The following is a 226951-nucleotide window of genomic DNA, read 5'->3' as shown; positions in this document are numbered from 1 at the left end:
GATGGTCGACGTCCCCCACGGGAAGTTCTCATTGGAGGACGGCGCAGCGGTCACCCTCGGCGTGCGGCCGAACCACCTGATTCCGGTCGCGGAAACGGTCTCGGGATTGCATGCAACCGTTCGCGGCATCGAGCAACTGGGCGGGGATTCCTATGTCCACGCGGTCACCGCAGCGGGCGAGGCGGTGTCGCTGCACCGGCCCGGGCAGACGGACCTGACAGTGGGCGCGGAGGTGTACCTCGAACCCGACCCGGACCAACTTCATCTGTTCGACACTGCGACCGGCCGCGCCCTGCGCGCCGACCCCGCTCGCGATTCTTCGGCCGAAAAATCGTAACGACCTTCCGGCCGAAAATCCGGGCCCGGCGGGGCGGAAAAGCCTAAGATCAGCCGACGATCATCTGCTTGAGTTTCAGCGCTTCGTATTCCAGTTCCCGCAGGCGGTACTTCACCACGTCGCCGATGGAAATCATGCCCACCACGTGTTCGCCGTCCATCACCGGCAGGTGGCGGAACCGCCCGTCGGTCATCTTGCGGAGCATGTCCAACAAGCGCTCTTCCGGGCCGCAGCTGACGACGTCTGTCGTCATCAGTTCGTCCACCCGCTTTGTATAGGTATCTCCCGGCAGGTCGGCGAAGCCGCGGACGATGTCGCGCTCCGTCAGAATGCCGACGACATGGCCGTTCTGATCCCGCACGAGAACCGAACCGATGTTGTGCTCCTTGAGGACCTCGGAGGCATGGTGGATCGAATCGGCCGGCCGAACCGAGTAGATCTGCTTGCCCTTGGCGTCCAGCACGGTTGCCGCGGTTGCGTTTCCGCCCGGCGGGGTCGTGTTCGACTCGAGGCTCTGGCTGTGGGTATGCGGGTTTTCGTGTTCGATCGGATGTACGGTTTTTCGGTGCATCGGGGGTCTCTTTCTCGTTCCATGCCACCTGATTTCGACGACGGCCCGTCCAGGCTATCGGTCAGCGCCATTCTAGACCGGGATTTTCAGCTGACTACAGTAGAAAGTCGCTCTGCCGGGCGCGATACTTTCGCACTTGCCTCCCCGCAAAAGGCGACCGGCGCCGCGAGGCGCCGGTTGGGGGGAGGAGATTGGCGGATCAACCGCCGAAGTCGTCCAGCATGATGTCTTCCCGGTCCACACCAAGCTCCAGCAGCATGTTGATCACCGACTGGTTCATGATCGGCGGCCCGCACATGTAATATTCGCAATCCTCGGGGGCAGGGTGGTCCTTCAGGTACTGCTCATAGAGGACGTTGTGGATGAAGCCGGTGTAGCCCGTCCAATTGTCCTCCGGCATCGCGTCCGACAGGGCGACGTGCCAGGTGAAGTTCGGATTCTCCGCTGCGAGCTGGTCGAAATCCTCGACGTAGAACATCTCCCGCTTCGAGCGGGCGCCGTACCAGAAGGTCACCTTCCGCGTTGTGGCGAGCCGCTTGAGCTGGTCGAAGATGTGGCTGCGCATCGGCGCCATGCCCGCCCCGCCGCCGACGAAGATCATCTCCTTGTCGGTGTCGCGGGCGAAGAACTCCCCGAACGGGCCGGAGATCGTGACCTTGTCGCCCGGCTTGAGGTTGAAGATGTAGGAGGACATCTTGCCCGGCGGGATATGCGCCGTGCCCGGCGGCGGGGAGGCCACCCGGACGTTGAGCATGATGATGCCCTTCTCCTCGGGGTAGTTCGCCATGGAATAGGCGCGCTCCACCGGCTCCTCGACGGCGGACTCATACTGCCAGAGGTCGAAGCGGTCCCAGTCCTCCCGGTACTCGTCCTCGATCTCGAACTCGGTGTACTTCAGTTCATGGGCCGGGGCCTCGATCTGGATGTAACCGCCAGCGCGGAAGTTCACGTGCTCGCCCTCGGGCAGCTCCAGAACCAGCTCCTTGATGAAGGTCGCGACGTTGTGGTTGGAGCGCACCGTGCACTCCCACTTCTTCACGCCGAAGACCTCTTCGGGAACCTCGATCTCCATGTCCTGCTTCACCGCCACCTGGCAGGACAGCCGGTCGCCCCGTGCCGCCTCGCGCTTGGTGATGTGGGTTTCCTCGGTGGGCAGGATCGACCCGCCGCCCGCATGCACGCGCACCCGGCACTGCGCACAGGTGCCGCCGCCGCCGCAGGCCGAGGGCACGAACAGGTGCTGGTTCGCCAGCGTCTGCAACAGCTTGCCGCCGGCAGGAACGTGGATCGTCTTCTCGCCGTTGATCGTGATCGCCACATTGCCGGACGAGACAAGCCGCGAACGGGCGAACATGATGAGGGTGACGAGCGCCAGAACGATCAGGGTAAAGAGCGCGACGCCCAGAAGAAATGTCGACATCTCCCGGCCCCCTTACAGTTTCACGCCGCTGAAGGACATGAATCCCATGGCCATCAGCCCGGCGGTGATGAAGGTGATCCCCAGCCCCTGCAGCCCGTCGGGGATGTCGGAGTACTTCAGCTTCTCCCGCACGCCCGCCATGGCGGTGATCGCCAGCGCCCAGCCGAGGCCGGAGCTGAACCCGTAGGTGACCGACTGTGCGAAGCCGTAGTCGCGTTCCACCATGAACAGCGACCCGCCGAGGATCGCGCAGTTCACCGTGATGAGCGGCAGGAAGATCCCGAGCGCGTTGTAGAGCGGCGGAAAGTACTTATCGAGCACCATCTCCAGGATCTGCACCATCGCCGCGATCACCCCGATGTAGGAGATGAGACCCAGGAACGTCAGGTCCACGTTCCCGAAGCCCAGCCAGTCCAGCGCGCCGGGTTTCAGCAGCCCGTTCAAAATCAGGTTGTTGGCGGGCACCGTGATCGTCTGCACCACCATGACCGAGATCCCCAGCCCGATGGCGGTGGAGATCTTCTTGCTGACGGCGATGAAGGTGCACATGCCGAGGAAGAACGACAGCGCCAGGTTTTCGACGAAGATCGCCTTGACGGCGAGCGACAGCAGCCCTTCCATCAGTGCGCCTCCACTTCCTGTTCCTGGATGATGTATTCGCGAACCTCGACCTGCTCCGGCTTCCACGTCCGGAAGGCCCAGATGATCAGCCCTATGATGAAAAAGGCCGACGGCGGCAGCAGCAGCAGGCCGTTCGGCACGTACCAGCCGCCGTTGTTGACCGTGGGCAGGATCGTGATGCCGAAGAGCGAGCCGGAGCCGAACAGCTCCCGCACCGTGCCCACCATCATCAGGATCAGCCCGTAGCCCAGCCCGTTGCCGATCCCGTCGATGAAGCTGTCCACCGGCGGGTTCTTCATGGCGAAGGCCTCCGCACGGCCCATGACGATGCAGTTGGTGATGATGAGCCCAACGAAGACGGACAGCGTCTTTGAGATCTCGAACAGGAACGCCTTCAGGATCTGGTCCACCAGGATCACGAGGCTGGCGATGATGACCATCTGCACGATGATCCGGATCGACCCCGGAATGTGGTTGCGCAGCATCGAGATGAACATCGACGAGAAGGCCGTGACCGATGTCACCGCGATCGCCATGACCAGCGACACCTGCAACGAGGAGGTCACCGCCAGCGCGGAGCAGATGCCCAGCACCTGCAGCGTGATCGGGTTGTTGTCGACCAGCGGATCGACGAGGTAGGTGCGTCGCGTCTGTGCCATCACACGGCTCCCGCCTTGAGGTTGTCCAGGAAGGGCGCGAAGCCCTGTTCGCCCATCCAGAAGCGGACGAGGTTGTCGACGCCGTTGGAGGTCAGCGTGGCCCCGGCCAGAGCGTCGACGTGGAACGGCTCCATCGCGGGCGACGGCACGCCCTTGGCGACCGTGATCTTCAGGTCGCCGTCGTCATCCCGCAGCTTCTTGCCGTTCCAGAGCGCCTTCCAGCGCGGGTTGTCCACCTCCGCGCCCAGCCCCGGCGTCTCCGCATGTTCATAGAACTGAAGGCCGTAGATGTCGTTGCCGTTCTCTTCCAGCGCAATGAAGCCGTAGAGCGTGGACCAGAGCCCATAGCCGTAGACCGGCAGGATGATCTTGTCGAGATTCCCCTGTTCGTCGTTCAGCAGGTAGACGGTGGCATAGTTCAGGCGCCGCCCGATGCTCGCGGGGTCGTCCTCCAGCGGCATGGAAAGCGTCACGTCCTCGGCGGCCTGCTTGTCGTCGAAGGTCGTGGCGTCGAAGCGGTCGGTGAAGGTGCCCGACTCCAGGTCCACCACCCGCGGTTCGAAGGCGGCGAAGGCCTCGTCCACGTCGGTTCCCGGCTCATAAAGGCCGGCCACCTGCAGGATGTTGATCCGCTTGTCCCGCAGCTTGTTGGCCTCCTGCACCGGCCGAAGGCTGACCGCCGCGGCGGCCACGACCATGGAGCAGAACAGGCACAGCGTCACCGCGACGAAGAAGGTCTTCTGCACCGAATCCACGGGCAGCGCCTTGAAGCGGGCGAGGAAGCCCTCGGTTTCCTGAGAGTCCGGTTCAGGCATTGCGCTTTGCCCTCCGCGAGATGTTGGCGCGCACCACGAACCAGTCGATCAGCGGCGCGAAGATGTTGGCGAACAGGATGGCGAGCATCATGCCTTCGGGGAAGGCCGGGTTCAGCACGCGGATCATCACGACCATGAAGCCGATCAGCGCCCCGTACCAGAGCCGCCCGAGGTTGGTATGCGCCGCCGAAACCGGCTCCGTGACCATGAAGGCCAGCCCGAAGGCGTACCCGCCCAGCACGAAATGCCACCAGAAGGGCATCCCGAACATCGGGTTGGTGTCCGAGCCGATCAGGTTCAGCAGCGTAGAGAAGACGACCGTGCCGGCCAAGCAGCCGACCACCAGCCGCCAATTGGCGACTTTCGTGACCAGCAGGAACGCCAGGCCGATCATGCAGGCCACGACCGAGGTTTCCCCGATGCAGCCCTGGATCGTGCCCCAGAAGGCGCTCCAGAAGGTGATGCCGTACTCCGGCAGCGCCCCGACACCGTCGGCGGCCGAAACCGCAAGCGCGGTGGCGCCGGAGAAGCCGTCAACCGGCGTCCAGACGCTGTCGCCCGACATCTGCGCGGGGTACGCGAAGTAGAGGAACGCACGCCCCACCAGCGCGGGGTTGAGGAAGTTCTTGCCCGTGCCGCCGAATACCTCCTTGCCGATCACCACCCCGAAGGAGATGCCGAGCGCGACCTGCCAGAGCGGCGCGGAAGCCGGCAGGATCAGGACGTAAAGCATTGACGTAACGAGGAAACCCTCGTTGATCTCATGCCCCCGAACGACCGCGAACAGCCCCTCCCAGCCGAGGCCGACCACCATCGTGACGATATAGATCGGTAGGAACCAGAGGAGCCCGTGGAACATGCAGGCAAGGAAATTGCCCGGGTTCATGCCGAAGCCGATGGCCTGCATCAGCCCCACGCGCCAGCCCGTCATCGCCTCGTCCCCGAGGGCGGCGAGCGCCATGTTGGCCTGGTAGCCGGTGTTCCAGAGCCCGAAGAGAAGCGCGGGAAGCGTCGCCAGAACCACGTAGGTCATGATCCGCTTCATGTCCGTGTAGGCGCGCGCATGCGGCGCCACGGTGGCCACGGTCTTGGGGGTGTAGAGGAAGCTCTCGATGGCCTCGTACAGGGCGAAGTACCGCTCGTATTTGCCGCCCTTGTGGAAGTTCGGCTCGATGCGGTCGAAGAAACTGCGCAGACCCATGGCTCAGCCCTCCTTCTCGATCTTGGTCAGGCTGGCGCGCAGGGCCGGCCCGTATTCGTACTTGGCCGGGCAGGCGAAGGTGCACAGCGCAAGGTCCTCCTCATCCAGCTCCAGCGCGCCGAGCGCCTGGGCGCTGTCGGTGTCCATCACCAGCAGCGCGCGCAGAAGCTGTGTCGGCAGGATGTCCTGCGGCATCAGTTGCTCGAAGGTGCCCAGCGGAACCGAGGCGCGGCGCGCGCCGTTGAGGTTGGAGCCCATCGGGAAGCGCTTGATCTTTTCCAGCGCCGAGGCAAGCACCGGCATCACCGCGAACTGGTCGGGCCGTGGCCGAATCCATCCCAGCAGCACCTGCTCGCGGTCCTCCGTGATGAGCGTGACGGCGCGGGCGTAGCGGCCGAGATAGTCGAACGGGCCGTCGTCGGACATCCGCCCTGTCAGCACCGAGCCGGAAATGACCCGCACCGGGTCATCTCCCTCAACCTCGCCCTCCGTCAGGTCCGTCAGGTTGGCGCCCAGAATCGTCCGCACCAGTCGCGGCCTGACAGCGCGCGGGCCAGCAAGCGAGATCACCCTTGTCGGGTCCAGGTGGCCGGTCTGCATCAGGTGCCCGATCGCGATCACGTCTTGGTAGGAGATCGTCCACACAACCCGCGACCCGGACGGCGGCGCGAGGAAATGCATGTGCGTGCCGGCCAGCCCCGCCGGGTGCGGCCCCTCGAACGTCGCGACCTCCACGCCCTCCACATCGCCGCCGGGAACCTCCGCGTCCGGCGCCTTGCAGAGCCATACGGTTCCGTCCGTCAGATGCGAGATCGCCTCCAGACCCGCGGTGAACTCTCCCGGCCGTTCCGCGATGACCACCGCCGGATCGGCCGCGAGCGGCTCGGTGTCCATCGCGGTCACGAAGATCGCCGTGGGCCGCGTCGCCGGATCGGGCACGTGGGAGTAGGGCCGGGTGCGGAACGCGGGCCACAGCCCCGCCCGGCAGAGCTTCTCGGCCACCGTCATGGCGCCCGCGCCCTCTGCCAGAGCGCCGAAATCCTCGCCCGCGTCGGACGGGTCGTCCACGTCGATCACCACGCTCTGCAGCACCCGCCGCGCGCCCCGGTTGATCGCCCGCACCCGCCCGGTGGCCGGCGCGGTGAACAGCACGTCCGGCGTGTCCTTGTGGGCATAGAGCGGCTGGCCGCGCCGGACGGTATCGCCCTCCGCCACCAGCATCCCCGGTTTCAGGCCGAGCGTGTCGGCCCCGATCACCCCGACGGACCCGATCCGCGGCCCCTCGTCGATCTCCTGCACTGGTGCCCCGCTCATCGGCAGGTCCAGGCCCTTCTTGAAGCTGAATTCCGGCATCTCAGAGTGCTGCGCTGTCCGTTTCCATCCCTGCGACCGCCCGACTCCTCCGACGCGTCCGGCCGTTAATTCGGTGGGCGACGGTATACACGAGCGGGCGATTTTGTCCCTCATAGTGAGACACAGGACGCTGCGCAACACAACTCATCGGGCACCAATTGCCTCAGGTCCGCGCACGGGCCCGCGTTGACAGAGCGCCGGCAAACGGGCAGACCCCCGGCGACCGGACACCGACCCACAGGACTCCCATGCGTGCCTTCACCCTCCTTCCCGCCGTTCTGATGCTCGCCGCGTGCTGGGGCGAGGACAAGACCGAGACCTACAAGCTCTCCGGCGAGACCATGGGCACCACCTACCACGTCACCGCGGTCGAGGTCCCCGCCGACGTCTCCGAAGACGATCTGTCGGCCGCCGTGGACGCCGCGCTGTCCGCTGTCAACGCCTCCATGTCGAACTGGGACCCGCAGTCCGAAATCTCCCGCTTCAACGAGGCACAAAGCACGGACCCCGTCACCATCTCCCCGGAACTGGCCCATGTCATGTCCGCCGCCAACGAGGTCCACGCGCTCTCCGGCGGCAAGTTCGATGTCACCCTTTCGCCGCTGATCGACCTCTGGGGTTTCGGCCCCAAGACGCCGGGCGAGCCCATCCCCGCCGACGAGGACATCGCCGCCGCCCTGGAGCACGTGGGGCAGGGGGACGCCCTCCGGCTCGACGGCGAAACCCTGACCAAGATCGACCCCGACGTCTCCGTCAACCTCTCCGCCATCGCCAAGGGCTACGGCAACGATGCGGTGGCCGAGGCCCTGCGCGGCTTCGGCATCGAGAACTACCTGGTGGAAATCGGCGGCGATCTCGTCTCCGCCGGCCTGAACGAAGACGGCGCCCCCTGGCAGATCGGCATCGAAGCACCGGACCCGGCCAGCCGCAGCGTTGAGATGATCCTGCCGGTCTCGGACCGCGGCATGGCCACCTCCGGCGACTACCGCAACTTCACCGAGCAGGACGGTGTGCGCTACTCCCACATCATCGACCCGACGACGGGCCGCCCCATCACCCACCGGGCGACCTCGGTCACGGTACTGGCCGACAGCGGCATGATGGCCGACGCCCTCGCCACCGCCATGCTCGTTCTGGGCGAGGAGGAGGGGCTCCGGGTGGCCGAAGAAAACGATCTCGCCGTCTTCTTCATCTCCCGCGCGGAGCAGGGGGCCGATCAGGACTACGTGACCCACGCCAGTCCGGCCTTTGAAAAGCTGCGCGACGGCGATTAAACTGCCTGAAAGACCGGACGGAACGCCATGGCCACTTTCGCATTTTCTTTCATCCTGATCGCGCTGGTGATCGCCGGCATGTCCATCGGCGTCATGCTGGTCGGCCCCAAGATGCGCATCAAGGGAAGCTGCGGCGGCCTGAACGCGATCTCGGGAGCCGATAAATGCGTGGTCTGTCAGAAGGATATCGACCCGGACAGCCCGCTCCGCGACCGCCTCGCCGGATGCCCCCGGGCCCGAAAGGCCGCCGGCAAGGCCTGAATCGGCACGCGGGCGCCGCGCCTTAGGCCTGCACTTGCAAGAATGCCAGCGCCGCGAAGGCGATGACGGCGGCGAGGCCATAGGCCCAGGCCTTGACGCGCCAGAACGCCCCCTGTGCCTTCCAGTTCTGCCGGAACGCACGCCCGGCAAAGACGAGAACCAGCAACAGCACCGTCGCCGTCAGGGGAGAGAGCGTCAGCGAGTCAGACATCGCGCGCCCCACTCCGCCTGACCGGCCTTCCAATCGCCGGGCACCCGCGACAGCAGACCCCCTGCCTCAGTCCTCGCCAAAGACGCGGGCAAAGATCGTGTCGACGTGTTTGGTGTGATAGCCGAGGTCGAATTTCTCCTCGATCGCCTCCGGCGAGAGCGCCGCGCACACGTCCGGATCGGCCAGAAGCTCTTCCTTGAAGTCCTTGCCCTGTTCCCAGACCTTCATCGCGTTGCGCTGCACCAGCGAATACGCGTCCTCCCGGCTCACCCCGGCTTGGGTCAGCGCCAGCAGCACCCGTTGGCTCATCACCAGCCCACGGAACTTGTTCATGTTGGCGAGCATGTTGTTGGGATAGACGACCAGCTTGTCGATCACCCCGGTCAGGCGGGCCAGCGCGAAATCGAGGGTGATGGTCGCATCGGGCCCGATATTGCGCTCCACCGAGCTGTGCGAGATGTCGCGCTCGTGCCAGAGCGTCACGTTCTCCAGCGCCGGGATCACCATGCCGCGCACCAGCCGTGCAAGGCCGGTCAGGTTCTCCGTCAGCACTGGATTGCGCTTGTGCGGCATCGCGGAGCTGCCCTTCTGGCCCTTGGAAAAGAATTCCTCGGCCTCCAGCACTTCGGTGCGCTGCATGTGACGGATCTCGGTCGCGATGTTCTCCACCGAACTCGCCACCACGCCCAGCGTTGCGAAAAAGGCCGCGTGGCGGTCGCGCGGGATGACCTGCGTCGAGATCGGCTCAGGCACCAACCCCATCTTGGCACAGACGTGCTCCTCCACCGCCGGATCGATGTTGGCGAAGGTGCCAACTGCGCCCGAAATGGCGCCCGTGGCGATTTCCGCCCGGGCATCCCGCAGGCGAGAGAGGTTGCGGTCCATCTCCGCATAGAACCGGGCAAAGGTCAGCCCCATCGTGGTGGGTTCGGCGTGAATCCCGTGGGACCGGCCGATGCGCACCGTGTCCTTGTGCTCGTAGGCACGGCGCTTGAGTGCGGCCAGAAGCCCCTCCACATCCGCGATCAGGATGTCGGCCGCGCGGGCCAGTTGCACGTTGAAACAGGTATCCAGCACGTCCGAGGAAGTCATGCCCTGGTGCACGAACCGCGCTTCATCGTTGCCGATGATGTCTGCAAGGTGGGTCAGAAAGGCGATGACGTCGTGCTTGGTGACGGCCTCGATCTCGTCGATCCGGGCCACGTCGAAGTCCACGTCCTTCGCCTTCCACACTGCGTCCGCGTTCGCCTGCGGGATCACGCCAAGCTCGGCTTGCGCATCGCAGGCGTGCGCCTCGATCTCGTACCAGATGCGGAACTTCGTCTCTGGCGACCAGATGGCGACCATGTCGGGGCGGGAATAGCGGGGGATCATGCGGGCTCTGCCTTCTCATTTGCGGTGCGCCGGTGGGCGCCGCCGTCATACCCAAGCCCCGCCGCCCCGGCAAGAACGCCGGGGCGGTCTGCGCATTTTCGCACGGTGAGTCTGCTTTGGTGCAGGGAACAGTGTGCGCAGGTGACGCGTAGGCTCCCGAATAGGCGACACACTCCCTAGGAGATTTCGAATGACCGATCACAGCATCCTGTTCCATCCGACGCGGATGGGCGCGATGGAACTCCCCAACCGCATCCTGATGGCACCGCTGACCCGGAACCGGGCGCACCCCGACGGCACACCCGGAGAGCTTGCCGAACGCTACTACGCCCAGCGCGCCAGCGCCGGCCTGATCATCTCCGAGGCCACCCAGATCTCCGCCATGGGCAAGGGCTATATCGACACGCCCGGCATCTACACCCCCGAGCACGTCGCCGGCTGGAAGAAGATCACCGCCGCAGTCCACGCCGCCGGTGGCCGCATCTTCTGCCAACTCTGGCACGTGGGCCGGATCAGCCACGTCTCGCTTCTGCCGGACAACCGACAGCCCGTGTCCTCCTCCGCCGTCCGCGCCGAGGCGCAGACCTTCACCGCGAACGGGTTCGAGGCCACCTCCGAGCCCATCGAACTGCCGCTGGACGAGATTCCCGCCCTCATCGCCGACTACCGCCACGCCGCGGAAATGGCGAAGGAGGCCGGGTTCGACGGGGTAGAGGTCCACGGCGCCAACGGCTACCTGCTGGACCAGTTCCTGCAGGACGGCGTGAACCACCGCGAGGACGCCTACGGCGGGTCGGTCGAAAACCGCCTGCGCTTGCTCTCCGACGTGCTCGACGCCGTCATCGACGTCTGGGGCGTGGACCGCGTCGGCGTCCGCCTCTCGCCGCTCGGGCAGGCCAACGACATTTCCGACAGCGACCCCGAAACGCTGTTCCGTGCCGCCTACAGCATGGTCGCGTCCAAGAGCCTGGCCTACCTGCACGTCGTAGAATCCTTCCCCGGCACCGGCGAAGACTCCGCCGGCCGCGAGATGCTGGACCGCCTCCGCGCAGGCTACGACGGGTTCTACATCCCCAACGGCGGCTACGACGGCAACAGCGCCGCCGAGGCCATCGCCCAAGGCCGCGCCGACGCCGTCTCCATCGGCCGCGACTTCCTCGCGAACCCCGACCTGCCGGAGCGCCTCCGCGTCGGCGCCGATCTCAACGAACCCGACCAGAGCACCTTCTACGGCGGCGGCGCCGAGGGCTACGTCGACTACCCGTTCCTCGACGAGGACAGCAAGACCGCGGCCTGACGCCGCAGCCGCGCCGCCCCCCCTGCGGCGCGGCCCGCCGCTTGCACCAGCCGCCGGACCCTGCGAAGACGCCCCAAACTTCCCCTGGCCGAGGTGGGCATGGCTGAACGTCCCGACGTGAACCTGGACAGCTTCGAAGGCCTCTGGCGGCTGGAGCGGCGGATCGACGACGCCCGCTCCGGCCATGTGCTGCGGCTGGAGGGCACCGCAACGTTTTCCCGGGCAGGCGAGGGCCTGATCCTCGAAGAAAAGGGCACGCTTATCCGCCCCGGCAGCCCGCCGATGACCGCCACCCGCCGCTACCTCTGGCAGGCCGACGGCGCGCAAATCGCCGTCCTCTTCGACGATGGCCGTCCCTTCCACCGCTTCCACCCCTCCGACGCCCCGAAAGCAACCCACTGGTGCGCGCCCGACGACTACCGCGTGCACTACGATTTCACCGCCTGGCCCACGTGGTCCAGCCTCTGGCGCGTCGACGGGCCGCGGAAGAACTACGTAATGCAAAGCTGGTATCACCCTGCGTGACCTTGCGAAGTCCGCGCCTTTGCGGCACATCTTGCCCAAACGAACCAACATGGACGAGGAGACCGGGGACATGGCCCAGGCAACATTCGACAAGGCACTCGTGGAAGCGATCGGCCCCAGCGAGGGCACCGCGCTGCGCGTGAAGCAGGCGGTCCTGTTCGTGACCGGCATCGCCCTTCTGGCTCTGATGGCGCAGATCAAAGTGCCCGTGCCGGGCTCTCCGGTGGCGATGAACCTCGGCACCTTCGCCGTTCTGACCATCGGCGCCGCCTACGGCCCGCGCCTCGGCCTCGCGACGATCCTCGGCTATATGCTCGTCGGCGCCCTCGGCTTTGACGTGTTCCAAAGCTCCACTGCCGATCTGCACGGCATCCAGTACATGATGGGTTCCACCGGCGGCTACCTCGTGGGCTACGTCCTCGCCGCCGTCGCCCTCGGCTGGTTCGCCCGTATCGGCTGGGACCGCTCGGCACCGAAAATGGCCGTCGCCATGCTGGTCGGCAACGCGCTCATCTACGTCCCCGGCCTGCTGTGGCTCGGCCAGCTCTACGGCTGGGACCAACCGATCCTCGCCTGGGGCCTGACGCCGTTCCTCGTCGGCGACGCCCTGAAACTGGCGCTGGCCGCGATGCTCCTGCCGGCGGCCTGGAAACTGGTGGGTAAAGCCCGCGGCTAGCCGGCCACGTAACCGGACTTTGAAAGGGCGCTGCCACGGCAGCGCCCTTTCTCGTTTTGGCGGTGAGTCAGCTTTCGATACGGGACGGATGTCGGTCAGGGCGGCCCGGAAAAAACCTGTTCGGGCGGCCGGACATTCTTCGCGAAGGTCCGACCTCTCCGCGTACTTCACCCGAACATCGTGTCACGCCGCCTCCTTTGCATCCGCTGTCCCCTGGACGGGGGCGATCAGGTGGCCGCGACGGACCATGGTCAGAGCCAGGACAAGCAGCACGCCATCCGCCACCGGAAAGGCGAACCACAGGCGATCTATCCCCGCCAGGGCATTCAGGACGACGAGAAGCGCCGGCGTCAGCACCCAGGGCTTCACCAGGGTCAGCGCCGCGGTCCGGAGCGGGTAGCCCATCGCCTGAAAATGCAGGGCGAGGACGAGGATCGGCCCGGTGATGGCGTAAAGAGCCGTCATCGGTCGCAGAATCGCCGCGACCGCCGCGACCACGCTCCGATCGTCCGAGAACAACGCGCCCAACGACGCGCCGGCAAACGCGCCCGCCAGCGTCACGCCGAGACACCAGAGGAGCGCGCTCCCCATGGCAAGTCTCAGGGCAGACGTGGCCCGATCCATGCGGCCCGCGCCGGCGTTGTTGCCGGTGATGCTCTGAGTCGTCAGCGCGATCGCCATCTGCGGCAGGAAGGCGAGTCCCAGAACTCGCGTCACCACACCGTAAGCCGCGATATAGGCGGCATGATCCGCGTCGGTGGTGCCGATGACGAGAAGGACCATGCTTGCCACCAGCGCCATCCCGATGAAGTTCAGGCAAAGGGGGAGGCCGAGCGACAAGATCTGCCGCCATCCCGACAGCCAACTCGCCCGCAAAAGGGCGCCGAGGGGAAGAAGATCGCGATCGCGCGCCCGCACCAGCAACAGCAGCACCAACCCAAGGGTCTGCGCGCTGACGGTGCCGAGAGCTGAGCCCGCCACGCCGAGCCCGAGAAGCACGATCGCGACATAGTTGGCCCCAATGTTCAGCAGGTTCACGAGCACCGACAGCACGGCGATATGTCCGGCCCGTCCTTCAATGCGCATGGCATCGGCATGCAAGCCCAAACCGAACTGGATGGGTGCGCCCAGGATCAGGATCAGCAGATAGCTCTGCGCCGGCCCCGCCACCGCCGAATTTCCGGCGGCGAGCGCGGAGACGGTGGCCGGACCGAGCGCCAACGCTCCCGCGACCAACACCGCGCTGATGGCCAAAGCCAGCCCATGCGCGCCAGCAAAGACGGCCTCCGCCTCTGTGCGGGACCCGGCGCCGAGATGGCGCGCGAGCAGGCTCGACATGCCGCCGCCCGCCAACGTGGTGAGTGCCGTGAGCAGCATGACGACAGGAAACGCCAGGCTGACTGCGGCAAGGGCCTGGGCGCCGACAAAGCGCCCGACGAAAATCCCGTCAATGACGTTCAACAAGCCACCCGTCGACAGGACCACCGCCATGGGCAGGGCATTCGACAGGAACAACCGCCCGATGGGGCGGGTCAGGAATTGGTTCTTACGTGTTTCAGGTGCGGGTCCAACGGACATCGCTCACTCCTCCGAGGAGGCATTTCGGATCGGGAGGGAGCCTGCATTGCCCACCAGCGAAATGCTTCGAGGGTGAGATGTCGTCTTGCTCCGGGCTTCACCGTGACTCGCGTCCGCAGGCGGCAGGTGCCCGGCACCTTGTGCGTTGGCTACGGGGAACTCCCGGCGAAGGCAATACGAGATACCACAGGCCAGGTGCGCTCACTGGCATTGCGATGCGGAATTGTGACGGGGGCGGAACTCGGTTGGTTCGTTCTGCCTCGGACCCTCTGTCCGGCTGCCTCTCACCGGTGTCCGCGAGGTCCTTCGAAGCAATGAATTGAGCTGTCAGCATTGACCGGCAAGAGTCGGTTCCCGCCAACGGCATACGCCCGCTGCAATCCCTGAAGCTGTTCGCGAAACACTGGTCCGCTCGCGTTCTGACGCCGTAAGAAAATGCTAACGGAAGGTTAAAGATGCCGTCTAAAGGATTGAAAAACCTGCGAAGGGTTGCTGTCTCACCCGTGGGACGTCGCCTGTCCCCGGTGCCCGTCCGGCCTCACCGCAGGCCCGTCTCCTCCAGCATGCCCCGCCGCTTGGCCTCGTAATAGTACCCCCGCGCGTACCACCCGATCGCCTCGTCCTGGCTTCCGTCCGACAACAGCCACGCCCCCCGCAGGTACTTGCCCGCATATTTCAGGTTCGTCTCCGCATCGAGCAGCTCCGACGCCGGCCCCCGGTGCCCCATCGTCCGGGCCGTCTGCGGCAGGATCTGCAGGAGCCCATAGTAAGGCCCGTTGCGGGCCTGCGGGCGATGCGTGCTCTCCCGGATCGCCAGCCGATGCAGCAGCGAGGGCGGCAGGTCGTATTCGACCGCGTATTTGTTGATCAGGTGGCGCAGCTCCGGTGTCTCGTTGGGATAGAGCGGGGCGTCATACCCCGGCCCGAAACCCTGCCGCCGGTCCGTGTCGCCACCCCCGCCACATGCCGCGAGTCCAAGAGCCATCAGAAGGACGATCGCGGCGAGGGCAGGTCGGGGCATCGCAAACTCCGGTTTGACTGCCTCAGGGTTAGCCGCCGCTACCGCCTCAGGCAAGCTTCCCGCGTCACGCCGAGCAGCTCGCCCCCCCGAGTACGCAAAACTTCGCGCAGTGGGGGTGATTCAGCGCCACCTCTCCCTCCGCCTCCGCCAGCGTTTCACCGAGTTCGAACCGCGCGTCATAGGCCAGAAGGGTGCAGGCCAGAACCGCCGGCCGCTCGGCCCCGCGCCGTTTCACTACCATCCGGGACGACGCGCACATCACCGACTCCGGGGATTTTCCCAGGATTCCCCAGCAAGCGGTGGTGATCTCGGGCACCTCGACACCTTCATCCATCTCCGGGAAGAGCACGGTCGCCGCCGGGTCTTGCGCGTCGATCTCGAAGGCGTGCGCCCGGAACAGCCGCCCGTAGCCATCGCGCGCGTCGTCCTCGCTCTCGCCCCAGACGGTGCGCCCGGCGACGGTCATCCGGATGCCTGCCTCTCGTAGCCATGTCATGCCATCCAGCGAGGCCGCGAATCCGCCGGAGCCACGCTCCTCGTCATGGCGCGCCGCCGACCAGTGGTCCAGCGAGACCCGCAACGTCAGCTTCATTCCATACGCTTCACGCAGATCCACCAGTCCCTGCCGCATCCCGGGCCGCATCATCGGGCGCATCGCGTTCGTCAGAATGAGCACCTCGTAGCCGCGCGCCAGTGACCGGCGGGCCATTTCGATGATGTGGGGGTTCATGAACGGCTCGCCGCCGGTAAAGCCGATCTCGGTGACCGGCCAGTCCCGGTCCTCAAGTTGATCGAGATACCCCGAGACCTCGTCCGCCGTCAGATAGACCAGGGCATCGTTCTCGGGTGACGACCCAATATAGCAGTTTCGGCAGGTAATATTGCAGAGCGTCCCGGTGTTGAACCACAGCGTCCGGGGATGGCTCAGGCCAACCCGCGCGCGCGGGTCACCATCGGCGGTCGTGTCGGGGTCGCAGAACTTGCCCGCGTTCGCGCCGGCCACATCTTTCATTCCAAAGTCCTCTAAAGGTTCAACGCTTTCCGTTTCGCTCGACGCTAGTTCCTGCTATCGGAAGACGAAAGCTGAAGCCCGCCCCCCTGACGCGGATGTGAATGACTTGGAGGTGGGGGCTGTTTGCGCTAACGGAAAGCCGTGCCGCACAACGCGGCGTCAGGCAGGAGCGAGGTCATGGTCGCACGCATTATTCCGGTGGAACCCTTCGATCTGGTCATCTTCGGCGGCACGGGGGATCTCGCCCGGCGCAAGATTCTCCCGGGGCTCTACCGCAGGCTGGCGGACGGACAGATGCCGCCCGAAGCCCGTATCATCGGTGCCGCTCGCAGTGATCTGGACGACGACGGATTTCGGGAACTCGTGCGCGAGGCATTGTACGAGTATCAGCGGGAGGAGGATCTCGATAGCGAGCAGGTCGAGACGTTCTTGGGGCTTCTGTTCTACGTCACAGTCGATGCCAAGGGCGATGCCGGGTGGGAAGACCTCAAGAAGCTGATGAACCCGGACCGAGTCCATGCGTTCTACTTCTCGGTTGCGCCGTCCCTCTTCGGGCCCATCGCGGAGCGATTGAAGGACCGGGGGATCGCGGACGACGAGGCGCGGATCGTTGTCGAGAAACCCTTCGGCCACGATCTGGAATCGGCCAAGGCGCTGAATGCCAGTCTGGCCCAGCATTTCAACGAAAAGCAGATCTACCGGATCGACCATTACCTCGGCAAGGAGACGGTCCAGAACCTGATGGCCGTGCGCTTCGGCAACATGCTGTTCGAGCCGCTCTGGAACAGCCAGTACGTGGACCACATTCAGATCACCGTGGCCGAGACAGTCGGCGTCGGCGGCCGGGGGGAGTACTATGACCGGTCGGGCGCCATGCGCGACATGGTGCAGAACCATCTGCTGCAGCTGCTTTGCCTGATCGCCATGGAGCCGCCCTCACGTTACGATCCCGATGCCGTTCGGGATGAGAAACTGAAGGTGATCCGCGCGCTCGACACCGTGCGGCCGGACGACCTCGTCCGGGGTCAGTATCTGGCCGGCCCATCGGGGCCGAGCTACCTGGAAGACGTTGGCAACCCGAACAGCCTGACCGAGTGTTTCATCGCCATGCGGCTCGCGGTCTCGAACTGGCGGTGGGCGGGGACGCCGTTCTACCTGCGGACAGGCAAGCGGCTCAAGGCGCGGACCAGCGAGATCGCCATCGTGTTCAAGGACGCCCCGCATTCCATTTTCGACGTGCCGCAGGGTCGGCATTCCAACGTGCTCTCGATCCGGCTGCAACCGAACGAAGGCATGGAGATGAGCGTCACGATCAAGGAACCGGGGCCGGGTGGCATGCGGCTGATTGATGTTCCGCTGGACATGTCCTTCGCCGAAGCGCTTGGGGAACAGGCGAGCGACATTCCGGACGCCTATGAGCGTCTCATCATGGACGTGATCCGGGGCAACCAGACTCTCTTCATGCGCGGCGACGAGGTGGAGGCGGCCTGGGCGTGGACCGATCCGGTAATCGCCGACTGGGAGTCGCGCGGGCATGTTCCAAGCCCCTACGACCAGGGGAGCTCCGGGCCGGACGACGCGCTGATGCTGTTGCACCGGGACGGCAGGCGATGGAGGGATATCCGCCAATGAAGTTCATCGAGTACCCAGACCGCGAATTGATGATGATCGACCTCGCCGACAGGCTGTCGAGCGAACTCAAGAACGCGCTGCTGACACACGAGCGCGCGACCTTCTGCGTGCCGGGGGGCACCACGCCGGGGCCGGCGTTCGACTCGCTCTCGGCGTCGAAGATCGACTGGAGCCGGGTAACGGTGCTTTTGGGCGACGAACGCTGGGTGCCGGAGGATCATCCCCGCTCCAACACGCGTCTGGTGCGAAAGCGGTTGCTGGTGAACCAGGCGGCCTCCGCGCAGTTGCAATCCCTGCACACCGACGCCGCCACTCCCGAGGAGGCGCTGGAGGAGTTGGGAGACGAGGTCCGGAAGGTGCTGCCAATCAACGTCCTGCTGCTTGGCATGGGGGGCGACATGCACACCGCCTCGATCTTCCCAGGGGCCGACCGGCTGGATGAGGCGTTGGCCGACACTGCACCCCCGGTCATGGCGCTGCGCGCGGAGGCGGCGGCCGAGCCGCGCATGACCCTGACGGCACCCGTCCTGCAAGGGGCACTGTCGACCCATATCCTCATCACCGGCCCGGAGAAGCGTGCCGCGCTGGAACGGGCGCGCAGCTTGTCGCCTCGCGAGGCGCCGGTGAAGATTGTACTGAATGACGCAACCGTTCACTGGGCAGAATAGGTAAATCCATGTGGAATGAGCTCAAATCGCATCGCGCCACGGTCTCCGGTCGCTCCATCCTGTCGTTGTTCGACGATCCGGAGCGGGCCTCGAACTTCGCGGCGACCTTCGGCAACCTGCGCTTCGACTTCTCGAAGACAAACATCGACGAGACCGGGCTGGACCTGCTGATCAAGCTTGCCGAGGACGCGGATGTGGCCGGCCGGCGAGAGGCGATGTTTACCGGCGAGAAGATCAACGAGACCGAAGGCCGGGCTGTTCTACACACCGCGCTTCGTAACCTGGACGGCGACCCGGTGACGGTCGACGGGCAGAACGTGATGCCGGAGGTGCTGGAGACCCTCGACCGCATGGAGGCCTTCGCCACGGACGTGCGCACCGGCACGTTCCTGGGGCAGGGGGGCAAGATCACCGACGTGGTCAACATCGGCATCGGCGGGTCGGACCTCGGCCCGGTCATGGCGACGCTCGCGCTTGCGCCCTACCACGACGGCCCGCGCACCCATTTCGTCTCCAACGTGGACGGCGCGCATATCGCGGACGTCCTGCGCCCGCTCGATCCGCGCACCACGCTGGTGATCGTGGCGTCCAAGACCTTCACCACCATCGAGACAATGACCAATGCCAAGGTGGCCAAGGAGTGGATGTCGGACAAGGTCGACAACCCCGCCGGGCAGTTCGCGGCGCTGTCGTCCAACCTCGACCTGACCGCTGCCTTCGGTATCGACGCCGACCGCGTCTTCGGGTTTGCCGACTGGGTCGGCGGGCGGTATTCGATGTGGGGACCGATCGGGCTGAGCCTGATGCTTGCCGTGGGCGGTCAGGCATTTCGTGCCTTCCTGCGCGGGGCGCAGGCGGTGGACACGCACTTCCGCGCGGCCGAGTTCCGGGAGAACCTGCCGGTGCTGCTGGCTCTGGTCGGCGTCTGGCACCATCAGGTCTGCGGCTACCCCACGCGCGCCGTGCTGCCGTACGAGCAACGACTGATCCGCCTGCCGGCCTATCTCCAGCAGCTTGAGATGGAGAGCAACGGCAAGCGTGTGTCGATGGACGGTAAGGACCTCGAGGTCGTCTCCGGCCCGATCGTCTGGGGCGAGCCGGGCACCAACGGCCAGCACGCATTCTACCAGTTGATCCACCAGGGCACGGGCGTCGTTCCGTGCGAGTTCATGGTCGGTGCGCGGGGCCATGAGGACGAGCTTGCCCACATGCATCGGCTGCTCGTCGCCAACTGCCTCGCGCAATCGGAGGCGCTGCTGCGCGGCCGGTCGCTCGAGGAAGCGACCGAGATCATGAAGGCCAAGGGGCTGGAAGGTGCGGAGCTGGATCGGCAAGCCCGCCACCGGGTCTTCCCCGGCAACCGGCCATCGACGACGCTGGTCTACCCGCTGCTCACGCCGGAGGTGCTGGGGCAGATCGTGGCGCTCTACGAGCATAGGGTGTTCGTGGAGGGCGTGATCCTCGGCATCAACTCGTTCGACCAGTGGGGCGTGGAATTGGGCAAGGAACTTGCCGAGGCGCTGGAACCCATTGTGGCGGGCGAGCAAAGCGCAGAGGGCAAGGATGGCTCGACCGCCGCGCTGGTGGACTACATCCAGACGCACGCGTGAACGGCTTCTGAAGCCCAATCCCTGGCCGTGCCGTAAGGCGCGGCCAGTCGTGGCTCAGTTCCGGGCTGGACGTCGGCCTGCCTAAGATTGCAGCGAACGCCCTGGAGCGCGCGCCAGCGTCATTCCATGCCGAGGATTTCCTTGACCTGGCTTTCCGTAGCCTCCTTGTCCATCCCGGCGTGCTCGGTCGCCAATATGATCTGCTCCAGCTTGGCGGCGTCGGTGTCCTCAGGGATCTCGATCTGGATGCCGAGCTCCCTCAGGTTCATCTGAGCCTCCTGATACATTTGGCTTTGAGCGAGTGCCGTGGTTGCCATGAAGGCAATGGCGATGGCGACAAGATACCTGAGCATTTTTTCCTCCCGGTTCGGCGGCCTCGGAGGTGGACCCCAATTTTTGGTGAGTCGAAATCTGGCAGTAATCCACCGGTGCCGTGCGTGATTGCATCGCGAGACTATCACAGATCCGGCGCGACCCGCGAACGAAACGCCTGCCTGCGAGAATTCTGAAATCCCGAATGGATCAGCCTTCGGAGTGTGCGCCGTCACGCTCCACGAATGCCTGTTTCATTTCCTCGGTGAGTGCAAATCTGTCCCCGCCGTCGCGCTGCAGCAAAACGACGATGGCCGACCCCTCGGTGCGCAGGTCCGGCGCGAAGACGGCGTATTCCATGCGGAAGCTGCTGGTGCGGAAACTGACGGTGCGGGCGGTGACCACGTAATCCTCGGATGCGAACATCGGCGCATGGTATCGCGCCTCGACGGCCTTGAGGACCAGTTCGGGCGAGGATCGGTCGTAGCGGCTGATCCCGTAGTCGCGGCAATAGGGCAGGCGCAAGCTCTCAAACCAGCGCAGGCAGGCCGTATGATTGACATGATCCAACGCGTCGATCTCGGAGAACCGCACCCGATCGGCCATGCCGTAACGCCATTGGGGCGGAATGCCGTGCGCCGCCAGGTCGCGCGCACCGAGCGGGGTGAGGTAGGGCAGGGACATGGGCCTCTCCTGACTGCGGCGTGGTTGCGGACTGCCTCCGGTCGTTAGCGTGAATCCACCTGCGCTTCCAGCGCGTCGATCCGGGCATGAATGCGGTGGAGTTCGGCACGCAAATCGCGGATTGGCATGAAGGCGGTCGCCTCCAGATCGTCCAGAAGCCCGCGAAGGACGGTGAAGAACGTGGGGTCCGTTTTCAGCCGGTCGTTCACCCGCCGCAGGATATCGTGATGGCTGGTGCGTGCACGGAGATTGAGATGTTTGGTGGGAGAACTGGCCATGGGAACACTCGTGATGGGAACCTGGCCCGTGCTGGGCCGTATCGCTATCGGCCGCCGCGAAATGAAATCGAGCAGGGCCGCCGACCGAGACACCTTCTGGCGCAGACCGGTCGAGATGGAGCGGGTGAAGGGAATCGAACCCTCGTCTTAAGCTTGGGAAGCTCCTGCTCTACCATTGAGCTACACCCGCATAGCACTTCCATATAGCTGCCTGCCATCGGCCTGCAAGACGCAATTCGCCCGGTGCGGCGCAAGGGCCGGCAACCCGGTTTGCGAGGCAATGCATCGCCGGTCCGCCTACCTGTTCCGGTCATTCAAAACCGGATCAATCCGCCCCCTCCGTGCCGGGTTGCCGCCTCTGCCGCCGCCTCTTGGTCAGGGACCGGGCGGCGTTGAAGGAGACATCCGGCAGCCTGACGACACGGGCGAGTTCGGTAAACGGGTCCGTGGCATGGGGCAGGGCGTTGGCGTTGACGAAATGGTCCTGGAAGCGGGGCGCTATAGCCGTCTCGACTTTCGTGATGCGGCGGACCGTCTGTTCGATGCGGGCCCGCGAGGCGCGGTTCAACAGCGCGATCCGGGCGCCGGTGCCGGCGGCGTTGCCTGCGGAGGTCACAGCCTCCAACGGAGCGTCGGGGATCATGCCCAGCACCATCGCGTGTTTCGGACTGATATGGGCGCCGAACGCGCCGGCCAGGACGATCCGCTCGACCGTGTCCACACCCAACTCGTCCATCAACAGCCGCGCACCCGCATAAAGCGCCGACTTGGCGAGTTGAATCGCGCGGATGTCTCCCTGCGTGACGGAGATGCGGGGGCCGCCCTCGGCCGTACCGTCGTGAAGCAGATAGGAATGCGTGCGCCCGTCGGGGGCGCATCGGGCGCTGCCGGTCTGTTCCGCCGAACCGATCAGGCCGGAGGCATCGAGCAGGCCGGCCATGCGCATCTCGGCCACCGCCTCGATGATGCCGGAGCCGCAGATGCCGGTGACGCCGCTGACCGCGGTGGCCACGGCGAAGCCCGGGTCGTCCGACCACAGATCACAGCCGACGACCCGGAAGCGAGGTTCCTTGGTCTCCGGGTCTATCTCGACGCGTTCGATGGCGCCCGGCGCTGCGCGTTGGCCGGAACTGATCTGGGCGCCCTCGAAAGCGGGGCCGGTGGGCGAGGAGCAGGCGAGCACGCGCTCCCGGTTGCCGAGCACGATCTCGGCGTTGGTGCCGACGTCGATCACCAACGTCAGGGCGTCCTGCTGGTCCGGCTCTTCGGACAACACGACAGCGGCCGCATCGGCCCCGACGTGGCCGGCAATGCAGGGCAGCAGGTAGGCACGGGCCTCAGGATGAATGGACGACAGCCCGAGCTTGGCGGCGGCAAGGCTGACGGAGTCGGAGGTGGCGAGTGCAAACGGCGATTGTCCGAGTTCGACCGGATCGATTCCGAGCAGGAGGTGGTGCATCACCGGGTTGCAGACGATAGCCGTCTCCACCACGGCTGCGGGGGTGGCGCCGGCGTCTGCCGCAACCTCCACAGCGAGGGCTTCGAGGGCCTGGCGGACGACGGCGGTCATCTCCGCCGCGCCGCCGGGGTTAAGCATGGCATAGGACACGCGGCTCATCAGGTCCTCGCCGAAGCGGATCTGCGGGTTCATGATTCCGGCGGAGCCGAGAACCGCGCCTGTCGTCAGGTCGCACAGATGTCCGGCGATGGTGGTGGAGCCGAGGTCGATGGCAAGGCCAAGGAGCGGCGTATCGACAAAACCAGCTTCGACGTCCAGCAGGTGCGGCTGGCCGTCGTGTGGCTGGAACACCGTGCACGTGACCTGCCAGTCGCCGGCGCGCAGCGTGGACTGGAGGCGCGTGAGCACGGACAGGGGCACGTTGAGGTTCGCGATTCCCCAACTCTCCCGCAGAGCGTCCCGAAGGCGTTGCAGATCGCCAGACGGATTGTGCATGTCGGGTTCGGCGATCGCGACGAAGAAACGTCGGGTGGCCGGGTCCATCTCGATGGTCCGCTCGGAGGCTGCCTTTCGGACGACCTGGCGATGGACCTGGCTTTCGGGCGGCACATCAATCACGACATCCGACTGAATCGTGGCCTGGCAACCCAGCCTGCGCCCCGGTTTCAGGCCCCGTTTCTCGTTCCGCGCTTCGACGGCGTTCCAGGGGGACAGGGCGTCCTCGGCAACGGTCACTCCGAACTTGGGAAATTCGCCGAGGGCGGGCGAAACCTGACACTTCGAGCAGATCCCGCGACCGCCGCAGACGGAATCGAGGTCGACTCCGAGTTGTCGCGCGGCAGCGAGGACCGGGGTGCCAACCGGAAACCGTCCGCGCTTTCCCGAGGGGGCAAAGATCACCAGAGGATTGGTCATCCTGCCGCCGCCGCAAAAGTTCGTTTCAACAGAAGATGCGAAGAGCTCCGGGACCGCAGATCACTACACGCTCTCTCCCGCATTCGAACAGGTGAAACCAGCGCGTCCGGAAGTCCGTGATGAAGCGATCGCGCCCAACCTTGCGACCCACCCCGGCCGACGCCCGCCGGATCACGCCGCCGCGCGAGACAGCCTTGGCGGCAACGATCTCCGCAATCCACGCCTCCGGCGCTCCGCGTCGCCTGCGTCCATTTTCCATGGGCCGAGCGTTGCGCAGGTAGATCTGACATCGGCTTACGCCCGGCGCCGGCGTCGCCCGCTCCGGCTCGCCGCGGCCGCCTTGCTGGCCTCAGCAAAGGTCGCGCCGCCCTTCACGGCCTCCAACACGCGCGAGAAGCCGATCCAGTTGGCGCCGTTGGCGTCGTGGTTCATCAGGAAGTTGGCGGCGCGGATGGCCTCCATCTCGCCCGGGCGCACCGGGTTCATGATGGCCGAGGTCATGCCGGCGCCAATGGCCATTGGCAGGAACGCGGCGTTGATGCCGTGGCGGTTCGGCAGACCGAAGGAGATGTTGGAGGCGCCGCAGGTGGTGTTCACGCCGAGTTCGTCCCGAAGCCGCCGGACCAACGCGAAGACCTGGCGGCCTGCCGTACCCATCGCGCCCACCGGCATCACCAGCGGGTCCACCACGATGTCATGCGCGGGAATGCCGAAATCCGCGGCCCGTTCTACGATCTTCTTGGCCACGGCGAACCGCACGTCCGGGTCCTCAGAAATGCCGGTGTCGTCGTTGGAAATGGCGACAACGGGCACGTCGTATTTCTTGACCAGCGGCAGAACGCGCTCCAGCCGTTCCTCCTCGCCGGTCACCGAATTCAGCAGCGGCCGGCCTTCGACCGTTTCCAGACCCGCTTCCAGCGCGCCCGGAACCGAACTGTCGATGCACAACGGCGTATCCGTCAGCGCCATCACGGTCTCGAGCACCTTTCGCATCAGGGGCGGTTCGGTCTCGTTGGGATCGGGATTGGAGTTGTAGACCACGCCCGCGTTCACATCGAGCACCATCGCCCCGCAGGCCACCTGCTCCAATGCATCCTTTTCCACCGTCGAGAAATCGCCCGCCTCCAACTCGGCCGCGAGTTTCTTGCGGCCGGTGGGATTGATCCGTTCGCCGATCACGCAGAACGGTTCGTCGAACCCGATCGTGACGGTCTTGGTCCTGCTCTCGACGACGGTACGGGTCATGCGGCTATCCTTTGAGTTTCTCGATATGGGGCGCGAGGTGCGGGTCGGCATAGTTCTTGATCGTCAGCGAGGCGCCGGCGTCTCGCAGGGTGGCGTCGTCCAGAAGGGAGCGGATGCCGATGGTCTTGAGCCCTGCACCTGTGGCGGAGCGGATGCCCGGAGGGCTGTCCTCGAACGCCAAGGAGGCCGCGGGATCGGCGCCGAGCCGCCGCAGACCTTCGGCATAGGGCGCGGGGTCTGGTTTGCCGCGGGCGCATTCGTCGCCAATCACGAGGGTGTCGATCCGGTTTGTCAGGCCGAGTGCCTCCAACACAGCCTCGCCATTTTCGCGCGGCGCGTTGGTGACGACGGCCTTGCCCCAGCCCATGCGGTCCGCGAGGTCGAGCAATTCGAACGTCCCGGGTATCGGTTCCTGACCGGCCTTCAGGCGCCTGCGGTACTCGGCCTCCTTATAGTCCGCCATGGCCTCGGCATCCTCGCCGGGGAAGAGTTCGGCAAAGATGTGGGCGTTCAGGCGGCCATGAATATTCTCGCGGTAGAATTCGAAGTCGATCTCCTGGCCGCGTTCGGCGAACATCTCGATGAAGACGGCGGCGTGGAGGGGGTCGGAATCGATCAGGGTCCCGTCCAGATCGAAAAGCAGGGCAGTTGTCATATGGACTCTCAGGCGGTTGCTGCGGCAGCCCGGGCTTCCGCGCCGCCATGTTCGGCCGTCCAGTCGGCCGCCGCCTTGATACCCCCCAACGGAAAGAAGTGCACCTGCTCTATAGCGAAATCCGGGTTTGCGGCCTTGTGGAGGGCAAGCTCGGTCAGGATTTGCCCGGGCTCGAAGGGCTTGACCAGCTTGCTCACGTCCCGCGCCCTGCGCTGCAGCACCCGCAGGCTCGGGCCGACTCCGCAGGCGACGGCGAACTTGATCATCGTCTGTAGCTTGGCAGGGCCGGCGATGCCGATATGCACCGGCAGGTCGATGCCGGCCGCGCGCAGGCCGTCCGCCCAGGCGATGATTGGCGCGGCTTCGAAGGCGAACTGGGTCACGATGGCCATCCGCGCGTCCGTCCGCTCGGAAAAGGCCTGTTTCCAGCGCAGCGCCTCCATCACGTTGCGCGCATTGCCATCGGGGTCGATGTCGCGGTTGCCTTCCGGGTGGCCCGCGACGTGCAGGCGTGTGAAGCCGGCCTTGTCGAACATCCCGGTTTCGAGAAGCTGCATGGAGCAATGGAAGTCGCCGCGTGGGGCGTTGAGGCCGCCGCCGAGCAGGAGCGCCTCGGTCACGCCGGCCTCGCCCTGGTAGCGTGCGATCCAGTCGCCGAGCGTCGCCTCATCTGGGATCAATCGCGCCGGGACGTGCGGCATCACGGTAAAACCGTCCGCAGAGAGTCGTCTGGCCGTCGCCACCATGTCGTCGATCGGCGTGCCGTCGATATGGGCGATGTAGACCCGGGTGCCCGGCGGTAAAAGCGCGGGGAAATCCGCCACCTTGGCGGCAGTGCGCGGCATCACCTCGATGGAATAGCCCTGCAGAAAGGCCTGAAGGGCCGCCGTGCTATCGGGGCGGTGGGTGCGTTTGCGGAAGGGTAGCAGAGCCATCGCGGCCTCCAGGATCTGTGCCGGGATCACTCCCATCCGGCGTTGGTGACGAGCTGTTTCAGGCGGGCATTGTCGTATTCCAGGTCCAGCCGGGCGGCCTGCGCCGCGGCCACGTCCTCCGGCGTTCCTTCGGCGGAAAGTGCGGTGTCCTTGCGCCAGTCGGCGAGATAGGCGTCGCTGTCCTTCGCCCCAACGGCCATGGCGCACCGGTCTATCGCCTGCTCGAATCGCTCGGGCAGGGGGGCCTTGGCGCCGCGCCGGCCCTTGCCCACGATGACCTGGGCCGGGATGTCTCGCCAGTAGACGATGGTGACATCGGGCATGAAACCAACTTCCTTTCGCGCTGCTCATTTCGGTTTACGATGCATCCCCGCCCGCGCGGCTGCGAATACCGACATCGCAGTGAACAACACCGACCTGCCGCGCCGTCTGGCGGTTCCCTGCCGCCGTACGGGCACTTCCTGACCGCTTCGGAGCGCCCTTCCGGGCGGATGCGGTCGAAACCGACGCCATTGCGCCGCACGGCTCGGACTTGCACGCGAAGGCCCGGATGGCTACCTTGGATACAACTTGAAATGGAGGGCGTGATATGACGCCCAGGCGTCCCGTTGGTGCGGGCGCGTTCCCGAAACCGGTCGTAACCCCCGCGCCAGAACCGCCCGATCCTGTGGCGCCGTATGCCGCGCTGGATCTGGGAACGAATTCGTGCAGGATGCTGGTCGCCCAGCCAAAGGGTAGCCAGTTTCATGTCGTGGACAGCTTTTCCAAGTCGGTCCAGCTGGGCACGGGGTTGGAGGCGAGCGGGCGCCTGTCGCGGGCCTCCATGTCCCGCACGGTGCAGGCGCTCCGGATCTGCAAGGCGAAGTTCCAGAAGCACAAGGTACAGCGGATGCGGCTGGTGGCGACAGAAGCCTGTCGCCGTGCCAAGAACGCACGAGATTTCATCCGTCTTGTCCGGCGCGAGACCGGTCTGAAACTCGAAATCATCCGACCGGAGGAGGAGGCACGGCTGGCGGTCGTGTCCTGTGCGCCACTCGTTTCGGTCAGGACCGAACAGTTGCTCGTGGTCGATATCGGCGGGGGGTCTACGGAACTGGTGTGGATCGACCTGAGTCGCGTGCCCGGTCCCGACCGGCCGCGCGCGATCATGCGGCTCCATAAGGGTTTCGACACCGGTGACCATCCGTTCCCCACCGCGAAGGTGGTGGATTGGATCTCCGTGCCGCTTGGGGTGGCGACGCTCAAGGATCTGTTCCGGGACGTGGAGGACGACGCGGGCCGATTTGCCCTGATGAGCTGGTATTTCGAGGAGCAACTGGCAGAGTTCTCGCCCTACGCCCACGAACAGGCGCGGGAGGGGTTCCAGATTATCGGCACCTCCGGGACGGTCACAACGGTTGCCGCGAGCCATCTGGGCCTGCGCCGATACGATCGAACCAAGGTCGACGGGTTGCGCATGACCTCCGACCAGATCGACGCGGTAATCCGCGGGTATCTGGACCTGGGCGAAGCCGGCCGCCGCGCCGACCCGCGCATCGGCAAGGACCGCCACTCGCTCATCATGTCCGGGGCCGCGATCCTTCAGGCGCTCATGCGCGTCTGGCCGACCGATCGCCTGTCAGTCGCCGACCGCGGACTGCGCGAAGGGCTTCTTTATGCGCAGATGTCTTCGGACGGCGTGTTGGAGGACGGGCCTTTCTGAAGCCGCCTTCGGCGAGGATATTTTCGGACACAAGAAGCCGATGGGGTTCACTTGCCGTCCGTCTGCTCCTATTCCGGCCGTAGATTAGACAGGACCCGGCACGCGTGGGGGCAAGATGGCAAAGAATACCAGCGGGCGCGGACAGCGCGATCTGAAGGTCAAGGTGAAAACGGCGCGCGGGCGGAAGCTCAGTTCTACCCGGTGGCTGCAACGGCAGCTGAACGATCCGTATGTCGCGCAGGCGAAGCGGGAGGGCTATCGCGGGCGTGCAGCCTACAAGATCCTCGAACTGGATGACAAGTTTCGCTTCCTGACGCCGGGCGCGCGCGTGGTCGATCTGGGCTGCGCCCCGGGCGGGTGGTGCCAGGTTGCGGCGAAGCGGGTCAATGCGCTCGGTGAGGCCTCGGGCAAGGCCGTGGGCACCGTATTGGGAATCGACCTGAAGCCCATTGAGCCTGTTCCGGGGGCGGAGACGCATGTGCTCGATTTCATGGAGGATGACGCGGACACCGTGGTGAAGGGCTGGCTTGGCGGTCAGGCTGACGTCGTGATGTCGGACATGGCGGCGGCGTCGTCCGGCCACAAGCAGACGGACCACCTGCGGATCATCGCGCTCTGCGAGGCGGCGGCCTATTTTGCGTTCGACGTGCTGGCGCCAGGCGGCACCTTCGTGGCCAAGGTTCTGGCGGGTGGTGCCGAGGGCGAGCTGCAAAAGCTGCTCAAGAACCGTTTCGAAAAGGTCGCCAATGTCAAACCCCCGGCGAGCCGATCCGATTCGTCGGAGAAGTTCGTCGTGGCCACTGGATTCAGGGCCGCCGACGCGGACAGCGAAGCGCCCTAGCGGACGACGAGGGCGAGAGTAAGCCAGAAGGCCACCGGCCCACCCCATCCGGCATGGGCAAAGACGAGCGTCGACATTCCCAGAAGGACCAGCACGTTGCCGATCAAGGGGATCTGCGCGGTCACGGGCAGATTGCAGACGCGCGCACGAAGAACCTCCGGCGGAAGCTCGACAATCAACCCTGTCAGGATGCGTAGAACAAGCGCTCGACAGGAGCGGGCAAGAAGAACGAACAAATAAATACTCGGCATGATTCCTCGAATAGGCAACTCTTTAACTCCCGCGGCTGTGAAGCGCGTTCTATGTTTGTACCAATGGCCGTTGCAAAAACGTTAACCCATTGTTTCAAATGCAATTCCAATCCTCGTGCAACCATACAGATTCGGGCGCCGCATGAAAAGATGTCTCTTTGGTGTCCCGGGAAAAGCGCGAATGAGGCGTAATCTGGGCTGCATGGATCAGATGCAGCGTCACCGCAGGCGGCACCCGGATCAGGAGGACGTGGAACGCGCCTTTCGGCCACCGACCAGGAGCCAGAGGCAGAAGGATGTCTCTGCGACGATAGAGACCAGATAGGCTGGGCTGAACGCCAGGCTGAGAGACGGTGCCAGGAGGCGCAGTGCCGTGCCTGCGAGGTAGACCGCTCCCGCGGCGGCGATCAGAATGCCAAGCCAGCGTGCGAACATCGGGTGTCTTGCGACGAGCCAGCCCGTACACAGGCAGCTCAGTCCGAAGAATGCCAGACCGATGTCGTAACCTGTGCCGTGCAGCTCCATCAGAGTTCTGGCGACCGACACGGGTCCGGCGGGGTCGGTTTGCATCAGGTGAAGCGCGGCGTACGGCAACAGAAGGTTTGCCCCGATGACGGCGGATTGAACGAGGCGAAAGGCCGTGGCCAGGGCGGCGATCAGCGGGCCGCGAGGCGAGAGAATGGCGAAGAGCAGAACGGCGAGCGCCACGTCGCATAGCGCCATCAGGAGGTCTGCCGTCAGGCTGAGCCGGAAGATGGCGTCACCCTCGAAGAGCCGGTCGGCCAGCGCATCGTCCGTGGCGGACAGCATCGGCTGGCGCACGGCCAACTCGCTCCACAGTCCGCAGGCAATGATGATGAGGTACAGCAAGCCCGCCAGGCGGAACAGGCGACGGTCGGCGGTGGGCGTGTGGATCATGCAGCGCGGCTCCGGGCATGGGGCGTTCGCGCAAGAATGCACCATTCACCTCTGCGGCGAAATCCCACGCCGGTCACATGGCACTCGGCGCACGGCGTCGCGCAGCACTCGGGCCGTGTTCATAAATTCATCGAGAGCATCTCCGGTGTGTCTTTCGTTCCGGGGCCGTGGCGCTATGTTTAGCAGGTGGGTAGTTTTAAAAGGCGCAGCTTGGTCCTGAGGCCAATCGGAGCGACGGCAATCACTCGGCCGCGCGGACGTTCAAACGGGGCAAGCGGATGCTTCGCGAAACGCCGCTCCCGTGTCGCGTCCCCGAGGTCGGGACGGGACAGAACGCCGCTTCGCGGAGGCACTCCGCCGGTTGACCCCGTCGGGGGGCGCGCGTAAACCGCAAACTAGCCCGTGACGCCCCGCGCACCCCGTGCGCGGGCAGACAAGGAGCCGGCCGTGGACGACCTTCTCAGAGAATACCTTCCCGTTCTCGTCTTTCTCGCAATCGCGATCGCTTTGGGGGTGGTTTTTGTTGCGGGCGCGTGGCTCGTGGCCCCCTCAGACCCCGACCCGGAAAAACTCAGCGCCTACGAATGCGGGTTCAACGCGTTCGACGACGCGCGGATGAAGTTCGACATCCGGTTCTACCTGGTGTCGATCCTGTTCATCATCTTCGACCTCGAAGTGGCGTTCCTGTTTCCCTGGGCGGTCTCCTTCGGGGCACTGTCCATGGCGGCTTTCTGGTCCATGATGGTCTTTCTGACCGTGCTGACCGTCGGTTTCGCCTACGAATGGAAAAAGGGAGCCCTCGAATGGGAGTGAGCACAGCCCTCAACGACGCCGGTCCCGACAAGGAAGTCATGGCAGAAGCCCTGCACAGGGAAGTCTCCGACAAGGGATTTCTGGTGACCTCGACCGCCGACGTCATCAACTGGGCGCGGACGGGCAGTCTGCACTGGATGACCTTCGGCCTGGCCTGCTGCGCCATCGAGATGATCCACACGTCTATGCCGCGCTACGATCTGGAGCGGTTCGGCACTGCCCCGCGCGCCTCGCCGCGCCAGTCCGACATGATGGTCGTGGCCGGCACGCTCACCAACAAGATGGCGCCCGCGCTGCGCAAGGTCTACGACCAGATGCCGGAGCCGCGCTACGTGCTGTCGATGGGGTCCTGCGCCAACGGTGGCGGCTATTATCACTACAGCTACTCGGTGGTTCGCGGCGTGGACCGCATTGTGCCCGTGGACGTCTACGTTCCCGGCTGCCCGCCGACGGCCGAGGCGCTGCTCTACGGTATCCTGCAAATGCAGCGCAAGATCCGCCGGGTTGGCACGATCACCCGCTGATCCGCCGCGCTTGGGCTGCGATTGACGGGCTCCGCCGAGGCGACGGGGCCGGAACGACCGGACATTGACGACAAGGACGACGCCGAGCATGGACGAAGCACTGAAGGTTCTGGGGGAGCATATCGCAAGCCGCCGCCCCGATTGCGTGGCCAACTGGCGAGTGGAGCTTGACCAATTGACGATCGAGGCCGCGCCGGCGTCGATCATTGGGCTGGTGGAGTTCCTGAAGTCCGACGGGACCTGCCGCTTCACCCACCTGATCGACATTACCGCCGTAGATCATCCCGAGCGGGAGCGGCGCTTCACGGTGGTCTATCATTTCTTGTCCATGCACCAGAACCAACGCGTCCGCGTGCGCGCGGCAGTTCGGGAGGACGAGAGCATCGCCTCCCTCACGGGGCTCTTTCCCAACGCGAACTGGTACGAGCGGGAAGTGTTCGACATGTTCGGCGTGCTGTTCACCGGCCACCCGGACCTGCGCCGTATTCTCACGGACTATGGCTTCCGCGGCCATCCGCTGCGCAAGGACTTTCCGACAACAGGCTATGTGGAATTGCGCTACGACGACGCGCAGAAGCGCGTGGTTTATGAACCGGTCAAGCTGGTGCACGACTACCGGCAGTACGACTACCTCTCGCCGTGGGAGGGGGCGAAATACGTCCTGCCCGGGGACGAGAAGGGCGAGGAGGCGAAATGATGGACGGCGACACCCGCATCAACCGCTACGACGACGGATCGACCGACGCCCGCACCGGCGAGCAGCAGATCCGCAACTTCAACATCAACTTCGGCCCGCAACACCCCGCCGCACACGGTGTTCTGCGGATGGTTCTGGAGCTGGACGGGGAGATCGTCGAGCGCGCGGACCCGCATATCGGCCTGCTTCACCGCGGGACCGAGAAGCTGATGGAAAGCCGCACCTACCTCCAAAATGCGCCCTACTTGGACCGGCTCGATTATTCCGCGCCAATGAACCAGGAGCACGCGTATTGCCTCGCCATCGAGAAGATGACCGGCGTTCAGGTGCCGCGCCGTGCCAGCCTGCTGCGCGTTCTGTTCGGCGAACTGACCCGCATCGGCAACCACGTGATGAACTGTACCACCCAGGCAATGGACGTGGGCGCACTGACCCCGCCGCTTTGGGGGTTTGAGCCCGGCCGGGAGGAGTTGTTCGTCTTCTTCGAGCGGGCCTCCGGCGCGCGGATGCACTGCAACTATTTCCGGCCTGGGGGTGTGCATCAGGATGTGCCGCCGGATCTGCTCGACGACATCGAAGCCTGGTGCGAACGCTTCCCGAAGGTGCTGGACGATCTCGACGGACTTCTGACCGAGAACCGGATCTTCAAGCAGCGCAACGTCGATATTGCCATCGTCACCGAGCAGGACGTCTATGATTGGGGCATGACGGGCCCGATGGCCCGCTCCGCCGGCCTCGCCTGGGACCTGCGGCGCGCGCAGCCTTACGAATGCTATGACGAGTTCGACTTCCAGATCCCCGTCGGCAAGAACGGCGACTGCTACGACCGCTATCTGATCCGCATGGAAGAGATGCGGCAGTCTGTGAAGATCTGCCAGCAAGCGATTGAGAAACTTCGCGCACCGGACGGGCAGGGGGACGTGCTTGCCCGTGGCAAACTGACCCCGCCGAAGCGGGGCGACATGAAGACCTCGATGGAAGCGCTGATCCACCATTTCAAGCTTTACACCGAGGGCTTCAAGGTGCCGGCTGGCGAATACTACGGCGCCGTCGAGGCGCCGAAGGGTGAGTTTGGTGTCTACATCGTCTCCGACGGCACCAACAAACCCTACCGCGTCAAGCTGCGCGCGCCGGGCTACACCCACCTGCAGGCCATCGACCACGTCGGCCGCGGCCACCAACTCGCCGATATGGCCGCCATCGTAGGCACGCTGGACATCGTGTTCGGCGAAGTGGATCGCTAGAGCATCGGCATGATCGGCGACAGCGGCACAAACTGGCTCGGCTCAGCGACCTTCTGGATCGCCATTTCCACTGTCTTCGCGGCCGTTTTCGTTGCCATTCAGGCCTGGTACGCGCGGGTGCAGGTTGTGGAGGCGTCGGCCTCCCGTCTGCTGGAGCAGCAGCTCGACATCTGCTTCGACACCTTCGATGCCGCCAGCGATCTCGATGCTGAACTGCGCCAACTCGCGCGCGAGGGGGAGCACGCCGAGGTTTGGCCGCCCATGGTAACCGTTGATCGGCCCTCTGACCTGGTGGCGTATCAAACCCGCGTTCCGCCGCTGCTGGCAGGGGTGGAAAACGGATTGATGAAAGCCGCCGTGCTCGGCCCGCTCGACAAGCACCGCGCGTTCCTCTCGCAGCAGATCACGGGGCTCGGAGAGCGGCTGATGGCGCTGAACCCCAATCTGGCCCGCAAGGCCGAACCCGATGTGCAGGTGAAGGAGATCTTCGCCGCGCTCAGTGATTTCGTCGGTGCCCAGTACCTCGTCAGCGAGGGCTGCAAGACCGTCGCGCAAAGGACCAACTGATGCTACGCCGCCTCTACCACGACCAGCCCGAAAGCTTCGCCTTCACCCCCGAGAACCTCGACTGGGCTCGGGCGCAGATCACCAAGTTTCCCAAGGGCCGGGAGGCCAGTGCCGTGATCCCCTTGCTGTGGCGGGCTCAGGAGCAGGAGGGCTGGCTGAGCCGTCCGGCGATTGAGCACGTCGCCGATATGCTGGGCATGGCCCACATCCGAGCGCTGGAAGTGGCGACGTTCTACTTCATGTTCCAGCTTCAACCCGTTGGCTCGGTGGCGAATATCCAGGTTTGCGGCACCACGACTTGCATGATCTGCGGCGCGGAGGACCTGATCAAGGTCTGTCGCGAGAAGATCGCTCCAAAGCCGCACATGCTCTCGGCGGACGGCAAGTTCTCGTGGGAGGAGGTCGAATGCCTTGGCGCCTGCACGAACGCGCCCATGGTGCAGATCGGTAAGGATTTCTACGAGGATCTAACGGCAGAACGGTTCGCCGAAATTCTCGATGAGCTGGCGTCTGGCGACGTGCCGACGCCTGGGCCGCAGAACGGTCGCTATGGCTGTGAGCCTCTGGGCGGGCCAGTGGTGCTAACCGAGTTCAACGAGGATGCTGCGCCTCACAACGCGTCCGTCTCGCGCGCGCTTGAGGTCGGCGATACCATCAAGCATATCGACGGTACCGAGGTGCCCCTGCTGCACCCCTGGACGGACCGCGGCGGTCGCTCGGCGGCAGGGGGCGAACAACCCGAAGCGCCGGAGGCAGAGGTGCCGGACGAGGAAGCTCGGCAATCTGAGCCAACCCCCGGCGAAGGTCATCCCATCAGCGAAGAGGGCATCACCAAGCAGGAAGCCGATGCTGATTCCGCTGCCGATGTGGAGACTCCGGTGGAAGCGCAGGAGGCTGATGGAGCCGCTGCGGCCGAGACCATGGACGAGGCCAATCGTCCTCAATGGTATGATGGCCCGCGCGGTGGAACGGCCGATGACCTGAAGGAAATCAAGGGCATCGGCCCGAAGCTTGAGGAAATGTGCCACTCCCTCGGTTTCTACCACTTCGACCAGATTGCCGCCTGGACGCCGGAGGAAGTCACCTGGGTCGACCAAAACCTGGAAGGCTTCAAAGGCCGGGTGACCCGGGACGACTGGGTCGGACAAGCCCGTGCGCTCGCCGCCGGGAACAGTTCGGACGAGTGATGGACGCGCGCGCCATGGCGAGGCCGGACCCCGATCGCGATACTGCCCGGCTGGGCCGGATCGTGGCGCTCGTGATCGCTGCGGGCGGACTGCTGGCGATCTTCGCGCCGGCGCTTGTGGTGGTGCTGGGCTTGCCGGCGCGTTATGAAATGTTGTTCTATTTCGCCTCGCTGGCGGCCTTCGTCTGGGCGCTCGTGGTGGCACTCCGGATGTGGCGGAACCGCTCCGGTGACCAGGGATGAGAGGATAAGAGATGCTGCAGGACAAGGACAGGATCTTCACCAACATCTACGGGCTCAAGGAGCGTAACCTTAACGGGGCTAAGATGCGCGGGCTTTGGGATAACACTGCCGAGATCATCGCGCGCGGACCCGAAAAGATCATCGAGGAGATGAAGGCCTCCGGTCTGCGCGGCCGGGGCGGGGCCGGCTTCCCCACTGGATTGAAGTGGTCCTTCATGCCGCGCGAGAGCGATGGCCGGCCGCATTACCTCGTTATCAACGCCGACGAATCCGAGCCTGCGACCTGCAAGGACCGCGAAATTATGCGGCATGAACCGCATCACCTGATCGAGGGTGCGCTGATCGCATCCTTCGCGATGGGGGCGCACCAGGCCTACATCTACATCCGCGGGGAGTTCATCCGGGAGCGCGAGGCGCTGCAGGCGGCCATCGACGAATGCTATGAGGCGGGCCTTCTCGGTGCCAATGCCGCGGGTTCGGGCTGGGACTTCGACCTGTATCTGACCCATGGCGCAGGTGCCTACATTTGCGGCGAGGAGACCGCGCTGCTGGAGAGCCTCGAAGGCAAGAAGGGCATGCCACGGATGAAGCCGCCGTTCCCGGCAGGCGCTGGCCTCTACGGCTGTCCGACCACTGTGAACAACGTCGAATCGATCGCCGTGGTGCCGACAATCCTGCGCCGTGGCGGCGCGTGGTTCGCCTCCTTCGGACGGCCCAACAACAGCGGCACGAAGCTGTTCGCGCTCACCGGGCACGTCAACACGCCGTGCGTGTTTGAGGAAAGCATGTCGATGTCCATGCGCGAGATGATCGAAAAATACGGCGGTGGCGTGCGCGGCGGCTGGGACAACCTCAAGGCCGTCATTCCCGGCGGCGCGTCCTGCCCGGTCCTGCCCGCGCACCTCTGCGAGGACGCGATCATGGATTTCGATTGGATGCGGGAGAACAAATCCTCTCTCGGCACCGGGTGCATGATCGTGATGGACCAGTCGACGGACGTCGTGAAAGCTGTGTGGCGGCTCGCCAAGTTCTTTAAGCACGAAAGCTGTGGCCAGTGCACGCCGTGCCGCGAAGGGACCGGCTGGATGATGCGCGTGATGGAACGCCTGATGCACGGCGAGGCGGCGGTCGAAGAGATCGACATGCTGCTCGACGTCACCAAGCAGGTGGAGGGCCACACCATCTGCGCTCTCGGCGACGCCGCCGCGTGGCCGATTCAGGGGCTGATCCGGCATTTTCGCGACGAAATCGAATACCGTATCAAGAACAAGCCCGGTATCGCTGCGGAATAGACTCCCGCTGCCGAATGCCCGGAGCCTCCGTGCGGCGCCTCTTTAGCCGAGGCGTCGGCGACCGCCATTGAACCTGGGCAGGACCCATGCCCGAGCGAGGGGATGCCTTGCTTCTGCGATCACCTCCATGATGAGGTCAAGCACTCGCCGATGGCGGGGGATTATGGGTATTTCGGCCAACAAGAAGACGGACATCGCGCCTTCTTGTTGGCCGAAATACCCAATTCCAACAGCTAAGCCTGGTCAAGCTTGGACGGTTTCTCGACACTGGCAAGTTTGCGCCCGGACCAGGATCAACCAGCGCCACATTCGTAACAAAGCTGTGTGCGACGTTGATCTGTGGCTGTCGCCCGGACATCTCTAGGCGACTGCCCCATTGTGTCGGTGGGGACTTATGGAAGGTTTGAAATGATTAAGATTATTGTCTTCGCCGCCGCTGCCTTTATGGCCATCACGCTGCTGATTTCCGCCAATGAATCTTGGGAAGGGCTGGGCACAGTAGATCGGCATTCTCAGAACCAAGTGGTCCCGTCTGAGACGTCCGGCGGCTGATCCAGTTGGGTCCTGTGCGCCATGGCATCCGATGTAAGCGGCATGATATTGAATAGCGTACAAAATGGCTCTCAGCTTCAGGCAGGCGGCGCCGATCTTTAGCGGACCGTCACCAACGAGCAGGGAAACGATAGAATGCTGAGATTCTTTACGATCGGCACGGCGATAATAACCGCACTTGTGCTTCTTTTGACTGCCAGTCTTGCGCTGGCCGGACAGGCGGACACGACGCGCGCGCTTCGGGAAAACGACAGGATTGACCGAGCGCTTACGGATTTGACGGTGGCCTATGGAATCAGCCTCTACTGCCCTTCGATTTCGGCGCGATATGTCCGCGGGTGGGGGCTGATCCGCGAGCTGGAGCATCACGCCGTCTCGCTGGGCTTTCCGCGAGATGAGGTTCATGCGTACGTGAAGGACAAGACCGAGCGAAAGCGCGTGGAGCGTCAGGCCCGTGATGTGCTGAGTGCCAAGGGGGGACGGGAGAGCGATCCGGAGAGCGTCTGCCGCGTCGGTGAGGCGGAGATCGCTGCAAAGTCTCAGATCGGGCTCCTGCTGCGGAGCAAGTAGGCGCCGGTGGCGGCATCTTCATGGGTGAGCCGGCGAAGCCCGAACCGGTCGGGTGGCCGGTGCACGGGACCCCGAATGGGGTCGTGCGCCGATTTCGGCTTTGGGGCGCCTACATTCAGGGGCATTGCGCGTCCCGACATTCTGAGGTTCTGCCGCGGTCCACTCTTGGTGTCTCGCCCGTGTCACTAAGGCGCAGGAGCGGCGGGGGCGGTTCAAGGCGACTGCTATTGATCTGTTTCTCACCCCAAAATCAGGATTCCTCGTTGCAATTGCTGTCACAGGCGTAACGAAAGTCATGAAATCACAAAGAATAAACTCTTCGGGGCGAACGGGCACCCGAACCGTAGCATACTGGTGCAACGCGTTACATCTCCCGCAATTTCATACTGACAAACATGGCAGTGTTGTCGTTCATGGGGTCAACTGCGGCGGCATAGTTGTCATTTTTGGCGATAGCGCCTGCCATGGCGGCTTTGTACGACCACACTAACGGCGGGAGGCACACTCGGTCGTGCAATCTGGCCGGTTCCGATGCCAGCCGTGAGACAACGCGGGTCGCGCGGCGGGAAAAGGGAGCCTTGGGCTGACTGCCGAGAGCCGTCGCGGCTAAATCGCTGATTGGACTTCCCCGCAGAAGCCGTTAGTAGAGACCCCGAACGGATCCGGAGGCCGCGCCATCCGCGCGCCCCGCCGTCTCGAACGGCAATCCCGCGACGAAGCCGGAGGCAGCGCATGAGTGACCTACGCACCATCATTATCGACGGCCGGGAGGTCGAGTGCGACCCGGCGCTGACCCTGATACAGGCCTGTGAGCAGGCGGGAATCGAGGTTCCGCGGTTCTGCTACCACGAGCGCCTGTCGATCGCCGGCAACTGCCGGATGTGCCTGGTGGAAGTTGTCGGTGGCCCGCCCAAGCCCGCGGCCTCCTGCGCGATGCAGGTGCGGGACTTGCGCCCCGGACGCAACGGCGAGCCGCCGGAGATCAAGACAAATTCACCCATGGTCAAGAAAGCCCGCGAAGGGGTGATGGAGTTCCTGCTCATCAATCACCCGCTCGACTGTCCGATCTGCGATCAGGGCGGCGAATGCGACCTTCAGGATCAGGCGATGGCCTACGGGGTGGACTTCTCCCGTTTCCGCGAGCCCAAGCGGGCGACGGAGGATCTGGACCTCGGCCCGCTGGTCGACACCCATATGACCCGCTGCATCTCCTGCACCCGCTGCGTGCGCTTCACCACCGAGGTGGCGGGCATCTCGCAGATGGGCCAGACGGGACGTGGCGAGGACGCGGAGATCACCACCTATCTCGGTCAGACGCTCGATTCGAACCTGCAGGGCAACATCATCGACCTTTGCCCGGTGGGGGCGTTGGTCTCCAAGCCCTATTCCTTCACCGCGCGGCCGTGGGAACTCTCCAAGACCGAAACCATCGACGTGATGGATGCCCTGGGCTCCAACACGCGGGTGGACGTGAAGGGCCGCGAAGTGATGCGGATCCTGCCGCGCAACAACGATGCGGTGAACGAGGAATGGCTGTCCGACAAGTCTCGCTTCGTGTGGGACGGCCTGCGCCGGCAACGGCTCGACAGGCCCTACATTCGCAAAGACGGAAAGCTGACGCCTGCAAGTTGGGCTGAGGCGCTTTCCGCCGCGGCGGACGCGATGAAGGGCAAGACGGTTGCGGGTCTCATCGGCGATCTGGCCCCGGTGGAGGCGATCTTCTCGCTCAAACACCTCATCGAGGGGCAGGGCGGCAAGGTCGAATGCCGGACGGACGGCGCCCGCCTTCCGATTGGCAGCCGTGCGGGATATGTCGGCACTGGCACAATCGAGGACATCGAGACGGCTGGAGACATCCTGCTCGTCGGCACCAACCCGCGCGACGAGGCGCCGGTTCTGAACGCGCGTATCCGCAAGGCCTGGCTGGCGGGCGCCAACGTTCGTGTCATCGGTCCGGCGGTGGATCTGACGTACACCTACGAGCACCTTGGGACCGGCCGCAGCGCCCTGGAAGACCTGGTCGGACGCGATGTGAACGACGAAACGCGCGAGACGCCATCGATGGTGATCGTTGGGCAGGGCGCCCTGTCGGAGGCCGACGGGGCGGCCGTGCTGGCCGCCGTGCAGCGGCTGGCGGATGCGACCGACAGCCGCCTGCTGGTTCTGCACACCGCCGCGTCGCGAGTGGGCGCGATGGACGTCGGGGCTGCGACCGATGGTGGCATGGAGGCCGCGCTCGACGGGGCGGAGGTCATCTACAACCTCGGCGCCGACGAGGTGGAGATCGATGCCGGCCCCTTCGTGATCTATCAGGGCAGCCATGGGGACCGGGGGGCGCACCGCGCCGACGTTATCCTGCCGGCGGCTGCCTGGGTCGAGGAGCAGGGGCTTTTCGTCAATACCGAAGGCCGGCCGCAGCTTGCTATCCGCGCCAGTTTCCCGCCGGGAGAGGCGAAGGAAAACTGGGCGATCCTGAGGGCACTTTCGGCTGAACTCGGCGCGACGCTGCCTTGGGACACGATCGCAGGGTTGCGTCAGGCGCTGGTCGACGCGGTCCCGCATCTGGCCCAGATCGACCAGGTGATCGAGAACACCGGGGAGACGCTGGACGCCGGCCCGCTGGGCGATGCGGACTTCCGTGTGCCGATCCGCGACCACTACCTGACCAACCCGATCGCACGCGCGAGCGAGCTCATGGCGGAGCTGTCGGCACGGGCGAAGGCGCGCGCGGAAGCCCCGCTGGCAGCGGAGTGAGCCGCATGGGGCGGCAAACGGTGGGGGTGGCGCTGGCGATAGCCGCGTTGGCGGGATGCGCCGATGGCGCGCCAGCACCTCGCGAGTCGGCCCCTTTCGCGCCGGTCTACCGCGGCATCGAGACACGCCTTCTCGACGACGATCTCGTCAGTTTCATCGTCGAGATGGAAGGCGCGCGCGATACACAGGACGTGCAGGACTACACCGCCTGCGCGGCCGCTCAATACGCCCTGATCCGGGGCTACGGTTTCGCGCGACATGTGCGCACAAGGCTCGCACAAGACTCTGGCGTTTGGCGAGCGGATGCGGTTTACACGGTCTCGCCAGCACTCCCCGAAGGGGCGCAGACAATCGACGCGGAAGTGGCCGTCGCCGATTGCGCCGAACGGGGCATACCGACTGTCTGAGGAAGATGAGGCACCATGGCTGATTTTCTGCAATCGAATCTGGGAATTCTGGTGCTTGTGGTGGCGCAGATCCTGCTGTTCGTCACGATCCTGTTCGTGAGCCTGGCCTTCCTGATGTACGCGGACCGCAAGGTCTGGGCGGCGGTCCAGATGCGCAAGGGCCCGAACGTGGTGGGCGCTTTCGGTCTGCTGCAATCTTTCGCGGACTTCCTGAAGTACATTGCCAAGGAAATCGTGGTCCCCGCGGGTGCCGACAGGGCGGTGTTCCTATTGGCGCCGATGATCTCCTTCGTGCTGGCCGTGATCGCCTGGGCGGTGATCCCCTTCGGCGACGGCTGGGCCATCGCGGATCTGAACGTGGCGATCCTTTACGTCTTCGCCATGTCGAGCCTGGAGGTCTATGGCGTCATCATGGGCGGCTGGGCGTCGAACTCGAAGTATCCCTTCCTTGGTTCGCTGCGCTCAGCGGCGCAAATGATCTCCTACGAGGTCTCCATCGGCCTCATCATCATCGGGGTGGTGATCTCCACCGGCTCGCTGAACTTCACAGATATCGTGCGGGCGCAGGACGGCTCCTTCGGGTTCTTCAACTGGTACTGGCTGCCGCACCTGCCCATGGTGTTCCTTTTCTTCATCTCGGCGCTGGCCGAGACGAACCGTCCGCCGTTCGACCTGCCGGAGGCGGAATCGGAGCTGGTGGCGGGCTACCAGGTGGAATACTCGTCCACGCCCTTCCTGCTCTACATGATGGGCGAACTCGTTGCCATCGTGCTGATGTGTGCACTGGTAACGCTGCTCTTCTTCGGCGGCTGGCTGTCGCCCATTCCGGGGCTGCCCGACGGCGTCCTCTGGATGGTTCTGAAGATGTGCTTCTTCTTCTTCATCTTCGCCATGGTCAAGGCCATCGTGCCGCGCTACCGCTATGACCAGCTCATGCGGATCGGCTGGAAGGTGTTCCTTCCGATGTCGCTCGGCTGGGTGGTGCTGATCTCCTTCCTGGCGAAATTCGAGGTTCTCGGCGGCTTCTGGGCCCGCTGGGCGATTGGAGGCTGACCCATGACGGCAATCGACTGGAAACGGGCCGGCAAGTACTTCCTGCTGCTGGATATGCTCAAGGGCTTTCAGCTCGGGATGAAATACTTCCTGGCGCCGAAAGCGACCGTGAACTACCCCCACGAAAAGGGGCCGCTGAGCCCGCGCTTCCGCGGCGAGCACGCGCTGCGCCGGTATCCCAACGGGGAGGAGCGTTGCATCGCCTGCAAGCTTTGCGAGGCGATCTGTCCGGCGCAAGCCATCGTGATCGACGCAGAGCCGCGCGCCGACGGTTCGCGCCGCACCACGCGCTACGACATTGACATGACCAAGTGCATCTATTGCGGCTTCTGCCAGGAAGCTTGTCCTGTTGATGCCATCGTCGAGGGGCCAAACTTCGAATTCACCGCCGAGAACCGCGAGCAGCTCTTCTATAACAAGGAGAAGCTCCTGGAGAACGGCGAACGCTGGGAGGCGGAGATCGCCCGCAGCATTGAGTTGGACGCGCCTTACAGATGACCGACTTCACCAAGCTCTTCCAGTCGATGATCGTGCAGAGCCAGGAGATGGCGAAGGCGATGAACCCGGCGCTGGAGAAATTCCAGATGCCGGACATGTCCGCCTACCTGCCGACGATGCCGAAGGACGCGATGGAAATGACCTTCGGGAAGACGTTCAATCCCGGCGGGCTGGACGCCAAGACGCGCCTCTTCGTGACGCTGGGCGCGCTGGTGGCGCAAGGCGCGCAGGTGGATCAACAGATTGCCGTAACAGTGCGTCACGCGCTGGAAGCCGGCGCCACACCACAGGAAATTGCCGAGGTGATCGGCCAGATGTCGGTCTTCGGCGGGGTGCCCGCGATGACCAAGGCGATGCAAATCGCCCAGTCCGAGATCGCCGCGAAAGAGGAAGGCTGACCCATGACCGTCGTCCAGTTCGTATTCTACCTCTTCGCGCTGACGCTCCTTACGGGCGGCGTGTTCACCGTGGTCTCCAAAAGCCCGGTGCACTCCGTGCTCTGGCTGATCCTCGCCTTTCTTTCCGGGGCCGGGCTGATGGTGCTGCTGGGGGCGGAGTTCGTCGCCATGCTGCTTATCATCGTCTACGTGGGCGCGGTCGCGGTGCTGTTCCTCTTCGTGGTCATGATGCTCGACGTCGATTTTGCCGAACTTCGGGCTGAGATGGCGAGTTACCTGCCGCTGGCACTGGTGATCGGGCTGGTGCTGATCATGCAACTCGCCATGGCCTTCGGCACCTGGGAACTCGGTGGCGGCGTTGCACTGCACGAGCTGCCCATGGGTACGCCGGAAGGGGCCGGACCGCACAACACCGCCGCGCTCGGCCTGCTGCTCTATGACCGCTACTTCATTCTGTTCCAGCTTGCCGGGCTGATCCTGCTGGTCGCCATGATCGGCGCGATCGTCCTGACCCTGCGCCACCGCAAGGACATCAAGCGGCAAGACGTGCTGGCCCAGATGTACCGTGATCCAGCCAAGACACTGGAGCTGAAGGACGTGAAGCCGGGGCAGGGGCTGTAAGCCGCCGCCATCTGGCTCGAATGCAATCGCCGCCACGCCGGCGGAGAAGACCAAATCCGCCTTTCGGGGCGAGGACGAGACCCGCCGACAGGCGGAGACAAGGATCGGGGGACCGCGCATGGTTCAACTGGAACATTACCTGGCTGTCGCGGCGACGCTGTTCGTCATCGGGATTTTCGGCATCTTCCTGAACCGGAAGAACGTCATCATCATCCTGATGTCGATCGAACTGGTGCTGCTGTCGGTCAACCTCAACCTCGTCGCCTTCTCATCCTTCCTCGGGGATTTGACGGGTCAGATTTTCACGCTCTTCGTCCTGACCGTCGCTGCCTCCGAGGCGGCCATCGGTCTCGCGATCCTGGTCTGCTTCTTCCGCGTGCGTGGCACGATCGCGGTTGAAGAAGTTTCGAACATGAAGGGGTAACCGGGCATGGCAACCATCATCCTCTTCGCTCCGCTTATCGGCGCCATCATCTGCGGCCTGTTCTGGCGGCTGATCGGCGAACGGTCGGGGCAGATCACGGCGACGGCGCTTCTGTTCCTATCGTGCTTTCTGAGTTGGATCATCTTCTTCAGCCACGACGGCGTGACCGAGCACATCTTCATCCTCCGCTGGATCGACTCCGGCACGCTGGAAGCCGACTGGGCGATCCGCCTCGACCGGCTCACCGCGATCATGCTGGTGGTCGTGACCACCGTTTCGGCCTTCGTACACCTCTACAGCTTCGGCTACATGGCGCATGACAGCCAGTTCCCCGAAGACGAACCCTACCGCGCCCGCTTCTTCGCCTTCCTGTCGCTCTTCACCTTCGCCATGCTGGCCCTGGTGACCGCCGACAACCTTGTGCAAATGTTCTTCGGCTGGGAAGGCGTGGGCCTGGCCTCCTACCTGCTGATCGGCTTCTACTACAAGAAGGAGAGCGCGGGCGAGGCCGCCATGAAGGCCTTCATCGTCAACCGCGTCGGCGACTTCGGCTTCGCGCTCGGGATCGCCGGGCTCTTCTTCATGGTCGACTCGGTTGCGATGGACGACGTCTTTGCCGCCGCGCCGACATTGGCGGAAAGCACCATAAGCTTCCTCTGGACCGACTGGAACGCGGCGAACCTGCTCGCCTTCCTGCTCTTCGTCGGCGCCATGGGAAAATCGGCACAATTCCTGCTCCACACCTGGCTGCCGGACGCGATGGAAGGCCCGACGCCAGTCTCGGCGCTGATCCACGCTGCCACCATGGTCACGGCGGGTGTCTTCCTCGTCTGTCGCATGTCGCCGCTGATCGAATTCGCGCCGGGAGCGGCTACTTTCATTGTCTACATCGGTGCCATCACCGCCTTCTTCGCGGCGACCATTGGCCTGGTGCAGAACGACATCAAGCGCGTCATCGCCTACTCGACCTGTTCGCAGCTCGGCTACATGTTCGTTGCCGCCGGCGTCGGCATGTATTCCGCCGCCATGTTCCACCTGCTGACCCATGCCTTCTTCAAGGCGATGCTGTTCCTCGGCGCGGGCTCGGTCATCCACGGGATGCACCACGAGCAGGACATGCGGAACTACGGCGGGCTGAAGGACAAGTTCCCGGTCACCTACTGGATCATGATGATCGGCACGCTCGCAATCACCGGCGTCGGCATTCCGCTGACCTCCATCGGTTTCGCCGGCTTCCTCAGCAAGGACGCGATCATCGAGAGCGCCTGGGGTGGCGGCACGGTGGCATCGAACTTCGCCTTCTGGTCGCTGGTCGTGGCCGCGCTGATGACGTCCTTCTACTCGTGGCGCCTGATGTTCCTGACCTTCCACGGCGAGCCGCGCGGCAACAAACACACGCACGAGCACGCCCACGAGAGCCCGAAGTCCATGCTCATCCCGCTCTATGTTCTGGCGGCGGGTGCCATCTTCTCCGGAATGCTGTGGCATGGTTCCTTCTTCGGTCATACCGACCAGGTCGCGCGCTTCTATGGCATTCCGCTTGCCGGCGAGGTTCACGCGGAGGCAGCGACCGACGGCGACGCGGCCGAAGGTCATGGCGAGGCGGCAACCGAAGGCCACGGCGACGGAGCCGTCGAAGCCATCGCCGAGGACGCCACCGAGGCTGGTGGCGTGGTGGAAAACGTCGCGGGCGAAGAAGCCGAGGAGCACCATGCTGCCTTCGGCGGGGCGCCGGGCGAGGGCGCGATCTACTTTGGGCCGGACAACCATGTGCTGGACAACGCCCACGCGGCGCCGGTCTGGGTCAAGGTCAGCCCCTTCATCGCCATGCTGATCGGTTTTGGGACGGCCTTCCTGTTCTACATCCGTCGGCCGGACCTGCCGGGCAAGCTGGCCGAGAACCAGCGGCCGCTGTACCTCTTCTTGCTCAACAAGTGGTACTTCGACGAGATTTACGACGCGATCTTCGTGCGTCCCGTCCGGGCGCTTGGGCGCACGCTCTGGAAGAAGGGCGACGGAACCACGATAGACGGCGCCATCAACGGGCTGGCCATGGGAATCATTCCGTTCTTCACCCGGCTCGCGGGCCGAGCGCAGAGCGGATACCTCTACCACTACGCGTTCGCCATGGTGTTGGGCATCATCGTCCTTGTCACCTGGATGACGATCGCGGGGAACTGAGACAATGCAGAATCTGATCTCCATCATCGTCTTCCTGCCGCTGATCGCAGCGCTCATCCTGGCTCTCTTCCTCAAGGGCGAAGACGAGGCGGCACAGCGCAACGCAAAATGGCTCGCCTTCATCGCGACGCTGGCGACCTTCTTCATCTCGCTGTTCCTGCTCGGGGGCTTTGACCCGTCCGTGACCGAGTTCCAGTTCGTCGAGGATCGCAGCTGGCTGATGGGCTTGCACTACAAGATGGGCGTCGACGGTATCTCGATCCTGTTCGTGATGCTGACGACCTTCCTCATGCCCATCACCATCGCGGCTTGCTGGGACGTGAAGGTACGGGTGAAGGAGTACATGATCGCCTTCCTCGTGCTGGAGAGCCTCATGCTGGGCGTCTTCACCGCGCTCGACCTGGTGCTGTTCTACCTCTTCTTCGAAGGCGGGCTGATCCCGATGTTCCTGATCATCGGCATCTGGGGCGGCAAGGACCGCATCTATGCGGCCTTCAAGTTCTTCCTCTATACCTTCCTCGGCTCGCTGCTGATGCTGGTGGCGATGGTCGCCATGTACGTAGATGCCGGCACGACCGACATCGCCGCGCTGCTCGAACACACCTTCGCGTCCGAGACTTTCCCGGTGCTTGGTATCCAGGTGGTCGGCGGCCTGCAGACCATGCTCTTCCTTGCCTTCTTCGCTTCCTTCGCGGTGAAGATGCCGATGTGGCCCGTGCACACCTGGCTGCCGGACGCCCACGTGCAGGCGCCCACCGCCGGCTCCGTGGTTCTGGCCGCGATCCTTCTGAAGATGGGTGGCTACGGCTTCCTTCGCTTCTCGCTGCCGATGTTCCCGGTCGGGTCGGAAGTCATGTCCACCTTTGTCTTCTGGCTCTCGGCCATCGCCATCGTCTACGCCTCGCTGGTGGCGCTTGCGCAGGAGGACATGAAGAAGCTCATCGCCTACAGTTCCGTCGCCCACATGGGCTACGTCACCATGGGGATCTTCACCGTGAACCAGCAGGGGTTGGACGGCGCGATCTTCCAGATGCTGAGCCACGGCTTCGTCTCCGGTGCGCTCTTCCTTGTCGTGGGCGTCGTCTATGACCGGATGCACACCCGCGAAATCGCGGCCTACGGCGGGTTGGCCGTGCGGATGCCGGTCTACGCGCTGATCTTCCTGCTGTTCACCATGGCCAACGTGGGGCTGCCCGGCACATCCGGCTTCATAGGCGAGTTCCTGACGCTGATGGCGATCTTCCAGGTGAACACCTGGGTGGCGGTCGTGGCCACCTCCGGCGTGATCTTCTCGGCTTGCTACGGGCTCTGGCTCTACCGTCGCGTCATGCTGGGCAAGCTCATCAAGGAGAGCCTGAAGACCATTTCCGACATGACCGGGCGGGAAAAGGCAATCTTTGCTCCGCTGGTGGCCATGACCCTGCTCCTGGGCGTCTACCCCTCGCTCGTGACCGATGTGATTGGCCCGGCGGTCGAAAACCTTATCGGCCAGTATGAGGTCGCCCTGAACGACTACACGCCAGCGACCGAGGTCGCCCTGGCCGGAGACCACTGAGATGACATCGACCGATCTTGCAATCATCATGCCCGAGCTGTTCCTGGCGCTCTACGCCATGGTGGCGTTGCTCGGCGCTGTCTGGACGAGCAAGGACGCGGCGGCGTCACTGCTTTGCTGGCTGACCGCGGCTGTCTTGGTGGCCGTGGCCGTCTGGATCTCGCTTGCCGGATCCGCCACCAACGTCGCCTTCAACGGCATGTTTGTGGACGATGCCTTCGCCCGCTTCGCCAAAGTCACGCTTCTGCTTGCAGCGGCGATCGTTCTGGTTCTGTCGGAGGGGTTCTTCTCGCGGCGCGGGATTCAGCACTTCGAATATCCGGTTCTGATCGCGCTCGCTGTAGTCGGCATGATGGTCATGGTGTCGGCAGGCGACCTGATCACGCTCTATATGGGGCTCGAGCTGCAATCGCTGTCGCTCTACGTTATCGCGGCAATCCGCCGAGACAGCCTGAAGTCCACGGAAGCCGGCCTGAAGTACTTCACCCTGGGCGCGCTCTCCTCGGGCCTGCTGCTCTATGGTGCGTCGCTCACCTACGGCTACGCCGGCTCGACGGTCTTCCGGGACATCTTTGCCGCGGCCAACGACGGTCACGTCGGCATCGGCCTTCTGCTCGGCCTGACGTTCATGATCTCGGGCTTCGCGTTCAAGGTCTCCGCAGTGCCGTTCCACATGTGGACGCCTGACGTCTACGAAGGCGCGCCGACGCCGGTGACGGCCTTCTTCGCCTCCGCGCCCAAGATGGCGGCCATGGCGATGTTCGCCCGCGCGATGCACGACGCTTTCGGTCAGGCTGTCGCCGACTGGCAGCAGATCGTGGCGCTGATGGCGGTGTTGTCGATCTTCCTCGGCGCCATCGCCGGTATCGGCCAGCGGGACATCAAACGGCTAATGGCCTATTCGTCCATCTCGCATATGGGCTTTGCCTTGATTGGGCTCGCCGCTGGTACCCAGGCCGGTGTGACGGCGATGCTGATCTACATGGCGATCTATGTGACCATGAACGTCGGCACCTTCGCCTTCATCCTGTCCATGGAGCGCGACGGTCAGCACGTGACCCGCATCGACGGTGTCTCCCTCCTATCGCGAAAGGAACCGCTGACCGCGCTCGCCATGCTGGTGCTGCTGTTCAGCCTCGCTGGCGTGCCGCCGCTCGTAGGCTTCTTTGGCAAGTTCGCGGTGCTGACGGCCGCCCTCGACGCGGGTCTCCCGTGGCTTGCGGCGCTCGGTGCCGTGGGGTCGGTGATCTCGGCCTTCTATTACCTGCGGATCGTCTACTACATGTACTTCGGTTCTGAAGAGGCGGAGCAGATCGACGGTTCCATGAACGGTGCCCAATGGGTTGTGCTCATGGTCTCGGCGCTGATCATGGTGGCGGGCGTCATCAACCTGTTCGGGGTGGACGGCCTGGCCGCGAACGCGGCGGCCTCTCTTGTCGTCAACTGAGCTGACGACCCGCGCGGCTTTGCGCGTGGATACGACATCCGCGCCGGCCACTCGAGTGCGGAAGCGCATAATATGAGCGGTCCTGGCGTATCTCCCGGACGCCCTCGGGGGCTCGAAAGCACCGGACCTCGGCCCGTGGATTATCTGACTGACACTCGGAAGCGTCCCGCGCTGCCAATCAGGGACCGGTGCTTCGAAGCGGAGCGCCGACATTCGTTCCGGGTAATGCAACCGTGACCAGGCCTTTTGCAAACGACTGGCCTGACGGCTACGACCGCGTTGTGCTGCCCCGTGTCGATAGCACCATGGCGGAAGCCGCCCGGCGCGCGCCGGACCTGCGTGGGCCGACGTGGGTCATGGCGCTTGAACAGACGGATGCGCGGGGCCGACGCGGGCGCACCTGGGTGGGGCCATCGGGCAATTTCGCCGCGACACTGGTCACGCGACCCTCCCTCGGCGCGGAACAGGCCGCACTGCGAAGCTTCGTCGCCGCGCTCGCGCTCTATGACGCCTTTGTCGCCGTCACAGGGCGCACCGATCCTTTTTCTTTAAAGTGGCCGAACGACGTACTGCTGAACGGTGGCAAGGTCGCTGGCATTCTGTTGGAATCTGCGGCGCAAGGCGGGCAGGTGAGTTTCCTCTCGATCGGGATCGGCGTGAACCTTGCCGACGCGCCAAACCCGTCCCGGTTGGAGCAGGGCGCGGTCCGTCCCGTGTCCCTCCTGGGGGAAACCGGTGCCGCGGTCACACCTGAGGAGTTCCTCCACGCGCTCGCCCCCGCCTATGCGCGGCAAGAAGCGCAGCTCACGACTTTCGGATTCGCACCGATCCGCGAGGCCTGGCTCGCCCGCGCCGCACGTATCGGTGAAACGGTGGTTGCGCGCATGGCCTCCGGGGAGGTTTCCGGCATCTTCGAAACCATCGACGCAACCGGCAACATCGTTCTGGCCACGCCGAACGGCAAGCGCAGCATTGCCGCTGCGGACATTTTCTTCTGACTGGCCTGAGCATGCGTCCCAAACGCCCCTTGCCGACTGCGCGCGTCGGCAGCCCTCCCGGCCGCAGGACCGGAAACGGACACCCTGCCTGGGAATGGGGCTCACACCCGACTTGCCCAAAAGATCGGGCGTCTTACTCTGAGCCAACCTGACCACCGCCCCAACCCCAAGGCACGGCCCCATGCTTCTTTGCATCGACACCGGCAATACCAACACCGTCTTCTCCGTGTGGGATGGCACCAAGTTCCTGACCACGTTGAGGACCGCCACAGAGCACCAGCGTACCTCGGATCAGTATTTCGTCTGGTTCTCAACGCTGATGGAGCACCACGGCCTGCCGATCGAAATCGATGAGGTCATCATCTCCTCGACTGTCCCGCGCGTGGTCTTCAACCTCCGCGTTCTTGCCGATCGCTACTTCAACTGCCGGCCCATCGTCGTGGGTAAACCGGATTGCCTGCTGCCAAATCCCCCGCGCGTGGACCCGGCCGCTCAGGTCGGTCCCGACCGTCTGGTCAATACCGCCGGTGCCTTCGACCGCCACGGCGGCGACCTGATCGTGGTCGACTTCGGCACGGCGACAACCTTCGACGTGGTTTCCAAGGACGGTGCCTATATCGGTGGCGTGATCGCGCCCGGCGTGAACCTCAGCCTTGAGGCCCTGCACCTTGCCGCCGCTGCGCTGCCCCATGTCGATATCACCAAGCCGCAACGCGTGATCGGCACCAATACCGTGGCCTGCATGCAATCCGGCGTGTTCTGGGGGTACATCGGGCTGGTGCGAGAGATTTGCGGCCGAATCCTGGCCGAACGGGACCGACCGATGAAGATCATCGGCACCGGAGGGCTTGCGCCGCTGTTCTCACAGGGCGATGTATTGTTCGACATGATCGAGGACGACCTGACGATGCACGGCCTGACGGTCATCCATCGCTACAATAAGGAAAATCGGTAGATGAGCGGGCAAGAGCGGTTGATTTACCTGCCTTTGGGCGGGGCGGGCGAGGTGGGCATGAACGCCTACGTCTACGGATGGGGCGCTCCGGGCAAGGAACGGCTGATCCTGGTGGATCTGGGCGTCACCTTTCCGGACATGGACAGCACGCCGGGAATCGACCTGATCTTTCCCGACATGAGCTGGCTGGTGCAGAACGCCCACCGGCTGGAGGCAATCTTCATCACCCACGGGCACGAAGACCACATTGGCGGGCTCGCGCACTTCTGGAACGAGCTGCGCGCGCCGGTCTACTGCAGGCGGTTCACCGGGCACCTTGCGGCGCGAAAGATGGAAGAGCGCGGCATCGATCCCGGTCAGATCGACGTTATGGAGCCTTTCCCAGAGGCAGTGGAGGCCGGTCCCTTTACGGTCGCATTCCTACCCGTCTCCCACTCTATCCCCGAAAGTTCGGCACTGGTCATCGACACCCCTGCCGGGCGCCTCGTGCACACCGGCGACTTCAAGCTCGACGGCGCGCCGGTCGTCGGCGAACCGTTCAATGCCGAGCTGTGGCACGATATCGCCTCGAGCGGCGTGCAGGCGCTGATCTGCGACAGCACCAACATACATGCCGAAACCCCGGGGCGTTCGGAAGCTACGCTCGGATCGAACATCCGCGAACTCGTGGCAACATCCTCCGGCATGTTCGTCGCCACGACGTTCGCCTCCAATGTGGCGCGGGTGAAGACGCTGGCAGAGGCGGGCCGCGACGCCGGCCGCTCGGTCTGCCTCATGGGGCGTGCCATGCTACGCATGGTGCAGGCGGCCGTTGAAACGGGCGTGCTGACGGATTTTCCACCGGTGATTTCTCACGAGGAAGCGGAGGACGTGCCCCGGGAACACCTGATGCTGATCGTCACCGGTTCCCAAGGCGAACGCCGGGCCGCCACCGCCCAACTCTCCCGCGGCAAGTATCTGGGGCTGGAACTGAAGGCGGACGACACGTTCCTCTTTTCGTCGAAAACCATCCCTGGCAACGAGCGGTCCGTCCTGCGGATCGTGAACGCGTTCTCCGAAATGGGGGTGAACGTGGTTGACGACAGCTCCAGCCTCTACCACGTGTCCGGCCACGCCAACCGCCCGGATCTCGAGGCGGTGCATCAACTGATGAAGCCGAAGATGGTCATCCCGATGCACGGGGAGCACCGGATGCTTCGCAGGCATGCCGAGGCGGCTGAGGCGGCAGGAATTCCCGCCGCCGTGGCATCGAACGGCACGATCATCGACCTGACCGGCGATCGTCCGGCGGTGGCGGGGCACGTGGAAACCGGCCGCGTCTACCTCGATGGCACCCAAAAGGTCGGTGCCCTCGACGGCGTGGTGCGTGGTCGTATTCGCATGGCACTGAACGGCCACGTGATGCTCAACGTCATTTTCGATGAGGAGGATGAACCCTTGGGTGAGCCCTGGGCCGAAATCATGGGTCTTGCGGAGACCGGCGCCTCTCGCTCCTCGCTGGTGGAATTGATTGAGGCGGAAACCGCGCAGTACCTCGCCCGCACCGACGAGAAGGTCCTGCAGGACGACGACAAGCTCGACGCGGCCCTGCGGCGGGTGGTCCGTCAGGTGGCGGTCGAAGAGATCGGAAAAAAGCCGGAAGTGACGATCGTGGTGTCGCGCCTCGCTTAAGTCCCGGCGAGCGACCGACCCTTCTTGTTGGGGAAAATACCCCCCGCCGGAGGCAGCGCCGCCTCCGGCGGCGCTTTCGCCCGGGCAAAGCCCGGGCGCTCCCGCCCGTCGTCTCCGCATCGAAGATGCGCCTCCTCCCGTTGGGCCAGGCACGCCTTCGGCGTGCGACCGAAGTGCGTCAGCCGACCGAGAGCATCGGAGCATCGCCGCCTGCGGCAACAGCTCCCACCACCGCCGCCTGGGCAAATCCATGCCGCCGGAAGATGTCCAGAACTTCGCCTTCCGCTTCCGGCCCACAGGCGACCATCAGCCCCCCGCTGGTTTGCGGGTCCGTCAGGAGGGCCTGGTCGAGATCTGAAAGGCCGACATCGAGTGCGACCTCGGCGCCATAGCTCGCCCAGTTCCGCCCCGACGCGCCGGTCACGAAGCCGCGCTCGGCCAACTCCCGCACCCCCTCCATGACCGGCACGGAGGCCCAGTCGATGCGGGCCGAACAGCCGCCGGCACGGAGCATCTCCAGCACATGCCCACCGAGACCGAAGCCTGTGACGTCGGTCAGGGCATGCACGCCGGACAGTTCTGCAAGCTCCGGTCCGGGGGTGTTGAGCCGGGTCGTTGTGTCGATCATCCGCGCGTACCCTGCCGCGTCCAGCGCCTCGGCCTTGAGCGCGGCGGACATCACGCCGGCCCCGAGCGGTTTGCCGAGGACGAGACTGTCTCCGGGCTGCGCGCCCGCGTTCTTTTTCACCAGGTTGGGGTGCACAAGACCAAGTGCTACGAGGCCATAGATTGCCTCCACCGAGTCGATCGAGTGCCCCCCGACCACCGGGATACCGGCCGCGCGGGCCGCCGTGGCGCCGCCCTCCAGAATGCGCCCGATGGTTTGTTTGCCAAGCACGTTGATCGGCATGCCCACCAGCGCCAGCGCCATGATTGGCCGCGCGCCCATCGCGTAGACGTCGCTTATGGCGTTTGTCGCGGCGATCCTGCCGAAGTCGAACGGATCGTCCACGATCGGCATGAAGAAGTCGGTGGTCGCCACAAGGGCCTGCTCGTCGTTCAGCCGGTAGACGGCGGCGTCATCGGCAGTTTCGTTCCCCACCAGCACGGCCTCGGGCAAGGCCATGACCGTTGTTTCACGCAGAATCTCCGACAGCACGGCCGGCGCAATCTTGCAGCCGCAGCCGCCGCCGTGGGAGAGCGAGGTCAGGCGGGGTTCGGCGGGCGAGTCGTGCTGTGTCATGGGGGGGCCTCTGGCGTGACAGCGGCCGGAGGGCGCGGTGACAGGCTCCCAGCCGCGAATGGCGGAACTGGCCTAGACCCGGTCAGGGGGCGTGTCAATGCAGTCTCGTGGGCCCCCGCGTCAAGCATCTGAAACGCGCTTTCATGCAGAAGGCGCGTGTCGCAGGGCCGAACGCAAACTTGAAAAACCTGGTCAGATTTCGCCCAACCGCCGGCGTTCCGGAAGCCAGTCCAAACCGTGAGACGGCTCAGGCGAAGGAGCGCAGCAGGAAGTCCGGCACGTGATCGCCCATACCCACCACGTTGTCATCCCGGCCCTTGCCACTGCGAGAGCGTCCGGAACGGCGGGACGAATTGGGGGCGGGGGCCTCCGAGGGCGTTGTCTCGGCTGGTGCCGGTTCGGCGGGCGACACCTGCTCAGGCTCTTTCCGTGCGGCGGCCGTTTCCTTCCTGTCGTCCGTTTCGGTCCGGTCGGATTTGCGGGACCGACGTTCGGATTTCGGCAGGTCAGGCGCTTCCAGGCGCGGGATCGACTGCTTCACCATATCTTCGATGGCGGCCAGCGCCTTGTCATCCGAGGGAGTGGCGATCATCAATGTCGTGCCCTCTCGCCCGGCACGCCCCGTGCGGCCGATCCGGTGAACGTAGTCTTCCGGGTGGTTCGGCACGTCGAAGTTGAACACATGGCTCACATTGGGGATATCGAGCCCGCGCGCCGCGACGTCCGAGGCGACCAGCAGCGTGATGGAGCCGTCACGGAAACCGTCCAGCGTACGCGTGCGGTGCGACTGGTCGAGGTCTCCGTGGATCGGTTCGGCGTTCAGACCGTATTTCTTCAACGACTTGGCGACGATATCGACATCAACCTTGCGGTTGCAGAAGATGATGGCATTGCGGAACTTGTCGCCTTCGCGCTCGATCAGGGCGCGCAGGATCGCCCGCTTTTCGCTTGCCGCGCGGTCCCGACGGGAGGGCTTGAACTGCACCAGCCCCTGGTTGATCGTCTCGGATGCGGTCGCCTGGCGGGCAACCTCGATCTTCACCGGCGCATGCAGGAAGGTATTCGTAAGCCGTTCGATTTCCGGCGGCATGGTGGCGGAGAAGAACAGCGTCTGGCGGGTGAAGGGTGTGAGCTGGAAGATTCGCTCGATGTCGGGAATGAAGCCCATGTCGAGCATCCGGTCCGCCTCGTCCACGACCATCACCTGGACGCCCGTCAGCAGCAACTTGCCGCGCTCGAAATGGTCGAGCAGCCGGCCTGGGGTTGCGATGAGCACATCGACGCCCTTGTCGATCAGCTTGTCCTGCTCGCCGAACGAGACGCCACCGATCAGCAAGGCCTTGGTGAGGCGCGTGTGCTTTGCGTAGACATCAAAGTTCTCGGCCACCTGCGCCGCGAGTTCGCGGGTGGGGGCCAGCACGAGGCTGCGGGGCATGCGTGCCCGCGCGCGGCCGCGACCCAGCAGGGTAATCATCGGCAGGGTGAAGGAGGCGGTCTTGCCTGTGCCCGTCTGAGCGATTCCCAGCACGTCCTTGCCTTCCAGCGCAGGCGGAATGGCTCCGGCCTGGATGGGGGTCGGCGTTTCGTAGCCGGTTTCTTCAATGGCTTTCAAGACCTTGGGGTCCAGGCTCAGGTCGGAAAATTTGGTCATGTACGTCCAGTTCTGGCGGCCCCTGAGGGGCTGCAAAATTTTGGGACGTATGGATCTCACGCCCCGGCGCTCCTGCCCGCGCGGATCGCGGACGCCCGCCCTTTACCCCAGCTTGCCCCTCCGGTCAACTTGCAGGCGGTTTTCACCGCAAAAACCGACCTTTCGATTGCGTTTTTTCTGTATGGGTCCCTTCTGCGGGGGAAAAAGCGCCTCGAAACTGCCGGATCTACACCATGCCGGTCAGACGGAGCGCTCCGTAAGCGGCCGGCAGGAAAATGGCGAATCCCGCCGCGACGAAACGGCCGTCTCCGGCCGTCAGCCCGATGCCGAAGGCAAGCAGATGGATCGCGAGGACGAACGGCAGCCCCGGTATGGCGCCAATCGTAATGATCGCGCAGCTTGTAAGGATGACGACGAGCGCGATGGACCAGATCGCCGGGCGCGAACGGGTCAACCATTGCATGTGCGGCCGGTTGATCCGCCCCAGGCGCCGAGCGGTCGGACGCGCGCGCGCCACGGCCTTCAACACCGTCACCCCCGGGATCTGCAAGCGATAGAGTCGGGGCGGCACCCAAAGTTCCTTGCGGCCGCGTAGCATCTGGACCGAGGCGATCATCATGATGACCGCCATGACGGCCGGCACACCCGGGACGATTCCCGTCGGCAGCACGGCCATCGCCGAGGCGAGCGTGAGTACCGGCCCGAATCCGCGCCGCCCGAGCGCATCCAGCATCTCGCCGAACAGCACCGTCTCCCGACCGTTGACCATGGTCGCAACGTCCCACAACATCTGCTCAAGCGGCAGTGAAGGGTCCGGCGCAGGGGGCGGCGGCGTTTCGGTCATCGGTCTCCGGTCTCGGAATTGGCGCGAGGCATCCAGACGCTACTCCGGCGGCGAGGGGAAGGGGAGGGTCAGACCGCCGCAGACGGATGGACGTGCGGCGTGTAGCCCGCCTTCAGCACGGCGAGCGTCGCCCGGGGGGTGAGTACCGTAAGGACCGCATCCCGCTCAATCGGCAGCGGGGAACCGTAGCCGGCCCGCGAGAACGGACGCAGGGCGCCATGCCAAAGCAGGTGTGCCCGTCCGTCCACCAGCACGAAGGCGCCGTCCGAAAGATCACCCAGGCGCAAGTCGTGTCGCACCTGCCGCCAGTCCCGCCGGACCCTGTCCACGTGCAGCCGCCGGTCGATCTGCGCTGCCCGGTCCCCCGAGCCGACCGCTGTCACCCAAGCCCCGCGAAACCGCTCGTATGCTTTCCGTCGGCATTCGGCACAAGGCCGGTGCCCGGCGGCCAGCGCCACCGCCTCGTCGAGAAAAAAGAGCTCCGTGTACCGCCCCGGCGCCATCACTTGCCGCTTGCGCTCCTTGAATTCCAGTGCGCAGCAGATCCAGGTCTGGTGCGCCCACCGGCGGCTGCCCAATCGCCCGTCGTCATTATGGAGAATGCCGCGGTTTCCCATGAAGAGCCCGCGTTCCGATGTAGCAACGATGTCTCCAGTCGGCAGGACGCGGTTCTGGAGGGGCATAGCGGTCGGTCTCCCTAGCGCGGCGCACAAGCGGTGCACGGGCAGCGTGAAAGCCGTCCGCATCCCGGTTTTACGGACAATCCGGACCTAGACCATCATCTCCTTCGTCGCGCTCAGCCGCACATCCGGATAGTCGCGCGCCACCCTGTCGATGTCCCACTGAAGCCGCGTGAGGTAGACGAGGTCGCCGTCGTTGTCCTGCGCCATATGCCCCTTGTTGGCCTGCGCGAAGGCGTCGACCTTGTCCCTTGGTCCGCTGACCCAGCGGGCGGAGGTGAACTGCGTCGGCTCGAAACGCACGGGCAGGCCGTATTCCAACTCGATCCGGCTCGCCAGAACCTCGAACTGCAGGGCACCCACCACGCCGATGATGAAGCCCGACCCGACCGAGGGTTTGAACACCTTCGCCGCGCCTTCCTCGGCAAACTGCATCAGAGCTTTGTCGAGGTGCTTTGCCTTCAGCGGATCGCCCGCCCGGCAGGTCTGCAGCAGCTCCGGCGCGAAGGACGGAATTCCGGTGACCTTGAGCGCCTCGCCTTCGGTCAGCGTGTCCCCGATGCGAAGCTGCCCGTGGTTCGGAATGCCGATAATGTCTCCGGCCCAGGCCTCCTCCGCCAATTCCCGGTCGGAGGCCAGGAACAGCACTGGGTTGCTGACCGCCATCGGTTTTTTCGTCCTCACATGCGTGAGCTTCATGCCCCGCTTGAAGTGCCCCGACGCCATCCGCAGGAAGGCCACACGGTCCCGGTGCTTGGGGTCCATGTTCGCCTGAACTTTGAAGACAAAGCCAGAAACTTTTGTTTCTTCGGGCGAAATCTGACGCGGCTCTGCCCGTTGCGGCTGCGGTTCCGGCCCATAGCGGCCGATTCCGTCCATCAACTCCTTCACCCCGAAGGAGTTGATCGCCGAGCCGAACCAGATCGGCGTCATATGCCCCTCCAGGACCGACTGCGGGTCCAGCGGCGGCAACAGCTCCCGCGCCATTTCCAGCTCTTCCAGGAAGGTCTCCAGCAGGTGCGCCGGCACGTGCTCGGCCAGCTTCGGATCGTCCAGTCCCTCGATCCGGATGCTCTCGGCCACCTTGTTGCGATCCGCCCGGTCCATCAGTTCCAGCCTGTCCCGCAGGATGTCATAGCAGCCGACGAAGTCATGCCCCTTGCCGATCGGCCAGGACGCCGGAGTCACGTCGATCGCAAGCATCTCCTGGATCTCGTCGATGATCTCGAACGTGTCGCGGCTCTCCCGGTCCATCTTGTTGCAGAAGGTCAGGATCGGCAGGTCGCGGAGCCGGCACACCTCGAAGAGCTTCTGCGTCTGGCTTTCCACACCTTTCGCCCCGTCGATCACCATGATCGCCGCATCGACCGCCGTCAGCGTGCGATAGGTATCCTCCGAGAAGTCGCTGTGCCCCGGCGTGTCCACAAGGTTGAACCGGAAGTTGTTGTAGTCGAAGGACATCGCAGAGGCAGAGACGGAGATCCCCCGGTCTTTTTCCATCTGCATGAAGTCCGACCGGGTCCGCCGCGCCTCGCCCTTGGCGCGTACCTGCCCAGCCATTTGGATCGCCCCGCCATAAAGCAGGAATTTCTCCGTTAACGTCGTCTTGCCCGCGTCGGGGTGCGAGATGATCGCGAACGTCCGGCGGCGGGCGATCTCGGGCGGCAGGTCGGGGCGGTTGTGGGCGAGGTCCAGCATGGGCGCGATATAGGCGAGGGGCGTGCGGGGGGCAATCGGTTCCACAATCGGGAGCGGGCGAACGGAACCTTCCGCGCCGGCAGGTGTTCCCCAGTCAACAATAAGATGGGGGAAAATCCGGTGCCGCACGACCCGCCAGCCGACGGGGATAACCTGGAACGGCCGTATTTCCTCGTATTCCTTGGAGCTTTGGGCCTTTTGGGGTGTATCGCCCTCACCGCGGGAACGTTCGTCGCCGCGTTTCTGGTGCCCGACCACGACTGGGTGTCCGACACGATCAGCGACCTTGCTGCCGGTGACAACGAAATCATTATGGACCTAGCGCTCTACGGATTCGCGGCAGGGCTCTTCGCGCTTTCCCTCGCGGCCTCCCACGCCCATCTCGGGAGGGTGTGGTGGACCGGGGGAACGCTCGCACTGGCAATCCTGGCGGCGCTCGTTGTGGTCATCGGCGCGCGCAACGAATACGGCGATGGTGACAGCGAAGGCATCGTCCTTCACGTGTATTTCGTCTACGGGCTCGGCGCTCTGTTCCTCGCGGCGCCGCTGTGCTTCGCCGCAGATATCGGCCGCGAACACACGGGCACACGGCGGATGCTCATCGCGCTCGGTCTGGTCTGGGGCGTCTGCGCGCCCGTGTTCTTTTTCCTGCCCACCTCGATCGATGGCGCCTACGAACGTTGGCTGGGGCTACTCGCGTGTGCAATCGTCCTGACCCTTTCGCACTTTTTCGCAAGGCGGGGATGGGCAGGCTAAGCGCCGCTTCCGTTCTGAAGGGGAGGCGATGACCCATATCATGGCACGGCGCCGCCGAGGGCGGTATCCTGTGCCACGTGGGGACAGGCCCAATCGTGGGAGGGAAAGCCATGATCGGTCCTCGTACCAAAATCCTCGTCATCGCCGCAGTTGCCGCTGGCGTTTTGGGCTTCGGATCGGCGCGGGCAGACGACACTGCCGACAGGGCGGCAATCGAAACACTGTGGGACAGCTATGAAGCCGCCTCGGTTGCCGGCGACGCCGAGGGGTGGCTCGCTCTTTGGGACGCTGAGGGGATCCAGATGCCGCCCGGAATTCCGGCGCGACGCATCGACAGTATCGCCGAGGGCCTCGCAGACCGCTGGGCTGAACGTCCGCCACGGACCATGAGCATCCGCCCGATCGACATCGAGATTGCCGGCGACTGGGCCTTCGCCCGCGGCAACTACGACGTCACAACCGTTATTGACGGCACCGACGTGACCATGGAGGGCAAATTTCTCACCATCCTGAAGCGCCAGGACGACGGCTCGTTCCGGATCTACCGCGACTGCTTCAACGCCAACGCGGAGTAGGTCGCTACAATCCTGCGCGCGCTGTGGTCTTCTTGTTGGTCCAAATACCCAATTCCGTGCCCACCGCCCTGCGCGCGACTGGGATGTCAGCCCATCATCCCGTCGATGATATGGCTCAACAGTTCCCCGCGCCCCGTCGTGCCGGACTTGCGGTAGACCGCGTTGAGGTGCGACTTGACCGTGCCCTCCGCGCAGCCCCGAATTCCCGCGATCTCGGTATTGCTCAACCCCTTGACCATGAGCATCGCCACGTCCCGCTCAGCCGGCGTCAGTTTCCAGCCGTCGAAGTGCGCCTCGATCACATCGTGCATCGCCGCCGATGCCACGGAGATGCTGCGCTCCAGATGCGCCTTGCGTCGCAATAGCCAGCCGAAGTAGCGCGCTTCCATCAGAATCGCCAGGCAGAGCGTGAACGCCGCCAGCGCCTCCACGGCAAGGTGCCAGGCCGGGTCGTTCGTCCCGGCCTCCGGCAGGTCGGAAATCACATCGCTCACGAAGAACGCGGCGCAGAATACCTGCACCGCGATCAGGGCGATCATGAGGTAGGTCAGCCTGTTGCTTTCGCGCGCTCCGGGGGTCACGGGCCGTGTCAGTCCTGCTCGGATGGGATTTCCTTGTAGCCCGTGACCATAGCGAACGGAAGATTGATCCGTGTCCGGCGGCTCTCGAAGATGACCGCCGCGATGTGCAGCAGCACCGAGATTTCCGCCCACGTCACGGCCGCTTCGTGCAGAACTTCGGGCCATTCCACGCCCCAGAACATGTCGGTCGTCATCAGGTACCCAGACGTGCAGATCACCAGCAGCGTCAAGATCAGGTTGTAGATCATGAACGCGCCAAGCGGCGTGTGGCCGGTGTGGAGCGGCGTGCGCCCGAGGGCGATGTCGCGGACCTGGCCGGTCGCGGCGGACAGGCTCGGCGGAAAGGTCGAGAACCGCGCATAACCGGGGCCGACGATCCCCCAAAGGATGCGCGCGAGAACGAGCGCGAGGATCGCGTAGCCGATCCATTGATGAAGCTTCCCGTCGTCGTCGACAAAGAGCGCATTTGCAGCGAAGAGCGTGACCAGGGACCAGTGGAACAGGCGCACGAACGGATCCCAGACCTTGAGACGTGTCATGGCAATCTGCCTTTTCGGATTGCGATATCAGGGTGGGGGCGGCCCGGGGAACCGCCCCCGGCGGCGATCAATCGACGTCCGTCTTCACGACTTCCAGATCGCCGTTCAGGTAGATCTCCAGTTTCTTGCCGTCCTTCTTGGCATAGGCCTCGTACATCCCGTCTTCGACCTTGATCTTGCCCACCTCATACCCCTGCTCAGTGAGGGTCTGAGTGATCTGTGCCTTCGTTTCGTCGGTCAGCGTGACTTCGGAGGACGCTATCGCTCCGGCGGCGGGCAAGAGCATCGCGGCGGCAAGGGTGAGGGCGGCAGTGGTCTTCAGCATGGGTTTCTCCTGTGATGCTGTCTCAACGAGGGAAGGCCGGCTTGGCGCGTCCCGGGCGAGACTTGGGGCGCGTGGTCCGGCACGGAAATCCACCTGAGGTACGAAACGGCGCTGACGAGGCGCGAGTTTACGGGCCTATAACCGCAGTTACAGAGAATTTCCGCCTACCCAGCAGGCCCTTGGCGCAGATTGCATGCGGGCAACTCGCACACGCTGGTGATCCGGGCGCTGTCTCAGGTGTCGCTCGGAAACGCGTGGGCCGGTTGTGGTCGCCGGGCATTCGTCCATAAAGGTAGGGGGCATCTGGCAAGAGGCTGGGCAGGAGACAAAAGGGACCGGGGGCGAACCGCAGAGCGTCGTTGCAGCATTCGTCGCAACGTCACCCGTCCCTTCGAGCAAGATGATGTAGACTGACAGGGGGACGTGCAGATGAAAACGGTGCTGATCGCCAACCGGAAGGGCGGCTGCGGCAAGACGACGACGGCCATTACTCTGGCCGCGGCGCTGGCCGACGGCGGTTGGAAGGTCGCGCTGGCCGACGCCGATCTGCAGAAGTCCACCACCCGCTGGTTGAAGCGCCGCCCCGCCGGTGTCCCCAAGATCACGCATCTCGACTGGACCTCCCGCAAATCCCTGGGCGCGGTGCCGAAGGGTGTGGAGTGGGTCGTCATCGATGCCCCCGGCGCGCTGTACGATGACGAAAGCCAGACCCTGGTGGCCGAGGCGAAAGCGGTGATCTGCCCCGTCATGCCGTCCTTCTTCGATGCCGACAGCACCAAGCGGTTCCTGAAGGACCTTCAGGACATCAAGCGCATTCGGAAGGGCAAGGTCCAAATCGAACTGCTCGCCAATCGGGTCAAGCCGCGCGGCCGGGCGAACGACCGCCTCGATACCTTCTTCGCCAAGATCGGGCACGACCCCGTGGCGCGGATCTCGGAACGGGTCGCCTATGGCGATCTGGCCGAAGAGGGGTTGTCCATCTTCGACCGGACTCAGGCCGTCTATCGGCCGATGCGGGCACAGTGGGACCCGGTGATTCACAGGCTGGTCGCGACCTGAGATGTACCTTGCGTCGAACACGGGGCGGGAGCGCGTGAGGTAACTTCCAAGGTTATCATCATTAGGCGTACAGCAGAAATCTTCTCTTGGAAGTCGAATTCGAGCGCGTGAAACTCCGCGCCCCTGCTTGCGGCGGCGGCCATGGCGCGGCAGGGTGCGGCGCGATCAAGGCATCAAAGGAGAACGAGTGATGGATCTCGGAATTGCGGGCAAGCGGGCATTGGTGACGGCGTCCTCGAAGGGGTTGGGGCGTGGCTGCGCGGAAGCCTTGGCCGCCGCCGGGGTCGATCTGGTGATGAATGCCCGCGGCGCGGAGGCGCTGGAGGCGGCGGCGGACGCCATCCGCGCGGCCCACGGCGTGCAGGTGACGGCGGTTGCGGCGGACATCACGGAGGAGGCGGGCCGCGCCGAGGTGCTGGAGGCCGCGGGGCAGGTGGACATCCTCGTCACCAACGCCGGAGGGCCGCCGCCGGGCATGTGGACAGACTGGGAGCGCGACGACTTCATCAAGGCGCTCGATGCCAATATGCTCGCGCCGATCGCCCTGATGAAGGCGCAAGTGCCGGGCATGATGGAGGCCGGCTGGGGCAGGGTGGTCAACATCACCTCCGTCTCGGTCAAGGCGCCGATTCCGCAGCTCGGCCTTTCGAACAGCGCCCGCGCGGGGCTGACTGGCTACGTGGCGGGCACGGCGCGGCAGGTGGCGCCAAAGGGCGTGACGATCAACAACCTGCTGCCCGGCATTCACGACACGGCGCGGGCGGAGAGCCTTGATGCGGGCGCGGCGACCTCGGCGGGCATCACCCCGCAGGAGGCCCGGGAACAACGGCTGGAGACGATTCCGGCGCGGCGCTACGGCACGCCGGAGGACTTCGGCGCCATGTGCGCGTTCCTGTGTTCTCAGCACGCGAGCTTTATCGTCGGGCAGAACATCCTGCTCGATGGCGGCGCCACGAACCTTGCAATGTGAGGGCGGTCAAACGGACCGGGCTTTGGGGAAGGATTTGCACGCGAAAGCGCGGTCCGGGCTGTCCATGCACGGCTCGGCCCCCTATATGGGCGGGGCCATGACCATCCTGAAATACGCCAACCTCTCCCTCCTGCTGCTGTACCCGGTGGCGTGGTTTGCGCCCCTGATGCGGGCGGGCTTGCTGCCGTTCTTCGCGATGAGCGAGATCTCGGTGATCTCGGGGCTTCAGGCGCTCTGGAAAACCGACATTTTTCTCGCGCTGCTGGTCACTTCCTTCGCGCTCTTCGCGCCGTACCTCAAGACAATCGGATTGGCGCTGGTGCATTTCCGGATCGCGCGTAGGCGCCTTCTTCCCGCGCTGGAGGTGTTGGGGCGACTGGCGATGGCCGACATCTTCCTGATCGCGCTCTACATCGTCATCGCGAAGGGTGTGGGCGTCGGGCGGGTGGAGACGGCGTGGGGGCTTTACCTCTTTACCGCGTGTATTCTGGCCTCGTTCGCCCTCGGACTTCTCACTGAACGCCGGGGCGGGTTGCCGCGGGCGGGCGGCTAGGGCATCTGTCGGCCATGGCCAAACCGCTGACATTCGTCTGCGCCGAGTGTGGCGCCACGCATCCCCGCTGGTCGGGGCGCTGCGATGCGTGCGGCGCCTGGAACACCATTCAGGAAGAGGCGCCCCTGTCCGCCGGCCCCACGAAGAAATCGCTCGGGGGAGGGCGGGGCCAGACGCTGGCGCTGATGGACCTGGCGACCGAGGAAGCGCCGCCGCCCCGCACGCGCGCCGGCTTGGAGGAACTCGACCGCGTTCTGGGCGGCGGTCTCGTCCCCGCCTCGGCGCTTCTGGTGGGGGGCGACCCGGGGATCGGCAAGTCCACGCTCCTGTTGCAGGCAGCGGCGAGATTCGCAGAAGCCGGGCTGTCCTGCATCTATGTCTCCGGTGAGGAGGCGAGCGCACAGGTGCGGATGCGGGCGCAGCGGCTCGGGCTGGGGAAGGCCCCGGTTCGGCTCGCCGCCGAAACCAACCTGCGGGACATCCTGACGACGCTGGACCGCGAGCGGCCCGACCTCGCCATCATCGATTCCGTGCAGACCATGTGGTCCGACAACGTGGAGGCCGCTCCCGGCTCTGTCAGCCAGGTCCGCGCGGCCGCGCATGAGCTTGTGACTTTTGCCAAGCGGCGGGGAACGGCTGTGATCCTCGTCGGCCATGTCACCAAAGAGGGCCAGATCGCGGGCCCGCGTGTCGTGGAGCACATGGTGGACACTGTTCTTTACTTCGAGGGTGAGCGGGGGCACCAGTTCCGCATCCTGCGCGCGGTGAAAAACCGCTTCGGCCCGGCCGACGAGATCGGTGTGTTCGAAATGACGGGCGAGGGGCTGCGCCAGGTGACGAATCCCTCCGCGCTGTTCCTTTCGGACCGGGAGACGCGGGCGCCGGGTACGGCAGTCTTCGCCGGGATCGAGGGCACGCGGCCTGTGCTGGTGGAATTCCAGGCGCTCGTCGCGCCCAGCCCGACCGCGCAAGCGCGCCGAACGGTCGTGGGGTGGGACAGCGGGCGCCTGGCGATGATCCTCGCAGTGCTGGAAGCGCGCTGCTCCATCCCGTTCGCCGGGCTCGACGTCTATCTCAATGTGGCCGGCGGCATCCGGGTGAGCGAACCAGCGGCCGATCTGGCTGTGGCCGCGGCGCTACTATCGGCGCGCGAAGACGTGGCTTTGCCGCCGGATATGGTCGTATTCGGGGAAATAAGTCTCACTGGCGCGCTAAGGCCAGTGGGTCAGACAGAAAACAGGTTGAAAGAGGCGCAGAAACTTGGTTTTTCGCAAGCGGCGTTGCCGGAGCGGTCCAAGGTGAAGGCCCCCGACGGCGTCTCGATGCGGCAGGTTTCGGACCTGACCGCATTCGTCGGCGAAATGTTCGGCGCAGGCTAGAAGCCGGAGACTTACGAAAGGTCCGGGGCAGGAAGGCAGGGCATGGAAGGTTTTACCATCGTCGACGCGGGCGTCGCCGTCATCATCATCTTCTCGGCGATTCTCGCCTATTCCCGCGGGTTCGTGCGGGAAGCGCTGGCGATCGCCGGATGGATTGCAGCGGCCGTGCTGGCCTATATCTTCGCGCCGCAGGCAGAGCCGTTGGTGCGTGAGATCCCGGTTCTGCGGGACTTCCTCGACAACTGCACCGCCGCAACGATTGCCGCTTTTGCCGGGGTGTTCGCCTTGGCGCTTGTGGTCTTCGCCCTGTTCACGCCGGTGTTTTCCTCCGTCGTCCAACGATCGGCGCTCAATGCGATCGACCAGGGGCTCGGCTTCCTGTTCGGGGTCGTGCGCGGGGTGCTGCTGATCGTGATCGCGCTTGTCGTCTATGATTTCGCTGTCGGCTCCGAAGGTATCGATATCGTGGAAAACAGCCGGTCGGCGCAGGTGTTCGCCTCCATGCAGCAGAAGGTCAGCGGCGAGATCGCCGATCAGGAAACCGCTCTGCAGTGGCTCACCACCAAGTTCGAAGCGTTGATCGAGTCCGCCTGCGGGGCGGAGACGGACGCAGCCCTGACGCCGGAGACGCCGCCCGAGGCTGACGCGGGCTGAGGCCTGTGCCCGGCACGGCGTCGGGTTCCCGCACGGCCCGTCCTATACACGGTGCCGTGACAAAGGGATGACACCGGCCGCACAACGCCGTACATAGGCGACGCCGCCTAGATTTTCTGTCCGGATTCGGAGCCTCCTGCCTCATGTCTTCTGCACCTGAGACGACACGGACCCACTATGCCCACCCCTTCGACGACGACAAACTCCGCGAGGAATGTGGCGTCTTCGGTGTGTTTGGTGTCGCCGATGCCGCCAATTTCGTCGCCCTCGGCCTGCATGCGTTGCAGCATCGCGGGCAGGAGGCAGGCGGGATTGTCACCCACAACACGACGACGGGCTTCCATTCCGCCCGGCGATTCGGCTACGTGCGGGACAACTTCACCTCCGCCAAGTTGATGGAGACCCTTCCGGGGGAGCTGGCCATCGGCCATGTCCGCTACTCCACCGCCGGGTCCAAGGGCCGGACGGAGATTCGCGACGTCCAACCGTTCTTCGGAGAATTCTCCATGGGCGGCGCCGCGATTGCGCACAACGGCAATATCACCAATGCCGAGGCGCTGCGGCGGGAGTTGATCGAGCGCGGCTCGATCTTCCAGTCCTCGTCGGACAGCGAATGCATCATCCACCTGATGGCGCGCTCTCTGCAGCGCGACATCCCCGAGCGGATGAAGGATGCGCTGCGCAGGGTCGAAGGGGCCTTCTCCGTGGTGGCGATGACCCGGACCAAGCTGATTGGCGTAAGGGACCCGCTGGGCGTGCGGCCACTGGTGCTCGGCAGGATCGGCGACGGATGGGTGCTGTCGTCGGAAACCTGCGCGCTCGACATTATCGGCGCCGAGTTTGTGCGGGAGGTCGAACCGGGCGAAATGGTCGTTGTCACGCCCGAGACCGGACTGCGCAGTCACAGACCGTTCGAGGCGAAGTCCTCCCGTTTCTGCATCTTCGAACACGTCTACTTCAGCCGCCCCGATTCCATCCTCGGCGGCCGCTCCGTCTATGAAACCCGCCGCCAGATCGGTGTGGAACTGGCGCGCGAGGCGCCGGTGGATGCGGATCTGGTTTGCCCGGTGCCCGATTCCGGCACCCCCGCCGCGATCGGGTTCAGCCAGGAGAGCGGCATTCCCTATGCCATGGGAATCATACGCAACCAGTACATGGGCCGCACTTTCATCGAGCCCACCGAGCAGATCCGAAACATGGGCGTGCGTCTGAAGCTCAACGTCAACCGCGCGCTCATCAAGGGCAAACGGGTGATCCTGGTGGACGACTCCGTCGTCCGCGGCACCACAAGCCGCAAGATCAAGGACATGATTCTGGATGCCGGGGCGAAGGAAGTGCACTTCCGCATTGCCAGTCCGCCGACCGCTTGGCCGTGCTTCTACGGGGTGGATACGCCGAAGCGGGAGAAACTCCTCGCTGCCACGATGTCCGAATCCGAGATGCGGGAGCATCTGGCGGTGGACAGCCTGCGTTTCATCTCGCTGGACGGGCTTTACCGAGCCGTCGGCGAGGCAGGCGGGCGCAAACCTGAGTGCCCGCAGTATTGCGACGCTTGTTTCTCGGGCGAATACCCTGTGGAGCCGGCCGACATGGTGGAGCGCGGATTCAAACTGAAAACCGCCGCCGAGTGATGGCTGCGCAATAGGGCCGGGCCGGGACACTGTCCCGGCCAATGCCGAACGTCAGAGAACGGAGCAGGCCCCTTCGGTCGACGGCCCCACGTTTCTCCGGAAGGTCTCGAACAGGTCTCTGCCCAGCCCGAAAGAGTTGGCCGAAAGATCTGCCTGAACCGGTGTACGATCCGTGAAACCGTCCTCCAGCACGTCCAGCGTTCCGGCCACCGCATCGACGCGGACAAGGTCGCCATCGCGCACCCGCGCCAGTGGCCCGCCGGCCGCGGCCTCCGGGCTGACGTGGATCGCTGCCGGAACCTTGCCGGACGCGCCGGACATCCGACCGTCTGTCACCAGCGCCACCTTGAGCCCGCGATCCTGAAGCACGGCGAGCGTGGGGGTTAGTCCGTGCAACTCCGGCATCCCGTTGGCACCCGGCCCCTGGAAGCGGACGACGACCACGGTGTCCTCGGTGAACTCGCCCGCCTTGAAGGCGTCCTTCACCGACTGCTGGTCGTGGAACACCCGGGCGCGCGCCTCGATGACATGCCGCTCGGGCGCAACGGCCGAGACCTTGATGACCCCTTGTCCAAGCGAGCCGGAAAGCTGCTTCAACCCGCCCGTCGGCTGAAAGGGCGTGGCGGCGGGGCGCAGGATCTTCTCGTTCTGGCTGGTCCTCGACCCGGCTTCCCAAACCAGCTCGCCGTCGCGCAGTTTCGGGTCCTGCGTGTAGCGCTCCAGCCCGTCGCCCGCTACTGTGCGGGTGTCGGGGTGCAGCAGACCGGCCTCGAGCAACTCGCCGATCATGTAGCCGAGCCCGCCCGCCGCGTGGAAGTGGTTCACGTCCGCCAATCCGTTGGGGTAGACCTTGGCCAGAAGCGGCGTTGCTTCGGACAGATCCGCGAAGTCCTCCAATGCCAGCAGAACGCCGGCGGCCCGGGCCATCGCAGGCAGGTGCAGGATCAGGTTGGTCGACCCGCCCGTTGCCATCAGCCCGACGATGCCGTTGACAAAGGTCCGTTCGTCCAGAATCTCGCCCACCGGCGTATAGGCATTGCCGAGCGCCGTGATCTCCGCCGCGCGCTTCGCCGCTGCCACCGTCAACGCATCGCGCAGTGGCGTGTTGGGCGTGACAAAGCTTGCGCCCGGCAGGTGCAGGCCCATGAACTCCATCAACATCTGGTTGGTGTTCGCCGTGCCGTAAAAGGTGCAGGTGCCCGGTCCGTGGTAGGAAGCCATCTCCGCCTCCATCAGACGGTCGCGGCCGACCTCGCCGGTGGCGAATTGCTGTCGAACCTTAGCCTTCTCGTCGTTCGGCAGCCCGCTGGTCATCGGCCCCGCCGGAACGAAAACCGCTGGCAGGTGCGAGAAACTCGCCGCGGCCATCACCAGTCCCGGAACGATCTTGTCACAGACCCCGAGGAACAGGGCGCTGTCGAAGGTGTTGTGGCTGAGCGCCACGGCCGAGGCCATCGCGATCACGTCCCGCGAGAACAGGCTCAGCTCCATCCCCGTTTGTCCCTGGGTCACGCCATCGCACATCGCTGGGACCCCTCCGGCCACCTGAGCGGTCGCGCCGGCCTCGCGGGCGGCGGTGCGGATGAGGTCGGGGAAACGCTCGTATGGCTGGTGCGCCGAGAGCATGTCGTTATAGGCGGTCACGATGCCGATGTTCGGCGCGCGCCCTTCGGCCAGTGAGTCCTTGTCCCGCCCCATGGCGGCATAGGCATGGGCCTGGTTGCCGCAGGTCAGATGCGCCCGCGCCGGCCCGGCCTCGGCGGCGGCGCGCATGCGGTCGAGGTAGCTCTGGCGGCTGTCGCGGCTGCGGTCGGCGATGCGCTCGGTCACACGTGCGACCGTGGGATTGAGTTCCATGCGTCTCTCCTTCGCTTTTGCCGGATGCTGTAACAGTTTAGCGCTAACGGCGCAAACGCGGCCTTCGTTTCCGCGCGCTCGACTGTCCCGCCAATTAAACGGCGGTGCAACCCTGCCGTCATGGTCTTTATCCCGCCGCCCGGACGGGCTACGTGTCCGGCCATGACGGACCCAGCAGATTTCTCAACCACCCCGACCGTTCGCCTGCGCCCCAAGGCGGAGGCGCGTGCGCTGCGCCACGGCTTCCCGTGGGTTTACGCCGACGAGCTTGTCACCGACCGGCGGACCCGGGCGCTCGCGGCCGGCACTGTCGCCCGGTTGGAGGACGCCGAACGGCGGCCGCTCGGTATCGTCGCGCTGAACCCGGCCTCGAAGATCATCGGGCGGGTGCTCGACCGCGACCCGGAGGCGGAGATCGGACCGGCCTGGTTCGAGGAGCGCCTGGCGCGTGCGCTGTCGCTGCGAGAGCGGCTGTTCGATGCCCCGTTCTATCGGCTGGTCCATGCCGAGGCAGACGGGCTGCCGGGTGTGGTGATCGACCGTTTCGGCGATGCGGCCGTGATCCAGCCGAACGCGGCCTGGGCCGAGCAGCGTCTGGACCAGCTTGCCGCGGCGCTGGAACGCGTGACAGGCGTCACGGTGATCGTGAAGAACGGTACCGGGCGCGCGCGGGGGCCGGAGGGACTGCCGGAGGAGACCCTCCTGCTGAAAGGCGCCCTTGATGGACCCGTGCCGGTTCCGATGAATGGCGCGATCTACATGGCTGATCTGTTGGGCGGGCAGAAAACGGGCCTCTTTTTCGACCAGCGTCCGAACCACGCCTTCGCCGCCCGGTTGGCCCGCGGTGCGCGGGTGCTGGACGTGTTTTCGCATGTCGGCGGTTTCGGGCTGGCTGCTCTGGCAGCAGGGGCCGATCAGGCGCTCTGTGTCGATGGCTCCGAGCCGGCGCTGGACCTCGCCGCGCGCGGGGCGGAGGCGATGGGGCAGGCCGCGCAATTCACCACGCGCAAGGGTGATGCCTTCGCGGTCATGGAGGCGCTGGCCACGGAAGGGGCGACCTACGACCTCGTGGTTTGCGACCCGCCGGCCTTCGCCCCGTCGAAACAGGCGCTGGACGCGGGCCTGCGCGCCTACGAGCGCGTCGCGCGTCTGGCCGCGCCGCTGGTGGCGCCGGGCGGGTTCCTCGTGCTCTGCTCCTGCTCCCACGCGGCGGATCTCACGCGGTTCCGCAACGCCTCGGCGCGCGGTATCGGTCGCGGCGGGCGGCGTGCGCAGCTTCTGCACACCGGTTTTGCCGGGCCGGACCACCCGATGCTGCCGCAGCTGGCGGAGAGCGGATACCTCAAGGCCCTGTTCTTCCGGCTGTCTCCATGACCCGCGTTCTGATCGACGCCTGCGTGCTGTATCCCACCGTGATGCGCGAGATCGTCCTGGCCGTTGCGCGGGAAGGCTTGTTCCAGCCGCTCTGGTCGGACCGGTTGCTGGAGGAATGGGCCCGCGCCGCTGCACGCCGGGGGCCGCTGGACGAGGCGCAGGCCCGGGCGGAGATCGCCGTGACCCGAGCTGCCTGGCCGAATGCCAGCGTCACTCCGCGCGCGGGCGATCTGGCGCGTCTGTACTTGCCGGACCCCGCAGACGTTCACGTTCTCGCAGCCGCAATCGCAGGCTCCGCCGACGTGATCCTGACCAACAACGCGAAGGACTTCCCGCGCCACACGCTGGCGGAGGAGGGGCTGGCGCGGGAAGATCCGGACAGCTTTCTGTACCGCCTGTGGCTCGATAATCCGGACGCTGTGGCCCGGGCCGCGGCCACCGTTCTCCGCCAGGCGCAAACCATGGACGGCGTCCCGCACGAAATCCGCCCGCTGCTGAAAAAGGCCCGCCTCCCGCGCCTCGCCAAGGTCCTAAGTGCCTGACAGGCTTCTTGTGTCTAAAAATATCCCCGCCGGAGGCACGATCTTTCACCAGAAAGATCGTTTCGGTCTTTAGGGCAGCAAACGTTCGACAAGGTCCGGCAGCGCATCGAACCGGTCGAGAAGCGCCTCCGGGCCGAGCGCCTCCACACCGCGCCCGTCCGGGCCGAATGTGACCAGCACGCAAGGAACGCCGCCCGCGCGGGCCGTCTCGCGGTCGGTCTCGGTATCGCCGACCAGCAGCGAGCGCTCCACCTGCCCGCCCGCGCGTTCCACCGCCGCCCGGTAGGGCGCGGGGTCCGGCTTGCGCACCGGCAAAGTGTCGGCGCCCACCAGCGAGGCAAAGGCACCCCGCACGCCCAGCCGCCGCAGTAACAACTCCGCCAGCGCCTCTGGCTTATTCGTGCAGATTCCGATTGTAAAACCGGCGGACCGCAACGCCTCCACCGCGTCAAGTGCGCCCGGGTAGAGCCGGGTGTAGACGTCGATGGCCGCGCCATAGCGCTCCAACAGCCGGGGATACTCCCGCTCCACCTGTGCCTCCGCGTCCTCGGCGCCCAGTCGGGCAAAGCCGAGCCGCAACATCGCCCGTCCGCCGCGGAATGCCGTCGCCGCGTCGGATGCCGGGTCAAGCACCGCCCCGTGGCCGAGGCTTTCGAAACACCCGTTCGCGGCGGCGATCAGGTCGCCGCTCGTGTCCGCGAGGGTGCCATCCAGATCGAAGATCACCGTGCGCATGTCCGCCCTCCCGGCGTGGCCCCGGGGAGCCATGTTTCAGCGTGTCACCGCATTTGACCGCAGGCCTCTTGCAGCGCGCAGGTCCTCGCGTATTACGGAGACAGGCAGAAGAAAAGAGCAGTTCCATGTCGACCAGCCTAGTCATCCTCGCCGCGGGCCAGGGCACCCGAATGCAATCCGATCTGCCTAAGGTCCTGCACCGCCTTGCGGGCGCACCGCTTTTACACCACGCCATGCGGTCCGGTGCGGCCCTGGAGCCGGAGCGGACCGTCGTGGTTGCCGGACACGGCGCGGACCGGGTGGAAGCTGCGGCCCGGGAAGCCGACCCGGACGTTACGGTTGTTCTCCAGGCCGAACAGAAGGGCACGGCCCATGCCGTGCAGCAGGCGCAGCTCGCGCTCGACGGGGCCGGGGGCGACGTGATCGTGCTGTACGGTGATACGCCGCTGATCCGGCCCGAGACCCTGGGTGCGATGAAGGAAGCGCGCGCCAATCACGCGGTTGTCGTGCTGGGATTCGAGGCCGCCAATCCGGGGCGCTACGGGCGACTGGTGATGGATGGCGACACGTTGGAGCGGATTGTCGAGTTCAAGGATGCGACGGATGAGGAACGCTCGATAACGTTCTGCAATTCAGGCGTTATTTGCGCGGAATCGGATCTTCTGTTCGACCTGATAGAGGAGGTCGGTAACGACAACGCATCCGGCGAATACTACCTGACGGACATCATCGGACTTGCGCGTGGGCGCGGGCTTTCGGTCACAGCGGTGGCCTGCGAGGAGTCCGAGACGCTCGGCGTCAATTCCCGCGCCGACCTCGCCGCCTCGGAAGCTGCATTCCAAGCACGCGCGCGGCTGGCCGCGATGGACGACGGGGTCACGTTGGAGGCGCCGGACACGGTTGTCTTCGCCTTCGACACCTATCTCGGCCGCGACGCGATAATCGAACCCTATGTCGTCTTCGGCCTTGGCGTTACGGTGGAAACCGGCGCACGCATCCGCGCTTTCAGCCATCTCGAGGGCTGCCACGTCTCCCGCGGGGCTGTTGTGGGCCCCTACGCACGGCTCCGGCCCGGCACCGAACTGGCCGAGGATGTGCGCGTCGGCAATTTCGTGGAGATCAAGAATGGCGTTCTGGACACCGGGTCCAAGGTCAACCACCTGACCTACATCGGCGACGCCAGCATCGGAGCCGGCAGCAACATTGGTGCCGGGACGATCACCTGCAATTACGACGGCGTCTTCAAGCACCGGACCGAAATTGGGGCGGGCGTCTTTATTGGATCCAATACCATGCTCGTGGCCCCCGTCAAGGTGGGCGACGAGGCGATGACCGGTTCCGGCTCCGTCATCACGTCGGATGTCCCGCCGGGAGCGCTCGCGCTTGGGCGGGCGAAGCAGGTCAACAAGCCGGGCCTGGCCCGGCGCATGATGGAAAAGTTGCGCGCGGCAAAGAGGAAACTCAGCGAAAGGGAAAGCTGATGTGCGGAATCGTAGGGGTTCTGGGGCGGCATGAAGCGGCGCCGCTGCTGGTCGAAGCGCTCAAGCGGCTGGAATATCGAGGGTACGACAGCGCTGGTATCGCCACGGTCGATGACGGCAAGCTCGATCGCCGCCGCGCGGTGGGCAAACTCGTGAACCTCTCCGACCTTCTCGTCCATGATCCGTTGCCCGGGAAGTCCGGGATCGGACACACCCGCTGGGCCACCCACGGCGCGCCAAACGTCGCAAATGCCCACCCGCACCGGGCCGGGCCAGTCGCCGTAGTGCATAACGGAATTATAGAAAATTTCAGAGAATTGCGGGCCGAACTTGCAGCAGCGGGTTTGCCGTTTGAAACCGAGACGGACACCGAGACCATCGCGCTTCTGGTGCAACACATGCTCGGCAAGGGGATGAGCCCGCGGGACGCTGCTGCCGCCGCCATCGCCCGGTTGGAGGGCGCCTTCGCCCTTGCGCTGCTGTTCGACGGCGAGGACGACCTGATGATCGTCGCGCGCCGCGGCTCTCCCCTGGCCATCGGGTATGGCGACGGCGAGGTGTACGTCGGGTCGGACGCCATGGCGTTGGCGCCGATGACGAACATGATCACCTATCTGGAGGAAGGCGATTGGGCCTGCCTGAGCCGGCGCTCGGTGGAGATCCGCGATCAGGCGGGGCACCTGGTGGATCGGCCGATCCAGACCGTCAGCATCGACCTCACGCAGGTCGAAAAGGGCGGACACCGGCATTTCATGGCCAAGGAGATCGCCGAGCAACCGACCGTGCTGGGCGACGCTCTGGCTCACTACCTGCGCGACGATACGATTTCGCTTCCCGAACCCGGTTTGGATTTCAGCGAGTTCGACCGGATCGTTATGGTCGCCTGCGGTACCGCGAACTATGCCTGCGTGGTCGCCAAGTACTGGTTCGAGCGGCTGTCCGGGCTGAGCGTCGAGGTCGATATCGCCAGCGAATTCCGCTATCGCGAGCCGCCGATTCCGCCGCGCACGCTGGCCTTGTTCGTCAGCCAGTCCGGCGAGACGGCCGACACGCTGGCCGCGTTGCGCTACTGCGAGGGCAAGGCGGCGCGGATCGTCTCGGTCGTCAACGTCACGGAGAGTTCGATTGCCCGTGAAAGCGACCTCGTCCTGCCGATCCGGGCGGGGGCTGAAATCGGGGTGGCGTCGACGAAGGCGTTCACCTGCCAGCTGACGGTGCTGTTCCTGCTGGCCCTGAAGGGGGCGCATGATCGAGGCCGGTTGGATGGGGAGGAGATGGATGCCTACCTCTCCGCTCTCCGCCACATGCCCGGCCTGATGAACAGCGCGCTTGCCCGCTCGGGCGACATTGGCCGTGTCGCGAAGGCGGTGGCAGAGGCGCGCGACGTGCTGTTCCTAGGCCGCGGCGCCATGTTCCCTCTGGCGATGGAGGGAGCGTTGAAGCTGAAAGAGATCAGCTACATACACGCCGAAGGCTATGCATCGGGTGAGCTGAAGCATGGGCCGATCGCGCTGGTGGACAAGTCCGTTCCCGTGATCGTCATGGCCCCATCCGACCACCTCTTCGACAAGACCGTGTCCAACATGCAGGAGGTGATGGCGCGCGGGGGCAAGGTGTTGCTCATCACCGATACCAAGGGCGCGAAACTGGCGGGTGACGGCTGCTGGAAGACGCTGACGTTGCCGGAGGTCGAGCCGATGTTGGCCCCGATCCTCTATGCCTTGCCCGCGCAGTTGCTGGCGTATCACGCGGCGGTGGCCAAGGGGACGGACGTCGATCAGCCGCGAAATCTCGCGAAGTCCGTCACGGTCGAATGACGGGCCGCCGCGACATGTGACGCGGCAGCCCTGTTTCTTACTCTACGATCAGTTCGTCGTCCGCCGAGGCGAGGTCCTCGGCGGGGATGACCTCGTCGTCGCCGGAGGAGTCACCGTCGGTGATTTCCGTACCGTCCCCGTCGACCAACTCGCCGTCATCGCCGTCCTCAGCGCCGGTTCCGTCCCCGACGTCCGGGTCCAGTCCGTCCTCGTCCGCGACGTCGGTGCCGTCATCGATCGGGGCCGGGTCGGTCTCGTCCTCGACGTAGGTCCCGTCGCCTGGGTCGGTTTCCAGGCCGTCGTCGCCGGTGACCTCGGTGTCATCCCCGGCGGTCGGATCGATGCCGTCATCCAACTCGCCGATCTCGGGCTCGTCCACGTCGATGTCGTCGACTTCAGCCGGGGCGATGCCCGAACGGGCCATGTATTCGTCGATAAGGCCGTCGTCATCGCCGACGCCGAGCTGCTGCGAAACCCAGGCTTCCACTTCCGGAGAGACGTCGGCCTCGGTCATCGGACCTTGGCCGGTGGCGTAGTAGGAGTCCGCGATGGCTTGGCGCAGGGCCGTGCTGTTTGTGGCCAGCGTCGCGTCGGTCAGGGCGAGTTCGGAGTCGTTGCGCAGCTTGGTGTCGGCCGCGACCTGATCAAGGGCCTTCTGGGCGTCCAGAACCTCCTGCATGTCCGCGTTCCAGGCGTCCCATTCCGGCGTGTCGGGATCGGGTTCCAACGCTGCCAGTTCTGCCGCGCGCGTGGCGAGCTGCTCCTCGGCCAGCTCCAGTTTGGGGTCCAGGCCCAGTTCGTCGACATAGCCCGCATACACATCCGAGCTTTCCGCGAGCGCCTTTTCAGCGTCGATCAGGGACTGCATGGCCGTTTCCCGCTCGGCACTGGCCTGGATGTACTCCCGGAACGGCTCCATCTTCGGATCTTTGCTGTTCATGACGCCGTTGAGATCGCGTTTCAGCGAATTCAAGCTCTTGAGCTCGGAGGGATGCGCCATGGCCAGGGTGGTCGCCGCCGCTGCTGCGGTCGCCGGACGGGCCGCTGGCTTGGGAGATGTCTTCACCGTTGTCGTGCGGGCCGGTGCCGTGGTCTTCGCTGACTTGACCGGTTTGGATTTCACGGCTTTCGTGGTGGTCGTCCGGGCCGTGGCCGCCGGCTTGTTTGACTGGCTGCTCTTGGGATTGAAGGCATTTCCGATGCTGCGGAAGAAGGCGCCCGGGCCTTTGCCGTTGGACGATTTGCCGCCATCGGAACGCGTGGCAGTGCGACTGCCTTTGTCGACTGAGCTGCCGCCCTTGGAACTCTTGGCGTTATCGCTGTTTCCCTTGTTGCCGTTGTTGCCTTTGCTACCGCCGCTGTTCCCCTTGCTGTCGCTATTGCCTTTGCCGCCGCCGCTGTTGCCTTTGCCACCGCCGTTGCTGCCGCCATTCCCCTTACCGCCGCCATTGCCGCCTTGCTTTGCGACGGCCGCCCCCAGGTCGGAGAAATCGACCCATCCCTGTCCGCCCAAGGCAACAGGTAGGCACAGCACCAAACCCGCTGTCAGGCACGTTCTCAGAATTTTCACCGCGATCTCCAGTCCCTAAAAGAGTGATGACGACCTGCATGGCACTTTCTCGCGGCATTTGTTGGGCGTGGCCGCCACAGTTTCTTCACGATGCCGGCGAAGATGGGGCGGGTTCGGCGGGGACCTCCGATGAGCATTTGTGCGGGATCAGGCTGTTTCCGTACCTTCGGGGCCGGTGGCGCTCGCCGCCTCATTCACCAGGGCCGCCACGTCGAGCGGCCAGTTTCCCATGGCCAGCGCCCCGTCATCGTCGCGGGGCCAATCCTCCGGCGCCCGGTCGCGGTAAAGCTCCACGCCGTTTCCGTCCGGATCGCGCAGATAGACGGCCTCGCTGACCCCGTGGTCGGCGGCACCATCCAGCGGAACGCCGGCACGGAGAACACGCGCCACGGCATCCGCCAGAGACGCGCGATCGGGATAGAGAATGGCCGTGTGGTAGAGTCCTGTATGCCCCGGCGGCGGCGGGGTGCCTCCGGCGCTTTCCCAGGTGTTCAGCCCAATGTGGTGGTGATAGCCGCCGGCCGAGAGAAAGGCCGCGCCGCGCCCGTAGCGCTGCTGCACCTCGAACCCGAGGACTCCAGAATAGAACGCGATGGCACGCTCCAGATCGGCGACCTTCAGATGTACGTGACCGATCCGGGTCGCAGGATTGACGGGCGGGGTCATAGGGAGCTCCTTTTTGCGTGTTCCGGAGTTTACACGGATTCCAGCCGTGCCGGAGCCTGCGGACGCGCAGAGGGCCCGTGCGTTAACGCGGAGAGAGCGTGGTGATCCCCACGGCCCCGGCGCGCGCCAGTTCGGGGTTGAGTGACATGGGGATGTATTCGCCCTGCCGCCACAACGCGCCGAGGTCGTCGTAGTGGCGGCTCAGCGGGTGCCCGGATTGACCGGTCGCGGTGATGAAGACGGAGGAATCCGGGTCTGCGAAGTCATAGACCCCCCGGTACCCCGCCGCGTGCACATTGGCGAAGGGGGCGGGCATATCTCCCTTGGTCAGTCCGCGTTGCAACGTATTGTCGCCGCCCGAGGTCGATTGGCGAATGTTCACGAACCACTGCAGGATGGGCACGTTGCCGAGAACCAGGTGGTCGTGCCGGGCTTCGTGCGCATCGCCCCACCGAAGGCTTTCCAGCGACGTGCCGTACCGCTCCCCGATCCAGAGCAGCGCTTCGTCCAGCGCGATCCGGGCGGTGTCTGTGCAGGTCTCGGTGATGGTGGTCTGCTTGATGTCGCACCAGGCGGCGGCACCGTCGATGTTGCGGAACACACGCTCCAGAAAGATCGGATCGGGGTGTGTGAACTCCAGCGACAGGGGCCCGATCTCGTCCACGATCAGCTTCTGCTGCAGTTGCCGCAGCCACGCAGCATAGATCAGCGGCTCCGGCAGGTGCTCGTTCATCTCGCCGTTCCAGTTGGCGAGGAGTTGCAAGGCGACCTGCCGCTGACGCTCCGGTGTGCCGTCGGGTGCAGCCTCTCCGGTGTACCAGAGATCCCGCGCGATCAACGGCAACAGGGATCGGGCAGTGACGGAGACGGTGTCGAGCTGGGCGGCGATGAAGCTCTCGCGGGTATGCACCTCCCGCTCCGCCATCAGCTTGCGCCACCGCTGGATGCGCTGCGTATCGCCCCACAGGAAGCTGATATTGTCGGGGAAGGGCGCCTCGGTGATGCGGTTGTTGGTGTTGCCGAGGATGCCGGCGGCCGGATTGGCGATGCGGGCGTTGGTCTCATACGGCCGCCGACCTTTCCATCGGTTCTCGGTTTGCCAGCCAAGCGAGGGCATCCGCCCCTTGCTGTAATGCGCCGCGTCCCGCTCGGGGACGACGCCAAAGAGCTGCAGCGCGACCGATTCGCTATCCGCCAGTGTCACGTTGAGAGCGGGGGCGACGAAATCGCGACCCGCTTCCATGCCTTCTTCGACTGATTTGGCGCGCATCAATTTCAGCCCGGCGGACATGGACCGGTCCTCTGGGGAAAGGCCCGTCCACGCCAGCGCGGCGACGTGGCCCCTGGGCGTGACCTGCGCGAGGTCGAAATGGCTGCCGGGCAGGACGGGGCCGTTTTCCGTCCAGCGCAAGGTGATGGTGACGGGCGGCTCCTCGGCGACGCGAATGATGGAGCGCTCAGTGCGGAACTTTTGCCAGCCGTCGGGGGTGCGATACTCCTGCCGGTCGGCGGGGTTCAACTCCTCCATATAGAGGTCCTGATCGTCGGCGTAGGCCACGGTGATGCCCCAGCCGAGCTTGTCGGACCGCCCGGTCAACACCATCGGCACGCCGGGCAGGGTGCCGCCGATCACGCCTCCGCTCGAAAGCTCCAGCCGGGCGAGGTACCAGATGGTGGGGGCGGTGAGCGCCATGTGGGGGTCGTTGGCAAGCAGCGTGCCGCCCGCGGCGGAGCGGTCCGGCGCGGCGGCCCAGGCGTTCGAGGCACCGGCAAATGCCGGCGGGCCAACCGGCATGAGCGGCCCCGGCTCCCAGGTGGACGCGCGCGCAATCTTGGGCAGGTCGGGGAACAGTGCGCCGTAATCGGTCGGCAGCGCACCCTCGAGCCCTTTGGGCACGTCCGGCATCAGGTCGGCCAGCCGCTCCGAAGAAAGCGTCAGCGAGGCGCGGGCGCGGAGGACTTCGTTCTGCATGTGCGGGGTCATGTCGAGCGCCATCAGTTTGGCGACGGCAATCGAGTCGGCGGGCTGCCAAGGGGCGATCTCGGGCGTGAAAAGGAAGAATTCGGGCGCCCCACGGCCCAGGGCCTCGGCGTTGACCGTCTCGATCCACGCGTTGACCCCCGCGGCATAGGCCTTCAGCGCGGCCTGGGTGTCCGCGTCCTGCGCCGAAACGGAACGGCTCGCCAGCCGGTAAAGGTCCAGCCGGCGCATCAGTTCGTCGGTCTGCACGGTGCGCGGGCCGAAGAGTTCGGACAGCCGGCCCTGCACGGTGCGGCGCAGCAGCGTCATCTGCCACAGCCGGTCCTGCGCGTGGGCGAATCCAAGGCCGAAGAACACGTCTTCATCGGTCTGGCCGAAGATGTGGGGCACGTCGGCGTTGTCGCGCACGATCTCCACGGGGGCGGTCAGGCCGTCCAGCGTGTAGTTCGCGGAATAGTCCGGCAGGGAGCTTGCCGCGAAATAATAGACCAGCGCCGCGGCGGCCGCAGCCAACGCCACGACAAGTGTGAACAGCCGCAGCGTCCAACGGAATACCCGAACCATCCTGCCCCTCTCTATTGACCGCCGCCCTCAGCCGGGTAGGTCTGGTGTGACCCTAAAGCGCCCGGCGGGCGCAGGGAACCGCCTCGCGGCTCGTTTGCGCTGCGCCCGGCGACGAAGCAAGGTCAACGAAAGGAAATGTGATGGCGAAGGTAGCGTTTTTGGGCTTGGGCGTGATGGGCTATCCGATGGCAGGGCATCTCGCGAAGGCCGGCCACGAGGTGACCGTGTACAACCGGACGGCGGCGAAGACCGAAGCGTGGGTGGCCGAACACGGCGGCGCGCAAGCGGCGACCCCGGCGGAGGCCGCGGCGGGGGCGGAGTTCGTGATGTCCTGCGTCGGCAACGACGACGATTTGCGGCAGGTCTGCACCGGCGAGGACGGCGCACTCGGCGCGATGGAGTCAGGTGCCGTCTTTGTCGACCACACCACGGTTTCGGCGATGGTGACGCGCGAGATGGCCGCGGCGGCACAGCAGCGGGGCGTCGCGTTCGTCGACGCGCCGATCTCTGGCGGACAGGCGGGGGCGGAGAACGGCCAGCTTTCGGTCATGTGCGGCGGGGACGCGGATGCCTACGCGCGGGCCGAGCCGGTGATCGACGCCTATGCCAAGATCTGCCGCCGCCTTGGCGACAGCGGGGCGGGCCAGATGACCAAGGCCTGCAACCAGATCGCCATCGCGGGGCTCGTCCAGGGCCTGTCCGAAGCGCTGCACTTTGCCGAAAAGGCAGGGCTCGACGGGCGCGCCGTCGTGGAGGTGATCAGCCAGGGGGCAGCCGGCTCCTGGCAGATGTCCAACCGTTACGAAACCATGCTGGACGACAAGTTCGACCACGGATTCGCGGTGGATTGGATGCGCAAGGATCTCGGGATCTGCCTTGCGACGGCAAACGAGACCGGGGCCAGCCTGCCGGTGACCGCGCTGGTGGATCAGTTCTACAAGGACGTTCAGAACATGGGCGGCGGACGCTGGGACACGTCCAGCCTGATCCGCCGGTTGCGTCGCTTCGAGTAGGGGCAGGGGGCAGCGCCCGGCCGTCGATGGCGAGTCCCGGGCATCTCGCGCCCGGGCCTGTAACGGCAATCAGACCAACGCGCCCTTCCGCCGGATCAAGCTGCCGAGGGCGCCGAACATCGCGCCGATGATGACCGCGATGGTCAGCTCGGGCGAGGCGAGTTGGGATATGCCCAGATCGGTGAAGAAGATGTAGGTCGACACGACGCCGACAAGCGCGCCAAGAACGGCGCCGATGATCGGCTGCCGGGTCGTCATGCCAAGCGCGAGGCCGAGAATCCCCGGCAAGTTCAAGATGTTGCCGGCGATGAGGCCGAGGATGTCGAGCATGTCTTTCCTCCAACGACGTTACATTGAAGCCACCTGACGGGTGGCGCGCGACGGCGGCTAGCGCGACCCGCAGCACGCACGAACTGGCGGGCGTACGGACGCCGGCGGCCGCAACTTGCCGCCGAATGGTCGGCCTGCGGTTTTCTTACCGATATCGGCCGGATTCTTCACCTTCTTTGATATTCATCAACGTTGCCTAAGAAATGTTCAGTACATAAACTGCGCAAAATATCGGCAGAGTAAAACGTATGGTATCCGGAAAAAGTCGCAGGGAGTTCCTTGGAGGACGCTCCGCACCGAGTGTGCTTCGGCCGCCCGGCGCGCTGGAGGGCGGATTTGCGGCTGCTTGTACGGGCTGCGGCGACTGCGCGGCCGCTTGTCTGGAGGCAATCATTCACACGGACAATCGCGGGGCAGTGCAACTGGATCTCTCCCGCCGCGCCTGCACGCTTTGCGGCGATTGCGCCCGGGCCTGCCCAACGGATGCGCTGGCGGAGGAACGGGTGGCGGACTGGCCGTGGCGGGCGTCCGTCTCCGCCGACTGCCTGTCGTTGAACCGCACGGCCTGTCGCGCTTGCGAGGATGCCTGCGACGCCCGCGCCATCCGGTTTCGGCTGGAAGTCGGTGGCAACGCGCGGCCGATCATCGACGACGTGGCTTGCACGGGCTGCGGTGCCTGCATCGCGATTTGTCCGGCGGCGGCGGTGTCGCTCACCCGCGGCCGGTCCCGCCCGATGGATACGGAGCTCTGCGCATGAATATTTGTGGTTGCCTCCTCCACGCCGCGCCCGGACAGGGGCAGACCGTCCGGCAGACCGCCGCCGGAATGGCGGGCGTGGAAGTCCATGCCGTGACCGAGGACGAGCGCCTCGTGGTTGTCGTCGAGGATACCGCCGACGCGCGCGCCTCGGAGATCATCATGGCGCTGCACCAGATCCCCGGGGTGATCTCGCTCACCCTGACCTATCACCATTTCGAGGACCTTGAGGACGGCGAGAGCCGGCCGCAGCCGGTCTCTGCCCCTAGCACCCCCTGAACCGGAGCCAAGCCCATGACGATGTCGGACTCCCGCCGGACATTCCTGAAATCCACCGCCGCCGTTGCGACCGCCTCTGCCGCGGGCATCACCCTGCCGCTCGCGCCGGCCGAGGCGCAGGTGCGCACCCCGGACATTCGGTGGGACAAGGCCGCTTGCCGGTTCTGCGGCACCGGCTGCTCGGTGCTTGTGGGCACCAAGGATGGCCGCGTGGTGGCCACGCAGGGCGACCCGGACGCGCCAGTGAACCGGGGGCTCAACTGCATCAAGGGCTATTTCCTGTCCAAGATCATGTACGGCCAGGACCGCCTGACGACGCCGATGCTGCGCAAATCGAACGGGGTCTTCGACAAGAACGGCGAATTCGAGCCGGTCTCCTGGGACGAGGCCTTCGACGTGATGGCCGAGAAGTGGAAGGCGGCGCTGAAGGAGAAGGGCGGGGCAGGCGTCTCCATCTTCGGGTCCGGCCAGTGGACGGTCTGGGAGGGCTATGCCGCCGCCAAGTTCATGAAGGCGGGTCTCAGGTCCAACAACATCGACCCCAACGCACGGCATTGCATGGCCTCCGCCGTGGTGGGATTCATCCGCGCCTTCGGCATCGACGAGCCGATGGGGTGCTATGACGATCTGGAGCACGCCGACACATTCGTGCTCTGGGGCTCCAACATGGCCGAGATGCACCCGATCCTGTGGTCGCGCCTCACCGACACCCGTCTGACCAAGCCCGGATGCGAGGTGCATGTCCTCTCGACCTTCGAGCATCGCTGCTATGAACTGGCCGACAACGGCATAATCTTCACGCCGCACGCGGACCTCGCGATCCTGAACTACATCGCGAACTACATCATCCAGAACGACGCGGTGAACTGGGACTTCGTCAACGCCAACGTCAATTTCACCAAGACGGATACCGACATCGGCTATGGCCTGCGCGACGACGACCCGCGCCAGGCATCGGCCGCCAACCCCAACTCCGGCAAGTTGACCCCGATCACCTTTGACGAATACGCCGAGATGGTCTCCGAATACACCGTCGAGAAGGCCAGCGAGATGTCCGGCGTGCCGGCGGCGCAGCTTGAACGGCTCGCACAGCAGTATGCGGACCCGAACCGCAAGGTGATGAGCCTCTGGACGATGGGGTTCAACCAGCACCAGCGCGGCTCCTGGGTGAACGGGTTGATGTACAATGTCCACCTGCTCACCGGCAAGATTTCCGAGCCCGGCAACTCGCCGTTCTCGCTGACCGGCCAGCCCTCCGCCTGCGGCACCGCGCGCGAAGTCGGCACCTTCGCTCACCGGCTGCCCGCCGACATGGTGGTGGCCAACGACGAGCATCGGAAGATCTGCGAGACGGCCTGGAACATCCCCGAGGGCACGATCCCGCCCAAGCCTGGCTTCCACGCGGTGCTGCAACACCGCAAGCTCAAGGACGGCGAGTTGAAGTGCCACTGGGTGCAGTGCAACAACAACCTTCAGGCCGCGCCCAACATGAACGAGGAGGGGTTCCCCGGGTATCGGAACTCCGAGACGTTCATCACCGTCTCGGACCCCTATCCGACCGTCACTGGTCTCGCGGCGGACCTGATCCTGCCCACCGCCATGTGGGTGGAAAAGGAAGGCGCCTACGGCAACGCCGAGCGCCGGACGCAGTTCTGGCGCCAGCAGGTGAAGGCGCCGGGCGAGGCGAAATCGGACGTCTGGCAGGTGATGGAGTTTGCCAAGCGGTTCACGGTAGAGGAGGCCTGGGGCGAGGAATTGGTTGCTACCATGCCCGAACACGCAGGCAAGACGCTCTACGAGGTGCTTTTCGAGAACGGCGTGGTCAACAAGTTCCCCGTCTCCGAGGTGGCCGAGGGTTTCGACAACGACGAGAGCGAGCACTTCGGCTACTACGTCCAGAAGGGGCTGTTCGAGGAATACGCGTCCTTCGGCCGGGGCCATGCCCACGACCTCGCCCCGTTCGAGATGTACCACCAGGCCCGCGGCCTGCGCTGGCCGGTGGTGGACGGGCAGGAGACGCTCTATCGCTTCCGGGAGGGCTATGACCCCTACGTGAAGGAAGGCGAGGGCGTGAAGTTCTACGGCCACAAGGACGGCCGCGCCAAGATCATCTTCGCCCCCTACGAGGCGCCGGTCGAGGTGCCGGACGAGGAATACGATCTCTGGCTCTGCACCGGGCGCGTTCTGGAGCATTGGCACTCCGGCTCCATGACCCGCAGGGTGCCGGAACTGCACCGGTCCTATCCGGCGGCGGTGGTGTTCATGCACCCCGACGACGCGCGCGATCGCGGCCTTCGGCGCGGGCAGGAGATCTCGATTTCCACCCGCCGGGGCGAGGTGCTGAGCCGGCTGGAGACCCGTGGCCGCAATAAGGTGCCGCGCGGGCTGGTCTTCATGCCCTGGTTCGACGAGGGGCAGCTGACCAACAAGCTGACACTCGACGCGACCTGCCCGCTGTCGAAAGAGACCGATTTCAAGAAATGCGCCTGCAAGGTGGAACGGGCCTGAGCCCAAACGCCTGAACCCGGGAGCACGCCATGGCCGCCGCCAAGCCACATAAGGTCGATCGCCGTCGGTTCCTGACCGACAGCGCCCGCATGGCGGCGGGCTGTGCGGTCGCGGGATCGCTCCTGGCCTATGTGGCGCGAGAGGCCAAGGCGCTTCCGGACCAGGCGATCCGCCCACCGGGTGCGCTCGGCGAGGACGATTTCCTCGCCGCCTGTATCCGTTGCGGCCTCTGCGTGCGCGATTGCCCGTATGACACGCTGGTTCTGGCCGACCTCGGCCAGAACGGCCCGGCCACTGGCACGCCTTTTTTCACCGCTCGCGAGATCCCCTGCGAGATGTGTGACGATATTCCCTGCGTCGCCGCCTGCCCGACGGGGGCGCTGGACAAGAGCCTTACCGATATCGAGAACGCAAAGATGGGCACGGCGGTGCTCGTCGATCAGGAGAACTGCCTGAACTTCCTCGGACTGCGGTGCGATGTCTGCTACCGGGTCTGCCCGATGATCGACGAGGCGATCACGCTGGAGATGCGCCACAACGAGCGCTCGGGCCATCACGCCATCTTCGCCCCCACCGTCCACGCAGACGCCTGCACCGGCTGCGGCATCTGCGAGAAGAAATGCGTTTTGCCGGAGGCAGCGATCAAAGTCCTGCCGGTCCGGCTCGCCCGTGGCGCGCCCGCCGAGCATTACCGTAAGGGCTGGGAGGAGAAGGACGCCAAGGGCGCGCCCGTGGTCGAAGGCATTATCGACCTGCCGGACCGCCTGCCGGGGCCGGGCACCGATAACCTCGCCGCTCCGGGTGGGTTCGAGCCGGGTCTCGGCGGCGTGGACGGCAGCGCGGGCGGCTTCCGGCCGATCTTCCAGGTGCCGGGAGGGACGGGGCAATGAGCGCCACCGGCAAGGTCCACCTCCCACCCGGCCAGGAAGCGCGGCGCGTGAAGGGCTGGTACGGTGCGAACCGCTACCTGATCTGGCGCCGGTCGAGCCAGGTCTTCTTCCTCGTTCTGTTCCTCATGGGGCCGTGGTTCGGTATCTGGTGGGTCAAGGGCACGCTCGCGGGCTCGGAAACGTTCAGGGTCCTGCCGCTGAACGATCCGCTGATCCTCGGCCAGATGATGGCCGCCGGTCACTGGCCGGAGGCAACCGCTCTGATAGGCGGGCTTATCGTGTTGGTGGCCTATGCGCTGATCGGCGGTCGGGTCTATTGCTCCTGGGTCTGCCCGATCAATCCCGTCACCGACGCCGCGCATTGGCTCCATGACAAGCTTGGAATCCAGAAAGGCTGGCAGCCGAAGCGCTCCTTCCGTTATTGGCTGCTGGGCACGGTTCTTGTCGTCTCCACGCTCACCGGTACGATTGCCTGGGAGGTGGTCAATCCGGTCACCATGGTTCACCGCGGGCTCATTTTCGGCATGGGCTGGGTCTGGGGCATGGTGCTCGCCGTGTTCGTGTTCGACCTTCTCGTAGCCCGGCGCGGCTGGTGTGGACATGTTTGCCCAGTGGGTGCGTTCTACTCGCTGGTGGGCGCGAAAAGCCTTCTGCGGGTGTCCGCGCTCCGCCGCGGCGCCTGTGACGACTGCATGGACTGCTACGCGGTCTGCCCGGAAAACCAGGTCATTTCGCCCGCTCTCAAGGCCCGCGGGGACGGCTCGCCGCTGATCCTCTCGCCCAACTGCACCAACTGCGGGCGGTGCATCGACGTCTGCTCGGTAGACGTCTTCGCCTTTACCCATCGTTTCGACCACCATGTCGAAACCCCGCCCAAAGCGGACTCGCAGGTCGAGCCGCGCGAACAGACAGCAGCGTGAACTGAGCAACGGAGAACCACGATGAAGAAGCCGATCCTTGCAGGTGCCCTTGCCCTGGCGACCACCCTGTCCCTGGTTGGCGTCGGCCTGGCACAATCGGCCGGGGGGCTCTCCACCTTGCGCGGCGGGGGAGTCGACGAACAGGTGCCCCTGGAGCAGGTGTTTCAGCAGGAAACGCAGCGGTTCAACCGCGAATACCGCCAGCAGCCGCCGCTCATTCCCCATTCAATCGACCAGTACCAGATCGACATGCGGGCGAACCAGTGCCTGAGCTGCCACGACTGGACGAACGCCGGTGACCGCGGCGCGCCTACGCTCTCGATGACTCATTACCTCGACCGGAACGGGGTGGAGATGGACCACGTCGCCGGCACTCGCTGGTTCTGCAACCAGTGCCACGTGCCGCAGGCAAATGCGCCGGAACTGGTGGAGAACACCTTCCAGCCATCCACCGGGCGCTGAGCGCGCAGAAAGATAAGGAAAAGAGCGATGGCAGAGCATGACGGCAAGCGCCCCGGCCTTATTCGACGCATCTGGAATGGAATTTGGAGCCCCAGCGGTGTCTTCAGTCTCGGCTTTCTGCTGATCGCAGGCTTCCTGGCGGGAATCCTGTTCTGGGGCGGATTCCACTGGTCGCTTGAGATGACGAATTCCGAAGAATTCTGCACCTCCTGCCACACGATGACGAAGAACTTCGACGAGTACACGGAGACGGTTCACTACAGCAATCACTCTGGGGTGCGGGCGACCTGTCCGGAGTGCCACGTGCCGCATGAGTGGCAGTACAAGGTGAAGGCCAAGATCATGGCGACCAAGGACCTCTACCACGAGATCATGGGAACCATCGACACCGACGAGAAATACGACGAACGCCGTCTGCACATGGCCAGCTCGGTCTGGACCAAGATGAAGGCATCCGACAGCCGCGAATGCCGGAACTGCCATGCTTTCGAGTACATGGATTTCACGATCCAGGAAAACCGCGCCGCGTCAGAGCACCAGAAGGCGATCGACGAGGGCATGACCTGCATCGACTGCCACCAGGGCATCGCGCACGGCCTGCCGGCGGGGTATCTGGAGGAATACAGGCGTATCGCGGACGAGTTGGCCGGCGATGGCGCTTCTGGTCCGGTGTCGGAAAGCGGCATTCTGGATACGCAGGCCCTCGGCAGCGCAATCCGCAGGTATCTGTCGGGCTCGTCGGAGTAAATCGGGCAATTCGCGCAGACCGGACCGGTGGGCGCGGATCAGGTGCGGGGCGCCTGATCCAGCCCAAGCCGGGCGCGATAGTCTGACAGAACGAACAGCCGGATCGCGGAGGCAAGGCCGGTCTCCAGCCCGCGCTCGCGGTCGATTTCGGCGGCGAGTGCATTGATCGGCTGGCCGCGGTCCCGCGCGATCTCGCGGAAGGCCTGCCAGAAGGGCTCTTCCAGCGACACGCTGGTGCGGTGGCCTGACAGGGTGAGCGAACGTTTGACCGGCCGGCTCATCGCGCCCGCTGCACCCGCGGGCGGACATCCGGGCCGTAGAGGTCTGGCCCATGCTCCAGGTCCGGCAGCACCGCGATCACTTCGGCACGCAGGCGGCTGTTCCAGGGGCCGTCGTCCAGCCAACCGGGGTGAAAGCTCTCCACCGGCAGGCCATCGGCCGCGATGACCGCGTGGCGCTCGAGCAGAAGCTGCACATAGGTCACCGCCTCGGCCGGGGTGGGTGCGATACCCGCATGTCCACAGAGGTCGCCCGCGGGGACGAGCACGCCGTCCGGGGCATTGTCCGGCGACAGCAGAACGCCCGCACGCGGCGACAGTCTGACCGGCCGGCGCGGGGTGCCTCCTCCGAAGGCGGCGCGGGGAACCAAGATTGGGCCAAGCTGCGGGCACGCCGCGACCTGCCGCGCGCTGACGGTGCGACGGCCCGACCAGAGCACGGGCACAGGGCCGTGGTCGATCGTCTGGACAAAATCGCTGGGCTGGAGCCGTCCAGCAGGGCAGGGGCCAGTCGGGGTCATGATGCGGGTTTCCGCGGCCACGGCCGCAATGAGCCACGCGCCCGGGCTTTGAAACGGGTCCGGGGGCTGCAATAACTGCTCGGGCTGCAACACCAGGGTCGCTTGCCCGAAAGACGTGCGCGCCACAGGGCGCGCCCGTGAAAAGGCCGTTCGCGGGGCGTTTTCCATGCCCGTCTGCTGTCCATTTCTGCTCGTCGCCGTCGTTGCGGCGCAGGCGCCTTGCGCCCCGTTTTTCTGAGTTCAGAATCGGCTCATGGAGTCCTTGGCGCAAGCGTGCCGCGCGAGGCGCGAGGGTGATGTGACGAAAATGCCCTAGTCGTCGGCGGCGTCGGAGGGGGTCCTGCGGCTGCCGTCATGCAGTCGGGCGACACGCTCTGCCTCCGCCTTGGCGCGGAGCTTCTCGCTCTTTGGCAGACCATGCAGAACGGCGTTGCGGTCCGCCTGTTCGCGAGCCTGCTGGCGGGCCTTCTGCTTCCGAAAGCGGTTGAGATTCACGGGCGACGACATGGCCCCATGATAGCGGCGCTGCGAGAGTCGGGGAAGGGCGGCGGGCATACGTGGAGGTGGGCCCGCCGGGGCGGAGGGTGTCGGCATAATGCCGCAGGCGTTGCCGTCAGTGCGGATGCGGTCGGAGCGCTGATCGCCCCCGCAACTTCAACGCTTTATGGTCCATTTGCAAAGTGGGTGAGCCGGCACGATCCGGGACCGGATAGGCAGAACACCCCGTCACGGTTCGCACGTCGATGCCGCGCACTTTGGCACATTGCTGGGCGGAGTCCCGCGTGCCACCGATCCCCCGACAGCAGCATTCGGCACCCATGCCACGCGTTCCTTCCTCCGTCTCCTCACGCGCCATCAAAGCTGGCGACATGGAAGGTCCATACGCTGCGGACCCCCCCCATCCCAACACCATCGAACCAGCGCACTGGAGGAAAATATGCTACTGGTCTTGATCCTGCTGGTCGTGATCGCGTTCATCGTGATCGCCACGACCACGTTCAAGGTTCACCCCTTCCTTGCCTTGCTGATCGCCGCGTTCCTCGCGGCCTTCGCCTACGGCTTGCCGCTTGCCGACATCGCCAAGACCATCACCAGCGGCTTTGGCGGCATCCTCGGCTATATCGGCCTCGTGATCGTCCTGGGCACGATCATCGGCATCATTCTGGAAAAGAGTGGCGCGGCAATCACCATGGCTGACAGCGTGATCCGTGTCCTGGGCGAACGTTTCCCGACCCTGACCATGAGCATCATCGGCTATATCGTGTCGATCCCCGTGTTCTGCGACTCGGGCTTCGTGATCCTGAACTCGCTCAAGGAGTCGCTCGCCACGCGGCTCAAGACGTCGAGCGTTGCCATGAGCGTGGCGCTTGCCACCGGCCTTTACGCCACCCACACCTTCGTGCCGCCGACCCCGGGGCCGATCGCAGCGGCCGGCAACCTCGGGCTCGAGAACAACCTCGGGCTGGTAATTGCCGTCGGGGCCGTTGTCGCCGCGGTGGCGGCCGCGGCCGGTATGCTGTGGGCGCGCCTGTTTGCGAATGTGGAACCGGACCTCGTGGACGAGGCCAGTGAGACAGTCCACCACGACTGGGCCGCTCTGAAAGCGTCTTACGGCACGCTTCCCTCCGCGGGTCAGGCCTTCGCCCCGATCCTTGTGCCGATCGGCCTGATCTGCCTCGGCTCCATCGCCAACTTCCCAAGCCAGCCGGTGGGCGAGGGCGTCGTCTATCAGGCGCTCGCCTTCCTCGGCCAGCCACTGACCGCCCTGGTCATCGGCCTCTTTCTCTCCATGCGGCTGCTCAAATCCGACAGCAAGATTGCGGAGTTCAGCGAGCGCATCAGCGAGGGCATCGTCGCGGCGGCACCGATCCTGCTGATCACCGGCGCCGGTGGCGCCTTCGGGGCGGTCCTCAAGGCCACGCCGCTCGGCGAATTCCTCGGCACCACTCTTTCGGGGCTTGGTGTGGGCGTCTTCATGCCCTTCATCGTCGCCGCAGCACTGAAATCGGCGCAAGGCTCCTCGACGGTGGCGCTGGTCACGACCTCCGCGCTCGTCGCGCCGCTGCTGCCGCAGTTGGGGCTGGATACCGAAATGGGCGGGGTGTTGACAGTGATGGCGATTGGCGCGGGCGCGATGACCGTATCACACGCCAACGACAGCTTCTTCTGGGTCGTCTCGCAGTTCAGTCGCATGAGCGTTGGGCTGGCCTATCGCGCCCAGACCATGGCGACTCTCGTGCAGGGCGTCACCGCGATGGCGTTGGTTTACGTGCTGAGCCTCGTGCTGCTCTAACCGCTTGACGGCCCCGGCCTGAAAGCCACTGACACAACAAAGGGCCGCCCTCGGGCGGCCCTCTCTCGTTCTGCGTCGAACCTATCGAACGTCAGCTTTTCGGCTTGGGGCCGACCATGTTCTCCGGACGGACTACCTTGTCAAAAGTCGCCTCGTCCACGAAGCCGAGCGCGATGGCTTCTTCCTTCAGCGTGGTGCGGTTCTTGTGTGCGGTTTTGGCGACCTTGGTGGCGTTGTCGTAGCCGATGGTGGGCGCCAGTGCAGTTACCAGCATCAGCGACTCGTCGCGCAGCTTCTCGATCCGCTCACGGTCGGCTTTCAGGCCCTCCACGAGGTTGTCGGTAAAGGCCGAGCTGACGTCGCCCAGAAGCTGCATCGACTGCAGCACGTTGTAGGCCATCATCGGCTTGTAGACGTTCAGCTCGAAGTTGCCTTGCGAGCCCGCCATGCCGACGGCCATGTCGTTGCCCATCACGTGGCAGCAGACCTGGGTCATCGCCTCACACTGGGTCGGGTTCACCTTGCCGGGCATGATCGAGGAGCCGGGCTCGTTCTCCGGCAGGAGCAGTTCGCCCAGGCCGCAGCGGGGGCCGGAGCCGAGCAAGCGGATGTCCTGTGCGATCTTGAAGAGCGACGCGGCGACCGTTTTCAGGGTGCCGGACATCTGCACCATGGCGTCATGGGCAGCGAGCGCTTCCATCTTGTTCGGCGCAGGCACGAAGGGCAGGCCGGTGATCTCGGCCATGTTGGCGGCGACCTCTTCGTCCCAGCCCTCGGTGGTGTTGAGCCCGGTGCCGACGGCGGTGCCGCCCTGGGCCAGTTCGTAGATGTCGCCGAGGGCCGTCTCCACCCGCTCAATGGATTTCCGCACCTGATGGACGTAGCCGGAGAACTCCTGGCTCAACTTGATCGGCGTGGCGTCCTGCGTGTGAGTGCGGCCGATCTTGATGATGCCGTCGAACTCCTCGACCTTCTTCTCGAGCCCCGCCAGCAGCTTCTTCAGCCCCGGCAGCAGCACGTCGCGGGCCTGCATGGCGGTCGCGATGTGCATCGCGGTAGGGAAGGTGTCGTTGGAGGACTGCCCCATGTTGCAGTGATCGTTGGGGTGCACCGGGTCCTTCGAGCCGATGGTGCCGCCCAGCATCTCGATGGCGCGGTTGGCGATCACCTCGTTGGCGTTCATGTTGGACTGGGTGCCGGAGCCGGTCTGCCAGACGACCAGGGGGAAGTTGTCGTCGAGCTTGCCGTCGATGACCTCCTGGGCCGCCGCCTGGATCGCCTCGCCAAGCTCTTTGGAGAGTTTGCCGGAGGCGGTATTGGCCATGGCGCAGGCCTTCTTGATGACGCCGAGCGCGCGGACGATCATCACGGGCTGTTTTTCCCAGCCGATGGGGAAGTTCATGATCGACCGCTGGGTCTGGGCGCCCCAGTACTTGTCGGCGGGGACTTCGAGGGGGCCGAAGCTGTCGGTTTCGGTACGGGTCTCAGACATCGCAGGAATCCTCCGGGTTAGCTGACGGCGGTTTAGCGGTCGGCTCCGAAGTGGGCAACTGTGCCAAAGCCGCCGGAGGGCGGGCCAATTGGCGCAGGAGACGCGCCACAGGCCACGCCTGCGCCCGGCGAGCCGTCAGGTCGTCGGCTGCTAACCGCCGTTACTTCCGGAAGGAATCCAGGCTGACGATCTCGGCTTCGCTGGGGGAAGCGGTGTCGGGGTCCAGATCTTCGGCGAGAGGGGCCTCGGGGACGTCCTCTTCCGCGCCATCTTCGTCGACCGCCTCCTCGTCGTCGTCGGACGAGGCAGTCTCGAAGCGCAGCCCGAATTCTACTGACGGATCGACGAAGGTGGCGATTGCGTCATAGGGAATGTAGAGCGGCTCCGGCGTGTCTCCGAAGTTCAGCGTAATGTAGAATCCCTGGTCGGTGACCTCGAGATTGTCGAACCAATGCTGCAGGACCACCGTCATCTCTTCCGGATAGCGGTCGCGCAACCATGCGGCGATCTCGACGTCCGGATGAGTGGTGTCGAAGGTGATAAAGAAATGGTGCTGGCCTGGCAAACCATGGGTCGCCACCTGGCCAAGAACCTCCTGAATCAGGCTGCGCATGGCCCTGTGCATCAGCTTGCCATAGTCGATGGTTTGCGACATGGGCGTCGTAGTCTCCACGTGGTTTTGCCGTAAGCATAGGCAATTCGCGGTCGAATGATACCCCCTCCGATGCCATCGGCCAGACGCCGGAAATGGATGCGGATTCAGGCGCCGCGTCGTCGTCCGCGACGGCCGGTCGTTGATGCGGGGCGACACCTGAGCGCCAGAGTTTCGGTCCCGCCTGGGCTTCAGGTCGCGTCGCGGCCTTACGTGAACCGGTGACCGGCCATCCCGAGGGCGAGCGCATTCTCCGGCAACAGGCCGGATTTCTCGAACAAACTGAGGAAATCGACGCAGTTGAACGCCTCGACGATGCGATCGTCGACGATCCTGGCCATGAGCATGCCGGAGCCTGTTATCGTGCGACCGGATGCCCTGAGCGTGGCTTCGAACGTGCCCATTGCCGACACCCATTCGCCCTGCTCGATGGTCTTCTCAAGTGTCACCTGCGAGACCTCCATGATCTCCTGCAGCGCAACAGCGAAATCGTGGAACTCGACCGCTGTCAATTCCAGCTCGTGCATCAGCCCGCTGGCCTCAACCTGCGTGTTGAAGAACCGATCGATCTCCCCGACCGCACCTGCGACCCAGATGCGATCGTAAAACTGCTGCAGCAACTTGACCTTGCAACTCATGGTTCGACTCCCGTTTTGCGGGAAAGCTACCCGGAGATGCTGAACAATGGCTAAACGCATGCGAAGCTAGCCCGAAGGTCCATTCGGCACGGCGCGGCGGTTCTAGATTAAATATGGGGGAAGGAAGTGCAGGCTTCTGTTGCCAGGTGCCTGCGAACCCCGCCAGACCTTGCTAGAGGCCTGGGCTTAAGATTTCGGTTTGGTTACTGCTTACGCAGCAACGGCCACCGGAGCACGGTTGTCATTGGCAACTATCATGCTTGGACCGATAACGGTGGTACCTCACCGGGCAAAAGCTAACCCCTTTAGACGTCCGTCGATCCTGTTTCGGCCCCCTGATCCCCCAATGCGGGATATTTGGTGGAGCCGCCGGGTACCGCCCCCGGGTCCGAGCCGCTTATTACGAGCGCGTTTATCGCCATAGTCCCCGAAGGAACATCGTATAAATAGGCCGCCCGCCGCGGGATTGGAAGTGGGAACTGCTGAATTTTGCGGTGTTGAACGGGCGCGGTGGCGCTGAACCCGCGCCCCTTGGCCCGCGTGCCGAAGCCGCCCTGTGCGGCAATTCCGGCGGTTTGGGGGCTTGCGCCGGTGGGGGCAAATACTAGTTTAGAACTGTTCCAAACTGAAAGAGCCGGCCGCATGCGCTCCCTGATATCAAACCGAAAGCGTTTTCACGATCTCAGCGAGGCGGAAGTCCTTGCGCTGGCGATCTCCTCGGAGGAGGACGACGCGCAGATTTACCGCAACTTCGCCGCACGCCTTCGTCAGGACTACCCGGCGACTGCCGCTGTGTTCGACGGTATGGCGGAGGAGGAAGACGGGCACCGCAAACGGCTGATCGACATGTTTCGCAGCCGGTTCGGGGAAACAATCCCGCTGATCCGCCGGGAACACGTGGCCGGCTTCTACGCCCGCCAGCCGGTATGGCTCATGGAGCATTTGCCGCTGGAGCGCATCCGCACCATCGCTGCGGACATGGAATACGAGGCGCGCCGGTACTACGAAGCCGCCGCTGCGCGGGTCACCGATGCGGCGACGCGCCAACTGCTGGGCGATCTGGCTGCGGCCGAGGCGGGGCACGAGACCGTGGCGGGCGACCTGACGGAACAGCACTTGACGGAACAGGCGGTAAGCGCCGAGGACCACCATGCCCATCGCCAGTTCGTGCTGACATGGGTTCAGCCGGGGCTCGCGGGACTGATGGACGGGTCCGTCTCGACGCTGGCGCCGATTTTCGCAGCGGCCTTCGCCACCGGCGATACGTGGAGCACGTTCCTGGTGGGCCTCGCGGCTTCGGTCGGGGCGGGCATCTCCATGGGGTTCACCGAAGCCGCGTCGGACGATGGAGAACTGTCTGGCCGTGGCAGCCCGCTGAAGCGGGGGATCGCATCCGGGGTAATGACCACGCTCGGCGGGCTGGGCCACGCGCTTCCCTACCTGATCCCGCATTTCTGGACCGCCACCATTATCGCAATCTGCGTGGTCTTCGTTGAGCTCTGGGCTATCGCCTGGATTCAGAAGCGGTTCATGCAGACGCCGTTCTGGCGCGCGGCGTCACAGGTCGTGCTCGGCGGCGGGCTGGTCCTGGCGGCGGGCATCCTGATCGGCAGCGGCTGACCACGCCCCATCCGCGCGCTTTCCATTGACAGGACGCCCGCGCACCGGCGACGCTTGCGTGGACCGGGCCGCAGCAAGGGGACAGGCGGGTGATATCTGTCGAATACGTTCAGCTCATGGCGCGCTACAATGCGTGGCAGAACAAGGCGCTGACAGAGACGGTTGAAGCTCTGGACGAGGACGAGGTGACGCGCGACCGTGGCGCCCACTTCGGCTCGATCTTCGCCACGCTCAACCATCTGCTCTGGGCTGACCGGCTCTGGATGGCGCGGATAGACGGCTGGGTGCGCCCGGACGGCGGCATTTCCGAAAGCGTGGCCCTGTACCCGACCCTTGCGGCCTGGAAGGCCGATCGAACCCGTGCCGACGCACGGCTGGTGCTCTGGGCGCGCAACCTGCGCCCCGCAGCGCTGCGGGGCGATCTGACCTGGATGTCGGGGAGCACCGGGCGCGAGCAACGCAAGCCCATCGCCGTTTGCGTCGCGCACCTGTTCAATCATCAGGTCCACCACCGCGGCCAGATCCACGCCATGCTGACCGCCGCCGGCGCGCATCCCGCGCCCACTGATCTGGCCTTCATGCCGGAGGTGATCTAAGACCGCCTCCACACTCGGCCCAATCAACAAGGAGGAAGGCAATGCGCGCGCTAATCGTGGAAAAGTCTGAGGACGGCAAGACGAGCGCTTCCGTTCAGGAAATCGATGAGAGCCGCCTGCCGGAGGGCGAGGTGACCGTTCGGGTGGAATACTCGACGCTGAACTACAAGGATGGGCTCTGCATCGGGCCCGGGGCCGGGCTGGTGAGAACCTATCCGCATGTGCCGGGCATAGACTTTGCCGGGACGGTCAAGTCGAGCGAGGACGACCGGTACAAGCCCGGCGACAAGGTGGTGCTGACCGGCTGGAGGGTCGGGGAGGTGCACTGGGGTGGCTACGCCGAGAAGGCCCGGGTGAAGGCCGACTGGCTGGTGCCGCTGCCCGAGGGGCTGACCACGAAACAGGCGATGGCGGTGGGAACCGCTGGTTTGACCGCGATGCTGGCCATCATGGCGCTGCAGAACCACGGTCTGCGCCCGGAGAACGGCGAGGTCCTTGTGACGGGCGCCACCGGCGGCGTGGGGTCCGTGGCGACTGCGATCCTGTCCAACCTCGGCTACGAGGTCGCTGCGGTCACGGGCCGTCCGGAGCAGTCGCAGTACCTGTCGCTGCTGGGCGCCCAAAAGCTCATTACACGGGACGACTTGGCCGAAACGGTGAAGAAGCCGCTTGAAAAGGAAAGCTGGGCGGGCTGCATCGACGCGGTGGGCGGACCGATGCTGGCGCGGGTGCTGGGGCAGATGAAATACGGCGCATCCGTTGCGTCGGTTGGGCTTGCGGGCGGGGCGGATCTGCCCGCGAAGGTGACACCCTTCATCCTGCGCGGCGTGAACCTGCTGGGCATCGATTCCGTCATGCAACCCTTCGAGAACCGGCAGCGGGCGTGGGCGCGCATCGCATCCGATCTGCCGATGGACCGACTGCAGGGGATGATGGTCGAGGCGACGTTGGAGGACCTGCCCAAGCTTGGCGCAGACATCCTCAAGGGCAAGGTTCGCGGCCGTGTCCTGGTCGATGTAAACGCCTGACGCAGCCGTCCGGGAGGGCTGCCGCACTGAACAGATGGCGGTCGGCCTGGCTTCAGTCCGGTCTGCGGGGTCGCTTTTTTCGGTTGCTGCTTTAGAATGGAGCCCGTAGGAGGTGGCCCGCGCGAGAAGGCGGCCGCTTGAACTGGGAAAACCGCACATGTTTGCGTGACGTTGCCCGGTGGCCGGGAATGTCATGCCTCTGGCGGTGTGCGGGAAATCACGGAGGCGAAGATGTTCACCCGCATCATGGTGCCGGTCGATCTTGCGCATGTAAATCGTCTGGAAAAGGCGCTGACCTGCGCGGCAGATCTTGGGAAACTCTATTCGATCCCGGTGATCTATGTCGGAGTTACGACGGCTCTTCCGAGCAAACTGGCGCATACGCCCCAGGAGTTTCGGGAGCGGCTGAAGGAGTTCGCTGCCGAGCAGGCGCGCGTTGCGGGCATCGAGACGGGATACTTCGCACTGGAAACGCATGACCCCGCAATAGACCTGGATCCTGCCCTGATCCGGGCGGCCTCCGAGTTGGAGGCGGACCTGATCGTCGTGGCGAGCCATATTCCGAACCTCATGGATTATGTCTGGCCATCCAACGGCGGCACCCTGGCGGCGCATGCAAAATCATCCGTGCTTGTCGTACGGATCTGACAAGGCTCGACGAACGGGTCAAGAAACGGGGGAAAGATATTAATATGACAGATGAAACACTAGGAATTCCGGAGCCGGAGGGGCCCACGGACCTGATTGATACCGATTACGAGATCGGCCAGGATAATGTAGAAGGGTCCGTTGGGCCCTTCGGCTTCGACGTGCACAACCCCGTGTTCCTGATTTCGGGCCTGACCATCGTGGCCTTCGTCTTTTATGCGCTGGTGTTTCAGGACCAGGCGACTGAGGCGTTCGGCGCGCTTCGGCCGTGGCTGACCAGCACGTTCAACTGGTTTTTCCTGACCTCGGCAAACGTGTTTGTTCTCTTCTGCCTGGCGCTGATCGTCACCCCGTGGGGCAGCGTCCGCCTCGGCGGGCGGGAGGCGACCCCGGATTACACTTACGTCGGGTGGTTCGCGATGCTGTTCGCCGCCGGCATGGGCATCGGCCTGATGTTCTTCGGCGTGCTGGAACCGGTTTATCACATGGCCATCTCGGAACCTCTGGGCGTACCGTCGCCCTTCGCAGAGGACGGAAGCATCATCGAGGCCAACGTTGAGGCCGCGAAACGTATGGGCCTTGCGGCGACGATCTATCACTGGGGCCTGCACCCTTGGGCCATCTATGCCATCGTGGCGCTGGCGCTCGCGCTCTTCAGCTACAACAAGGGCCTGCCGCTCACCATTCGATCCGCGTTCTATCCGATCTTCGGCGAACGCGTCTGGGGTTGGACCGGGCATGTCATCGACATCCTGGCCGTTTTCGCCACGCTCTTTGGCCTCGCGACGTCGCTCGGATTCGGGGCACAGCAAGCGAATGCCGGTCTTGAGCACGTGTTCGGTGTGCCGAACAATGTCGAGGTGCAAGTTGTTCTGATCACGATCATTACCACGATCGCGCTGATCTCGGTTCTGCGCGGCCTCGACGGCGGGGTGAAAGTCCTGTCGGAAATAAACATGGGGCTGGCGGCGCTTCTGCTGCTGTTCGTGCTGTTGGTCGGCCCGACGATGCTGATCCTGACGGACTTCGTTTTGGGTCTGTTCACCTATGCCCAGGATCTCACCGCGCTCTCCAATCCGTTTGCGCGGGAGGACACCGGTTACATGAATGGTTGGACCGCCTTCTACTGGGCTTGGTGGATCTCCTGGTCGCCCTTTGTCGGCATGTTCATCGCACGCGTCAGCCGCGGCCGGACGGTGCGGGAGTTCGTGACCTGCGTGCTCATTATCCCGAGCCTCGTCTGCGTGCTCTGGATGGCCGTCTTTGGCGGCGTGGCCATCGACCAGGTGCTGAGCGATCCGGCAGGCAGCGCGGTCAAGGCGCAGGTGATCGACAGTTACAACCCGCCAATCTCGCTGTTCGCGATGCTGGAAGGGCTACCGCTGGCGGGTATCACCTCGACCCTCGGAATCATCCTGGTGATCGTCTTCTTCGTGACCTCGTCGGACTCCGGTTCGCTGGTGATCGACACGATCACGGCGGGTGGCAAGGTCGACGCTCCGGTGCCCCAGCGGGTGTTCTGGTGCACCTTCGAGGGGGCCGTCGCCATCGTGCTCCTTTTGGGGGGCGGGCTCGCTGCCCTGCAAGCCATGGTGATCTCCACCGGGTTGCCGTTCACCATTGTGCTTCTTCTGATGTGCGTGGCCATTGCAAAGGGGCTGGCGAGCGAACCTCGCTGACCTGACGGGAGCTTTGACGGTTAGAAGGGCGGCGGTGCTTGCGCATCGCCGCCCTTTGTCCTTTTTTGTCGCGCAGATACGGCAGGGGAAGTTTCGATGGCACTCGATGTTGATTTCGTCCGGCAACAGTTTCCGGCCTTTTCCGAACCGACGCTCGAGGGGCAGGTGTTTTTCGAGAATGCCGGCGGGTCCTATACCTGTCGTCAGGTGATCGACCGTCTCACCCGGTTTTATCACCAGCGAAAGGTTCAGCCCTATGCCCCCTACGCCGCTGCGGAAGCAGCGGGCGCGGAGATGGACGAGGCGCGCGCGCGTCTAGCGGCCCTGCTCGGGGTGGGCTCGGACGAGTTGAGCTTCGGCCCGTCGACCTCCGCCAATACCTTCGTGCTGGCCAATGCGGTGCGGCTGTGGCTCACCCCGGGGGAGGCGGTGGTGGTGACCGATCAGGACCACGAGGCCAATTCCGGGCCCTGGCGGCGGCTGGCCGACGAGGGGATCGAGGTCCGCGAATGGCGGATCGACCGGCAGACCGGCCGACTCGATCCGGAACAGCTGGAGCCGCTGCTGGCCGACGGCCACGTGCGGCTGGTCTGCTTCCCGCATTGCTCCAACGTGGTGGGGGAGATCAACGACGTCGCGGCGATCACCGCGCTGGCCCATGCCGATGGGGCCTTCACATGCGTCGATGGCGTCTCCTTCGCCCCGCACGGGCTGCCCGACGTGGGGGTGCTCGGGGCCGATGTCTACCTGTTTTCCAGCTACAAGACCTATGGACCCCACCAGGGGATCATGGTGATCCGCCGGCAATTCGGATTCGAGTTGCCCAACCAGGGACATTTCTTCAACGGCGACACGCTCTACAAGCGGTTTACGCCGGCCGGACCGGATCATGCACAGGTAGCGGCCTGCGCGGGCATGGTGGACTATGTGGAGGCGCTGGCGGCGCATCACGGCATTTCCTGCAAGACGCCGGTGGAAACGGGAGTGGCCGTACAGCGGCTGATGCGGGCGCATGAAACCGAGCTTTTGCAGCCGCTCCTCGACTATGTTGCGGGGCGGAACGATGTGCGCCTGCTCGGCCCGTCGGCGGCGGATGGGCGTGCGCCGACGGTCGCCCTGGCGCTCGATCGGCCGGGAGAGGACGTCGCGGCGGAGCTTTCGGGGCATGGCATAATGGCGGGGGGCGGTAACTTCTATGCCGTGCGGCCGCTGAAAGCGATGGGTGTCGATCCCGCCAAGGATGTCCTGCGCCTGAGTTTCGTGCATTATACGACCCGCGACGAGGTCAATCGGCTGATCGCGGCGCTCGATGCGGTGCTGTAGGGGGGCGGGCCGGCAGCGCCGGCAGACTTGCCCGGCGGGACGGCCCGGCTAGATCCTCTGTCCAAACAGGGAGAGCCCATGTCCGACACCCCACCGATCCTTCTCTGGCTGCGGCGCGACCTCCGTCTGAGCGACGCGCCCGCGCTTTCCGCGGCCTGCGAGAGCGGCGCGCCGGTCATTCCGGTTTATATCCGTGACAGCTTGCTGGATGGGCTCGGGGCCGCGCCGAAATGGCGACTGGGACGGGGGCTGGAAGTGTTCGGCAAGACGCTGGAAGCTAAGGGATCTCGCTTGATCCTGCGCAGCGGCGATCCCCTCGATGTGCTTGCCGGGTTGGTGGAGACGACCGGCGCGAAGCAGGTCTTCTGGACGCGCCTCTATGACCCGGAGTCCATTGCGCGCGACAGCGGGGTGAAGGAGGGCCTGAAGGCCAAGGGAATCGATGCAAAGAGCTTCTCCGGGACGTTGCTCTTCGAGCCATGGGAGGTGGAGACGAAGGATGGCGGCCCGTACAAGGTCTACTCCCCGTTCTGGCGCACGGTGAAAAAGCGGGACGTTGCCGCCCCGTCCTCCGCGCCCAAGCAGATCCCTGCGCCCGACACATGGCCGGAGAGCGAGGCGCTCGATGACTGGGACCTCGGCCGGGCGATGAACCGCGGTGCGGCGGTCGTCGAGCGTTACGCTGAAATCGGAGAGGACGCGGCGGGCGACAGGCTGGCTGCGTTTCTCGAGGAGGGGATCGACGACTACAAGGCTGGCCGTGATCGACTGGCGGAGGCCGGCACGTCAGGGATGAGCGTTTTCCTGACGACGGGTGAGATTGGCCCGAGGACGATCTGGCACGCCGGGATGCGCGCGCTGCACGAGGGGAGCACCGGGGCGGAGACGTTCCTGAGCGAACTGGCCTGGCGCGAGTTCGCCTGGCATCTGGCGTACCACACCCCGCGCATTCTGGATCGGAATTGGCGCGAAAAATGGGACGCCTTCCCCTGGGAAGACGACGAGCGCAAGGCCGAGGTCAAGGCGTGGAAGCAGGCGCGGACGGGCGTGCCGCTGGTCGATGCGGGGATGCGGGAGATGCAGGTCACAGGCACGATGCACAACCGCGCCCGGATGATAACGGCGTCCTACCTGACGAAGCACTTGATGGTGCATTGGCGTGTAGGCCAGCACTGGTTCGACGCGCATCTGATCGACCGGGACGCTGCGTCGAACGCAATGGGGTGGCAATGGGTGGCGGGGTCCGGACCGGACGCCTCGCCGTTCTTCCGAGTGTTCAACCCGGAGACGCAGCAGGAGAAATTCGACCCAGAGGGCGCCTATGTCCGACGCTGGATCGCGGAAGGGCAGGACGATCCGCCGGAGACGGCGCTGGACTATTTCGAGGCGATCCCGCGACGTTGGGCACGGGCACCGGAGGACGCCTATCCGGACAAGCCTATCGTGGGATTGTCCGAGGGGCGGGAACGGGCACTCGACGCCTACGGTGCAGTTAAGGATTGATGGCAATAAGAACGATCTTTCGGGCGAAAGATCGTGCCTCCGGCGGGGGGTATTTTTTCCAACAAGAAGACGGGGCGGCGTTCATTCGGCGGGCGGTTCGCCGATGCGACGGGTGATGTAAGGGAAGGGGGCTTGACCCTGTCCGGCCGCGGATTGGAACATGCGGTCATGGCTTGGCGGGCAGATGCCGTCCGGGTCAGGAAAGATGGGGGAACCGGGACCATGTCGATCAAGACCACGACCGCGGGCGAAGGACAGTTGCCGCGCTACTTCGCCCATGTTTTCGACCGCGCCTCGCTGGCGCCGAAAGGGCAGCTCGATATCGCGCTGCCGGACGGAAGGGTGTTTCGGGCGGCGGGGCACTTGCCGGGGCCCATGGCGCGGCTGAATGTCGTCAATCCGGACATCTTCGCTCGCTTGGTGCGGGAGGGGGACCTGGGGTTCTGCGAGGCCTATCTCGACAAGTGGTGGACGACGCCGGACCTGCAGGCGTTCCTAGATTACGTCCATGCCGCCGAGGACGAGATCTATGACGAGTTTCGTGGCATGGCGCTCGTGCGCCTTTACGAGCGGCTTCGTCATCGGCTGCGGGACAACAGCCGTGCGCAGGCGAAGCGGAACATCTCCTATCACTACGACCTGGGCAATGAGTTCTACCGGCTTTGGCTGGACAACACGATGACCTATTCCTCGGCCCGTTTCGAGCATGGCACGGAGAGCCTGGAGGAGGCCCAGACGGCCAAGTACGCGAGCCTGATCGACGGCATGGGCGCGCAGCCGGGCGATCACGTGCTGGAGATCGGGTGCGGCTGGGGCGGGTTCGCAGAGTACGCCGCCCGGGAACGGGGGCTGAGGGTCACCGGGCTCACGATCAGTCGGGAGCAGCATGATTACGCTCAGGCCCGCATGGCGCGGGCAGGGCTGCAGGAACGCGTCGATATCCGGATGCAGGATTATCGCGACGAACAGGGGCAGTATGACGGCGTCGCGTCCATCGAGATGTTCGAGGCGGTTGGGGAGAAGTATTGGCCCACCTATTTCAATACCTTGCGGGGCTGTCTGAAACCGGGGCGGAATGCGACGTTGCAGATCATTACGGTGCAGGACCGCCGTTTCGAGATCTACCGCAAAGGCGTTGATTTCATTCAGAAGTACATCTTTCCCGGGGGGATGCTGCCAAGCCCGTTGGTGCTGCGCGCGGAGGTGGAGCGTGCCGGGTTGCAGGTGCTCGGGTCGATCGAGTTCGGTGAGAGTTACAGTCGTACCCTGAGGAGCTGGCACAAGACCTTCACCGACAGGTGGGACGAGATCTCAGCGCTTGGGTTCGACGAGCGGTTCCGCCGGATGTGGGAGTTTTACCTTTGTGCCTGCGCTGCCTCATTTTGGTCCCGAAACTGTGATGTAACGCAGATCACGGTCAATCGCACCGTCTGAGTAGCATTGTAGAAGGGAGCCTGACGGAGCATGCCCACTGCCGCCAAGCTTTTTGCCGCTATAGCCTTCGGTTTCGTGGCGTTCTTCGCCTCGGAAATCTACAAGACGCTTTTGCCGGATGGCACGCAGTCCGGTCTGCTGAGTCCGATCAACACGCTCGTCGGCATATTTTGCGGCTGGATGATCATGGGGCGGTTGGCCGGACGGGGGTACTATTCCGCTGCCGGTTCGGGTGTGCGGACCATCGCGGTCGCCTTGTTCTATGCGCTGCTGATCTGGTCCTGCTACGAGATGCTCAAGCGGTCAATGGGAATGCGTTATGAAGGTCCCATGGACGCGCTGGCGGCGATGATGGTGCTCATTGCGGACTATTTCCAATTGATGCTAACGGATCTCCAGATGCCGATCGTTCTTCTGGTCGGGGGGATTCTCGCTGCCTTCCTGGCGGAATGGGCGTCGGAACGCTGGGCCTGATCTGACCGCCGGGGGCTAATTCATGACGGATGTCTTTCTCTATGGCACGCTGTGCCATGCGCCGCTTCGTGCCGTGGTGTTGGGGGAGGACAGAGAGACCACGCCCGCCCGCCTGCAGGACCACGCGGTCGTGAGCGTGGTGGGGGAGAGTTTCCCCATGATCGTGAAACGGCCGGGCGCGGTGGCGCAGGGCGTACTGATTGCGGACCTCGCCACGGATGCGCTTGCGCGGTTGGACTACTACGAATGTGGTTTGGGCTACCAGCCGGCGACGGAGTGCGTTCTTACGGACGATGGCCCTGTCCAAGCTCGCTGGTACCTGTTGCCCGACACCGGCTTCACCCCCGGCGAGCCGTGGGACACGGACGCTTGGGCGAAACGGTGGGGACCGCTTGCCTGCCTGACAGCCGAGGAGATCCTGGCCGACAAGGACAAGCGCCCCGCGGCGGACGTGGCCCGGCGGCGCGGGCCACTGCGGGCCAGGGCGCAGGCGCGGTTGAATGCGCGGAAATCGGCGCCAACGACGCTGCGCCGCAGGGCGGGACCGGGCGACGTGCAGTTGGCCCGCCGCAACCTTGTCTACTCGCAGTTCTTCTCGGTCGAGGAGTACGACATCACCCACCGAAAGTTCTCCGGCGAGCAGGGGGAGGCGTTGAACCGGACCGCCTTCATCTCGGCGGACGCGGTAACGGTGCTGCCTTACGACCCCGAGAGGGACCGGGTGCTGCTCATTGAGCAGTTCCGCGCCGGGCCGTATGCCCGCGGCGACTCGCAGCCCTGGATGTTGGAGCCGATCGCCGGCCGGATCGATGGAGGGGAAGCGCCCGAGGAAAGTGCACGGCGCGAGGCTTTGGAGGAAGCGGGACTCGCGCTGAAGGACCTTCATCTTGTGGCGCAGTACTACCCGACGCCGGGTGCGAAGAGCGAATACCTCTTCGGCTATATCGCCACGGCCGATTTGCCGGACGACGTGGCGGGCGTGGCCGGCTTGGAAAGCGAGGGCGAGGACATTCGCAGTCACGTCATCGCCTTCGATCGGGCGATGGAGTTGGTGGAAAGCGGCGAGATCAACGTGGGTCCGCTGATCCTGCTGCTTCTGCACCTCGCACGGTTGCGCGAGGGGCTGCGCTCGGGCAGTTGACTCCGCTCCCGCCTCGGCTAGCAAGGGGCCAGCCAGAACGGGAGCACACCAATGGATATCAGGACCGACCTCGCGGACGCCGTGGGAAACACCCCGCTGATCCGGCTTCGGGCGGCGAGCGAGACCTCGGGGTGCGAAATATTCGGCAAGGCGGAGTTCCTGAATCCCGGCCAGTCAGTGAAGGACCGCGCGGCGCTTTTCATCATCCGCGATGCGGTGGCGAAGGGGGCATTGCGGCCGGGCGGCACCATCGTGGAAGGGACCGCCGGCAATACCGGGATCGGGCTGGCGCTGGTGGGCGCGTCGATGGGGTTCAGGACGGTGATCGTCATTCCCGAGACGCAGAGCCAGGAAAAGAAGGACATGATCCGGCTGGCGGGCGCGGAACTCGTGGAGGTGCCGGCGGTGCCCTACAAGAACCCGAACAACTACGTGAAGTACTCCGGTCGGCTGGCCGAGGAGATCAACCGCACCGATCCAAACGGAGCGATATGGGCCAACCAGTTCGACAACACGGCCAACCGGCAGGCCCATGTGGAAGGCACCGGCCCCGAGATCTGGGCGCAGACGGAGGGCCAGGTGGACGGCTTTATCTGTGCCGTTGGGACCGGCGGCACGCTTGCCGGCGTGGGCGCGGCATTGCAACCCAAGGGTGTGAAGGTGGGCCTGGCCGATCCGATGGGCTCCGGCATGTTCTCGCTCTTCGAGACGGGCACCGCGTCGCCGGAGGGCAATTCGATCACCGAAGGGATCGGGCAGGGGCGGATAACCGCTAATCTCGAGGGATTCACACCGGACACCGCGTTCCAGATCCCGGACGATGAGGCGCTGCCGATCCTGTTCGACCTTCTGGAGAACGAGGGGCTCTGCCTTGGCGGCTCTTCCGGCATCAACATTGCGGGGGCGATCCGAATGGCGCGCGAAATGGGCCCGGGGCACAGGATCGTGACGGTGCTCTGCGACTACGGCACGCGCTACCAGTCGAAGCTCTATAACCCGGACTTTCTCCGGTCGAAGGCGCTGCCGGTCCCGCATTGGCTCGCCGGCTCGGCTCGCGAGCTTCCGGTTGTTTTCGCGGAGGCGTGACGATGCGCCGTCTGCTGGCCGGACTGCTGGTGGTGGTGGCAGCTGCGATCTGGGCCGGTCCCCGGCCGGATGGTCCATCCGCAGTCGCATGGTCTGTCGCTGCCTGGGCGCAGGAGGGGCCGGGCGCGGCGCTGACCGAGGAAGAGTATTCCGCATGGGACCGGGTCGCCAATCGAGCTGATCAGTCCATCGAGCGGGCGAAGGCGTCGACCGAGGCCTATGAGACCCTGCGCCTTCAGCTTGTCGGCTGGCGGGCCCGGTTTCAGGAAGCACAGAAGCGTGACGCCGAGCCGATAAAGACGCTCAAGAGCCGGATCGACGCCCTGGGCCCGCCGCCCGAGAACGGCGAGACCGAAAGCGAGGAGATCGCCGCGCGCCGGCAGGAGCTGAACGACGAGTATCAACGGTTGGTGACGCCCGTCCGCCGCGCCGAGGAGGCCTATGCGCGTGCGCAGGGTCTGATTACAAGGATCGACAAGCTTATCCGTGAGCGGCAGAGAGACCGGCTGCTCGAGCGCTGGCCCTCGCCGCTGAACCCGGTCAATGTGCGCGTCGCTCTGGGGGATCTGAACGAGGTCGTGCGAGGTCTGGTCGACGAGGTCGGTGCGTCGCTGAAGTCAGACAGCCAACGTACGGTGTTTCTCAACAACCTGCCGCAAATCGCGTTGCTCGTCTCTCTCGCGCTGTTGTTGCTGGCGTTCGGGCGGCAGATTTTCCACGGCGTCATCAATCGGCTCGTCGCGCACCGGGACCGCAGCGACCAGGTGTTCGTCGTGGCAATGATCCTGTCGCTGGCGCAATTCATCTTGCCGTCCATTGGGATTACGGCGCTGAGTCTGGCGTTGCGGCTGACGGGCTTTTTCGGTCCGGGCGGCGAGGGCCTTCTGGATGCGCTGGCAATCGCCGGCATGGCATTCTTCCTGACGCGCTGGATCGCGAGGCAGAGCTTTCCCAAGCAGGACAATTGGCCCGCAAATCTGAACCTCTCCGCGCGCCAGCGGGTCCGTGGCAGGTTCTACGGGCATGGCCTGGGCCTGCTTTTCGCTTTCGCGGTCATGATCGAAACGTCCCGGCAGCTGTTCGATCTGCAAAGCGCCACAGTGTCCGTCCTGGTTTTCCCGATGATTTTGCTGACCGGGATCTGCCTTGAGAACATGGGCCGCCTGATCATGGCGAGCGGAATGCAGGGCGATGTGCAGGAGGAGGGCGAAGAGCAGGGGGAATTCTCCGCCGAGCGCCACTTCTTCAGCCAGCTCGACCGTTTTCTCGGCTATGCGATCCGTATCTTTGCCATCGCCGGCCCGGTCGTAGCTGCGGCCGGCTTCATCCTCGCGGGCGTCTACGCCACGCTCTCGCCCTCGCTGTCCCTGTTGCTGTTCGCGCTCGTGGCGTTCCTTCAACGGCTGTCCTCGGGGCTGTTCAGGCTGTTCGGGCATCGGGAAAAGGACGGCGACGGGCTGTTCGCCGTTCTCGCGAATTTCGGGATCGTGCTCGCCTCCCTGCCGCTCTTCGGGCTGATCTGGGGAGCGCGGTGGGCGGACTTCGACGAGTTGTGGACGACCCTGAACGACGGTTTCTCGATCGGGGGGGTCAACATCTCGCCCTCCGTCGTCGTGGTCCTCCTGGCGGTGTTCGGTGCCGGGTTCCTGATCACGCGGCTCCTGCAAGGCGCGGTCGGAAGCTCCGTACTGCCCCGCACTTCGCTCGATCCGGGAGCACAGAAGGCGGTCAACGCAGGCCTGGGGTATGTCGGCATCGCCCTGTCCGGCATGGTTGCGGTGGCGACAGCAGGTCTTGACCTCAGCAACCTCGCCATCGTGGCCGGTGCCTTGTCCGTCGGGGTCGGCTTCGGACTGCAGAACATCGTCTCCAACTTCGTCTCCGGCCTGATCCTGTTGATCGAGAGGCCTGTGACGGAGGGCGACTGGGTGGAGGTCGGCGGGGTCATGGGCACCGTTCGGCGCATCTCGGTCCGTGCGACCACGGTGGAGACCTTCGACCGCACGGACATCGTCGTTCCGAACTCAGATTTCGTGACCAGCCAGTTCACCAACTGGACGCGCAGCAACCTCAGCGGACGGGTAATATTGAATGTGGGCGTGGCCTATGGCTCCGACACGCGGAAGGTGGCCGCGATCCTCGCGGAGATCGCCGACGAGCACCCGCTGGTGATCGTCAATCCTCCGCCGCTGATCGTGTTCCAGGGGTTCGGCGCGGACGCGCTCGAATTCGAGATGCGGGTGATCCTGCGCGACATCAATTTCGGCCTGAATGCCCGGACGGAATTGAATCATCGCATTGCCGAGCGGTTCGCGGAGGAGGGTATCGAGATTCCCTTCGCGCAGCGCGATATCTGGCTCCGCAACCCGGACGTACTGGCCGCCAGCCTTGCCCACCGCCCGGCCGCTGCCCCCGCACAGGGGCAGACGCCCCCGCCACAGGGGGCAGCCGCCCCGGCGCCACCGCCCGACAGGACCGGCGCGGAACTGGACGCTCCGTCGGAGGATGACCTATGACCGAAATGCTGTTCCGCCAGGACCCCTATGCCCGAGAGTCCATCGGCACGGTGGTTGCGCAGACGCCGGAGGGTGGAATCGTGCTCGACGCGACCATCTTCTACCCAACCGGCGGCGGGCAGCCGGGCGACAGCGGGACGTTGTTCTGGCGGGACAGGGCCCTCCCCATCGCGACCACGGTCAAGGGGGAGGGGGGCGAGATTGTCCTGATCCCCGCCGAGCCCGCAGCCCTGCCACCCGTCCGCACCGCCCTGCGCCAATCGCTCGACTGGGAACGACGCTACCGCCATATGCGCGTCCACACCGCCCTTCACCTGCTCTCCGTGGTCATCCCGCTGCCGGTCTCCGGCGGGGCGATCGGCTCGGAGAAGGGCCGCCTCGACTTCGACATGCCGGAGGCTCTCGAGGACAAGTCAGCCGTTGAGGCGGCGTTACAAGCGCTCATCGACCGGGATCTGCCGGTGAGCGAGGACTGGATCACCGACGCGGAGCTCGCCGCGAACCCCGGGCTGGTCAAGACCATGTCGGTACAGCCGCCGCGCGGGCAGGGGCGGGTGCGGCTGATCCGTATCGGGCGCGGATCGGCGGAAGTGGATCTGCAACCCTGCGGCGGAACCCACGTCGCCAAGACCGGAGAGATCGGCCAGATCCGCATCGGCAAGGTCGAAAAGAAGGGCGCCCGCAACCGTCGGGTGACCCTTCACCTCGCGGGGTGATATCGATGGAAAAACGATGCGATATCCGCTTGCATGTCTCCCCGGGTTGCGGCTAAACCCTCGCCCACCGGAGAGGTGGCCGAGTGGTCGAAGGCGCACGCCTGGAAAGTGTGTAGGCGGGAAACCGTCTCCAGGGTTCGAATCCCTGTCTCTCCGCCATACACCGCTGATTGCCCTCTATGGCGCGATATTGCCGCCGATTACTGCATTCCACCGGGCGGGATGGCAAGACGCAGTTTTTACGCTACAGCCCTACAAATCTCAGGAACCCGGCGCCCGCTTCTGCCCCCTTTGCGGACGTATATCGTTCAGACTGGTGTCTCCTTCAACAGGTTATAGAGGCGCTGAGCTTGTCTCAGATTCCGGGAAATTGTGACAGACGAGCGTGATCGTCTCGACCCGGCGGTGTAGAACTACCCGAAAAACCGTTCAGATTCGCGCCAGGAAATAGACGATATGCCTCACTGTCCAACAGACCCATCCGGCGCACTGGTCGAGCAAGTTGACCTCGCGCCCGTACGTAGCGGTTCGCTGGACGGGCTTCGCTTCACCGTGAAAGATAACATCGACCTTGCGGGACATAAGACGTCCTATGGAAGCCCCGCCTAGCGGTACGCACATCCCGCGCCGGTTCACAACGCGCTCTGCGTCGACCAACTGCTTGCTTCCGGATCGCGTTGCGTCGGCAAGGTCGTGGCGGATGAGTTCACGTATAGCCTCGACGGGGAGAGCTTCTATTTTGGCACCCCCCGAAACGCGAAAGCACCGGATCGCGTCCCCGGTGGCTCCTCCAGCGGCTCGGCTGCTTCCGTCGCGAATGGTCTTGCGGATTTTTCTCTTCGCACGGACGCGGGAGGTTCTATCCGTGTTCCGGCGAGCCTTTGCGGTCTTTGGGGGATGCGTCCCTCCCTTCATCGGATTTCCGAGGCTGGCGTTTTGCCATTTCAGCCAAGCGTCAGCACCGTAGGCGTGCTGGCGGATCGGTTAGAGGTGCTCGATGCGGCGACGCGCGTCTTGCTGAACGCTCCCGCATCATCAATGCCATCGCCACGGCGCATCCTCGTCTTGCAGGATGCGCTGGAGATCGCAGATGCCGCCATTCGAGGCGAAGTTAACCGCGCATTCGACCGAATAGCAGAGAACACCGGCATTGAGGTCGAGCCTGTAAGATTTTCCGAGATCGTCGGGGGGGGGCATGCGAACTGAAGGTCTGCAACCTGAATGGATTGCGTGATCTGCAAACCGCCGAATTTCAGAGCACGGTCGGCAACTGGATCGAAGCTTGCAAGCCCGAGCTCGGCATCACGTTCTCAATGGCCTACGGAAACGTCCAGAAGTTCGACCGCATCGCGGCGCTGGACAACATAGCGAGATGTGAAAGCCTCTTCAGGCAGATCAACGCCTTTTTCACTCCGGAAACGGTGATCTGTTTTCCTACGACGCCGAAAATCGCTCCCCTGAAAGGGTCCCTGAATACGCTCGAAGCGGTGATGGACTTCTATGATCCGACGATGACCATCACCGCGTTGTCCGGTGTGGCACGCTTGCCGGAAGTCTCTGCCCCGGTGATGACAGTGGATGATTGTCCGGTCGGACTATCCTTCGTCGCGGGTCATTACCAGGACGAGTTTCTATTGAGCGCGGTAAAGAGAATGCTCAGTTGATATTGCGCGGAAATCCTATGCGTCGCATTCAAATCGGCGGCGCTGCTTTCCCGAGAAAACTGGGCCGTAAACGCTGCAGCAGAAGTCTGAATTTCGTCCGTGCCTCAATGTAGAGTGCTATAGCGTAGGTGTAGTTCTCGGTTTCATCGACTTCGGCCCGCCAGCCACCCCAGTCTTCGACAGTCCCGGCCCATTTCCCCGGAATTCGAACGCGTTCTGCGCGGCTTGCGCCGTCGCTCCATGGAGAGAGACGGCTGATGCCGCTCGGCTCGCGGGCGAGTCCAGCGAACGTCTCTGTCGGTCATTTGGCTGGGGTCGGTTTGCGGCCGGTTCGCTGGATTACAGGGAAAGAACAAGGAAATTCGTTTTTTTGGCGCGCATTGGTGCCGATTCCAGAGTTGTCTGAGAAACGGGCAGGACGACTGGTGGACCTGTGACCGGTACCAAGCTGTCTTATGCCTCCCACTTTCGCCAAGCGAATAAGATTTGAGCTACCCTGCCGGTCTTTCCGGCAATCACACCGGTGCGTGCGTTTCCAAGCGGTGAGATTGCCCTCTGCTGTGGTCAGTGCCCGCCGACATCGCTCTTTCTGCATGGCGCCTCGCACCCGCCACAGCCATGATCAGACCGGGCAACCCGTATGTCGCAGAAGCTCTCCATCGTTGTCGTGGAACCGGATCGCGAACGCGCGATTCTGATCGTCGACAGCTTGCGGGGCGCCGGGGATCACAAGGTTTCGGTCATTGCCGAGATGACCGGCCTTGCGCGACATGTCTCCAACCTGAACCCAGACATCGTGCTCATCGATGTCTCCAGCCCCTCGCGCGATATCCTGGAGGAACTCACGCTCGCTTCCGGCCCGCTCGAACGGCCGGTTGCGATGTTTGTCGACCGGTCCGACGACAGCCTGACGCGGGAGGCCATCGAGGCCGGCGTTTCGGCTTATGTGGTCGATGGCCTCCGGCCGGAGCGGATCAAGCCGATCATGGATGCGGCAATCGCGCGGTTCCACATGTTTCACCGGATCCGGCTCGAGCTGGAAGCCACCAAGCGCGCTCTGGAGGAGCGCAAGGTAATCGACCGCGCAAAAGGCCTGTTGATGAAGGCGCGCGGCGTGGACGAGGACGCGGCCTATGCGCTTTTGCGCAAGACGGCGATGGACCAGGGCCGCAAGGTCGTGGACGTGGCAGAAGCTTTGGTCACGACGGCAGGGCTGTTGTCATGAGCACCGCGCTGCTGGAGGCAGGGTTTATCCCGCTGGTCGATGCTGCGCCGTTCGTCGTCGCGCATGAGATCGGGTTTGCCGAGGAGGAGGGGCTTGCGCTGCGCCTGCATGCGGCACCGAGTTGGGCCACTTTGCGCGACATGCTCATCCTTGGCCGGGTCGACGCGGCGCACATGCTTTCGGCGATGCCGGTGGCGATGGCGCTTGGCCTTGGCGGCGTCGCCGCACGCATCGACGTGCTTTCGGTACTCTCGGTCAACGGCAATGCGATCGGGGTCTCTGGCGAGTTGGCACAGCGGATGCGGGCGGCCGGCTATCGTTTCGACTTTGCCGATGCCGCGGTCGCCGGGCGAGCGCTTCTGGCCGCTGCGCGGGAGGAGCCGCGGATCGGCGTGCCCTTTCCCTTCTCCATGCACGCAGAACTCCTCTACCACTGGCTCGGTGCCCTCGGCGTAGCGGCGCCACAGGCGCTTCGGGTGGTCACGGTACCGCCGCCATTGATGGCGCAGGCCATGGCCGCCGGGGAGATCGATGCCTTCTGTGTCGGCGCACCGTGGGGGTCGATGGCTGTGGAGAACGGCGTGGGCGAACTGTTGTTGCCGACCTCGGCGATCCGCGCCTTTGCGCCGGAGAAGGTCCTCGCGGTGCGGCACGATTGGGCGGAGGCGGAACCCGAGCTTGCCCGGCGGTTGATGCGGGCGCTCTGGCGCGCGAGCAAGTGGCTTGACCAACCGGAAAACCACTCGACGGCTTCAGAACTGCTGGCCCGCCGTGAGTATCTGAATGTGCCCGCGGAAGTGATCGAACGGTCCCTGAGCGGAAGGCTGGTGATCTCTCCTCGGGCTGAGATACGCGCGGTCGAAAACTATCTGCTGTTTCACCGTGGGGCTGCGGCGTATCCGTGGCGGTCGCACGGCGCGCTGATCGCTCGGTCTTTGGCCGAGCGCTCTGGCCTCGATGGCGCGGAATCCGCGGAGGCGGGGCGCGCAATTTTTCGGACGGACCTATTCCGCCGCAACCTGCGCGACCTGGGCGCCGAGATTCCCGGTGCGACGGACAAGGTTGAAGGTGCGCTTGGCCAGAAAACCGCCGTCGCCTCGGAATCGGGGAAGCTGATTCTCGAACCTGACGCGTTCTTCGACGGATTCATTTTTGATCCGAACGGGGAAAGCTGAACGAAATTCAGGCAGAATTTTCTGCACCGCGGCAGAAATCCCGTCGGAAGGGCCCTCTATGCCCTCAGATCCGCCGGCATTCGTTGACAGGCAATCGCCGCGGCGGCAAAACCTCAAGGCACGGGGCAATGGCGTCCCGTTTCCAGAATTCACCCTCAATGTTGCGGGTATCCGAGCACAGCCGCTCGACCCCCTTGCCACCTCCGGCAGGGACGGTCAGCGGCTTTTTTTGTTTTTTCGGTCCCCTCCCGGGCCAGAGACAGGATGACACCGACATGAACAAGACCATCGCACTGCTTCTCGCCACGTCGGCCCTCACGCTGCCCGCTGCGGCGGAAATGCTGGATGTGGAAAAGGATGAACTGACCTTTGGCTTCATCAAGTTGACCGATATGGCGCCTTTGGCCGTGGCCTATGAGATGGGCTACTTCGAGGACGAAGGTCTTTTCGTCACGCTCGAGGCGCAGGCCAACTGGAAAGTGCTGCTTGACGGCGTGATTGGCGGACAGCTTGACGGCGCGCACATGCTCGCGGGCCAGCCGCTTGCCGCCACCATCGGCTTCGGCACAGAGGCGCATATCATCACGCCGTTCTCGATGGATCTGAACGGCAACGGCATCACCGTGTCGAACGAAATCTGGGATCAGATGAAGCCGAACATTCCCGTCGGCGAAGACGGCAAGCCCGTCCACCCGATCTCGGCGGCCGCGCTGAAGCCGATCGTCGACAGCTACCGCGCCGAGGGCAAGCCGTTCAACATGGGCATGGTGTTCCCTGTCTCCACCCACAACTACGAGCTGCGCTACTGGCTCGCCGCGGGCGGGATCAAGCCCGGCTATTACAGCCCCGAGGACGTGACCGGCCAGATCGACGCGGAGGTTCTGCTTTCGGTGACGCCGCCGCCCCAGATGCCCGCCACGCTCGAAGCCGGTACCATCTATGGCTATTGCGTCGGTGAGCCGTGGAACCAGCAGGCCGTTTTCATGGGCATCGGCGTTCCGGTCATCACCGACTACGAGCTGTGGAAGAACAACCCTGAGAAGGTCTTCGGTCTGTCCGCCGCCTTCCAGGAAGAAAACCCAAACACGACCGTCGCCATCACGAAGGCGCTCATCCGCGCCGCGATGTGGCTCGACGAGAATGACAACGCCAACCGCGAGGAAGCGGTAGAGATCCTCAGCCGTTCCGAATACGTCGGGGCCGATTACGATGTCATCGCCAACTCCATGACCGGCACCTTCGAGTACGAAAAGGGTGACAAGCGTGAGGTGCCCGATTTCAACGTCTTCTTCCGCTACAATGCGACCTATCCCTATTACTCCGACGCCGTGTGGTATCTGACCCAGATGCGTCGCTGGGGCCAGATCGCCGAGGCCAAGCCGGACAGCTGGTACGACGAGGTGGCGAAGTCGGTCTACCGGCCCGACATCTACCTCGTCGCCGCCGAAAGCCTGATCGACGATGGCTACGCGACCGAGGCCGATTTCGACTTCGAAACGGACGGCTACAAGGAGCCGACCCCGGCGGGGGACATCATCGACGGCATCCCCTACGACGGCCGTCAGCCCAACGCCTATCTCGAGAGCCTGCCGATCGGCCTGAAGGGCGACCAGAAGGTCGTCGGCAACCAGGTCGAAGGCTGACCCCAAGAAAAGCAAGCGACGGCGCCGGCCCGCCTTTCCGGGGGCCGGGACCGGGACGGCGGGTGAGGCGATGCTCCGGCAGGGAGCGCGCGTCCTCCCCGCCATGCCGCCAGAAACCCTACCGAGGACTCTGACCATGACCGCCATCGACCCCGAGAGCCTGAGCCGCGAGGCCGCCCGAGAGGCCCGCAAAGCCAGGATCTTCACCCGCATCAACAAGGCCGATTCCTGGTTCAAGGTGCTCGGTCTCTCCTTCATGACGCCTCTCCTGAAGGCGCTCGCCGGTGACAACCCGAAGGCGCAGCTGAAGGAGATCTGGCTGCTGCTCGGCGTGCCCGTGGTTGCCATCGCCGCCTTCCTGACCCTCTGGGCCACGCTTGCCCCGCAGGTGCAGACGTCGCTCGGCGCCGTCCCCGGCCCGGCGCAAGTCTGGGAACAGGCGGTCAACCTGAACGAGGACGCGATCCGCGAACGCCAGAAGGAAGCGGCCTTCTATGAGCGCCAGAATGAGCGCAACGCCAAACTGGAAGCCGCCGGCAAGGGCGACAAGGTCAAATGGCGCGACTACACCGGCAAGTCGACCTACTACGACCAGATCTGGACCTCGATCCGGACCGTCTTCTTCGGCTTTCTGATCGGGACCTTGGTCGCCGTACCGGTCGGCATCGCCGCGGGCCTCTCCCGCATTGCCGACGCCGCGATCAACCCGCTGGTTCAGATCTTCAAGCCTGTGAGCCCGCTCGCCTGGCTGCCGATCGTGACCATGGTGGTTTCGGCCACCTACACAACGAATGATGGGCTCTTCACGAAATCCTTCCTCATCTCGGCCATCACCGTCACGCTCTGCTCGCTTTGGCCGACGCTGATTAACACCTCCCTCGGCGTCGCTTCCATCGACAAGGACCTGGTGAACGTCTCCAAGGTCCTGAAGATGTCGACCTGGAGCAAGATCACCCGGCTGGTGCTGCCTTCCGCGCTGCCGCTGATCTTCACCGGTCTGCGTCTGTCGCTCGGAGTGGGCTGGATGGTGCTGATCGCGGCCGAAATGCTGGCGCAGAACCCGGGACTGGGGAAATTCGTCTGGGACGAGTTTCAGAACGGCTCCAGCCAGTCGCTCGCCAAGATCATGGTGGCGGTCTTCACCATCGGCATCATCGGCTTTCTTCTCGATCGGCTGATGTTCGCGCTGCAATCCCTTTTCACATACTCCAATAACCGGTGACGGCGATGAGCATTCTCAAATTCAGCAACGTCTCCAAGTCCTTCGGGGAAGGCACGGCAAAGACGGACGTCCTGCGGAACATCGATCTCGACGTGCGGGATGGCGAGTTCCTCGTCCTCCTCGGGTTCTCCGGCACGGGCAAGACGACCCTGATCAACCTCATGGCGGGGCTTGAGTTTCCCACAAAGGGGGAGGTCACCTTCAAGGGCGCGCCGATCACCGGGCCCGGCCGTGAGCGCGGGGTCATCTTTCAGAACTACTCCCTGATGCCGTGGCTCACGGTCACTGGCAACGTAAAGCTCGCCGTGGACACCGTCTTCCCTGCCATGCCCAAGGTGGAGAAGGAGGCGCTGGTCGCCAAATACGTGAAGATGGTGGGCCTTTCGCACGCGGCGGGCCGCCGTCCGGCCGAGCTGTCGGGAGGAATGCGCCAGCGGGTGAACGTCGCCCGCGCGCTCGCCATGTCGCCCGAGCTTCTGCTGCTCGACGAACCGCTGTCTTCGCTCGATGCGCTGACCCGGGCCAATCTCGCCGACGAGATCGAGCATATCTGGGAAGCTGACAAGAAGACCTGCGTTCTCATCACCAATGATGTGGACGAGGCCATCGTGCTGGCGGACCGGATCATCGCGCTCAACCCTGATGGGACACTTGGCGAGGAATTCCGCGTCTCCATCCCCCGGCCGCGCGACCGCGGTGCGATGAACCACGACCCGGAGTTCAAACGCCTGCGCGGAGCGGTGACCAAGTACCTGATGGACGCCGGCATCCAGTCCCGATCCGAGGAGACCAAGGCGGTTCCGACGGTCACGGCCATCCACAACGAGCCGGTCCCGGCCGCGCTGAGCGAAGCGCAAGGCTCAAGCCGGACCGACAAGTACCTGGAGTTCTCGCAGATTCACAAGATCTACCCCACCCCCAAGGGGCCGCTCACCGTGGTGGAAGATTTCAACCTCAAGATGGACAAAGGCGAGTTCATCTCGCTGATCGGCCATTCGGGCTGCGGGAAGTCCACGGTGCTGACGATGGCCGCCGGTCTCAACGACATTTCGAAGGGCGTCATCAATCTCGACGGCCGTGGCGTCTTCGGGGCGGACCCGGAGCGGGCGGTCGTCTTCCAGTCGCCGTCGCTCTTCCCCTGGTTGACGGCGAAGGAAAACGTCTCGGTAGGCGTCGACAAGGTCTATCCCCGTGCCAGCCGCGCGGAACGGCAGGACGTGGTGGAATACTATCTGGAGCGCGTGGGCCTCGGCGACAGCATGGACAAGCCCGCCTCGTCGCTTTCCAACGGCATGAAGCAACGCGTCGGTATCGCCCGCGCCTTCGCCCTCTCGCCCAAACTTCTCCTGCTCGATGAACCGTTCGGAATGCTCGACAGCTTGACCCGCTGGGAGCTGCAGGAGGTCCTGATGGAGGTCTGGTCGCGGACCAAGGTCACCGCCGTCTGCGTCACCCATGATGTGGACGAGGCGATCCTGCTGGCTGACCGGGTGGTGATGATGACCAACGGCCCGCAGGCCACCATTGGCCGCATCGTCGAAGTTGACCTGCCGCGCCCACGCACGCGCAAGGCGCTGCTGGAGCACCCAGACTACTACCTCTACCGCGAGCAGGTTTTGTCCTTCCTCGAAGAATACGAGCACGGCGCGACGCCGAAAGCGAAGGCCGACAAGCAGGCATCCCCGAAACAGGCGGCCGCGTGAGCGCCATGAACGGAGTATCCCCCATGAACGATGTGATGGATCCGGCCACGATGACGTTTATCCAGGTGGCCGAGGTCTGGGTTCCCGACGGCGACCGCCTGGTGCTGGAAAAGGGCAATTACGGCAATCTCGATGCCTTCGCGGCGGCGTCCCACAAGGAAAGCTTTGCGCGCGGCGAGGGCCTGCCCGGCAAGGCCTGGGCGGAAGGACGCCCGATTGTGCTGAAGGCCTTCGACGGCTCCTACTTCAAGCGGACCGAGGCCGCGAAAGAGGCCGGACTGACCAGTGCCGTGGCGGTGCCTGTCTTTGCCGGGAAGGTTTTGAAGGCGGTCCTGGTTGTGCTGTGCGGCGACGACGATGCTCGCACCGGCGCGATAGAGGTCTGGAAGGAGACGGACGGCGTCCTTCGGCTCGAGGACGGCTATTACGGCGCCGCGAAGCACTTCGAATGGGTGTCGCAACACACCCACTTCCCCCGTGGTCAGGGGCTGCCGGGGGGTGTCTGGGCGGCTGGAACGCCGATCCTCATGCGCGACCTCGGTTCCGGATACCGGTTCGTCCGGGCCGACAGCGCGGAGAAGGCGGGGCTCTCGACCGGGATCGGCCTGCCGATGCCCGCCCCCGATGGCGCTACGTTCGTGCTGACGCTGCTCTCCGCGCGCGGCACCCCAATCGCCCGCCGTTTCGAGATCTGGGAGGCGCGCGCCGCGAGAGCGGGCAGCCCCCGCGAGGCGACGTTGACCGATGGGATCTGCGAACGTGAGGGCCCGCTCTGGGCGGAGGAAAATCCGCCCGTCTCTCCGAAGACGGCGACGGCCTGGCAAGGGCCGATCGGCCAGGTGCTCGGCTCTGGCCTCCCATTCGTGAAGACTGACGGAGTGGGCCTGCCGGCGGGCTACCGCTCGATGGTCGCGCTGCCGATCTGGCGCGGCGACGACCTGGCGCACGTGGTCGCCTGGTATCTGTGAGGGAAGGATTGGACATGACACGACTTGTCGTCATCGGTGCCGGTATGGCCTCGGGCCGAGTGTTGGAGCACCTGTTCGACGCCGCCCCCGGCGCCTTCGAAGTCACGCTGTTCAATGCCGAACCGCGCGGCAACTACAACCGCATCATGCTCTCACCCGTGCTGTCGGGCGAGAAGAGTTATGCCGAGATCGTCACCCATGACGACGCCTGGTATGCCGAGCACGGCGTCGCGTGCCGCTTCGGGGAACGGGTGACCGGCATAGACCGGTCTCGCAAGGTGGTGACCTCCGCCGGGGGCGAGGTGGCCTACGACAAGCTGATCCTCGCCACCGGCTCCAACCCCTTCATCATTCCATTTCCGGGCCACGATCTGCCGGGTGTTGTCGCCTATCGCGACCTGGAGGACACCGCGGCGATGATCGAGGCCGCCGGTACGCCCGGGGCCAGCGCCGTGGTCATCGGCGGCGGTCTGCTGGGGCTTGAAGCGGCCGCCGGGCTGCGGCTGCGCGGAATGGAGGTGACGGTGCTGCACAACACCGGCCACCTGATGGATCGGCAGCTCGACGAGACAGCGGGATACCTGCTGAAGAAGGACCTTGAAAATCGCGGCATCCGCGTCATTACCAGCGCCAATACCAAAGCCATCGAAGGGAACGGCCGTGTCGAGCGGGTGGTTCTGGAGGACGGGACGACGCTCTCCTCCGACATCGTGGTCATGGCGGTCGGCATCCGGCCCGCCACGCATCTGGGACAGGCGGCGGGGCTGGAGACGGGCCGGGCAATCAAGGTCGATGCCCAGATGCGCACCAGCGATCCGGATATCTTCGCCGTGGGCGAATGCGTCGAGTTCGACGGGACCCTCTTTGGCCTCGTCGCGCCGCTCTACGATCAGGCGAAAGTGCTGGCGAAAACCCTGATGGGGGAGGATGACGCCTTTCGGGTAAAGGAGCTTTCCACTAAGCTGAAAGTCACCGGGTGCGACTTGTTCTCGGCCGGTGATTTCACGGCTGGAGAGATGCGGGAAGACATCGTCTACCGCGACCCCGCGCGCGGCATCTACAAACGGCTGGTGATCGAGGACGACCGTCTGGTCGGGGCCGTCATGTATGGCGACACGTCGGATTCGACCTGGTTCTTCGGCCTGATCAAGGACGGCACCGACATCGAGGAAATGCGCGACACTCTGATCTTCGGGCCTGCGTTCCAGGGGGGTGGCGGTGCCGCCGCGGACCCTCTGGCAGCCGTTGCAGCATTACCGCCTGAGGCGGAGATCTGCGGCTGCAACGGCGTCTGCAAGGGCCGGATCGTGGAGGCTATCGACGGCGGCGCGGCCAGTCTGTCCGACATCCGTGCCGTGACCAAGGCCAGCGCCTCCTGCGGAACCTGCACGGGGCTCGTCGAACAGGTCCTGGCGGTGACAATGGGCGATGCCTACGCCTCGCCTGCCGCCCAACCCGTCTGCGGTTGCACTGACCTGACGCACGAGGACGTGCGACGCCTGATCAAGTCCAGGGAGCTGAAGTCCCAGCCCGCCGTCTGGCAGGAGCTGGGCTGGACGACGCCGAACGGCTGCCACGTCTGCCGCCCGGCGATCAACTTCTACCTGCTGGCCGACTGGCCGCTGGACTATGCCGACGACCCGCAGAGCCGGTTCGTCAACGAGCGCAATCATGCCAACATCCAGAAGGATGGCACCTATTCGGTGATGCCGCGCATGTGGGGGGGCATTACCACGCCTGCCGAACTCCGCGCCCTTGCCGACGCGGCGGAAAAATACGGCGTGCCGACGGTGAAGGTAACTGGCGGCCAGCGGATAGACCTTCTTGGCGTGCGGAAGGAAGATCTGCCGGCGATCTGGTACGACCTGAACCAGGCGGGGATGGTTTCCGGGCATGCCTATACGAAGGGGCTGCGCACCGTGAAGACCTGCGTCGGTTCGGACTGGTGCCGGTTCGGCACCCAGGATTCGACCGGTCTGGGGATAAAGCTGGAAAAGGTCCTTTGGGGATCGTGGACGCCGCATAAGGTCAAGCTCGGCGTCTCCGGCTGTCCGCGCAACTGCGCGGAAGCGACGTGCAAGGATGTGGGTATCGTCTGCGTGGAGTCCGGCTACGAGATCGGCGTCGGCGGGGCGGCGGGCATGGACGTGCGGGAGACCGAACCGCTCGCCAAGGTTGCGACCGAGGAGGAGGCGATCGCCATCGTGACCGCCTTTGTCCAGCTTTACAGGGAAAGCGCCAAATATCTCGACCGGCCCTACAAGTGGATTGGCAAGGTCGGTCTCGACTGGGTCCGCGATCAGCTTGCCGATGCCGAGATCCGTGCGGGCCTGATCGACCGGTTCGAGATTTCGCAATCCGTTTATCGAAAAGATCCCTGGGCCGAACACGCGAAGCCCGACACGGCAAGGCGGTTCCACCCCCTTGCGGACCTCAACGTGGAGGCTGCGGAATGAACTGGATTGATATTGGCGCCGTCGACGAGATCCCTGTGCGGGGGAGTCGTATCGTGAAGACTCGCGATGGGTGTGTGGCGGTGTTCCGCACCGGCCCCGACGAGGTCTTCGCCACCTCCGACCGCTGCCCGCACAAGGGCGGCCCGCTGTCGGAGGGGATCGTGCATGATCGCAAGGTCACGTGCCCGCTGCACAACATGGTCTACTCGCTGGAGACGGGAAAGGCGCAGGGCGCAGACGAGGGCGTGATCGAGACCTATCCGGTGCGGGTGGAGGCGGGGCGGCTCCTGCTCGACGGTAGCCGGTTCGCGGCGCGGGGCGCCGCATGACCGAGGTCCGCACCACGTGCCCCTATTGCGGGGTCGGCTGCGGTGTGATCGCAAAGCCCGCGGCCAGCGGCGGATGGTCCGTCCACGGCGATCCATCACATCCGGCCAATCTCGGCCGGCTCTGCTCCAAGGGATCGGCTCTGGCCGAAACCCTTGGACTGGAGGACCGGTTGCTGACCCCGCGCGTCGGGGGGGCGCCGACCGGCTGGAATGCGGCGCTCGACCTTGTGGCCAGCCGGTTCAGGGACGCGATTGACCAGCATGGACCGGACAGCGTGGGCTTTTACGTCTCGGGCCAGTTGCTGACCGAGGACTACTACGTCGCCAACAAGCTGATGAAGGGGTTCATCGGCTCGGCCAATATCGACACCAACTCGCGGCTCTGCATGTCGTCCTCCGTTGCAGGTCACAAGCGCGCGTTTGGTACCGACACGGTGCCGGGGCAATACATGGATCTCGAAGAGGCCGATCTGGTGGTGCTCGTCGGCTCCAACCTCGCCTGGTGCCACCCGGTGCTGTACCAGCGCATCGTGGCGGCAAAAAAGGCGCGCCCGTTCATGAAGGTCGTGAATATCGACCCCCGTCGCACGGCCACATGCGATATTGCGGATCTTCACCTGCAAATCGCGCCAGCAGGTGACGTGGCGCTTTTCAATGGCTTGCTCGCATGGATTGCCGAAAAGGGCGCGGTGGACGCCGCGTATGTCGCGCGTCACGTCGAGGGCTTCGAAGTGGCGCTCTCCGCGGCGCGCAGCGAGGATCTGTCGGTCACCGGCCTGCCACCGCAACTCCTGCGGGAGTTCTTCGACCTGTGGGTCCGCACCGAAAAGACGGTCACCGTATTCTCGCAGGGTGTGAACCAGTCCTCCTCGGGCACCGACAAGGTGAATGCGATCCTGAACTGCCATCTGGCCACAGGGCGGATCGGCCGCCCCGGCATGGGGCCTTTCTCGGTTACTGGCCAGCCCAACGCGATGGGAGGGCGCGAGGTGGGGGGGCTGGCCAACATGCTGGCGTGCCATCTCGACCTCGAGAATTCCGAGCACCGAGCGGCAGTCCGTGATTTCTGGAACGCACCGGCGATACCGTCGGTGCCCGGATTGAAAGCGGTGGACATGTTCCGCGCGGCGGGGGAGGGGGGGATCAAGGCGCTCTGGATCATCCACACCAACCCGGCCGTCTCCATGCCGGAGGCGGATGCTGTGTGTACGGCAATCGAGGCCTGCGAGTTCGTCGTCGTTTCGGACGTCACTGCGGCCACCGACACCGCGCGGCGTGCCGATGTCGTCCTGCCGGCCATGGCGTGGGGGGAAAAGGACGGCACCGTCACCAATTCCGAACGCTGCATCAGCCGCCAGCGCCCCTTTGCGACCGCGCCTGACGGCCCCCGCGCGGACTGGCGGATCCTGTGCGACGTCGCCGGGCGTCTGGGATGGGCGGCGCAGTTCGACTACGACGGGCCAGCCGAAATCTTCCGCGAATACGCCGCGCTCTCGGGCATCGCGGGCCGGTTTGGGCGCGATTTCGACATTTCAGGTCTCGTGGATTTAAGCACTGCCGAGTACGACGCGCTGGCGCCCACGGTCTGGCCGCTGACGACGGTGCGTGCCGGTGGCCGCTTCTTTGCCGATGGCGGCTTCTTCACCGAAAGCGGGCGTGGACAAATGCTGCCGCTCAAGCGGCGCGGGCCGGCGGCGGACACAACGGCCGCGTTCCCGTTCCGCTTCAACACCGGTCGGGTGCGCGATCACTGGCACACGATGACCCGCACCGCGAAGTCGCCACGCCTGAGCCAGCACATGGGCGAGCCCTACCTGGAGATCCACCCCGAGGATGCGGCCGTACTGGGTCTTCAGCCGGCCACCATCGCCGAGGTGACGAGCCCTCTCGGCCGAGCGCTGCTGCGTGTCGTGACCACCGATCGCGTGCGGCCGGGCGAGGTTTTCGCGCCGATGCATTGGACGTCGGAGAGCGCATCGCAGGCCCGCATCGACGCCCTCGTGCCGTCCGAGGTCGACCCGATCTCCGGGCAGCCGGAAAGCAAGGCGGCGGCGGTCTCGGTCGCGCCGTTCTCGGCGGCGTGGTACGGCTTTGCGGTCGCCGGGGGAGAAATCCGGCCTCGCACCGCCTATTGGGCGAAGGCGCGCACCAAGACCGGATGGCGCGCAGAGCTGGCCGACGCGGCCGTACCGCAGGACTGGGAGCAGTTCGCGCGCGATCTGTTCGACCGGTCGGATGCCGACGCGGTGTCGGTCATTGACGCGCATCGGGGCGTCGCACGCGTGGCGCTGCTGGACTCGGGTCGCGTGGTGGCAACGCTCTACGCCGCTCCCGATCCGGTGGCCGTTGCGCGTGCCCATATTACCGGGCGGATTGGAGAGAGCGATGCCGGAACGGTGCTCGCCGGTCGCCCCGGTGCCGACCGCCCCGATCCCGGAGCGACCGTCTGTGCCTGCTTCGACGTGGGTGTGAATACGATCCTTTCGGCGATCCGAACCGGTGGTCTTACCAGCGTGGAAGAGATCGGCGCGGTCTTGCAGGCCGGCACGAGTTGCGGCTCCTGCCGCCCGGAACTCGCCGCACTGCTGGCCAACGCCGCCGCGCCGAGGGCCGCCGAATGAGCCTCGCCCCCTACATCCACGCTATGGGGCGCGGGCCGTCGCGCGGCCGGTCGCTGACCCGGGAGGAGGCGCAGGACGCCATGCGGGCGATCCTTGCCGGCGAGACCGCTCCGGAGGCAGTCGGCGCCTTGCTGATGCTGATGCGCTATCGCGGCGAAACCCCTGCGGAGGTTGCCGGCTTCGCCGATGCCGTGCGGGCCACACTCCCGCCCTGGCCAAGGCCGCGCCCGGCGCTCGACTGGCCGAGCTACGCCGCTGGCCGGTCACGCGGGCTGCCATGGTTCCTGCTCTCGGCGCGGCTGGTCGCGATGGCCGGCACGCCCGTGCTGATCCACGGCTGGAACTCGCATCAATTGCCCGGCGCTTCGGTACGAGACGCCCTGCCGCACGCCGGGATCTCGGTCGCGCGCGACGGGGACGAGGCCGCAATGGTGCTTGATCGCGACGCAATCGCCTATCTGCCGCTGGAGGCTATCGCGCCGCGCGCGCTGGACCTCCTGCGACTGCGCGACGTGCTCGGCCTGCGCTCGGCGGTCAATACCGTTCTGCGGGTGATGAACCCCGCCGGCGCCGCGGCCTCGGTGCAAGGCGTCTTTCATCCCCCCTACAGGGACCTGCAGGCGGACGCCGCAGGAATGCTGGGCGAGCGAGACGTCACCATAATCAAGGGCGGTGGCGGCGAGTTCGAGCGACATCCGTCGAAGGATATCGCGCTTTTCGGTCTGCGGGGCGGCGCGGCCTGGGGCGGCAATGCCCCGCCTCTCGTGGATGAAGCGCGCCGGCTCGCCGGCAGCCTCTCCGAACCTGCCGACCTCGACCGGCTTTGGCGCGGTGACGTTTCCGCGCCGTTCGAAGAAGCCATCGTCACCGGCACCGCTGCGCTCGCGCTCGACACCGCCGGCCATGCAGACGCCGCCAGCCTGGCCCTGCATCTCTGGATCACCCGTCACGACGTCCGCGCGGCCTGAAGGAGAACGAAATGAAAGCGTTTCCCATGTTCCTGCAGCTTTCCGGACGAGAGGTCATCATCGCTGGCGGTGGCGAACAGGCAGCACAGAAAGCCCGCCTGATCCTGAAGACCGAAGCGCGGCTCACGCTGCTTGCCCCAGACCTTGATGCGGAGCTCGCGGCATTGGTCGTGGAGGGGCGCGCGCAGCATGTCGCAGGGCCGGTTTCCCCCGGAACATTCGCTTCGGCGGCACTGGTATTCATTGCCACGGGCTGCCCCGGCGCGGATCGGTCCCTGCACACGCTGGCCAAGGCGGCGGGAGCCCTGGTCAATGTGGTCGACCAGCCGGCGCTGTGCGATGCCCTCACGCCGTCGATTGTCGACCGCGATCCCGTGGTGGTGGCAATCGGCACCGAGGGCACGGCACCGGTGCTTGCCCGCCAGATCAAGACCAAGGTGGAGGCGATGCTCGAGCCGCGACTGGGAGACCTCGCCGCCACGGCCGGCCGCCTGCGGGAAGCCGTCGCCACCCGCGTGCCGTCAACGCGGCGGCGCGCGTTCTGGCGATGGGTCTTCGAGTCGACCCCGCGGCGGTTGCACGCGGCCGGATCCGAACGCGACGCAGTGCGCGCCCTCAAACAGGCGATCGAGGCTGGTGCACCGGGCACGTCCTGCGCGGGGATCATCAGCCTTGTCGGCGCAGGTCCGGGCGCCCGGGACCTGCTGACGCTGCGTGCCGTCCAACGCTTGCAGGAAGCGGATGTCATTTTCTACGACCGGCTCGTGGACCCGGACGTTCTGGAACTGGCGCGCCGCGATGCGGAGCGCATTTATGTCGGCAAGGAGCTCGGCGCCTGCGCCTGGCCACAGGAAAAGATCGACCGGATGATCGTGGCCGCTGCGGCGCAGGGTCAGCATGTCGTGCGGTTGAAGTCCGGTGACCCGTCCGTCTTCGGTCGCGCCTGCGAAGAACTCGCTGCAGCCCGCGCCGCGGGGATCGAGGTTGAACTCGTTCCCGGCATCACGGCTGCTTCCGCCGCTGCTGCCGCCATGAGCCGCCCCCTCACGGAGCGCGGGGAGACCGATACCTTCGTCATCACAACCGGAACATGCCGTCCCGGTGATGCCGAGCCCGACCGGGCCTTGCTCGCCCGCCCCGGCACGTCCATCGCGTTCTACATGGCGGTCGAGAAGGCGGCACGGGTCCAGCAAGACCTGATGGATGCGGGAGCGCCGGCGGAATGCCAGGTGGACATCGTCGCCTCGGTCTCCACCGAGCGGCAGAGAGTTGTTTCCACGACCTTGGATCGCCTGGCCGAGAGCATCCAGGACGGCGCCATCACGAGCCCTGCGCTTCTGATGGTGCGCTACCCCAAGTCACTCGCACGAAGCGAAAAGGCGAAAAATCTGCAGGCGGCCTGACACTGAACGGTGTTCTCGAAGGCTTTCGAAGGGTGATGGGGGCACAAGCGCGGCACCAAGATCGGCTACGAGCCGGTCCGGTAATAGTGGAAGCGGCTCGCTCCCATACGTGCTGCCGGGATCCGCGCGAAACGCGACGAATGGTTTGGTTCGGGGCCGGCGTGGCAATGGCACTCTCGGGGCCTTCGACTTGGCCTGATTGCGCCCTCCGGTTCGATAACCAGCGCGCTCTCAGAGGCAAAGGTCGCTTGGACGGTCGATGTCACGTAGCATGTCGGGATTATCCGGGGAGATCGCGCTGGCTTCGGGCCAGTCCCGCGCGGCCGCGCCCCTGTCCCCTTGCAGCGCCAAGAGAGCCGGGAAGCCAGCGGCGGGGAAGATCGCCGGGCAGCCGAAGCGACCGTCGGGATGGCAAGAGAACGTGGGTCCTTCCTGGTGCGCCAGCTTCGTCAGGAAGTTGGGGGTCATGAAAGGCATGTCACCAAGGGCGATGAGCGCGTGGCTGTGGTCCCTCGCGGCGGCTACACCGGTCCGGATCGACGCGGCGATGCCGTCCGAAGGGATGGGCGTCTCGACAATCTTCCAGCCGGCCGGAACGCGAGGATCAGGTGCGTTCGTCGGCCGGACGAGGAAGCGGGAGGCGACATCGGCCCCGGCGGCGGCCTCCATCGAAAGGGACAGCACCGACCGGCCATCGATCATCGCATTCAGCTTGTCCGACCCAAACCGGCTGCTCCTCCCTGCCGCGAGGAGGATCAACGCCACCCGTCGGTCAGGCGTCATCGCGAAGGCGATCGTAGGCCGCCACGACTTCCGTCAAAGTCGAAAGAGCGAACAGTCGTGGCGTCTTGCAGGACGGGATGACACCGACTGGACTCCCGAGCCGCTCGTCGACAACGACGCCCCGGGTAGAGAGATCAGCCAGGCGTCGGTCGTGGGTCGCCCGGCTTCCTTGCGCGCCGATGTAGAACGCCTCGCTCGACATGGCTTCCTCGATAAGTGCGATCTCCCAGTCATGATCGTGGAACAGCAGCAGGATGGCGGTCCACGGGTCGGCCTTTGGCAGAGCGCTCGGACGGCCGAAAGAGAGGGTGTCGGTCGATAGGACCTGAATCTCGATGTCCATCATCCGCGCGAGGTCCGCGACGGCGGTCATTTCGGGACCTTTGCCAAACAGGCGCAAACGCAAGGCCGGCAAGAATTCCCGGTATGGCAGTCCGGGAAGGTCGAGGCGAGTGGGGCGCCGCGCATGGAGATCGTCCATCGCCCGCCGCACCGCGTCCCTGTCCGGCAATGGGTCGAGCAGGATGTCGAGGCCGCCGCCGCAAGGGAGACGGAAATCGATCTTCTCGGACCCGCGCCCGTAGCGCCGCACCTCTGGAGCCGTCAACTCGCCGACATCCGTGACCAGCTGGCGCTCTAGGCAATTGTCGGCGAAATCTCCTGCCGTGATACCGTCGGGGCGGATCGCCAGTTGCGCCCCGATCCGCCGGGAGAAGGCGCCGTCGATCCCGACGATGGTGCAGAGCGCCACCCCGGGCTCGCAGGCCACGGCCAGAGCGGCATGGTCGGGGTCGACCGGGCGCGGATGCGGCTCGCCCCTCATTCAGGAAGCGCGGCGAGAATGCGGTCCGGCGTCATCGGCAGCTCACGGAGCCGCGCACCGCAGGCGTTGTAGACCGCGTTCGCGATGGCGCCCGCGCCCCCGCACATACCGAGTTCGCCGATGCCCTTGGCCTGAATCGCGCTTGCCAAGGGATCGCGCTCCTCCAGCATCAGCACTTCGACATCTTGGACGTCCCGATGTACGGGGACGTGGTACTCCGCGAGATCCGGGTTCGCGAGATGGCCGTCCCGCGGGTCGAAGTGCAAGGCCTCGGTCAAAGCCGCGCCGATGCTCCAGGTGATGCCGCCCAGGCATTGCGAGCGCGCGGTCTTTTCGTTCAGCACCCGCCCGAAGCCGAAAGCGCCGAGCATCCGGTCGACGCGCGCCTCGCCGGTCCAGTGATTGACGCGGACCTGCGCGAAAAAGGCGCCGAACCCCGAGGCCGTCCACGCATCCTGGTTGTCGCCGGGCTCGTAATGGCCGACCTCCTCCAGCGCCTCGCCCCCGAGGAGATCGACAAGCGTCCTGCCCCCCGCGACTGCACCGTCCTTTAGTCCCAACTCCGCCTCTCCGGTGTTGGCGCGCCGTGCAATTTCTTCGCGCAGCGCCTTGCATGCCAGATACACGGCAGAACCGATGGAGGCCGCACCCCAGCTTCCGCCCGACCCCGGACCGCGTGGGTGGTTGGTGTCGCCAAGCTCGACCGTTACCCGGTCGATTGGCAGGCCCAGCATCTCCCCTGCGATCTGGGCGAGGATGGTGTAAGTGCCGGTGCCGAGGTCGGTCATGTCGGTCTGGACGACCGCGCGACCCTCGGCGGTGAGGCGCACCCGAGCCTTGGCCTCACTCACGTTGTGGACGCGGGCAGCGCTGGCCATTCCGGTTCCGATCCACCAGTCACCCTCGCGCCGCATACGCGGCCGGCGGGGGCCGTCGTCCCAGCCGAAAGCCTCCGCCCCTTGGCGCAGACAGTCGGCGAGGGTGTGCGAGGTAAATGGCAGGTCCTCCTCCGGGTTTTCTCCGGGAATGTTGCGCAGGCGGAACGCGACAGGGTCGATCCCCGCCTTTTCCGCCAGTTCGTCCATCGCCATCTCGAGCGCGGGCATACCCACAGCCTCCCCCGGCGCGCGGACCGATCCGGCAGTCATTCTGTGGATGCGAACGAGATCCATGCCCAAGGACCTGTTCTCCGCCCCGTATAGAAAATGCGACGATTGCAGGACCGGCTCGGCAAAGCTCTCGCCCGGAAGGTTCGAGACACGGGCGTGATGGCCAAAGGCCGTCAGGCGACCTTCGGCGTCGCAGGCGAGCTGCAAGCGCTGATGGGTTTCGGATCGGCGCATGATGCACTGGAACACCTGTTGGCGGGACATTACCACACGCACCGGACGCCCAAGCTGGCGCGCGGCGAGGGCGGCAGCGACCACCTCCTCGCTGATACCCAGCTTGGACCCGAAACCGCCTCCGACGTATCGGGAAATCAGACGGACATTGTCTTCCTCTACCCCCAGTGCATCGGCCAGTTCGGCGATATTGTAGTTCAGCATTTGCAACGACGCACGGACGGTGAGATTGTCGCCGTCCCAATCCGCGATTGCGGCATGCGGTTCCATCGCCGCGGAGGCGTGGCCGTCGGTCTCGATGGTCAGATCGACGCTATGGGTCGCCGCGTCCATCGCCGCGGTCAAATCGCCCATCTCGACGGCCTGACCATCCTGCGGCTCTGGTTGTGCGGCGGCTGGGTCGAGGTCCACGTCCGCATCCGCTTCGTAGGCGACGACCAGATGTTTCGCCGCATTGCGCGCCTCTTCAAAGGTCTCGGCCACCACGACGGCGATGGGCTGGCCCCAATAGGAAACGCTCTGCGGTTCCTGCTCCGGCGCTTCGCCCGCCGTCCCCTGCGCGGGGCGGGTCGTCATCCGCGCGTCGGCGATCACGGCAAGGACGCCGGGCATGGCCAGCGCCGCGTCGTTGTCGATGTAGGTAACCTTGCCCTTCGTGATCGTCGCGGTGACGAGGACGCCTTCGGCCGGGTCGGCGACGTCGTATTCCGCGGCATAGGTCGCGGTCCCCGTGACCTTTGCGTATCCCTCGATGCGGGGCACGGCCTTGCCGAGAAGCCCTTGTTGCATTCCGTCGAGATGCGCCCGGTCGACTGGGCCGTCCTGCTTGAGATGCGCGGTCATGTGCGGGTCTCCGTTGCCTCGGTCAGCACGGCGGTCAGGGTCCGGCGCGCTAGGGGTATCTTGAATTCGCTTCCGCCGCGGGCGTCTGCCTCGTCGAGAAGCACATCCGCCGCCTTTTCGAAAAGGGCGGGCGACGGTGCCTCACCGACCAGGAGGTCGGCCAGACGTGGATCGTGCCACGGCTTGTGCGCCAGCCCCCCGAAGGCGAGGTCGGCCCGGGCGATCCGGCCGCCGTCCATCGCCACGATCGCGGCGATGGAGACCAGCGCGAAGGCATAGGACGAACGCTCGCGCACCTTGCGGTAGATCTGCTTGCCCTTGACTGGGAGCGGCAGCGTCACCGCTGTGATGATCTCACCGCTCTCCAGAACATTGTCCTGCCAAGGCGTTTCTCCCGGAAGGCGGTGGAACTCGCGGACGGGCACCTGCCGATCACCGCCGCGTCCGCCCTGGATATGAACATGTGCGTCCAGCGCTGCCATCGCCACGGCCATGTCGCCGGGGTAGGTTGCGATACACTGGTCGCTGGTGCCGAGAATTGCATGGAGCCGTGCAACGCCTCCCATTGCCCCGCAGCCGGAGCCCGGCGCACGCTTGTTGCAGGGCTGGTCGATGTTGGTGAAGTAGGTGCAGCGCGTTCGCTGGCAGAGATTGCCGGCAGTTGTCGCCTTGTTGCGCAGCTGTTGCGTGGCGCCCGCAAGGATTGCCCGCGCAAGCACCGGATAGTCGGCACGCACCTTTGGATGAACCGCAGTGGCGGTGTTGGTGACAAGCGCGCCAATGCGCAGGCCATCGCCCGCTTCCTCGATCGACCCCATATCAAGGCGACCGACATCGACCAGCGTATCCGGTGTCTCAACCTGCAGCTTCATCAGATCAATCAGGTTGGTGCCGCCCGCGATGGCCATCGCTCCCGGGGCGGAAGTCCGCTCGGCTGCGTCGGTTGGGTCGGTGGCGCGGATGTAGTCGAACGGCCTCATGCGTCTTCCTCCGCAACCTGACGGATCGCCGCCAGGATGTTGGCGTACGCGCCGCAGCGGCAGAGGTTGCCGCTCATCCTTTCCCTGATCTCCTCGTCGGTCAGGGTCGGCGCGGCAAGGTCGTCGCTCGCGTCGCTCGGCCATTCGGAGCGAATTTCCTCTAAGAGCGCGGTCGCAGAACAGATCTGGCCCGGCGTGCAGTAGCCGCATTGGAAGGCGTCATGTTCGACGAAAGCCCGCTGCAGAGCCGACGGGTCTTCGGGCGTGCCGAGCCCCTCTATCGTCGTCACTTCCTGGTCCGCGTGCATTGCGGCGAGGGTCAGGCAGCTGTTGATCCTGAAACCATCCACAAGAACTGTGCAGGCCCCGCACTGGCCGTGATCGCAACCCTTCTTCGTGCCGGTCAGCCCGAGATGCTGCCTCAGGAAATCCAGAAGCGATACTCGGACGTCATCGGGCAGTGGTTGGCTGACGCCGTTGACAGTGATCGTCTCGCTCATCGCTCTCTCCTTGCCGGGAGGACTACGATATGGACCGGCGCGCCAAAGAACCAAATCATTTCGCGCGTCGCGCTCACGCCATGGTTGTTTGGTGCTCCTTCAGGTAGGCAACGATCTGCGCTTCGCGGAGAGGGGTTCACTTCGCCGCCTGTCACCTCGCGCGGAGAACAGGCTAATCCTAAACCAAGGACAGGTCAGACGCGCAGATCATTGGAAGTAAAAGGTAACTTCAGGTCGCGGGCTCGCGGCACAGTTTAGCGCGCGAAGCCCGCAATCGTTGTTTTGCTGCTCTGAAGGGGTGCGTGTGCGTGGTGCAGCCGGGACGAACTCGACCCATGGTGCCTCCGTCCAATCAACTGAAAGGATCGCGCCAACATACCGTGGTGTCAGACACGTGGCTCTCTATTTCGAATGCTCCGAAGGTCCGGCCTCGAGTTCGCCCAAATGTTCTCGCAACGTCTCGACATCGTTCAAATGATGAAGACCGGCATCTCCAAGAGCGGCTGTCGTTTCGATCGCCAGTTTTCTGACGAGCGAGAGTGCGCCTGCATACGAGTCGATTGGTAGAGGCGTCTGAACCGCGCAGATGAAGGTCCAGGTTGCGAAAGCTGGGGCTTCGCGCAAGTCTTTGTCGGCGACCAACAGTACTTTGGCGCCACGCGCGGCGATCAGCCGGACGATTTCAGTGAACTTTGCCGGTCGACGCCGGAATCCTACGAGCACAGCAACGTCTTGGGGTCCGAGACCGGCGATACCCTCTGACATGGTTTGTCCGTCGAGCACCAAGGGCGCAACGTCGTGGCGAAGCTGCGCGAGCTGTGCTGTTAGATAGTCCGACAGGAAGCGGCTGTTCCGATATCCCAGAAGCCGCACTTTCCTCGCCTTGGCGAGCGCGGTGGCGGCATCATGGAGCACAGCGTTGTCCAACTTTGAGAGCGTCTCCTCGATGATGCTGACCTCGGAGCGCAACAGATCCATATGCGCCTCGTCGCATCCGCCCAGGCTGTCCGGGTCCCTCATGTAAAGAGGTGATCCGGTTTCGCGTAGAGCGCGTGCGTGCTGCCGCGCTTCCTCAAAACTGCGATAGCCTATCCGCTGTACCAATCGGCTCACGGTTGCGTTCGAGACCCGGGCGTGCCCGGCAAGTTCAGTGGCCGTCCAGACAGGCATTTCCGACGGTGTGTTCAGGATCGTGTCGGCGACCCGCCGTTCGCTCTCGGGTAATGACGCGTAGGCTTCGTGAAGCCGGCGCAGAAGTGATCCAGAGCGGGAGTCGCTGTCAGGCGTGACGTCTTCAGTCATTGTCGGAATGAGTTCTTCTTCTGGGGCGCGCCGTTTCGAAAGGTGCTGAAAACCTGACAAAAGACACGCTGCGGCAGATGACGCATTGGGCACGGAAAGAATGCACGCGGATTTTCATGATTTAGTTGTAGGTGAAAATTCATTTTCATGCAACCATGGAGACGCTCGATCCTCCTGTGACAGATAGAAAGGACCGCCCATGTACCGCCGAGACCTTCTGAAAACTACCCTTGCCGGCGCCGCTCTCGGGGCGTTCGGTCCCGCTTCTCGCGCGCTCGCCGCAACGGACATCCTCTGGATGACCTGGGAAAACCTTGCAAAGGACGACTACCTCGCTCCCTTCCTGGCTGCCAATGATGTGTCCCTTACCAAGACATTCATCGGGACCGATGACGAACAGTTTGCCAAGCTGCGGGCTGGCGGCGCAAACTCGGTCGATCTGATCACGCCCGGACTCGACAAAGTGGAGTTCTACACTGCGTCGGACCTGCTTCAGCCGATCGATTTCGACAAGGTGCCGAACGCGTCGCTGCTTTACGACACGTTCAAGAAAACGCAACTGGGCAAGGTCAATGGCGAGACCTACGGCATTCCGTTCTACTGGGGCATCAATCCGATCGTGTATCGCGCGGACTTGATGGACGAAGAGCCGGACTGGTCGGTTTTCTTTGAAGGTGACAAATACAACGGCAAGCTTGCGATGCGCGACTACGCGCTCGAAGGAATCATGATTGCCGCCATGTATCTCGGTATTCCCGAGAGCGAGATGTTCGACCTCGACGACGCCCAGCTTGCCGAGGTGAAACGGGTCTTGATGATCCAGAAGTCCAAGCTTCGCACGTATTGGAATTCCATCGGCGACCTGACCAACCTGTTTGCGACCGGCGAGGTCGTCTGCGCCTTCTCCTGGGTGCCGCCCTACTATGATCTGCGCGCCAAGGGGATCGACATGGGAATGGCCAAACCCAAAGAGGGCGTGATCGGCTGGTGCGATACGATCGCCGTGCCCAAGGGCGTGCAGGGCGAGCGGCTCGACGCGACGTTCAAGCTGGTCGACTACCTGCTCGGCCCGGAATACGGCAAAATGCTCGCCTTGGGCGGCCCGTATGCGCAATCCACCTCCGCCGCCCGCGACATGCTGAGCGACGAAGAGCAGGAGAAGATCTTCATCAAGGATCTTTCGATCATGGACAGCTTCGTCTGGAAGAAGAATCCGCCGCGGTACAACGACTGGGTGGCGCTGTGGAACGAAGTGAAGGCAAGCTGAGATGACGACGCCTGAACGTCGGGCTGAATCGGAGGAGAGCGGCCGTCCCCGGCGGCCGCTTCTTGAGGCCAAGGGGCTATACAAGAGCTACGGCAAGGTTGAAGCCGTATCCGGCGTTGATTTCGCGCTGGCCGAGAACAGCTACGTCACCCTGCTTGGCCCTTCGGGATGCGGCAAAACCTCCATCCTGCGGATGATCGGTGGGTTCGAGGAGGTGACGTCCGGTGCCCTGACCCTCGATGGCGCACGTCTCGACGAGATCCCCGCCGCGAAACGGCCGATCAATACCGTGTTCCAGAACTATGCGCTGTTTCCTCACCTGTCCGTGGTGGAGAACGTTGCCTTCGGACTGAGCTATCGGGAAATTCCCAGGTCCGAAATCCGTCCCCGCGCTCTGCATGCGTTGGAAATCGTCCAGATGGACGCGATGGCGGACCGTCGGCCGCGCCAGTTGTCTGGAGGGCAACAGCAGCGGGTTGCGCTTGCGCGTGCGATTGTCAACGCACCACGTTTGCTGCTGCTTGATGAACCCTTGTCGGCTCTCGACCGACGGATGCGCAAGGATATGCAGATCGAACTCAAGGATCTTCAACGCCGCCTCGGCATGTCATTTCTCCACGTGACCCACGATCAAGAAGAGGCCTTTGCGCTCTCTGACCGGATCATCGTCATGCGTGACGGCCGGATCGAGCAACAGGGCAGACCGGAAGATATCTACGCCCGGCCACGCACCGCTTACGTTGCAGACTTCATCGGTGGAGCGGCCTGCGTTCCGGCACTGACCCTGGAGCGAAATGGCGATGAGGTCACGCTCGACACGCCGCTTGGCAAGCACAGGGTTCACGGCGTAGCGACGCTCACCGGTGGCGCGCCCGCGGTGCTGTGCCTGCGACCCGAGAACCTGTCGCTGGCGGATGCCGGCATTCCAGCCCGTGTGACGCATTGTGTCTTCCGCGGCTCCGACTGGATCGTGGAATGCGAGATCGCCGGACAACTGGTGCAAGTCACGGCAACCTCGTCTCCGCCGCCGCCGGGAACCGACGTCCATGTGAGCTTCGATCCGGCCCGGGCATGGGCCGCCGCCGCCGACCAAAGGGCGGCCTGATGGCCGTACTGCCTGGACGGATCGGAAATTGGTTGTCGCTGCCCGTCGTCGCGGCTCTCTTCGCGCTTTGCGTGGCGCCGCTGCTGATCCTGTTCGCGTACAGCTTCTTCCAGGTCGACTTCGTCGCCATCTCGCGCGAGCCGACCTTTGCCAACTATGCCAAGATCGCCGGGTCAGAGACGTACCGGAACCTTATTGCGCGCGCCTTCGGCTCGGCGATGCTCGTCGTCGCGATCACTGCCATCATCGGCTACCCGGTTGCATGGTTCATTGCCAAGCGGGTTACGACGGCAAAGTCCACATTGCTGACGCTGCTGCTGGTGCCGCTCTATTCGGGCGACCTCGTTCGCGTGTTCGCCTGGCGGGTGCTCCTGGGGGCGGAAGGTGCGATCAACCGCACTCTCATGTGGTTGGGTGTGACGACGGAGCCGCTGGCAGGGCTGCTCTTCAGCCCGCTCGCAACCCATATCGCGCTCACCTACAACTACCTCCCGTTCATGGTCATTGGTCTTTGGCTCGCCTTTGAGAGTCTCGATGACGCCTGGATCGAGGCGGCGGCCGATCTCGGCGCCCCAGCCGTGGATCGTTTCCGGCGGGTAACATTGCCGCTCACCGTGCCCGGTCTGATTGCGGGAGGGCTGATGGTCTTCGTCATGGTTGCAGGGGACTATCTGACCCCGCAATTGTTGGGCGGCGCTTCGGGCGTCACGATCATATCGGCTGTCAACGATCTGTTCGGCACCGCGTTCGACTGGCCGCTCGGCTCGGCCATAGCGTGGACCATGCTGGCGATCCTGATGTTCTGTTTCGGAGCGGGCGCGCTTGCGATCCGCCGAGCCACTCTGGTTTCGGACGGCGCCTGATGTCACGGCTCGCAACTCTCTGGGTCTGGCTCGTCTTCGGTTTCATGTACCTGCCGATCGCCATGATACTTCTGTTCTCGTTGAACGCGTCCGACGTCATGGCATTCCCCCTCCGTGGTTTCACCACCGAATGGTATGGGGCGATCCTGTCCGACGGTCGTCTCGGCGGCGGGTTCCTCACCACGCTTTCGGTTGCCTTCCCGGTGGCGATCCTCGTGACCGTCTTCGGCGCGATCGCCGCGCTGGTGCTCACGCTCTACCCGATGCGGGGGAGGGGGCTCTTCGTCGCCATTCTGCTCATGCCGTTCCTCGTACCACGCCTGATCCTCGCCGTGTCGCAACTCATCCTGTTCAAGGAGGTGGGGATCGATCGTTCGCTGTGGACAGTTATCGCCGGGCAATCGATCATCATTCTACCGTTCTCCACTCTGATCATCGCCTCGGTCCTGATCCGGATCGACAGACAGCTGATCGACGCGGCGGCCGATCTCGGCGCTTCGGGTTGGTCAAGCTTTCGCAGGGTGGTGCTCCCACTGATGAGCAACGGGCTTCTGGCGAGTTGGGTCATTGCCTTCGTGCTTTCCTCATCGGAGTACGTGATGACGGCCTTCCTTTCGGGGCGCGAACAGCCGCTCTCGGTGCTCGTTGCTTCCGATTTCCGTTTCAACCTTTCGCCCAGCCTGAATGCACTCGCGGTTCTGATCGTGCTGGGAAATATCGCCCTGGTGGTTCTGGCGGAGAGCATTCGCCGCCGCTCGGGGCGCAACGACTGATCAAGCAGGACACTATGCAGGATTCGATCAAGTACGCGAACACCCTCGGACACGAGGCAACCACGGAAGTTGTGTTCAACCGCCATTTCGACCCCCACGCGCCCTACGACGCGACGCAGGCGGCGGTTCTGAGCGATGCGGGCTTTTCCACCGCACACCGGACCATTTCCGCTTGGCCTGGTTACGCTCCAACGCCGCTCCTGGCGCTTCCGGGGATAGCGGCGGAGGCGGGGGTTGCCACGTTGCACTACAAGGACGAGGGCGGGCGTTTTGGGCTCGGCAGTTTCAAGGCACTTGGAGGTGCCTATGCGGTGCTGCGTCTGCTCGCGCGTGAAATAGCCACCCGCAAGGGGATAGACGAGCCGAGTGTGGACGATATCCTCGATGGCACCCATGCCGACGTGATCTCTGATGTCACCGTCTGCTGTGCGACCGATGGCAACCACGGCCGTTCGGTGGCATGGGGCGCACAGACGTTTGGGTGCAACTGCGTGATCTTCATCCACGGGACCGTTTCGGAGGGGCGCAAGACGGCCATCGAAGCATTCGGAGCCGACGTCCGCCGATGCGCTGGCAACTACGATGACAGCGTGCGGGAGGCCGACAAAACGGCACGTGCCGAGGGCTGGTTCGTGGTCTCCGATACGTCCTATCCCGGCTACACGGAGATCCCGAAAGACGTGATGCAGGGCTACGAGGTGATGGCGGCCGAGGCTGCGGAACAGTTGGGCGAGGCGCCGACGCATGTCTTCCTGCAGACGGGTGTCGGTGGTGTCGCCGCGGCGGTGGCAGCCCAGATGCGTCGCCGGTACGGTTCCGGCGCGGCGCCCCGTTTCATTCTGGCCGATCCAGAGGACAGCGCGTGTTGGCTGGAGACCATCCGCGCCGGAACGCCAACAGCTGTTGAGGGCGAGCTAGATACCCTGATGGCCGGGCTTGCCTGCGGCGAGGTGTCGGTGCTTGCCTGGGACGTTCTCAAACCCTTGTGCTTCGCTGTGGCCTCCGTGGCGGACGCTGACGCGGTTGCGATGATGCGCCGCCTGGCGCGGCCGTTGTCGGGGGATCCGCCTGTGGTGGCCGGCGAATCCGCCGTTGCCGGGCTGGCGGCATTTCTTTCGGCTGCGAACCATGCTCCAGCTCGGGAGGCACTCGGAATAGATGAAACCTCCCGCGTGCTGGTCTTCGGCACCGAGGCCGACACTGACCCCGAACTTTATACTGAACTGGTCGGGAAAACTGCGGACGAGGTGAGGGCCGCTGCATGAACGTTCACATCAACACCGAACGGCTCCTCTCCCGGATCGATCAGCTTGGGCGTATCGGTGCCCTTCCCGGCGGCGGTTGCAAGCGGCTGGCCCTGAGCGCCGAGGACGCGGAGGGCCGGGCGCTGGTGACCGGTTGGTTCCGCACACTCGGACTGGAAATTCACACCGACGTCATTGGCAACACCTGGGCCATTCGCAGGGGACGTAAGCACTTGCCACCGCTGGTCCTGGGGTCGCATATCGACACCGTTGCAACCGGTGGCCTTTATGATGGTGTCCTGGGTGTGTTGGGGGGCCTTGAGGTGATCGAGAGCGTGATCGACGCGGGGATCGACACCGAGTATCCGCTCGCTGTGGCGTTCTTCACCAACGAGGAGGGCGCACGTTTCGCACCCGACATGATGGGGTCCGGCGTAAGCCAGGGTGGGTTGGAGCTTGGAGAGATGCTCGGCAAGGTCGGCATTGATGGAAAAAGCGTCGGCGACGCGCTCGATGCCATTGGTGCCCGGGGATCGGAACCCGTTGGGGCGTTGACGCCGTCGGCCTATCTGGAGTTGCACATCGAGCAGGGTCCGGTTTTGGAAAGCGAATGTCTGGAAATCGGGGTCGTCACGGGGGTTCAGGGCATTTCATGGACCGAGTTCACAATCTCCGGCCGATCGTCCCACGCGGGCACCACTCCGATGGCACTGCGCCGTGACGCCGGGGCCGTTGCCGCCGCCATCGCCACGGAAGCCCGCGCGATCGCCCGCGACTTCGGTCCGCCTCAGGTGGCCACAGTCGGCCGGATGTCTTTCACGCCGGATCTGGTGAATGTTGTCCCGGAGCAAGCTGTGCTGACGGTGGACTTACGCCATACTGACGAGGCAACGCTCAAGGCCGCAGAGAAACGTCTCTTCGAGACTGCGGAGGAACTTGCTTCGGCCGAAGGGTGCACGCTCGCCCGTCAAACACTTGCCCGTTTTGAACCTGTGGCCTTTGACACCGATCTCGTCGATCAGATTGTGTCCGGGGCTGTCCGGCTTGGCCTAAGCCACCGCAAGATGCCGTCGGGCGCCGGGCATGACGCTCAGATGTTTGCGCCCAATTGCCCCTCTGCCATGATCTTCGTGCCATCGCAGGGCGGGATCAGCCATAACATTCACGAATTTACCGCACCAGAAGATCTCGCCAACGGCGTCCGGCTCCTGGCCGAGGTGGCGTTGGAACGCGCTTGTGTGGTGCAGCCGGAAGGACAGACCGCATGAGCCGTTCCATCGTCGCCGCCACCGCTCAACTCGGGCCGATCGCGCGCTCCGAGGCTCGCGCGTCCGCCGTCAACCGCCTCATTGCGTTGCTGGAAAAGGCGCACCGCCGAGGTGCGGAGTTGGTGGTGTTTCCTGAACTCGCCCTAACGACGTTTTTCCCGCGCTGGTACATCGAGGATGAAGCGGAACTGGATCGCTTTTTCGAGTCCGAAATGCCGGGGCCGGAAACTGAGCCGCTTTTCGAGGCCGCCCGCCGGCTTGGGATCGGCTTTTACCTCGGCTATGCCGAACTGGTCCGCGAGGGGGATACAAAACGGCGCTTCAATACGTCGATCATCGTGGATCGGGACGGCAGAATCGTGGGCAAATATCGCAAAGTCCATCTTCCGGGCCATTTCAATCCTGAGGAATGGCGCCCGTTCCAGCATCTTGAAAAACGGTATTTCGAACATGGCGATCTCGGGTTCCCCGTTTTCGACGCGATGGGCGGCACGCTTGGAATGTGCCTGTGCAATGATCGTCGCTGGCCGGAGACATTCCGCGTGCTCGGCCTGCGCGGCGCGGAACTGGTCATGCTTGGCTACAACACGCCCGTCCACTACCCGCAGGCCCCGGAACATGATCACCTGCAGGATTTTCATAACCACTTGAGCATGCAGGCCGGCGCCTATGCCAATGGTTGCTGGGTGATCGGCACGGCAAAAGCCGGACGGGAAGAAGGGTGTGACTTGATCGGTGGCAGCTGCATTATCGCCCCAACCGGAGAAATCATTGCCCGGACGCAGGGCTTGGGCGACGAAATCGCGACCGCGGAAATCGATTTCGACAGATGCCGCGAATTGCGGGAGAACGTGTTCAATTTCGCGTTGCACCGCGAGCCCGGTGACTATGGCCCGATCTGCGAAGGGGCGGCGCTGCGCGCACAATCACGCACGAAGGTTACCGAAGACAGCCGTTTCTCCGCACGGAATTGACACACGTCTGCGTGGAACAAAAGACAGCCATACCGCCCCTAGCGAGACTGTTTCGAATTGGTGTGCCAGAATCCAGCGGGACGTTGCCAAGCCAGGGGTCAGCGTTGTGACCTACCCGGCTTGGGTGGTGAGAGGCAGCTCGACCGAGGGAGACGGCTTGATCGCGATCCTTGCTACGTAAAAGACACCCGGATCAGAAGGGTTTCGCAATCATCAGGGCATAGGCGACCACGAGGGCGAGGATCTGGACGGTGAGGGCGACTGCCAATGGTCCCGCCGCGCCGGCTTCCAGTGCCTTGCGGCCACGCGCGCCGGCCATGCCATGCAGGGCGATGGCAACAATTCCAAGCCACGGAAAGATGAAGGACAGCCAGCCGCCGAAGAAGAGGACGACGAGGCCGGTCAATCCGGAGAGACCCGTGGTGGCCATCGCCGCAATGAACAAGGGTCTCCACAGACGCGGCGCCGGACGGTGTCTGATGGTCGGGATGAGGGCGGCGAGGGCCCAGAGAACGGTGGTCAGGCACCCGAGCATGGCGAAGCCGCGGTGGGCTTCGGAGAAGGCAGTGTACATCGGCACTCCTTGGACGATGTGTGGATTCGGAAACAACAGGAGTGCTTAGTATCCTATTTATAAGCATGAAATCTTTGCAGATTGCCGCAGAAACATGTGGGATCGAACAAGAATGTGGTGTTTGCGAGCGTCCCTTTCCGAATCGTCGCCGTGGCATGACCACGACGTGTACGAATTCGTCACGGTCATGACAGCCGGTGGCACGCTGTCGACCCGTGAGCGCGATGTCCGGCTTGGGGCCGGCGACACTTTGCTTCTGCCGCCCGGTGTGGAACACCGCTTTTTCGTGTCGCCCGGCGAAGACATCGACATACGGCTTGTTTGCTTCACGCCGTCGGAAGCCTCGGCCTATCTGGCGCCGCAACTTGTCGGTCGTTTGACCTCGGCCGGCGATCGGCTGACGCGCGCTGGCCATACCGATGAGAGCGCGGTGTTTGAGCTTGCCATGACCATTCACGAAGGGCTCGATTTTGCGGCCGCCCTCAGCGATTGGGCGAAGCTTGGCCTGCTTCTGGCGCAACACATTGAGCGATCGGCGCTGCCGCCGTGTGGGGCTTACGACGCGCGGATCGCAACGATCGTGGCCTGGATCGACGAACATCTGGACGAGGCCATGACCTTGGCATCTGTTTCGAGCCACTTCGGCATGTCGCGTAGCCTGTTGACGCGGGAGTTCCGTCGCTACACCGGAACGAGCTTCGTGGCCTACTGCAACCGGCGGCGGCTGGAGCGCGCGGCAGGGCTGATGGCAAGCGGAAGCGCGTCGGTGGCAGAGGCCGCGTTTTCGGCGGGCTTCTCCAACCTCAGTCATTTCCACCGGCAATTCAAAACGGCCTACGGCATGACGCCCGCCGCTTTCAGCCGCAAGATCCGCGACGATGGCGGGTTGAACGGGTGATTTCGCTGCAGGACAAAACCGGGAATGCGATCAATGGGGCCGCTTGAGACGGGAGGGGTGAGGGGCGGCCTACATGACCGCCCACTGCCACTCTTCAGACCCACTCGGGCACCATGCCGCCCGCGTACCGCGCACCGAACGCGCCGTCGGGAAGGATCTGCCGGATGCGCTCCAGGTCGTCAGCCGACAGCGAAACATCGGCAGCGGCGGTGTTTTCCTCGAGCCGCTCGATATGGCGTGTACCGGGAATTGGCACGATCTCGTCACCCTGCGCCAAGAGCCACGCCAAGGCCAGTTGTGATACCATGATGCCCTTTTGCTCGGCCAGCTCGCCGAGTTTGCGGACCGCATCGAGGTTCTTTTCGAAGTTCCCGGGCTGCCAGCGCGGGTCGGTCCGGCGCATGTCGCCCTCCTCGTACTCCGCGGCGGGCTTCACCGCGCCGGTAAGAAAGCCCCGGCCGAGCGGCGAATAGGGGACGAACCCGATGCCCAACTCGCGCGTGGTCGGCATTGGAATGTCCTCTGCGCTGGTATTGCCAGGGATGTAGGCAGGGCACCTGCCGCCTGAATGTCCGATGATGTCGAATGATTGCCTGATCCTGCCGTTCAGTTGACCTTTGGCGGCAACCGTTGTGGGATCCCGACATGACAGATCTGACCGACATTCGTGCCATTGCCCTGCGCCACGCTGGCCGCCAGAACGCGGCGCTGCCACGGCTTCACGTCTACCGCTTCGACAGCCCAACCGATGCCACGGCTTTGATCTACGAGCCCGTGGCCTGCCTCGTTGTTCAGGGGCGGAAGCGGACGTTGATCGGCGACGACATGCTCGAATACGGCGAGGGCGAATGCATGGTGGTGGCCGCGGAGGTGGCGGCGATGGGGCAGGTGTGCGACGCATTGCCCGAAGCCCCCTATCTGTCGCTGAACCTCGTCCTCGATCCCGCGGTCATTTCGACAATTTTGCTCGATATGGACGGCCTGGTCGAACCCACGATCCGGTCGGGTTTCGGTATCTCCAAGGCTGGCCCGACCCTGCTCGAGGCCTGGCGACGGTTCGCAGGGCTTCTCGACAGGCCCGATGAAATACGGGTGATGGCCTCCCATCTCGAACACGAACTGATGTTCCGGCTTCTGATGGGGCCACAGGGCGCCTTGCTGCGCCAGATCGCCGGTTGCAGTTCTCGCCTCACCCATATCCGCCGCGCCATGGCGTTTATTCGGCGGTGTTATTCACAGCATCTGAGCATTGAGGCCATGGCGGAGGTGGCGGGCATGAGCGTTTCGGTGTTTCACCGCCGCTTCAAGTCTGTCACCGGCGTAAGCCCGCTTCAGTACCAAAAGCACATCCGACTGCATGAGGCACGACGCCTCCTAGTTACCGAAAATGCCGAGGCGGCCACCGTGGGGTATGCGGTCGGCTATCAAAGCGCGTCGCAGTTTTCGCGAGAGTACAAGCGGCTCTTCGGTGCCCCGCCGCGGCGCGACGCCGATTCACTGCAGACGCTCGTCGAACCCGGGCCGTAGTCGGAGGGCCTCGCCGACGCGCGCCAAGTCCGATGCGAAGGTCCGGCCTCGGGGCAGGGGGATCGCCGGCGACTCTGAGTGCCGCCGTGCGATGCATCGATGGTGGTTATGGCCTCTTGACGAGTTTTCCGCGAACCGGACCACCACGGCATTCGGCGGAACCTCGTCAGCGCTGGCCCCGCCAAGGCGCGTTCAGTCGTACTTCCGCAAAAAAGCCTCCACGACCGCCATGCAATCGTCCATCTCCTCGACGTGGGGCATGTGGCTGGAATTCGGGAAGACATGTCCCGTCACGTCGGGAATGAGGTCGAGGAAAGGCTGGACGCATTCCTCAGTCGCCTCATCAAAATGGCCACGGAATGCGAGAGTCGGCGCGGTGATGTTTGGTAGCCGATCGATGACAGACCACGTCTTCATCGTGCCGATCACGTGGAATTCGTTCGGGCCATTCATCGTGTGATACACGGTCGGGTCCGCTTCCATCGCGTCGAATGTGGCCTGTACCTCTGCCGGCATCGGGACGACCCGGCACACGTGCCGCTCGTTGAAGACCTTCTCGGCGCGCTTGTATTCCTCGTCGTCGGTCGTGCCCGCCACTTCGTGTTTCGTCAACGCGTCCTGAACATCGGCTGGCAACTGGGCTCTCAACTTTGCTGCGCCCGCCAGCCACAACTCCATGGAGGCCGGCGAATTCGCGATCACCAGCGCTTTCAGGCCCGCCGGTTGGCGAACTGCGTGTTCCGCGCCGAGCATCCCGCCCCAGCTTTGGCCGAGGTAGGCATAGCGGTCCTTGATTCCCAGGTGCGTCAGCAGCGCGTCGAGTTCGCCAAGGAAGAAATCGACGGTCCAGAAGTCCGCGCCCTTTTCGGGGAGGTGCGTGGACTTGCCGTTGCCAATCTGGTCGTAATGAATGACCGGCCGCCCGGTTTCTGCGAGCGCCTTGAAGCTGTCGACGTAGTCATGGGTACACCCCGGCCCGCCGTGCACCACCACGAGGGGCAGTTTTTCAGACTCCAGTGAGCCGCAGATGCGGTACCAGGTTTCGTACCCGTTGTACGGCGAAATCCCCGTCGAAATATCGTAGGCGCACATGTCCGCTCTCCTGTGAGGTTCCCAATGGACGTTTTGGGATACCTACCAGCGCGGGCATGTGTGCAGACAGCTAGGGAATCTTATAGGGTGCCGGGGTCTCGTGCGCTTACGCGTCCAGATCGAGCAGCCGGTAGTGCGCGGCCAGCGCGAGGGCATGGGCCCTGTTCCGTGCGCCGAGCTTGTTCGCGGCCGAGGTCAGATGCAGCGTTACCGTTGGGACGGAGCGGCCGATCTCGTGGGCGATCTGCTTGGTGGTTAGGCCCGAGGCGCACAGCATCATGCATTGCCGCTCCCGGGGGGTTAAGCTCACGTGGGACGTGCGCCGGGCGTCGGCGGGGAATCCCGGAAACACCGCATCATGAAGGATATGGCCCAGATGCCCAACGGCAGGCAAGTAGTCCTCCATGCCCGCGTCGTCGGCTCTGCCGAGACGAATGGCGCTGAACGTCGCGAGGGATCCACCAGGGCCACGAATCGGGACGGTGATGCCGCTGCGCATGCCAGTGTCGAGAAGATACTCCACAACCGGGGCGTGGCGGTCGGACAAGATCTTCTGCATGACGGCACTCTGGCGACCGTCGTGCGACCAGGTGAAGGGCCGTGTGACTTCGCGCGCGGCCTCCATCACCGGATCGCGGCTGTAATAGCCGCTGTTGCACCAGAGCGGCTCCATGTCCCGCGGCGTTTCCCTCAGGCTGAAGACGGTCGGCAGGATGAACTCCCCATCGTGAGTCAGCGGAACGGGGGAATAGTCATAGGTGGCGATGTCGAAGCCAGCCGGCCCCAGTAGTCGGTGCGCGACGTCCATTGCCTCCTCCAGAGCCATGCCCGGATGGAACGCTTCTTCCCTGATGATCTCAGCCTGAACCATGCAGACAGGTTTCGGGACGTCAGCGCGTTTGTCAATTCACAGGACCCCTGTGGCCCGGCATTTCTGCTCAGAGATCCCGCATATGCGCAATAAACAGACGACGGGCGCGGTCCCGGCACACGGGCTGTCCGGACCTATAACAATCCATAGCTATACAGCCCGAAAGGCGCACCGATACCTTCAAGGTAGTCGCGCGGTCTGTGAAAGGCGGGTGCGGCACTCGCGGTGCTCCGAGTTGCCTTTGCTCGCGCTGACGGGACACGACAATGAAGCCGCGCCGGGAAAGAACGCGCGGCGCACGCACATCAACAGGGGAATGGGAATGAAGAACAGGACATCTTTCGCCGCCCTCACATCCGGCATCGCGCTGGCGGTCTTCGCGACTGCTGCGCCAGCCGGGGCACAGGGCACGCCGGGAGGCACGCTCCGCCTGCTGGCCAAGGCCGCGGCGGGAACGATCGACCCGCACATCAACTACACACTGCAGTATTTTCAGATCAACTACATCCTCTACGACGGCCTCGTGACCTTCAAGAAGGCAGGGGACGAGACCGGTTTCGACGTGGTCGCCGACCTCGCGGAAACGCTTCCGGAGCCCGAGGATGGCGGGAAGACCTATACCTTCCAACTTCGCAAGGGTCTGAAGTTCGCCGACGGGTCCGACGTGACGCCGGAAGACGTGCTTGCCTCGTTCCAGCGGATCTTCAAGGTCTCCGGCCCCACTGCCGGCACCTTCTACAACGGGATCGTGGGGGCGGATGAATGTCTCGCCGCGCCTGCGGACTGCACGCTCGACGGCGGCGTGGTGATCGACGAGGAAGCCTTCACGATTACCATCAATTTGACCGAGCCGGACGGCGAATTCCTGCAGAAGATCGCGATTCCGCATGCCGCGATCCTGCCCGCCGAGACCCCGATCAAGGATATGGGCACCGAACCGGTTCCGGGCACGGGGCCCTACATGATCGAGAGCTACAATCCCAACGAGCGGCTCAAGATGGTCCGCAACCCGCACTTCGAGGAATGGAGCGCCGAGGCACAGCCGGCCGGATACCCCGACGAGATCGACTACGACTTCGGCCTGACCGAAGAGGCGGCCGTCACGGCGATCCAGAACGGGCAGGCGGACTGGATGTTCGACCCGCCCCCGCCGGACCGTCTGGCCGAGATTGGGACGACGTACGCCGACCAGGCGTCCGTGCATCCACTGACGGCGATGTGGTACGCGCCGATGAACACCAACCTGGCGCCCTTCGACGACGTCCGCGTGCGTCAGGCGGTGAACTATGCCATCGACCGTTCTGCCGTCGTGAAGCTCTTCGGCGGTAGCAACCTCGCCCAGCCGGCTTGCCAGATCCTGCCGCCGGGGTTCCCCTCCTACGAGCCCTACTGCCCTTATACCGCAGGCGGGGGCGACACCTGGTCCGCGCCGGACATGGAGAAGGCCAAGGCGCTGGTGGCCGAATCCGGCACGGCCGGGCAGGAAGTGACGATCATTGCCGAAGACAACACCGTCTCGCGTGCGATCGGGGTGTACCTGCAAGACGTCCTGAACGAGCTCGGCTATGAGGCCAAGGTTCAGGCGATCTCGCAGAACATCCAGTTCACCTACATCCAGAACACCAACAACAACGTGCAGATCTCCATCTCGCAGTGGTTCCAGGACTATCCGTCGCCCTCGAACTTCCTGCAGGTCCTCTTTAGCTGCGCGTCGTTCAACCCGGGTTCTGACGCCTCGGTGAACATTTCGGGCTTCTGCGACGAGTCGATCGACGCCAAGATGGCCGAAGCTGCGTCGCTGACGCTGACGGACCCGGAGAAGTCCGCAGAACTCTGGACCGAGGTGGACAAGGCCGTGACCGATGCCGCCCCCGCAGCGGTGCTGTTCACGCCGAAGCGCGTGGACTTCATCTCGTCCCGAGTGAAAAACTTCACCTTCTCACCCCAGTTCTACTGGATCATGTCCCAGTCCTGGGTCGAGTAACGCCCGCGGAGTTGACCATGGACGGCGGTGCCCCCGTGGCGCCGCCGTTCCTTCTGAGGCAAAGGCACCTATGAGTTCAGTCGAAGAAACCGATGCCCCGGCGGCGTCCCGTCAGGGTCAGGCAAAGGCCACCGAGAGCCCTTGGGCCACCGCGTTCCGCAAGCTCCGGCGCGATCGCGCGGCGATAGTGGCGCTGGCGGTTCTGGTGGCGATCGTCGTGGTCTGCCTGATGGCGCCATTGTACGCCCGCCACGTGGCCATGACCGACCCCTTCGTGACCAATCTGAACGGCACCGTCATGATCGCGGGGGAAGAGCGTCCTGTGCTGGAGCCCTCCACCACCGGCCTGGGGCTTGGGCTGACCCCGATCGGGCCCACGTGGGAATTCGGCCCGTTCATGCTGGGCGCTGACAACCAGGGTCGGGACGTGGCGGCGCGTATGCTCTATGGCGGGCGCAATTCGCTCTTCATCGCTTTCGCCTCGACGTTGCTTTGCCTGGTCCTGGCGACGCTCGTCGGCACCACTGCCGGCTTCTTCGGCGGCATTTCCGACACGATCCTGTCGCGCATCCTCGATGTGCTCTGGGCGTTTCCCATCTTCCTGCTCGCTATCTCGCTGTCCATCGTGCTGCTCAACCAGACACTCACCATCGGTCCGTGGCGGATCACCTCCGGCTCGCTTGCGCTGCCGATCTTCATCATCGGTATCGTCTATGTTCCCTACGTCGCCCGCCCGATCCGCGGCCATGTCCAGACCCTCATGGGGGCTGAGTTCGTGACGGCCGCCGTGGGTCTGGGTGCCTCGCCGTGGCGTATTCTCATCAAGGACATCCTGCCGAACGTGGTTCCCCGGATCGTCGTCTTCGTCCCGCTGATCCTCGCGCTGTCGATGATCATCGAGTCCGCTTTGTCGTTCCTGTCCATCGGGGTTCAGCCGCCGGGTGCGAGCTGGGGCACCATCATTCAGGACGGGCAGGGGCTGCTCTATTCCAGGCCGGCCGTGGCGCTCGTTCCGGGCATCGCCATCGCCGTCACCGTGCTGGCGCTGAACATTCTGGGCGACGGGGTGCGGGATGCGCTCGATCCGAAGTCTGCCATGAGGATCGGCTGATGATCTATGCACTTGCCGCCCGTCTCGGTCAGATGGCCCTCGTCATGTTCGGGATCTCCGTCGTCGTCTTCCTGATCTTCTTTGCCACCCCCGGCTCGGACCCCTCGGCCCGCATCGCCGGACGGAATGCCAGCCAGGAGACGCTGCAACAGGTGCGGCACGACTTCGGCCTCGATCGGCCGTTGCCGGTTCAATACGCACTGATGATGAAGAAGCTCTTTGTCACCCGCGACCTGACCTCCTTCGTGAACCGCGGCCAGAAAGTCATCCCCACGGTCACTCGCGCCATCCCGATCACGCTGTCGCTGGTGATAGGCGCCGCTCTGCTATGGCTGATCGGCGGGCTGATCGTCGGGCTGATTGCTGGCGCCACCAAGGGGAGCTGGCTCGACAGGACGCTGATGATGATCTCACTGGCTGGGGTCTCGATGCCTGTCTTCTGGCTGGGCGAGGTCGCCAACCTCATCACCCAGAGCCGGTTCCACGACAGCTGGGCTTTTTCCTGGGTCCCGGCGCTTGGCTACGTGCCCTTCGGGAGGGACCCGTTGGGCTGGTTCCAGGCGCTGGTCATTCCGTGGATCGTGCTCGCCACGCTTTACGTCGGACTTTACGGCCGGGTGCTGCGCGCCAGTCTGATCGAGACCATGCAGGAAGATTTCATCCGAATGGCCCGCGCCAAAGGTATCGGTGAACGCCAGGTGCTTCTGCGGCACGGGCTGCGCACGTCGCTGGTGGCCTTCGTCACCATGTTCGGTCTGGATTTCGGCGCTTTGGTGGGCGGCGGCGCGCTGCTGACCGAGGTGGTCTTCGGCCTGCAGGGTGTGGGAAAGCTCACCTATGACGCACTGCAGACGCTGGACCTGCCGATGATCATGGCGACCGTGATTTACGCCTCCTTCTTTGTGGTGATGGCGAACTTCGTGGTCGACGTGGTGCATATGTTCCTGGACCCGAGGGTGCGCGATGCGTTTTGAGCCGCTTCTGGAGGTCAAGGACCTGACCGTTCATTTTCGCTCCGAGGAGGGGCTGGTGGAGGCCGTGCGCGGCGTCTCGTTCAACGTCGGCCGCAATGAGATTCTCGGCCTGGTGGGCGAGAGCGGTTCGGGCAAAAGCCAGACGCTCCTTGCCATCATGGGCCTTATCGACAGCCCGAATGCTGTTCTCTCTGGTTCGATCCGGTTTGAGGGACAGGAGCTTATGGGGCTACCGCGTCGGGCACTCGACCGGATTCGCGGCAAGAAGATCGGGATGATCTTTCAGGACCCGATGACTTCGCTCACCCCCGTCCACACCATCGGCGCACAGATCGTCGAGACGTTGCGCGCCCACGAGCAGATCGGCCGCAAGGCCGCGAAGGACCGTGCCGTGGAATTGATCGATGCGGTTGGTATTCCCGCGCCGCGTTCGGTGGCCGACCGCTACCCGCACCAACTCTCCGGCGGGATGCGGCAGCGGGCGGTGATTGCCATGGCGATGTCCTGCAATCCGGCGCTGCTGCTGGCCGACGAGCCTACCACGGCGCTCGACGTGACGGTGCAGGCGCAGATCCTCGATCTGATCGGAAAGCTGCGGGAGGATTTCGGTTCGTCCGTTATCCTCGTCACGCACGACCTCGGCGTGGTGGCAGAGACGGCGGACAAGGTGAACGTGATGTACGCGGGCCGGATCGTGGAGGAAGGGCCGAAGGAGGCTGTCTTTCTTCAGCCGCGCCACCCGTATTCCTGGGGCCTGTTCGGGTCCATCCCGCCCTTCGACGGACCGCGGCCCGCGCGGCTCAGTGCCATACCCGGAGCGCCCCCCAAGCTTTCGGCGCTGCCAAAGGGCTGCTCCTTCCGGCCCCGCTGCCCGCATGCGCATGACGCGTGCCTGCAGGAGCCGCCTCTTGCCGGTCCGGTCGGGCACCGCAGCGCTTGCGTGCTGCCCGATGCAGCGATTGAGGAACTGGCGCCCAGGCAGGAGGGGGCTGCATGACCATGGCCACCGCTCAGAAACCGTTGCTCAGGGCGACGAAGCTCAGCAAGATCTACAAGTCTGGCCGGTCGCTCCTGCCGTCGCGTCGGCAGCAGGTGCATGCGGTCAACGAGGTCTCGCTCGAGGTCATGCCCGGCGAGACGCTTGGGATCGTCGGCGAGTCCGGCTGCGGCAAGTCCTCCTTGGGGCGTTGCCTGACCCGGTTGCAGGACATCAGCTCCGGCCGGCTGGAGTTCGACGGTCGCGATATCACGGATCTCAGCCTGCGGCAGATACGGCCGCTCCGGCGGGAGATGCAGATGGTGTTCCAGGACCCTGCGGCATCGCTGAACGCCCGCCGCCGGGTCGGTGACCTGCTGGCGGAACCGTTCCGCATCCACGGCATCGGGGCGCGCTCAGAAATCGAGGATCGGGTGAGCGAATTGCTGCGCCGCGTGGGCCTGCGGTCGGAGCACGCCTTACGGTTCCCCCACGAGTTCTCCGGCGGACAGAAGCAGCGCATCGGCATCGCCAGGGCGCTTGCCCTTCATCCAAAGCTGCTGGTGGCCGACGAGCCGGTCTCCGCGCTCGATGTCTCCATCCAGGCGCAGATCATCAACTTGTTGGCGGAACTCCGTGAAGAGTTTGGCCTGACCTACGTCTTTATCGCCCACGATCTCGCCGTTGTTCGACAGATCTCCAACCGTGTCGCGGTCATGTACCTCGGCGCGATTGTCGAAGTCGGGGACGCCGACGAGGTGTTCTCCACCCCCCGCCACCCGTATACGCGTGTCCTTCGGGAGGCGATGCCGGAGCCGCGGCTGCACGCGAAGCGGCCGGAGCGGGCACAGGTCAAGGGCGACCTGCCAAGCCCCTTCTCGCCGCCGCCGGGCTGCCCGTTCCACACCCGGTGCGCCTTTGCCAAGGAGAGACGCGAGGTCCAGCGCCCGGCGCTGGTCAAGGCGGCCGATGGCCGGGCGGTGGCATGTCACTACCCGCTGGATGGTCCCCATCCGACTGGCCTCGCTTGATCCGTGCGGTTTGGAGGGCAGGGGCGTGAGCCGCGCGAAAGCAACAGTCACTCCCCCTTCCGCCCAAGACCTGCCGCCGTTTGTCAGGCGACCTTGTCGCTGCGGATGCCGGAAATGGCCTGTATCAGGTTGTCTTCCGTCACTTCTTCCGAGCTGAACGTCCTGATCAGTTCACCGTGGTACATTGCGATGATCCGGTCGGACACATGCAGAACCTCCGGCATCTCCGAGCTGATCACGATCACTGCGTAGCCCTGTGACGCAAGATCACGGATCAAGTTGTGGATCTCGGACTTGGAGCCCACGTCGATGCCGCGCGTTGGCTCGTCCAAGATCAGCACGTTCGGGTGCATCGACAGCCACTTGCCGATCACGATCTTCTGTTGGTTGCCGCCCGAGAGATTGCCGACGAGTTGCCGCCAGCCCGGCGTGCGAATGTCGAGACGATCACGGTACTGGTCGAAAATGGCGACCTCGGCCCCTTCGGCCACGAAGGGACCTGCCTTCAGGTCGTCCACCTGGGGCAGGGTCATGTTATCCCGGCAGTTCATGCCAAGCACCAGGCCCTGACCCTTCCGGTCCTCTGGAACGAGCGAGATCCCATGCGCAATTGCTTCCGCAGGCGAGTTGATGCGGACTTCCTTTCCATCGAGCAGGATGGTGCCGGCCGAGGGGTCGCGCAGCCCGAAAAGCGTCTCGGCGATCTCGGTTCGCCCCGCACCGACGAGCCCATAAAACCCGACGACTTCACCGCGGCGCACTTCGAAGCTGATGTCTTGGTAGAGGTGTCCGCACGAAAGGCCGCGGACTTCGAGCGCCACGTCGCCCAGTTCCCCGTGGCTCACGTTCCGGGAAAGATCGAGGGAGCGGCCGATCATCAACTGGGTCACTTCATCCTCGTTGGTCTGCGCCGTCGTCAGCGTGCCGCTGTACTGGCCGTCCCGCAGAACGCTGATCCGGTCGGTGATCTTAAAGATCTCCTCCATTCGATGGGAGATATAGATGATCCCGACACCCTGTGACTTCAGATCGGCGATCACGTCGAACAAAACCACTTTCTCGGCGTCCGTCAGCGAGGCCGTCGGTTCGTCGAAAATGACCGCCTTGGCGTCGACGGTCAGTGCGCGGGCAATCTCCACCATCTGCTGGTTGGCGATGGACAGGTCGCCCACGCGCGCCTTGGCGTCGAAACTGACGTTGAGCTTGCCGAGGATCTCGTTGGTTTCAGCGAAAAGCTTGTTCCAGTCCACGCGGCCGAAAGATTTCCGGGGCAGCTCCCCCAAGTAGATATTCTCGGCCACCGACAGTTCCTCGGCCAGGCTCAGTTCCTGGTGAATGAACACGATGCCCTTGGCCTTCGCTTCGAGCGGGGTGTTGATCACGGTGGCCTGCTCTTCGACGAAGATCTGGCCCTCGTTCGGCTGGTGGATTCCGCCAAGCACTTTCATCAGGGTCGACTTGCCGGCGCCGTTCTCGCCCATCAGCGCATGCACCTCGCCGGGCATCACGGCGAAAGAGACGCCGTCGAGGGCACGCACGCCTGGGAATGTCTTCACGATATTCTCAAGGCGAAGGACGGGGGTTTGCCCCGTGTCTGGGCGGCTCATACTCTCAACTCCTCTTTGCCTTTGAGGTTCAGTTGCCGGTCGAGGAACAGCACGGCGATCAGGATCAGGCCGATGACCAGATTGACCGTCGACGTATCGGCGCCGATATGCGCGAGCCCCTTGCGGAGAAGTTGGATCGCCAGAACGCCGCCGAAGGTCGACACGATCGAGCCGGAGCCGCCGGTGAGTTTGGTGCCGCCCAGAACGACCGCGGTGATGATCCAGAGCTCGTAAAGCTCCCCGTCATTCGGGTTCACGGAGCCGGATTCAGAGTAAAACACCACCGCCGAAAGCGCGGCCAGAAATCCGATAATCATGAAGTTGATCATCATGTGCGGACCGACGCGAATACCGGCGTTCACCGCTGCGGACCGGTTGTCGCCGATGGCATAGGCATTGCGCCCGTGGACGGTGCGGTTCATCAGGAACCAGATCGCCACGGTCACGGCCAGGAGGAACCACGTCGCCGTGTGCAGGCCGAGAAACTGCGCCTCGGCGAAGTCGACCAGCGTCCAGTTGAGATGCGACGTCGGCTGCTCGCCGTTGTACATGAAGACGAGGCCGCGGTAGCCGAGCATGGACCCGAGCGTGACGATGAAGGCATCGACACCGGTCTTCCAGACGATCAGTCCGTTCAACGCGCCCAGCAGAACGCCAGTCAGCAACGCCAGCGCCCAGGAGATAGGGATCACGGCGTCACCAAGGCCGGCGAAGATCGGCCACGTCATGCTGTCGAGCAGGACGATGGCGCACAGGGCGTAGGTGGCGCCGACGCTCAGGTCGATGTTCCCGTTGACCATGATGATGGTCATGCCCATGGCGATGATCCCGATTGGCGCCGACTGCTTGAAGAGCAGCAGCATGTTATCGAAATCCATAAAGGCCTTGTCCGAGAGCGAGAAATACTCGCCGGCGATGGAAAAGAAGGCCAGTTCGAGCACAATGAAGGCCCAGATCGCGCCGCTCTTGAGGTAGTTGCTCAGTGTTCCAGGTGCCATGTCTGTCTCCTGTTCAGGCGATCGGGGACCAGAGCCGGCCACGTTTGGCGGCAATGTCCAGCCAGACGGCGAGGATGATGATGATCCAGGTGACGACGTATTGCGCGTAGAACTGAAGGCCCACGAGCAGCAATCCGTTCTGGATGAAGCCGAGGATCAGAACGCCGATCACCGTCTTGAAGATTGTCCCCGAGCCGCCCATCAGCGAGGCCCCGCCAAGGATGACGGCCGCAAGGACTTCCAACTCCAGTCCCTGACCCACGGTGTTCTGGGAACCGAGCGACCGGCTGGCCTGGATCAGGCCCGCTGTCGCGACACAGAAAGAGGAAAGCAGGTAGCACATGAACACGACCCGCGCCCGCCGGATGCCGGAGAAGGTCGCAGCCACTCCATTACCACCGACGGCATAGACCTTGCGCCCGAAGGGTGTCTTGGCGAGCATCGTGCCGAGCACGGCCGCGAGCAGGGCGAAGATCAGGATCGGAACGGGAATGCCCAGGATCGAGCCTTGCCCGAAAACGCTGAACCAGGTGCCCGCCTTGTCGGCGATATCCATGTTCTTGCCGCCGGAATATGTCAGGGTGAGCCCGTGGATCGCCGAGAGCATACCCAGCGTGACGATCAGCGAGTTGAGCTTCAGGTACCCCACGAGAAATCCGATCAAGGCGCCCAGGGCCAGCGTCATGATGAACATGGCTGGTATTGCCAGGGCCGGACCTATCTTGTCGTGAAGATCGAGCACGACGATGGTGGAGAAAGACATCATGGACCCCACCGAAAGATCCAGATTTCCGCTGATGACGACGAACGTCACGCCAAGGGCCATGACCCCCAGGATAGCGGAGGAGCGGATGACCCCAAGAATGTTGTCCGGATCCAGAAAACGCTGATTGGCGATCGTGAACGCGATCATGAAGAGAACGAATGCGATCAAAATGCCCTGTCGGGCAAGCACGCCTCCGATCTCGAATTTCGACAAAGCTCCCATCATGTCCTCCCCAGGGCCGCTTCGGCGGCCCGAATGTCCTGCATCTGATCTTCGTCGTCGGTCCGTCTCCTTCCGGGCATGACCGTCAGATCAATGTCATGCCGCCGTCGATCATGACGATCTGGCCCGTCATGTAGTCGCTGTCCTTGGACGCCAGGAACGTGGTGGTTCCGGTAATGTCCGCCGGCGTCGCCACACGTCCCTTGAGGATTTCGGCGGAGAACTCCTCCATCGCCTGACCGGGGCGGTCCGCTGCGCCGATTTCCATCAGATCCTGGTCGACCTGCTCCCACATTTCGGTCGCCACGACGCCCGGCGCGAACCCCGTGACCGTGATGTCGTGCTTGGCCAGATCCCGCGCGGCCGACTGCGTCAGCGAGACCACCGCCCATTTCGATGCGCAGTAGGGCGCAACATTGTCGAACCCCTGCCGGCTCGCGATGGATGCGGTGTTGATGATCTTGCCGCCGGTGCCTTGTGCGATCATCTGCTTCGCCGCCTCCTGCATCCCGATCATGCAGCCAAGTCCGTTGACCCCCATGATGAAGTTCCAGTTGTTCTCTGTCACATCAAGAAAGTTCATCGGCTTGTTGACGCCGGCGTTGTTGAACTTGACGTCCAGCTTGCCGAACGTTTCGACCGTATGGGCGATCATGGCCCGTACCTGATCCCGGTTGGTTACATCGACGGGCGCATGGGCCACCCGGGCCCCGGACCTTTCTGCGCGCGCCTGGTTCGCCTGGGCGACCTCCGCTACCTTCGCGCCGTTGATATCGGCGAAGCAGACGTCCGCGCCTTCGTCCAGAAGCGCCTCGCCGATCGCGCGGCCTATACCCTGCGCAGCGCCCGTGACGATGCAGGAGCGATCAGAGACCCGGCCCATGGTGTCTCCCCCCGTTCAAATGATGTCGATGGATTTGGAAGACGCGGGGGCGTCTGTGCCCCCGCGTCACCAATGGATGCCTCAGAACACGGGCTTGGTGTATTCGCTCATGTTGTCCTGAGTGATCTTCGGCGTGTCGAAGTAGTTCAGGAACGGCACGTCCTTGCCGTCGAGAACATCGATCGCCGTTTGCAGGGCGGCTTCGGCGTCATCCACGGGCGACTGGTAGATGGACCCCCAGTACTCGCCTTTTTCCATGGCCTCGTAGCCGACCGCGAAGTTCGTGGCGCCGACGAAGATGATACCGTCGCGACCGGCCGCCTTGGCGGCGTTCAGCGCACCAACGCCCATGTTGTCGTCGCCGGCATAGACGCCGTCGATATCGTCGTACTTGACCAGAAAGGCCTCCATGACCTTTTGCGACTTTTCGCGGTTCCAGTCGCCCGGCTGGGTCTCTACCAGTTCCACGTCGGGGCAGACCTCCGGCAGCCGGTCATCGAAGCCCTTCTGGCGCTCGATGGCGGTCGTGTAGCCCGGCTGGCCCGAGATCTGAACGATCTTCGCTTCGCCGTCGATGCCCATCTCCTTGAACTTGTCGCACATGATCTCGGCCGACCGCGCGCCCTGGGTGATGTTGTCCGGCCCCGAGAACGACGCGACGAACTCGAAGCCCGGCTCGGCGATGTTGGAATTCGTGACGATGACCGGGATACCCGCGCTGTGCGCCTTTCTCACGGCCGGGATCACGGCCTCGCCGTTGGTCGGCCAAATGATGATCGCGTCCACTTCCTGCTGGATCAGATCTTCCATTTGGGCGATCTGGCGGGCCACGTCGCCGCCGGCGTCGAGCACGACAGTTTCGACGTTCTCATTGGCGTCTGCCGCCGCAATGAACGCCTGCTCATACGTGGTCTGATAGCTGTCGACGCCAACGTTGTTCTGGGTAATTCCGATCTTGTAGGTCTCGGCGGATGCGGCGCCGGCGACGGCCAGCGTGCCGACAGCAGTGGTCACAACCAGTGCATTGCGGATCTTCATCTCTTGGTCTCCTCCCGGTCAGTCCGGTTTTCCAGTCCTGAGTAAAACGACGGTAGCGTCGCTGCGTTTCCATCCGGCGTGCGGACGAATGCAAAGACGATGCGGGTTCCCGCGTTCAAAAGTCGCACAAAAAATCACCAGTTCGGATACTTTGATATCCATAATGAGAATTTTTGAGATGTGGTGGCCACGTCAGATCGGCGATTTTGGAGGAGGCCGGCGCGATGCCGAAACCAAGAAAACCCAATCCGGACAGTTTGGCGGACACGCCGTCGAGCAAGGAGAGAAGGGCGCAGGACCACCTGATGAATGTCATGGGCGCACAACATTTGAAGGGACAGCTGACCTCCCCCCAGGCAAACAGCGAGGTTCTCCAAACGATATCGTTTCTGGAGAAGTTCGGTGATGAGCTAGAGGGGTCAATCGAGTTGTTCGCGCCCAATCCGGTCGTCCGGATGGCCCTGCATCTGGTCCGCGCGCATCTTGAGGGCAAAGTCGTGACACCGACGTCTCTCATAGGCGCCAGCCACGTTCCTTACGCGACCGCCAACCGGCGCATAAAGGACATGATCGAAGCGGGGCTAATCGAGCAGCGCCCGCGCACCAAGACCGGCAGAACCTTTTCCCTGCACCCCAGCGAGACGCTGCTGGAGCAATGGCTGCAGTTTTCCGAGCGGACCCGGCGGCTGGCAGAAGCCCACTTCGTCGGCACGCAAAGCAAGGCGGATCGCGATTACTTCTTCGGTGGGTCTTACATGGCCGCCCAGGCAATTCCGCCGCTGCAGGTGTTGCCGCAGCCGTTGACCGTTCCCGGAGGCATCCGGGTGCTGGTGCATGGCGATCCGACGTTCATGGTCATGGAGAACCTCAAGCGCCATTTCGAGCAGGTGATCGGCACGGAGATCCACCAGCGCGCCTTCTCCATCGATCGACTGCGGGACGAAGCCATCCGCAACGCGGAACGATCCTCCAGCCGCTACGACATCCTGGCATTCGATTTGCCCTGGGTGGGCGAATTCGCCGAGCGCCGGATACTCATGCCTCTCGACGAGGCCATGGATGTCGCCCGGCTCGATCCGGCCGATTTTCATACTGCCGGGTGGAAAGCTGCACACTGGGGTGGCCGGCCCTTCGGCGTGCCGGCGCAGACGACGCCGGAACTCCTGTTCTACCGCAAGGATCTGTTTGCGGCGGCGGGGTTGGAACCTCCGGCGACGACGGACAGACTTCTGGAAGCGGCCCGCCATTTTCACGATCCGAAGCGTGGCCGGTATGGGATCGCGTGGAACGCGGCCCGCGGTACGGCCCTCGGGCATACTGTGCTGATGACAATGGCGGATTTCGGCCAGCCGATTTTGGATCTACCGAAAATTGCCGGTGGGTTCGACGCGGACGCCTTGGCGGAGGGCGGCTACCGTCCCACCTTCGACACGGAGCGCGGCCTGCAAGCGGCAGAGTATCTCAAGGAGCTGCTGTATTATTCGCCGCCCGACATCCTGTCCATGTCGTGGTACGAACGTGTTCGCCCCTATGCGTCGGGCAAAGTTGCGATTGCATACGGATACACGCTGCTCGCCCCCTATTTCGAGCTGGATGAGTCGTCTCCGGCCCGTGGCCAGACCGGGTTCCTGCCGCATCCGGCAGGCCCGGATGCGCAACCCGTGGCGACGGTCGGCGGCTATGCCATGGGCATCCCGGCAAACCTGCCGAAAGATCGCATTCAGGCGGCTGTCGAGGCGCTGATCGTCTTCACCTCGCCGGAGGCCCAGAAACTCTACATCCAGAACGGAAGTCGGACGAACCCGAGGTATTCGGTGGCATCCGACCCTGACGTGCGCAGCGCCTCCACGATCTTTGAAGCGGTCGACGAGATGTCCTGGCGCGACGAGCTCCAATTCTGGCCGCGCCCGCCGGTGCCGGAGATCTGCGACATCTTCAAGATCTGTGGCGAGGAATTCCACGACATGCTGCGGGGCGTCCTGACACCGCGGGAGGCCATTCAGCGGACCCAGTCCCGCGTCGACAAAATGTTCGACCACTAAAGTCACACCACTTAATTCGGAGGACACCCCATGGATCCCAATCGCCTCAAAGGCAAAAACATCCTGATTACCGGCGCAGCTCGCGGCATGGGAGCCACCAATGCCGAGCACTTCGCGGAATTGGGTGCGAATGTCTGCCTGGGTGACCTCAACCTCGAGGAAGCTCAGTCCGTTGCTGATCGCATCAACGCGCGCGGCAACGGGGAGGCCATCGCGGTGAAGATGGATGTGACCAAGCGGGAGGACAACGCCGCCGCCGTGGCCGCCACGGTGGACGCCTACGGTATGATCAACGTCGGGCTCTTTAATGCCGGGCTCAACAAGCCGCGCTTCTTCATGGACATCGACGAGGACAACTGGGACCTCATCATGAACGTGAACACCAAGGCGATGTGGCTCGGAATGCAGGAAACCGCCCGGCAGATGATCGCGCAGGGCAAGCAGGACTATCCCTACAAGCTGATCAACGTCGGCTCCATCGCATCCCGCAAGCCGCTGGTCGACGTCACTGTCTATTGCACGTCGAAGTATGGCTGCCTCGCGCTGACACATTGCGGCGCCATCGCGCTCTCCGAGCACAACATCACCGTCAACGGCTACGCCCCGGGTGTCGTGGTCACGCCGCTCTGGGAGCAGCTCGACAAGGACCTGGTCGACATCGGGTTCAAGGAGAAGGAGGGGCAGGCCTACGACGACATCGTTCGCGATGCGCTCCAGATCAAGCGCGTTTCCTATCCCGACGACATCAAGGGGACCGCGGCTTATCTCGCGAGTTCCGACAGCGACTACATGACCGGCCAGATGATCCACATCGACGGCGGATGGTGCATCCAGTAACGCGCCATCCCACTGAAAATGAACGCATAACGGGCGGGGCTTTCTCCGCCTGAAGGAGGAAACCATGTCCTGCGCACTCACACCGAACGTCCTCACACCGGCCGACCTGGAACCCAATTGGAGATGGGAAGGCCGATTGCCTGCATTCGGCTTCCTGTCAGTCGACTTCGAACGCCGGATCGACCACGATCGCCTGCGCCGCTATCGCCTAAGCCGCGCGCGACAGGCGTTGAAGCAGAGCGACGCGGGGTCGCTGCTGCTCTTCGACGTGAACAACATCCGCTATGTCTCCGCGACCAAGATCGGCGAGTGGGAGCGGGACAAGATGTGCCGCTTCTGCCTGCTGACTGGCGATGACGCACCCCACGTCTGGGACTTCGGCTCCGCCGCCGTGCATCACCGGAAGTACTCCGACTGGCTGGTCCCCGATCATTGTCACGCCGGCGTGGTCGGGATGCGCGGCACCATTCCGCCGAGCTTCGGGCTGATGAAGAAGTACGCCGAGGATATCGCCGGCCTGATCCGGGACGCGGGCATGGCCGACATGCCGGTGGGCGTGGACTACGCAGAGACGGCAATGTTCGAAGCCCTGAAGCAGGCCGGGCTCAACATCGTTGACGGTCAGCAGATCATGCTGTCGGCGCGGGAGATCAAGAACTGGGACGAGATCCAGTTGCTGACGCAGGCCGCCAGCATGGTCGATGGCGTCTACCACATGATCTATGAGGAGCTGAAGCCGGGTATCCGCGAGAACGACATCGTCGCTCTGTCCAACAAGATGCTCTATGAGATGGGCAGCGACGACGTCGAGGCGATCAACGCCATCTCGGGCGAGCGCTGCAACCCGCATCCGCACAACTTTACGGATCGGCTGTTCCGCCCGGGCGATCAGGCCTTTTTCGACATCCTGCAATCCTATCAAGGCTATCGCACCTGCTACTATCGCACTTTCAACATCGGCCGCGCAACGTCCGCGCAGCACGACGCCTATGTGAAGGCGCGGGAATGGATCGATGCCTCGATCGACCTGATCCGGCCCGGCGTGACCACCGACACCGTGGCGCAGGCTTGGCCAAAGGCGGAGGAGTTCGGCTTCCCCGATGAGCTGTCCGCCTTCGGCCTGCAGTTTGGCCACGGGCTCGGGCTGGCGCTGCACGAACGCCCCATCATCAGCCGTGCGGTGAGCCTGGAGAACCCGATGGAGATCCAGACCGGGATGGTGTTCGCCCTGGAGACGTACTGCCCCGCCGCAGACGGTTTTTCGGCGGCCCGCATCGAGGAGGAAGTGGTCGTTACTGACACCGGCTGCGAGGTCATCTCGCTCTTCCCGGCTGAGGAACTGCCAATCGCGAACCGGTACTGAGACGTGGCCGCACCGGGGCGCGCGCGCCCCGGAACCCCACGACCGAGCAACTGCCAATTCCGGGGAATTACCCCCGATGGAGGACCGTATGGCCGACGCGCCGAAGCACAATGCCGAGGACTATCTGCGCATGTATCGCCAGATGGTTCGTATCCGCACTTTCGAGGACAACGCAAACCAACTTTACCTGTCCGCCAAGATGCCCGGGCTGACGCACATGTACTCGGGCGAGGAAGCGGTGGCCGTGGGGATCTGCGAGGCGCTGCGCACCACGGACAAGATCACTTCCACCCACCGCGGCCATGGCCATTGCGTCGCCAAGGGCGCGGAATTCAAGGAAATGTTCTGCGAGCTTCTCGGCAAGGAAGAGGGCTACTGCCGCGGCAAGGGCGGGTCGATGCACATCGCCGACCAGTCGAACGGCAACCTCGGCGCCAATGCCATCGTTGGCGGCTCAATGGGGATCGCCACCGGCGCGGCGTTCACCGCCAAGTTGCTCGGCAAGGATGACGTGACCGTCTGCTTCTTCGGCGACGGGGCCACGGCGCAGGGCCTCTGGTACGAGGTGATGAACATGGCGGCGCTGTGGAAGCTGCCCGTCATCTACGCCTGCGAGAACAACGGCTATTCGGAATACACGAAGACTGACGAGATAGCAGCGGGCTCGATCATGGCCCGGGCGGAGGCCTTCGGCATCGAAAGCCATCAGGTCGACGGGCAGGACGTTCTGGCCGTCAACGCGCTGACTGAAAAGCTTGTCGAACGCGCCCGGAAGGGAGAGGGGCCGTTCTTTATGGAGCTTATGACGTACCGGTACCACGGTCACCACGTCGGCGATATCAACCGCGAATACTACCGCTCAAAGGACGAGGAGAAGGACTGGAAGGAGAACCGCGACCCGATCATCCGCTTCCGGTCCTGGCTGGTTGCGGAAGGCATCGCGTCCGAAGAGGAGGTCGAGGCGATGAACGCCGAGATCAAGGACGATGCGAAAGCCGCCGTCGATTACGCGCTCAGCGCCAAATACCCCGACCAAAGCGAGGTGGACATGCATGTGTTCACCGACGTGACGCACGCGCTGGCTTGAGGAGAACACCGATGCGAGAAATTACCCTGTCCCAGGCCGTCAACGAAGCCCTTGCCGAGGAGATGCGCAGGGACGAAACGGTGTTCATCATCGGCGAGGATGTGGCCGAAGCCGGTACGCCCTTCAAGGTTCTGAGCGGTCTCGTCGAGGAATTCGGCACAAGCCGCGTCGTCGATACGCCCATCGCCGAGCCCGGTTTCATGGGGATCGCCGTGGGCGCGGCCATGACCGGCACGCGTCCGGTCGTCGACCTGATGTTCGGCGATTTCATCTACCTGATTATGGATCAGCTCTGTAATCAGGCGGCCAAGACCCATTACATGTCCGGTGGCAAGCTGAACGTGCCTCTCGTGCTCCGGACGAACCTCGGCGCCACCCGGCGCTCCGCGGCGCAGCACTCGCAGTCCTTGCACGCGCTCGTGGCGCATATCCCGGGTCTGAAAGTGGCGCTGCCCAGTTCCGCCTACGAGGCAAAGGGGCTGATGAAGACCGCGATCCGCGACGACAACCCGGTCGTGATCTTTGAAGACAAGCTGATGTACCAGGACAAGGCCCCGGTGCCGGAGGAGGAATACCTGATCCCCTTCGGGGAGGCCAAGGTGCTACGCGAGGGCAGTGACATCACGCTGATCGGCACCTCCTCCATGGTGCAGGTCTGCCAGAAGGCTGCTGAGGCGCTGGAGGCCGAGGGCATCTTCGCAGAGGTCATAGACCCGCGGACAATCGTCCCGCTCGACGAGGCGACGCTTCTGGCATCCGCGAAGAAAACCAGCCGGGTGATCGTGGTGGACGAGGGGCACCAGAGCTTCGGCGTCACCGGAGAAATTGCGAGCCGGATCAACGAGAAGGCGTTCTACCACCTCGATGCGCCCGTGCTGCGCATGGGGGCGATGGACGTGCCGGTCCCCTTCAGTCCGGCGCTTGAGGACATCACCGTTCCGACCCCGGAGGGCGTGGTGGAGAATGCGCGCCGATTGGTGCGCGGGGAGATGATCCATGCCGCATGAGGTGATCATGCCCGCCTTGGGCATGGCGCAGGACACCGGCCTGATCGTCGCCTGGCACAAAAGCCCGGGCGACGCCGTTGCCGAGGGGGATCTGCTGTTCGAAGTTGAAACCGACAAGGCGACGATGGAGGTCGAGGCCCAGGCAGCTGGGTTCCTTTCCCAGATCCGCCGGCACGCTGGTGACGACGTGCCCGTCGGCGACGTGATCGCACTGATCGGCGAGAGCCCCGAGGCGGTGGAAACCGAGGAAAGCCCCACTGAGGATACGGCGCCGGAAGCGACGGATCTGCCGGAAGGCCGTGACGTCATCATGCCAACTCTTGGCATGGCTCAGGATAGCGGCCTGCTCGTCGCGTGGCACAAGGCTCCGGGCGACGCTGTCGCCGCAACCGACATTCTCTTTGAAGTGGAAACCGACAAATCCACGGTTGAGGTCGAGGCCGGCCACGATGGCTTTTTCGCCGCGCTTCTGGCCGAGGCCGGAGAGGACGTGCCGGTTGGCGAGGTCATCGCCGTCATTTCGGACGAAAAGCCTGACGCGCCCCTGCAACGTGGCCGGAAACGAACGCCTGCCGAGGCGGAGCCGGAACCCGAAGCTGCGGCGCCAGCCCCTAAAGCCAAGAAAAACCCAGAGGCACCGCCAAAACCAGCCACGCACGCAGAAGGTGGCCGCATCCTCGCCTCTCCCAAAGCCCGGCGCCTGGCGGAGGAGCAGGGGCTCGATCTGAGCCGGCTGGTCCGCGAGGGTCACCCGCAGCCATACCACGTGAAGGATCTGGAAGTTCTCAAGTCCCTGCCGACGGAGGCCACACCTGTTTCCTCTGCCCCGTCTCGACGGATCGCGGCCGAAGTGCCGTCCGACGGGTTCGCGGAGTTCGCGGCATGGGCTGCGGAGCATGCGGGGCTGAAGGATACCGGGGCGCTCCTCGCGGGCCTCGCCGGTGCGAGCCTGGATCTGGATGACACCGTGGTTGCGCTCGAGGCGCTCGGCCGGACCCGTCACTATCGTGTTCCGGGCCGCCGTATTGGGGAGGTCGTCGAAAGCGAGGCTGACGCTCCCGCAGACCTAGTCCTGCGTGACCTGCGCGACACCCGGATCACCAGCGTGGAGCTCGGCGCGGAGGACTGCCCGGTTCTGACGCTTGCCACATCGGCCGCCGGTCTCTCCGTCACGCTCGAATGCGCCGGCCACCATCTGTCGGCGTTGGAAGCCGTCGCCCTTCTATCCAATTTCGCGGGCCGGATGGAGCAGCCGCTCCGCCACCTGCTCTGAGGAGACCAACATGGAATTCACCGATCTCTACATCAACGGCTCTTGGCGCGAGAGTACCTCCGGGGAGCGGTTCGACGTCCTGAATCCGGCAAATGAGGAGGTGATCGCGTCCGTGGCGGACGCCTCAATCGCCGATGCCGATGCCGCGCTGGACGCCGCCGACGCGGCGATGAAGGACTGGGCCGCGCGCACCCCGCGTGATCGCTCCGAGGTGCTTCGCAAGGCATGGCAACTCATGACCGAGCGGCTCGACCATTTTGCGCACCTTATCACGCTGGAGAACGGAAAGGCTGGCGCGGATGCGCGGGGGGAAGCCACCTATGCCGCCGAGTTCTTCCGCTGGTTCGCCGAAGAAGCGGTCCGGGCCGATGGGATGATCACCCATGCACCGGCATCGGGTGCCCGGATCGTGGTGCAACACAAGCCCGCCGGCCTCGCCGTGCTGGTCACGCCGTGGAACTACCCAGCCGCAATGGGCACCCGGAAGATCGCGCCAGCGCTTGCCGCCGGCTGCGCCGTGATCATCAAGCCCGCCGCGGAGACGCCGCTTACCATGCTGGCGCTAATGCCGCTTTTGGAGGAGGCCGGGGTGCCGCCGGGCCTGGTCAACGTTCTGCCGACCCGCAGTGCCGGACCGCTGGTGAGCCACATGATGGAAGATCCGCGCGTGCGGGTGATCTCCTTCACAGGGTCCACGGCCGTTGGCCGCAAGCTGCTGCGTGGCGCAGCGGACCAGGTCCTGAAACCGGCGATGGAGCTTGGCGGCAACGCGCCGCTCATCGTCTTCGATGATGCGGACCTCGACGTTGCCGTCGAAGGTACGATGGTCGCCAAAATGCGAAACCTCGGCTCGGCCTGCACGGCGGCCAACCGGATCTACGTCCACGAGGCCGTGGCTGCGGACTTTACCAAGAAGCTCACCGAGAAGATGGCCGGTCTCAAGGTCGGCGACGGCACCGACCCGTCGGTCGACGTAGGGGCGCTGGTCAATGCCGACACGCGAGACAAGGTCGCCGCCTTCGTGAAAGATGCCGTTGCCAAGGGCGCCAAGATCGAGACCGGCGGCGACGTGCCGGAGTGCAGGGGCTATTTCTACCCGCCAACGGTGCTGACCAACGTGCCCGAGACGGCGGAGTGCGTCCATGACGAGATCTTCGGACCGGTAGCCGCCCTGCAGACGTTCTCCGATCAGCAGGACGTTGTCCGCCGTGCGAATGCCACGGAGTACGGCCTTGTGGCCTATGTCTTCACGGAGGACATGAAGCGTGGCCTGCAGGTCTGCGAGGCGCTCGACTATGGCATGGTCGGCCTGAATCGCGGTCTCGTCAGCGATCCTGCGGCGCCATTCGGCGGCATGAAGCAGTCCGGACTTGGGCGCGAAGGCGGGCACGAGGGTATGCTCGAATTCATGGAAACCCAATACATATCGGCGAGTTGGTAGGGGGAAAGCTTATGACAGAGGTTATCGCGTCTCCGTCCGTCCGCGCGCTCGCCGGTCGTATGGACATCGATATCGCGAAACTCGCGAAAGATCTTGGCCGGACGACCATCGCCCGCGAGGATCTGGAACGCGGTGCGCCGTCCGGCGCCGCCAAGGGGGACACCTCCTATTGGGAGGTGGACCACAGCCTCTTCGGGCCGGTGACCGAAGAACCCATGAGCCGTTTCGCGAAGGTGGCTGCGGCCAACCTGGGGGCGGCGAACGCGCTGATCCCGCAAGTGACCCACCACGATCGCGCCGATATTCGCGCCATTGAAGCCTTTCGCAAAGCGCTGAAACCCGAGGCGGAGGCGCGCGGCGTCAAACTCACCGCGCTGGCCTTTCACGTGCAAGCTTTGGCGCGGGCCTTGCGGGCGTTTCCGCGGTTCAATGCCTCGCTCAGTCCGGACGGCAATACGCTGATCCTCAAGGACTACGTCCACATCGGGATCGCCGTCGACACACCCCATGGATTGATGGTTCCGGTGATCCGCGACGCGGACCGAAAGGGGCTCTGGCAGATCGCTTCCGACATCGGCGACCTGGCCTCCCGCGCCCAGGAGCGAAAGGTCGGGCCCGAGGACATGGGCGGCGCGTCGATGACCATCTCATCGCTCGGCGGCATCGGTGGAACGGCCTTTACCCCCATCGTCAACCCGCCCGAGCTTGCCATCCTTGGCATCACGCGGACGGAGATTTTCACGGTTTGGGAGGGGGATATACCCAAGCCGGTGCCAATGCTGCCGCTGGACCTGAGCTACGATCACCGGGTGATCAACGGCGCTGACGCTGCGCGGTTCATGACGTACCTCTGTGGCCTGCTGGCAGATCCCCGCCGGATGATGGTGTAAAAGCGAGAGCCTCTTTGGCAGACCGAATGCGCAGGATCACGTCGTGGGTCCATGCTCGACTGCCGCGGGCCGCACGTCTGCCTCTGTCGGTTCTCCCAGTGAGGTCTGCCTTTCCGACTCGTCGAACCACTGCCAGGCCGACAGGAACAGCGACGCGATGACCGGCCCGAGAACCAGGCCGGTCAGGCCGAACATCGCGAGCCCGCCCAGTGTCGTAACCAGCACCATGTACCCAGGCACACTGCTTGCGCGCCCGACGACAATCGGGCGCACGACATTGTCGGACATGCTGACTACGGCCACGCCGTAGGCCAACAGGATGAGCCCGCCTGACGTGTCTCCGTGCAGCACCATCACGAGAGCGGCCGGTGCCCAAATGACGCTGGCTCCGAACGGGGGGACGACGGAAAGCAGCCCCATCAGCGCGCCCCAGAAGACAGCGCTGTTGATCCCGAGAACGGCGAATATCGCGCCCCCCAGGACGGCCTGGACGATTCCGACGGAGACCATGCCCTTGATGGTTGCGACCGCCATCCCTGAGAAGGCGGCAAAGAACTTCTCCTTGGCGTGGCGCGATGCAGGAAAGCGGCTGAAGATCACCCCGTAGATGTTGTCGCCCTGTTGAAGAAGGGCAAAGAGAATGTAGAGCGTGAGAACGACGTGGAACACGAAGACCGACGCGCTCTGGCCGATGACCGCAACGTGGCTGGCCGCAAATTGAGCAACCGAGAAAAAGGCCTGTCCTGACAGTTTCTTGACGGCCTCGAAATCTACCCCGGTCCTCTTCAGGAAGTCCGTCGTCCGGGGCAGCCGGTCCTCGACGGTCGAGAAGAACTCGCCTGGCCGGAACGCACCCGACCGGATATCTTCGACGATCGTGGCGGCGCCATCCACAATAAGACCCGCGATCAGAATTGCGGGAATGAGAACGAAGATCATGACCAGCAAAACGATCAGGATCGACGCGATAGTCTTTCGTCCTCGCAGTCGGCGAACGACGACCTGCCGTACAGGCCAGAACAGAATCGCCAGCACCACTGCCCAGAAAATGGATTTCCAGAATGGGAACAGAACGATCGACATCCCGATCGTTGCCAGTATGAGCACGAGTGTTCCGAAAGTGGTGTGACGGATACGATCCTGCATCTTTTGGCCTCGCTGCCTTTCCTCTCACTACGCCAATGTAATGGATCTGGCGCAACGATTGACGTCGCCCTCTGAAGTGCGGATCGTCACAAACCCCAGGTAATTACGCCAGCTTGGGTCCCACGCTTCAGGCAATCAAGGAGAGTCGGCAGGGCCATCGATACGGATGGTGACGTGTGAACAGAATCGTGGCGACGGAAAGAGGGCGCTCTCTTTTGTCATGGAGAAAGCGCCTGTCGCACAGTGTCGCGCCTCGGCCAAGCGGGGCAGCCAACGGCAGGAAAACTCGGTAACATGTAGGCGACGAGTCCTTCGGGGAAAAAGAATTCGGTTTCCAGCATTTAACACATTCTTTCCAACGTTCGTTTGCGTCCGATATACCGAGGCACGCCAGCGCCACTCTCCGACGGGCTGACCCGACGACCTGAGCTCTTCAGCTCTTTCGGAGTGTGCCAGGACGCGCCTCTGATGGCGGTACAGGAGAAAATCACCGGGAAATGGATGATCGCTCTGCCTTTGACCCCTCGCAAGACCCTGAAATTCACAGGGTAAGTCGCAAGCTGAGCCTTGCGACTGGGATGGTGCTGGATGACGAACAAATGGCACCGCTCTTTCCCGGGTACAGTTTCGACCTGCGCCTCGTGGCGGGAATTACGCCGATTGAGGAAGGCGGGCGATTGGACTTCTTCATCGATCGGCCAAACGGGATGCGGGGATGGATCGTCAACCTGACGATCGAAGGGACCGGTCAGGTGTTCGACGGCGATCAACGCTTTGACGTGACCGCGGGTGACGTGCTGCTCTTTCCCCCGCGCGTGCGGCATTATTATGGGCGGGCGCCGTCGGCCGAGAAATGGTGGCACCGTTGGATCTATTTCCACCCGCGTGCCTTCTGGAAGCCGTGGTTGGAGTGGAAGCGGACGGTCGACGGGGTATACGTCCTCCGCCACCGAGACGAGAGCACGTTCAGCGAGTTGTTCAACCTGTTCGTCGAAGTGGAGAAATCGGCAAATCTCGAAGACGCGCTATCGACGGACCTCGCGTTCAACCGCCTCGAACAGATCCTGCTGACCTGCGCCCGGCTGGATCGCCCGGCAAAGACCGGGTCCGTTTTGGTGGATGAGCGTGTGCTGGCTGCCTGCAAGCTGATTACCGAGAATTTGGACAAGCCGCTCGGAATCAATGAGATCTGCAAACATGTGTGCCTTTCCCCGTCGCGCCTCTCGAACCTGTTCCGCCAGAGCGTGGGCATTGGCGTGATTCAGTGGCGGGACGCACAGCGCGTTCAGTATGCGATGCAGATTCTTCAGAACACAAATGTTCCCATCAAGTCGCTGTCGCCGATGGTGGGGTATGACGATCCGCTTTATTTCTCGCGTGTATTCCGCAAGCACACGGGAATGGGGCCGCGGGCGTTCCGGGCCCGCTGGCGGGATTCGTCAAATTCCGATGCAGTCGCTGTGTCTTCGGCTCTGCCGCGGCCAGCAGCTCCGCCGCTGAACGACCGCTGAGATCGAGAGCCGCCGCGGGCGGCTTTGGCAATTGCGTTGTGTTGAGTAAGTGGGCCCAAATCGGGCCCACTGTCATTTGGACGAAGAATTCGCCTCAGGCATAAAAGCCTTTCGCAATATGCCAATAGACCTCGTTGCTGCGCAGGGTCTGCTTGAAGGCGGACAACGTGGTTTCGTCGTCGATCAGGGCCAGCTCAATGCCGGCGATGGTCGCGAAGTCTTCCAGCATTTCTGCCGTCACGTCGTTGCTGTAGGCGGTGTGATGCGCGCCGCCGGCGAGGATCCATGCGCTCACCGCCGTCTTGAAGTCCGGATGGCATTCCCAGACGGCCCGCGCCACCGGCAGTTTCGGCAGGTCGGGATGGTCGACCGATGTTACCGTGTTGGCCACAAGCCGGAATCGGTTTCCGATATCCACCAGGCTCGCGTTGATTGCCGGACCCTTCTTCGAGTTGAAGACGAGCCGCACCGGATCGTCCTTGCCGCCGATGCCAAGCGGATGGATTTCCACCCGGATCTTTCCTTCGGCGATCGTCGGGCACACTTCCAACATGTGCGATCCGAGCACCTTTTCCTTCCCGGGCGTCAGGTCGTACGTGTAATCCTCCATGAAGGAGGTCGCGCCGCTCATGCCGTGGCCCATCACCTTCATCGCCCGCACGAGGGCCGGTGTCTTCCAGTCGCCTTCGCCCGCGAACCCATAGCCCTGCGCCATCAGGCGTTGCGTGGCGATGCCGGGAAGCTGGGAGAGGCCGTGGAGATCTTCGAAGGTGTGAGTGAACCCCTTGAAGCCGCCTTCGGCGAGGAAGGCCCCGAGGCCGAGTTCCTGTTTGGCGTTGTAGAGCAGTGCCGCGTGCCGCTCGCCACCGGGCGCCAACACGGGATCAACGTCGTATAGATCCATGTACTCGGTCGCCAGCGCCTCGACCTCCGCGTCCGAAATCTCGGCCATACGATCGGCGAGGTCCATGATCCCGTAGCCGTGCACCGCGAAACCGAACGCCATTTCGGCCCCGACTTTGTCGCCTTCGGTCACCGCAACGTTCCGCATATTGTCGCCGAACCGGCAGAACTTCGCGCCTTGCCAGTCGTCCCAGGCGCGGGCGGCGCGCATCCAGGCGTCGATCCGGTCCTGCGTTTCCGGGTCGGACCAATGGCCGGCCGCCACCTTACGACCCAGCCGCATCCGGGTGTGCATGAACCCTGCCTCCCGGTCGCCATGGGCGGCCTGGTGGAGGTTCATGTAGTCCATGTCGATGGAGTCCCACGGGAGCTCCGCCAAAAGCTGGGTGTGGAGGTGGAGGAGCGGCTTGGTCAGTTGGCTGAGACCGCGGATCCACATTTTCGCAGGCGAGAAGGTGTGCATCCAGATGATCAGGCCGCCACATTCGGGGTCGGCGGAGGCGCGGCGGCAGACGTCGGCAATCTCGTCAGCGGTCGTGACGACGCCGGCAAACTCGATGGGCAGGGCCAGGCGGTCGCCCTTCGTCAGCCCCTCGACCACCGTTTTGGCCCCATCGCCGACCTGCGCCAGCGTTTCCGGCCCATAGAGGTGCTGCGATCCGCAAACGAACCAGAATTTCAGCGGTTTCAACCCGATCATGTCTCTTCCTCTCTATCCTTCGCGCGGAGGGACCGCGCCATATTCTCCGCCGCGGTCCAGCTCAGTTCTGGCCGTACCAGGCGTTTTTTCCGTGCTTTCGCTGGTAGTGGTAGTCGAGCACGTAATCCTCCAGCGGTTGTGGATTGGGCCCGGACACGGTGACGGTAAGCGTGGCCATCTTCGCCGACTCCTCCAGCACCACCGCGTTGTGGACCGCGTCGTCCGCATCCTTGCCCCAGGTGAACGGGCCGTGGCCCGCGACCAGCACCATCGGCACCGCCACCGGGTCCAGACCCTGAAAGCGCCGTATGATCGCGTCGCCCGTGGCGGTTTCGTAATCGCGCTGCACTTCGTCGGGCGGGAGCGGTGCGGTGCACGGCACTTCGCCCGCGCAGTAGTCGGCCTGCGTGGTGCCGAGGCAGGGGATCGCACGGCGGGCCTGTGCCCAGGCTACAGCGTGGGTGGAGTGTGTGTGGGCAACGCCGCCGATCTCCGGGAAGGCGCGATAGAGCGCCGTGTGGGTGCGGGTATCGGACGAAGGCTTGTTGCTGCCCCAAACGACCTCGTTGTCCAGGGAGACAACGACCATGTCATCGGCCGTCATCGCGTCGTAGGCCACGCCGGAAGGTTTGATGACGATCAGTCCGCTATCGCGGTCGATCGCGCTGACATTTCCCCAGGTGTAGAGCACGACCCCGCGCCGGTTCAGCTCCAGGTTGGCGTCCAGCACGGCGTCGCGAAGGTCCTTCAGCATCGAACAGGTTCCTTTCGTCAGGCAAATGTCGGGGGTCTGCTGCGGTATGGCCGCGGCGGGGGTGGAAAGGAGGGTGGCTCAGAGGCCGGAAGATGCCCGGGCCAGCGGGGAGGGGTGCGCTCGGCCCGGGCGAGAAGAGGGCTTAGCCGGCCTTCTTCTTGTTGTAGACGTCGAAGATCACGGCGGCCAACAGGACCAGGCCCTTGATGACCTGCTGGTAGTCGATGCCGACGGACATGATCGACATGCCGTTGTTCATAACGCCCATCAGGAATGCACCGATCACCGCGCCGACCACCGTGCCGACCCCGCCCGACATGGAGGCACCGCCAATGAAGACCGCCGCGATGACGTCCAGTTCGAACGCGACGCCGGCTTTGGGCGAGGCCGAATTCAGACGCGCGGCGAAGACCAGGCCAGCGAGCGCGGCCAGCATCCCCATATTGGCGAAGGTCAGGAACGTCAGCTTCTCGGTGTTCACGCCTGAGAGCTTCGCCGCCTTCTCATTGCCGCCGAGCGCGTAGATCCGCCGCCCAAGGGTCGTCCGAGAGGTCAGGAAGCTGTAGATGGAGATCAGCAGCGCCATGACGATCAGCACGTTCGGAAGGCCGCGATAGCCGGCCATCAGGAAGGCCAGATAGTTGATCGCGATCAGAATGAGGGCGTTCTTGCCGACGAAGATCGCGAAAGGCTCCTCGGGTCTGGCGATCTTTTGCTCGGCCATCCGTTGGCGGACATTGGCGTAAACCAGGTAAAGGCTGATCGCCGCGCCGAGCACGAGCGTCAGCATATGCGGCTTGCCGGAGCCCAGAAGGTCCGGGATGAAGCCGGAGCTCAGTCGTTGGAACGACACGGGGAACGGGCCGATCGATTGTCCGGCAAGCAGAGCCAGGGTCAGGCCGCGAAACACGAGCATGCCCGCCAGGGTCACGATGAACGATGGGATCTTGTGATAGGCGATCCAATACCCCTGAGCGGCGCCGATTGCCGCGCCGGTGACCAGGCAAATGGCGGACGCGAGAATGAAGTTCATCCCGTAGTTGACCATCAGCACCGCTGCCAGCGCGCCGATGAAGCCCACGACCGACCCCACGGAAAGGTCGATGTTGCCGGAGACGATCACCAGCAACATACCGACCGCCATGATGACGATGTAGCTGTTCTGCAGCACCAGGTTGGTGATGTTGAGCGGTTTCATCAGGATGCCGTCGGTCATGATCTGGAACGAAACCATGACTACGATCAGCGCCAGAAGCAGGCCGTATTCCCTAAGGTTGGACTTCAGATAGCTTGCGATGGTGTTTTTGTTCTCCGGCTCCATCGTCGCGGCCGGGCCGCTTGCAACTTGTTGCATTTCTTCACCCATCGTTCTTGACGATCATTCGCATGATCTTTTCTTGCGAAGCTTCCGCTACGGGCAGTTCGCCCGCCATGCGGCCCTCGCTCATGACATAGATCCGGTCGCACATTCCGAGCAGTTCCGGCATCTCGGAGGAGATAAAGACGATCGCTTTACCTTCCGCCGCCAAATCATTGATGATCGAGTAGATTTCGAATTTGGCGTTGACGTCGATGCCGCGTGTCGGCTCATCCAGGATCAGCACTTCGGGATGCGAATAGAGCCACTTCCCGAGCACCACCTTTTGCTGGTTGCCACCGGAGAGGTTGACGACCTCTTGCAGCATCGATGAGCAGCGGATGTTGAGCTTCTCGATGTATTCCCGGCCGACGTTACGCTCTTCGATATCATCCAGCACGAGCCCCTTGGCGACCCCGTCGAGGTTGGCAAGCGTCAGGTTGTGCTTGATGGAATTGTCCAGAACCAGACCCAGTTCCTTGCGGTCCTCGGTTACGTAGGCAATGCCGAGCGCGACGGCTTTCTTGATGTCGCTCACGTCGACGGGCTGCCCCTTGAGAAGCACTTCGCCGGAGATTTTCTGACCGTAGGAACGGCCGAAGATGCTCATGGCAAGTTCGGTCCGGCCCGCGCCCATCAACCCGGCAATGCCGACGATCTCGCCCGCCCGGACATTGAAGTTCACGTTGCGGATCAGGTGCCTGTCGGAGTGGAGATGGTGGTAGACGTTCCAGTTCCTGACCTCCAACATCATGTCGCCGATGGCGACGTCGCGGGGCGGGTAGCGGTTGGTCAGCTCCCGGCCGACCATCTCCTTGATGATCCGGTTTTCGATCTCGACGGACTTGTCACAGGGGAACGAACTGACCGTCAGGCCGTCGCGGAGCACGGTGATCGTGTCGGCGACCTCGGCAACCTCGTTGAGTTTGTGCGATATGATGATGGAGGTGATGCCCTGCGCCCGGAACTCGCGCAGCAGATCCAGGAGTGCCTCGCTGTCGGTCTCGTTGAGAGAGGAGGTCGGCTCGTCCAGGATCAGCAATTCCACCCGTTTCGACAGCGCCTTGGCGATCTCCACGAGCTGTTGCTTGCCGGTGCCGAGGTTCGTGATCTTGGTGGTGGTCGGTTCCCGCAGGCCCACCTTGGCCGTCACTTCCTTGGCCCGCTGATGCGCCTCGTGCCAGTCGATGACGCCTTTCTTGGCGGTCTCGTTGCCGAGAAAGATGTTCTCGGCGATCGACAACATCGGAACCAGCGCGAGTTCCTGATGGATGATGATGATCCCCTTTTCCTCGCTGTCGGAGATCTTGGCGAACTTCTGCGGCTCGCCTTTGTAATAGATATCGCCCTCGAACTGGTGGTGCGGGTACACGCCGCTCAACACCTTCATGAGGGTCGATTTGCCGGCGCCGTTTTCGCCGACGAGGGCATGGATCTCGCCCTTCTTCACCGACAGGTTGACGTCGCTCAAAGCTTTCACGCCCGGGAACGTCTTGGTGATGTTCCGCATTTCCAGGATAGCGTTCATCGGAATCTCCGGAGCCTTATGATGGCTTTCTTGCCGGGGGTGGGGCAGCGCCCAAAGGCGCCGCCCCGGGAGGACCTCACTCGATCTGATCCTTGCTGTAGTAGCCGCTGCCAATCAGGATATCTTCCCAGTTGGTCGCATCCACCGGCACGGGTTTCAGAAGGTAGGAGGGGACGACCTTGACACCGTTGTCGTAGGTCTCGGTGTCATTTATTTCCGGCTCGCCGCCCGCAAGCAGCGCATCGACCATGCCCACGGTCACGCGCGCCAGTTCACGGGTGTCCTTGTAGACCGTCGAGTATTGCTCGCCGGCAATGATCGACTTGATCGAGGGGATCTCGGCGTCCTGGCCGGTCACGATCGGCATCGGCAGGTCGCCGGAGCCGTAGCCCACGCCTTTGACCGAGGAGAGGATGCCGATGGACAGGCCGTCATAGGGCGACAGCACGCCGTGAAGTTGCGTGTCGGTGTAGTTGGCGGAAAGCAGGTTATCCATGCGCGCTTGCGCGACGGCGCCGTCCCAACGGAGCGTGCCAACTGTATCCATGCCGGTCTGGCCGGACACGATGTTGATCTTGCCTTCGTCGATCAGCGGCTGAAGCACGCTCATTGCGCCGTCGTAGAAGAAGTAGGCGTTGTTGTCGTCCGGGCTGCCGCCGAAGACCTCGATGTTCCAGACCTCTTCGTCCGGGAAGCGCTCCTTCAGGCCGTCGACGAGCGAGGTGCCCTGGATGACGCCGACCTGGAAGTTGTCGAAGGTCGCGTAGTAGTCGACGTTGCCGGAATCCCGGATGAGCCGGTCATAGGCCACGACCTTGATGTCGGAGGCGGCGGCATTCTCGAGCGCGGCCGACAGCGTGGTGCCGTCGATTGCACCAATGACCAGCACGTTCACCCCCTTCAGCATCATCGTCTCGATCTGCTGAAGTTGGTTGGCGATGTCGTCCTCAGCGTACTGCAGGTCAGTGGTGTAGCCGGCCTCTTCGAACTGCTTCACCATGTTCTCGCCGTCGGCGATCCACCGCGCGGACGATTGCGTCGGCATGGAGATTCCGACGAACCCTTCGGCATTCGCCGCGGCGGTGCCGACCGCGAAGGCCAAGGCGCCGATGGCCAGAGCCGATGTCCAGTTGTACTTTCTCATCAAGTCTTCCTCCCGAACATGCGCACCGTCAGGCACGCTGTTGACGTTACACTTCGGAGCGCCGTTCGCGATGGAAAGCAATTCGGGGGTGGGGCTGCGTGTGGCGTTCGCCGTAGAGCGCTGTGCCGTAGGGTCGAGTGTCGAACTCGCCCGGCCGCAACCGTTTTCTCCGATGACCTCCCTTGGAACAGCGTCCCGCCATGCGGGGTCCAAAACGCTGTCTGTTCTGTCCTCCGGGATCTACTCTTTCAGGAAAATACCAGACACGACAGTCGCCAAACGGCCATTGATATGGACGATTCTCCTTTTTTCGGTGCATGCCGATCAGCCGGGGCCAGCCAACGGGATTCTTGACGAAACCCAGCAATAGCGTAAGTTAGATATCTAACAGAGCGATGACCTCATGACCTTTCCCAACGAAGATCTGGATCGGAACATGGACGCGTTCATGCTGTTCTTTCGAATCCACATCGATCCGATCCTGCACCGGACGCGCTTCCAGGGACGAGGCTTTCTCGAAAGCGAGATCAAGGTGGCGACTGTCCTGGCGCAGCGGGAGGAGCTATCACCGACGCAGCTCAGCCGGCACCTCAACATGCAGAAAGGGAGCCTGACGTCGGTTCTGCGCCGATTGGAGCGCCTTGGGTTTGTCATGCGTCGTGACATGGCGCGAGGCGGGCGCCGGTACCATGTGCGCCTGACTCCGGCCGGACAGGCTTTTGCCGAGCACCTGGCCCGGCAGCGACGTAGGGGACTCGATGCCCTGTTTGCGACGATGGCGCCCGATAAAATCGCGGAGGCAGCACACGGGCTTGGCCTGATCGCCGAGCATCTCGAAATGCTGGAGGAGGAGACGATGGAACAAGACCTGGAAACGAGGCAGAAGCCGCTGCACTGGTATCATGCCGCCAGCCCCGAGGATCGGGAGGAATACAACGCCTACGGCCCCTGGATCGTGAAGGTGGCGTCGGAAGAGGATATGCCGCCCCGCTTCCGTCCGTTTTACGCGGCCGACAAGGATGCGCGCATCCTGCTCAAGGTGCCGCGGAAGGAGGATCGCCGGGAGTTGCGACCGGGCATGGACCTCTACCGGGACGTAATCGCGCTCTTTGGGCGCGGCCTCACGCTTCGGCGGCTCGGTCCTGACGGCATCTATACGCTCGAGTTCCCGTGGGACCGAATTGCGGCCATCGGCTGCGAAAGTGACCTTCTGAAGGGCGTCTGGACAATCTACGCCGCCGACGGCTCCCGGGTCGACCTCGAGTACAACCGGGTGTCGGTCGACACGATCAACACGGCGACGGACTTCGTGCGAGAGCATCTGAACGGACCCGACGTCGATCCCACCCACGCGGAAAGGGCCACGGAGCATGCCGTGGAGATACCGGCGACGGAAGTGTTTTTCGGCTCGGTCCTGCACGAGATCCAGCTTCGGGGTCCGGGCCTTGTGACCGCCATCCACTTCGAGCCGCGGAGCACGCACCTCGGCTCGGCGGGCGAGGGGGAAGGCGCGGCAAATGGGATGATGGTTCTGGAGACGCCGCACGAACTGGTCCTGGTAAGCCGCGACACGGACCCGAGCGGGCACCACGATTCTGCCTATGCCTCGAGCGAGCTGTTCCTGCCGTTTGCGCGGATGACGGGCTACAGTCTGACACCAACGGGCGAGAGGGAGGGGGCGATGTATTCGCTCACGCTCCAATTCGAGAAGCACGCCATAGACCAGTCGTTTGGAAGATCGCCGGACGCGGTGGTCGCGCTGCTTCAGGCCCGTGGCATCCCGCAACTGATGGCGGACTAGATGCGGCACCCAACGAGCCTAGGCCCGAGAGGGAACAGGATGGTCATGGATGAGGGCGGCCGCGACGTGGCCCCTTCTAAACCGACGCTCGCACACGCCATGGATAACCAACGCGATTTGGCTCGGCGGATAAAAGGAGAATTGTCCATATCAATGGCCGTTTGGCGTCTGTGCGCATCCGTGGAAACCTGCACAATGGGAAACGGAGGAGAAGTCAGAAAGCGCGCTGTATCCCGCCTGACGGGGCGCTGAAAGGGAGGGTATCCGGTCAATCGATCCGTTGGAGCCGTTCGTCGCGCTCTGACGAGATGTGAACGCCGTTCGCACGGATGGCCCCCGCGATGCTTGACCGAAAGCGGCTCCCAACCATTGAATGGCGTCCGGTCACGCTGTCCGGGCGCGTGCATCGTCCCGAATGGGCCGTCAAAGATCGAAAGAGTGCAAAGCACCGGAACTGCATCAGAAAGGTCTCTTGCGACTGACTTTGATACGAGGCGCGCGAGGATGACCCCAAAGCGAAAAGTGGAAGGTCACAACATGGCACAATCCTATTCCATCGGCCTGGACTACGGGACCAACTCTGTGCGGGCGGTCGTGGTCGATTGCAGCGACGGGTCGATTATCGGATCGGCCGTCGTCAACTATCCCTCGGGCCATCAGGGCATTCTGCTTGACCCGACGGACCACAACCTCGCCCGCCAGAATCCGGCGGACTACCTTTACGGTCTTGAACACGCGGTTGCCGGCGCGCTGGAGGAAGCGGCGGAGCACACCGATTTCGACCGGTCCAAAATCGTCGGCATCGGTGTCGATTCCACTGGCTCCAGTCCCCTCCCGGTCGATGGCAACAACCGTGCCCTTTCCATGACGCCCGACTTCAGGGACAACCTGGCGGCGATGTGCTGGCTCTGGAAAGACCATACGAGCTGGCGCGAGGCAGAGGAATTTACGCGCATCGCGCAAAAGGAGCGTCCTGAGTACCTCGACATATGTGGCGGCACGTATTCGTCGGAATGGTGGTGGGCGAAGATCTGGCACTGCAAGAATGTCGCGCCGGACGTTTTCGACGCAGCGGCATCCTGGGTCGAACTCGCCGATTGGGTTCCGTCCGTCCTGGCCGGGCGGTCCAAGCCGTCGGAGGTGGTGCGTGGTGTGTGCGCGGCGGGTCACAAGGGCCTCTACAATCCGGCCTGGGGTGGGCTGCCGGCCGCCGAATTCCTCGCCAAGCTCGATCCGGCACTCGCGGACTTGCGGGAGCGCCTTTACGACACGGCCTACGATCTGGACACCCCGGCGGGCGCTCTGAGCGCAGAATGGGCGGAGCGGCTTGGCCTGCCGGAAGGCATCGCCATCGCCATCGGCGCCTTCGACAACCACTACGGCTCGATCGGGTGCGGCATCCAGGAGGGTGCGCTCGTCAAGGTGATCGGCACGTCCACTTGTGACTGCGCGATCGTGTCTCCGGAAAACAACCCCGGAACGATTCCGGGCGTTTGCGGGATTGTCGAAGGGTCGATCCTGCCCGGGGTCTACGGTATCGAAGCCGGTCAGTCGGCCGTCGGCGATCTTTTCAAATGGTGGGTCGAGGGTATCTGCCAGGGGGACGGCGCCCTGCATGGCACGCTGACCGACGAGGCTGCGAAATTGGCGCCGGGCCAGTCGGGCCTGCTGGCGCTGGACTGGAATAACGGCAACCGCACGGTTCTGGTCGACCAGCGCCTGACGGGCGTGATCCTGGGCCAGACCCTGCACACCAGCCGCGCCGAAATCTATCGAGCGCTGATCGAGGCCACCGCCTTTGGCGCGCGGGTGATACTCGAGCGGCTGAGGGAGTGCGGCACGCGGGTGGACACGATCATTGCCGCGGGCGGCATCGCGGAAAAGAACCCGATGCTGATGCAGATCTATGCGGATGTCATGCAGACGCCGATCCGGGTGTCGACCTCGCAGCAGACCTGCGCGCTCGGGGCTGCCATCGGGGCCGCCTTTGTCGGTGGGCCGCATAGCAGCCTCGATGACGCCGTCGCGGCGATGACCAGCCTGAGAGATACGACCTACACGCCCGATCCGGCCCGGGCTGCGATCTACGACAAGCTCTTTGCCCTGTATCGGCAGGTTCACGATGCCTTCGGCGGCGTGACCCAGGCCGCGGACCTGTCGCGTGTCATGAAGGACCTGATAGACCTGAAAACCGCGACCGCACAGGATGCGCCGTCCCGCTCTATGGAAGTCGCCTGAGGCTATTTAGGGGCCTGCTGCCAAGGGCAAGCGGCTAGAGCTCGCTTACTCGTCCCGCGTCGTCGTTTCTGATGATGCGGGGCGAGACCAATTAGGCGTTCCCAACCATCCAAAATGGTCTGACACACCCTGGATTCCGGGGTGGCAACCTCATGGGCGGCAGGCGCAATTCATGCAGCGCGCCGCTCGTTGACGGACCCCGCCAGCAGAGAGACACCCGGTCCCCGCGTAAGTCCGAGCGGTGTCGTCGCCTGTGCTAATTCCTTCAGCAATATCGTCCGCAGCTCTCCCGCAGATCTCGTTTCAGGTGACAGTTGCCAAGCTGTGTCAGAGTCCGTCTGGGGCGCGGGTGGCCTCTCCTGTACCGGCCAAGCTCTGGTCGGCGGGGACTGCTCGAACGTCCGGACGCAAAATCGTTGCGAGCCCAGTGCACTCAATTTCCAGTTGACAAGTGACGGGGCAGGGAAGGACCATCATTCCATAATAGCACAATCCATTCCGGTATAATGGAACACCCAACGTGGAGGCTCCCATGCTCACTACTCTGGTCCGATATGGGTCGACCGCTTTCGTCTGCGGCGTCCTTGCAAGTGCCGCTCATGCTGACAAACTTCAGGATGTGCTCGACCGCGGGCGTCTGATCGCCGGCACGGGCAGCACGAACGCGCCCTGGCATTTCATGAACGACAGCAACGAACTGGTTGGCTTCGACGTCGACATGCTTCGTCTGATCGCCAAGGGTCTGTTCGACGACCCGGACGCCATCGAATTCGTCAACCAGTCGGGCGATGCCCGCATCCCGAACCTTGCGACCGACAAGGTCGACGTGACCTGCCAGTTCATGACCGTAACCGCCGGTCGTGCCCAGCAGGTCGAATTCACCGTTCCGTACTACCGGGAAGGCGTGGGCCTGATGATGATGGCCGACGGCGACTATGCCGATTACGAAGCGCTGAAAGGGGCGGGCTCCGACGTGACCGTTTCGGTGCTTCAGAACGTCTATGCCGAGGACATGGTGCATGAGGCGCTGCCCGACGCCAAGGTCGACCAGTACGAGAGCGTCGATCTGATCTACCAAGCGCTGAATTCCGGCCGCGCAGATGCAGCGGCGACCGACCAGTCCTCCCTGAGCTGGTTCATGAAGCAGAATCCGGACCGCTACGCCGACGCCGGCTATGGCTGGAACCCGCAGAGCTATAGCTGCGCGGTGAAGCCGGGCGACCAGCGCTGGCTGAATTTTGTAAACGCGGTCCTGCACGAGGCGATGACGGGTGTCGAGTTCAACACCTACGCCGCGTCCTTCGAGGAGTGGTTCGGCGTGAAGCTGGACCCGCCGCAAATCGGTTTCCCGGTCGAATTCAAGTAGACAAGCGCACTCCCGAGGGCGGTCAGTGGACTACGACTTCAACTTCGCGGCGGTGTGGCGGGACTTCGACCTGCTGCTTTCCGGACTGGGGCTTGGCCTTGTGCTGGCCGTGGTCTCCATCGCGATTGGATGTCTGATCGGTCTGCTGGCCGCCTTTGGAATGCTCTCCCGGCACGCGCCGGTTCGATGGGTGTCCACGGCCTATGTCTCCGCGATCCGGAATACGCCGATCCTCGTCCTGATCCTCTTCACCTATTTCGCCCTGCCGCAACTCGGCGTGCGGCTCGGCAAGATCGAGAGCTTCATCGTCACCCTGGCGATCTACTCGGGCGCGTACCTGACCGAAGTGTTCCGCTCCGGTCTCGTCTCGCTTCCGCCCGGTTTGCGGGAGGCCGGGCTGACCATCGGCCTCACCGAATTCCGAACCAAGATCCTCATCACCATCCCGGTGATGTTCCGGAACGTGCTTCCGGCCCTGGGCAACAACTTCATTTCGCTCTTCAAGGACACCTCGCTCGCGGCTGCCATCGCGGTGCCGGAACTCACCTTCTATGCCCGCAAGATCAACGTGGAGACCTTCCGCGTGATCGAGACCTGGCTGGTGGCGAGCCTGATGTACGTCCTGGCCTGTTCGATCATCGCAGCGCTGCTGCGACAGGTCGAGGCACGGCTGGCGATCCCGCGGTAAGTGCCAGCATGGACGTTCTGCAAACCCTCGACGCCATCTGGTCCGCCCGCGTGCCGATCTTGCACGGGCTTGGCAACACCATCCTGATTTCGCTCCTGTCCATCGTCATGGGAACGATCCTTGGCGTGGTGGTGGGGCTTCTGTTGACCTACGGAAACTGGTTCGTCCGGCTGATCGTCCGGCTCTATTCCGACTTTCTGCGCGGCACGCCCGTCTTCGTGCTGATCCTTGCCTGCTTCTACATCCTGTCGGTTGTGGGCATTCAGCTCACTGCCTTCCAGGCCGGCGTCTTCGCCCTCACGCTGTTCTGCAGCTCGCATGTGGGGGAGATCGTTCGGGGCTCGCTACAGGCCATCCCCGCCGGTCAGACGGAGGCCGCGAAATCGATCGGTCTCACGTTCTTCGGCACGTTCTTTTCCGTCCTGCTGCCGCAGGCGCTACGGATGATCCTGCCGACCTGGGTCAACACGGCGACGGAGATCGTAAAGGCCTCGACGCTGCTGTCCATCATCGGGGTGGTCGAGTTGCTGCTGTCGGTTCAGCAGGTTATCTCCCGCACCTACCTGAGCCTAGAACTCTACTTCTTTGCCGGTTTCGTCTTCTTTCTGGTCAATTTCACGATCGAAAAGGTCGGCCGTTTTGTCGAGCGCAAGGTTGCTCTGCCCACCTGAGGTCCGCCCATGACTGTCCCCGTTCTCGAGATCAGGAACCTGCACAAGCGCTTCGGCTCGGTCGAGGTGCTGAAGGGCATCGACCTGACAATGCAGAAGAGCGACGTTGTCAGCCTGATCGGGGCGAGCGGGTCGGGGAAGACCACGCTGCTGCGTTGCGTGAACCTGCTGGAGGATTACGAGGAGGGCGTCGTCGCGGTGGCCGGCGAGCAGATCGGCTATGTCGAGCGGAATGGCAAGCGGGTACGCCTGCGAGAGCGCGAGATTGCCCGCCAGCGCGCGATGACCGGCATGGCGTTCCAGCAGTTCAACCTCTTCCCCCACATGAGCGCGATCCGCAACGTCATGCTGGGTCTGGTCAAAACCCGCAAGATGTCCAAAGACGAAGCCTATGCCACCGCGGAATCCTGGCTGGAGCGCGTGGGCATGGCGGATCGGAAGGATCACTATCCCGGCCAACTCTCCGGCGGGCAGCAGCAGCGGGTGGCGATTGCCCGCGCCATCGCCATGAACCCGCAACTCATGCTGTTTGACGAGGTCACCTCCGCACTCGACCCGGAACTGGTGGGCGAGGTCCTGTCGGTGATCAAGGGGCTTGCAGCCGACGGCATGACCATGCTGCTGGTGACCCACGAGATGCAGTTCGCCCATGACGTGTCGAACAAGGTCGTCTTCATGCAGGATGGCCGCATCGCCGAGGAAGGTTCGCCCGACCAGCTTTTCTACCACCCGAAATCGGAACGCCTCGCGGCCTTCCTGAAAAACTCCAAATTCTGAGAAGGATCCGACAATGACGATCAAGAGACATGGTGTGAACGAATCAAAGGGCTCGGGAAAACAGGCCCTTCCCTTTGCAAAGGCGACCGAAGCCGACGGCTGGCTCTATGTGTCGGGCCAGACGCCCATGGTGGACGGCGAAGTGATCGACGGGGGTATCGTGGTTCAGGCCCATCAAGCGATCCGCAACATGCTCGCCATCGTGGAAGACGCGGGCTACAGCGCCGCCGACATCGTGCGCATCGGGGTCTGGCTGGACGATGCCCGCGACTTCTGGAGCTTCAACAAGGTCTTCGCAGAGTATTTCGGGGAGCATCCGCCGGCGCGCGCCTGCGTCCAGTCGTCGATGGTTGTGGACTGCAAGGTGGAACTCGACTGTATCGCTTATCGCAAGACAACCTGACCCGGATGCACTAAGTGAAGTGGACCGACCGAGGAAACGGATCTGCTTTGGGATGAGCCAGTCGACACCGAAACCGCAGACAAGGACCAAAGAACGCGGCCTGGAACGCGCCTTTCTCCTGCTCGATTACCTGTGCGCTGCGGGAGCACCGCAGCGCCCGATCGAGATTGCGACCGGTATGGGGGCGCCCAAATCGTCGATCTACGAACTCGTCGGTTTGCTGACGACGGCTGGCGTGCTGGAACGGACGGATGCCGAGGGACGTGTCTTCTTGGGGCGCAAACTCCATTTCTGGGGCGTGAACTATCTCAAGGGGTTCGACGTCACGCGACACGCGCGCCCGGTGCTGGAGGGGATCACCGCGAAAACACGGGAGACTTCGCAGCTCTGCATGCTGGATGGCGACAAGTACTACGTCGCCATGATGAACGAGGGCAGCCGCCCGTTCCGCATCAGTTCGGACGTCGGCGAACGCACCCCGATCCCATGGACGGCCTCTGGCAGGCTGTTGCTCGGTCACCTCTCCGATGACGAGATCCTCGATCTGATTCCGCCGGACGACTTCACGTATTCCAATGGCGGCTCCATCGCGCCGCGAGACTTCATCGCCAGCGTGCGTAAGGCGTGGGCGGAGAAGTTCTTTTCGTTCGACAGTGTTGCCGACAACTTCACCCACTGCTTTGCCGCCCCTGTCCTCGATGCCGACGGCCTGTGCCAAAGCACGGTCTGCATCGTGGCGCCCAAAGAGGACGCCATGGCGCATTACGCCGACTATCGCGCCGCGCTCGTCGAAGCCGGGCGTGAACTTTCCCGGCGTCTCGACAGCCGCGAGGCCGGCAGGAACGGGCTTGCCGCCGAATAGGGCGCCACGAACCGCCCACTTTCCAATCTTTCGTGACCGCCAATTGGCAGCGTTCCGTGCAAGCGCGCGTTGAGTTTGCGCTGCCCGAATTTTTAATTCAGATCATTTGACTGAAAGACGGATTTGTCCCTATCCTCGATTCACGCGTGGAGAGGACGATGCTTAAAGGGACCAATCAGGAGCTGGGGCGACCGCACAATCGGAGGATTGTCCTGGAGGCGATCCGCCAGCATGGGCCGATCTCCCGCGCCGAGATTGCACGCCGGATCGGGCTGACGGTCCAGACCGTGTCCACCATCACCGCCGAACTTCACGAGGGTGGGTTTGTCTCCCTGACGCCCGGCAAGCCGAAGGGCCGCGGATTTCCTGCGCCGTCCCTTCAGGTCAACCCCGACGGCGGCTGCGCCTGCGGCATCTACGTAACGCCGCGCGGCATCGAAGCGGGGGTCATCAACCTGTCCGGCCGGCTCCTCGGCCGGCGCGTATTGCAAGAAACCCAGATCTCAGCCGACCGGGCCTTCGCATGGATCTCGGACATGGTCTCCGAACTTGTAGACGGCTGGTCGCCAGACCGGGTGATCGGCGTCGGACTGGCCCTTCCGGGTCCCTTCGACATCGAATCCATGAGTTTCGTCGGGCCGACCACGATGCAGACCTGGGGCGGCGTGGACGTGTACGACCGCCTGAAGGCGGCGGTCCCGTTCCCGGTCTTCGTGGACGTGGACAGCGCTGCGGCGGCTCATGGCGAACGGCTCTATGGGCTCGGCGACCGGCTGGATAATTTCTACTACCTTTTCCTCGGCGTGGGGCTGGGCGGTTCCATCATCTACAACAGTCGCGTGATGCGCGGCGCATGGGGAAACGCCGGTGAGATCGGCCACGTCCCGCTCGTTCCCGGCGGCGAGCTGTGCGCGTGTGGCAACCGGGGCTGCCTGGAACGCTACGTCTCACTGGAAGCGTACGACCGGCGGGTCGCGGAGATCGGGGAGGAGGCCTGGCTGGAGGAGATCGCGCCGATCTTCCGTGCGGCCATCGTCACCATCGAGAACCTCTTCGACCCTGAAACCGTCGTTCTCGGCGGCGTTGCCCCGGTCGAATTGCGTCGGAAGTTGCTCGAGCTTGCTGACGACCTGCCCAATTCCCTTGCAGCGCGCCAGGATCGGACGGTCCCGCGCGTTGTGCTGTCCGACGGCGGCGCGGATGCTGTCCTGCTAGGGGCCGCGTCTCTTGCGGTCTCCCGCGTCTTCTCGCCGGAACCGCCGCCGGCAAACGAGCCGAAAGACGACATCGGCGATCCCCTCGATCGCTCCCGCGAAAAGGAGAGTGCCGCATGACCGACGGTGAGCCGTTGCTGAAGCTGGAACGGATCAAGAAGCACTTCGGTGCGATCGAGGCCCTGCGCGGCGTCGATATGACAGTGTCCAGGGGTGAGGTGGTGGCGCTGCTTGGAGACAACGGTGCGGGCAAGTCTACGCTGGTGAAGATCATCGCCGGAACCTATCCGCCATCTTCGGGACGGCTCATGTTCGAAGGCGAGGAACGGTACTTCGCTTCGCCGAAGGAAGCCAAGGCGGCAGGAATCGAAACCGTCTACCAGGACCTGTCGCTCTGCACGAACGCCGACGTTGTCGCGAACTTCTTCATGGGGCGCGAGATAACCAAGCGCTACCTCGGCATCCCGGTTCTTCAGGAGCGCGAGATGGAGAAGGTGGTCGCCGAAGCCATGCGGAATGCCGGCACCAAAATTCCATCGCTGCGGGTGAATGTGGAGAACCTGTCGGGCGGCCAGCGTCAGGCGATCGAGCTCAACCGGTTCGTGCATTGGGGCGGCAAGCTCGTTGTGCTCGACGAGCCTTTCGCGGCGCTCGGGGTGGAGCAGACGCGCCGCGGGCTGGAGATGATCCGCCGCGTCGCCGCCGGCGGCATCGGCGTCATCGTCATCACGCACATCATGGAACAGGCCTTCCAGGTCGCGGACCGTCTCGTCGTCATTCGGCAGGGCGCGGTCGCGGGCGATCTGAAGCGCGAAGAGACGACCCCCGAAAAGGTGATCGACCTGATCACCGGTGGAACCCTGTCCGATGCCGGGACGGACGGGGATGGGGGCAATTCCGACCCGGCATATCAACGGGAGAAGACCAGGCTATGAGAAGTATTCTGAAAACGGCCATCGGCGCCGCAGTCGCGGGCCTGGCGCTCGCATCCGCCGCTTTTGCCCAGGACAAGGGCAAGATCTACTACATGGTTCCGACGCTGCTGGACGAGTTCCAGACAGAATCCGTCAGTGCGATCGAGAGCTTCATGGGGCAGGTCGGCTATGAGGTGGAAACGCTGAACGCCGACAACAAGACCGACGTCCAGCAAGGGCAGATGGACACGGCCATCCTGACCAATCCCAAGGCCATCATCCTTGCGGCCGTCGATTTCAACGCGCTGGCGCCCTACATCGACAAGGCGCGGGAAGCCGGCGTGCCGGTGATGATCTTCGACCGGCAGATCACCTCGACGGAGTCGGACTTCACCTCGGTCGCGGGAACGGTCGAGATCGGTCACGTTGCCGCCGGCGAAATCCAGCGGCTCCTTGAGGAGAAGAATGGCGAGGTCAAAGGCAAGGTCCTGCAGGTTCTCGGCGATCCCGGCGACCCGTACACGCTCGATATCCAGAAGGGGTTCGAGGAATTGATGGCCGACTACCCGGATGTCGAGATTATCACCAAACCGGCGATGCAGTGGGAAGCCTCCAACGCCGGCTCTATCGTGGCAGATCAACTGCTGGCGAACCCCGATATCGACCTGATCTTCGTGCATGCGGCGCACTTGGCGGTGGCCGCGGTCGCCTCGCTCGAGTCCGCTGGCAAGCAGCCGGGCGACGTGATGCTGGTGTCCTCCAACGGCGCGCCCGTGGGCCTCGACCTGATCCGGCAGGGTTGGGAGCAAGTCGAAGTCGAGCAGCCGCTCTATGCCCAGGCCGCGGCTTTGGCGATGTTCGCTGACAAGGTCGCGAACGGCGAGGAGCTGGAGCCCGGCATGTATGAGGTGCTCGGCCTTGAGTCGGAACTGACGATCGAAGACTGGGGCCCGGATCTCAAGATCCCCGGCGCCGCAATCACGCCCGAAAACGTGGACGAGGCCCGCTTCTGGGGGAACCTGAAGGCGCCCGAAGGCCCGATCGAACCGGTCAAGTAACACAACGAACGCCATCCGCCGGGCTGCATCGCGTGGCCCGGCGGCACTTCGAACAAGGGCCATTCCATGTCACCAGCGCGCCGCGCCACCATTGAATTTCTGCTCGACAACCTGGTCTGGCTGATGCTCATCGTCGTCCTTGCCGTGTTCTCGGCGACAATCCCGAACTATTTCCAGTTCGGAATCTTCGCGAACATTTTCGAGCAATCCACATTCGTCGGGGTGATGGCGATCGGCCTTGCCATCGTGATCATCGCCGGCAACCTCGACCTTTCCGTGGAGTCGACCGCGGCCCTCTCGGCCATGGTGACGGGCATGCTCTTCGCTTCGAGCGGCGTCGGCATGGGGATCTCGTTTTCCCCGGCCTGGCTGATGCCGGTTGTCTCGCTCCTGATTGCCCTGGCCGTCGGCGGCATCATCGGGTTTCTGAACGGGTTCTTCGTGATCCGGGTCGGCATGTCCGCCTTCATCGTGACCCTGGCGTCCTTCATCTGGGTGCGCGGCCTCGTCGTGGCGATTTCGGGCGGGCGCAGCGCCCAAAATCTTGCGCCGTCGATCCGCATCATCGGGATGGAAGATATCCTCGGCGTGCCGCTTCTGGCCTGGATCTCCGTCCTCTGCTTCGCGATCTTCGCCTTCGTCATGGCAAAGACGACTTTCGGCCGGTACATCACGCTGGTGGGTGGCAACAAGGACGCCACATTCCGCGCCGGTATCAACAGCGACCGGATCCTGTGGTCGAGCTTCATCGTCGCCGGGGTTCTGGCCGGTTTGGCAGGCTGGCTGCTGGCGATCCGCACCTCGGGCGCTACGGCGAACCTTGGCGTGGGAATGCTCTTCAACGCCTTCGCAGCCGTCGTGATCGGCGGCGTCAGCCTGAAGGGCGGCATCGGCAAGTTACCCGGCGTCTATGCCGGGGTCCTGTTGCTTTATTCCATACACACCGCCATCAACCTCATGGGCCTGCCGGCGCATTTTACGCAGATGATCCTCGGTGGCCTTGTGCTGGCGGCGGTGCTGCTCGACACTTTCAAGCTGCGGCTGAGGGAGAAACTGCTGTGAACGGACGGCTGAACGGAAAAGTTGCACTGGTTGTCGGTGGGGCGCGGGGCATCGGCGGCGGAATCGCCGTGCGCTTCGCCGCCGAAGGGGCCGGAGTCGTGATCGCCGATCTGGAGGACGACGCGGGCACGGCCCTCGCCGACAGTCTCGGTGGCCTCTACATTCGCACCGACATCTCCGATGCCGAGGAGGCGGAACGCGCCGTTGCTGCGGCGGTGGACAAGTTCGGCCGTCTCGACATCCTGGTCCAGAACGCCGGGATCTATCCCTGGACGCTGATCGAAAACACCAGCCCGGAGGAGTGGGCGAAGGTGATGGCGGTCAATCTCGGCGGCTGTTTCCTTGCCGCACGGGCCGCGCTGCCCCCGATGAAGGCACAAGGGTCGGGGCGCATGATCTTTACCTCGTCGATCACCGGGCCACACGTCACCAGCCCCGGTCACGGCCACTACTCGGCCAGCAAGGCCGGGATCAACGGGTTCATCCGGGCGGCGGCGCTGGAGTTCGCGGGGTACGGCATCACCGTCAACGGGGTGGAGCCCGGCAACATCCTGACCGACGGGATGAAGTCGCATCGCAGCCCCGAATTCATCGAAGGCATGGCGCGGTCGATCCCGCTCGGCCGAATGGGGACGCCGGAAGACGTCGCGAACGCGTTTCTCTACCTGGCATCCGACGACGCGGCCTATGTCACCGGAACGACCATCGTCGTCGACGGCGGGCAGCTGCTCCCGGAGGGCAGCGACTTCCGGATCACCCCGTCATGACCGCGCGCGGAATCGAAACCTATTTCGACATCGAGCCGGTCGAGGATGCTATGCTCGAAACGCCGGTTCCGGTGGTGGATCTCGACGTGGCCGAGAGGAATATCCGCCGCTGGCAGGCGCGGTGCGACCAGCTCGGGCTCGCCAATCGGCCGCATGTCAAGACCCACAAGCTGACCGGACTGGCGCGGTTCCAAATGGACGTCGGGGCGCGGGGTATCTGCGTTCAGAAGCTGGGGGAGGCCGAGGTTATGGCGGATGCCGGCATATCCGACATCCTGATGACATTCAACGTGGTCGGCGCGCCCAAGCTCAAGCGCCTTGCGGCTTTGGCAAGGCGGACCAGCATCTCTCTGGTGGCCGACAATGCCGAGGTCGTCGCGGGAATCGGCGCGGCCGGGCGGAGCGCGGGGCGGGAGATCGACATTCTGGTCGAATGCGAGACTGGCGCTGGCCGCAACGGGGTGCAGAGCCCGCTGAAGGCGCGCGAATTGGCGTTGCTGATCGACCGCACCGAGGGGGCCCGCTACAGCGGACTCATGACCTATCCGGCCACGGGCACCCGGACAGCGGCCGCCGCCATTCTGACCGAGGCGCGGGACCTTATCGCCGACGCCGGGCTCGAAACGCACGTGGTCAGCACGGGCGGCTCGCCGGAGATGTGGAGCGATGAGGGGCTCGGCGTGGCGACCGAATACCGGGCTGGCACCTACGTCTACTTCGACCGCTCGCTGATTGCGACGGGTGCCTGCACGCATTCGGACTGCGCCCTGATGGTGCGAACGACGGTGGTGAGCGTGCCGACGGAGGACCGCGCCATCCTTGATGCCGGTTCCAAGGCCCTGACGAGCGACCTGATCGGGCTGCAGGACTTCGGCTGCGTGCCAGATCTGGAGGATGCGCGGGTCTACAAGCTCAACGAGGAGCATGGCTACCTCGACATCTCCGGCACCGACCGAAAGCCGAAAGTTGGCGATGTGCTCGACGTGCTGCCGAACCACGCCTGCCCGGTGAGCAATCTATTCGACCGGGTCGCGCTGAGCCAGGGCGGCAAGCTCCTCGGCCTGACCCGCGTCGATGCGCGCGGGCTGGTCTGGTAGGGCAGGGTGGCAGTGCGGTCCGACCCCCGGCAGGCGGCCTTGCGAGGCTGTCCAACCATCATCAATGCCGCAGGAACGTTGACACGCCTCTCCGGCGGGCCGCTCGCGCCCGGTGTTCTGGAGGCGATGGCGGAGGCGGATGCCGTTTCGGCGGACATGTTCGAGGTGCAGGCCCACGCCTCCCGGGCCATCGCGGCGGCGACGGGCGCGGAAGCGGGCCTGGTCACGGCAGGCGCGTCGTCCGGCCTGCTACTCGCCGCGGCTGCGTGTCTCGCCGGGTTCGACGTTGCGCGCATGAACGCGCTGCCGGAGCCGGGGGACCGTTCGGAGATCGTCGTCGCCCGAGGCCAGCGCAATGGCTACGACCATGCCCTTCGCACGTCGGGCGCGCGCCTGATCGAGATCGGACTGCCCGAGGCGCTCGCCGGGGCGGGGATCCGCGATGCCGAGCCTTGGGAGTACGAAAGTGCCATCGGCCCGCACACCGCCGCCATCCACTACGTCCAGAGCGACCAGACGCGGCCGGCCCTCGCGGCGGTTGCGGACGTCGCGAAGCGGCATGGCCTGCCCTTGATCGTCGATGCCGCGGCTGAACTGCCACCGGCTGACAATCTCAGGCGCTTCATCGCAGAAGGCGCGGACCTTGTCGTCTATTCCGGCGGGAAGGTCCTCGGCGGACCGGCCGGAACCGGTATTCTTTGCGGGCGGCGGGACCTTGTGGCCTCGGCGGCACTGCAAATGCTCGACATGGATGTCGACTGGTCGAGTTGGCATCCTCCGGCCGACTTCATAGACAAGGCGACACTCCCCGGCCTGCCACGTCAGGGAATCGGGCGGTGCTGCAAGGTCGGCAAGCACGAGGTCTTCGGGCTTTTGGCCGCGCTTGACCATTTCGTCGCCGAAGGCGATGCGGTGCGCCACGCGCACTGGCTCGCGGTCTGCGAGCAGATCGTCGTCGGAAGCACTCTGCCGCCGGGGTGCGAGGCCACAATTGAGGGTGCGGACGATACCGGCGCAATCCCGGTCGTGGTGCTCTCCTGCGAAAATGCCAATGCGGCCGCACAATTGCGCGCCGCCCTCGTGGGCTGGGACGAGCCGGTGCATACGGGCATAGACCCGTTCCGGCCAAGATGCCTCATGGTGAACCCGGTCTGCCTCCGCCCGCGGGAGATCCCGACGGTCATCGCGGCGCTGTCAGGCTGAGCGCATCGCTTAGCCCGGACCCGCGTCGTAGCTCCGCGGAAAAGTGGAGATCGCGTAGGATGCGGTGCGAACGCCTTGCGTCGCGGCCTCGTCCAGCGAATGCCCCTCCGCCAGCGACTTGAGGAAGCTCGCGTTGAACACGTCACCGGCACCGATAGTGTCGACGACCCGGACCTCCGGCGCGGCCGCCCGGATCTCCGCCGCTCCCTGAAAGACCAGCGCACCCCCGGGGCCGATCTTTACCACGACCATGCCGTCGGGCCGAAGCTTGTCCAGCAGCGCCTCCCCGGCAAGCCGTGGATCCCGCTGCCCGGACAGCGCGGTGGCCTCGGCCTCGTTCACCAGAAGGCAATCCGTCCCGCGCAACCAGTCACCCGCGCGCCTCCGGGTGTCGCCCTCCCAGCCTTCCGGGGGCCACCCAGTATCCAGCGCCACGCGCACATTCCGAGCCTGGCAATGCGCGAACAGCTCCGGGAGGTCGCGAGCAAGCCTCGGCGTCAGGAACGTGCCACAGAGCAGCAGCCATCCGCCGGCCAGCGCTGGCCAATCGATTCCGTCGCGAACCTCCTGCCAGCCGAGGTCGAGGAGGTGGCCGGTGTTGGTGAAGAACGTGCGTTCGCCATCGGGATGAGTGATCCCCACGGAAACGGTCGACGGCCCGTCGGACACGGTCCAGCCTTCGGACTGCGGCACGAGCTGGTCCCGCATCCATGCGCCGTACAGATCGTTGCCGGTGTTGGCCACGAACTGAAACGCAGCCCCGAGGCCCTTCCACGTCAGCGCGGAATTCGCTGCCGACCCGCCGACGCGCAGCTCCGAATGCTCCACCATGATCTCCGAGCCGGGGAGCGGCCAGGGCGCGGCGGGGCCGAGGATCATGTCGACATTCACGTTTCCGACGACGGCAAGCGGCTGCATGGGGTTACTCGATCCTGGTAATCTTCTGGGAATGGCGGGGCGTTCCCACATCGGCCACCCGTGACGTTGCGAAGGCGACCATGAACGTTTGTACTGCCGGCAGCAAACGGAACACGGCCGGTATGTCGGTGGCGGCGGGCACGACCACGGTCTCCGCACCGTCGATGGGCGCATCCCCCGACGCGTCGAAGACGACCAGAGGGGCGCCGGTTTCGATCACGGCTTCGGCGAGGGAGGCAACGAGGGCCGATGTTTCATCCTGTCCCCTGACCATGACAACGCCCACGCTGGACCCGAGCATTTCAAGGGGACCATGGCGCAACTGGCCGCCCTCCAGCGACAGGACCGGCAGGCGGGAGAGTTCGGTCAAGCCGAGCGCCATCGCGTCAGCCAGCCCGCGCAGTCGCCGCCCGCTGGTGACGACCGCCTCCACCGCGACGAACCGGGCAAGCGCGGCGGAGAGGTCGGGCACCTGCGGGTCGGAAAGGATGTCTTCAAGGTCGTCCATCGGGGCGCCGAGGCGCGCCAGAACGGCTGCGTGCGAGGCAAGGGTCACGGTCAGGCTGCGTGTCGCGGCGAAGGCCGTCTCGATCCCGCCCGCGCCGAGGAGGCACGGCACCAACCGCGCCAGGCTCGAGGTCGGGTCAAGCGTCACCCCATAGGTGTGAGCCGGTGCGGGGTCAGCCCGGAAGTGCCGCAGGATCTCCGCGCTTTCACCAGACTGCGACGTCAGCAGAGCGGCCCATCCTGCAAACGCCGACGGCTGGTCGAGGTGCTCCGACAAGGGGAGCGCAACCGCATCGTAGCCAAGGGCACGATAGAACGGCTCCACCGTACGCCCGACGGCATGGGACGCACCCATCCCGAGAAGAAGGACCCGACCTGTTTCGCGGATGCTGGCCGCCACCATGTCTGCCACACCACCCGCTGTCTGAAACGCGGCAAGGGCGTCGGCGTGTTGGCGCGCCATTTCGGATCGGATCGCGGAGAGGCCAGGGGGTGTGCAGTTCGATGAGGACACAGTGGCCCCTTTTGATTGTCCGTAGTCTCCTGCCGATGCGGACGGGCCAGCGACAGAGGGGCGCCGGACTGGCGACCCGGGCGCAGGGTATTCCGTTTGTGAAGAAAAACCAAACCCCACCAAGGGTGTGCGGCCGGCGCGGAATACAGGTCGCGACCGCGCGTTGATTCCGATCAATGAACATCCGGCGATACGTGCCATTCTGTACCAAATGGAGGTGGTACGATGCAGATGCGCACTGCCATCATCGGGCCGACCCGGCTGGAAGGCGGGCTCGTCAGTCCGTCCGATCCCAGGGGCCTCGTGATCTTTGCCCACGGCAGCGGCAGCAGCCGGTTCAGCCCGCGCAACACCTACGTCGCCGAAGCGCTGCAAGCTCGAGGATTTGCCACGCTCCTCTTCGACCTTCTGTCGACGTCGGAGGCGGAGGATTGTGCCAACGTCTTCGACATTCGGCTCCTTGGGCGACGGGTTCTCGAAGCGGTCCTTTGGGCGCATACGGAGCCGGCTGTCGCAAACCTTGCGATCGGTCTCTTCGGAGCGAGCACTGGCGCGGCTGCTGCCCTCGTCGCCGCAGCCGAAGCGCCGGGGGCAATAGCTGCCGTGGTTTCCCGCGGCGGGCGGCCCGATTTGGCGGCCGGGGCGCTGCACCGCGTACGTGCCCCGACGTTGCTTTTGGTTGGGGGCGCGGACTGGGGCGTCATCGAATTGAACGAAAGCGCCTTTGCCCAGCTTCACTGCGAGAAGCGCCTGACCGTGGTGCCGGGGGCCACGCATCTGTTCGAGGAACCGGGCACGCTGGAGGCTGTGATCGACCATGCGGCCGATTGGTTCGAGGCCCATTTGCACCGCCATGGGCAAGGGAGCCTGACATGAGCGACATGATCTTCGCGGACCGGCGCGACGCCGGAAGGAAACTCGCGGAGGCCGTGAACAGCCTGCTTGCGCGCCACCCGGGCATCGACGACCCGGTTCTTCTGGCGCTCCCGCGCGGCGGCGTTCCTGTCGCCTGGGAAGTGGCACGCGCAATCGGGGCGCCACTGGACTTGGTGATGGTGCGAAAGATTGGTGTCCCATGGCAGCCGGAACTGGCCGCCGCGGCGGTCGTCGATGGCGAGACCGCCCAGCTGGTGATCAACGATGAGGTCGTCGCATCGGCCAACATGACGGCGGACGAGATTGAGGCGGCTAAGGCGCAGCAACTCGAGGAGATCCGGCGCCGGCGGCAGCTTTATCTCCGGGGCCGCGCCCCGGTTCCGGTCGAAGGCCGGGATGCGATTGTCATCGACGATGGCGTGGCTACCGGCGCGACGACCCGCGCGGTGCTGAAGGCGGTGCGGCTGCGTCGGCCCAGGTCGCTGACGCTCGCCGTCCCGGTTGCGCCGCCCGACACGGCCGCGAAACTGCGCCGGGAGGTCGATCACCTCGTCTGCCTGCAGACCCCGCGCGTCTTCTACGCAATCGGTCAGTTCTACGCGGACTTCACGCAGGTCAGCGACGCGGAGGTCGTGGCGATCCTCCGCCAGTCGACAGGCGAAGCGTAAGCGGTTCCGCTCGGGCCCGTCATCCGAAGGCACGCCCGAGCCTGGCGGTGCGTTCCCTGTCAATCCGGCGCGTGATCCAGGCGGCTGCAATGAATAGTCCGAGGTAGAGTGCGCCAAACGCCAGAACGATTTCACCCGGCAGCGGGCCGGTGTCGGCCCTGTCGATGACCTGCCCGATGGACGCCGCAGGGATCGGATGGATCACCAGCTTTCCGACATAGGCTGCGGACTGGATCGCGAGAATCCAGAGGTAGTTGCGCCGAATACGCCGGCCGAATGCAATCAGGAAGGTGACATGGTATTTCGGGTGTTCGTAATCGTCGGCAAACCCCGTCAGCGCATCGTATTCGGCGTCGAGGTCGCCTTTGCGCAGGACGGGGGCGTAGAGATGGACCTCCAGAAACCGCGTCCGGTGCCGCCAAACGTCGAAGTACCGGTATCGCCGGGCTTCGAGCAGCAGCAGTGTCCAGATCAGCGTGCCAACGATCAGCAGGGGCAGGGGCGACGCTTCGGGGCTGGAAAAGCTGATCGATAGAGCGACGCCGAGGGAGACGACGGACCAGTTGGTCGTGGTGTCGAGCCGCGTTCGCCACACGGTGCTGCGGTAGACCTCCGCGCGGTAGAGGTGGGCGAGGGCCCCGATCTCGGCGGCGTTGAATTTCCGCTCGAAGGGGTCGGCGATAGAGTGATCGGACATGACAAGCTTCCTTGATACGCGCCGGAGCGGGTGCCGGCTCTGGGCGCAATCATAGCCAGAGATGCCGAAAACGCCCTCTCTCCTTGGTGTCCACATGGCCTGCAGGGCGGCGGCGCCTCTGGTGCCCCGTATGTTGCATTTTTCGGCCATTGGGGTAGGCTGAAAGGGCGTTGATCCTGGACTTTTCTGCCGTCGAACAGCACCGCCCGAACCACAATTCGGGCGGCTTGGAAGATCGTCTTTGCAAGTGTCCGCGCCAGTGGCGCGATGAGGTAACGCCCGCCAAATTCCCGCGAAAGCCCGGTATGGCCGTGTCGGTAAGCAGGCGTCGGCACACGCAAGGGTAGTTCCCTCTCACGATCAACTAACGCGTTCCGTGTGATTGTGTCTCCATCGCTATTCATTGGGAGGAGAGGCTCATGCAAGGACTAATGGTGGCGGGGCTGACGGCCTCCCTGGCGCATCTGGCGGCGGCCGATGAATGTGCCATCCAGAACGCGGGACCTCCTGCGATAGATGTCTCGGAGATTGCCGATCTGTGGGCCTGGGTGACGGACGAACTTGGCATCACGGAGAGCGGTCCGGCCCCGCCAGTCTGCGCGGTAAGTCGAGAGGAGTTGGAGCTGAGGCGGCTTGGGAACGATCTGCACGGCAGACCCGCGCTTGAAATCGAGGCGCTCTATGATCGCAAGCGGAGGCAAATCCTCGTCCCTGAGACTTGGAGCGGAAACGATCCGGCTTCGTTGTCAGTTATTGTCCACGAACTGGTCCATCACGCCCATACCGTCAGCAACCGCACCCTCACCTGCGCCGAGGACGGAGAAAAGGAAGCCTATGCCGTGCAGGCGACCTGGCTGGAACGGCGGGACCTGGATCTGCACGTGGCCTTCGGACTGGATGCTCTCACCCTCAAGGTGCTGACCAGCTGCTCACACCTCTGGTACTGAGCCGCCAAATCGTCGGGGGGCCCGGAGAATCCCGTCGTCGGGCCCTCTTTCAATCGTAGTACGGGAGCCATCGGAGGTGGCGCCACGCAGGCAGACGTCATTCCCTATTCAGGAGATAGACCCATGCGAGAGTTTCCCCGCGCCTTCAACGCCTTACTGGCGATATCGGTAGCGGTTCCGGCATTGGCCGAGGAGCGGATGGCCGTTCCGGAGAAGAAACAGACCAAGGCCGGGCTGTATCTGACGGCGCAGGCGGCCGCCGATATGCTTCAGGACAGCGACGTCGTTTTGCTGGACGTGCGAAGCCGTCCGGAGGTGACCTTCGTGGGCATCGCGGAACGGGTCGACGTCCACATCCCGTTCATGGTCATGCCCTCGAGCCTGCACTACGATGCCGAGGCGCAAGGGTATCGGCTCGAGGCGAATGAGGATTTCGAGTTCGATTTTCTCAATTACGCGGAGGAGAGGGGCCTGTCGGACGAGGCGCAGATTGTCATCATGTGCCGGTCCGGGACGCGCAGCGCGAAGGCGGCGAACGTCCTCTACGATCTCGGGTACGAGCACGTTTATTCAGTGATCGACGGGTTCGAGGGCGACACATCGAAGGATGGGCCGGCCGCAGGCCACAGGACGGTGAACGGCTGGAAGAACGCCGGGCTGGCCTGGACCTATTCCATCCGGCCGGAACAGGCCTATCCGCCCGACCGGATGTAGCGCCACACCGGAGCTGGGCCGTAAGGTGTAGACACCCCGTATCGCTGGCTGCAATCCCCGCCGCCGGTTTGGGCGCGCCCTGGGACGCGTCTGAGGGCCGGGCGGCAGGGGCAGTTCGCAGAGGTCCGGCTCAGACCGACAGGCACACGTATTTCATCTCGAGGAATTCGTCCATGCCGTGCCGGCTTCCTTCGCGACCTAGGCCCGACTGCTTGACCCCGCCGAACGGCGCGACCTCGGTGGAGATGAGTCCGGTGTTGACGCCAACCATGCCGTATTCCAGAGCTTCGGCGACCTTCGTCACACGACTGAGGTCCTTGGCATAGAAATAGGAGGCAAGGCCGAAGATCGTGTCGTTCGCCAGATCGATCACCTCGTCTACCGTCTCGAACTTGAAGAGCGGTGCGAGCGGGCCAAAGGTTTCCTCCTGGGCAAAGGCCATATCCATGGTCGCCCCGGTTAGGATCGTAGGCTGAAAGAACGTGCCACCGAGTTCGTGGCGGGCGCCGCCCGTCACCACCGTGGCGCCCTTGGAGACGGCATCGGCGATATGCTCCTCCACCTTCTCCACGGCGGAGTCATTGATCAACGGGCCGAGTTGGGAGCCTTCGGAAAGCCCGTCGCCCACCTGCATCTTCTCGACCGCCGCCGCCAGTTTTTCAGCGAAGGCATCGTAGACGCCCGCTTGCACATAAAGGCGGTTGGCGCAGACGCAGGTCTGCCCGTTATTGCGGTACTTGGAGACCATTGCCCCCTCCACGGCGGCGTCGAGGTCTGCGTCGTCGAAGACGATGAACGGCGCGTTGCCCCCAAGCTCCATGGAGCATTTCATCACTTGCTCCGCCGCCTGCTTCAGCAGGATACGGCCCACCTCGGTCGACCCGGTGAAGGTCAGCTTGCGTACCTTCGGGTTCTCGCAGAATTCCTTGCCGATGTCGGAGGACCGTGACGAGGGGATGACCGAGAATACGCCATGCGGAATGCCGGCACGTTCGGCGAGCACGGCAATCGCCAGCGCCGACAACGGCGTCTCGGCGGCAGGCCGGGCGATGAAGGCACAGCCGGCGGCCAGCGCGGGGCCGACCTTGCGTGTGATCATGGCGTTGGGGAAGTTCCAGGGCGTGATCGAGGCGGCAACGCCGATGGGTTGGCGGATAACGGTGATCCGCTTGTCTCGCTGGTGCCCGGGGATCGTCTCGCCGTAAACCCGCTTGGCCTCCTCGCCGAACCATTCGATGAAGGACGCGCCGTAGAGGATCTCTCCACGCGCCTCCGAATGGGGCTTGCCCTGTTCGGCGGTCAGGATCGTCGCAAGGTCGTCGGCGTTTTCCACCATCAGGTCGAACCAGCGGCGCATCACGGCCGCGCGCTCCTTGCCGGTCCATGACGCCCACTCCTTCTGCGCGGTGTAGGCAGCGTCGATGGCGCGGGCGGTTTCGGCCCGCCCGAGGTCGGCGACTTCGGCAAGCACGTCGCCACGAGCGGGGTTGGTCACGGCGAAGGTCCCGCCGTCGTCGGCGTCCTGCCATTCGCCGGCCAGGTAGGCTTTGGAGACGAGCAGATCGGGATCGTCGAGAAGGTCGGCAAGGCGGGTGGGAGTGTCGAGCATGGAGTGTCCTTCCGAAGGGATGATCGCAATAATGTTCAGAGCGTCGTGCGTCTGGTTTCGGGTGGCCCGATGCGGGGCTCAGCCTCGCATGGAGGCCGCGTGCGGCGGGCCGTCCGCAGGGAACGAACATTCGGGCGTGGACCAGACACCCGCCGCCATCACCTCGAAAACGCTGCGCGCGGGAAACCGTTCCTGGGCCGTATGGCGTGATGTGGCAGTTAGGCGGCTGGCGCCGATCACGATCTCGCGCGGACTCTGACACCAAGAGCCAGCAGCGGCAGGAAGCGCGTGCCCGAGCGCCGGGTCACAGGGCGCGAGGTGGTACATCACGCCGCCCGGGTGGCAGCGTCGATCGCTGGTTCCAGCTTGTCCACCAGTTCGTCGAGCTGCGTATCCTCGATGATGAAGGGCGGAGCCAGCAGCACGTGATCGCCCCGCCGCCCGTCGATAGTGCCGGCCATCGGGTAGCAGATCAGCCCCGCCTCGAAGGCGGCCTTCTTGATCTTGCCCGCAACTCCCTGCGACGGGTCGAAGGGGTCCTTGGTCTCGCGGTCCCTAACCAGTTCGATACCGCGGAACAGTCCGCGGCCCCGAAGGTCCCCCACATGCGGATGCTGGCCAAAACGGTCGGTTAGGCGCTCCGCCAGCTTCTCGCCCTGTGCTGTCACACGTGGGAGGAGGCCCCGTTCGAGAATGGCGCCGACGACGGCCCGCCCTGCCGCAGCGGCGGTCGGGTGCCCCATGTAAGTGTGCCCGTGCTGGAAGAAACCCGAGCCAGTCGCCACAGCGTCGTAGATCTCCCCCGTGCAGAGCATCGCCCCGATCGGCTGGTAGCCCGCGCCGAGGCCCTTGGCGATGCAGGCGATATCCGGGGAGACACCGTCCTGCTCGCAGGCGAAGAGCGTTCCGGTCCGGCCCATGCCGCACATCACCTCGTCGAGGATCAACAGAACGCCGTAGGTGTCACAGATCTCGCGGATGCGGCGGAAGTATCCGGGGGCAGGGGTGAGGGCGCCGGCCGTTGCGCCAACAACGGGTTCGGCCATGAAGGCCATGACCGTCTCCGGCCCGAGACGCAGGATCTCCGCCTCAAGCGCGTCGGCGGCGCGGCGGCCGTAGTCCTCCAGGCTCTCGCCGTCAAGCCGGAGCCGATATTCGTAGCAGGCGTCAATGTGGCTCATGTCCAGCAGGAGCGGCCCGAACTGCGCGCGGCGCCATTCGTTTCCTCCGGCGCTGAGGGCGCCGATGGTGTTGCCGTGGTAGCTCTGCTTGCGCGCGATGACCTTGCCCCGCTGCGGCTCGCCCTTCTCGACCCAGTATTGGCGTGCCAGCTTGATCGCTGCTTCCGCGGCCTCTGAGCCGCCGGAGACGAGGTAGACCCGGTCGAGGCCTTTGGGCGCGTTGGCAATCAGCAGGTCCGCCAGCTCTTCGGCCGGTTGGGAGGTGAAAAACCCGGTGTGGGCAAAGGCCAGGTCGTCCAGTTGCGCCTTGATCGCTCCGATGATCTCCGGGTCGCCGTGGCCGAGGCAGGACACAGCCGCGCCGCCGGAGGCATCCAGATACCGCTTTCCCGTTTCGTCGATCAGGTAGCAGCCTTCGCCGCTCACGGCGCGTGGCGGCAGCTGTCGTGTGTGGCGGGGAAAGATATGGGACATCGGGCGCCCTCCTCGGCGGACTCGCGCATGGTATTGCTGATGCTTGCCTACCACTCTTGCCTCAAGGCCGGAAAGATGGCGCGGATGCCGGGCGGGGGCAAGACGCCCGACAAGCCATTCCGCGTCGCGCTAGCGAGAGGGACCAGAGCCAAAGACCCCGGAAGGCACAAGGGGCGGCTCGAAGACACGCTTCGAGCCGCCTTCCCGTTACATCGCGTCGAGGAACAGGGCCTTGGTATTTTCCGCCGTCATCTCGACCGGATTGCCCCCCGTGCTCGGGTCTTCCAACGCCATCGCAGTCAGCTCGTCGATGCGGTCGGCATCGACGCCCATGGCGGCAAGTCCGCCCGGGATACCGAGGGTCGCGTTCAGCTCCTGCACGCGCGAATAGAAGGTGTCGAAGTCGGTCCCGAGCCCGAGATAGGCGGCTGCCGCGCCAAGCCGGTCTTCGATGGCAGGGCGATTGAACCGCAGCACCGCCAGCATCACCGCCGCGTTCGTCGTACCGTGGTGGGTATTGAAGACAGCCCCGACGGGGTGGGACAGGGCGTGAATGGCGCCGAGGCCTTTCTGGAACGCCACCGCCCCCATCGCCGCGGCGGACATCATGTGAGCCCGCGCCTCCAGGTCACTGCCGTCGGCGAATGCGCGGGGCAGGTAGTCGTTGACGAGCCGCAACCCTTCGAGCGCGATGCCCTGGCTCATCGGGTGGTAGTGCGGCGAGCAGTAGGCCTCCAGACAGTGCGCGAAGGCGTCCATGCCGGTGCCGGCGGTGATGGCAGGCGGCATCCCGACCGTCAGTTCCGGGTCGCATATAACGACGGTGGGCAGGACCTTCGGGTGGAAGATGATCTTCTTCACATGGGTTTCGGAATTAGTGATGACGCTCGCCCGGCCAACCTCCGATCCGGTCCCCGCGGTGGTAGGAACGGCGACGATCGGCGCGATGCTCGCCGCGTCCGCACGGGTCCACCAGTCTCCGATGTCCTCGAAATCCCAGACCGGGCGGCTCTGCCCGGCCATGAACGCAACCATCTTGCCCAGGTCGAGGCCAGAGCCGCCGCCGAAAGCAACTACGCCGTCGTGCCCGCCCGCCTGATAGGCCGCAACTCCGGCATCGAGGTTCTTTTCGTTCGGGTTGGGGTCCACCTCGGCAAAGAGCGAACGGCCGAGACCCGCAGCGTCGAGAATGTCGAGCGCCTGCGTGGTGATCGGCAGGCTGGCGAGCCCACGGTCGGTCACCAGAAGCGGGCGCGAGATCCCCGACTGACGGCAGGCGTCCGGAAGCTCCGCGATACGGCCCGGGCCGAACTTGATGGCCGTGGGATAGGACCAGTTGGCGGTGGGGATCATGCCTTGACCTTTCTCAGGTGGTAGGAGCGCGGCCGCGTGACCGCGTGGTAGCCGAGCTCCGACAGCGAGCCACCGCGCCCAGTGTCCTTGCAGCCGGTCCAGCAGATAGCCGGGTCCAGATAGTCGGCGCGGTTGAGATAGACGGTGCCGGTCTCGATCCGGCGGCCGAGCGCGAGGGCGCGTTCGGGGTCGGCGGTCCAGAGCGATGCCGTCAGCCCGAAATCGCAGTCGTTCATCAGGGTGAGAGCTTCCTCGTCGTCCTTCACCGGCATGATGCCCACGACAGGACCGAAGCTTTCCTCGCGCATGACGCGCATGGAGTGGTCCACGTTGACCAGGATTTGCGGCATCAGATAGGCGCCGCCATCATCCTGCGGGAAGTTCTGCCGTTCGATCAGCGCCTTGGCGCCGGCGGCCAGCGCCTCCTCAGTCTGTTCCCGGACGGTCCGAGCGAAGCGGACGTTCGCCATCGGGCCGAGGGTCGTCTCCGGGTCGAACGGGTCGCCCAGATGCAGGGCGTTGACCCATGCGGCAGCTTTTTCGACGAAGGTGTCGTAGTGCTTCTGGTGGACGTAGATCCGCTCGATCCCGCAGCAGCACTGGCCGGCGTTGTACATCGCGCCGTCCATCAGGACGTCGACCGCCCAGTCGACGTCCGCGTCCTCCATCACGTAGGCCGGGTCCTTTCCGCCGAGTTCCAGCCCGAGCGCGGTGAAGGTGCCCGCGGCGGCGCGTTCGATTGCGCGACCGCCGGGAACGGAGCCGGTGAAGTTGATGAAGCCGAAGGACTTTGCGGCGATCAGCGCTTCCGTGCCCGCATGGTCCAGCACGACGTTCTGGAACACGTCCTCCGGCACGCCGCCCGCGTGCAACGCCTCGGCCAGCCGCTCGCCGACGAGGATCGTCTGGCTGGCGTGTTTCAGAATCACGGAATTGCCCGCGATCAGCGCCGGCACGATGGTGTTGACGGCCGTGAGATAAGGGTAGTTCCACGGCGCGATGACGAACACGACACCCTGCGGCTCGCGTTCGATGCGGCGATCGAAATGTTCGGAGTTTTCCACGATCGTCGGCGCCAGCGCGTCGGCCGCGATGGAGGCCATGTACTCTGTCCGCTCGTGTACGCCGCCGAATTCTCCGCCGAAGCGGACCGGGCGCCCCATCTGCCAAGCAAGTTCCTCGACAATCTGCTCCTTCATGCCGTCGAGCGCGGCAATGCCGGCCTTCACCTTCGCGATGCGCTCGTCGAGGGACAGGGCGGCCCACCCGGCCTGCGCCGCCCGGGCGCGCGCAACCGCTTTGGCGGCCGCATCCGGCGAGAGCGCCTCACGCTCCGCATAGACCCGCCCGTCCACGGGCGAGATGCACTGGATCATACTGGTCATGTTTCTTCTCCGACGTTCGCGGCCTCTCAGGCGCGCTCGAATCCGCGCTTCAGGTCCCAGTCGGTGACGACTCGGTCCTGCTCTGAAATCTCCCATTGCGCGGCATGGTGGTAGTGGTCAATGACCTCGTCGCCAAAAGCCGCGCGGAGCATCTCGGAGCCCTGCATCGCCTCAGCCGCCGCGCGGAGGGTCTTGGGGACCTCGCGGATGCCCTCGGCGCTGTACATATCGCCGGTCAGTTCCGGCTCGAGCTCCAGCTCCCGCTCCATACCGTCGAGCCCGGCCGCCAGTTGCGCAGCCATTGCAAGGTAGGGGTTGAGATCGGCCCCGCCGACGCGGCATTCCACGCGCACGCCCTTGGTATCCGCGCCGCAAACCCGGTAGCCCGCCGTGCGGTTGTCGGTGGACCAGACGGCCTTTGTGGGCGCGAACATGCCGACGCAGAACCGCTTGTAGCTGTTCACGTAGGGCGCAAGGAAATAGGTCACCTCGGAGGCATGTTCGAGCAAGCCGGCAACGTAATGCCGCATGATCTTGGACATTCCGTGCTCGGCACTCTCGTCGAGGAAGGCGGGCTTGCCATCCTTCCAGAGTGACTGGTGCACATGGCTCGACGACCCCGCGCGATCCGTGGCGTATTTCGCCATGAAGGTCACGGACCGGCCGTGCAGATGCGCGATCTCCTTGCAGCCGTTCTTCACGATGGAATGGTTGTCGGCAGTGTCGAGCGCATCCGAGTAACGGACGTTGATCTCCTCCTGCCCGATCTCAGCCTCGCCCTTGGAATTCTCCACCGGCACCCCCGCTCCGTGCAGACCGTTGCGGATGGCCCGCAACACGTCCTCCTCCTTGGTGGTGCCCATGATGGCGTAATCGAGGTTGTGCCGCCCAACCGTTTGCAGGTTGGTGTAGCCGTCGTCGCAAAGCTCGTTGAACGTCCGTTCGAACAGGAAGAACTCCAGTTCGGTGGCGAACATCGGCTCGTAGCCGAGTTCCCGCGCGCGGGCGATCTGGCGCTTGAGCACGGTTCGGGGCGCATGGGGAACTTCTTCATGGGTATGGTGGTCGAGCACATCGCACATCACCATCGCGGTGCCCGGCAGCCAGGGCACCCGACGGAGCGTGGCCAGATCCGGCTTGTGGACGTAGTCGCCATAGCCCGTCTTCCAGCTCGTCGCCTTGTATCCCGGGACCGTGTACATATCCATGTCGGTCGCGAGCAGGTAGTTGCAGCCGTGCGTCTCCTCATGGGCGCTGTTGACGAAGTGCTCCGCGTGGAAACGCTTCCCCATCAGGCGCCCCTGCATGTCCGGTACGCAGGTCAGAACGGTGTCGATCTCGCCGGCCGCGACGGCGGCTTCGAGGTTTTCGAAGGTCATGTTGGCGGGCATCTGGTCCGGCCTCTTTTTGTGCCGCGCACGGCAGGTCTTTCAACAAGGGGCGGGGCGCACCGCGATGCGCCCCGGCTCCGGTTTTCTTCAGGATCAACGGTAGGGGTAGCCCGCCTTTTCCATGTTGGCGGCGTACTGCTTGAATGCGTCGACCACCTTTCCGGCACGCTCCGACGACGACGCGACCTCGTCCCAGAAGCCTTCCGCGTCCTTGACGACGGTGGCCCATTCCTCCGGCGGGATCGAGGTGAGCTCCATCTTCTCGCCCTCGACCCGCAACTTGGCCTCGCCGCCCCAGTACCATCCGAGGCGGTAGTAATGCGACTGGTCGATGGTGATCTTGTAGAGTTCCTGCAGATGCGGCGGCACCTTTTCCCAGCTTTCGGTGTTGGCGAAATAGGAGCCGAACCACGCGCCGGTCACGGAGTTGGTCAGGGCGTAGTTGCAGACGTCGGCCCAGCCGACCTCGTAAGCCTCCGTGAAGCCGCACCAGGCGACCCCGTCAAGCTCGCCGGTTTGCATGGCGACTTCCACGTCGTCCCACGGCACGGTCACCGGGATCAGGCCATACTTGGACAGGAACCGGCCGGCCGTCGGTACGCCGAAGACGCGCAGGCCCTGCATGTCCGCCAGCGAGCGGATCGGCTTGTCCACGGTGAAAATGTGGAGCGGGTCCCACGCGCCAGCGCTCAGCCAGGTCACGTTCTCGACCTCGTTGTAGGCCTCTTCCCAGATCTCCTGCAGGCCGTAGTAGCGGAAGAGCGCCGTCACATCGAGCGAGTAGCGGGTTGCGAAGGGGAAGTAGCCGCCGAACACCGAGATATCGACCGGGGAGGCCATGGTCGCCTCGTCCGATTGCACGGCGTCCAGCGTGCCGTTCTGGAGGGCGCGGAACAGCTCGGCTGTGGGCACGAGCTGGTCGGCATAATAGAGCTCGATCTCCATCTCGCCGTTCGCGGCTGCGTTGAAGGCGTCGATCTGGGGTTTGATCACGTGGGCGCCGAGGGGCGCACCGGAATAGGTTTGCAGCCGCCAGCGGATCGGCGCCTGGGCGTTGACGTAGGGCGCGGAGAGGGTCGAGGCCGCCACCGCCGCACCGCCTACTCCGGCGGTTCTCAGAAACTTGCGCCGGGAAGCAAGGATCGTCTTGGAGGGGGAAGCCAGGGTCGTCTTCTTAGCCATCTTGTCAGTCTCCTTGTCGGTTTCGAAGTGATCTCCGGCCTCTTTCGCGAGCCGGTTTTAGGGTTATCCGCGCAGGCGGATCTGGGAGGGCAGCCACAGCGCGATCTGCGGGAACAGCATCAACAGGGCGATTGTGATCGCCATCATAAGCGCGAATGGCCAGATCGAGCGATAAATGTCGACGAGCGAGATCTCTTTCGGTGCGAGCGAGCGCATCAGGAAGAGGTTATAGCCGAAGGGCGGGGTGATATAGGCGATCTGGCAGGTGATCGTGTAAAGCACTCCGTACCAGACGATCTGGTTGTTGATGCCCAACTCCAGCGTCTTTACCAGCGGGATGTAGAGCGGTGCCACGATCACCAGCATGGCGGTGTCGTCCAGAAACATTCCCATGATGATGAAGCTGAGCTGCATCATGATGATGATCGCCCAGGGGTTCAGGTCCCAGCGGGTGATGAACAGGCTCTCGATGGCGCGGCTGGCGCCGATGCCGTCGAAGATGGCCCCGAAAGCGAGTGCCGCCAGGATCAGCCAGAGGAACATACAGGACACGGCCAGTGTGCTGCGTGCGGTCTCGTGAAAGAGCTGCCAGCTCAGGCGGTGCTTGTAGAGCGCGGCGAGCGTCGCACAGGTCGCACCGACGGCGGAACTCTCCACCAGGCTGGTGTAGCCCATCACGAAGAGGCCGGTCATGAAGAAGAAGATCAGGAGCGGAATGACCCCGGCGCGCAGGAGTTTCAGCTTCTCCCGAAATGGCAGGTTGAGGTCGTCGTCGCTCACGACGGGCGCAAGCGCGGGGTTCAGCTTGCAGCGGATCCAGATGTAGAGAACGAACATCGTCGCCATGATCAGCCCCGGGAACACGCCCGCCAGCCAGAGCTGGCTGACCGGTGCCCGGGCGATCATGCCGAAGAGCACCAGAACGACCGACGGCGGGATCAGGATTCCGAGCGAGGAGCCGCCCTGCACGACGCCGGAGATCAGCACCTTGTCATAGCCGCGCCGGAGCATCTCCGGCAGGGCGATGGTCGCGCCGATGGCCATGCCGGCGACCGACAGCCCGTTCATCGCCGAGATGATCACCATCAGGAAGATCGTGCCGATGGCCAGACCGCCCGACATGCGCCCGAAGAAGACGTGGAACATGCGGTAGAGGTCTTCGGCGATGCCGGATTCCGACAGCACGTAGCCCATGTAGATGAACAGCGGCAGCGTCAGCATGGGGAACCAGTTGAACAGCTTGAACGCCTGGCTGAACGGCATTTCCACCCCGCCGGTGCCGTACAGCATGAGCGCCGCCGCCGAAGCGACGAAGCCTATGGCGCCGAAGACGCGTTGCCCGGTCGAGAGCAAAAGCACCATCGACAGGAACATGAGGATCGCAATCAGCTCGTAACTCATTCGGCTGCCGCCTTCCGCGCGCGCAGCGCCTCCACGTGTTTGAAGATGAGCGAGATCGTTTGCAGGATCATCAGCACAATGCAGACCAGCATCAGCGCCTTGATCGGGATTACGCTGGGGTTCCACATGGAGAACCGCTTTTCGTTGGTCTCGATGGCGTAGATCAAGGAGGACGACGACCCGATCAGCATCACCACAAGGTACACCAGCAGGAAGGGCAGGGTGGCGAGGTCCATCCGGTGTTTTCCCCAGCGGCTGAAGCTTGAATAGAACAGGTCCATCCGGACGTGATCGTCGTTCTTCAGCGTCATTGGACCACCGAGGAAGTAGTAGGCGGCCAGCGTGAATTGCGCGAACTCGACGCACCAGTGCAGCGGAATATGCAGCAGGTTGCGGGTGACCGCGTCGAGCAGCAGCACTGCGATCATGACGAAGATCAGATACATCGCGAGATAGCCAGTGTAGTCCGCAAGTCGGTCCGCCACCCGCACGTACGCCTTGATTGCTCTCGGCATTGTCTGTCCCTTGTTGGTGCTGGCCTCTGTCACGCCACCCGCACCCCCGCCGTTCCGAGGGCGTCCGCGAGCGGCCCTTCGGGCCGTCTTTCGGACACAAGCACACCGATCCTGTCGAGCCTACAGACCCTGAAGGCGGCGCGGCGGCCGAATTTTCCTGAATTGGCCAAAACGATAGCGTTTCTGGCGTGTTCGATCATCGTGCGGGCAACCTGTGCCTCGTCGAAATCAGCGTCCATCGCGCCTGCCTCCGCGTCAAGTGCCGCGACAGTGAGCACGGCGTGGTCGGCCTGGTAGCGTTCCGCCTGCTCGATGGTCAGCGAGCCCACCGTCTGTGAGTTGTCCGCCCCATAGGCTCCGCCCAGCAGGAACAGGCGGTGGCCGGCCGGTTGCTCGCCCAGCCGCTGCGCGATGTGGAGGGAATTTGTGATGACCGTGAGCCCGGAACGGGCGGCCAGGGCGTCCGCGCAGGCGAGGGTCGTCGTGCCGGTGTCCATGAAGATGGTGTCGCCGTCCTCGACGAGCTCGCAGAGTTTTCTCCCGATTTCCGCCTTCGCCTCGGCATGTTCGACCATGCGCTCGCGGTAGCTGCCCTCGGTCATCAGCTTGATCCGCCGCGCCCCGCCGCGCACTTTGTGGAGCGCGCCGGTGCTGGCAAGAGACTCCAGGTCACGGCGAACGGTTTCCAGCGAGATGTCGAACGTCCCGGCCAGCGTCTCGACCGAGACCTCGCCGGTACGGCTCACGATCTCCAGGATTTTGGCCTGGCGGTCTTTCGGTTTCACGCTGCCCCCATTTTTTCCCGTTCAGGAGACTCCGGCGCATATGACTGTGTCAACAGTTTTCCGTTCCAGATGTGGGAAGTTTCGTATCGTGCGGGCAAAAAATTGACCGCACGGGCGGAAACTGCCATGACAGACACAGGTTCGCGACAACGCAACCACCGGCCATGACGAAGGGCAGAGCCGATGCATCAGCAAGACAACGGAAAGGCCGAGACATTCGACGTCGCGGTGATCGGCGCTGGCGTCGTTGGCTGCGCGATCGCGCGCACGTACGCTCTCGCTGGTGCACGCGTGGTGATGCTTGAAAAGGCAGCCGATATTCTCGACGGCGCATCCAAGGGCAATTCCGCGATCCTTCACACCGGATTCGATGCGCCGCCCGGCTCTGTGGAGGCCGCCTGCGTGACAGCGGGCTACCGGGAGTACCTCGAGATTCGCGAAAAACTCGGCCTGCCGGTGATGCGCACGGGCGCGCTGGTGATTGCCTGGACAGAAGAGCAGGAGGCGATCCTGCCCGACCTGATTGCGCAGGCTCACGCGAATGGTGTGACGGACGTGGAAATGCTCTCGCGGGAGGACACGTTGCGCCGTGAGCCGGGGCTCGCTCCCTCCCTGCGCGCCAGTTTCCGCGTGCCCGGGGAGTTCATCATCGACCCGTGGTCGGCCCCGCTGGCCTACCTCGGGCAGGCGATGGCGCACGGGGCGGAGCTGCGGCGCAGTTGCAAGGTTCTCGGCGGGGATTTTGGCGGCACCCATTGGGACCTGAAGCTGTCCGACGGCAGCGTACGGGCTGGGCTCGTCATCAACGCCGCCGGACTGTACGGCGACGATGTGGACCTCGCGCTCATCGGCCGGAGGGACTTCACCGTTCGCCCGCGCAAGGGACAGTTCGTGGTGTTCGACAAGTCCGCTGCGGCGCTGGCGGGGCATATCCTGCTGCCCGTGCCAACCAAGATCACCAAGGGGATCGTCGTCTGCCCCACGGCCTACGGCAACCTGCTCGTCGGCCCGACGGCGGAGGACCAGACGGAGAAAGATGTGGCAGATCTGGTGCCCGACACGCTGGCCGCGCTGCGCGCGCGGGGAGAGGAGATCCTGCCGGGGCTCAAGGACCATGACGTTACGGCGATCTATGCCGGCTTGCGTCCGGCTACCGAGGAGAAGGACTACCGAATCCGCCACCACGCGGACCAGAACTATGTCACCGTGGGCGGCATCCGGTCCACCGGGCTCACCTCCGCTCTCGGAACCGCGTCCTACGTCTTTGGTCTGACCGAGCAGACCGGCTTTCACTACGACCCGCCCGAGAGCGTCCATTGGCCGACCGTCCGGAACATCAGCGAGGCGCAGCAGCGGGACTGGGAACGGCCGGGAAATGGGGGCGTTGTCTGCCAGTGCGAACTGGTGACGCGACGCGAGATCGAGTCGGCTCTGGAGGGCCCGTTGGCTGCGCGCAGCCTTGCCGGCCTCAAGCGGCGGACACGGGTCACCATGGGGCGGTGCCAGGGGTTCCACTGCACGGCGCGGCTGGCGGAGATGACCGAGGGCCATTTCGCCGTGCCCATGGCGGAAGCGACCGGCCATGACTAGGATGCCGGAGTCCGTGGATGTGGTGATCGTTGGCGGTGGTCCGGCCGGGCTGTCGGCGGCGGCGGAGTTGAAACGGCTCGGTATCGGCTCGGTTTTGGTGCTTGAACGCGACCGGGAGGCCGGAGGCGTGCCGCGCTTCTGTGGGCATTCCCCCTATGGGCTGCGTGAATTCCGGCGGCCGATGTTCGGTCCGTCCTACGCCCGCGCGCTGGAACAGAGGGCGCGGCAGGCGGGCGCCGACATCCGAACCTCCGCCACGGTGACATCGCTGCGTTCCGGGCCGTGCCTGACCGTCTCGACAGACGACGGCCTGTCTGAGGTGCGGGCGCGCGCCGTTCTGATTTCTACGGGCGTGCGTGAGACGCCGCGTGCGGCGCGTCTGATCGGTGGCACCAAGCCTGGCGGCGTGATGGTGACGGGCGCGTTGCAGTCGCTCGTCTACGGTACGCGGATGCGCCCCTTCCGCCGGCCCATCATCCTCGGGACGGAACTCGTGTCCTTCTCCGCCATCCTGACCTGCCTGCATGCGGGGATCCGGCCGGTGGCGATGGTGGAACCGTCCGATAGGATCATCGCCCGCCACCCGGCGGACCTCCTCCCGAAGGGGCTCAGGGTGCCGCTTCACCTGTCTTCCGACGTGGCGGAGATCCATGGCAGCGCCCAGGTGGACGGGGCGATTTTGACAACGGCGGATGGCCCTGTTGCTTTGGAAACGGACGGCGTTGTCGTGACCGGCAAGTTCCGCCCGGAGTCCGCATTGGCGCGGTTGGCGGGACTGGCCATCGACCCGGGTACCGGAGGGCCGAGGGTGGACGAATGCGGCCGATGCTCCATGCCGGGGGTGTATGCCGCGGGAAACCTCCTGCGCCCCGTGGAGACGGCCGGATGGTGCTGGGCGGAAGGGCGCGCAGTCGCCCGCGCTATAGCCTCCGATCTGAACGCGGCTGCGCGAGGAGGGGGCGGCGCCATCTCCATTGCGGGCGGGCCGCTGAAATACGTGATGCCACAGCGCCTGAGCGGGGACGCTCGCCGTGCCTTCGACAAGTTGCAACTCCGCGTGAATCGGCCGGCCCGAGGGCGGCTCAGCCTTCTGGTCGACGGGCGCGAGGTGTCCGGGCGCGCGATCTCGGCCCTGCCAGAGCGGCGCATCCTCTTGCCCCTGCCGCCGGAGGGGTGCGATGCGCAGGTGGTGTTCGAGGAGGGCACGTGATGCGCATTCTGGCCATCGACCAGGGAACGACAAGCACCCGCGCGGTCGCGGTGGAGGAGAGCGGTGCGGCGCAAGTGCTGTCGGCGCGCGACCACCGCCAAAGCTACCCGCACCCCGGCTGGGTGGAACACGACCCGGAGGAACTCCTTCGGAACGTCGCGGAGTGCATCTCCGCTGCCGGGAACGACTTCGCGGTCGTCGGGATCGACAACCAGGGCGAAAGCTGTCTGGCCTGGAACCGTCAGACCGGCGAGGCGGTGAGCCCTGTGATCGTCTGGCAGGACGAGCGTACGGAGGGTGACAACGACCGCCTGCGCGCCACGGGCGCCGAGGCCCTGACGCTGGAGCGGGCGGGCCTGCATCTCGATCCTTATTTCTCCGCCTCGAAACTTGGTTGGATCCTGCGCAACGCCCCCGAAGCGGCGCGTCTGGCCGCCTCCGGGCAGCTCTGCCTCGGCACGACCGACGCGTTCTTCCGCCATCGCCTGACGGGGAGGTTCGAGACGGACGTGGCCACCGCCTCCCGAACCTCCCTGATGAACCTTGCCACCTGCGCGTGGGATGCCGATCTTTGCGCGTTGTTCGGCGTGCCGATGGAGTGCTTGCCCACGATCACGCCAACCTGCGGAGAATTCGGGGCGATTGCGCAGGGCGGCTTGCCGTTGACGGCGAGCATCGTCGACCAGCAGGCGGCCTTGCGCGGGCAGGGATGCAGCCGGCGGGGGGACGCGAAAATCACCTTCGGCACTGGCGCCTTCGTGCTGGCGGTCGCAGGCCCGGAGGCACCCGCCGCCGGCGGCGGACCGGTGCCCACGATTGCATGGTCGAAGGATGGTGCGCCGCCGGTCTATGCGCTGGAGGGCGGGGTGCACGCGGCGGCGGCAGCGGTCAACTGGGCGCGGGGGCTGGGGCTGTTTTCCGCCTGGTCGGAGATCGACGATTTCGCGCGGCCGCCCGCCATCTCGCGCGGGATCGCCTTCGTTCCGGCGCTGGCGGGGCTTGCCTGCCCGCATTGGGACCGACGCTGCAAGGGGACTTGGATGGGTATGGGGCTGGATGCCGAGCCGACGGACATGGTCCAGGCCGTGCTGGAGGGGATCGCCTTTCGCACCGCGGAGGTCGTCCGGTCGATGGACGCTTTTGTACCAATCGGGCAGCGGATTTCCATCGACGGGGGCATGACCCGCAACCCGTGGTTCTGCCAGTTCGTCGCCGATTGCCTCGGGCGCGAGGTGCGCATCTCCCGCCAAGCCGAACTGACGGCGGTCGGCACCGCAATCCTTGCGGCCGAAGCCGTGGGTCTGCGGATCGAGCCGAAAGCGGAGTTCACGTTGATCGAACCCGGAGAGCAACCGGAGGAGTGGGCGGCCACCTTCCAGCGGGCGGTTAGCTGTGCCCGGTCATTTGCCTCCCCGTAAGGGCGCAGTGGCCGGCAGTCAGATCTTCCAGAACGCGAACACGGCCCAAGCCACCGCCAGGCCGAGCGGCACCCACATCGGCGGGCCGACCAACCCGAGCCAGGCCAGAAATATATAGGCCGAGCCGAGCAGCGAGATGAACAGCCGGTCGCCCCGCGTCGTGGTCAGGCCCAGTACGCCGAGACGTTCGGCGCCTCCCGGCCAGCGCACTTCCAGCACCGCCATGATCCCGATGCAGCCGAAGATGAAGATGAAGAAAGCGAGGGTGGCGCGGGTCCAGGCCATCCAGAAGCCGGAGAACATCGGCTCCGTCCACCATTTGGCCCAGGTGGCGACCTCCGCCTCCTCGTTGCCGACATTGCCCCATCCGGCCTGTTGCGCCAACGCGGCGGCGGGGAGGAGCAGAAGGATCAGGGCAAGCCGCATCACACCCTCCCAAGGGCGAAGCCCTTCGCGATGTAGTTGCGGACGAAGTAGATAACGATGGCGCCCGGGATGATCGTCAGCACGCCCGCCGCCGCCAGCAGGCCGAGTTCGTAGCCGGCGCTGGAGGCGGTGCGGGTCATCACCGCCGCGATGGGCTTGGCCTGAACCGCCGTGAGCGTCTTGGCGAGAAGCAGCTCAACCCAGGAGAACATGAAGAGGAAGAAGGCCGTCACGCCGATCCCCGCCTTGATCGTCGGTACAAAAATCGTCGTGAAGAACCTCGGGAAGGAATATCCGTCGACGAAGGCGCTCTCATCCAACTCGCGCGGGATACCGGACATGAAGCCTTCGAGAATCCAGACAGCGAGGGGGATGTTGAAGAGGCAATGCGCCAGCGCCACGGCCAGGTGGGTGTCGAACAGGCCAACGGCCGAGTAGAGTTGGAAAAACGGCAACGCGAACACCGCGACCGGCGCCATCCGGTTGGTCAGCAACCAGAAGAACAGGTGCTTGTCCCCCAGGAAGCTGTACCGCGAAAAGGCATAGGCCGCCGGAAGGGCCGCGAGCAGAGAAATCACCGTGTTCATCGTGACATAGATGATCGAGTTGAAGTACCCCCAGTACCAGGTCGGATCCGTGAAGATCGTCCGGTAGTTGTCGAACGTCCATTCCTGCGGGAAGAGCGAGAAGCCCCCCAGGATCTCGTTCGTGGTCTTGAAGCTCATCGCCACCAGCCAGTAGATCGGCAGCATCAGGAACAGGATGTAGAGGATGGGAACGATGCTGCGGGGTCTCATTGCTCGTCCTTTGTCATAATGGTGTAGAAGAGCCACGACACGAGAAGCGTGAAGGCGAAGTAGATCAGCGACATCGCCGCCGCCGGGCCGAGGTCGAACTGGCCGAGCGCGACCTTAACGAGGTCGATGGACAGGAACGTCGTGGAGTTGCCCGGTCCGCCCCCTGTCAAAACAAAGGGTTCAGTATAGATATTGAAGCTGTCCATGAAGCGAAGCAGGATCGCGATGGTCAGCACGCGTTTCATCTTCGGCAGCTGGATGTAACGAAAGATGGCCCAGTTGGACGCGGCATCGATCTTGGCCGCCTGATAGTAAGCCTCCGGGATCGAGATCAGCCCGGCATAGGCCAGGAGCACGACGAGTGACGTCCAGTGCCAGACATCCATCACGATCACCGTGACCCAGGCGGCAACCGGGCTCTGGGTCATGTTGTAGTCGATGCCGAGCACGTTGTTGAGGAAATACCCCAGCAGGCCGATGTCAGGCAGCGTGAAGATGTTCCACATCGCGCCAACGACGTTCCAGGGGATCAGCAGGGGCAGCGACATCAGCACCAGGCAGACCGGCACCCAGAATCCCTTGCGCGGCATGGTCAGCGCGATGGCCACGCCGAGTGGCACTTCGATGATCAGGATTGTGAAAGTGAAAAGAACCTGCCGCCCGAGCGCTGCGTGGAAGCGCTCGGAGCGCAGCACGTCCTCAAACCACCCCAGTCCGTGCCAGAAGAACCGGTTGTCGCCGAACGTCTCCTGCACGGAGTAGTTCACGACGGTCATCAGCGGTACCAGTGCGTTGAACGCCACCAGCACAAGCACCGGCAGAACGAAGAACCAGGCGCGTTGGTTTTGCGTCCTCATATTGCGCCCTCCCGCGTTACCAGCCAGCCATCGGCGTAGACCCTTGTGTGGGCGGGGTCGAAGCGCAGGCGCACCTCGCTGCCAGCTTCAGGCGCGTCCCCGTCGATCACCGCGCTGACGGGCACGTCGCCAGCCATCGCCTCCACGACGATGTGTCGGCCAATGTCTGCGGCCTTGCGCACAACCGCGGGAATCCCGCCGTCCTCCGTGATCGAGACGAACTCGGGCCGCACACCAATCTCTGCTGTCGCGCCGTCGGGAACTTCCGGGAAGCCCGCCGTCGGGACGGTGATCCCCTGGAACTCCACCCGCTGCCCGTGTACGTCGCAGGGCAGGATGTTCATCCCCGGCGAGCCGATGAAATGGCCCACGAAGGTGTGCCGGGGGCATTCGAACAGGTCCACGGGCGTTCCGATCTGCACGACTTCGCCGTCCTGCATCACGACGACCTGGTCGGCGAAGGTCAGCGCCTCCGTCTGGTCGTGGGTGACATAGATCATCGTCACTTCAATCTTCTGGTGCAGCTCCTTGAGTTTCGAGCGCAATTTCCATTTCTGTGCGGGGTCGATCACGGTCAGCGGCTCGTCGAACATGATCACGTTGACGTCGTCGCGCACCAGTCCGCGGCCCATGGAGATCTTCTGCTTGTCGTCCGGCCCGAGGCCGGACGCGCGGGTGCGCAGCCGGTCGCCGAGTTCGAGCATCTCGGCGATCTCGGTGACCCGAGCGTCCACGCGGCTCGCAGGCACCCCGCGATTGCGCAGGGGAAAGGCGAGATTGTCGTAGACGGTCATCGTGTCGTAGATCACCGGGAACTGAAACACCTGCGCGATGTTACGCCGGTCCGGCGGCTCTCTCGTGACGTCGCGCTCGTCGAACAAGACCCGGCCCTCCGACGGATTAAGAAGCCCGGATATGATATTGAGAAGGGTGGACTTTCCGCAGCCCGACGGGCCGAGGAGCGCATAGGCGCCGCCATCCTTCCATTCCAGATCCATCCGCTTCAACGCGTAATCCGCCTCGCTTTGCGGATCGGGGACGTAGCTGTGGCGCAGGCCGTCGAGCGTGATCTTAGCCATCGGCGATCCCCTTCGCGGCCAGCTTTCCGTCCTCGGCGAAGTAGAAGCAGTGCGTGGGCACCATGTGGAACTCGTGCGGCTCCCCCACCTGGAACTGCTGTACGCCGGCGCTTTGGGACACCCAGACCCGGTCGGCGATGTCGAAATGGGCGACGCTTTCGGAACCGCTCAGTTCGGTGATCCTGACCGTTCCCCGGATCGGGATCGATGGATCGGGCGGGTCCACTGGCGAAATGTGGTGCGGCCGGATCCCGACTGTGTAGGCCCCGTCCGGAAGCCCGGCGGCCGCGCCGTAAACGGGCCAGTCCAGTGCTGAGCCCAGATGCATTCGGTGGCCGCGCTTCTCAACCGGAGCGAAGTTCATCGGCGGGTCGGAGAAGACGGAGGCCGAGGCGACGTCGCGCGGTTGGTGGTAGATTTCGGCGGTGGGTCCGAACTGGGTCAGCCTGCCTTCGCGCATGAGCGCGGTGTGGCCACCGAGCAAGAGCGCTTCCGTCGGCTCCGACGTGGCGTAGACGATCACTGTGCCACGGCCGGCAAGCAACTCGGGAAGCTGTTCGCGCAGTTCCTCCCGCAGCTTGTAGTCGAGGTTGGCGAGCGGCTCGTCGAGAAAGATTGCCTTGCTCTCCTTGACGATCGCGCGTGCCAGGGCCGTGCGCTGTTGCTGGCCGCCGGAAAGCTCCTGCGGGCGCCGGTGCAGCATGGGGCGGAGTTGCAGGATGTCCGCGGCTTCCTCGACCCGGCCCTCGATTTCCGATTTCGGAACGCGCGACACCCGAAGCGGTGAGGCGATGTTCTCGAAGACGGTCAGGTGGGGATAATTCACGAAGAACTGGTGGACGAGGGAGATGTTGCGCTTCTGCGGACTCATGCCCGTGACGTCCGTCCCGTCGACCAGGATCCGACCGCCCGTCGGTCGCTCCAATCCTGCCGCGAGGCGGATCAGGGTGCTCTTGCCGGCGCCCGTCGCGCCCAGCAGAATGTTGAACTCACCCGGCTCCAACCGCAGGGACGTCGGATAGAGGTGCATGTCCGCGCCGACGCGCAGGGAGACATCAATCAATTCAAGTGTCATGCAATTTCCAGACCATCGACCGGCGGCGGTCGCTCCGCGCGACCCTTCGAGGCGTCGAGAGAGCCGGGGCGCAATGGGCGCCCCGGCAAGTGTCGTCGGCTCATCGCGCAGCGGTCAGTTCGCTTCCCACTGCTTGATGAGATCCTCGTAGGCGATGGTCTCGCCCTGCGGCTTCTCGTTCTCGAGCTTGGCCTTGGCACCGCCGTTGCCGATCCATTCGGACGGGTCCTTCGGCTCGTTCAGGCGTGGGCCGCAGCCGCCGTAGACGTTGGCCTGCTCATCCGCCTGCTGCATCCGGCCCATGGTGATGTCCATTTCCTCGGCCAGACGGTCCATCGCCTCCTGCGGTGTGAAGGTGCCGGCGTTCACGTCCCCGATCTGCTGCCACCAGATTTGCGCCAGCTTGGGATAGTCGGGCACGTTGATGCCGGTGGGCGTCCAGACGACCCGGTCCGGCGAACGGTAGAATTCCACCAGGCCGCCCAGTTTCGGCGCGCGCTCGGTGAAGCTCTCGTCGTTGACCGAGCTGTTGCGGATAAAGGTCAGGCCAACGTGGCTCTTTTTGGTGTCGACGGTCTTGGAGGTGACGAACTGCGCATAGAGCCAGGCGGCCTTGGCGCGGTCCATCGGCGTCGACTTCAGGAACGTCCAGGAGCCCACGTCCTGGTAGCCGACCTTCATGCCTTCTTCCCAATAGGGGCCGTGCGGGGAGGGGGCCATCCGCCAGAGCGGCGTGCCTTCCTCGTCCACCGTGTTGTTGCCCGCTGAGCGCGGCGCGACAACGTCCGGCACGAAAGCGGTGTACCAGAAGATCTGCTGGGCGACGTTGCCTTGCGCGAGGGCCGGCAGTGACTGGTAGAAGTCATAGGATGCCGCGCCCGGCGGGGCGTACTTCCGCAGCCATTCGTCCCACTTGCGGATCGCGTAGACAGCGGCCGGCCCGTTGGTGGCGCCACCGCGGCTGACCGAGGCACCGACCGGGTTACAGGTGCCTTCCTCCATGCGGATGCCCCATTCGTCGATGGGCACCCCGTTCGGCAGACCCTTGGACCCCGCGCCGGCCATCGACAACCAGGCATCCGTCATCCGCCAGCCGAGGTCAGGCGCGCGCTTGCCGTAGTCCATGTGGCCATAGATCTGCGTGCCGTCGATCTCCTTCACGTCCTCGGTGAAGAACTCGGCGATGTCCTCGTAGGCCGACCAGTTGATCGGGACGCCGAGATCGTAGCCATATTTCTCCTTGAACTGGGCCTTCAGGTCCTCACGGTCGAACCAGTCCTTGCGGAACCAGTAGAGGTTCGCGAACTGCTGGTCGGGCAACTGGTAGATCTTGCCGTCCGGTCCGGTGGTGAACTGGATTCCGATGAAGTCGTCGAGATCGAGCGTCGGGCTCGTCACGTCGGCCCAGTCGCCTTCCATCATGTCGCTGATGGGGTAGGCCTGCTGAAGCCGGGCATGGGTGCCAATCAGGTCGCTGTCGTTGACGTAGCCGTCATAGAGGTTCCGGTTCGTCTGCATTTGCGTCTGCACCGCCTGCACGACTTCCCCTTCGCCGAGAATCTGGTGGTTCACCTTGATCCCGGTGATCTCCTCGAACGCCTTTGTCAGGACGTCCGACTCGTAGGAGTGCGTCGGCACGCCCTCGGACAGAACGTTGATCTCCATGCCGGCAAACGGCTCGGCGGCGTCAATGAACCATTGCATCTCGGCGACCTGATCGTCGCGCGATATCGCAGATGGTTGGAATTCCTCGTCAATCCACTTTTCAGCGGCCGCCATGTCGGCGAATGCCGCAGGCGCCCCCGCAATCACGGCAATCGCCGCGCTTGCGCAGAATAGATACGTGCGCATCTGGTCCTCCCTGTTCGCTTATGCGGAGGGGTCCTCCTCCCCTCGGGGAAATTTTTGAATTACGTTCAAATGAAAGTCAAATACAAACAATGCTGGCATCCTTTGCCAAATCGAGTAGGTTCGACGTCGCGAAGCGGACTCGTGTGAAATGACGGATGCTCTGACCGAAAGACAAAACGAAATCATGACGCTGCTCAGGCGTCGGGATTCGGTCGACGTCGAGACCCTGGCCGAGAGGTTCCAGGTGTCCACCCAAACCATCCGCAACGATCTTCGGGAATTGGCGGAGCGGGGCCTTGTCCTGCGCACCCACGGCGGCGCGCGCCGCGCCGGGTCGGCGTCCAACTACGCCTATTCCGAGCGGCGCAGGATCCGGCAACAGGAAAAGGAATGGATCGGTCTGCAGGCCGCCGAACTCATTCCGAACCATTGTTCGGTGATGCTCAACATCGGGACTTCGACCGAGCAGGTCGCGCGCGCCCTGACGAACCACGAGGGCCTGGTGGTACTCTCGAACAATATCAACATCATCAATGTGTTGGTCGGGTCCAAGGCGCGGGAACTGATCCTGGTGGGCGGCTCAGTCCGGCAGACCGACGGCGCCATCGTCGGCGCCGATGCGGTCGATTTCATATCCCGCTACAAGGCAGATTTCGCCGTGATCGGGGCGTCGGCACTGGATGCCGACGGCGCGATCCTCGACTACGACGCGCGAGAGGTGTCCGTCGCGCGCTCCATCCTGAAGAATTCACGCACCCGTATCCTGGTCTGCGATTCCTCGAAGTTCGACCGGACGGCACCGGTCCGGATCTGCGACGTGGCGGATCTTGATTACGTGGTGACGGACAGGCCGCCGCCGGAAGACTTCCTGGCGGCTGCGAAACGCGGACATACAAAGGTGCTGATGATGGATGAGGAAGATGGCAAGCAAATCATCTCCGCCTGACACCGCCGGGGTTTACGATCTGTTCGTGATCGGTGGCGGCGTCAACGGAAGCGGGATCGCCCGCGATGCTGCCGGGCGCGGCCTTTCGGTCGCCCTGGCAGAAATGAACGATCTGGCGTCTGCCACCTCATCGGCCTCCACCAAGCTGTTCCACGGTGGATTGCGCTACCTGGAGTACTTCGAGATCCGGCTGGTCCGGGAGGCCCTGGCCGAACGCGAAGTGCTGCTGCGGGCGATGCCGCATATCTCGTGGCCCATGCGTTTCGTCCTGCCGATCCACAAAGGGATGCGGTTCGACACCGCCACTCCGGCCTCCAAGTTGCTGTCGACCTTCATGCCGTGGACGAAAGGCAGGCGCCCGGCATGGATGATCCGGATGGGGCTCTTCATGTACGATACCCTTGGGGGCCGCGAAATCCTTCCGGGCACGGCAAAGCTGGACCTCACAAAGGCGCCGGAAGGCAGGCCGCTCAAGGATGTCTTCAAGTTCGCCTACGAATATTCCGATTGCTGGGTCGAGGATTCACGACTCGTGCTGCTGAACGCCCGCGACGCGGCGGCGCGCGGCGCCCGGATCATGACGCGCACCCGCGTCATCTCGGCCGAACGACAGGGCGAAACGTGGCAGGTTGCCATCGAGGGTCCGGATGGCGCGGAAACGATCGAAGCCCGCGCGTTGGTCAATGCCGGCGGACCTTGGGTGGACGAGATCCTGCACAATATCGTGCGCTCCAACAGCCGCGCCGGCATCCGCCTTGTCCGCGGCAGCCACATCGTCACGCGTAAGCTCTACGACCATGACAAGTGTTACTTCTTCCAGGGCTCCGACGGCCGCATCGTCTTTGCGATTCCCTACGAACAGGATTTCACGCTGATCGGCACGACCGACATGGAACACCACGATGCGGACCAGAAACCGGTCTGCACCGACGAAGAGAGGGATTATCTGCTCAAGTTCGTCTCCAACTACTTCGCCACGCCGGTGACGGCGGACGATATCGTCTGGACCTACTCGGGCGTGCGGCCGCTCTATGACGACGGCGCGAGCTCGGCAACGGCAGCGACGCGGGACTACGTTCTGACACTTGACGATACGGGCGGAGCGCCGCTGCTGAGCGTGTTCGGCGGCAAGATCACCACTTATCGGCGGCTTGCCGAAGCGGCGATGGACAAGCTTTCGGGGACGTTTCCCTCGGCCACCAAATCGTGGACGGCGGGCGTTCCGCTTCCGGGGGGCGACTTCCCGGTCGACCAGGTTGACCGGCTGGTCGAGGAACTGAAGCGCGATTTCCCGTTCCTCGACACGGACTGGGCCGCCCGCCTGATCCGCACCTACGGGACCGAGGCGCGTGATATTCTCGGCGATGCGAAAGCGGTGGAAGACCTGGGCGAAGAGTTCGGCGCGACCATCACGGCGCGGGAACTCGATTGGGCGATCGACAAGGAGTGGGTCCGGACCGGGGAGGATTTCCTCTGGCGGCGCACCCGGCTGGGACTTCGTCTCGACGAAGGTCAGATGGAAAATATCGACCGCTACGTGCGCGAGGCGGCTGGCGGAGGGGCATAGGCGCTCTCCGACACCAAGCTTGGAGGTCGAAAGGCTACTTGCCGTCCTGCGACGACTGCGCGTCGCGGGAACCGGCAATGGCCTTCCTTGCGAGTTCGAGAAAGGTCGCGCGCTCCGCCTCGTCCAGCCCTTCCAGCATGTCCACCTGAATGGACCGCACAATCGGCAGGATTTGATCGAAGGCCTGCAAGCCTTTTTCCGTCGGGCGAACTTCCCGTGCTCTTCGGTCGTGCTGGCTCACGCGCCGTTCCACGAATCCTTTGTGCTCCAGCCGGTCGATCACCCCGCCGATTGTCGCCCGGTCATAGGCAATTCCCGCCGCAACCCCGGCCTGATCGATGCCGGGCTGGGCGACGATTGCGTCCATCGCCGCGAACTGGACCGGGGTCAGGTCGAACCCGGCCTCCTGCATCCGCTTCGTAAAAACATGGGTCGAGATCTGGTGCAGCCGCCGAATGGCATGGCCGGCCATGTTCTGCGCTTCCATGCTGGACCTCTTCCGCCGCCAACAGAAAATCAGACGTTCGAACAGTATGTTGGTGGTGATGATTTGTATACATATTTTTTATTTGGCAAAATTTGGTAAGTATGGTTACTATATCGAGAGATCGGCCGGCGCCGGCCCATGCGCGAGGAGGGACCCATGCAATACTACCTGAACGGTTTTCGTGGCGGGGACCCCGACGTCATGAACGCGGCGCCGGGCCGACGGGATCGGACACCGTATGCGCCGCTGCCGGACAAAGTAGACGTGCTGATTGTCGGCTGCGGCCCGGCGGGCCTCTGCCTCGCCGCGCAGTTATCCCAGTTCCCTGAGATCGACACGATGATCATAGAGCGGAAGCCAGGACCCATCGAGAAGGGGCAGGCGGATGGTGTCAACACCCGCACGATGGAGATGTTTCAGGCCTTCGGCTTTGCCGAAACGGTCAAACGCGAAAGCTATTGGGTGAACCAGACGACGTTCTGGACGCCGGACCCGAATAACCCGGCGCATATCCGACGGATCGGCCGGGTGCAGGACGTGCCCGACGACTCCTCCGAGATGCCGCACACCCTCCTCAATCAGGCACGCGTGCACGAACTGTTCCTCGACGTTGCGAGAAATTCGCCTGCCAGGCTGGAACCGGACTACGGCTGGGCGCTGCGCGACCTGACCATCGAAACGTCCACCGACGATCACCCGGTGACCGTGACGCTGGAAAACACAGGCGTCAATGCGGGCGAGACGACGGTCGTGCGGGCCAATTACGTTGTCGGCTGCGACGGGGCCCGCTCGAACGTCCGCAAGGCCATCGGGGGCGACCTCCATGGGGATGCAGCGCACCAAGCGTGGGGCGTGATGGACATCCTCGCCAACACGGACTTTCCCGACGTGCGCCAGAAGTGCCTCGTCACCTCGGCGGAGGAGGGCAACGTCCTGATCCTGCCGCGCGAGGGCGGGTATCTCTTTCGGATGTACGTTGAACTCGACAAGCTGAACCCGGACGAGCGCGTCTCCAACCGGAACCTGACCGCGGACCACATCATCGCGGCAGCCAACCGGATCATGAAACCCTATTCGATTGACGTGAAGGAAGTCGTCTGGTGGTCGATCTACGAGATCGGGCACCGCCTGACCGACCGCTTCGACGACGTCCCCGACAGCGACCGGGCGACGCGCACGCCGCGGGTCTTCACCGCGGGCGATGCTTGTCACACCCATAGCCCCAAGGCGGGGCAGGGAATGAACGTCTCGATGCAGGACACCTTCAATCTGGGCTGGAAGCTGGCGCATGTACTCCTTGGCCGCGCGGAGGCGAGCCTGTTGCACACCTACTCCGCCGAACGCTGGACCGAGGCGAAGCGGCTTATCGAGACCGACCACGCATGGGCGCGGATCATGTCGGCCCCGCCAGGGGAGTCGGAGCTCGACGGCTCCGACATGCCGCGGTTCCAGAAGCAGTTCATCGAGAACCTCCCATTCACCGGCGGGCTTGCCGTCAAATACGACCCGTCCCGCCTTGTCGGCCCACCTACCCACCAGGAACTGGCCACGGGAGAGGAGATCGGGCGCCGCTTCCACTCGGCGCCGGTGGTGCGCGTGTCCGATGCGATGCAGATGCAGCTCGGGCATGTGGCCGAAGCGGACGGGCGTTGGCGCATCTACGCATTTGCAGGCCGGCACGACAGCTCGGCTCCGGGATCGCCCATCCACAATTTGACCGATTGGCTGGCCAACGACCCGGCCTCGCCCGTGGTGAAATATGCCCGGCCGGACGAGGACATTGACGGTCTGATCGACCTGCGCGCAGTATTTCAGCAGACGTTCGACGCGCTCCACTACGAGGACATCCCTGCGCTGCTGAAGCCGGAGAAGGGCAAGTACGGGCTTCAGGACCACGAGAAGGTGTTTTGCGTCGATCACAAGGGGGCCGGCGACATCTTCGATATGCGCGGCATCGACCGGGCAAGGGGATGCATGGTGGTGGTGCGCCCCGACCAGTACATCGCGCACGTCCTTCCGCTCGATGGATTTGAAGAACTGTCGAGGTTCTTCGACGGAGTCCTGACGCGGCCCGCCAACGACTAAAGCTGCGCAACAGGTAACCCATCTATCCGATCAGGAAGCTCGCCCGTTCCACGGCCCAGATTGCTGCCACCGCGGATACGGAAAGAGCGACGGCTCCGCGCGTACGGATCCAGACCATGGTCGGCATTCGGCGGATCAGGAGGACGAGGGGCCAGATCAGTGCGACGATCGCAAGCTGGCCGAATTCGACGCCGAGGTTGAAGGCGAGCAGGCTCTGCCAGACGTTGTCCGAATCGATCTGCAGGATGTTCCGCAGCATGAAGGAGAATCCGAACCCGTGAAGAAGTCCGATTGAGGCGGTGATAGCGACGGCCGCCCGATTGCTCCGGGACTGGCCCTGGCGTTGGAGAGCGGCATCGGCGGCGGCCCAGATGATGCTGAGCGCGATGGCGGTCTCCACGGCGGGTATGAACCACGGCGCGGATGGGGCGATTCCGAAAAATCCCAGGCTGAGCGTGACCGTGTGGCCGATAGTGAACCCGCTGACCCGCGCCAAGAGCGCCCCGAGGGTCTGAGCGCCGATCACCATGCATATAACGAAGAGGACGTGGTCGATGCCCTCGAGAATGTGGCGCACGCCTTCGAGGACGAAGGTCGAGGCTGCCGCAACGGGGGAGCCGGAAATCGTGACAGGATCGGCCATCAACCCGGTGGTGCGGTAGGTCCGGGTGGCGTCGCCGCGATAATCGAGGATCAGGTTGGCCGTGTCCTCCACTCCGGGAAGCCCGGGATTGTAGAGCGTGGCAAGGGTGTATTCGGAAACAGCGCCGGTCGGGTAGGCGAGGTGCACGTCGACCACCGCATTGCCGACATACGTCTCGCCGGCGTCGGTCCAGACGCCGACACCGCTGGCGAGGGCAACCGTCGCCTCCGCACGCGTGGCGAATGCCGGCTCCTTGCCGGCCTGGTGAACGCGGACGGAGACAACCTCGGCGGCCAGCTGGCCCGCACCTGTTTCGAGGCGCAAGCCATTGGCCGAAATCCGGCCCAGCCCGAGCGGGTCCGCACGCAGGGCGTTCGGGTCGACAAGGTGCATCGTCACCCCGTTTTCGAGGCGGTTGGTGGTGAAGGGCGCCGGGGCGGGAAGGCCATCTGCGCCGATCGGACCCAGCTTG

General features: G+C 64.4%; 212 protein-coding genes, 2 tRNA genes, 1 other RNA gene and 1 pseudogene (2 of these 216 only partly in view). 131 read left to right on the top strand and 85 right to left on the bottom strand.

The window, feature by feature from the left end:
- Positions 1–337: the end of an ABC transporter ATP-binding protein gene (locus tag BM075_RS01855; protein ID WP_093358891.1), read on the top strand. 812 nt of this gene lie to the left of the window's left edge; 337 of the gene's 1149 nt are visible here — the last part of the coding sequence; its start codon lies beyond the left edge, outside the window; its stop codon occupies positions 335–337.
- Between the two features lie 49 nt (positions 338–386).
- Here BM075_RS01855 and BM075_RS01850 read toward each other — a convergent pair whose 3' ends face one another.
- The 7 genes from BM075_RS01850 to BM075_RS01820 form a co-directional block, all read right to left on the bottom strand.
- Entirely contained in the window at positions 387–908 is a 522-nt protein-coding gene (locus tag BM075_RS01850; protein WP_093358890.1) for a CBS domain-containing protein, read from the bottom strand.
- Between the two features lie 199 nt (positions 909–1107).
- On the bottom strand, positions 1108–2328 hold the full coding sequence (nqrF, locus tag BM075_RS01845) for an NADH:ubiquinone reductase (Na(+)-transporting) subunit F (protein WP_093358888.1): 1221 nt from the start codon (positions 2326–2328) through the stop codon (positions 1108–1110).
- A gap of 12 nt (positions 2329–2340) precedes the next feature.
- Entirely contained in the window at positions 2341–2949 is a 609-nt protein-coding gene (gene nqrE, locus BM075_RS01840) for an NADH:ubiquinone reductase (Na(+)-transporting) subunit E (RefSeq protein WP_093358886.1), read from the bottom strand.
- Entirely contained in the window at positions 2949–3608 is a 660-nt protein-coding gene (locus BM075_RS01835) for an NADH:ubiquinone reductase (Na(+)-transporting) subunit D (protein ID WP_093358884.1), read from the bottom strand. Before BM075_RS01835 ends, nqrE begins: the two co-directional genes overlap by 1 nt.
- Positions 3608–4423: a Na(+)-translocating NADH-quinone reductase subunit C gene (locus BM075_RS01830; RefSeq protein WP_093358882.1), complete on the bottom strand. Its 816-nt coding sequence runs from the start codon at positions 4421–4423 to the stop codon at positions 3608–3610. Before BM075_RS01830 ends, BM075_RS01835 begins: the two co-directional genes overlap by 1 nt.
- Entirely contained in the window at positions 4416–5624 is a 1209-nt protein-coding gene (locus BM075_RS01825) for an NADH:ubiquinone reductase (Na(+)-transporting) subunit B (protein ID WP_093358880.1), read from the bottom strand. Before BM075_RS01825 ends, BM075_RS01830 begins: the two co-directional genes overlap by 8 nt.
- Positions 5625–5627: 3 nt before the next feature.
- Positions 5628–6977 carry a Na(+)-translocating NADH-quinone reductase subunit A gene (locus BM075_RS01820; RefSeq protein WP_093358878.1) on the bottom strand — a complete coding sequence of 450 codons (1350 nt, stop codon included), beginning with the start codon at positions 6975–6977 and terminating at the stop codon, positions 5628–5630.
- 248 nt (positions 6978–7225) lie between these two features.
- On the opposite strand from BM075_RS01820, the gene BM075_RS01815 reads away from it, so the two are divergent.
- The gene (locus tag BM075_RS01815) at positions 7226–8251 is read left to right on the top strand and encodes an FAD:protein FMN transferase (protein WP_093358876.1); all 1026 of its coding nucleotides are present in this window, start codon (positions 7226–7228) and stop codon (positions 8249–8251) included.
- 27 nt (positions 8252–8278) lie between these two features.
- Positions 8279–8512 carry a (Na+)-NQR maturation NqrM gene (gene nqrM, locus BM075_RS01810; RefSeq protein ID WP_093358874.1) on the top strand — a complete coding sequence of 78 codons (234 nt, stop codon included), beginning with the start codon at positions 8279–8281 and terminating at the stop codon, positions 8510–8512.
- Between the two features lie 22 nt (positions 8513–8534).
- Here nqrM and BM075_RS01805 read toward each other — a convergent pair whose 3' ends face one another.
- Both BM075_RS01805 and purB read right to left on the bottom strand, forming a co-directional pair.
- Positions 8535–8723: a hypothetical protein gene (locus BM075_RS01805; protein ID WP_093358872.1), complete on the bottom strand. Its 189-nt coding sequence runs from the start codon at positions 8721–8723 to the stop codon at positions 8535–8537.
- Positions 8724–8789: 66 nt separating this feature from the next.
- Positions 8790–10097 carry an adenylosuccinate lyase gene (gene purB / locus BM075_RS01800; protein ID WP_093358870.1) on the bottom strand — a complete coding sequence of 436 codons (1308 nt, stop codon included), beginning with the start codon at positions 10095–10097 and terminating at the stop codon, positions 8790–8792.
- A 190-nt stretch (positions 10098–10287) separates the two neighbouring features.
- On the opposite strand from purB, the gene BM075_RS01795 reads away from it, so the two are divergent.
- The 3 genes from BM075_RS01795 to BM075_RS01785 all read left to right on the top strand — a co-directional run bounded on the left by BM075_RS01795 (position 10288) and on the right by BM075_RS01785 (position 12595).
- Positions 10288–11394, top strand: coding sequence for an alkene reductase (locus BM075_RS01795; protein WP_093358868.1), 1107 nt, complete (start codon positions 10288–10290; stop codon positions 11392–11394).
- A 99-nt stretch (positions 11395–11493) separates the two neighbouring features.
- On the top strand, positions 11494–11919 hold the full coding sequence (locus tag BM075_RS01790) for a DUF6314 family protein (protein WP_093358866.1): 426 nt from the start codon (positions 11494–11496) through the stop codon (positions 11917–11919).
- Between the two features lie 70 nt (positions 11920–11989).
- Positions 11990–12595: a biotin transporter BioY gene (locus BM075_RS01785; RefSeq protein ID WP_093359385.1), complete on the top strand. Its 606-nt coding sequence runs from the start codon at positions 11990–11992 to the stop codon at positions 12593–12595.
- 183 nt (positions 12596–12778) lie between these two features.
- Here BM075_RS01785 and BM075_RS01780 read toward each other — a convergent pair whose 3' ends face one another.
- The 3 genes from BM075_RS01780 to BM075_RS01770 form a co-directional block, all read right to left on the bottom strand.
- Positions 12779–14173 carry an MATE family efflux transporter gene (locus BM075_RS01780; RefSeq protein WP_093358864.1) on the bottom strand — a complete coding sequence of 465 codons (1395 nt, stop codon included), beginning with the start codon at positions 14171–14173 and terminating at the stop codon, positions 12779–12781.
- A gap of 538 nt (positions 14174–14711) precedes the next feature.
- On the bottom strand, positions 14712–15194 hold the full coding sequence (locus BM075_RS01775) for a lytic transglycosylase domain-containing protein (RefSeq protein ID WP_093358862.1): 483 nt from the start codon (positions 15192–15194) through the stop codon (positions 14712–14714).
- A gap of 64 nt (positions 15195–15258) precedes the next feature.
- Positions 15259–16206 carry a radical SAM protein gene (locus tag BM075_RS01770; protein WP_093358860.1) on the bottom strand — a complete coding sequence of 316 codons (948 nt, stop codon included), beginning with the start codon at positions 16204–16206 and terminating at the stop codon, positions 15259–15261.
- Positions 16207–16383: 177 nt separating this feature from the next.
- Between BM075_RS01770 and zwf the strand changes: the two genes are divergently transcribed.
- Genes zwf through pgi form a run of 3 tightly spaced genes read left to right on the top strand, consistent with a single transcriptional unit; the run spans position 16384 to position 20116 of the window.
- Positions 16384–17838: a glucose-6-phosphate dehydrogenase gene (gene zwf, locus BM075_RS01765; protein WP_093358858.1), complete on the top strand. Its 1455-nt coding sequence runs from the start codon at positions 16384–16386 to the stop codon at positions 17836–17838.
- Complete coding sequence (gene pgl, locus BM075_RS01760) at positions 17835–18506, top strand: 6-phosphogluconolactonase (RefSeq protein WP_093358856.1); 672 nt, start codon at positions 17835–17837, stop codon at positions 18504–18506. Before zwf ends, pgl begins: the two co-directional genes overlap by 4 nt.
- Positions 18507–18514: 8 nt before the next feature.
- Positions 18515–20116, top strand: coding sequence for a glucose-6-phosphate isomerase (gene pgi / locus BM075_RS01755; protein ID WP_093358854.1), 1602 nt, complete (start codon positions 18515–18517; stop codon positions 20114–20116).
- Between the two features lie 119 nt (positions 20117–20235).
- Here the strand turns inward: pgi and BM075_RS01750 are convergent, their stop codons facing one another.
- The 3 genes from BM075_RS01750 to BM075_RS01740 all read right to left on the bottom strand — a co-directional run bounded on the left by BM075_RS01750 (position 20236) and on the right by BM075_RS01740 (position 21390).
- Complete coding sequence (locus BM075_RS01750; RefSeq protein ID WP_093358852.1) at positions 20236–20469, bottom strand: hypothetical protein; 234 nt, start codon at positions 20467–20469, stop codon at positions 20236–20238.
- Positions 20470–20638: 169 nt separating this feature from the next.
- Entirely contained in the window at positions 20639–21112 is a 474-nt protein-coding gene (locus BM075_RS01745; protein ID WP_093358850.1) for an acyl-CoA thioesterase, read from the bottom strand.
- Positions 21113–21156: 44 nt separating this feature from the next.
- Complete coding sequence (locus BM075_RS01740) at positions 21157–21390, bottom strand: hypothetical protein (protein WP_093358848.1); 234 nt, start codon at positions 21388–21390, stop codon at positions 21157–21159.
- Between BM075_RS01740 and BM075_RS24330 the strand changes: the two genes are divergently transcribed.
- On the top strand, positions 21389–21541 hold the full coding sequence (locus BM075_RS24330) for a hypothetical protein (protein WP_177208212.1): 153 nt from the start codon (positions 21389–21391) through the stop codon (positions 21539–21541). The genes BM075_RS01740 and BM075_RS24330 overlap by 2 nt on opposite strands.
- On the opposite strand, the gene BM075_RS01735 is transcribed toward BM075_RS24330, so the two are convergent.
- The 6 genes from BM075_RS01735 to BM075_RS01705 form a co-directional block, all read right to left on the bottom strand.
- A tRNA-Gly gene (locus BM075_RS01735) sits at positions 21507–21580 on the bottom strand. The genes BM075_RS24330 and BM075_RS01735 overlap by 35 nt on opposite strands.
- Before the next feature lie 135 nt (positions 21581–21715).
- A complete protein-coding gene (locus BM075_RS01730; protein ID WP_093358846.1) occupies positions 21716–23764 on the bottom strand; it encodes an ASKHA domain-containing protein in 2049 nt (682 codons plus the stop codon).
- A 294-nt stretch (positions 23765–24058) separates the two neighbouring features.
- Positions 24059–25009: a methyltetrahydrofolate cobalamin methyltransferase gene (locus BM075_RS01720; RefSeq protein ID WP_093358842.1), complete on the bottom strand. Its 951-nt coding sequence runs from the start codon at positions 25007–25009 to the stop codon at positions 24059–24061.
- A gap of 4 nt (positions 25010–25013) precedes the next feature.
- Positions 25014–25664, bottom strand: coding sequence for an HAD family hydrolase (locus BM075_RS01715; protein WP_093358841.1), 651 nt, complete (start codon positions 25662–25664; stop codon positions 25014–25016).
- 8 nt (positions 25665–25672) lie between these two features.
- Positions 25673–26599, bottom strand: a complete 927-nt coding sequence (locus BM075_RS01710; RefSeq protein ID WP_093359384.1) for a methylenetetrahydrofolate reductase — start codon at positions 26597–26599, stop codon at positions 25673–25675.
- A gap of 26 nt (positions 26600–26625) precedes the next feature.
- The gene (locus tag BM075_RS01705; protein WP_093358839.1) at positions 26626–26922 is read right to left on the bottom strand and encodes a virulence factor; all 297 of its coding nucleotides are present in this window, start codon (positions 26920–26922) and stop codon (positions 26626–26628) included.
- Positions 26923–27188: 266 nt separating this feature from the next.
- Here BM075_RS01705 and BM075_RS01700 point away from each other — a divergent pair, with 266 nt between their 5' ends.
- Entirely contained in the window at positions 27189–28301 is a 1113-nt protein-coding gene (locus tag BM075_RS01700) for a Ppx/GppA phosphatase family protein (protein WP_093358837.1), read from the top strand.
- Positions 28302–28416: 115 nt separating this feature from the next.
- Entirely contained in the window at positions 28417–29142 is a 726-nt protein-coding gene (locus BM075_RS01695) for an RlmE family RNA methyltransferase (RefSeq protein WP_093358835.1), read from the top strand.
- On the opposite strand, the gene BM075_RS01690 is transcribed toward BM075_RS01695, so the two are convergent.
- Together BM075_RS01690 and BM075_RS01685 are read right to left on the bottom strand one after the other, a co-directional pair.
- Positions 29139–29393, bottom strand: a complete 255-nt coding sequence (locus tag BM075_RS01690; RefSeq protein ID WP_093358833.1) for a hypothetical protein — start codon at positions 29391–29393, stop codon at positions 29139–29141. The two genes, BM075_RS01695 and BM075_RS01690, sit on opposite strands and share 4 nt — an antisense overlap.
- 240 nt (positions 29394–29633) lie before the next feature.
- Entirely contained in the window at positions 29634–30311 is a 678-nt protein-coding gene (locus BM075_RS01685; RefSeq protein ID WP_177208211.1) for a DUF4386 domain-containing protein, read from the bottom strand.
- Between the two features lie 447 nt (positions 30312–30758).
- On the opposite strand from BM075_RS01685, the gene BM075_RS01680 reads away from it, so the two are divergent.
- The 23 genes from BM075_RS01680 (at position 30759) to BM075_RS01575 (ending at position 52961) form a co-directional block, all read left to right on the top strand.
- Complete coding sequence (locus tag BM075_RS01680) at positions 30759–31124, top strand: NADH-quinone oxidoreductase subunit A (protein WP_093358829.1); 366 nt, start codon at positions 30759–30761, stop codon at positions 31122–31124.
- The gene (locus BM075_RS01675; RefSeq protein ID WP_093358827.1) at positions 31115–31648 is read left to right on the top strand and encodes a NuoB/complex I 20 kDa subunit family protein; all 534 of its coding nucleotides are present in this window, start codon (positions 31115–31117) and stop codon (positions 31646–31648) included. The genes BM075_RS01680 and BM075_RS01675 overlap by 10 nt, the downstream gene beginning before the upstream one ends.
- Before the next feature lie 88 nt (positions 31649–31736).
- Positions 31737–32345, top strand: a complete 609-nt coding sequence (locus BM075_RS01670) for an NADH-quinone oxidoreductase subunit C (RefSeq protein ID WP_093358825.1) — start codon at positions 31737–31739, stop codon at positions 32343–32345.
- Positions 32342–33589 (top strand): NADH-quinone oxidoreductase subunit D, encoded by a 1248-nt coding sequence (locus tag BM075_RS01665; protein WP_093358823.1) that lies wholly within the window; start codon positions 32342–32344, stop codon positions 33587–33589. Before BM075_RS01670 ends, BM075_RS01665 begins: the two co-directional genes overlap by 4 nt.
- A 9-nt stretch (positions 33590–33598) precedes the next feature.
- The gene (locus BM075_RS01660; RefSeq protein WP_093358821.1) at positions 33599–34156 is read left to right on the top strand and encodes a hypothetical protein; all 558 of its coding nucleotides are present in this window, start codon (positions 33599–33601) and stop codon (positions 34154–34156) included.
- Positions 34156–35343, top strand: a complete 1188-nt coding sequence (locus tag BM075_RS01655; RefSeq protein WP_093358819.1) for an NADH-quinone oxidoreductase subunit E — start codon at positions 34156–34158, stop codon at positions 35341–35343. The genes BM075_RS01660 and BM075_RS01655 overlap by 1 nt, the downstream gene beginning before the upstream one ends.
- Complete coding sequence (locus BM075_RS01650) at positions 35343–35585, top strand: DUF5337 domain-containing protein (RefSeq protein ID WP_245758709.1); 243 nt, start codon at positions 35343–35345, stop codon at positions 35583–35585. Before BM075_RS01655 ends, BM075_RS01650 begins: the two co-directional genes overlap by 1 nt.
- Positions 35586–35596: 11 nt before the next feature.
- A complete protein-coding gene (gene nuoF / locus BM075_RS01645; RefSeq protein WP_093358817.1) occupies positions 35597–36877 on the top strand; it encodes an NADH-quinone oxidoreductase subunit NuoF in 1281 nt (426 codons plus the stop codon).
- A gap of 408 nt (positions 36878–37285) precedes the next feature.
- Entirely contained in the window at positions 37286–37429 is a 144-nt protein-coding gene (locus BM075_RS24325; protein WP_177208210.1) for a hypothetical protein, read from the top strand.
- A 135-nt stretch (positions 37430–37564) separates the two neighbouring features.
- Complete coding sequence (locus tag BM075_RS01640) at positions 37565–37999, top strand: DUF5333 domain-containing protein (RefSeq protein ID WP_093358815.1); 435 nt, start codon at positions 37565–37567, stop codon at positions 37997–37999.
- Between the two features lie 732 nt (positions 38000–38731).
- Complete coding sequence (nuoG, locus tag BM075_RS01635; protein WP_093358813.1) at positions 38732–40753, top strand: NADH-quinone oxidoreductase subunit NuoG; 2022 nt, start codon at positions 38732–38734, stop codon at positions 40751–40753.
- A gap of 5 nt (positions 40754–40758) precedes the next feature.
- Complete coding sequence (locus BM075_RS01630) at positions 40759–41160, top strand: hypothetical protein (RefSeq protein WP_093358811.1); 402 nt, start codon at positions 40759–40761, stop codon at positions 41158–41160.
- Between the two features lie 15 nt (positions 41161–41175).
- Positions 41176–42213 carry an NADH-quinone oxidoreductase subunit NuoH gene (gene nuoH, locus BM075_RS01625; RefSeq protein WP_093358809.1) on the top strand — a complete coding sequence of 346 codons (1038 nt, stop codon included), beginning with the start codon at positions 41176–41178 and terminating at the stop codon, positions 42211–42213.
- A gap of 3 nt (positions 42214–42216) precedes the next feature.
- Positions 42217–42711, top strand: coding sequence for an NADH-quinone oxidoreductase subunit NuoI (gene nuoI, locus BM075_RS01620; RefSeq protein ID WP_093358807.1), 495 nt, complete (start codon positions 42217–42219; stop codon positions 42709–42711).
- A complete protein-coding gene (locus BM075_RS01615; RefSeq protein ID WP_093358805.1) occupies positions 42708–43109 on the top strand; it encodes a carboxymuconolactone decarboxylase family protein in 402 nt (133 codons plus the stop codon). The genes nuoI and BM075_RS01615 overlap by 4 nt, the downstream gene beginning before the upstream one ends.
- A 3-nt stretch (positions 43110–43112) precedes the next feature.
- Positions 43113–43730: an NADH-quinone oxidoreductase subunit J gene (locus tag BM075_RS01610; protein WP_093358803.1), complete on the top strand. Its 618-nt coding sequence runs from the start codon at positions 43113–43115 to the stop codon at positions 43728–43730.
- A 118-nt stretch (positions 43731–43848) separates the two neighbouring features.
- Positions 43849–44154: an NADH-quinone oxidoreductase subunit NuoK gene (gene nuoK, locus BM075_RS01605; protein ID WP_093358801.1), complete on the top strand. Its 306-nt coding sequence runs from the start codon at positions 43849–43851 to the stop codon at positions 44152–44154.
- 6 nt (positions 44155–44160) lie between these two features.
- Positions 44161–46335 (top strand): NADH-quinone oxidoreductase subunit L, encoded by a 2175-nt coding sequence (gene nuoL, locus BM075_RS01600; RefSeq protein WP_093358799.1) that lies wholly within the window; start codon positions 44161–44163, stop codon positions 46333–46335.
- A gap of 4 nt (positions 46336–46339) precedes the next feature.
- Entirely contained in the window at positions 46340–47890 is a 1551-nt protein-coding gene (locus BM075_RS01595) for an NADH-quinone oxidoreductase subunit M (protein ID WP_093358797.1), read from the top strand.
- 1 nt (position 47891) lies between these two features.
- Positions 47892–49337 (top strand): NADH-quinone oxidoreductase subunit NuoN, encoded by a 1446-nt coding sequence (gene nuoN, locus BM075_RS01590; protein WP_093358795.1) that lies wholly within the window; start codon positions 47892–47894, stop codon positions 49335–49337.
- Positions 49338–49570: 233 nt separating this feature from the next.
- Positions 49571–50335, top strand: a complete 765-nt coding sequence (locus tag BM075_RS01585) for a biotin--[acetyl-CoA-carboxylase] ligase (RefSeq protein WP_281244916.1) — start codon at positions 49571–49573, stop codon at positions 50333–50335.
- A gap of 181 nt (positions 50336–50516) precedes the next feature.
- Entirely contained in the window at positions 50517–51290 is a 774-nt protein-coding gene (locus BM075_RS01580; RefSeq protein ID WP_093358791.1) for a type III pantothenate kinase, read from the top strand.
- The gene (locus tag BM075_RS01575; protein WP_093358789.1) at positions 51291–52961 is read left to right on the top strand and encodes a ribonuclease J; all 1671 of its coding nucleotides are present in this window, start codon (positions 51291–51293) and stop codon (positions 52959–52961) included.
- A 178-nt stretch (positions 52962–53139) separates the two neighbouring features.
- Here BM075_RS01575 and selD read toward each other — a convergent pair whose 3' ends face one another.
- The 5 genes from selD to BM075_RS01550 all read right to left on the bottom strand — a co-directional run bounded on the left by selD (position 53140) and on the right by BM075_RS01550 (position 59077).
- Complete coding sequence (gene selD / locus BM075_RS01570) at positions 53140–54204, bottom strand: selenide, water dikinase SelD (RefSeq protein ID WP_093358787.1); 1065 nt, start codon at positions 54202–54204, stop codon at positions 53140–53142.
- Between the two features lie 247 nt (positions 54205–54451).
- Entirely contained in the window at positions 54452–55855 is a 1404-nt protein-coding gene (locus BM075_RS01565) for a DEAD/DEAH box helicase (RefSeq protein WP_093358786.1), read from the bottom strand.
- 226 nt (positions 55856–56081) lie between these two features.
- On the bottom strand, positions 56082–56699 hold the full coding sequence (locus BM075_RS01560) for an exopolysaccharide biosynthesis protein (RefSeq protein WP_093358784.1): 618 nt from the start codon (positions 56697–56699) through the stop codon (positions 56082–56084).
- A gap of 68 nt (positions 56700–56767) precedes the next feature.
- The gene (locus tag BM075_RS01555) at positions 56768–57382 is read right to left on the bottom strand and encodes a hypothetical protein (RefSeq protein WP_093358783.1); all 615 of its coding nucleotides are present in this window, start codon (positions 57380–57382) and stop codon (positions 56768–56770) included.
- 87 nt (positions 57383–57469) lie between these two features.
- Positions 57470–59077 (bottom strand): peptide chain release factor 3, encoded by a 1608-nt coding sequence (locus BM075_RS01550; RefSeq protein WP_093359382.1) that lies wholly within the window; start codon positions 59075–59077, stop codon positions 57470–57472.
- A 120-nt stretch (positions 59078–59197) separates the two neighbouring features.
- Between BM075_RS01550 and BM075_RS01545 the strand changes: the two genes are divergently transcribed.
- On the top strand, positions 59198–59833 hold the full coding sequence (locus tag BM075_RS01545; protein ID WP_245758708.1) for a DUF998 domain-containing protein: 636 nt from the start codon (positions 59198–59200) through the stop codon (positions 59831–59833).
- Between the two features lie 110 nt (positions 59834–59943).
- Entirely contained in the window at positions 59944–60408 is a 465-nt protein-coding gene (locus BM075_RS01540) for a YybH family protein (RefSeq protein ID WP_093358778.1), read from the top strand.
- Positions 60409–60494: 86 nt separating this feature from the next.
- Here the strand turns inward: BM075_RS01540 and BM075_RS01535 are convergent, their stop codons facing one another.
- The 3 genes from BM075_RS01535 to BM075_RS01525 form a co-directional block, all read right to left on the bottom strand.
- Positions 60495–60989 (bottom strand): helix-turn-helix transcriptional regulator, encoded by a 495-nt coding sequence (locus BM075_RS01535; RefSeq protein WP_245758707.1) that lies wholly within the window; start codon positions 60987–60989, stop codon positions 60495–60497.
- A gap of 8 nt (positions 60990–60997) precedes the next feature.
- A complete protein-coding gene (locus BM075_RS01530) occupies positions 60998–61528 on the bottom strand; it encodes a cytochrome b/b6 domain-containing protein (RefSeq protein ID WP_093358775.1) in 531 nt (176 codons plus the stop codon).
- Positions 61529–61595: 67 nt separating this feature from the next.
- Positions 61596–61853, bottom strand: coding sequence for a PepSY domain-containing protein (locus tag BM075_RS01525; protein WP_093358773.1), 258 nt, complete (start codon positions 61851–61853; stop codon positions 61596–61598).
- Between the two features lie 429 nt (positions 61854–62282).
- On the opposite strand from BM075_RS01525, the gene BM075_RS01520 reads away from it, so the two are divergent.
- The 6 genes from BM075_RS01520 (at position 62283) to purF (ending at position 68099) form a co-directional block, all read left to right on the top strand.
- Positions 62283–62912 carry a ParA family protein gene (locus tag BM075_RS01520; protein WP_093358771.1) on the top strand — a complete coding sequence of 210 codons (630 nt, stop codon included), beginning with the start codon at positions 62283–62285 and terminating at the stop codon, positions 62910–62912.
- A gap of 190 nt (positions 62913–63102) precedes the next feature.
- Complete coding sequence (locus BM075_RS01515) at positions 63103–63882, top strand: SDR family oxidoreductase (RefSeq protein ID WP_093358769.1); 780 nt, start codon at positions 63103–63105, stop codon at positions 63880–63882.
- Between the two features lie 103 nt (positions 63883–63985).
- On the top strand, positions 63986–64435 hold the full coding sequence (locus tag BM075_RS01510; protein WP_093359380.1) for a paraquat-inducible protein A: 450 nt from the start codon (positions 63986–63988) through the stop codon (positions 64433–64435).
- Positions 64436–64449: 14 nt separating this feature from the next.
- On the top strand, positions 64450–65814 hold the full coding sequence (radA, locus tag BM075_RS01505) for a DNA repair protein RadA (RefSeq protein ID WP_093358767.1): 1365 nt from the start codon (positions 64450–64452) through the stop codon (positions 65812–65814).
- A gap of 42 nt (positions 65815–65856) precedes the next feature.
- Positions 65857–66468: a CvpA family protein gene (locus BM075_RS01500; protein WP_093358765.1), complete on the top strand. Its 612-nt coding sequence runs from the start codon at positions 65857–65859 to the stop codon at positions 66466–66468.
- A 143-nt stretch (positions 66469–66611) separates the two neighbouring features.
- Entirely contained in the window at positions 66612–68099 is a 1488-nt protein-coding gene (gene purF, locus BM075_RS01495) for an amidophosphoribosyltransferase (RefSeq protein ID WP_093358763.1), read from the top strand.
- Between the two features lie 51 nt (positions 68100–68150).
- Here purF and edd read toward each other — a convergent pair whose 3' ends face one another.
- The gene (gene edd, locus BM075_RS01490) at positions 68151–69956 is read right to left on the bottom strand and encodes a phosphogluconate dehydratase (RefSeq protein ID WP_093358761.1); all 1806 of its coding nucleotides are present in this window, start codon (positions 69954–69956) and stop codon (positions 68151–68153) included.
- 162 nt (positions 69957–70118) lie between these two features.
- On the opposite strand from edd, the gene BM075_RS01485 reads away from it, so the two are divergent.
- Together BM075_RS01485 and BM075_RS01480 are read left to right on the top strand one after the other, a co-directional pair.
- A complete protein-coding gene (locus BM075_RS01485) occupies positions 70119–71330 on the top strand; it encodes an RSP_2647 family RNA methyltransferase (RefSeq protein WP_093358759.1) in 1212 nt (403 codons plus the stop codon).
- The gene (locus BM075_RS01480; protein ID WP_093358757.1) at positions 71327–71872 is read left to right on the top strand and encodes an RSP_2648 family PIN domain-containing protein; all 546 of its coding nucleotides are present in this window, start codon (positions 71327–71329) and stop codon (positions 71870–71872) included. Before BM075_RS01485 ends, BM075_RS01480 begins: the two co-directional genes overlap by 4 nt.
- 69 nt (positions 71873–71941) lie before the next feature.
- Here the strand turns inward: BM075_RS01480 and BM075_RS01475 are convergent, their stop codons facing one another.
- Complete coding sequence (locus BM075_RS01475) at positions 71942–72607, bottom strand: HAD-IA family hydrolase (protein ID WP_093358755.1); 666 nt, start codon at positions 72605–72607, stop codon at positions 71942–71944.
- 125 nt (positions 72608–72732) lie between these two features.
- Between BM075_RS01475 and glmU the strand changes: the two genes are divergently transcribed.
- Positions 72733–74088 (top strand): bifunctional UDP-N-acetylglucosamine diphosphorylase/glucosamine-1-phosphate N-acetyltransferase GlmU, encoded by a 1356-nt coding sequence (gene glmU / locus BM075_RS01470; RefSeq protein ID WP_093358753.1) that lies wholly within the window; start codon positions 72733–72735, stop codon positions 74086–74088.
- Positions 74088–75905 carry a glutamine--fructose-6-phosphate transaminase (isomerizing) gene (gene glmS / locus BM075_RS01465; protein ID WP_093358751.1) on the top strand — a complete coding sequence of 606 codons (1818 nt, stop codon included), beginning with the start codon at positions 74088–74090 and terminating at the stop codon, positions 75903–75905. Before glmU ends, glmS begins: the two co-directional genes overlap by 1 nt.
- 37 nt (positions 75906–75942) lie before the next feature.
- Here glmS and BM075_RS24320 read toward each other — a convergent pair whose 3' ends face one another.
- The 3 genes from BM075_RS24320 to BM075_RS01445 form a co-directional block, all read right to left on the bottom strand.
- Positions 75943–77475, bottom strand: a complete 1533-nt coding sequence (locus BM075_RS24320) for a hypothetical protein (RefSeq protein WP_177208209.1) — start codon at positions 77473–77475, stop codon at positions 75943–75945.
- Between the two features lie 147 nt (positions 77476–77622).
- The gene (locus tag BM075_RS01450) at positions 77623–78141 is read right to left on the bottom strand and encodes a VOC family protein (RefSeq protein WP_093358745.1); all 519 of its coding nucleotides are present in this window, start codon (positions 78139–78141) and stop codon (positions 77623–77625) included.
- 82 nt (positions 78142–78223) lie between these two features.
- Positions 78224–80686 carry a penicillin acylase family protein gene (locus BM075_RS01445; RefSeq protein ID WP_093358743.1) on the bottom strand — a complete coding sequence of 821 codons (2463 nt, stop codon included), beginning with the start codon at positions 80684–80686 and terminating at the stop codon, positions 78224–78226.
- Positions 80687–80826: 140 nt separating this feature from the next.
- Here BM075_RS01445 and BM075_RS01440 point away from each other — a divergent pair, with 140 nt between their 5' ends.
- Complete coding sequence (locus BM075_RS01440) at positions 80827–81699, top strand: NAD(P)-dependent oxidoreductase (protein ID WP_093358741.1); 873 nt, start codon at positions 80827–80829, stop codon at positions 81697–81699.
- A 69-nt stretch (positions 81700–81768) separates the two neighbouring features.
- Here the strand turns inward: BM075_RS01440 and BM075_RS01435 are convergent, their stop codons facing one another.
- Positions 81769–82029, bottom strand: a complete 261-nt coding sequence (locus BM075_RS01435; RefSeq protein WP_093358739.1) for a hypothetical protein — start codon at positions 82027–82029, stop codon at positions 81769–81771.
- Between the two features lie 248 nt (positions 82030–82277).
- On the opposite strand from BM075_RS01435, the gene BM075_RS01430 reads away from it, so the two are divergent.
- From BM075_RS01430 to BM075_RS01400, 7 genes are read left to right on the top strand one after another with little or no spacing between them, the layout of a single operon-like run.
- Entirely contained in the window at positions 82278–82787 is a 510-nt protein-coding gene (locus BM075_RS01430) for a ferredoxin-type protein NapF (RefSeq protein WP_093358737.1), read from the top strand.
- On the top strand, positions 82784–83065 hold the full coding sequence (locus tag BM075_RS01425; RefSeq protein ID WP_093358735.1) for a chaperone NapD: 282 nt from the start codon (positions 82784–82786) through the stop codon (positions 83063–83065). Before BM075_RS01430 ends, BM075_RS01425 begins: the two co-directional genes overlap by 4 nt.
- A 15-nt stretch (positions 83066–83080) precedes the next feature.
- Complete coding sequence (gene napA, locus BM075_RS01420; protein ID WP_093358733.1) at positions 83081–85573, top strand: nitrate reductase catalytic subunit NapA; 2493 nt, start codon at positions 83081–83083, stop codon at positions 85571–85573.
- Between the two features lie 29 nt (positions 85574–85602).
- Positions 85603–86463, top strand: a complete 861-nt coding sequence (napG, locus tag BM075_RS01415; protein WP_093358731.1) for a ferredoxin-type protein NapG — start codon at positions 85603–85605, stop codon at positions 86461–86463.
- Positions 86460–87383, top strand: coding sequence for a quinol dehydrogenase ferredoxin subunit NapH (gene napH, locus BM075_RS01410; protein ID WP_093358730.1), 924 nt, complete (start codon positions 86460–86462; stop codon positions 87381–87383). Before napG ends, napH begins: the two co-directional genes overlap by 4 nt.
- Before the next feature lie 21 nt (positions 87384–87404).
- Entirely contained in the window at positions 87405–87845 is a 441-nt protein-coding gene (locus BM075_RS01405) for a nitrate reductase cytochrome c-type subunit (protein ID WP_093358728.1), read from the top strand.
- Between the two features lie 27 nt (positions 87846–87872).
- Positions 87873–88592, top strand: a complete 720-nt coding sequence (locus tag BM075_RS01400) for a NapC/NirT family cytochrome c (protein ID WP_093358726.1) — start codon at positions 87873–87875, stop codon at positions 88590–88592.
- A gap of 38 nt (positions 88593–88630) precedes the next feature.
- On the opposite strand, the gene BM075_RS01395 is transcribed toward BM075_RS01400, so the two are convergent.
- The 3 genes from BM075_RS01395 to BM075_RS01385 form a co-directional block, all read right to left on the bottom strand.
- Positions 88631–88873 carry a ribbon-helix-helix domain-containing protein gene (locus tag BM075_RS01395; protein ID WP_093358724.1) on the bottom strand — a complete coding sequence of 81 codons (243 nt, stop codon included), beginning with the start codon at positions 88871–88873 and terminating at the stop codon, positions 88631–88633.
- On the bottom strand, positions 88870–89559 hold the full coding sequence (locus BM075_RS01390; protein WP_093358723.1) for a Hint domain-containing protein: 690 nt from the start codon (positions 89557–89559) through the stop codon (positions 88870–88872). The genes BM075_RS01395 and BM075_RS01390 overlap by 4 nt, the downstream gene beginning before the upstream one ends.
- Positions 89560–89703: 144 nt before the next feature.
- Complete coding sequence (locus tag BM075_RS01385; RefSeq protein WP_093359379.1) at positions 89704–89898, bottom strand: DUF4169 family protein; 195 nt, start codon at positions 89896–89898, stop codon at positions 89704–89706.
- Positions 89899–90328: 430 nt separating this feature from the next.
- On the opposite strand from BM075_RS01385, the gene BM075_RS01380 reads away from it, so the two are divergent.
- Entirely contained in the window at positions 90329–91684 is a 1356-nt protein-coding gene (locus BM075_RS01380) for a GntP family permease (RefSeq protein ID WP_093358721.1), read from the top strand.
- A 91-nt stretch (positions 91685–91775) separates the two neighbouring features.
- Here the strand turns inward: BM075_RS01380 and fumC are convergent, their stop codons facing one another.
- From fumC to ssrA, 4 genes are all read right to left on the bottom strand, one after another.
- Positions 91776–93176, bottom strand: coding sequence for a class II fumarate hydratase (gene fumC, locus BM075_RS01375; RefSeq protein ID WP_093358719.1), 1401 nt, complete (start codon positions 93174–93176; stop codon positions 91776–91778).
- Between the two features lie 160 nt (positions 93177–93336).
- Entirely contained in the window at positions 93337–93831 is a 495-nt protein-coding gene (locus BM075_RS01370; protein WP_093358716.1) for an SspB family protein, read from the bottom strand.
- A gap of 206 nt (positions 93832–94037) precedes the next feature.
- The gene (locus tag BM075_RS01365) at positions 94038–94466 is read right to left on the bottom strand and encodes an ester cyclase (RefSeq protein ID WP_177208207.1); all 429 of its coding nucleotides are present in this window, start codon (positions 94464–94466) and stop codon (positions 94038–94040) included.
- Between the two features lie 125 nt (positions 94467–94591).
- Positions 94592–94942: a transfer-messenger RNA gene (gene ssrA / locus BM075_RS01360) on the bottom strand.
- Between the two features lie 166 nt (positions 94943–95108).
- On the opposite strand from ssrA, the gene mbfA reads away from it, so the two are divergent.
- The 27 genes and pseudogenes from mbfA (at position 95109) to cysG (ending at position 127607) form a co-directional block, all read left to right on the top strand.
- The gene (gene mbfA / locus BM075_RS01355; protein WP_093358712.1) at positions 95109–96086 is read left to right on the top strand and encodes an iron exporter MbfA; all 978 of its coding nucleotides are present in this window, start codon (positions 95109–95111) and stop codon (positions 96084–96086) included.
- Between the two features lie 89 nt (positions 96087–96175).
- The gene (locus BM075_RS01350; RefSeq protein WP_093358710.1) at positions 96176–96682 is read left to right on the top strand and encodes a DinB family protein; all 507 of its coding nucleotides are present in this window, start codon (positions 96176–96178) and stop codon (positions 96680–96682) included.
- A gap of 41 nt (positions 96683–96723) precedes the next feature.
- Complete coding sequence (acuI, locus tag BM075_RS01345; protein WP_093358708.1) at positions 96724–97710, top strand: acrylyl-CoA reductase (NADPH); 987 nt, start codon at positions 96724–96726, stop codon at positions 97708–97710.
- 231 nt (positions 97711–97941) lie between these two features.
- On the top strand, positions 97942–98358 hold the full coding sequence (locus BM075_RS01340) for a universal stress protein (RefSeq protein WP_093358706.1): 417 nt from the start codon (positions 97942–97944) through the stop codon (positions 98356–98358).
- 44 nt (positions 98359–98402) lie between these two features.
- Positions 98403–100037: a BCCT family transporter gene (locus BM075_RS01335; RefSeq protein ID WP_093358704.1), complete on the top strand. Its 1635-nt coding sequence runs from the start codon at positions 98403–98405 to the stop codon at positions 100035–100037.
- 96 nt (positions 100038–100133) lie between these two features.
- Positions 100134–101360 (top strand): aminotransferase class V-fold PLP-dependent enzyme, encoded by a 1227-nt coding sequence (locus BM075_RS01330; protein WP_093358702.1) that lies wholly within the window; start codon positions 100134–100136, stop codon positions 101358–101360.
- Positions 101361–101438: 78 nt separating this feature from the next.
- Positions 101439–102863 (top strand): cryptochrome/photolyase family protein, encoded by a 1425-nt coding sequence (locus BM075_RS01325; RefSeq protein ID WP_093358700.1) that lies wholly within the window; start codon positions 101439–101441, stop codon positions 102861–102863.
- Positions 102864–103085: 222 nt separating this feature from the next.
- Entirely contained in the window at positions 103086–104297 is a 1212-nt protein-coding gene (locus BM075_RS01320) for an SAM-dependent methyltransferase (RefSeq protein ID WP_093358698.1), read from the top strand.
- Positions 104298–104327: 30 nt separating this feature from the next.
- On the top strand, positions 104328–104771 hold the full coding sequence (locus tag BM075_RS01315; protein ID WP_093358696.1) for a TrgA family protein: 444 nt from the start codon (positions 104328–104330) through the stop codon (positions 104769–104771).
- A gap of 22 nt (positions 104772–104793) precedes the next feature.
- A complete protein-coding gene (locus BM075_RS01310) occupies positions 104794–105912 on the top strand; it encodes an NUDIX domain-containing protein (RefSeq protein ID WP_093358694.1) in 1119 nt (372 codons plus the stop codon).
- 51 nt (positions 105913–105963) lie between these two features.
- A complete protein-coding gene (locus tag BM075_RS01305) occupies positions 105964–106998 on the top strand; it encodes a cysteine synthase A (RefSeq protein WP_093358692.1) in 1035 nt (344 codons plus the stop codon).
- A gap of 2 nt (positions 106999–107000) precedes the next feature.
- The gene (locus tag BM075_RS01300; protein WP_093358690.1) at positions 107001–109514 is read left to right on the top strand and encodes a DUF3772 domain-containing protein; all 2514 of its coding nucleotides are present in this window, start codon (positions 107001–107003) and stop codon (positions 109512–109514) included.
- The gene (locus tag BM075_RS01295) at positions 109511–110230 is read left to right on the top strand and encodes an alanyl-tRNA editing protein (protein WP_093358689.1); all 720 of its coding nucleotides are present in this window, start codon (positions 109511–109513) and stop codon (positions 110228–110230) included. Before BM075_RS01300 ends, BM075_RS01295 begins: the two co-directional genes overlap by 4 nt.
- A 69-nt stretch (positions 110231–110299) precedes the next feature.
- Positions 110300–110389 (top strand) — tRNA-Ser (locus tag BM075_RS01290).
- A 480-nt stretch (positions 110390–110869) separates the two neighbouring features.
- Positions 110870–111436: pseudogene (locus tag BM075_RS24605) on the top strand (amidase family protein); the annotation flags it as partial.
- Positions 111437–111456: 20 nt separating this feature from the next.
- Complete coding sequence (locus tag BM075_RS24600; RefSeq protein ID WP_218152795.1) at positions 111457–111894, top strand: amidase family protein; 438 nt, start codon at positions 111457–111459, stop codon at positions 111892–111894.
- A 640-nt stretch (positions 111895–112534) separates the two neighbouring features.
- Entirely contained in the window at positions 112535–113119 is a 585-nt protein-coding gene (locus BM075_RS01280; RefSeq protein ID WP_093358687.1) for an ANTAR domain-containing response regulator, read from the top strand.
- Positions 113116–114294: a CmpA/NrtA family ABC transporter substrate-binding protein gene (locus BM075_RS01275; protein ID WP_093358685.1), complete on the top strand. Its 1179-nt coding sequence runs from the start codon at positions 113116–113118 to the stop codon at positions 114292–114294. The genes BM075_RS01280 and BM075_RS01275 overlap by 4 nt, the downstream gene beginning before the upstream one ends.
- Before the next feature lie 275 nt (positions 114295–114569).
- Entirely contained in the window at positions 114570–115937 is a 1368-nt protein-coding gene (locus tag BM075_RS01270) for a CmpA/NrtA family ABC transporter substrate-binding protein (RefSeq protein ID WP_093358684.1), read from the top strand.
- A 136-nt stretch (positions 115938–116073) separates the two neighbouring features.
- Positions 116074–117159, top strand: a complete 1086-nt coding sequence (locus BM075_RS01265; RefSeq protein ID WP_093358682.1) for an ABC transporter permease — start codon at positions 116074–116076, stop codon at positions 117157–117159.
- Between the two features lie 5 nt (positions 117160–117164).
- Positions 117165–118862 (top strand): ABC transporter ATP-binding protein, encoded by a 1698-nt coding sequence (locus BM075_RS01260; RefSeq protein WP_093358681.1) that lies wholly within the window; start codon positions 117165–117167, stop codon positions 118860–118862.
- Between the two features lie 23 nt (positions 118863–118885).
- The gene (locus BM075_RS01255; RefSeq protein WP_093358679.1) at positions 118886–119830 is read left to right on the top strand and encodes a GAF domain-containing protein; all 945 of its coding nucleotides are present in this window, start codon (positions 118886–118888) and stop codon (positions 119828–119830) included.
- 14 nt (positions 119831–119844) lie between these two features.
- Positions 119845–122286, top strand: coding sequence for a nitrite reductase large subunit NirB (nirB, locus tag BM075_RS01250; RefSeq protein ID WP_093358677.1), 2442 nt, complete (start codon positions 119845–119847; stop codon positions 122284–122286).
- On the top strand, positions 122283–122615 hold the full coding sequence (nirD, locus tag BM075_RS01245; protein WP_093358675.1) for a nitrite reductase small subunit NirD: 333 nt from the start codon (positions 122283–122285) through the stop codon (positions 122613–122615). Before nirB ends, nirD begins: the two co-directional genes overlap by 4 nt.
- A complete protein-coding gene (locus BM075_RS01240; protein ID WP_093358673.1) occupies positions 122612–125236 on the top strand; it encodes a nitrate reductase in 2625 nt (874 codons plus the stop codon). The genes nirD and BM075_RS01240 overlap by 4 nt, the downstream gene beginning before the upstream one ends.
- A complete protein-coding gene (locus tag BM075_RS01235) occupies positions 125233–126204 on the top strand; it encodes a glycosyl transferase family protein (protein ID WP_093358671.1) in 972 nt (323 codons plus the stop codon). The genes BM075_RS01240 and BM075_RS01235 overlap by 4 nt, the downstream gene beginning before the upstream one ends.
- Before the next feature lie 11 nt (positions 126205–126215).
- Positions 126216–127607: a siroheme synthase CysG gene (cysG, locus tag BM075_RS01230; RefSeq protein ID WP_093358669.1), complete on the top strand. Its 1392-nt coding sequence runs from the start codon at positions 126216–126218 to the stop codon at positions 127605–127607.
- Between the two features lie 231 nt (positions 127608–127838).
- Here cysG and BM075_RS01225 read toward each other — a convergent pair whose 3' ends face one another.
- From BM075_RS01225 to BM075_RS01200, 6 genes are all read right to left on the bottom strand, one after another.
- Positions 127839–128390, bottom strand: a complete 552-nt coding sequence (locus BM075_RS01225) for a nucleotidyltransferase family protein (RefSeq protein WP_093358667.1) — start codon at positions 128388–128390, stop codon at positions 127839–127841.
- Complete coding sequence (locus BM075_RS01220; protein ID WP_093358665.1) at positions 128380–129213, bottom strand: XdhC family protein; 834 nt, start codon at positions 129211–129213, stop codon at positions 128380–128382. The genes BM075_RS01225 and BM075_RS01220 overlap by 11 nt, the downstream gene beginning before the upstream one ends.
- Positions 129210–131399, bottom strand: coding sequence for a xanthine dehydrogenase family protein molybdopterin-binding subunit (locus BM075_RS01215; protein WP_093358663.1), 2190 nt, complete (start codon positions 131397–131399; stop codon positions 129210–129212). Before BM075_RS01215 ends, BM075_RS01220 begins: the two co-directional genes overlap by 4 nt.
- Positions 131396–132379 carry an FAD binding domain-containing protein gene (locus tag BM075_RS01210; protein ID WP_093358661.1) on the bottom strand — a complete coding sequence of 328 codons (984 nt, stop codon included), beginning with the start codon at positions 132377–132379 and terminating at the stop codon, positions 131396–131398. Before BM075_RS01210 ends, BM075_RS01215 begins: the two co-directional genes overlap by 4 nt.
- The gene (locus BM075_RS01205; RefSeq protein WP_093358660.1) at positions 132376–132879 is read right to left on the bottom strand and encodes a 2Fe-2S iron-sulfur cluster-binding protein; all 504 of its coding nucleotides are present in this window, start codon (positions 132877–132879) and stop codon (positions 132376–132378) included. Before BM075_RS01205 ends, BM075_RS01210 begins: the two co-directional genes overlap by 4 nt.
- A gap of 402 nt (positions 132880–133281) precedes the next feature.
- Positions 133282–134181, bottom strand: a complete 900-nt coding sequence (locus tag BM075_RS01200) for a MurR/RpiR family transcriptional regulator (RefSeq protein ID WP_093358658.1) — start codon at positions 134179–134181, stop codon at positions 133282–133284.
- Between the two features lie 199 nt (positions 134182–134380).
- Here BM075_RS01200 and BM075_RS01195 point away from each other — a divergent pair, with 199 nt between their 5' ends.
- Genes BM075_RS01195 through BM075_RS01165 form a run of 7 tightly spaced genes read left to right on the top strand, consistent with a single transcriptional unit; the run spans position 134381 to position 141675 of the window.
- The gene (locus tag BM075_RS01195) at positions 134381–135448 is read left to right on the top strand and encodes an extracellular solute-binding protein (RefSeq protein WP_093358656.1); all 1068 of its coding nucleotides are present in this window, start codon (positions 134381–134383) and stop codon (positions 135446–135448) included.
- A gap of 1 nt (position 135449) precedes the next feature.
- Positions 135450–136553: an ABC transporter ATP-binding protein gene (locus BM075_RS01190; RefSeq protein WP_093358654.1), complete on the top strand. Its 1104-nt coding sequence runs from the start codon at positions 135450–135452 to the stop codon at positions 136551–136553.
- Positions 136553–137416: an ABC transporter permease gene (locus tag BM075_RS01185; RefSeq protein WP_093359378.1), complete on the top strand. Its 864-nt coding sequence runs from the start codon at positions 136553–136555 to the stop codon at positions 137414–137416. Before BM075_RS01190 ends, BM075_RS01185 begins: the two co-directional genes overlap by 1 nt.
- Positions 137416–138189, top strand: coding sequence for an ABC transporter permease (locus BM075_RS01180; RefSeq protein WP_093358652.1), 774 nt, complete (start codon positions 137416–137418; stop codon positions 138187–138189). Before BM075_RS01185 ends, BM075_RS01180 begins: the two co-directional genes overlap by 1 nt.
- Before the next feature lie 14 nt (positions 138190–138203).
- Complete coding sequence (locus BM075_RS01175; protein WP_093358650.1) at positions 138204–139454, top strand: diaminopropionate ammonia-lyase; 1251 nt, start codon at positions 138204–138206, stop codon at positions 139452–139454.
- On the top strand, positions 139451–140701 hold the full coding sequence (locus tag BM075_RS01170; RefSeq protein WP_093358648.1) for a Zn-dependent hydrolase: 1251 nt from the start codon (positions 139451–139453) through the stop codon (positions 140699–140701). The genes BM075_RS01175 and BM075_RS01170 overlap by 4 nt, the downstream gene beginning before the upstream one ends.
- Positions 140698–141675, top strand: a complete 978-nt coding sequence (locus BM075_RS01165) for an N-carbamoyl-D-amino-acid hydrolase (RefSeq protein ID WP_093358646.1) — start codon at positions 140698–140700, stop codon at positions 141673–141675. The genes BM075_RS01170 and BM075_RS01165 overlap by 4 nt, the downstream gene beginning before the upstream one ends.
- 193 nt (positions 141676–141868) lie before the next feature.
- Here BM075_RS01165 and BM075_RS01160 read toward each other — a convergent pair whose 3' ends face one another.
- On the bottom strand, positions 141869–142249 hold the full coding sequence (locus BM075_RS01160) for a hypothetical protein (RefSeq protein WP_093358644.1): 381 nt from the start codon (positions 142247–142249) through the stop codon (positions 141869–141871).
- Positions 142250–142343: 94 nt separating this feature from the next.
- On the opposite strand from BM075_RS01160, the gene BM075_RS01155 reads away from it, so the two are divergent.
- Positions 142344–143147, top strand: coding sequence for a helix-turn-helix domain-containing protein (locus BM075_RS01155; RefSeq protein ID WP_093358642.1), 804 nt, complete (start codon positions 142344–142346; stop codon positions 143145–143147).
- A 94-nt stretch (positions 143148–143241) separates the two neighbouring features.
- On the opposite strand, the gene BM075_RS01150 is transcribed toward BM075_RS01155, so the two are convergent.
- Positions 143242–143658 carry an aldo/keto reductase gene (locus tag BM075_RS01150; protein ID WP_093358640.1) on the bottom strand — a complete coding sequence of 139 codons (417 nt, stop codon included), beginning with the start codon at positions 143656–143658 and terminating at the stop codon, positions 143242–143244.
- A gap of 134 nt (positions 143659–143792) precedes the next feature.
- Here BM075_RS01150 and BM075_RS01145 point away from each other — a divergent pair, with 134 nt between their 5' ends.
- Positions 143793–144674, top strand: a complete 882-nt coding sequence (locus BM075_RS01145; RefSeq protein ID WP_093358638.1) for an AraC family transcriptional regulator — start codon at positions 143793–143795, stop codon at positions 144672–144674.
- A 192-nt stretch (positions 144675–144866) separates the two neighbouring features.
- On the opposite strand, the gene BM075_RS01140 is transcribed toward BM075_RS01145, so the two are convergent.
- Positions 144867–145766: a proline iminopeptidase-family hydrolase gene (locus BM075_RS01140; RefSeq protein ID WP_093358637.1), complete on the bottom strand. Its 900-nt coding sequence runs from the start codon at positions 145764–145766 to the stop codon at positions 144867–144869.
- A gap of 106 nt (positions 145767–145872) precedes the next feature.
- Entirely contained in the window at positions 145873–146637 is a 765-nt protein-coding gene (locus tag BM075_RS01135; RefSeq protein WP_093358635.1) for a LuxR family transcriptional regulator, read from the bottom strand.
- A gap of 322 nt (positions 146638–146959) precedes the next feature.
- Here BM075_RS01135 and BM075_RS01130 point away from each other — a divergent pair, with 322 nt between their 5' ends.
- The 5 genes from BM075_RS01130 (at position 146960) to BM075_RS01110 (ending at position 152713) form a co-directional block, all read left to right on the top strand.
- Positions 146960–148621 carry an ABC transporter substrate-binding protein gene (locus BM075_RS01130; RefSeq protein ID WP_093359377.1) on the top strand — a complete coding sequence of 554 codons (1662 nt, stop codon included), beginning with the start codon at positions 146960–146962 and terminating at the stop codon, positions 148619–148621.
- A gap of 70 nt (positions 148622–148691) precedes the next feature.
- Positions 148692–149732 (top strand): ABC transporter permease, encoded by a 1041-nt coding sequence (locus tag BM075_RS01125; RefSeq protein WP_093358633.1) that lies wholly within the window; start codon positions 148692–148694, stop codon positions 149730–149732.
- Positions 149732–150706 (top strand): ABC transporter permease, encoded by a 975-nt coding sequence (locus BM075_RS01120; RefSeq protein ID WP_093358631.1) that lies wholly within the window; start codon positions 149732–149734, stop codon positions 150704–150706. The genes BM075_RS01125 and BM075_RS01120 overlap by 1 nt, the downstream gene beginning before the upstream one ends.
- Positions 150696–151703, top strand: a complete 1008-nt coding sequence (locus BM075_RS01115; protein ID WP_093358629.1) for an ABC transporter ATP-binding protein — start codon at positions 150696–150698, stop codon at positions 151701–151703. Before BM075_RS01120 ends, BM075_RS01115 begins: the two co-directional genes overlap by 11 nt.
- Positions 151700–152713: an ABC transporter ATP-binding protein gene (locus tag BM075_RS01110; RefSeq protein ID WP_177208205.1), complete on the top strand. Its 1014-nt coding sequence runs from the start codon at positions 151700–151702 to the stop codon at positions 152711–152713. Before BM075_RS01115 ends, BM075_RS01110 begins: the two co-directional genes overlap by 4 nt.
- 83 nt (positions 152714–152796) lie before the next feature.
- Here the strand turns inward: BM075_RS01110 and BM075_RS01105 are convergent, their stop codons facing one another.
- The 5 genes from BM075_RS01105 to BM075_RS01085 all read right to left on the bottom strand — a co-directional run bounded on the left by BM075_RS01105 (position 152797) and on the right by BM075_RS01085 (position 158227).
- Complete coding sequence (locus BM075_RS01105) at positions 152797–154320, bottom strand: sugar ABC transporter ATP-binding protein (protein ID WP_093358628.1); 1524 nt, start codon at positions 154318–154320, stop codon at positions 152797–152799.
- Entirely contained in the window at positions 154317–155318 is a 1002-nt protein-coding gene (locus BM075_RS01100) for an ABC transporter permease (protein ID WP_093358626.1), read from the bottom strand. The genes BM075_RS01105 and BM075_RS01100 overlap by 4 nt, the downstream gene beginning before the upstream one ends.
- Positions 155319–155331: 13 nt before the next feature.
- Positions 155332–156309: an ABC transporter permease gene (locus BM075_RS01095; protein ID WP_425445181.1), complete on the bottom strand. Its 978-nt coding sequence runs from the start codon at positions 156307–156309 to the stop codon at positions 155332–155334.
- Between the two features lie 82 nt (positions 156310–156391).
- On the bottom strand, positions 156392–157189 hold the full coding sequence (locus tag BM075_RS01090) for an SDR family NAD(P)-dependent oxidoreductase (RefSeq protein ID WP_093358624.1): 798 nt from the start codon (positions 157187–157189) through the stop codon (positions 156392–156394).
- A gap of 81 nt (positions 157190–157270) precedes the next feature.
- Positions 157271–158227 carry a sugar ABC transporter substrate-binding protein gene (locus BM075_RS01085; RefSeq protein ID WP_093358622.1) on the bottom strand — a complete coding sequence of 319 codons (957 nt, stop codon included), beginning with the start codon at positions 158225–158227 and terminating at the stop codon, positions 157271–157273.
- 305 nt (positions 158228–158532) lie between these two features.
- On the opposite strand from BM075_RS01085, the gene BM075_RS01080 reads away from it, so the two are divergent.
- The 8 genes from BM075_RS01080 to BM075_RS01045 all read left to right on the top strand — a co-directional run bounded on the left by BM075_RS01080 (position 158533) and on the right by BM075_RS01045 (position 168167).
- Positions 158533–160269: an ABC transporter substrate-binding protein gene (locus BM075_RS01080; RefSeq protein ID WP_093358620.1), complete on the top strand. Its 1737-nt coding sequence runs from the start codon at positions 158533–158535 to the stop codon at positions 160267–160269.
- A 30-nt stretch (positions 160270–160299) separates the two neighbouring features.
- Positions 160300–161106, top strand: a complete 807-nt coding sequence (locus BM075_RS01075; RefSeq protein WP_093358619.1) for an SDR family NAD(P)-dependent oxidoreductase — start codon at positions 160300–160302, stop codon at positions 161104–161106.
- A gap of 64 nt (positions 161107–161170) precedes the next feature.
- On the top strand, positions 161171–162469 hold the full coding sequence (locus BM075_RS01070) for a M24 family metallopeptidase (protein WP_093358617.1): 1299 nt from the start codon (positions 161171–161173) through the stop codon (positions 162467–162469).
- A gap of 88 nt (positions 162470–162557) precedes the next feature.
- Positions 162558–163556, top strand: a complete 999-nt coding sequence (locus BM075_RS01065) for a thiamine pyrophosphate-dependent dehydrogenase E1 component subunit alpha (RefSeq protein ID WP_093358615.1) — start codon at positions 162558–162560, stop codon at positions 163554–163556.
- An 11-nt stretch (positions 163557–163567) separates the two neighbouring features.
- Positions 163568–164563, top strand: a complete 996-nt coding sequence (locus tag BM075_RS01060; protein ID WP_093358613.1) for an alpha-ketoacid dehydrogenase subunit beta — start codon at positions 163568–163570, stop codon at positions 164561–164563.
- The gene (locus BM075_RS01055; RefSeq protein WP_093358611.1) at positions 164553–165836 is read left to right on the top strand and encodes a biotin/lipoyl-containing protein; all 1284 of its coding nucleotides are present in this window, start codon (positions 164553–164555) and stop codon (positions 165834–165836) included. Before BM075_RS01060 ends, BM075_RS01055 begins: the two co-directional genes overlap by 11 nt.
- A gap of 10 nt (positions 165837–165846) precedes the next feature.
- The gene (locus BM075_RS01050; RefSeq protein ID WP_093358609.1) at positions 165847–167277 is read left to right on the top strand and encodes an NAD-dependent succinate-semialdehyde dehydrogenase; all 1431 of its coding nucleotides are present in this window, start codon (positions 165847–165849) and stop codon (positions 167275–167277) included.
- An 11-nt stretch (positions 167278–167288) separates the two neighbouring features.
- Complete coding sequence (locus BM075_RS01045; RefSeq protein ID WP_093358607.1) at positions 167289–168167, top strand: 2-oxo acid dehydrogenase subunit E2; 879 nt, start codon at positions 167289–167291, stop codon at positions 168165–168167.
- A gap of 36 nt (positions 168168–168203) precedes the next feature.
- On the opposite strand, the gene BM075_RS01040 is transcribed toward BM075_RS01045, so the two are convergent.
- Positions 168204–169313, bottom strand: a complete 1110-nt coding sequence (locus BM075_RS01040) for an AI-2E family transporter (protein WP_093358606.1) — start codon at positions 169311–169313, stop codon at positions 168204–168206.
- 497 nt (positions 169314–169810) lie between these two features.
- Between BM075_RS01040 and araC the strand changes: the two genes are divergently transcribed.
- Positions 169811–170824 carry an arabinose operon transcriptional regulator AraC gene (gene araC / locus BM075_RS01035; protein ID WP_093358604.1) on the top strand — a complete coding sequence of 338 codons (1014 nt, stop codon included), beginning with the start codon at positions 169811–169813 and terminating at the stop codon, positions 170822–170824.
- A 94-nt stretch (positions 170825–170918) separates the two neighbouring features.
- Here the strand turns inward: araC and araA are convergent, their stop codons facing one another.
- The 5 genes from araA to chvE all read right to left on the bottom strand — a co-directional run bounded on the left by araA (position 170919) and on the right by chvE (position 177210).
- Positions 170919–172427: an L-arabinose isomerase gene (gene araA, locus BM075_RS01030; RefSeq protein WP_093358603.1), complete on the bottom strand. Its 1509-nt coding sequence runs from the start codon at positions 172425–172427 to the stop codon at positions 170919–170921.
- A gap of 61 nt (positions 172428–172488) precedes the next feature.
- Complete coding sequence (locus tag BM075_RS01025; protein ID WP_093358602.1) at positions 172489–173181, bottom strand: L-ribulose-5-phosphate 4-epimerase; 693 nt, start codon at positions 173179–173181, stop codon at positions 172489–172491.
- A 142-nt stretch (positions 173182–173323) separates the two neighbouring features.
- The gene (gene mmsB, locus BM075_RS01020; protein ID WP_218152803.1) at positions 173324–174502 is read right to left on the bottom strand and encodes a multiple monosaccharide ABC transporter permease; all 1179 of its coding nucleotides are present in this window, start codon (positions 174500–174502) and stop codon (positions 173324–173326) included.
- A 37-nt stretch (positions 174503–174539) separates the two neighbouring features.
- Positions 174540–176066 carry a multiple monosaccharide ABC transporter ATP-binding protein gene (gene mmsA / locus BM075_RS01015; RefSeq protein ID WP_093358598.1) on the bottom strand — a complete coding sequence of 509 codons (1527 nt, stop codon included), beginning with the start codon at positions 176064–176066 and terminating at the stop codon, positions 174540–174542.
- A gap of 76 nt (positions 176067–176142) precedes the next feature.
- A complete protein-coding gene (gene chvE, locus BM075_RS01010) occupies positions 176143–177210 on the bottom strand; it encodes a multiple monosaccharide ABC transporter substrate-binding protein (RefSeq protein ID WP_093358597.1) in 1068 nt (355 codons plus the stop codon).
- A gap of 403 nt (positions 177211–177613) precedes the next feature.
- Between chvE and BM075_RS01005 the strand changes: the two genes are divergently transcribed.
- The 15 genes from BM075_RS01005 to BM075_RS00935 all read left to right on the top strand — a co-directional run bounded on the left by BM075_RS01005 (position 177614) and on the right by BM075_RS00935 (position 193331).
- On the top strand, positions 177614–179011 hold the full coding sequence (locus BM075_RS01005; protein WP_093358595.1) for a MarR family transcriptional regulator: 1398 nt from the start codon (positions 177614–177616) through the stop codon (positions 179009–179011).
- 537 nt (positions 179012–179548) lie between these two features.
- The gene (locus tag BM075_RS01000; protein ID WP_093358593.1) at positions 179549–181249 is read left to right on the top strand and encodes a ribulokinase; all 1701 of its coding nucleotides are present in this window, start codon (positions 179549–179551) and stop codon (positions 181247–181249) included.
- 532 nt (positions 181250–181781) lie between these two features.
- Positions 181782–182615: a transporter substrate-binding protein gene (locus BM075_RS00995; protein WP_093358591.1), complete on the top strand. Its 834-nt coding sequence runs from the start codon at positions 181782–181784 to the stop codon at positions 182613–182615.
- A 25-nt stretch (positions 182616–182640) separates the two neighbouring features.
- Complete coding sequence (locus BM075_RS00990) at positions 182641–183303, top strand: amino acid ABC transporter permease (protein WP_093358589.1); 663 nt, start codon at positions 182641–182643, stop codon at positions 183301–183303.
- A gap of 8 nt (positions 183304–183311) precedes the next feature.
- Positions 183312–183974: an amino acid ABC transporter permease gene (locus BM075_RS00985; protein ID WP_093358587.1), complete on the top strand. Its 663-nt coding sequence runs from the start codon at positions 183312–183314 to the stop codon at positions 183972–183974.
- A gap of 9 nt (positions 183975–183983) precedes the next feature.
- A complete protein-coding gene (locus tag BM075_RS00980) occupies positions 183984–184751 on the top strand; it encodes an amino acid ABC transporter ATP-binding protein (RefSeq protein ID WP_093358585.1) in 768 nt (255 codons plus the stop codon).
- Positions 184752–184764: 13 nt separating this feature from the next.
- Complete coding sequence (locus tag BM075_RS00975; protein WP_093358582.1) at positions 184765–185154, top strand: RidA family protein; 390 nt, start codon at positions 184765–184767, stop codon at positions 185152–185154.
- A 52-nt stretch (positions 185155–185206) separates the two neighbouring features.
- The gene (locus BM075_RS00970; RefSeq protein ID WP_093358580.1) at positions 185207–186016 is read left to right on the top strand and encodes an IclR family transcriptional regulator; all 810 of its coding nucleotides are present in this window, start codon (positions 185207–185209) and stop codon (positions 186014–186016) included.
- Positions 186017–186174: 158 nt separating this feature from the next.
- A complete protein-coding gene (locus BM075_RS00965) occupies positions 186175–187350 on the top strand; it encodes an ROK family transcriptional regulator (protein WP_093358577.1) in 1176 nt (391 codons plus the stop codon).
- Positions 187347–188165 carry an ATP-binding cassette domain-containing protein gene (locus BM075_RS00960; protein ID WP_093358575.1) on the top strand — a complete coding sequence of 273 codons (819 nt, stop codon included), beginning with the start codon at positions 187347–187349 and terminating at the stop codon, positions 188163–188165. The genes BM075_RS00965 and BM075_RS00960 overlap by 4 nt, the downstream gene beginning before the upstream one ends.
- A complete protein-coding gene (locus tag BM075_RS00955; protein ID WP_093358573.1) occupies positions 188162–189202 on the top strand; it encodes a sugar ABC transporter substrate-binding protein in 1041 nt (346 codons plus the stop codon). The genes BM075_RS00960 and BM075_RS00955 overlap by 4 nt, the downstream gene beginning before the upstream one ends.
- Positions 189203–189268: 66 nt before the next feature.
- Entirely contained in the window at positions 189269–190264 is a 996-nt protein-coding gene (locus BM075_RS00950) for an ABC transporter permease (RefSeq protein WP_093358571.1), read from the top strand.
- The gene (locus tag BM075_RS00945) at positions 190261–191031 is read left to right on the top strand and encodes an SDR family oxidoreductase (protein WP_093358570.1); all 771 of its coding nucleotides are present in this window, start codon (positions 190261–190263) and stop codon (positions 191029–191031) included. Before BM075_RS00950 ends, BM075_RS00945 begins: the two co-directional genes overlap by 4 nt.
- Positions 191028–192128 carry an alanine racemase gene (locus BM075_RS00940; protein ID WP_245758706.1) on the top strand — a complete coding sequence of 367 codons (1101 nt, stop codon included), beginning with the start codon at positions 191028–191030 and terminating at the stop codon, positions 192126–192128. Before BM075_RS00945 ends, BM075_RS00940 begins: the two co-directional genes overlap by 4 nt.
- 78 nt (positions 192129–192206) lie before the next feature.
- Positions 192207–193331, top strand: coding sequence for an aminotransferase class V-fold PLP-dependent enzyme (locus BM075_RS00935; protein WP_143089799.1), 1125 nt, complete (start codon positions 192207–192209; stop codon positions 193329–193331).
- 9 nt (positions 193332–193340) lie between these two features.
- On the opposite strand, the gene BM075_RS00930 is transcribed toward BM075_RS00935, so the two are convergent.
- Positions 193341–194249: a carbohydrate kinase family protein gene (locus BM075_RS00930; protein ID WP_093358566.1), complete on the bottom strand. Its 909-nt coding sequence runs from the start codon at positions 194247–194249 to the stop codon at positions 193341–193343.
- A gap of 4 nt (positions 194250–194253) precedes the next feature.
- Positions 194254–195219, bottom strand: coding sequence for an SIS domain-containing protein (locus BM075_RS00925; RefSeq protein ID WP_093358564.1), 966 nt, complete (start codon positions 195217–195219; stop codon positions 194254–194256).
- Between the two features lie 276 nt (positions 195220–195495).
- Between BM075_RS00925 and BM075_RS00920 the strand changes: the two genes are divergently transcribed.
- Both BM075_RS00920 and BM075_RS00915 read left to right on the top strand, forming a co-directional pair.
- On the top strand, positions 195496–196146 hold the full coding sequence (locus BM075_RS00920) for a dienelactone hydrolase family protein (protein WP_093358562.1): 651 nt from the start codon (positions 195496–195498) through the stop codon (positions 196144–196146).
- Positions 196143–196814: a phosphoribosyltransferase gene (locus tag BM075_RS00915; RefSeq protein ID WP_245758705.1), complete on the top strand. Its 672-nt coding sequence runs from the start codon at positions 196143–196145 to the stop codon at positions 196812–196814. The genes BM075_RS00920 and BM075_RS00915 overlap by 4 nt, the downstream gene beginning before the upstream one ends.
- 19 nt (positions 196815–196833) lie before the next feature.
- On the opposite strand, the gene BM075_RS00910 is transcribed toward BM075_RS00915, so the two are convergent.
- Positions 196834–197511, bottom strand: a complete 678-nt coding sequence (locus tag BM075_RS00910) for a DUF2270 domain-containing protein (RefSeq protein ID WP_093358560.1) — start codon at positions 197509–197511, stop codon at positions 196834–196836.
- A gap of 419 nt (positions 197512–197930) precedes the next feature.
- Here BM075_RS00910 and BM075_RS00905 point away from each other — a divergent pair, with 419 nt between their 5' ends.
- On the top strand, positions 197931–198458 hold the full coding sequence (locus BM075_RS00905) for a DUF6647 family protein (RefSeq protein WP_143089798.1): 528 nt from the start codon (positions 197931–197933) through the stop codon (positions 198456–198458).
- A gap of 123 nt (positions 198459–198581) precedes the next feature.
- On the top strand, positions 198582–199172 hold the full coding sequence (locus BM075_RS00900) for a rhodanese-like domain-containing protein (protein ID WP_093358557.1): 591 nt from the start codon (positions 198582–198584) through the stop codon (positions 199170–199172).
- A 130-nt stretch (positions 199173–199302) separates the two neighbouring features.
- Here BM075_RS00900 and BM075_RS00895 read toward each other — a convergent pair whose 3' ends face one another.
- The 9 genes from BM075_RS00895 to BM075_RS00855 form a co-directional block, all read right to left on the bottom strand.
- A complete protein-coding gene (locus tag BM075_RS00895) occupies positions 199303–200781 on the bottom strand; it encodes an NAD-dependent succinate-semialdehyde dehydrogenase (protein ID WP_093358556.1) in 1479 nt (492 codons plus the stop codon).
- Positions 200782–201107: 326 nt separating this feature from the next.
- Positions 201108–202436: an aspartate aminotransferase family protein gene (locus BM075_RS00890; RefSeq protein ID WP_093358555.1), complete on the bottom strand. Its 1329-nt coding sequence runs from the start codon at positions 202434–202436 to the stop codon at positions 201108–201110.
- Positions 202437–202643: 207 nt separating this feature from the next.
- Positions 202644–203789, bottom strand: a complete 1146-nt coding sequence (locus BM075_RS00885; RefSeq protein WP_093358554.1) for an iron-containing alcohol dehydrogenase — start codon at positions 203787–203789, stop codon at positions 202644–202646.
- Entirely contained in the window at positions 203786–205174 is a 1389-nt protein-coding gene (locus BM075_RS00880; protein WP_093358552.1) for an aldehyde dehydrogenase family protein, read from the bottom strand. The genes BM075_RS00885 and BM075_RS00880 overlap by 4 nt, the downstream gene beginning before the upstream one ends.
- 26 nt (positions 205175–205200) lie before the next feature.
- Positions 205201–206565, bottom strand: coding sequence for a glutamine synthetase family protein (locus BM075_RS00875; protein WP_093358550.1), 1365 nt, complete (start codon positions 206563–206565; stop codon positions 205201–205203).
- Between the two features lie 93 nt (positions 206566–206658).
- Entirely contained in the window at positions 206659–207747 is a 1089-nt protein-coding gene (locus BM075_RS00870) for a twin-arginine translocation signal domain-containing protein (protein WP_093358549.1), read from the bottom strand.
- A gap of 63 nt (positions 207748–207810) precedes the next feature.
- Positions 207811–209148 (bottom strand): TRAP transporter large permease, encoded by a 1338-nt coding sequence (locus BM075_RS00865; RefSeq protein WP_093358547.1) that lies wholly within the window; start codon positions 209146–209148, stop codon positions 207811–207813.
- Entirely contained in the window at positions 209145–209663 is a 519-nt protein-coding gene (locus BM075_RS00860; RefSeq protein ID WP_093358546.1) for a TRAP transporter small permease subunit, read from the bottom strand. The genes BM075_RS00865 and BM075_RS00860 overlap by 4 nt, the downstream gene beginning before the upstream one ends.
- Positions 209664–209692: 29 nt before the next feature.
- Positions 209693–210448 carry a DeoR/GlpR family DNA-binding transcription regulator gene (locus BM075_RS00855; RefSeq protein WP_093358544.1) on the bottom strand — a complete coding sequence of 252 codons (756 nt, stop codon included), beginning with the start codon at positions 210446–210448 and terminating at the stop codon, positions 209693–209695.
- Positions 210449–210631: 183 nt separating this feature from the next.
- On the opposite strand from BM075_RS00855, the gene BM075_RS00850 reads away from it, so the two are divergent.
- The 3 genes from BM075_RS00850 to BM075_RS00840 are packed head-to-tail and all read left to right on the top strand — an operon-like array spanning position 210632 to position 214666.
- Entirely contained in the window at positions 210632–212038 is a 1407-nt protein-coding gene (locus tag BM075_RS00850; RefSeq protein ID WP_093358542.1) for an NAD(P)/FAD-dependent oxidoreductase, read from the top strand.
- A complete protein-coding gene (locus tag BM075_RS00845; protein WP_218152794.1) occupies positions 212031–213248 on the top strand; it encodes an NAD(P)/FAD-dependent oxidoreductase in 1218 nt (405 codons plus the stop codon). The genes BM075_RS00850 and BM075_RS00845 overlap by 8 nt, the downstream gene beginning before the upstream one ends.
- Positions 213248–214666, top strand: coding sequence for an FGGY family carbohydrate kinase (locus tag BM075_RS00840; protein ID WP_093358540.1), 1419 nt, complete (start codon positions 213248–213250; stop codon positions 214664–214666). The genes BM075_RS00845 and BM075_RS00840 overlap by 1 nt, the downstream gene beginning before the upstream one ends.
- A gap of 18 nt (positions 214667–214684) precedes the next feature.
- On the opposite strand, the gene BM075_RS00835 is transcribed toward BM075_RS00840, so the two are convergent.
- The 6 genes from BM075_RS00835 to BM075_RS00810 all read right to left on the bottom strand — a co-directional run bounded on the left by BM075_RS00835 (position 214685) and on the right by BM075_RS00810 (position 220751).
- Positions 214685–215092: a DUF2160 domain-containing protein gene (locus tag BM075_RS00835; RefSeq protein ID WP_245758704.1), complete on the bottom strand. Its 408-nt coding sequence runs from the start codon at positions 215090–215092 to the stop codon at positions 214685–214687.
- Complete coding sequence (locus BM075_RS00830) at positions 215092–215889, bottom strand: carbohydrate ABC transporter permease (RefSeq protein ID WP_093358538.1); 798 nt, start codon at positions 215887–215889, stop codon at positions 215092–215094. Before BM075_RS00830 ends, BM075_RS00835 begins: the two co-directional genes overlap by 1 nt.
- Entirely contained in the window at positions 215886–216746 is an 861-nt protein-coding gene (locus tag BM075_RS00825) for a carbohydrate ABC transporter permease (RefSeq protein WP_093358537.1), read from the bottom strand. The genes BM075_RS00830 and BM075_RS00825 overlap by 4 nt, the downstream gene beginning before the upstream one ends.
- Positions 216743–217825 carry an ABC transporter ATP-binding protein gene (locus tag BM075_RS00820; RefSeq protein WP_093358535.1) on the bottom strand — a complete coding sequence of 361 codons (1083 nt, stop codon included), beginning with the start codon at positions 217823–217825 and terminating at the stop codon, positions 216743–216745. The genes BM075_RS00825 and BM075_RS00820 overlap by 4 nt, the downstream gene beginning before the upstream one ends.
- Positions 217818–218900 (bottom strand): ABC transporter ATP-binding protein, encoded by a 1083-nt coding sequence (locus tag BM075_RS00815; RefSeq protein WP_093358534.1) that lies wholly within the window; start codon positions 218898–218900, stop codon positions 217818–217820. The genes BM075_RS00820 and BM075_RS00815 overlap by 8 nt, the downstream gene beginning before the upstream one ends.
- A gap of 114 nt (positions 218901–219014) precedes the next feature.
- Complete coding sequence (locus tag BM075_RS00810; RefSeq protein WP_093358532.1) at positions 219015–220751, bottom strand: ABC transporter substrate-binding protein; 1737 nt, start codon at positions 220749–220751, stop codon at positions 219015–219017.
- Between the two features lie 148 nt (positions 220752–220899).
- Between BM075_RS00810 and BM075_RS00805 the strand changes: the two genes are divergently transcribed.
- The gene (locus BM075_RS00805) at positions 220900–221697 is read left to right on the top strand and encodes a DeoR/GlpR family DNA-binding transcription regulator (RefSeq protein ID WP_093358529.1); all 798 of its coding nucleotides are present in this window, start codon (positions 220900–220902) and stop codon (positions 221695–221697) included.
- On the top strand, positions 221672–223264 hold the full coding sequence (gene glpD, locus BM075_RS00800; RefSeq protein ID WP_093358526.1) for a glycerol-3-phosphate dehydrogenase: 1593 nt from the start codon (positions 221672–221674) through the stop codon (positions 223262–223264). The genes BM075_RS00805 and glpD overlap by 26 nt, the downstream gene beginning before the upstream one ends.
- Before the next feature lie 34 nt (positions 223265–223298).
- Here glpD and BM075_RS00795 read toward each other — a convergent pair whose 3' ends face one another.
- Entirely contained in the window at positions 223299–223751 is a 453-nt protein-coding gene (locus BM075_RS00795; RefSeq protein WP_093358523.1) for a MarR family winged helix-turn-helix transcriptional regulator, read from the bottom strand.
- Positions 223752–223907: 156 nt separating this feature from the next.
- On the opposite strand from BM075_RS00795, the gene BM075_RS00790 reads away from it, so the two are divergent.
- Entirely contained in the window at positions 223908–225836 is a 1929-nt protein-coding gene (locus BM075_RS00790) for an FAD-binding monooxygenase (RefSeq protein WP_093358521.1), read from the top strand.
- 22 nt (positions 225837–225858) lie between these two features.
- Here the strand turns inward: BM075_RS00790 and BM075_RS00785 are convergent, their stop codons facing one another.
- Positions 225859–226951: the 3' portion of a HupE/UreJ family protein gene (locus BM075_RS00785; protein WP_093358520.1), read on the bottom strand. The gene runs 179 nt beyond the window's last position; 1093 of the gene's 1272 nt are visible here — the last part of the coding sequence; the start codon falls outside the window, past its right edge — the gene reads right to left on this strand; it ends in the stop codon at positions 225859–225861.

This window comes from Tropicimonas isoalkanivorans (assembly GCF_900112335.1).
GTDB classification, from domain to species: Bacteria; Pseudomonadota; Alphaproteobacteria; order Rhodobacterales; family Rhodobacteraceae; genus Tropicimonas; species Tropicimonas isoalkanivorans.
The sequence above is the reverse complement of the archived record's forward strand: the minus strand, read 5'-3'. Positions and strand labels throughout refer to the sequence as shown.

What these genes read in the sequence shown, in the direction of transcription:
- nirD (WP_093358675.1), top strand. Translation starts at nt 122,283, where the DNA reads ATGAACTGGATTGATATTGGCGCCGTCGACGAGATCCCTGTGCGGGGG.
- BM075_RS01150 (WP_093358640.1), bottom strand. Translation starts at nt 143,658, where the DNA reads ATGCCGACCACGCGCGAGTTGGGCATCGGGTTCGTCCCCTATTCGCCG.
- BM075_RS01140 (WP_093358637.1), bottom strand. Translation starts at nt 145,766, where the DNA reads ATGTGCGCCTACGATATTTCGACGGGGATTTCGCCGTACAACGGGTAC.
- BM075_RS00905 (WP_143089798.1), top strand. Translation starts at nt 197,931, where the DNA reads ATGCAAGGACTAATGGTGGCGGGGCTGACGGCCTCCCTGGCGCATCTG.
- BM075_RS01815 (WP_093358876.1), top strand. Translation starts at nt 7,226, where the DNA reads ATGCGTGCCTTCACCCTCCTTCCCGCCGTTCTGATGCTCGCCGCGTGC.
- fumC (WP_093358719.1), bottom strand. Translation starts at nt 93,176, where the DNA reads ATGTCTGAGACCCGTACCGAAACCGACAGCTTCGGCCCCCTCGAAGTC.
- BM075_RS01705 (WP_093358839.1), bottom strand. Translation starts at nt 26,922, where the DNA reads ATGCCCGATGTCACCATCGTCTACTGGCGAGACATCCCGGCCCAGGTC.
- BM075_RS01235 (WP_093358671.1), top strand. Translation starts at nt 125,233, where the DNA reads ATGAGCCTCGCCCCCTACATCCACGCTATGGGGCGCGGGCCGTCGCGC.
- BM075_RS01520 (WP_093358771.1), top strand. Translation starts at nt 62,283, where the DNA reads ATGAAAACGGTGCTGATCGCCAACCGGAAGGGCGGCTGCGGCAAGACG.
- BM075_RS00835 (WP_245758704.1), bottom strand. Translation starts at nt 215,092, where the DNA reads ATGCGGCTTGCCCTGATCCTTCTGCTCCTCCCCGCCGCCGCGTTGGCG.
- BM075_RS00975 (WP_093358582.1), top strand. Translation starts at nt 184,765, where the DNA reads ATGACGATCAAGAGACATGGTGTGAACGAATCAAAGGGCTCGGGAAAA.
- BM075_RS01155 (WP_093358642.1), top strand. Translation starts at nt 142,344, where the DNA reads ATGTGGGATCGAACAAGAATGTGGTGTTTGCGAGCGTCCCTTTCCGAA.
- BM075_RS01190 (WP_093358654.1), top strand. Translation starts at nt 135,450, where the DNA reads ATGACGACGCCTGAACGTCGGGCTGAATCGGAGGAGAGCGGCCGTCCC.
- BM075_RS01560 (WP_093358784.1), bottom strand. Translation starts at nt 56,699, where the DNA reads ATGACCGAAACGCCGCCGCCCCCTGCGCCGGACCCTTCACTGCCGCTT.
- nqrE (WP_093358886.1), bottom strand. Translation starts at nt 2,949, where the DNA reads ATGGAAGGGCTGCTGTCGCTCGCCGTCAAGGCGATCTTCGTCGAAAAC.
- BM075_RS00985 (WP_093358587.1), top strand. Translation starts at nt 183,312, where the DNA reads ATGGACGTTCTGCAAACCCTCGACGCCATCTGGTCCGCCCGCGTGCCG.
- BM075_RS01665 (WP_093358823.1), top strand. Translation starts at nt 32,342, where the DNA reads ATGATGGACGGCGACACCCGCATCAACCGCTACGACGACGGATCGACC.
- BM075_RS00955 (WP_093358573.1), top strand. Translation starts at nt 188,162, where the DNA reads ATGAGAAGTATTCTGAAAACGGCCATCGGCGCCGCAGTCGCGGGCCTG.
- selD (WP_093358787.1), bottom strand. Translation starts at nt 54,204, where the DNA reads ATGACACAGCACGACTCGCCCGCCGAACCCCGCCTGACCTCGCTCTCC.
- BM075_RS01825 (WP_093358880.1), bottom strand. Translation starts at nt 5,624, where the DNA reads ATGGGTCTGCGCAGTTTCTTCGACCGCATCGAGCCGAACTTCCACAAG.
- BM075_RS01715 (WP_093358841.1), bottom strand. Translation starts at nt 25,664, where the DNA reads ATGACAACTGCCCTGCTTTTCGATCTGGACGGGACCCTGATCGATTCC.
- BM075_RS01785 (WP_093359385.1), top strand. Translation starts at nt 11,990, where the DNA reads ATGGCCCAGGCAACATTCGACAAGGCACTCGTGGAAGCGATCGGCCCC.
- pgi (WP_093358854.1), top strand. Translation starts at nt 18,515, where the DNA reads ATGTGGAATGAGCTCAAATCGCATCGCGCCACGGTCTCCGGTCGCTCC.
- BM075_RS01315 (WP_093358696.1), top strand. Translation starts at nt 104,328, where the DNA reads ATGCCCACTGCCGCCAAGCTTTTTGCCGCTATAGCCTTCGGTTTCGTG.
- BM075_RS01695 (WP_093358835.1), top strand. Translation starts at nt 28,417, where the DNA reads ATGGCAAAGAATACCAGCGGGCGCGGACAGCGCGATCTGAAGGTCAAG.
- BM075_RS01385 (WP_093359379.1), bottom strand. Translation starts at nt 89,898, where the DNA reads ATGTCGTCGCCCGTGAATCTCAACCGCTTTCGGAAGCAGAAGGCCCGC.
- BM075_RS00870 (WP_093358549.1), bottom strand. Translation starts at nt 207,747, where the DNA reads ATGGCTAAGAAGACGACCCTGGCTTCCCCCTCCAAGACGATCCTTGCT.
- BM075_RS01795 (WP_093358868.1), top strand. Translation starts at nt 10,288, where the DNA reads ATGACCGATCACAGCATCCTGTTCCATCCGACGCGGATGGGCGCGATG.
- BM075_RS01700 (WP_093358837.1), top strand. Translation starts at nt 27,189, where the DNA reads ATGACGCCCAGGCGTCCCGTTGGTGCGGGCGCGTTCCCGAAACCGGTC.
- purF (WP_093358763.1), top strand. Translation starts at nt 66,612, where the DNA reads ATGTCTTCTGCACCTGAGACGACACGGACCCACTATGCCCACCCCTTC.
- napG (WP_093358731.1), top strand. Translation starts at nt 85,603, where the DNA reads ATGGCCGCCGCCAAGCCACATAAGGTCGATCGCCGTCGGTTCCTGACC.
- BM075_RS01270 (WP_093358684.1), top strand. Translation starts at nt 114,570, where the DNA reads ATGAACAAGACCATCGCACTGCTTCTCGCCACGTCGGCCCTCACGCTG.
- BM075_RS01550 (WP_093359382.1), bottom strand. Translation starts at nt 59,077, where the DNA reads ATGCTGGACCTCGCCCACAACCGCCCCGACCTGCCGCCCGAGATCGCC.
- BM075_RS00830 (WP_093358538.1), bottom strand. Translation starts at nt 215,889, where the DNA reads ATGAGACCCCGCAGCATCGTTCCCATCCTCTACATCCTGTTCCTGATG.
- BM075_RS01080 (WP_093358620.1), top strand. Translation starts at nt 158,533, where the DNA reads ATGAATGTCATGGGCGCACAACATTTGAAGGGACAGCTGACCTCCCCC.
- napH (WP_093358730.1), top strand. Translation starts at nt 86,460, where the DNA reads ATGAGCGCCACCGGCAAGGTCCACCTCCCACCCGGCCAGGAAGCGCGG.
- BM075_RS01180 (WP_093358652.1), top strand. Translation starts at nt 137,416, where the DNA reads ATGTCACGGCTCGCAACTCTCTGGGTCTGGCTCGTCTTCGGTTTCATG.
- BM075_RS01045 (WP_093358607.1), top strand. Translation starts at nt 167,289, where the DNA reads ATGACAGAGGTTATCGCGTCTCCGTCCGTCCGCGCGCTCGCCGGTCGT.
- BM075_RS01655 (WP_093358819.1), top strand. Translation starts at nt 34,156, where the DNA reads ATGCTACGCCGCCTCTACCACGACCAGCCCGAAAGCTTCGCCTTCACC.
- BM075_RS01255 (WP_093358679.1), top strand. Translation starts at nt 118,886, where the DNA reads ATGAACGATGTGATGGATCCGGCCACGATGACGTTTATCCAGGTGGCC.
- BM075_RS01295 (WP_093358689.1), top strand. Translation starts at nt 109,511, where the DNA reads ATGACCGAAATGCTGTTCCGCCAGGACCCCTATGCCCGAGAGTCCATC.
- BM075_RS01215 (WP_093358663.1), bottom strand. Translation starts at nt 131,399, where the DNA reads ATGACCGCGCATCTCAAGCAGGACGGCCCAGTCGACCGGGCGCATCTC.
- BM075_RS01400 (WP_093358726.1), top strand. Translation starts at nt 87,873, where the DNA reads ATGGCAGAGCATGACGGCAAGCGCCCCGGCCTTATTCGACGCATCTGG.
- BM075_RS01260 (WP_093358681.1), top strand. Translation starts at nt 117,165, where the DNA reads ATGAGCATTCTCAAATTCAGCAACGTCTCCAAGTCCTTCGGGGAAGGC.
- BM075_RS01440 (WP_093358741.1), top strand. Translation starts at nt 80,827, where the DNA reads ATGGCGAAGGTAGCGTTTTTGGGCTTGGGCGTGATGGGCTATCCGATG.
- BM075_RS00840 (WP_093358540.1), top strand. Translation starts at nt 213,248, where the DNA reads ATGCGCATTCTGGCCATCGACCAGGGAACGACAAGCACCCGCGCGGTC.
- BM075_RS01750 (WP_093358852.1), bottom strand. Translation starts at nt 20,469, where the DNA reads ATGCTCAGGTATCTTGTCGCCATCGCCATTGCCTTCATGGCAACCACG.
- edd (WP_093358761.1), bottom strand. Translation starts at nt 69,956, where the DNA reads ATGGAACTCAATCCCACGGTCGCACGTGTGACCGAGCGCATCGCCGAC.
- BM075_RS00885 (WP_093358554.1), bottom strand. Translation starts at nt 203,789, where the DNA reads ATGATCCCCACCGCCAACTGGTCCTATCCCACGGCCATCAAGTTCGGC.
- glpD (WP_093358526.1), top strand. Translation starts at nt 221,672, where the DNA reads ATGGCAAGCAAATCATCTCCGCCTGACACCGCCGGGGTTTACGATCTG.
- BM075_RS00795 (WP_093358523.1), bottom strand. Translation starts at nt 223,751, where the DNA reads ATGGAAGCGCAGAACATGGCCGGCCATGCCATTCGGCGGCTGCACCAG.
- BM075_RS00890 (WP_093358555.1), bottom strand. Translation starts at nt 202,436, where the DNA reads ATGTCCCATATCTTTCCCCGCCACACACGACAGCTGCCGCCACGCGCC.
- BM075_RS01500 (WP_093358765.1), top strand. Translation starts at nt 65,857, where the DNA reads ATGGAAGGTTTTACCATCGTCGACGCGGGCGTCGCCGTCATCATCATC.
- radA (WP_093358767.1), top strand. Translation starts at nt 64,450, where the DNA reads ATGGCCAAACCGCTGACATTCGTCTGCGCCGAGTGTGGCGCCACGCAT.
- zwf (WP_093358858.1), top strand. Translation starts at nt 16,384, where the DNA reads ATGGTCGCACGCATTATTCCGGTGGAACCCTTCGATCTGGTCATCTTC.
- BM075_RS01050 (WP_093358609.1), top strand. Translation starts at nt 165,847, where the DNA reads ATGGAATTCACCGATCTCTACATCAACGGCTCTTGGCGCGAGAGTACC.
- BM075_RS01370 (WP_093358716.1), bottom strand. Translation starts at nt 93,831, where the DNA reads ATGTCGCAAACCATCGACTATGGCAAGCTGATGCACAGGGCCATGCGC.
- BM075_RS01130 (WP_093359377.1), top strand. Translation starts at nt 146,960, where the DNA reads ATGAAGAACAGGACATCTTTCGCCGCCCTCACATCCGGCATCGCGCTG.
- BM075_RS00900 (WP_093358557.1), top strand. Translation starts at nt 198,582, where the DNA reads ATGCGAGAGTTTCCCCGCGCCTTCAACGCCTTACTGGCGATATCGGTA.
- BM075_RS01160 (WP_093358644.1), bottom strand. Translation starts at nt 142,249, where the DNA reads ATGTACACTGCCTTCTCCGAAGCCCACCGCGGCTTCGCCATGCTCGGG.
- BM075_RS01850 (WP_093358890.1), bottom strand. Translation starts at nt 908, where the DNA reads ATGCACCGAAAAACCGTACATCCGATCGAACACGAAAACCCGCATACC.
- BM075_RS01165 (WP_093358646.1), top strand. Translation starts at nt 140,698, where the DNA reads ATGAGCCGTTCCATCGTCGCCGCCACCGCTCAACTCGGGCCGATCGCG.
- BM075_RS01075 (WP_093358619.1), top strand. Translation starts at nt 160,300, where the DNA reads ATGGATCCCAATCGCCTCAAAGGCAAAAACATCCTGATTACCGGCGCA.
- BM075_RS01395 (WP_093358724.1), bottom strand. Translation starts at nt 88,873, where the DNA reads ATGAGCCGGCCGGTCAAACGTTCGCTCACCCTGTCAGGCCACCGCACC.
- BM075_RS01685 (WP_177208211.1), bottom strand. Translation starts at nt 30,311, where the DNA reads ATGATCCACACGCCCACCGCCGACCGTCGCCTGTTCCGCCTGGCGGGC.
- BM075_RS01210 (WP_093358661.1), bottom strand. Translation starts at nt 132,379, where the DNA reads ATGAGGCCGTTCGACTACATCCGCGCCACCGACCCAACCGACGCAGCC.
- BM075_RS01480 (WP_093358757.1), top strand. Translation starts at nt 71,327, where the DNA reads ATGACCCGCGTTCTGATCGACGCCTGCGTGCTGTATCCCACCGTGATG.
- BM075_RS00865 (WP_093358547.1), bottom strand. Translation starts at nt 209,148, where the DNA reads ATGAGTTACGAGCTGATTGCGATCCTCATGTTCCTGTCGATGGTGCTT.
- BM075_RS01060 (WP_093358613.1), top strand. Translation starts at nt 163,568, where the DNA reads ATGCGAGAAATTACCCTGTCCCAGGCCGTCAACGAAGCCCTTGCCGAG.
- BM075_RS01435 (WP_093358739.1), bottom strand. Translation starts at nt 82,029, where the DNA reads ATGCTCGACATCCTCGGCCTCATCGCCGGCAACATCTTGAACTTGCCG.
- napA (WP_093358733.1), top strand. Translation starts at nt 83,081, where the DNA reads ATGACGATGTCGGACTCCCGCCGGACATTCCTGAAATCCACCGCCGCC.
- nuoG (WP_093358813.1), top strand. Translation starts at nt 38,732, where the DNA reads ATGAGTGACCTACGCACCATCATTATCGACGGCCGGGAGGTCGAGTGC.
- BM075_RS00805 (WP_093358529.1), top strand. Translation starts at nt 220,900, where the DNA reads ATGACGGATGCTCTGACCGAAAGACAAAACGAAATCATGACGCTGCTC.
- BM075_RS00820 (WP_093358535.1), bottom strand. Translation starts at nt 217,825, where the DNA reads ATGGCTAAGATCACGCTCGACGGCCTGCGCCACAGCTACGTCCCCGAT.
- BM075_RS01200 (WP_093358658.1), bottom strand. Translation starts at nt 134,181, where the DNA reads ATGACTGAAGACGTCACGCCTGACAGCGACTCCCGCTCTGGATCACTT.
- BM075_RS00930 (WP_093358566.1), bottom strand. Translation starts at nt 194,249, where the DNA reads ATGCAGCCGCTTGCCGTCGTCGGAAACGTGAATGTCGACATGATCCTC.
- BM075_RS00950 (WP_093358571.1), top strand. Translation starts at nt 189,269, where the DNA reads ATGTCACCAGCGCGCCGCGCCACCATTGAATTTCTGCTCGACAACCTG.
- BM075_RS01110 (WP_177208205.1), top strand. Translation starts at nt 151,700, where the DNA reads ATGACCATGGCCACCGCTCAGAAACCGTTGCTCAGGGCGACGAAGCTC.
- BM075_RS01445 (WP_093358743.1), bottom strand. Translation starts at nt 80,686, where the DNA reads ATGGTTCGGGTATTCCGTTGGACGCTGCGGCTGTTCACACTTGTCGTG.
- BM075_RS01610 (WP_093358803.1), top strand. Translation starts at nt 43,113, where the DNA reads ATGACCGTCGTCCAGTTCGTATTCTACCTCTTCGCGCTGACGCTCCTT.
- BM075_RS01675 (WP_093358827.1), top strand. Translation starts at nt 31,115, where the DNA reads ATGGGAGTGAGCACAGCCCTCAACGACGCCGGTCCCGACAAGGAAGTC.
- BM075_RS01320 (WP_093358698.1), top strand. Translation starts at nt 103,086, where the DNA reads ATGTCGATCAAGACCACGACCGCGGGCGAAGGACAGTTGCCGCGCTAC.
- BM075_RS01595 (WP_093358797.1), top strand. Translation starts at nt 46,340, where the DNA reads ATGCAGAATCTGATCTCCATCATCGTCTTCCTGCCGCTGATCGCAGCG.
- glmS (WP_093358751.1), top strand. Translation starts at nt 74,088, where the DNA reads ATGTGCGGAATCGTAGGGGTTCTGGGGCGGCATGAAGCGGCGCCGCTG.
- BM075_RS01525 (WP_093358773.1), bottom strand. Translation starts at nt 61,853, where the DNA reads ATGCTGAAGACCACTGCCGCCCTCACCCTTGCCGCCGCGATGCTCTTG.
- BM075_RS01555 (WP_093358783.1), bottom strand. Translation starts at nt 57,382, where the DNA reads ATGCCCCTCCAGAACCGCGTCCTGCCGACTGGAGACATCGTTGCTACA.
- BM075_RS01085 (WP_093358622.1), bottom strand. Translation starts at nt 158,227, where the DNA reads ATGAAGATCCGCAATGCACTGGTTGTGACCACTGCTGTCGGCACGCTG.
- BM075_RS01195 (WP_093358656.1), top strand. Translation starts at nt 134,381, where the DNA reads ATGTACCGCCGAGACCTTCTGAAAACTACCCTTGCCGGCGCCGCTCTC.
- chvE (WP_093358597.1), bottom strand. Translation starts at nt 177,210, where the DNA reads ATGAGAAAGTACAACTGGACATCGGCTCTGGCCATCGGCGCCTTGGCC.
- BM075_RS01310 (WP_093358694.1), top strand. Translation starts at nt 104,794, where the DNA reads ATGACGGATGTCTTTCTCTATGGCACGCTGTGCCATGCGCCGCTTCGT.
- BM075_RS01280 (WP_093358687.1), top strand. Translation starts at nt 112,535, where the DNA reads ATGTCGCAGAAGCTCTCCATCGTTGTCGTGGAACCGGATCGCGAACGC.
- BM075_RS01365 (WP_177208207.1), bottom strand. Translation starts at nt 94,466, where the DNA reads ATGAGTTGCAAGGTCAAGTTGCTGCAGCAGTTTTACGATCGCATCTGG.
- BM075_RS01515 (WP_093358769.1), top strand. Translation starts at nt 63,103, where the DNA reads ATGGATCTCGGAATTGCGGGCAAGCGGGCATTGGTGACGGCGTCCTCG.
- BM075_RS00940 (WP_245758706.1), top strand. Translation starts at nt 191,028, where the DNA reads ATGACCGCGCGCGGAATCGAAACCTATTTCGACATCGAGCCGGTCGAG.
- nuoI (WP_093358807.1), top strand. Translation starts at nt 42,217, where the DNA reads ATGACGGCAATCGACTGGAAACGGGCCGGCAAGTACTTCCTGCTGCTG.
- BM075_RS01305 (WP_093358692.1), top strand. Translation starts at nt 105,964, where the DNA reads ATGGATATCAGGACCGACCTCGCGGACGCCGTGGGAAACACCCCGCTG.
- BM075_RS00995 (WP_093358591.1), top strand. Translation starts at nt 181,782, where the DNA reads ATGCTCACTACTCTGGTCCGATATGGGTCGACCGCTTTCGTCTGCGGC.
- BM075_RS00880 (WP_093358552.1), bottom strand. Translation starts at nt 205,174, where the DNA reads ATGACCAGTATGATCCAGTGCATCTCGCCCGTGGACGGGCGGGTCTAT.
- BM075_RS01005 (WP_093358595.1), top strand. Translation starts at nt 177,614, where the DNA reads ATGACCTTTCCCAACGAAGATCTGGATCGGAACATGGACGCGTTCATG.
- BM075_RS00920 (WP_093358562.1), top strand. Translation starts at nt 195,496, where the DNA reads ATGCAGATGCGCACTGCCATCATCGGGCCGACCCGGCTGGAAGGCGGG.
- BM075_RS01835 (WP_093358884.1), bottom strand. Translation starts at nt 3,608, where the DNA reads ATGGCACAGACGCGACGCACCTACCTCGTCGATCCGCTGGTCGACAAC.
- cysG (WP_093358669.1), top strand. Translation starts at nt 126,216, where the DNA reads ATGAAAGCGTTTCCCATGTTCCTGCAGCTTTCCGGACGAGAGGTCATC.
- BM075_RS01425 (WP_093358735.1), top strand. Translation starts at nt 82,784, where the DNA reads ATGAATATTTGTGGTTGCCTCCTCCACGCCGCGCCCGGACAGGGGCAG.
- BM075_RS01770 (WP_093358860.1), bottom strand. Translation starts at nt 16,206, where the DNA reads ATGAAAGATGTGGCCGGCGCGAACGCGGGCAAGTTCTGCGACCCCGAC.
- BM075_RS01820 (WP_093358878.1), bottom strand. Translation starts at nt 6,977, where the DNA reads ATGCCGGAATTCAGCTTCAAGAAGGGCCTGGACCTGCCGATGAGCGGG.
- BM075_RS01265 (WP_093358682.1), top strand. Translation starts at nt 116,074, where the DNA reads ATGACCGCCATCGACCCCGAGAGCCTGAGCCGCGAGGCCGCCCGAGAG.
- BM075_RS01710 (WP_093359384.1), bottom strand. Translation starts at nt 26,599, where the DNA reads ATGGCTCTGCTACCCTTCCGCAAACGCACCCACCGCCCCGATAGCACG.
- BM075_RS00815 (WP_093358534.1), bottom strand. Translation starts at nt 218,900, where the DNA reads ATGACACTTGAATTGATTGATGTCTCCCTGCGCGTCGGCGCGGACATG.
- BM075_RS01025 (WP_093358602.1), bottom strand. Translation starts at nt 173,181, where the DNA reads ATGCTGAAGGACCTTCGCGACGCCGTGCTGGACGCCAACCTGGAGCTG.
- BM075_RS01380 (WP_093358721.1), top strand. Translation starts at nt 90,329, where the DNA reads ATGCTACTGGTCTTGATCCTGCTGGTCGTGATCGCGTTCATCGTGATC.
- BM075_RS01225 (WP_093358667.1), bottom strand. Translation starts at nt 128,390, where the DNA reads ATGACGCCTGACCGACGGGTGGCGTTGATCCTCCTCGCGGCAGGGAGG.
- nirB (WP_093358677.1), top strand. Translation starts at nt 119,845, where the DNA reads ATGACACGACTTGTCGTCATCGGTGCCGGTATGGCCTCGGGCCGAGTG.
- nqrM (WP_093358874.1), top strand. Translation starts at nt 8,279, where the DNA reads ATGGCCACTTTCGCATTTTCTTTCATCCTGATCGCGCTGGTGATCGCC.
- BM075_RS00915 (WP_245758705.1), top strand. Translation starts at nt 196,143, where the DNA reads ATGAGCGACATGATCTTCGCGGACCGGCGCGACGCCGGAAGGAAACTC.
- BM075_RS01105 (WP_093358628.1), bottom strand. Translation starts at nt 154,320, where the DNA reads ATGAGCCGCCCAGACACGGGGCAAACCCCCGTCCTTCGCCTTGAGAAT.
- mmsA (WP_093358598.1), bottom strand. Translation starts at nt 176,066, where the DNA reads ATGAACGCTATCCTGGAAATGCGGAACATCACCAAGACGTTCCCGGGC.
- BM075_RS00960 (WP_093358575.1), top strand. Translation starts at nt 187,347, where the DNA reads ATGACCGACGGTGAGCCGTTGCTGAAGCTGGAACGGATCAAGAAGCAC.
- BM075_RS01615 (WP_093358805.1), top strand. Translation starts at nt 42,708, where the DNA reads ATGACCGACTTCACCAAGCTCTTCCAGTCGATGATCGTGCAGAGCCAG.
- BM075_RS01565 (WP_093358786.1), bottom strand. Translation starts at nt 55,855, where the DNA reads ATGACCAAATTTTCCGACCTGAGCCTGGACCCCAAGGTCTTGAAAGCC.
- BM075_RS01575 (WP_093358789.1), top strand. Translation starts at nt 51,291, where the DNA reads ATGAGCGGGCAAGAGCGGTTGATTTACCTGCCTTTGGGCGGGGCGGGC.
- BM075_RS00980 (WP_093358585.1), top strand. Translation starts at nt 183,984, where the DNA reads ATGACTGTCCCCGTTCTCGAGATCAGGAACCTGCACAAGCGCTTCGGC.
- BM075_RS01660 (WP_093358821.1), top strand. Translation starts at nt 33,599, where the DNA reads ATGATCGGCGACAGCGGCACAAACTGGCTCGGCTCAGCGACCTTCTGG.
- BM075_RS01000 (WP_093358593.1), top strand. Translation starts at nt 179,549, where the DNA reads ATGGCACAATCCTATTCCATCGGCCTGGACTACGGGACCAACTCTGTG.
- BM075_RS01475 (WP_093358755.1), bottom strand. Translation starts at nt 72,607, where the DNA reads ATGCGCACGGTGATCTTCGATCTGGATGGCACCCTCGCGGACACGAGC.
- BM075_RS01730 (WP_093358846.1), bottom strand. Translation starts at nt 23,764, where the DNA reads ATGACCAATCCTCTGGTGATCTTTGCCCCCTCGGGAAAGCGCGGACGG.
- BM075_RS01790 (WP_093358866.1), top strand. Translation starts at nt 11,494, where the DNA reads ATGGCTGAACGTCCCGACGTGAACCTGGACAGCTTCGAAGGCCTCTGG.
- BM075_RS01340 (WP_093358706.1), top strand. Translation starts at nt 97,942, where the DNA reads ATGTTCACCCGCATCATGGTGCCGGTCGATCTTGCGCATGTAAATCGT.
- mmsB (WP_218152803.1), bottom strand. Translation starts at nt 174,502, where the DNA reads ATGGAGCCGGAGAACAAAAACACCATCGCAAGCTATCTGAAGTCCAAC.
- nuoH (WP_093358809.1), top strand. Translation starts at nt 41,176, where the DNA reads ATGGCTGATTTTCTGCAATCGAATCTGGGAATTCTGGTGCTTGTGGTG.
- BM075_RS01830 (WP_093358882.1), bottom strand. Translation starts at nt 4,423, where the DNA reads ATGCCTGAACCGGACTCTCAGGAAACCGAGGGCTTCCTCGCCCGCTTC.
- BM075_RS00790 (WP_093358521.1), top strand. Translation starts at nt 223,908, where the DNA reads ATGCAATACTACCTGAACGGTTTTCGTGGCGGGGACCCCGACGTCATG.
- BM075_RS01430 (WP_093358737.1), top strand. Translation starts at nt 82,278, where the DNA reads ATGGTATCCGGAAAAAGTCGCAGGGAGTTCCTTGGAGGACGCTCCGCA.
- BM075_RS01530 (WP_093358775.1), bottom strand. Translation starts at nt 61,528, where the DNA reads ATGACACGTCTCAAGGTCTGGGATCCGTTCGTGCGCCTGTTCCACTGG.
- mbfA (WP_093358712.1), top strand. Translation starts at nt 95,109, where the DNA reads ATGCGCTCCCTGATATCAAACCGAAAGCGTTTTCACGATCTCAGCGAG.
- acuI (WP_093358708.1), top strand. Translation starts at nt 96,724, where the DNA reads ATGCGCGCGCTAATCGTGGAAAAGTCTGAGGACGGCAAGACGAGCGCT.
- BM075_RS01240 (WP_093358673.1), top strand. Translation starts at nt 122,612, where the DNA reads ATGACCGAGGTCCGCACCACGTGCCCCTATTGCGGGGTCGGCTGCGGT.
- BM075_RS01095 (WP_425445181.1), bottom strand. Translation starts at nt 156,309, where the DNA reads ATGATGGGAGCTTTGTCGAAATTCGAGATCGGAGGCGTGCTTGCCCGA.
- BM075_RS01170 (WP_093358648.1), top strand. Translation starts at nt 139,451, where the DNA reads ATGAACGTTCACATCAACACCGAACGGCTCCTCTCCCGGATCGATCAG.
- BM075_RS01125 (WP_093358633.1), top strand. Translation starts at nt 148,692, where the DNA reads ATGAGTTCAGTCGAAGAAACCGATGCCCCGGCGGCGTCCCGTCAGGGT.
- BM075_RS01055 (WP_093358611.1), top strand. Translation starts at nt 164,553, where the DNA reads ATGCCGCATGAGGTGATCATGCCCGCCTTGGGCATGGCGCAGGACACC.
- BM075_RS01540 (WP_093358778.1), top strand. Translation starts at nt 59,944, where the DNA reads ATGATCGGTCCTCGTACCAAAATCCTCGTCATCGCCGCAGTTGCCGCT.
- BM075_RS00925 (WP_093358564.1), bottom strand. Translation starts at nt 195,219, where the DNA reads ATGGCGCGCCAACACGCCGACGCCCTTGCCGCGTTTCAGACAGCGGGT.
- pgl (WP_093358856.1), top strand. Translation starts at nt 17,835, where the DNA reads ATGAAGTTCATCGAGTACCCAGACCGCGAATTGATGATGATCGACCTC.
- BM075_RS01485 (WP_093358759.1), top strand. Translation starts at nt 70,119, where the DNA reads ATGACGGACCCAGCAGATTTCTCAACCACCCCGACCGTTCGCCTGCGC.
- purB (WP_093358870.1), bottom strand. Translation starts at nt 10,097, where the DNA reads ATGATCCCCCGCTATTCCCGCCCCGACATGGTCGCCATCTGGTCGCCA.
- BM075_RS01670 (WP_093358825.1), top strand. Translation starts at nt 31,737, where the DNA reads ATGGACGAAGCACTGAAGGTTCTGGGGGAGCATATCGCAAGCCGCCGC.
- BM075_RS01220 (WP_093358665.1), bottom strand. Translation starts at nt 129,213, where the DNA reads ATGAGGGGCGAGCCGCATCCGCGCCCGGTCGACCCCGACCATGCCGCT.
- araC (WP_093358604.1), top strand. Translation starts at nt 169,811, where the DNA reads ATGGATGATCGCTCTGCCTTTGACCCCTCGCAAGACCCTGAAATTCAC.
- BM075_RS01100 (WP_093358626.1), bottom strand. Translation starts at nt 155,318, where the DNA reads ATGGCACCTGGAACACTGAGCAACTACCTCAAGAGCGGCGCGATCTGG.
- BM075_RS00825 (WP_093358537.1), bottom strand. Translation starts at nt 216,746, where the DNA reads ATGAGGACGCAAAACCAACGCGCCTGGTTCTTCGTTCTGCCGGTGCTT.
- BM075_RS01405 (WP_093358728.1), top strand. Translation starts at nt 87,405, where the DNA reads ATGAAGAAGCCGATCCTTGCAGGTGCCCTTGCCCTGGCGACCACCCTG.
- BM075_RS01115 (WP_093358629.1), top strand. Translation starts at nt 150,696, where the DNA reads ATGCGTTTTGAGCCGCTTCTGGAGGTCAAGGACCTGACCGTTCATTTT.
- BM075_RS01450 (WP_093358745.1), bottom strand. Translation starts at nt 78,141, where the DNA reads ATGACCCCGCCCGTCAATCCTGCGACCCGGATCGGTCACGTACATCTG.
- BM075_RS00850 (WP_093358542.1), top strand. Translation starts at nt 210,632, where the DNA reads ATGCATCAGCAAGACAACGGAAAGGCCGAGACATTCGACGTCGCGGTG.
- BM075_RS01185 (WP_093359378.1), top strand. Translation starts at nt 136,553, where the DNA reads ATGGCCGTACTGCCTGGACGGATCGGAAATTGGTTGTCGCTGCCCGTC.
- nuoF (WP_093358817.1), top strand. Translation starts at nt 35,597, where the DNA reads ATGCTGCAGGACAAGGACAGGATCTTCACCAACATCTACGGGCTCAAG.
- nuoK (WP_093358801.1), top strand. Translation starts at nt 43,849, where the DNA reads ATGGTTCAACTGGAACATTACCTGGCTGTCGCGGCGACGCTGTTCGTC.
- BM075_RS01330 (WP_093358702.1), top strand. Translation starts at nt 100,134, where the DNA reads ATGGCACTCGATGTTGATTTCGTCCGGCAACAGTTTCCGGCCTTTTCC.
- BM075_RS01040 (WP_093358606.1), bottom strand. Translation starts at nt 169,313, where the DNA reads ATGCAGGATCGTATCCGTCACACCACTTTCGGAACACTCGTGCTCATA.
- BM075_RS01275 (WP_093358685.1), top strand. Translation starts at nt 113,116, where the DNA reads ATGAGCACCGCGCTGCTGGAGGCAGGGTTTATCCCGCTGGTCGATGCT.
- BM075_RS01175 (WP_093358650.1), top strand. Translation starts at nt 138,204, where the DNA reads ATGCAGGATTCGATCAAGTACGCGAACACCCTCGGACACGAGGCAACC.
- BM075_RS01065 (WP_093358615.1), top strand. Translation starts at nt 162,558, where the DNA reads ATGGCCGACGCGCCGAAGCACAATGCCGAGGACTATCTGCGCATGTAT.
- BM075_RS01205 (WP_093358660.1), bottom strand. Translation starts at nt 132,879, where the DNA reads ATGAGCGAGACGATCACTGTCAACGGCGTCAGCCAACCACTGCCCGAT.
- nqrF (WP_093358888.1), bottom strand. Translation starts at nt 2,328, where the DNA reads ATGTCGACATTTCTTCTGGGCGTCGCGCTCTTTACCCTGATCGTTCTG.
- BM075_RS00845 (WP_218152794.1), top strand. Translation starts at nt 212,031, where the DNA reads ATGACTAGGATGCCGGAGTCCGTGGATGTGGTGATCGTTGGCGGTGGT.
- BM075_RS01740 (WP_093358848.1), bottom strand. Translation starts at nt 21,390, where the DNA reads ATGGCCAGTTCTCCCACCAAACATCTCAATCTCCGTGCACGCACCAGC.
- BM075_RS01690 (WP_093358833.1), bottom strand. Translation starts at nt 29,393, where the DNA reads ATGCCGAGTATTTATTTGTTCGTTCTTCTTGCCCGCTCCTGTCGAGCG.
- BM075_RS01775 (WP_093358862.1), bottom strand. Translation starts at nt 15,194, where the DNA reads ATGCCCCGACCTGCCCTCGCCGCGATCGTCCTTCTGATGGCTCTTGGA.
- BM075_RS01745 (WP_093358850.1), bottom strand. Translation starts at nt 21,112, where the DNA reads ATGTCCCTGCCCTACCTCACCCCGCTCGGTGCGCGCGACCTGGCGGCG.
- BM075_RS01090 (WP_093358624.1), bottom strand. Translation starts at nt 157,189, where the DNA reads ATGGGCCGGGTCTCTGATCGCTCCTGCATCGTCACGGGCGCTGCGCAG.
- BM075_RS01325 (WP_093358700.1), top strand. Translation starts at nt 101,439, where the DNA reads ATGTCCGACACCCCACCGATCCTTCTCTGGCTGCGGCGCGACCTCCGT.
- BM075_RS24325 (WP_177208210.1), top strand. Translation starts at nt 37,286, where the DNA reads ATGATTAAGATTATTGTCTTCGCCGCCGCTGCCTTTATGGCCATCACG.
- BM075_RS00965 (WP_093358577.1), top strand. Translation starts at nt 186,175, where the DNA reads ATGCTTAAAGGGACCAATCAGGAGCTGGGGCGACCGCACAATCGGAGG.
- glmU (WP_093358753.1), top strand. Translation starts at nt 72,733, where the DNA reads ATGTCGACCAGCCTAGTCATCCTCGCCGCGGGCCAGGGCACCCGAATG.
- BM075_RS00970 (WP_093358580.1), top strand. Translation starts at nt 185,207, where the DNA reads ATGAGCCAGTCGACACCGAAACCGCAGACAAGGACCAAAGAACGCGGC.
- BM075_RS01650 (WP_245758709.1), top strand. Translation starts at nt 35,343, where the DNA reads ATGGACGCGCGCGCCATGGCGAGGCCGGACCCCGATCGCGATACTGCC.
- nuoL (WP_093358799.1), top strand. Translation starts at nt 44,161, where the DNA reads ATGGCAACCATCATCCTCTTCGCTCCGCTTATCGGCGCCATCATCTGC.
- araA (WP_093358603.1), bottom strand. Translation starts at nt 172,427, where the DNA reads ATGATCGGGTTGAAACCGCTGAAATTCTGGTTCGTTTGCGGATCGCAG.
- BM075_RS01335 (WP_093358704.1), top strand. Translation starts at nt 98,403, where the DNA reads ATGACAGATGAAACACTAGGAATTCCGGAGCCGGAGGGGCCCACGGAC.
- BM075_RS01640 (WP_093358815.1), top strand. Translation starts at nt 37,565, where the DNA reads ATGCTGAGATTCTTTACGATCGGCACGGCGATAATAACCGCACTTGTG.
- BM075_RS00910 (WP_093358560.1), bottom strand. Translation starts at nt 197,511, where the DNA reads ATGTCCGATCACTCTATCGCCGACCCCTTCGAGCGGAAATTCAACGCC.
- BM075_RS24330 (WP_177208212.1), top strand. Translation starts at nt 21,389, where the DNA reads ATGGGAACACTCGTGATGGGAACCTGGCCCGTGCTGGGCCGTATCGCT.
- BM075_RS00875 (WP_093358550.1), bottom strand. Translation starts at nt 206,565, where the DNA reads ATGCCCGCCAACATGACCTTCGAAAACCTCGAAGCCGCCGTCGCGGCC.
- BM075_RS00810 (WP_093358532.1), bottom strand. Translation starts at nt 220,751, where the DNA reads ATGCGCACGTATCTATTCTGCGCAAGCGCGGCGATTGCCGTGATTGCG.
- BM075_RS01145 (WP_093358638.1), top strand. Translation starts at nt 143,793, where the DNA reads ATGACAGATCTGACCGACATTCGTGCCATTGCCCTGCGCCACGCTGGC.
- BM075_RS01070 (WP_093358617.1), top strand. Translation starts at nt 161,171, where the DNA reads ATGTCCTGCGCACTCACACCGAACGTCCTCACACCGGCCGACCTGGAA.
- BM075_RS01720 (WP_093358842.1), bottom strand. Translation starts at nt 25,009, where the DNA reads ATGACCCGTACCGTCGTCGAGAGCAGGACCAAGACCGTCACGATCGGG.
- BM075_RS01390 (WP_093358723.1), bottom strand. Translation starts at nt 89,559, where the DNA reads ATGGAAAACGCCCCGCGAACGGCCTTTTCACGGGCGCGCCCTGTGGCG.
- BM075_RS00860 (WP_093358546.1), bottom strand. Translation starts at nt 209,663, where the DNA reads ATGCCGAGAGCAATCAAGGCGTACGTGCGGGTGGCGGACCGACTTGCG.
- BM075_RS01630 (WP_093358811.1), top strand. Translation starts at nt 40,759, where the DNA reads ATGGGGCGGCAAACGGTGGGGGTGGCGCTGGCGATAGCCGCGTTGGCG.
- BM075_RS00895 (WP_093358556.1), bottom strand. Translation starts at nt 200,781, where the DNA reads ATGCTCGACACTCCCACCCGCCTTGCCGACCTTCTCGACGATCCCGAT.
- BM075_RS01120 (WP_093358631.1), top strand. Translation starts at nt 149,732, where the DNA reads ATGATCTATGCACTTGCCGCCCGTCTCGGTCAGATGGCCCTCGTCATG.
- BM075_RS01580 (WP_093358791.1), top strand. Translation starts at nt 50,517, where the DNA reads ATGCTTCTTTGCATCGACACCGGCAATACCAACACCGTCTTCTCCGTG.
- BM075_RS01805 (WP_093358872.1), bottom strand. Translation starts at nt 8,723, where the DNA reads ATGTCTGACTCGCTGACGCTCTCTCCCCTGACGGCGACGGTGCTGTTG.
- nuoN (WP_093358795.1), top strand. Translation starts at nt 47,892, where the DNA reads ATGACATCGACCGATCTTGCAATCATCATGCCCGAGCTGTTCCTGGCG.
- BM075_RS01135 (WP_093358635.1), bottom strand. Translation starts at nt 146,637, where the DNA reads ATGGTTCAGGCTGAGATCATCAGGGAAGAAGCGTTCCATCCGGGCATG.
- BM075_RS01780 (WP_093358864.1), bottom strand. Translation starts at nt 14,173, where the DNA reads ATGTCCGTTGGACCCGCACCTGAAACACGTAAGAACCAATTCCTGACC.
- BM075_RS01300 (WP_093358690.1), top strand. Translation starts at nt 107,001, where the DNA reads ATGCGCCGTCTGCTGGCCGGACTGCTGGTGGTGGTGGCAGCTGCGATC.